179 protein-coding genes, 1 tRNA gene, 2 pseudogenes and 1 riboswitch (1 of these 183 cut by a window edge) are annotated in these 230,686 nt (G+C 47.6%); of the genes and pseudogenes, 96 read left to right on the top strand and 86 right to left on the bottom strand.

The genetic code is table 11. From position 1 onward, the window contains the following. Nucleotides 1-432 precede the first annotated feature (432 nt). A complete protein-coding gene (locus tag JFT56_RS04200) occupies nucleotides 433-1,395 on the bottom strand; it encodes a dienelactone hydrolase family protein (RefSeq protein WP_198782458.1) in 963 nt (320 codons plus the stop codon). Between the two features lie 285 nt (nucleotides 1,396-1,680). Between JFT56_RS04200 and JFT56_RS04195 the strand changes: the two genes are divergently transcribed. The 3 genes from JFT56_RS04195 (at nucleotide 1,681) to JFT56_RS04185 (ending at nucleotide 7,122) form a co-directional block, all read left to right on the top strand. Next, a complete protein-coding gene (locus tag JFT56_RS04195; protein ID WP_198782457.1) occupies nucleotides 1,681-3,954 on the top strand; it encodes a hypothetical protein in 2,274 nt (757 codons plus the stop codon). A 9-nt stretch (nucleotides 3,955-3,963) separates the two neighbouring features. Further along, nucleotides 3,964-5,706: a toxin-antitoxin system YwqK family antitoxin gene (locus JFT56_RS04190; RefSeq protein WP_198782456.1), complete on the top strand. Its 1,743-nt coding sequence runs from the start codon at nucleotides 3,964-3,966 to the stop codon at nucleotides 5,704-5,706. Nucleotides 5,707-6,024: 318 nt separating this feature from the next. Further along, complete coding sequence (locus JFT56_RS04185) at nucleotides 6,025-7,122, top strand: calcium:proton antiporter (RefSeq protein WP_198782455.1); 1,098 nt, start codon at nucleotides 6,025-6,027, stop codon at nucleotides 7,120-7,122. An 82-nt stretch (nucleotides 7,123-7,204) separates the two neighbouring features. Here JFT56_RS04185 and pbpG read toward each other — a convergent pair whose 3' ends face one another. From pbpG to prfB, 3 genes are all read right to left on the bottom strand, one after another. Next, complete coding sequence (gene pbpG, locus JFT56_RS04180; RefSeq protein ID WP_198782454.1) at nucleotides 7,205-8,170, bottom strand: D-alanyl-D-alanine endopeptidase; 966 nt, start codon at nucleotides 8,168-8,170, stop codon at nucleotides 7,205-7,207. Nucleotides 8,171-8,603: 433 nt separating this feature from the next. Then, nucleotides 8,604-10,106 (bottom strand): lysine--tRNA ligase, encoded by a 1,503-nt coding sequence (gene lysS / locus JFT56_RS04175; protein WP_198782453.1) that lies wholly within the window; start codon nucleotides 10,104-10,106, stop codon nucleotides 8,604-8,606. A gap of 29 nt (nucleotides 10,107-10,135) precedes the next feature. Then, nucleotides 10,136-11,234 (bottom strand): peptide chain release factor 2 gene (prfB, locus tag JFT56_RS04170; RefSeq protein ID WP_198782452.1). Its coding sequence is split into 2 segments (ribosomal slippage): nucleotides 10,136-11,158 and nucleotides 11,160-11,234, totalling 1,098 coding nucleotides; the frame shifts between segments, so codons are not numbered across the junction. 503 nt (nucleotides 11,235-11,737) lie between these two features. Between prfB and fdhF the strand changes: the two genes are divergently transcribed. Continuing rightward, nucleotides 11,738-16,003, top strand: coding sequence for a formate dehydrogenase subunit alpha (fdhF, locus tag JFT56_RS04165; RefSeq protein WP_198782451.1), 4,266 nt, complete (start codon nucleotides 11,738-11,740; stop codon nucleotides 16,001-16,003). A 79-nt stretch (nucleotides 16,004-16,082) separates the two neighbouring features. On the opposite strand, the gene JFT56_RS04160 is transcribed toward fdhF, so the two are convergent. The 3 genes from JFT56_RS04160 to JFT56_RS04150 all read right to left on the bottom strand — a co-directional run bounded on the left by JFT56_RS04160 (nucleotide 16,083) and on the right by JFT56_RS04150 (nucleotide 24,342). After that, complete coding sequence (locus tag JFT56_RS04160) at nucleotides 16,083-17,747, bottom strand: methyl-accepting chemotaxis protein (RefSeq protein WP_198782450.1); 1,665 nt, start codon at nucleotides 17,745-17,747, stop codon at nucleotides 16,083-16,085. 170 nt (nucleotides 17,748-17,917) lie between these two features. Beyond that, nucleotides 17,918-19,066, bottom strand: a complete 1,149-nt coding sequence (chrA, locus tag JFT56_RS04155) for a chromate efflux transporter (protein WP_198782449.1) — start codon at nucleotides 19,064-19,066, stop codon at nucleotides 17,918-17,920. A gap of 185 nt (nucleotides 19,067-19,251) precedes the next feature. After that, nucleotides 19,252-24,342: a S8 family serine peptidase gene (locus tag JFT56_RS04150; protein ID WP_198782448.1), complete on the bottom strand. Its 5,091-nt coding sequence runs from the start codon at nucleotides 24,340-24,342 to the stop codon at nucleotides 19,252-19,254. Between the two features lie 206 nt (nucleotides 24,343-24,548). Between JFT56_RS04150 and JFT56_RS04145 the strand changes: the two genes are divergently transcribed. The 4 genes from JFT56_RS04145 to JFT56_RS04130 are packed head-to-tail and all read left to right on the top strand — an operon-like array spanning nucleotide 24,549 to nucleotide 27,730. Continuing rightward, nucleotides 24,549-25,388, top strand: a complete 840-nt coding sequence (locus JFT56_RS04145; RefSeq protein WP_233095567.1) for a MipA/OmpV family protein — start codon at nucleotides 24,549-24,551, stop codon at nucleotides 25,386-25,388. Then, nucleotides 25,378-25,785 (top strand): DUF3019 domain-containing protein, encoded by a 408-nt coding sequence (locus JFT56_RS04140; RefSeq protein WP_198782447.1) that lies wholly within the window; start codon nucleotides 25,378-25,380, stop codon nucleotides 25,783-25,785. Before JFT56_RS04145 ends, JFT56_RS04140 begins: the two co-directional genes overlap by 11 nt. A gap of 11 nt (nucleotides 25,786-25,796) precedes the next feature. After that, nucleotides 25,797-26,504 carry a response regulator transcription factor gene (locus JFT56_RS04135; RefSeq protein ID WP_233095566.1) on the top strand — a complete coding sequence of 236 codons (708 nt, stop codon included), beginning with the start codon at nucleotides 25,797-25,799 and terminating at the stop codon, nucleotides 26,502-26,504. Between the two features lie 5 nt (nucleotides 26,505-26,509). Further along, nucleotides 26,510-27,730: a sensor histidine kinase gene (locus tag JFT56_RS04130; RefSeq protein WP_198782445.1), complete on the top strand. Its 1,221-nt coding sequence runs from the start codon at nucleotides 26,510-26,512 to the stop codon at nucleotides 27,728-27,730. Nucleotides 27,731-27,740: 10 nt separating this feature from the next. Here the strand turns inward: JFT56_RS04130 and rlmC are convergent, their stop codons facing one another. The 3 genes from rlmC to JFT56_RS04115 all read right to left on the bottom strand — a co-directional run bounded on the left by rlmC (nucleotide 27,741) and on the right by JFT56_RS04115 (nucleotide 30,830). Continuing rightward, nucleotides 27,741-28,910, bottom strand: coding sequence for a 23S rRNA (uracil(747)-C(5))-methyltransferase RlmC (gene rlmC, locus JFT56_RS04125; protein ID WP_198782444.1), 1,170 nt, complete (start codon nucleotides 28,908-28,910; stop codon nucleotides 27,741-27,743). A gap of 111 nt (nucleotides 28,911-29,021) precedes the next feature. Beyond that, nucleotides 29,022-30,197, bottom strand: coding sequence for a glycerol-3-phosphate dehydrogenase/oxidase (locus JFT56_RS04120; protein WP_198782443.1), 1,176 nt, complete (start codon nucleotides 30,195-30,197; stop codon nucleotides 29,022-29,024). 135 nt (nucleotides 30,198-30,332) lie between these two features. Then, the gene (locus tag JFT56_RS04115; RefSeq protein WP_198782442.1) at nucleotides 30,333-30,830 is read right to left on the bottom strand and encodes a MarR family winged helix-turn-helix transcriptional regulator; all 498 of its coding nucleotides are present in this window, start codon (nucleotides 30,828-30,830) and stop codon (nucleotides 30,333-30,335) included. 137 nt (nucleotides 30,831-30,967) lie between these two features. Between JFT56_RS04115 and JFT56_RS04110 the strand changes: the two genes are divergently transcribed. From JFT56_RS04110 to JFT56_RS04100, 3 genes are all read left to right on the top strand, one after another. Continuing rightward, the gene (locus JFT56_RS04110; protein ID WP_198782441.1) at nucleotides 30,968-31,393 is read left to right on the top strand and encodes an organic hydroperoxide resistance protein; all 426 of its coding nucleotides are present in this window, start codon (nucleotides 30,968-30,970) and stop codon (nucleotides 31,391-31,393) included. 218 nt (nucleotides 31,394-31,611) lie between these two features. Beyond that, the gene (locus JFT56_RS04105; protein WP_198782440.1) at nucleotides 31,612-33,045 is read left to right on the top strand and encodes a cytochrome C biosynthesis protein; all 1,434 of its coding nucleotides are present in this window, start codon (nucleotides 31,612-31,614) and stop codon (nucleotides 33,043-33,045) included. A gap of 92 nt (nucleotides 33,046-33,137) precedes the next feature. Continuing rightward, nucleotides 33,138-33,323 carry a cytoplasmic protein gene (locus JFT56_RS04100; protein ID WP_198782439.1) on the top strand — a complete coding sequence of 62 codons (186 nt, stop codon included), beginning with the start codon at nucleotides 33,138-33,140 and terminating at the stop codon, nucleotides 33,321-33,323. Between the two features lie 71 nt (nucleotides 33,324-33,394). On the opposite strand, the gene JFT56_RS04095 is transcribed toward JFT56_RS04100, so the two are convergent. From JFT56_RS04095 to JFT56_RS04085, 3 genes are read right to left on the bottom strand one after another with little or no spacing between them, the layout of a single operon-like run. Next, nucleotides 33,395-33,685 carry a hypothetical protein gene (locus tag JFT56_RS04095; protein ID WP_007645132.1) on the bottom strand — a complete coding sequence of 97 codons (291 nt, stop codon included), beginning with the start codon at nucleotides 33,683-33,685 and terminating at the stop codon, nucleotides 33,395-33,397. A 52-nt stretch (nucleotides 33,686-33,737) separates the two neighbouring features. After that, on the bottom strand, nucleotides 33,738-34,262 hold the full coding sequence (locus JFT56_RS04090) for a class I SAM-dependent methyltransferase (RefSeq protein WP_198782438.1): 525 nt from the start codon (nucleotides 34,260-34,262) through the stop codon (nucleotides 33,738-33,740). Continuing rightward, on the bottom strand, nucleotides 34,262-34,672 hold the full coding sequence (locus JFT56_RS04085; protein ID WP_198782437.1) for a hypothetical protein: 411 nt from the start codon (nucleotides 34,670-34,672) through the stop codon (nucleotides 34,262-34,264). The genes JFT56_RS04090 and JFT56_RS04085 overlap by 1 nt, the downstream gene beginning before the upstream one ends. A 487-nt stretch (nucleotides 34,673-35,159) precedes the next feature. Here JFT56_RS04085 and fccA point away from each other — a divergent pair, with 487 nt between their 5' ends. From fccA to JFT56_RS04060, 5 genes are all read left to right on the top strand, one after another. Then, the gene (gene fccA, locus JFT56_RS04080; RefSeq protein WP_198782436.1) at nucleotides 35,160-36,950 is read left to right on the top strand and encodes a fumarate reductase flavoprotein subunit FccA; all 1,791 of its coding nucleotides are present in this window, start codon (nucleotides 35,160-35,162) and stop codon (nucleotides 36,948-36,950) included. A gap of 242 nt (nucleotides 36,951-37,192) precedes the next feature. Next, on the top strand, nucleotides 37,193-38,182 hold the full coding sequence (locus JFT56_RS04075; protein WP_198782435.1) for a 2-hydroxyacid dehydrogenase: 990 nt from the start codon (nucleotides 37,193-37,195) through the stop codon (nucleotides 38,180-38,182). Between the two features lie 67 nt (nucleotides 38,183-38,249). Beyond that, the gene (locus JFT56_RS04070) at nucleotides 38,250-38,987 is read left to right on the top strand and encodes a dienelactone hydrolase family protein (protein ID WP_198782434.1); all 738 of its coding nucleotides are present in this window, start codon (nucleotides 38,250-38,252) and stop codon (nucleotides 38,985-38,987) included. 116 nt (nucleotides 38,988-39,103) lie between these two features. Beyond that, nucleotides 39,104-39,316, top strand: coding sequence for a YgdI/YgdR family lipoprotein (locus JFT56_RS04065; protein ID WP_366941641.1), 213 nt, complete (start codon nucleotides 39,104-39,106; stop codon nucleotides 39,314-39,316). A gap of 190 nt (nucleotides 39,317-39,506) precedes the next feature. After that, nucleotides 39,507-40,082: a hypothetical protein gene (locus JFT56_RS04060; RefSeq protein WP_198782433.1), complete on the top strand. Its 576-nt coding sequence runs from the start codon at nucleotides 39,507-39,509 to the stop codon at nucleotides 40,080-40,082. Between the two features lie 83 nt (nucleotides 40,083-40,165). Here the strand turns inward: JFT56_RS04060 and JFT56_RS04055 are convergent, their stop codons facing one another. Continuing rightward, on the bottom strand, nucleotides 40,166-41,140 hold the full coding sequence (locus tag JFT56_RS04055) for a glucosaminidase domain-containing protein (protein ID WP_198782432.1): 975 nt from the start codon (nucleotides 41,138-41,140) through the stop codon (nucleotides 40,166-40,168). 126 nt (nucleotides 41,141-41,266) lie between these two features. After that, nucleotides 41,267-41,812, bottom strand: a complete 546-nt coding sequence (locus JFT56_RS04050; protein ID WP_198782431.1) for a mechanosensitive ion channel family protein — start codon at nucleotides 41,810-41,812, stop codon at nucleotides 41,267-41,269. A gap of 103 nt (nucleotides 41,813-41,915) precedes the next feature. On the opposite strand from JFT56_RS04050, the gene JFT56_RS04045 reads away from it, so the two are divergent. From JFT56_RS04045 to ahpF, 4 genes are all read left to right on the top strand, one after another. Further along, the gene (locus JFT56_RS04045) at nucleotides 41,916-42,659 is read left to right on the top strand and encodes a spermidine synthase (RefSeq protein ID WP_198782430.1); all 744 of its coding nucleotides are present in this window, start codon (nucleotides 41,916-41,918) and stop codon (nucleotides 42,657-42,659) included. A gap of 89 nt (nucleotides 42,660-42,748) precedes the next feature. Then, complete coding sequence (locus JFT56_RS04040) at nucleotides 42,749-44,281, top strand: leucyl aminopeptidase (protein WP_198782429.1); 1,533 nt, start codon at nucleotides 42,749-42,751, stop codon at nucleotides 44,279-44,281. Nucleotides 44,282-44,640: 359 nt separating this feature from the next. Next, nucleotides 44,641-45,210, top strand: coding sequence for an alkyl hydroperoxide reductase subunit C (gene ahpC / locus JFT56_RS04035; protein WP_011790538.1), 570 nt, complete (start codon nucleotides 44,641-44,643; stop codon nucleotides 45,208-45,210). 104 nt (nucleotides 45,211-45,314) lie between these two features. Further along, nucleotides 45,315-46,886, top strand: a complete 1,572-nt coding sequence (ahpF, locus tag JFT56_RS04030) for an alkyl hydroperoxide reductase subunit F (protein WP_198782428.1) — start codon at nucleotides 45,315-45,317, stop codon at nucleotides 46,884-46,886. Nucleotides 46,887-47,040: 154 nt separating this feature from the next. Here the strand turns inward: ahpF and JFT56_RS04025 are convergent, their stop codons facing one another. From JFT56_RS04025 to brnQ, 7 genes are all read right to left on the bottom strand, one after another. Beyond that, nucleotides 47,041-47,283, bottom strand: a complete 243-nt coding sequence (locus JFT56_RS04025) for a DUF4287 domain-containing protein (protein WP_126492665.1) — start codon at nucleotides 47,281-47,283, stop codon at nucleotides 47,041-47,043. A gap of 52 nt (nucleotides 47,284-47,335) precedes the next feature. Beyond that, on the bottom strand, nucleotides 47,336-47,755 hold the full coding sequence (locus JFT56_RS04020; RefSeq protein WP_198782427.1) for a GNAT family N-acetyltransferase: 420 nt from the start codon (nucleotides 47,753-47,755) through the stop codon (nucleotides 47,336-47,338). Between the two features lie 13 nt (nucleotides 47,756-47,768). Next, nucleotides 47,769-48,095, bottom strand: coding sequence for a hypothetical protein (locus tag JFT56_RS04015; protein WP_198782426.1), 327 nt, complete (start codon nucleotides 48,093-48,095; stop codon nucleotides 47,769-47,771). Nucleotides 48,096-48,118: 23 nt separating this feature from the next. Further along, entirely contained in the window at nucleotides 48,119-49,843 is a 1,725-nt protein-coding gene (gene recJ / locus JFT56_RS04010) for a single-stranded-DNA-specific exonuclease RecJ (protein WP_198782425.1), read from the bottom strand. Nucleotides 49,844-49,937: 94 nt separating this feature from the next. Beyond that, nucleotides 49,938-50,663, bottom strand: coding sequence for a bifunctional protein-disulfide isomerase/oxidoreductase DsbC (dsbC, locus tag JFT56_RS04005; protein ID WP_198782424.1), 726 nt, complete (start codon nucleotides 50,661-50,663; stop codon nucleotides 49,938-49,940). Between the two features lie 133 nt (nucleotides 50,664-50,796). Further along, nucleotides 50,797-51,699 (bottom strand): site-specific tyrosine recombinase XerD, encoded by a 903-nt coding sequence (gene xerD / locus JFT56_RS04000; RefSeq protein WP_198782423.1) that lies wholly within the window; start codon nucleotides 51,697-51,699, stop codon nucleotides 50,797-50,799. Between the two features lie 81 nt (nucleotides 51,700-51,780). Beyond that, complete coding sequence (brnQ, locus tag JFT56_RS03995) at nucleotides 51,781-53,196, bottom strand: branched-chain amino acid transport system II carrier protein (RefSeq protein ID WP_198782422.1); 1,416 nt, start codon at nucleotides 53,194-53,196, stop codon at nucleotides 51,781-51,783. A 539-nt stretch (nucleotides 53,197-53,735) separates the two neighbouring features. Here brnQ and JFT56_RS03990 point away from each other — a divergent pair. The 6 genes from JFT56_RS03990 to JFT56_RS03965 all read left to right on the top strand — a co-directional run bounded on the left by JFT56_RS03990 (nucleotide 53,736) and on the right by JFT56_RS03965 (nucleotide 63,929). Next, nucleotides 53,736-54,452 carry a tRNA1(Val) (adenine(37)-N6)-methyltransferase gene (locus JFT56_RS03990; RefSeq protein WP_198782421.1) on the top strand — a complete coding sequence of 239 codons (717 nt, stop codon included), beginning with the start codon at nucleotides 53,736-53,738 and terminating at the stop codon, nucleotides 54,450-54,452. 235 nt (nucleotides 54,453-54,687) lie between these two features. After that, entirely contained in the window at nucleotides 54,688-55,950 is a 1,263-nt protein-coding gene (gene srmB, locus JFT56_RS03985) for an ATP-dependent RNA helicase SrmB (protein WP_198782420.1), read from the top strand. A gap of 315 nt (nucleotides 55,951-56,265) precedes the next feature. After that, a complete protein-coding gene (locus JFT56_RS03980; protein WP_198782419.1) occupies nucleotides 56,266-57,477 on the top strand; it encodes an efflux RND transporter periplasmic adaptor subunit in 1,212 nt (403 codons plus the stop codon). Next, a complete protein-coding gene (locus JFT56_RS03975; RefSeq protein ID WP_198782418.1) occupies nucleotides 57,477-60,668 on the top strand; it encodes an efflux RND transporter permease subunit in 3,192 nt (1,063 codons plus the stop codon). The genes JFT56_RS03980 and JFT56_RS03975 overlap by 1 nt, the downstream gene beginning before the upstream one ends. A 174-nt stretch (nucleotides 60,669-60,842) precedes the next feature. After that, nucleotides 60,843-61,550, top strand: coding sequence for a TatD family nuclease-associated radical SAM protein (locus tag JFT56_RS03970; RefSeq protein ID WP_198783491.1), 708 nt, complete (start codon nucleotides 60,843-60,845; stop codon nucleotides 61,548-61,550). A gap of 141 nt (nucleotides 61,551-61,691) precedes the next feature. After that, complete coding sequence (locus tag JFT56_RS03965) at nucleotides 61,692-63,929, top strand: PAS domain-containing protein (RefSeq protein ID WP_198782417.1); 2,238 nt, start codon at nucleotides 61,692-61,694, stop codon at nucleotides 63,927-63,929. Here the strand turns inward: JFT56_RS03965 and JFT56_RS03960 are convergent. The 3 genes from JFT56_RS03960 to JFT56_RS03950 form a co-directional block, all read right to left on the bottom strand. Continuing rightward, nucleotides 63,910-65,313, bottom strand: a complete 1,404-nt coding sequence (locus tag JFT56_RS03960; RefSeq protein ID WP_198782416.1) for a hypothetical protein — start codon at nucleotides 65,311-65,313, stop codon at nucleotides 63,910-63,912. The two genes, JFT56_RS03965 and JFT56_RS03960, sit on opposite strands and share 20 nt — an antisense overlap. Nucleotides 65,314-65,407: 94 nt before the next feature. Then, entirely contained in the window at nucleotides 65,408-65,938 is a 531-nt protein-coding gene (locus JFT56_RS03955; protein WP_198782415.1) for a hypothetical protein, read from the bottom strand. Next, entirely contained in the window at nucleotides 65,931-66,674 is a 744-nt protein-coding gene (locus tag JFT56_RS03950; RefSeq protein ID WP_198782414.1) for a winged helix-turn-helix domain-containing protein, read from the bottom strand. The genes JFT56_RS03955 and JFT56_RS03950 overlap by 8 nt, the downstream gene beginning before the upstream one ends. A gap of 445 nt (nucleotides 66,675-67,119) precedes the next feature. On the opposite strand from JFT56_RS03950, the gene JFT56_RS03945 reads away from it, so the two are divergent. Both JFT56_RS03945 and JFT56_RS03940 read left to right on the top strand, forming a co-directional pair. After that, nucleotides 67,120-67,941, top strand: a complete 822-nt coding sequence (locus tag JFT56_RS03945; protein ID WP_198782413.1) for a cytochrome C — start codon at nucleotides 67,120-67,122, stop codon at nucleotides 67,939-67,941. Between the two features lie 10 nt (nucleotides 67,942-67,951). Then, nucleotides 67,952-68,476, top strand: coding sequence for a hypothetical protein (locus JFT56_RS03940; RefSeq protein ID WP_198782412.1), 525 nt, complete (start codon nucleotides 67,952-67,954; stop codon nucleotides 68,474-68,476). 65 nt (nucleotides 68,477-68,541) lie between these two features. Here JFT56_RS03940 and JFT56_RS03935 read toward each other — a convergent pair whose 3' ends face one another. From JFT56_RS03935 to tkt, 8 genes are all read right to left on the bottom strand, one after another. Beyond that, on the bottom strand, nucleotides 68,542-69,081 hold the full coding sequence (locus JFT56_RS03935; protein WP_198782411.1) for a hypothetical protein: 540 nt from the start codon (nucleotides 69,079-69,081) through the stop codon (nucleotides 68,542-68,544). A gap of 1 nt (nucleotide 69,082) precedes the next feature. Continuing rightward, on the bottom strand, nucleotides 69,083-69,829 hold the full coding sequence (locus JFT56_RS03930) for a winged helix-turn-helix domain-containing protein (protein ID WP_198782410.1): 747 nt from the start codon (nucleotides 69,827-69,829) through the stop codon (nucleotides 69,083-69,085). A 166-nt stretch (nucleotides 69,830-69,995) separates the two neighbouring features. Further along, nucleotides 69,996-71,465 (bottom strand): sodium:proton antiporter NhaD, encoded by a 1,470-nt coding sequence (gene nhaD, locus JFT56_RS03925; RefSeq protein ID WP_198782409.1) that lies wholly within the window; start codon nucleotides 71,463-71,465, stop codon nucleotides 69,996-69,998. A 245-nt stretch (nucleotides 71,466-71,710) separates the two neighbouring features. After that, nucleotides 71,711-72,448 carry a DUF481 domain-containing protein gene (locus JFT56_RS03920; RefSeq protein ID WP_198782408.1) on the bottom strand — a complete coding sequence of 246 codons (738 nt, stop codon included), beginning with the start codon at nucleotides 72,446-72,448 and terminating at the stop codon, nucleotides 71,711-71,713. A gap of 139 nt (nucleotides 72,449-72,587) precedes the next feature. Then, entirely contained in the window at nucleotides 72,588-73,655 is a 1,068-nt protein-coding gene (fba, locus tag JFT56_RS03915) for a class II fructose-bisphosphate aldolase (RefSeq protein ID WP_011621571.1), read from the bottom strand. Nucleotides 73,656-73,850: 195 nt separating this feature from the next. Then, nucleotides 73,851-75,026 (bottom strand): phosphoglycerate kinase, encoded by a 1,176-nt coding sequence (locus JFT56_RS03910; protein WP_198782407.1) that lies wholly within the window; start codon nucleotides 75,024-75,026, stop codon nucleotides 73,851-73,853. A gap of 133 nt (nucleotides 75,027-75,159) precedes the next feature. After that, nucleotides 75,160-76,176 (bottom strand): erythrose-4-phosphate dehydrogenase, encoded by a 1,017-nt coding sequence (gene epd / locus JFT56_RS03905; RefSeq protein ID WP_198782406.1) that lies wholly within the window; start codon nucleotides 76,174-76,176, stop codon nucleotides 75,160-75,162. 128 nt (nucleotides 76,177-76,304) lie between these two features. After that, entirely contained in the window at nucleotides 76,305-78,299 is a 1,995-nt protein-coding gene (tkt, locus tag JFT56_RS03900; protein WP_198782405.1) for a transketolase, read from the bottom strand. Between the two features lie 478 nt (nucleotides 78,300-78,777). On the opposite strand from tkt, the gene metK reads away from it, so the two are divergent. Beyond that, a complete protein-coding gene (metK, locus tag JFT56_RS03895; RefSeq protein WP_198782404.1) occupies nucleotides 78,778-79,929 on the top strand; it encodes a methionine adenosyltransferase in 1,152 nt (383 codons plus the stop codon). Nucleotides 79,930-80,287: 358 nt separating this feature from the next. On the opposite strand, the gene JFT56_RS03885 is transcribed toward metK, so the two are convergent. Both JFT56_RS03885 and JFT56_RS03880 read right to left on the bottom strand, forming a co-directional pair. Further along, nucleotides 80,288-80,638: a hypothetical protein gene (locus tag JFT56_RS03885; RefSeq protein ID WP_198782403.1), complete on the bottom strand. Its 351-nt coding sequence runs from the start codon at nucleotides 80,636-80,638 to the stop codon at nucleotides 80,288-80,290. A 28-nt stretch (nucleotides 80,639-80,666) separates the two neighbouring features. Beyond that, a complete protein-coding gene (locus JFT56_RS03880; RefSeq protein ID WP_198782402.1) occupies nucleotides 80,667-81,209 on the bottom strand; it encodes a GNAT family N-acetyltransferase in 543 nt (180 codons plus the stop codon). A gap of 168 nt (nucleotides 81,210-81,377) precedes the next feature. Here JFT56_RS03880 and JFT56_RS03875 point away from each other — a divergent pair, with 168 nt between their 5' ends. Further along, nucleotides 81,378-82,436 carry a GGDEF domain-containing protein gene (locus JFT56_RS03875; protein ID WP_198782401.1) on the top strand — a complete coding sequence of 353 codons (1,059 nt, stop codon included), beginning with the start codon at nucleotides 81,378-81,380 and terminating at the stop codon, nucleotides 82,434-82,436. A 3-nt stretch (nucleotides 82,437-82,439) separates the two neighbouring features. On the opposite strand, the gene JFT56_RS03870 is transcribed toward JFT56_RS03875, so the two are convergent. Next, nucleotides 82,440-82,670, bottom strand: coding sequence for a hypothetical protein (locus JFT56_RS03870; protein WP_198782400.1), 231 nt, complete (start codon nucleotides 82,668-82,670; stop codon nucleotides 82,440-82,442). A 116-nt stretch (nucleotides 82,671-82,786) separates the two neighbouring features. On the opposite strand from JFT56_RS03870, the gene JFT56_RS03865 reads away from it, so the two are divergent. Then, nucleotides 82,787-83,203: an META domain-containing protein gene (locus JFT56_RS03865; protein WP_198782399.1), complete on the top strand. Its 417-nt coding sequence runs from the start codon at nucleotides 82,787-82,789 to the stop codon at nucleotides 83,201-83,203. Nucleotides 83,204-83,282: 79 nt separating this feature from the next. Here the strand turns inward: JFT56_RS03865 and JFT56_RS03860 are convergent, their stop codons facing one another. After that, nucleotides 83,283-84,614 (bottom strand): dicarboxylate/amino acid:cation symporter, encoded by a 1,332-nt coding sequence (locus tag JFT56_RS03860; RefSeq protein WP_198782398.1) that lies wholly within the window; start codon nucleotides 84,612-84,614, stop codon nucleotides 83,283-83,285. Between the two features lie 178 nt (nucleotides 84,615-84,792). Beyond that, on the bottom strand, nucleotides 84,793-85,089 hold the full coding sequence (locus JFT56_RS03855) for a hypothetical protein (protein WP_198782397.1): 297 nt from the start codon (nucleotides 85,087-85,089) through the stop codon (nucleotides 84,793-84,795). 209 nt (nucleotides 85,090-85,298) lie between these two features. Between JFT56_RS03855 and JFT56_RS03850 the strand changes: the two genes are divergently transcribed. Next, nucleotides 85,299-85,742: a GNAT family N-acetyltransferase gene (locus JFT56_RS03850; protein ID WP_198782396.1), complete on the top strand. Its 444-nt coding sequence runs from the start codon at nucleotides 85,299-85,301 to the stop codon at nucleotides 85,740-85,742. Nucleotides 85,743-85,821: 79 nt separating this feature from the next. Here JFT56_RS03850 and JFT56_RS03845 read toward each other — a convergent pair whose 3' ends face one another. After that, complete coding sequence (locus tag JFT56_RS03845) at nucleotides 85,822-87,117, bottom strand: serine/threonine transporter (RefSeq protein ID WP_198782395.1); 1,296 nt, start codon at nucleotides 87,115-87,117, stop codon at nucleotides 85,822-85,824. 442 nt (nucleotides 87,118-87,559) lie between these two features. After that, on the bottom strand, nucleotides 87,560-90,124 hold the full coding sequence (locus JFT56_RS03840) for an acylase (protein WP_198782394.1): 2,565 nt from the start codon (nucleotides 90,122-90,124) through the stop codon (nucleotides 87,560-87,562). A 262-nt stretch (nucleotides 90,125-90,386) separates the two neighbouring features. On the opposite strand from JFT56_RS03840, the gene yjjX reads away from it, so the two are divergent. From yjjX to JFT56_RS03825, 3 genes are all read left to right on the top strand, one after another. After that, entirely contained in the window at nucleotides 90,387-90,926 is a 540-nt protein-coding gene (yjjX, locus tag JFT56_RS03835) for an inosine/xanthosine triphosphatase (RefSeq protein ID WP_198782393.1), read from the top strand. 121 nt (nucleotides 90,927-91,047) lie between these two features. Further along, the gene (locus tag JFT56_RS03830; RefSeq protein WP_198782392.1) at nucleotides 91,048-92,010 is read left to right on the top strand and encodes a bifunctional helix-turn-helix transcriptional regulator/GNAT family N-acetyltransferase; all 963 of its coding nucleotides are present in this window, start codon (nucleotides 91,048-91,050) and stop codon (nucleotides 92,008-92,010) included. Nucleotides 92,011-92,224: 214 nt separating this feature from the next. Further along, nucleotides 92,225-94,717: an ankyrin repeat domain-containing protein gene (locus tag JFT56_RS03825; RefSeq protein ID WP_198782391.1), complete on the top strand. Its 2,493-nt coding sequence runs from the start codon at nucleotides 92,225-92,227 to the stop codon at nucleotides 94,715-94,717. Nucleotides 94,718-94,918: 201 nt separating this feature from the next. On the opposite strand, the gene JFT56_RS03820 is transcribed toward JFT56_RS03825, so the two are convergent. Beyond that, complete coding sequence (locus JFT56_RS03820) at nucleotides 94,919-96,115, bottom strand: serine hydrolase domain-containing protein (RefSeq protein WP_198782390.1); 1,197 nt, start codon at nucleotides 96,113-96,115, stop codon at nucleotides 94,919-94,921. An 898-nt stretch (nucleotides 96,116-97,013) separates the two neighbouring features. Continuing rightward, nucleotides 97,014-97,331, bottom strand: a complete 318-nt coding sequence (locus JFT56_RS03815) for a hypothetical protein (RefSeq protein WP_198782389.1) — start codon at nucleotides 97,329-97,331, stop codon at nucleotides 97,014-97,016. 166 nt (nucleotides 97,332-97,497) lie between these two features. On the opposite strand from JFT56_RS03815, the gene JFT56_RS03810 reads away from it, so the two are divergent. Beyond that, nucleotides 97,498-97,815, top strand: coding sequence for an ankyrin repeat domain-containing protein (locus JFT56_RS03810; RefSeq protein ID WP_233095565.1), 318 nt, complete (start codon nucleotides 97,498-97,500; stop codon nucleotides 97,813-97,815). Between the two features lie 161 nt (nucleotides 97,816-97,976). On the opposite strand, the gene nqrF is transcribed toward JFT56_RS03810, so the two are convergent. The 6 genes from nqrF to JFT56_RS03780 are packed head-to-tail and all read right to left on the bottom strand — an operon-like array spanning nucleotide 97,977 to nucleotide 103,849. Continuing rightward, nucleotides 97,977-99,194 (bottom strand): NADH:ubiquinone reductase (Na(+)-transporting) subunit F, encoded by a 1,218-nt coding sequence (nqrF, locus tag JFT56_RS03805; RefSeq protein ID WP_198782387.1) that lies wholly within the window; start codon nucleotides 99,192-99,194, stop codon nucleotides 97,977-97,979. 51 nt (nucleotides 99,195-99,245) lie between these two features. Continuing rightward, nucleotides 99,246-99,854: an NADH:ubiquinone reductase (Na(+)-transporting) subunit E gene (gene nqrE, locus JFT56_RS03800; protein ID WP_198782386.1), complete on the bottom strand. Its 609-nt coding sequence runs from the start codon at nucleotides 99,852-99,854 to the stop codon at nucleotides 99,246-99,248. 9 nt (nucleotides 99,855-99,863) lie between these two features. After that, entirely contained in the window at nucleotides 99,864-100,484 is a 621-nt protein-coding gene (locus JFT56_RS03795; RefSeq protein WP_198782385.1) for an NADH:ubiquinone reductase (Na(+)-transporting) subunit D, read from the bottom strand. Continuing rightward, nucleotides 100,481-101,275, bottom strand: a complete 795-nt coding sequence (locus JFT56_RS03790) for a Na(+)-translocating NADH-quinone reductase subunit C (RefSeq protein ID WP_198782384.1) — start codon at nucleotides 101,273-101,275, stop codon at nucleotides 100,481-100,483. Before JFT56_RS03790 ends, JFT56_RS03795 begins: the two co-directional genes overlap by 4 nt. Further along, entirely contained in the window at nucleotides 101,265-102,479 is a 1,215-nt protein-coding gene (locus JFT56_RS03785) for an NADH:ubiquinone reductase (Na(+)-transporting) subunit B (RefSeq protein WP_198782383.1), read from the bottom strand. The genes JFT56_RS03790 and JFT56_RS03785 overlap by 11 nt, the downstream gene beginning before the upstream one ends. After that, complete coding sequence (locus JFT56_RS03780; protein WP_198782382.1) at nucleotides 102,479-103,849, bottom strand: Na(+)-translocating NADH-quinone reductase subunit A; 1,371 nt, start codon at nucleotides 103,847-103,849, stop codon at nucleotides 102,479-102,481. Before JFT56_RS03780 ends, JFT56_RS03785 begins: the two co-directional genes overlap by 1 nt. A gap of 453 nt (nucleotides 103,850-104,302) precedes the next feature. Here JFT56_RS03780 and JFT56_RS03775 point away from each other — a divergent pair, with 453 nt between their 5' ends. After that, nucleotides 104,303-105,343, top strand: a complete 1,041-nt coding sequence (locus JFT56_RS03775; RefSeq protein WP_198782381.1) for an NADP(H)-dependent aldo-keto reductase — start codon at nucleotides 104,303-104,305, stop codon at nucleotides 105,341-105,343. Nucleotides 105,344-105,466: 123 nt separating this feature from the next. After that, nucleotides 105,467-105,889, top strand: a complete 423-nt coding sequence (locus JFT56_RS03770; RefSeq protein WP_198782380.1) for a VOC family protein — start codon at nucleotides 105,467-105,469, stop codon at nucleotides 105,887-105,889. 167 nt (nucleotides 105,890-106,056) lie between these two features. Here JFT56_RS03770 and dbpA read toward each other — a convergent pair whose 3' ends face one another. Beyond that, nucleotides 106,057-107,466, bottom strand: a complete 1,410-nt coding sequence (gene dbpA / locus JFT56_RS03765) for an ATP-dependent RNA helicase DbpA (RefSeq protein WP_198782379.1) — start codon at nucleotides 107,464-107,466, stop codon at nucleotides 106,057-106,059. Between the two features lie 277 nt (nucleotides 107,467-107,743). Beyond that, entirely contained in the window at nucleotides 107,744-108,616 is an 873-nt protein-coding gene (locus tag JFT56_RS03760; RefSeq protein ID WP_198782378.1) for a pirin family protein, read from the bottom strand. A gap of 367 nt (nucleotides 108,617-108,983) precedes the next feature. Between JFT56_RS03760 and JFT56_RS03755 the strand changes: the two genes are divergently transcribed. Further along, nucleotides 108,984-109,469, top strand: a complete 486-nt coding sequence (locus JFT56_RS03755) for a hypothetical protein (RefSeq protein WP_198783663.1) — start codon at nucleotides 108,984-108,986, stop codon at nucleotides 109,467-109,469. 738 nt (nucleotides 109,470-110,207) lie between these two features. On the opposite strand, the pseudogene JFT56_RS19890 reads toward JFT56_RS03755, so the two are convergent. The 3 genes and pseudogenes from JFT56_RS19890 to JFT56_RS03745 form a co-directional block, all read right to left on the bottom strand. Then, nucleotides 110,208-110,366: pseudogene (locus JFT56_RS19890) on the bottom strand (transposase); the annotation flags it as partial. A gap of 300 nt (nucleotides 110,367-110,666) precedes the next feature. Further along, the gene (locus JFT56_RS03750) at nucleotides 110,667-110,936 is read right to left on the bottom strand and encodes a hypothetical protein (protein ID WP_198782377.1); all 270 of its coding nucleotides are present in this window, start codon (nucleotides 110,934-110,936) and stop codon (nucleotides 110,667-110,669) included. 431 nt (nucleotides 110,937-111,367) lie between these two features. After that, nucleotides 111,368-111,571, bottom strand: a complete 204-nt coding sequence (locus JFT56_RS03745) for a YheV family putative zinc ribbon protein (RefSeq protein ID WP_198782376.1) — start codon at nucleotides 111,569-111,571, stop codon at nucleotides 111,368-111,370. 252 nt (nucleotides 111,572-111,823) lie between these two features. On the opposite strand from JFT56_RS03745, the gene JFT56_RS03740 reads away from it, so the two are divergent. Together JFT56_RS03740 and JFT56_RS03735 are read left to right on the top strand one after the other, a co-directional pair. Further along, nucleotides 111,824-113,734, top strand: coding sequence for an ABC transporter ATP-binding protein (locus JFT56_RS03740; protein ID WP_198782375.1), 1,911 nt, complete (start codon nucleotides 111,824-111,826; stop codon nucleotides 113,732-113,734). Between the two features lie 41 nt (nucleotides 113,735-113,775). Next, nucleotides 113,776-114,237, top strand: coding sequence for a DUF2390 domain-containing protein (locus JFT56_RS03735; RefSeq protein WP_198782374.1), 462 nt, complete (start codon nucleotides 113,776-113,778; stop codon nucleotides 114,235-114,237). A 37-nt stretch (nucleotides 114,238-114,274) separates the two neighbouring features. On the opposite strand, the gene JFT56_RS03730 is transcribed toward JFT56_RS03735, so the two are convergent. Further along, nucleotides 114,275-114,682 carry a GFA family protein gene (locus JFT56_RS03730; RefSeq protein ID WP_198783490.1) on the bottom strand — a complete coding sequence of 136 codons (408 nt, stop codon included), beginning with the start codon at nucleotides 114,680-114,682 and terminating at the stop codon, nucleotides 114,275-114,277. Between the two features lie 218 nt (nucleotides 114,683-114,900). On the opposite strand from JFT56_RS03730, the gene JFT56_RS03725 reads away from it, so the two are divergent. Beyond that, the gene (locus JFT56_RS03725; protein WP_198782373.1) at nucleotides 114,901-115,560 is read left to right on the top strand and encodes a cupin domain-containing protein; all 660 of its coding nucleotides are present in this window, start codon (nucleotides 114,901-114,903) and stop codon (nucleotides 115,558-115,560) included. Between the two features lie 96 nt (nucleotides 115,561-115,656). On the opposite strand, the gene JFT56_RS03720 is transcribed toward JFT56_RS03725, so the two are convergent. Further along, nucleotides 115,657-117,252, bottom strand: coding sequence for a GMC family oxidoreductase (locus tag JFT56_RS03720; RefSeq protein ID WP_198782372.1), 1,596 nt, complete (start codon nucleotides 117,250-117,252; stop codon nucleotides 115,657-115,659). Between the two features lie 78 nt (nucleotides 117,253-117,330). Continuing rightward, nucleotides 117,331-117,840 carry a TAT leader-containing periplasmic protein gene (locus JFT56_RS03715; protein ID WP_198782371.1) on the bottom strand — a complete coding sequence of 170 codons (510 nt, stop codon included), beginning with the start codon at nucleotides 117,838-117,840 and terminating at the stop codon, nucleotides 117,331-117,333. Between the two features lie 110 nt (nucleotides 117,841-117,950). Here JFT56_RS03715 and JFT56_RS03710 point away from each other — a divergent pair, with 110 nt between their 5' ends. From JFT56_RS03710 to JFT56_RS03700, 3 genes are all read left to right on the top strand, one after another. Next, on the top strand, nucleotides 117,951-118,922 hold the full coding sequence (locus JFT56_RS03710; RefSeq protein ID WP_198782370.1) for a hydrolase: 972 nt from the start codon (nucleotides 117,951-117,953) through the stop codon (nucleotides 118,920-118,922). A 22-nt stretch (nucleotides 118,923-118,944) separates the two neighbouring features. Then, on the top strand, nucleotides 118,945-119,190 hold the full coding sequence (locus JFT56_RS03705; RefSeq protein WP_198782369.1) for a YheU family protein: 246 nt from the start codon (nucleotides 118,945-118,947) through the stop codon (nucleotides 119,188-119,190). 89 nt (nucleotides 119,191-119,279) lie between these two features. Next, on the top strand, nucleotides 119,280-120,167 hold the full coding sequence (locus JFT56_RS03700) for a phosphoribulokinase (protein WP_198782368.1): 888 nt from the start codon (nucleotides 119,280-119,282) through the stop codon (nucleotides 120,165-120,167). A gap of 277 nt (nucleotides 120,168-120,444) precedes the next feature. Here the strand turns inward: JFT56_RS03700 and JFT56_RS03695 are convergent, their stop codons facing one another. The 3 genes from JFT56_RS03695 to pepB all read right to left on the bottom strand — a co-directional run bounded on the left by JFT56_RS03695 (nucleotide 120,445) and on the right by pepB (nucleotide 122,852). Beyond that, on the bottom strand, nucleotides 120,445-120,747 hold the full coding sequence (locus tag JFT56_RS03695; protein WP_198782367.1) for a hypothetical protein: 303 nt from the start codon (nucleotides 120,745-120,747) through the stop codon (nucleotides 120,445-120,447). Nucleotides 120,748-120,847: 100 nt separating this feature from the next. Further along, entirely contained in the window at nucleotides 120,848-121,357 is a 510-nt protein-coding gene (locus tag JFT56_RS03690) for a GNAT family N-acetyltransferase (protein ID WP_198782366.1), read from the bottom strand. Between the two features lie 202 nt (nucleotides 121,358-121,559). Then, on the bottom strand, nucleotides 121,560-122,852 hold the full coding sequence (gene pepB / locus JFT56_RS03685) for an aminopeptidase PepB (RefSeq protein ID WP_198782365.1): 1,293 nt from the start codon (nucleotides 122,850-122,852) through the stop codon (nucleotides 121,560-121,562). A gap of 202 nt (nucleotides 122,853-123,054) precedes the next feature. On the opposite strand from pepB, the gene sfsA reads away from it, so the two are divergent. The 8 genes from sfsA (at nucleotide 123,055) to JFT56_RS03645 (ending at nucleotide 130,110) form a co-directional block, all read left to right on the top strand. Further along, nucleotides 123,055-123,759: a DNA/RNA nuclease SfsA gene (sfsA, locus tag JFT56_RS03680; protein ID WP_198782364.1), complete on the top strand. Its 705-nt coding sequence runs from the start codon at nucleotides 123,055-123,057 to the stop codon at nucleotides 123,757-123,759. Between the two features lie 163 nt (nucleotides 123,760-123,922). Beyond that, nucleotides 123,923-124,366: an RNA polymerase-binding protein DksA gene (dksA, locus tag JFT56_RS03675; protein ID WP_007644947.1), complete on the top strand. Its 444-nt coding sequence runs from the start codon at nucleotides 123,923-123,925 to the stop codon at nucleotides 124,364-124,366. Nucleotides 124,367-124,537: 171 nt separating this feature from the next. Beyond that, nucleotides 124,538-125,452 carry a tRNA glutamyl-Q(34) synthetase GluQRS gene (gluQRS, locus tag JFT56_RS03670; RefSeq protein ID WP_198782363.1) on the top strand — a complete coding sequence of 305 codons (915 nt, stop codon included), beginning with the start codon at nucleotides 124,538-124,540 and terminating at the stop codon, nucleotides 125,450-125,452. Between the two features lie 149 nt (nucleotides 125,453-125,601). After that, nucleotides 125,602-127,098 carry a polynucleotide adenylyltransferase PcnB gene (locus JFT56_RS03665; protein WP_198783489.1) on the top strand — a complete coding sequence of 499 codons (1,497 nt, stop codon included), beginning with the start codon at nucleotides 125,602-125,604 and terminating at the stop codon, nucleotides 127,096-127,098. After that, nucleotides 127,098-127,586 (top strand): 2-amino-4-hydroxy-6-hydroxymethyldihydropteridine diphosphokinase, encoded by a 489-nt coding sequence (gene folK / locus JFT56_RS03660; RefSeq protein WP_198782362.1) that lies wholly within the window; start codon nucleotides 127,098-127,100, stop codon nucleotides 127,584-127,586. The genes JFT56_RS03665 and folK overlap by 1 nt, the downstream gene beginning before the upstream one ends. A 57-nt stretch (nucleotides 127,587-127,643) precedes the next feature. Continuing rightward, nucleotides 127,644-128,438, top strand: a complete 795-nt coding sequence (gene panB / locus JFT56_RS03655; RefSeq protein ID WP_198782361.1) for a 3-methyl-2-oxobutanoate hydroxymethyltransferase — start codon at nucleotides 127,644-127,646, stop codon at nucleotides 128,436-128,438. A gap of 27 nt (nucleotides 128,439-128,465) precedes the next feature. Then, nucleotides 128,466-129,311, top strand: coding sequence for a pantoate--beta-alanine ligase (panC, locus tag JFT56_RS03650; protein ID WP_198782360.1), 846 nt, complete (start codon nucleotides 128,466-128,468; stop codon nucleotides 129,309-129,311). 289 nt (nucleotides 129,312-129,600) lie between these two features. Further along, nucleotides 129,601-130,110 (top strand): DUF4124 domain-containing protein, encoded by a 510-nt coding sequence (locus JFT56_RS03645; RefSeq protein WP_198782359.1) that lies wholly within the window; start codon nucleotides 129,601-129,603, stop codon nucleotides 130,108-130,110. 55 nt (nucleotides 130,111-130,165) lie between these two features. On the opposite strand, the gene JFT56_RS03640 is transcribed toward JFT56_RS03645, so the two are convergent. Next, nucleotides 130,166-132,673, bottom strand: a complete 2,508-nt coding sequence (locus tag JFT56_RS03640; RefSeq protein WP_198782358.1) for a S8 family serine peptidase — start codon at nucleotides 132,671-132,673, stop codon at nucleotides 130,166-130,168. Between the two features lie 408 nt (nucleotides 132,674-133,081). Here JFT56_RS03640 and JFT56_RS03635 point away from each other — a divergent pair, with 408 nt between their 5' ends. Both JFT56_RS03635 and JFT56_RS03630 read left to right on the top strand, forming a co-directional pair. After that, the gene (locus JFT56_RS03635; RefSeq protein WP_198782357.1) at nucleotides 133,082-133,501 is read left to right on the top strand and encodes a curlin; all 420 of its coding nucleotides are present in this window, start codon (nucleotides 133,082-133,084) and stop codon (nucleotides 133,499-133,501) included. A 14-nt stretch (nucleotides 133,502-133,515) separates the two neighbouring features. Beyond that, entirely contained in the window at nucleotides 133,516-135,024 is a 1,509-nt protein-coding gene (locus tag JFT56_RS03630) for a curlin (protein ID WP_198782356.1), read from the top strand. Nucleotides 135,025-135,171: 147 nt separating this feature from the next. Here JFT56_RS03630 and JFT56_RS03625 read toward each other — a convergent pair whose 3' ends face one another. Together JFT56_RS03625 and JFT56_RS03620 are read right to left on the bottom strand one after the other, a co-directional pair. Continuing rightward, nucleotides 135,172-135,837 carry a helix-turn-helix transcriptional regulator gene (locus JFT56_RS03625; protein WP_198782355.1) on the bottom strand — a complete coding sequence of 222 codons (666 nt, stop codon included), beginning with the start codon at nucleotides 135,835-135,837 and terminating at the stop codon, nucleotides 135,172-135,174. Nucleotides 135,838-136,485: 648 nt separating this feature from the next. After that, entirely contained in the window at nucleotides 136,486-137,094 is a 609-nt protein-coding gene (locus JFT56_RS03620; protein WP_198782354.1) for a DUF2238 domain-containing protein, read from the bottom strand. 154 nt (nucleotides 137,095-137,248) lie between these two features. On the opposite strand from JFT56_RS03620, the gene serA reads away from it, so the two are divergent. Both serA and ygfZ read left to right on the top strand, forming a co-directional pair. Then, entirely contained in the window at nucleotides 137,249-138,478 is a 1,230-nt protein-coding gene (serA, locus tag JFT56_RS03615; protein WP_198782353.1) for a phosphoglycerate dehydrogenase, read from the top strand. Nucleotides 138,479-138,616: 138 nt separating this feature from the next. Next, complete coding sequence (gene ygfZ, locus JFT56_RS03610) at nucleotides 138,617-139,579, top strand: tRNA-modifying protein YgfZ (RefSeq protein ID WP_198782352.1); 963 nt, start codon at nucleotides 138,617-138,619, stop codon at nucleotides 139,577-139,579. Nucleotides 139,580-139,641: 62 nt separating this feature from the next. Here the strand turns inward: ygfZ and JFT56_RS03605 are convergent, their stop codons facing one another. The 3 genes from JFT56_RS03605 to JFT56_RS03595 all read right to left on the bottom strand — a co-directional run bounded on the left by JFT56_RS03605 (nucleotide 139,642) and on the right by JFT56_RS03595 (nucleotide 147,596). Then, nucleotides 139,642-140,658: a response regulator gene (locus tag JFT56_RS03605; RefSeq protein WP_198782351.1), complete on the bottom strand. Its 1,017-nt coding sequence runs from the start codon at nucleotides 140,656-140,658 to the stop codon at nucleotides 139,642-139,644. Between the two features lie 117 nt (nucleotides 140,659-140,775). Next, nucleotides 140,776-146,106, bottom strand: a complete 5,331-nt coding sequence (locus JFT56_RS03600; protein WP_198782350.1) for a PAS domain S-box protein — start codon at nucleotides 146,104-146,106, stop codon at nucleotides 140,776-140,778. A 131-nt stretch (nucleotides 146,107-146,237) separates the two neighbouring features. Then, nucleotides 146,238-147,596 carry an alanine/glycine:cation symporter family protein gene (locus JFT56_RS03595; protein ID WP_198782349.1) on the bottom strand — a complete coding sequence of 453 codons (1,359 nt, stop codon included), beginning with the start codon at nucleotides 147,594-147,596 and terminating at the stop codon, nucleotides 146,238-146,240. A 246-nt stretch (nucleotides 147,597-147,842) separates the two neighbouring features. After that, nucleotides 147,843-147,974, bottom strand: a riboswitch (glycine riboswitch). A 437-nt stretch (nucleotides 147,975-148,411) separates the two neighbouring features. Between JFT56_RS03595 and JFT56_RS03590 the strand changes: the two genes are divergently transcribed. The 5 genes from JFT56_RS03590 to JFT56_RS03570 all read left to right on the top strand — a co-directional run bounded on the left by JFT56_RS03590 (nucleotide 148,412) and on the right by JFT56_RS03570 (nucleotide 154,206). Continuing rightward, nucleotides 148,412-149,137 (top strand): ABC transporter ATP-binding protein, encoded by a 726-nt coding sequence (locus JFT56_RS03590; RefSeq protein WP_198782348.1) that lies wholly within the window; start codon nucleotides 148,412-148,414, stop codon nucleotides 149,135-149,137. Nucleotides 149,138-149,197: 60 nt separating this feature from the next. Further along, entirely contained in the window at nucleotides 149,198-151,756 is a 2,559-nt protein-coding gene (locus JFT56_RS03585) for an FtsX-like permease family protein (RefSeq protein ID WP_233095596.1), read from the top strand. Between the two features lie 44 nt (nucleotides 151,757-151,800). Then, nucleotides 151,801-152,925 carry a lipocalin-like domain-containing protein gene (locus tag JFT56_RS03580; RefSeq protein ID WP_233095595.1) on the top strand — a complete coding sequence of 375 codons (1,125 nt, stop codon included), beginning with the start codon at nucleotides 151,801-151,803 and terminating at the stop codon, nucleotides 152,923-152,925. 150 nt (nucleotides 152,926-153,075) lie between these two features. Next, a complete protein-coding gene (locus JFT56_RS03575) occupies nucleotides 153,076-153,309 on the top strand; it encodes a hypothetical protein (RefSeq protein WP_198782345.1) in 234 nt (77 codons plus the stop codon). A gap of 195 nt (nucleotides 153,310-153,504) precedes the next feature. Continuing rightward, on the top strand, nucleotides 153,505-154,206 hold the full coding sequence (locus JFT56_RS03570) for a DUF3581 domain-containing protein (RefSeq protein ID WP_198782344.1): 702 nt from the start codon (nucleotides 153,505-153,507) through the stop codon (nucleotides 154,204-154,206). Nucleotides 154,207-154,417: 211 nt separating this feature from the next. On the opposite strand, the gene JFT56_RS03565 is transcribed toward JFT56_RS03570, so the two are convergent. Both JFT56_RS03565 and JFT56_RS03560 read right to left on the bottom strand, forming a co-directional pair. Next, nucleotides 154,418-155,464 carry a porin gene (locus JFT56_RS03565; protein ID WP_198782343.1) on the bottom strand — a complete coding sequence of 349 codons (1,047 nt, stop codon included), beginning with the start codon at nucleotides 155,462-155,464 and terminating at the stop codon, nucleotides 154,418-154,420. 430 nt (nucleotides 155,465-155,894) lie between these two features. After that, nucleotides 155,895-156,959, bottom strand: coding sequence for a porin (locus JFT56_RS03560; RefSeq protein WP_198782342.1), 1,065 nt, complete (start codon nucleotides 156,957-156,959; stop codon nucleotides 155,895-155,897). A gap of 429 nt (nucleotides 156,960-157,388) precedes the next feature. On the opposite strand from JFT56_RS03560, the gene tcdA reads away from it, so the two are divergent. Continuing rightward, nucleotides 157,389-158,195 carry a tRNA cyclic N6-threonylcarbamoyladenosine(37) synthase TcdA gene (tcdA, locus tag JFT56_RS03555; protein WP_198782341.1) on the top strand — a complete coding sequence of 269 codons (807 nt, stop codon included), beginning with the start codon at nucleotides 157,389-157,391 and terminating at the stop codon, nucleotides 158,193-158,195. 57 nt (nucleotides 158,196-158,252) lie between these two features. Here tcdA and JFT56_RS03550 read toward each other — a convergent pair whose 3' ends face one another. After that, the gene (locus tag JFT56_RS03550) at nucleotides 158,253-159,893 is read right to left on the bottom strand and encodes an ATP-binding protein (RefSeq protein WP_198782340.1); all 1,641 of its coding nucleotides are present in this window, start codon (nucleotides 159,891-159,893) and stop codon (nucleotides 158,253-158,255) included. A gap of 169 nt (nucleotides 159,894-160,062) precedes the next feature. Here JFT56_RS03550 and JFT56_RS03545 point away from each other — a divergent pair, with 169 nt between their 5' ends. Then, complete coding sequence (locus JFT56_RS03545; RefSeq protein ID WP_198782339.1) at nucleotides 160,063-160,674, top strand: superinfection exclusion B family protein; 612 nt, start codon at nucleotides 160,063-160,065, stop codon at nucleotides 160,672-160,674. Nucleotides 160,675-160,799: 125 nt separating this feature from the next. Here JFT56_RS03545 and JFT56_RS03540 read toward each other — a convergent pair whose 3' ends face one another. Then, on the bottom strand, nucleotides 160,800-160,931 hold the full coding sequence (locus JFT56_RS03540; RefSeq protein WP_007644900.1) for a DUF3149 domain-containing protein: 132 nt from the start codon (nucleotides 160,929-160,931) through the stop codon (nucleotides 160,800-160,802). A 287-nt stretch (nucleotides 160,932-161,218) separates the two neighbouring features. Between JFT56_RS03540 and JFT56_RS03535 the strand changes: the two genes are divergently transcribed. The 7 genes from JFT56_RS03535 to napB all read left to right on the top strand — a co-directional run bounded on the left by JFT56_RS03535 (nucleotide 161,219) and on the right by napB (nucleotide 168,305). Beyond that, on the top strand, nucleotides 161,219-162,808 hold the full coding sequence (locus tag JFT56_RS03535; protein WP_198782338.1) for a bacteriohemerythrin: 1,590 nt from the start codon (nucleotides 161,219-161,221) through the stop codon (nucleotides 162,806-162,808). A 147-nt stretch (nucleotides 162,809-162,955) separates the two neighbouring features. Next, a tRNA-Leu gene (locus tag JFT56_RS03530) sits at nucleotides 162,956-163,042 on the top strand. Nucleotides 163,043-163,328: 286 nt separating this feature from the next. Then, on the top strand, nucleotides 163,329-163,613 hold the full coding sequence (locus JFT56_RS03525; RefSeq protein WP_198782337.1) for a chaperone NapD: 285 nt from the start codon (nucleotides 163,329-163,331) through the stop codon (nucleotides 163,611-163,613). Next, nucleotides 163,610-166,090, top strand: a complete 2,481-nt coding sequence (gene napA, locus JFT56_RS03520; protein WP_198782336.1) for a nitrate reductase catalytic subunit NapA — start codon at nucleotides 163,610-163,612, stop codon at nucleotides 166,088-166,090. The genes JFT56_RS03525 and napA overlap by 4 nt, the downstream gene beginning before the upstream one ends. Before the next feature lie 51 nt (nucleotides 166,091-166,141). Continuing rightward, on the top strand, nucleotides 166,142-166,876 hold the full coding sequence (gene napG / locus JFT56_RS03515; RefSeq protein ID WP_198782335.1) for a ferredoxin-type protein NapG: 735 nt from the start codon (nucleotides 166,142-166,144) through the stop codon (nucleotides 166,874-166,876). Beyond that, nucleotides 166,873-167,877, top strand: a complete 1,005-nt coding sequence (gene napH / locus JFT56_RS03510; RefSeq protein WP_420136012.1) for a quinol dehydrogenase ferredoxin subunit NapH — start codon at nucleotides 166,873-166,875, stop codon at nucleotides 167,875-167,877. The genes napG and napH overlap by 4 nt, the downstream gene beginning before the upstream one ends. Next, complete coding sequence (gene napB / locus JFT56_RS03505) at nucleotides 167,874-168,305, top strand: nitrate reductase cytochrome c-type subunit NapB (protein WP_198782333.1); 432 nt, start codon at nucleotides 167,874-167,876, stop codon at nucleotides 168,303-168,305. The genes napH and napB overlap by 4 nt, the downstream gene beginning before the upstream one ends. Before the next feature lie 218 nt (nucleotides 168,306-168,523). On the opposite strand, the gene JFT56_RS03500 is transcribed toward napB, so the two are convergent. Further along, complete coding sequence (locus JFT56_RS03500) at nucleotides 168,524-168,676, bottom strand: hypothetical protein (RefSeq protein ID WP_198782332.1); 153 nt, start codon at nucleotides 168,674-168,676, stop codon at nucleotides 168,524-168,526. 93 nt (nucleotides 168,677-168,769) lie between these two features. Between JFT56_RS03500 and JFT56_RS03495 the strand changes: the two genes are divergently transcribed. Then, complete coding sequence (locus JFT56_RS03495; RefSeq protein WP_198782331.1) at nucleotides 168,770-169,657, top strand: LysR family transcriptional regulator; 888 nt, start codon at nucleotides 168,770-168,772, stop codon at nucleotides 169,655-169,657. A 122-nt stretch (nucleotides 169,658-169,779) separates the two neighbouring features. Here JFT56_RS03495 and fusA read toward each other — a convergent pair whose 3' ends face one another. From fusA to JFT56_RS03480, 3 genes are all read right to left on the bottom strand, one after another. Continuing rightward, nucleotides 169,780-171,873, bottom strand: a complete 2,094-nt coding sequence (gene fusA, locus JFT56_RS03490) for an elongation factor G (protein WP_198782330.1) — start codon at nucleotides 171,871-171,873, stop codon at nucleotides 169,780-169,782. A 497-nt stretch (nucleotides 171,874-172,370) separates the two neighbouring features. Beyond that, entirely contained in the window at nucleotides 172,371-173,822 is a 1,452-nt protein-coding gene (locus JFT56_RS03485; protein ID WP_198782329.1) for a diguanylate cyclase, read from the bottom strand. A 271-nt stretch (nucleotides 173,823-174,093) separates the two neighbouring features. Further along, nucleotides 174,094-178,647: a biotin carboxylase N-terminal domain-containing protein gene (locus tag JFT56_RS03480; protein ID WP_198782328.1), complete on the bottom strand. Its 4,554-nt coding sequence runs from the start codon at nucleotides 178,645-178,647 to the stop codon at nucleotides 174,094-174,096. A gap of 121 nt (nucleotides 178,648-178,768) precedes the next feature. Here JFT56_RS03480 and JFT56_RS03475 point away from each other — a divergent pair, with 121 nt between their 5' ends. Further along, entirely contained in the window at nucleotides 178,769-179,680 is a 912-nt protein-coding gene (locus JFT56_RS03475; protein WP_198782327.1) for a LysR family transcriptional regulator, read from the top strand. Nucleotides 179,681-179,759: 79 nt separating this feature from the next. Here the strand turns inward: JFT56_RS03475 and blaOXA are convergent, their stop codons facing one another. Further along, complete coding sequence (gene blaOXA / locus JFT56_RS03470; protein ID WP_198782326.1) at nucleotides 179,760-180,632, bottom strand: class D beta-lactamase; 873 nt, start codon at nucleotides 180,630-180,632, stop codon at nucleotides 179,760-179,762. A gap of 375 nt (nucleotides 180,633-181,007) precedes the next feature. Between blaOXA and JFT56_RS03465 the strand changes: the two genes are divergently transcribed. The 13 genes and pseudogenes from JFT56_RS03465 to JFT56_RS03410 all read left to right on the top strand — a co-directional run bounded on the left by JFT56_RS03465 (nucleotide 181,008) and on the right by JFT56_RS03410 (nucleotide 196,532). Then, the gene (locus JFT56_RS03465; RefSeq protein ID WP_198782325.1) at nucleotides 181,008-182,165 is read left to right on the top strand and encodes a hypothetical protein; all 1,158 of its coding nucleotides are present in this window, start codon (nucleotides 181,008-181,010) and stop codon (nucleotides 182,163-182,165) included. Nucleotides 182,166-182,312: 147 nt separating this feature from the next. Next, nucleotides 182,313-182,972 carry a SprT family zinc-dependent metalloprotease gene (locus JFT56_RS03460; RefSeq protein WP_198782324.1) on the top strand — a complete coding sequence of 220 codons (660 nt, stop codon included), beginning with the start codon at nucleotides 182,313-182,315 and terminating at the stop codon, nucleotides 182,970-182,972. A 129-nt stretch (nucleotides 182,973-183,101) separates the two neighbouring features. Continuing rightward, nucleotides 183,102-183,878, top strand: coding sequence for an endonuclease EndA (gene endA, locus JFT56_RS03455; protein WP_198782323.1), 777 nt, complete (start codon nucleotides 183,102-183,104; stop codon nucleotides 183,876-183,878). Nucleotides 183,879-183,884: 6 nt separating this feature from the next. Then, nucleotides 183,885-184,616 carry a 16S rRNA (uracil(1498)-N(3))-methyltransferase gene (rsmE, locus tag JFT56_RS03450; RefSeq protein WP_198782322.1) on the top strand — a complete coding sequence of 244 codons (732 nt, stop codon included), beginning with the start codon at nucleotides 183,885-183,887 and terminating at the stop codon, nucleotides 184,614-184,616. A 66-nt stretch (nucleotides 184,617-184,682) separates the two neighbouring features. Continuing rightward, nucleotides 184,683-185,636 (top strand): glutathione synthase, encoded by a 954-nt coding sequence (gene gshB / locus JFT56_RS03445; RefSeq protein WP_198782321.1) that lies wholly within the window; start codon nucleotides 184,683-184,685, stop codon nucleotides 185,634-185,636. 74 nt (nucleotides 185,637-185,710) lie between these two features. After that, nucleotides 185,711-187,045, top strand: a complete 1,335-nt coding sequence (locus JFT56_RS03440; protein WP_198782320.1) for an alkaline phosphatase — start codon at nucleotides 185,711-185,713, stop codon at nucleotides 187,043-187,045. Between the two features lie 183 nt (nucleotides 187,046-187,228). Next, entirely contained in the window at nucleotides 187,229-188,272 is a 1,044-nt protein-coding gene (locus JFT56_RS03435; RefSeq protein WP_198782319.1) for a methyltransferase, read from the top strand. 1,072 nt (nucleotides 188,273-189,344) lie between these two features. Then, a pseudogene (locus JFT56_RS20065) lies at nucleotides 189,345-189,443 on the top strand (DUF4236 domain-containing protein); the annotation flags it as partial. Nucleotides 189,444-189,596: 153 nt separating this feature from the next. Next, on the top strand, nucleotides 189,597-190,457 hold the full coding sequence (locus JFT56_RS03430; RefSeq protein WP_233095564.1) for a hypothetical protein: 861 nt from the start codon (nucleotides 189,597-189,599) through the stop codon (nucleotides 190,455-190,457). Between the two features lie 314 nt (nucleotides 190,458-190,771). Further along, nucleotides 190,772-191,785 carry an IS110 family transposase gene (locus JFT56_RS03425; RefSeq protein WP_198780376.1) on the top strand — a complete coding sequence of 338 codons (1,014 nt, stop codon included), beginning with the start codon at nucleotides 190,772-190,774 and terminating at the stop codon, nucleotides 191,783-191,785. Nucleotides 191,786-192,889: 1,104 nt separating this feature from the next. Beyond that, a complete protein-coding gene (locus tag JFT56_RS03420; protein WP_198782317.1) occupies nucleotides 192,890-194,581 on the top strand; it encodes a DUF342 domain-containing protein in 1,692 nt (563 codons plus the stop codon). A gap of 250 nt (nucleotides 194,582-194,831) precedes the next feature. Then, complete coding sequence (locus JFT56_RS03415) at nucleotides 194,832-195,209, top strand: DUF4144 domain-containing protein (protein ID WP_198782316.1); 378 nt, start codon at nucleotides 194,832-194,834, stop codon at nucleotides 195,207-195,209. Between the two features lie 186 nt (nucleotides 195,210-195,395). Beyond that, entirely contained in the window at nucleotides 195,396-196,532 is a 1,137-nt protein-coding gene (locus tag JFT56_RS03410; protein ID WP_198782315.1) for a site-2 protease family protein, read from the top strand. 184 nt (nucleotides 196,533-196,716) lie between these two features. Here JFT56_RS03410 and JFT56_RS03405 read toward each other — a convergent pair whose 3' ends face one another. The 11 genes from JFT56_RS03405 to JFT56_RS03355 all read right to left on the bottom strand — a co-directional run bounded on the left by JFT56_RS03405 (nucleotide 196,717) and on the right by JFT56_RS03355 (nucleotide 212,520). Continuing rightward, complete coding sequence (locus tag JFT56_RS03405; RefSeq protein ID WP_198782314.1) at nucleotides 196,717-198,150, bottom strand: efflux transporter outer membrane subunit; 1,434 nt, start codon at nucleotides 198,148-198,150, stop codon at nucleotides 196,717-196,719. 7 nt (nucleotides 198,151-198,157) lie between these two features. After that, entirely contained in the window at nucleotides 198,158-200,197 is a 2,040-nt protein-coding gene (locus JFT56_RS03400) for a MacB family efflux pump subunit (protein ID WP_198782313.1), read from the bottom strand. A gap of 2 nt (nucleotides 200,198-200,199) precedes the next feature. Further along, a complete protein-coding gene (locus JFT56_RS03395) occupies nucleotides 200,200-201,408 on the bottom strand; it encodes an efflux RND transporter periplasmic adaptor subunit (RefSeq protein WP_198782312.1) in 1,209 nt (402 codons plus the stop codon). 480 nt (nucleotides 201,409-201,888) lie between these two features. Next, on the bottom strand, nucleotides 201,889-204,714 hold the full coding sequence (locus JFT56_RS03390; protein ID WP_198782311.1) for a cation-translocating P-type ATPase: 2,826 nt from the start codon (nucleotides 204,712-204,714) through the stop codon (nucleotides 201,889-201,891). 375 nt (nucleotides 204,715-205,089) lie between these two features. Next, nucleotides 205,090-206,196 carry an ABC transporter substrate-binding protein gene (locus JFT56_RS03385; protein ID WP_198782310.1) on the bottom strand — a complete coding sequence of 369 codons (1,107 nt, stop codon included), beginning with the start codon at nucleotides 206,194-206,196 and terminating at the stop codon, nucleotides 205,090-205,092. A gap of 167 nt (nucleotides 206,197-206,363) precedes the next feature. Further along, nucleotides 206,364-208,301, bottom strand: a complete 1,938-nt coding sequence (locus JFT56_RS03380; RefSeq protein ID WP_198782309.1) for a methyl-accepting chemotaxis protein — start codon at nucleotides 208,299-208,301, stop codon at nucleotides 206,364-206,366. Between the two features lie 170 nt (nucleotides 208,302-208,471). After that, entirely contained in the window at nucleotides 208,472-209,254 is a 783-nt protein-coding gene (locus JFT56_RS03375) for a substrate-binding periplasmic protein (RefSeq protein WP_198782308.1), read from the bottom strand. Nucleotides 209,255-209,355: 101 nt separating this feature from the next. Beyond that, nucleotides 209,356-210,609 (bottom strand): sensor histidine kinase, encoded by a 1,254-nt coding sequence (locus tag JFT56_RS03370; protein ID WP_198782307.1) that lies wholly within the window; start codon nucleotides 210,607-210,609, stop codon nucleotides 209,356-209,358. Next, nucleotides 210,606-211,301, bottom strand: coding sequence for a response regulator transcription factor (locus JFT56_RS03365; protein ID WP_198782306.1), 696 nt, complete (start codon nucleotides 211,299-211,301; stop codon nucleotides 210,606-210,608). The genes JFT56_RS03370 and JFT56_RS03365 overlap by 4 nt, the downstream gene beginning before the upstream one ends. Next, nucleotides 211,301-211,669: a DUF3019 domain-containing protein gene (locus tag JFT56_RS03360; protein ID WP_198782305.1), complete on the bottom strand. Its 369-nt coding sequence runs from the start codon at nucleotides 211,667-211,669 to the stop codon at nucleotides 211,301-211,303. Before JFT56_RS03360 ends, JFT56_RS03365 begins: the two co-directional genes overlap by 1 nt. Further along, nucleotides 211,663-212,520 (bottom strand): MipA/OmpV family protein, encoded by an 858-nt coding sequence (locus JFT56_RS03355; RefSeq protein WP_198782304.1) that lies wholly within the window; start codon nucleotides 212,518-212,520, stop codon nucleotides 211,663-211,665. Before JFT56_RS03355 ends, JFT56_RS03360 begins: the two co-directional genes overlap by 7 nt. A gap of 523 nt (nucleotides 212,521-213,043) precedes the next feature. Between JFT56_RS03355 and JFT56_RS03350 the strand changes: the two genes are divergently transcribed. Continuing rightward, nucleotides 213,044-218,230: a S8 family serine peptidase gene (locus JFT56_RS03350; protein WP_198782303.1), complete on the top strand. Its 5,187-nt coding sequence runs from the start codon at nucleotides 213,044-213,046 to the stop codon at nucleotides 218,228-218,230. Between the two features lie 642 nt (nucleotides 218,231-218,872). Here the strand turns inward: JFT56_RS03350 and JFT56_RS03345 are convergent. Then, nucleotides 218,873-221,731, bottom strand: coding sequence for an EAL domain-containing protein (locus tag JFT56_RS03345; protein WP_198782302.1), 2,859 nt, complete (start codon nucleotides 221,729-221,731; stop codon nucleotides 218,873-218,875). A gap of 548 nt (nucleotides 221,732-222,279) precedes the next feature. Here JFT56_RS03345 and JFT56_RS19990 point away from each other — a divergent pair. The 9 genes in view from JFT56_RS19990 to JFT56_RS03300 are tightly spaced (at most 17 nt apart) and all read left to right on the top strand, a layout consistent with a single transcriptional unit that may run on beyond the window. Continuing rightward, on the top strand, nucleotides 222,280-223,449 hold the full coding sequence (locus JFT56_RS19990; protein ID WP_198782301.1) for a methyl-accepting chemotaxis protein: 1,170 nt from the start codon (nucleotides 222,280-222,282) through the stop codon (nucleotides 223,447-223,449). A gap of 8 nt (nucleotides 223,450-223,457) precedes the next feature. Continuing rightward, entirely contained in the window at nucleotides 223,458-223,826 is a 369-nt protein-coding gene (locus tag JFT56_RS03335; protein ID WP_198782300.1) for a response regulator, read from the top strand. Between the two features lie 9 nt (nucleotides 223,827-223,835). Beyond that, nucleotides 223,836-224,162, top strand: coding sequence for an STAS domain-containing protein (locus tag JFT56_RS03330; protein WP_198782299.1), 327 nt, complete (start codon nucleotides 223,836-223,838; stop codon nucleotides 224,160-224,162). Then, nucleotides 224,162-226,273: a chemotaxis protein CheA gene (locus tag JFT56_RS03325; protein WP_198782298.1), complete on the top strand. Its 2,112-nt coding sequence runs from the start codon at nucleotides 224,162-224,164 to the stop codon at nucleotides 226,271-226,273. Before JFT56_RS03330 ends, JFT56_RS03325 begins: the two co-directional genes overlap by 1 nt. A 5-nt stretch (nucleotides 226,274-226,278) precedes the next feature. Next, nucleotides 226,279-226,776 (top strand): chemotaxis protein CheW, encoded by a 498-nt coding sequence (locus JFT56_RS03320; RefSeq protein WP_233095563.1) that lies wholly within the window; start codon nucleotides 226,279-226,281, stop codon nucleotides 226,774-226,776. A gap of 10 nt (nucleotides 226,777-226,786) precedes the next feature. Next, nucleotides 226,787-228,403, top strand: a complete 1,617-nt coding sequence (locus JFT56_RS03315) for a methyl-accepting chemotaxis protein (protein WP_198782297.1) — start codon at nucleotides 226,787-226,789, stop codon at nucleotides 228,401-228,403. Between the two features lie 17 nt (nucleotides 228,404-228,420). Then, nucleotides 228,421-229,230, top strand: a complete 810-nt coding sequence (locus tag JFT56_RS03310) for a CheR family methyltransferase (protein WP_198782296.1) — start codon at nucleotides 228,421-228,423, stop codon at nucleotides 229,228-229,230. Then, nucleotides 229,223-229,720, top strand: a complete 498-nt coding sequence (locus JFT56_RS03305; RefSeq protein WP_198782295.1) for a chemotaxis protein CheD — start codon at nucleotides 229,223-229,225, stop codon at nucleotides 229,718-229,720. Before JFT56_RS03310 ends, JFT56_RS03305 begins: the two co-directional genes overlap by 8 nt. A 10-nt stretch (nucleotides 229,721-229,730) precedes the next feature. Beyond that, nucleotides 229,731-230,686, top strand: the 5' portion of a protein-coding gene (locus tag JFT56_RS03300; RefSeq protein ID WP_198782294.1) for a protein-glutamate methylesterase/protein-glutamine glutaminase. Its footprint extends 106 nt past the window's final position; 956 of the gene's 1,062 nt are visible here — the first part of the coding sequence; it begins with the start codon at nucleotides 229,731-229,733; its stop codon lies off the right edge, out of view.

The raw sequence follows: 230,686 nt of genomic DNA, 5'->3' as shown, positions 1-230,686 counted from the left end.
TAAGTGCCAAAGCATATTCACGAATTTGCAGGAGGATTTGGGTATCTAAGAAAGAAAAGACACATCGTCCTGATGCAAGTGACTCCAATCGCGGATACGCGGTTAAAGCTCATCTTAAAGCTCATCCTTGTTAAAAACCTAAGATAACGACATAGCGTACACTTGTCTATAACTTTAGCATTACAAATTAGACAGTTAAATTAGATAGTTAAGTGATAACTAATTTTGGTATTTAGCTTTTAGGAGCAAGCCCACAACGCCATTGTCACTGGAGAGTGCTAAAGCCTGCGGCAGGCAATGGGTCGCACCGTTACTTTGCAGCGATAACATTGCTAATTCGCGACATCCAGCGAACCAGCAATATCATCGAGTGTGGGCCATAACCCAAACCTTGGCCGCACTCCCAAAATTCCCTTTGCAATTCGGCAAAACCTAACCCTGTAAATATTTACCAAAAAAATCCAAGGTTCTTGCCCATGCAAGCTCGGCGGTTGGCTCATCATAGCGACCGGTGGAATCATTATGAAAACCATGGTTCACCTTAGGGTAAAGATAGGCGATGTAATCGGCATTATTGGCTTTAAGCTGAGCTTCATACGCTGGCCAAGTATCATTAATTCGTTGATCTAGCTCGGCAAACTGAAGCATCAGTGGCCCTTTGACTCGAGTGCGCAGCTCATCCGCTGCTGGAGTGCCATAGAATGGCACGCCCGCGTTCAGTTCATCTGGAATCGTGGCGGCCAGCATATTGACTATATAGCCGCCAAAGCAAAATCCAACGGCGCCGAGTTTGCCATTGCTCTGGGGGTGCGCCTTTAAAAAACGGGCGGCGGCGATAAAGTCCTGCTCGATTTTGGCTCTGTCTAAACTACTTTGCATGGCGCGGCCCGCATCATCATTTCCGGGATAACCACCGAGGGAATAGAGGGCATCGGGGGCGAAAGCGATATACCCCTTGGCCGCTAAACGGCGGACCACATCTTCGATATAGGGATTAAGACCACGATTTTCATGCACTACTAATACTACCGCCGCTTTTTTCGTGGGATCTAAGGTCATAGGATCGCCCACTGCGGCCCCCGGCACTAATAATGTACTTGGCACGACCAAATAGCCTCGCCCCTCACCATACCCCTCGGGGGATGGAAACTTCACATAACTGGCCTGAATATTGGGATCGTTAAAGGACACTTGCTCGGCAAGGGCGTAGTTGGGCAGGAGTGCGCCCGTAAGGGTCGTCATGGTAAAACCTAGGGCGACAAGCCCTGCAAGGCGAGCCATAAACTCACGGCGGTCGATGATTCCGTGGGCATATTCATCGTACCAATCAAAGGCTTCCTGGGGGATAGGTTGGGAAGGTGGCGTTATTAACTCAGACTTTTCGTGTGGGCTCATCGTTCTCTCTCCATTGAACAAGCTAACCACAGGTAGTTATCTTCCCTAGCTTGTGAGTAATTTGGCTGCGTTAACAAGAGTAAAGGATGAAGGCTTATCAGGGCAATCGGCTTTGTGTCACAGGGCAAACAATTATCGACTCGTCCAATAGTCAACTTATGACTGATCTTAGCCTGATATTGGTGTGAGCTTTTTATTCCAAAGGCGTTTTTTTGTGTATAATGTCGCCAATTCACAAACTAATAAGTTTACATTTCAATAACATAAGTTGCCAATGGAGTTCAGATGGCTATAGGGATATGCAGGGTAATTTGTACCACTATCACGCTCACTCTTGGGTTAACGGCTTGCGATAATTCGCTTTCAAGCAAGTCAGCTAGCATCCCCACTCAAGGTGAATATCAGATCATTTCCACCGTAAGCCTCAATGATGGCTTTGAAACCCGCAAAGTAATGCAGGCGCGATTGCTGCTGGATTACCAATTGCAAGATGCAGAAGGTAAAGCGGCCAGCTTAACAACGCCGTTAACCCATAATGCCCACTTTTTTCTCCAACCTAACCTGTTGCAAATAAGCGACTATGGCATGCCCATTCCGGTGAGTAATATCGACCCTAAAAGCCAGTCCAATGAAATAGTGCAACTGGTTAAAGACGGCTTTAATGTCGAGTTCAGCAAGGGGGAAGTACGGCAGCTAACGCCCATCGCGAAGGCGGATCAAAAAGATATCATAGAGTTATTTGAGCACTGGATTAATCTTAATAGCTTGTTTAAACAGGCCCCAACCTTGCCCGTGGCGCTCGAGCCAAGGGTCGGTTATAGCATTAGTGCCCCCATGGACGCGCGCCTAACTTGGACGGTTGAGCAAGTAACAGAAGATAAGTTATTTGCGGTAATACAAGGTGAGAAAGACAACTTTAAGGCCTATGGCAAGTTTGAGCTTAACCGCAAAACCGGCTGGTTAGAGAGCATGGCGTTTTTTCAACAGGAAGAGAGCAAAGGCAGTACCCTCACCCGCCGCATCGCCATGGCGCCCAAGGATAGCCCTTATATCATGAACATACTTTGGCATGCCGACGCTAACTACGATGCCGAGCGTGATATAGATGATCTGCAAAAAGAGCTGTACCCCATTAGTGATGTACCTCGGGAATATAAAGCCCATGATAAGGAGTTTATAGAATCCTTATTATCTGATCAGCAAGGTATTCTTGATAATATTGGCCCATGGGGCGCTGACACGCCGGAAGTGCTGCAATTGCGCTTTGTGCATAATATGAGCCCGCGATATGTGGTTGCCAATGTGCAGTATGAAGACTTAGCCGCCTTTGATGCCAGCGGAAATCCGATAGACATTCACTTCTGGCAGCACAGCAGAGGTTTGGCGATGAATTTCAACCGCTCGATTGAGTCTTCGGTGGATATTATCGCCACAGGTTGGGATAACACTGCCAATAAACTCAAGCAGGTAGATCATATCAGCGCCAAGCTGACCCTAATCCCTGAAAGCAATAAAATAGTCGAAAAGTCGTGGGATGAACTGGTCGCGAATCCTTACGCCTTCGGCGATGCGAGCCTCACGATTCAGGTGCTCGACGCCGAGGCAAAGCTATTTAAAGTCGTGACAAAGCAGAGTAAAACTCAAAACATTAATCTTCCTTTTCAGCAATTTAAAGGGAAGATGGCCGAAGCCCGCCGCGATGGTGATTATCCCAAATGGCTAACGGTGACGGATAAGGAACTGCTGGGGGAATTAATCGGTGTCGATGATCCCCATCATCTTAGCACCCGCGCCCTGCTACTTAAGCTAGATGAGATCCCTAAAACCGTTGTCGTCATTGAGCAGCAGCCACAGCCGGAGTTAAGCCAAACCAAGAACATCCGCTTTATGAAATTTAGCGATTACAACCAAAATCTGGCCAATCCCTTAAGCGAGTTTGGCGATTCGAGCCTCAATAACTTCCTCTATCAAGATCTTGAACCATCAAACGCTGAAATCAGTGCGATCCAAGGGATAAAACCTGTCACTGAAAATGGCCATAATCTGTATATTCCTATGTCAGCCGCATTAGCGAGTGCCTGTAAACCTGAAATAGAACAAGGTTTTAAAGAGGGGAAACACGACGTCACTTGGCAGTTTGAGCATAATGCCCCAAACGGACCAGCCTATACCCTGATGACGCCCGACCGCGAGCGGCAGTTTTTCTACGATAAACACATCCAAGGAAAAATCCATTGCCAAGGTGATATCAGTTGGCAACCCTTAGAGCAGGCAGCTAACCCACGTCCTTGGTTAATCGATTTACAAGCTTGGCTAACAAAAACCGGTTATGGTGACGAGCCGAGTAAAGATCTTAAGAACTACTTTAAAGTCGAGGATGCCCAAGGCAAATCCCTAACGATTCGACTGCCCGAAACCACCGAACTGCGGATTAAAGAGGCGCTGATCGATGGCCGCTATTTGAGTGTGGCGGGCCCTGCAGCGAAGGTGAGTTATATGACTCTCTCTCAAAACCCCGTAGACATCCCCTATGAATTCACCTTTAAACCTTTGCCATAAGGAGCGGTTATGCGTCTATTTACAGTAAAACTACTCCTTGGAGCACTGGTACTTATCTGTATCACTCTCAGTGCCAATGCCAATGCACAAAAAGTGCTACTCGATGAACATTGGAATGTCGTCAAAGATAAAAAACAGGCTAAGTACTATCTAAAACAATCGACCGAAGTGATCGACGGAAATTATAAAGCTGAGATTTATTACAAAGACAAAGATATGCTTTTCTGCGCCAGTGCCCTCGCCGATAACAATATCGGTAAAACACTCGCGAGCGAACAATTCCGCGGTGCTTATCAATGCTACTTTGAGGATGGCAAGCCCTACGAACAAGGCTTTCGCGACGAGCAAGGTCAACTTCATGGCCTGCTCAAAAAATATATCGCCACGGGTCAATTGTATGTTGAATCGCACTATGAAAATGGTGTTAAACAAGGCCTTGAAACGGGTTATTGGGAAGGTGGGAAGATCCGGTACAAAACGACCTATAAAGATGGCAAAGAGGTCGGTATAAGCGAGCTTTTTGATAGCGAGGGCAAGCTTAGGGGCAAGGTCTGTAATAGTGGTACTTGTGTTACCCAGTACTATGACAATGGCAACTTACACGTCGAAATCCCTATGGTGGATGGGCTTACACATGGCAACGAGACCAATTGGGGCTTTGGTAAAATCATTTCGACCCAAGCTTATGTCAAAGGTAAGAAACACGGGGATTACTTCGAATATTTCGACGATGGCAAGGTAAAGCGCCACTACCGCTACCACAATGATTATAAAGTCGGTGAACAACTGGATTACTTTAATAATGGCCAAGTAGCCCAAAAGGAAATCATAGAGGCGCCATGGAATGTGAAGTTATCGATTAAATACAATGAAAAGGGCGAAATGCTCAGTTCAATCGAAGAAAAACACCAAGACAACAACTGGGTTTACCGTAAGCATCAACGCTTTAATGACGGTCAACTTACCTCTAACACAGAGGAGGACAAGCTTAAAAAATGGGTCCTCAACGAAACATTTGAGCAAGGTGAGTTAATCAGCCGCAGCGAGCATATCGATAACCAATTGACGGGGTTATATCTGCAAACCCTAAACCGAAGTCAAACTGTAAAAGTGATTACCCGGGAATATTTTAAAGAGGGCAAGCGCGAAGGCCCCTACGAAATGCTGAAAATTAACCATGAGACAGGGGAACAGTGGGTGGCCGAGCGCGGCCAATATGCCAACGACAAGCCCGTTGGCGCTTGGAAGAAACAACAAGAAGATGCCACCCTCACCTTTAGCTATGATGCCCAAGGCGAGCTCGATGGTGAGTTCCGTAATGAGACAAGTTCTGGGCAATTGCTTGAATTAATCAACTTTAACCATGGCAAACCCGAAGGATTAGTACAACGCTACGCCACGAACGGCCAATTGTATGAAAAGGGCGAATACCGCAATGGGCAGCAGGATGGCGACTGGGTGTACACCCATGGTGAGTTCGGTTTCAACCCAAGGCCAAATCCTGAGAGACACTATTGGTACGGCCGCTTCGACCAAGGTAAACAAGTCGGCCACTGGGAACTGCGTAATACCGAAGACTATGTGCTTGAAATAGCGAATTATGACGAGCAAGGCAGGTTTCATGGTAAACAATACGAGTTTAGGGATAATGGCTGGATAGAAGTGATCAATAGCTACAATCATGGCGAGTTTTTAAATCAAGAAATACCGCTGCCGGTGATAACCTCGGACCATGTTTTCCCTATTTTTTAGCCTAAGCATGTAAACTTCAGCGCTGTGCACTACCTAGAGTGCACAGCCAATCGATATCCCCAGCAGGAGTCCTGTATTGGCGCCGACTTAGCGGCCTTAAGCAGGCAAAATCAGCATATTCAATAAGCTACAATTTAGTTCCAATGGCGGCAAATGCACTAAAGGCAAAGGTATTCATGCCAAAATGGACTTCTGAATAAAAAAGCGATCAAGTTCAAACTTCTGCTTCTAACCCCAAATCTAAAAGAAGTTTCATGCAAAGTGTGCCATAACCAATGTCTATACTAGCGGCCCTTTTTCGATTTGGACAAATAGCCTATGAAGACATTTATCAAAGATGAGCTTGCCCTGCTACTGGGAATACTCACCTTAGTATTCTTTAAGACGGGTGGCGAAAGCTTACTTGCCGATGGCACTGCCCTCTCAACCTATATTCCAGTATCACTCGCCCTGTTAGGCGTAGTGACTTGGGCAATATTCTCAGTGGTGCGCCACTCGGACGCGCTCGCCATTAAACTGGGCGATCCCTATGGCACCTTAATCTTGACCCTGTCGGTGATTTCACTCGAAGTGGTGATGATTTCCTCTGTTATGTTAACGGGTGAGCCTAACCCTGTGATGGCCCGTGATACCATGTTCGCCGTTGTCATGTTAATTATCAATGGATTAGTCGGATTCACCCTATTGCTTGGCGGCTGGCGTTATCACACTCAACACTTTAATTTAGATGGGGTCAAATCCTACCTAGTGGCGATCATTCCCCTTGCCCTGCTCTGTTTAATACTACCCAATTTTACCGAAGGCGGTACTATCGGCGGCATGTCTAAGCCCATGTCTTGGATGCTGATCATTATTTCGATTCTGCTTTATGGCATCTTTTTAGTGATCCAGACCAAGAGCCATAGCCACTTCTTCGTCGATGCAGACCATGAGGATCACGAGGAACACCACGGTATATTGCGCAGTAATGCCTATCACACCATATTGCTGATAGGTTACTTACTGATAGTGATTCTGCTAGCAAAAACCTTAGCTATGCCAATCAATTACAGCGTGGCGGCCCTAGGTGCACCCCAAGCATTGGGCGGTTTTATTGTGGCCTGTTTGATTTTGTCACCCGAAGCCGTTGGCGGCTTTAAAGCCGCGCTGAATAACCAACTGCAACGGGCAATGAACCTCTATTTTGGCTCAGTGCTCGCCACCATTGCCCTCACAGTTCCGGCGGTGTTGATTGTAGGTAGCGTGATAAATCAAGAGGTTCATTTAGGCCTAGCGCCTGCGGATATGGTACTACTTGTGACAAGTTTGATGGTTTGCAAGGTGAGTTTTAGCAGCGGTCGAACCAATGCATTACATGGCGCGACCCATATAGTACTGTTTATTGTGTACTTATTCTTAATGTTCGAACATGCCTAACTGGCAGTAAGCAAACGTAAAAAGACCGAGTCGCAATGCTACTCGGTCTTTTATCTGTCTTGTACGCACTAAGTTGTAAACCTTAAGGTTGGCTCACTTTAGCCAATTGCTGCTGACTACGCTGCTTTTTATATTGTTTAGCTTCCGCAGGGATAGGCGTCACTTTGCCCGTTTCTAACCAATGGCGCAAACGGTTAGCATCGGCGACATGGGTGTATTTGCCATAGGCATCGAGCACCACAAAAGCAACCTGACGCTTTGCCATTTCGGTGCGCATCACAAGGCAATGTCCAGCCGCATTGGTAAAACCGGTTTTAGTCAGATGAATGTCCCAGTTATCTTTGTAAACCAAACGGTTAGTATTGCGAAAATCTAAACTGTATTTTGGTTTAGCGAAGGTGACGGTTTTCTTTTCAGTCGAACTGAGCTGACCTAACATAGGATAGCCTTGGCTGGCTTTAAGCAACACCACTAAATCCTTGGCACTGGAAACGTTCTTTTCAGACAATCCTGTGGGCTCAACATAGCGGGTATTTTTCATCCCTAAGGCTTTGGCTTTAGCATTCATCGCCTTGATAAAGGCCTTATGTCCACCGGGATAATGGTGGGCAAGACTGGCGGCTGCGCGGTTTTCAGATGACATTAATGTCAGTAATAACATTTCTTTACGGCTAATCACACTGCCGATACGCACCCGCGAGTAAACGCCGCGCATTTCTTTAGTGTCATTAATATTGATGGCCAGTTTTTCATCCATAGGCAATTTAGCATCTAGGGTTACCATGGCGGTCATCAGTTTAGTCACTGAAGCTATCGGTCTTACCGCATCGGGATTACTGGAATAGAGCACTTCATTGGTTTTAAGATCGACCACCAGTGCACTATTGGCGGCCACTTCCTGTTTAGCAGGGGCCTTTTTAGCGGCGCTGGTTTTAGTGGCGGTGCTTTTTGTAGTGACAGAGGCCGAATCGGCAGAATGCGCTGTCGCGGCAACAGTGAAACTGCTGCATACCAAGATAAAACTACCAAGCAGAGAAGGGATCTTCATGTAGAGTTCACTGAGTCGTTAATAAGTCAAATGTGCTACGGCACAGGGTTGAGGTTAAGTATAAGAGGTCTATGGTGAAAGGCATAGAACACAACTCGACTTTTATCAGTAATATCAGCATTTTTCGCCAACTACTTCACAAAAAAGTAACAGTTTAAATAGTTGAACTAAGCGAATAACCAAGCATCTAGATGTAGACTTTTTACTTACCTAAGCAACTAACACTGCAAAAATGATTTTTAGCAGTAGAAAACTTCAATCAAAAGGCTTGATGGCCTTTTTAATTCAAAGATGAAGCGATTCTTCCTATAGGCATTTACCTCGCTGTAATCAGTAAACTGAGTGGATTCTTCCAAAACAAAAAACCAGCCATTTGGCTGGTTTTTTACTTAAAGGCTAAGGTCAAGTTAGCCCTTAAATGGGCTCGGCAAGCTTAGGCCTGAGGGCGCATCGCTGGGAACAGGATCACATCACGGATAGTGTGAGTGTTAGTGAATAGCATCACTAAACGGTCAATACCGATACCTTGGCCCGCTGTTGGCGGTAAACCGTGTTCCAGTGCAGTAATATAGTCCGCATCGTAGAACATGGCTTCGTCGTCACCCGCATCTTTAGCATCAACCTGCGCCTTAAAGCGGCTATCTTGATCTTCAGCATCGTTTAATTCGCTGAAACCGTTAGCCACTTCACGGCCACCGATAAAGAATTCAAAACGGTCGGTGATGAAGTGGTTGTCATCGTTACGACGTGCCAGTGGTGAAATGTCCGCTGGGTAGCCAGTGATGAAAGTCGGTTGCATTAACTGCCATTCAGCGGTTTCACCGAAGATTTCTTCTAATAGCTGACCACAGGTCCAGAACTTCTCGATCTTGATGCCAAGGCTAGCTGCCAATTCACGCATGAATTCAAGATCTTTCACTTGCTCGTAGGTCATGGCTTGGATAGTCGCGTTGTCAGGATTGTACTTCTGAATCGCTTCTAACATGCTCAGACGCGCATAGGGGCCACCGAAATCAACAGTGTGCTCGCCGTATGGCATTTGCGCACTACCTAATAACTCAATGGCGATAGAGCTTAACAATTCTTCGGTTAAGTCCATCAGATCTTTGTAGTCAGCGTAGGCCATATAGAATTCCATCATAGTGAATTCTGGGTTATGGCGTGGCGACAGGCCTTCGTTACGGAAGTTACGGTTGATTTCAAACACACGCTCAAAACCACCGACCACTAAACGCTTCAGATATAACTCTGGCGCGATACGCAGGTACATTGGCATGTCCAGCGCATTGTGGTGGGTGATAAATGGACGGGCAGAAGCGCCGCCTGGGATCACGTGCATCATTGGGGTTTCAACTTCCATGAACTCTTTTTTGATCATAAAGTTACGGATAGCGGCAACCACTTTTGAGCGCATTACGAAGGCCTGACGAGACTCTTCGTTAACGATCAAGTCAACATAACGTTGGCGATAACGGGTTTCTTGGTCGGTTAAGCCGTGGAATTTTTCAGGCAGCGGACGCAGTGCTTTGGTCAGCAGTTGGTATTCTTCCATGTTGACGTACAGATCGCCTTTACCAGACAAGTGCAACTGACCAGTCACGCCTATGATGTCACCGATATCCAGACCTTGGTAACGATCCTTCAGCTCTGCTTGTACGCCCTTTTCAGCGTAGGCTTGGATGCGACCTGAAACGTCTTGGATCACTAGGAATGGGCCACGTTTTGCCATGATACGGCCAGCGATGCTGGTTTTAAAACCTAAAGCTTCGAGTTCTTCCTTAGTGTTTTGGCCGTATTTTTCCTGCAGCTCGGCCGCCTTATGGGTACGGCGGAAGGTATTAGGGTGAGCATTAGCGCTACAATTTGGGCGGATGCTTTCTAGCTTGGCACGACGCTCGGCGATCAGTTTGTTTTCATCTTGTACTTGTTCAGTCATCTTATTTCTCGTCTATACCTTTGAATTGATTACAGCCCTGATTTCAAACTGGCTTCGATAAATCGGTCCAGATCGCCATCGAGTACCGCTTGGGTATTGCGCGTCTCCACGCTAGTACGTAAGTCTTTAATACGGGAATCGTCTAATACATAGGAGCGAATTTGACTGCCCCAGCCGATGTCAGATTTAGCATCTTCGGCCGCTTGCTTTTCAGCATTTTGCTTATGCATTTCGAGTTCGAACAATTTGGCTTTTAACTGCTTCATCGCCGAATCTTTATTCTTGTGCTGTGAACGGTCGTTCTGGCACTGCACCACGGTATTAGTCGGTAAGTGGGTAATACGTACCGCAGATTCGGTTCGGTTAACGTGCTGACCACCGGCACCCGAGGCGCGGTAAACGTCGATACGTAAGTCAGCAGGATTGATATCTATGGTGATATCGTCATCAATCTCAGGGTATACGAATACCGAGCAGAATGACGTATGGCGGCGACCCGATGAATCGAACGGCGATTTACGCACTAAACGGTGCACGCCGGTTTCGGTGCGTAACCAACCGAAGGCATATTCACCGGTAAATTTAATGGTCGCGCCTTTAATACCGGCCACATCACCGTCGGTCACTTCCATCAGCTCAGGGCTAAAACCGTGGGCATCGCCCCAACGCAGGTACATACGCAGTACCATGTTGGCCCAATCTTGGGCTTCGGTGCCACCACTGCCAGACTGAATGTCTAAGTAACAGTTTGAGGCGTCCTGTGGACCGGAGAACATACGGCGAAATTCGAGTTCGGCCAAACGACTTTCTAAATAATCCAGCTCTTTGGAGGTTTCATTGAAGGTATCTTCGTCATCTTCTTCAACGGCCAGCTCGAGCAGCCCTTCGACATCCTCAAGACCTGTGTCCATATCGTCGATAGTTTTCACTACGGCTTCGAGGTTTGCACGCTCTTTACCTAAGGCTTGGGCACGTTCTGGGTCGTTCCACACATCGGAACTTTCAAGCTCACGAGTGACTTCTTCTAGACGCTCATGTTTAGCATCGTAGTCAAAGATACCCCCTAAGAAGCTGCGTACGCTCGGCAAGCTCCTTAATTTTGAATTTTACTGGATTAACTTCAAACATGAATTTTCAACTTTCTTTATTTGGCCGCTTTAATTGGTCATCCATTAAAGGAGGCGGTGATTAACAGTATGCAACCGCGGATTTTAACCTAACAATGCCTGTAAACCTAGGCCACAGCGTTTATTAAATGGGATTTAACCGATTATTTTCCAACCATAATAGCCACAGCCCTCGGGGGGAGACTAACAAAGATCCTTTAGCGAATACCGTGATCTTAAGTGAATTTAGCCGAACAATTTTGAGAACACGCCTAAAAATGGGTTAACTATCAATAACAATCCCCATTAGGCGCCCGATATATGCCAAATAAGTCACAGAAATCGAGTAACAAAACCCCGCCAGAGCACAGTCTCAAATGAGTTTGTGATACAAGCTGCAATTCAGTATCAAACTTCCCCCGCCCATAAGCGTCTTCTAAAACAGTCTGGGTATACTCGAAGCGACCTAAGCCTGCGGCCCAGCGCCATTGCAGCAAGTACCCTACAAATATAAAAGGCCATGGGATGATAGAACTTCAAATTGATGATCAACGAGTCGTGTCGACCAAGCCAACCGACACACTACTAGAGGTGGCGCGGGCGGCGGGTATTGCTATCCCCAGTTTATGCGAACAAAGCCCAGCCTCAAGGCAACTCGCCCTTGAGCCACATTCGGATAAACAAGCCTGTAATTTGTGCCTGGTCCAAATTGAAAATGCCGATGCCAGCCTGCGCTGTGTTCGCGCCTGTGAAACCCAAGCCGAGACGGGGATGCGGGTCATTACCCAATCGGAATTTCTCAGTAAAAAACGCCAACAGGCCCTGTCTAAGATCCTAAGCGATCATTTTGCCGACTGTGAGGCGCCCTGCCAGCAAGCCTGTCCCGCTGGGGTCGATGTGCAAAGCTATCTTCACCATATTGCCCAAGGCAACCACAGCGAAGCGGTTAAAGTCATTAAACAAACCCTGCCGCTGCCGCTATCGATTGGCCGTGTGTGTCCCGCCTTTTGCGAGACCGAATGTCGCCGCGGACTCGTCGATGAGCCCATTGCCATTCGCCAGCTTAAGCGCCACGCCGCGGATCTGGATTTAGCCGAGGGAGAAAATGGCGGCATGAGTTATATGCCTCCGCGCCTTGCCGATACAGGTAAAAAAGTGGCCATTATCGGCGCAGGTCCTGCGGGGTTAAGTACGGGATATTACTTATCAAACCAAGGCCATAGTGTGGAGATTTTTGAAGCTATGCCACAGGCTGGCGGCTGGTTACGCTATGGTATTCCCGAATATCGTTTACCTAAGGCGATTCTCGATAAAGAAATTGAGCTGCTGTGTCGTAATGGTTTAACTATTCATACCCAGATGCGCCTTGGCCATGAAATCCAGTTAACTCAATTAGTGGACAATTTTGATGCCGTTTGTCTCGCCATTGGCGCCCAAAAGGCCGTGCCTATGGATTACCCCGGCAGCACACTCGACGGCTGCTACCTTGGGGTGGATTTCCTCAAAGATCATTGCCTAGATAAAAAACTCAAACTCGGCAAGAAAGTCGCCGTGATTGGCGGCGGTAACACTGCCATAGATTGTGCCAGAACCGCGGTGCGTGAAGGGGCTGATGTCACCTTAATCTACCGCCGCACCCGCGCCGAAATGCCCGCCGAAGCCTACGAAGTACACGAGGCCGAAGTTGAAGGAGTGAAGTTCCACTTTTTAACTAATCCGGTTGAAAACCACAGCGATGCCAACGGCAGAGTCCAGTCGGTCACCTTCAGCAAAATGGCCCTCGGCGAAGCCGATGCCTCGGGCAGACGTGCGCCAGTGGATACCGGCGAAACCTTTACGCAAGCCTTTGATACTGTGATCGCCGCGGTATCACAGGCCCCAGATATGGGCTTTTTGCAAGATCCCCAAAGCCAACTCAGCCAAGGCACACTCGCCCTCAGTCGCTGGAATACCTTTATTGGCTGCGAACATACTATGTCATCAGGTGTTGAAAAACTCTTTGTGATTGGAGACGCCAGACGCGGCCCCGCCACCGCCGTTGCCGCCATTGGCGATGGACACAAGGCGGCACAGGCCATAGATAAAATGTTAACTATTGGCTTAAGTTGCAAGCTACATGCTAAGGAATTTAATTCGACTAAGGGGCTGAGCCGCACCACTGACCCCGAAGTGCCAACCGAGCTTTATCGCCACATTGCCCCTAAACCTCGGTTGAAAATGCCCGAATTAACCGCGGTGCAAAGGCTACTTAACTACGGTGAAGTCGAATTAGGCTTTGCCCCCGATGCCGCCATGCAAGAGGCGGCACGCTGCCTCGAGTGCGCCTGCCAAGCCAATACCGCTTGCCAACTGCGGGATTATGCGACCGAGTACCATGTTGAAGCTAAAACCCTCAACACCGAAGGGGCTCGCCACTTTAGCGTGGACAAGTCGAGCCCTTTCATTCAATTTGATGCCAGCCGTTGTATCAGCTGTGGCAAATGCGTTGATGTGTGCCAGCAGCAAAGTGGCCACTGCGCCATTCAATTTGACCATGACTCTTACCAAGCCATACCGCGGGAGTTAGCCGCAACGCCAGAACGCACGGCCCCAAGGGTCGGCTTTAGCGCCTCGATGGCCGACAGCCAATGCGTGCAATGCGGCAACTGTGTGCAGGTTTGTCCAACGGGCGCCCTAGTGGATGCGCGGGACAAACGCCAAGGAGACACGACAGCCCTTAAAACCGCATCGACGATTTGCACTTACTGCGGCGTGGGATGCCGACTCGATCTTAAAATCGATGAAAAATCTAATCGTATCCGCCATATCGAAGGCAATAAGGACTCGGTCGTAAACCAAGGCATGTTATGTGTTAAGGGCCGTTTTGGTTTCGATTTTATTCACAGCGAAAAACGCCTAACAACGCCACTTATTCGTAAAAATGGCGAGCTACAGCCTTGCAGTTGGCCCGAAGCCATTGCCTATGTGGCGAAACGCTTAAGTGAGATAAAACAGCAAGATGGCAGTAATGCAATCGCCAGTCTAGCCTCGGCGAAAGCCACCAATGAAGATAACTTTGTACTGCAGAAGTTTATCCGTAGCATCCTTGGCACCAACAATATCGACCACTGTGCCCGCCTGTGCCATTCCTCCACAGTCACGGGGTTGCAGCAGAGCATTGGTAGCGGCGCTATGACCAATGATATTCCCAGCATTCAAGACTCTGAGGTGATTTTTATCCTAGGGTCGGACACAAGCAGTGCCCACCCTATTATCGCCTCAAAAATCAAACAAGCCGTCAGCTTACAGGGTGCACGGCTGATCGTTGCCGATCCCAAACGGGTCGCCATTGCCGATAGCGCAGAGCTTTATGTTGCCCACAGACCCGGCACGGATGTGATGCTGCTCAACGCCATTATGGCGGAAATTATCCGTAACGATTGGCAGAATAAAGCCTATATTGCCGAGCGCACCGAAGGCGTCGAGGCGCTCTATGCTGAGCTTGCCAAGGAGGATTATCGCCTAGAAAGTGCCGCCCTTATCACTGGGGTTAAGGCCGAGGATATTGCATGCATCGCGCGAACCATAGGCACAGCGCAAAAAACGGCGGTTTACTACGCCATGGGCATCACCCAACACACCACGGGGCATGACAACGTCACCGCCATCGCGAACCTGCAACTGCTGTGCGGCAATATAGGTGTGCCGGGGGCCGGGATCAATCCACTGCGCGGCCAGAGTAATGTGCAGGGCGCCTGCGATATGGGGGCGCTGCCCAACTATTTTACTGGCTATCAAAAAGTCACCGATATTCACGCCAGAATGCGTTTCGAGGCCCACTGGCAAACGCCGCTATCGGGGGAGATAGGCGTCACGGCAACCCATATGATGCATGAGATTTCTAAAGGGAAAATCAAGGCTTTGTATGTGATGGGCGAAAATCCCGTGTTGAGCGACCCCGATCAGGCCCATGTGCTAAGGGCGCTTAACCAGATCGACTTTCTCGTGGTGCAGGATATCTTCTTAACCGAAACCGCCGAGCTTGCCGATGTGGTCTTGCCCGCCGCCGCCTTTGTCGAAAAGCGCGGCCACTTTACCAATACCGAACGGCGCGTACAGCGACTCGAACAAGCACTACAACCACCCGGCGAAGCGCTGGCCGATTGGCAAATCATTCAAGCCATTGCCAATGCCATGGGCGCCAACTGGGATTACAAAGATGAAGAAGCCATTTGGCAGGAAATCAATCTATTAACTCCACAGTATCGGGGCATTAGTTGGCAAAGATTAAGCGCGGATGCTAAAGGCCATCTTCCCCAAGGCATTCAATGGCCATGCCCAGATGAAAATCATCCGGGCACACCTATTATGCATCAAAGTCAATTTACCCGTGGTTTAGGGCTATTCACCCCTGTGGGTTATCGCATGCCCGCTGAAATGCCCTGCGGTGATTATCCACTCACCCTCTCGACCGGGCGTTTGCTGGAGCAGTTCCATACGGGTACGTTAACCCGTAAAACACCCGGGCTTGACCTGCTTGGCTCACCTAAGGTGATGATTTCAGTCTATGATGCCGAGCAGCTTGGGATTAATAATGGCGATAAAATCAAGCTCAGTACCCGCCGCGGTGAGATAGAGATTGATGCATTTGTGACTAAACGCGCCCAAGTGGGGGTGCTGTTCCTCCCCTTCCATTTTGTGGAGGCAGCGGCCAATAAGCTCACCATCAACGCCCTCGATCCCGTGGCCTATATTCCCGAATATAAGGTATGTGCGGTCAAAGCCGAGAAGGTGGCAAATCGCGGCGGCTAAACGAGGTTTAAGCGGTGCAATAAAAAACGGGAGATATGTCATCTCCCGTTTTTTTATGTTTATAGACTCAACTGAGGAGTTAAATCTTAAACTGACCGACTAACTTGCCAAGATTCGTCCCTTCCTGGGAAACGGTTTGGCTGACTCTTGCCGCATCTTCGCTGGAATGGAGCAGCTCATTCACAATCTCTTGGATGGCGTACACATTGCGGTTAATTTCTTCAGTTACTGAGCTTTGCTCGGTTGCCGCCGTGGCAATTTGGGTACTCATATCATTAATCGCCGTTACCGCCGAAGTGACTGAACCTAAGCTTTCGGAAATCGCGCGGGAAGACTCCACCGAGCGCACACAGCTCTGTTGGCTCTCCTCCATGGTTTTAACCGCCTGCGATACCAACTTATGCAGTGCCGATAACATCTCGTTGATCTCTAAGGTACTTGCTTGGGTGCGGCTGGCTAAGTTACGCACCTCATCGGCGACCACGGCAAACCCTCGGCCCTGTTCACCGGCCCTCGCGGCTTCAATCGCCGCATTTAAGGCTAATAGATTTGTCTGCTCTGCAATCCCGCCAATTACTGAAAGTACGCTGTTAATCTTCTGGGATTGCTCGCTTAGGGACTGAATACTGCCCGCGGCATGGTTGATTTGCTCCATCAGGGCGGCAATTTCTTCCAGTGACGCGTCGACACAGCGCTGGGCATTGGCCACATCACCGGTTGCAGCATGAGTCGCCTCTGCCACTTGGGTCGTATTTTGCGCCACCTCACTCGCGGTGGATGACATTTCGGTAATAGCAGTCACTACTTGATCGGTTTCATTGTTGTGGCTCAGGAGTTGGCTCGACATCACTTTCGTCTGATCGTGGATCGCATTGGCCGCAGCTTTCACCCTATCGGTCGCACCAGCCACATCGCCAATAATGGTCTGTAGCTTGTCCACAAATAAGTTAAAGGACAGACCTAATTGGGCAATTTCATCTTCACCCTTCACTGTGAGCCGCTTAGTTAAATCCCCTTCCCCCTTAGCGATATCATTGAGGTTGTCGGCCATATTTTTAATAGGCACTACCATACGGTGGGCTGCGACCATGATAATAAACGCAGTCACAGCGGCCAATAACAGTGCGATCAAGAGGATCCCAAAGGATTTATCGACCATTTGCTCAGTAACAGTTTGGCGGTAATCCTCAACCACAGCCTCGATATCGTCGATATAGGCCCCAGTACCTAACATCCAGTCGGTACCGGGTACCATGATCACATAACTGAGCTTCTCAATTTGTTCATTTGTATTGGGTTTTTGATAATAATAGGAAAAGTGACCATCACCACGTTTAGCCGCATCGAGTAAACCGACGATGATTTTAGTGCCGCGGGGATCGGTCATATCGATTTTATTTTGCCCTTCCAAATTGGGCATAAGGGCATGGAAAATGTTCTTCCCTTGGGAGTCATACATAAAGAAATAACCCGCACTACCAAAACGAATATCCCGCAGCGCTTGGTTTACATTGCCCTGTTCTTTTAAAGACAATTGGTATTGCACTATGCCAGCGGCAATCTCGGTTGCTTCTTTAATTTGTTGTTTACGCTCCCCAACCAGTTTGGTTTTGAAGGTAGTAACCTCATCGTTAAGGGCTTCTTTTTCAACATAATAAGAAACCGACATCAACACAAACAAGGCCAAAATCAGAGGGAAAAGCGATAACAATAGTAATTTATTACGCAGGCTAAAATTCGACATGCTTGCTAACTCCAGGGTAGTGTCACTTTTTTTTAGTATGGTTGGAGTATAGCCAAAATAGTGCAAATTCTTAGCGCTGTAGATAACAAATCCCAAGATTAATTGTAAAAATTACCTTTTAACGAATTGACTTAGCAAATCGACTGAATGAATCGATTTAGCAAATCGACTTAGCTTAGTAACGTCGAACCAATACCAAAGAGACTGAAAGCCAAGACCAAGATAAGCATTGGGGGCTTAAAAAGTTTCAATGCGCCAAAACCTAGCAGCACTAAGGCCATATCTTGAGCCGAAAACACCGCTTGATTAAACACAGGTTGATAGAGCGCGGCGAGCAACAAACCGACGACGCTGGCATTGATCCCGGCAAGTGCCCCCGCGATCTTAGGTCTAGCCGCGATCGCATGCCAGCTTTTTAAGCCTACTAACATCAGTAAAAACCCCGGTAAAAAAATCGCCGCCGTCGCAATACAAGCGCCGATAAAGGGATTTTCTAGCATCATTTCCGCCCCCAGAAAGGTGGCAAAGGTGAACATAGGGCCAGGCACAGCTTGGGCAAAAGCATAACCCGTTAAAAAACGATCGCTCCCCAAGGTATCGCCAACGGCGGTTTCCAATAGGGGCAACACCACATGTCCCCCACCAAAGACCAGACTCCCTACCCGATAAAACTCAGCGAAAATGCCACCCATTGAACCTAAGTTCACCATAAAGAAACTGGCAACGAATAGGCCCAAAAAGAGTAATAAACAGAAGTAATTTAAGCGAATAGGTTCAGCCGTATCCGTGTCAGCAGTGGCACTAAGAAAACGCACACCGATGAGGGCCGCGACGATTAACAGAATGATTTGCACCCATAAAAAGGGCACCATTAAGATGATTGCCGCACTAGCTAACATCAGCATACGCGCACTATGGCGCTGACAAAATTGCTTAAACATGGCCAGCACGGCATCGGCGACCACCACCACGGCCAGTAGCTTTAATCCATGCACTATCCCTTGCATATACTCATTGGCGAGCCACGCTGCGGTCGTCACCGCCAGCAAATACATCAGGATAAAAGAAGGCAAGGTAAAACCGATAAAGGCGGCAATGGCCCCCAAGATCCCGCCTCGATGGTAACCAATGGCAAAACCCACTTGGCTCGACCCAGGACCGGGCATAAATTGGCTTAAGGCGACAAAGCTGGCATAGCGTTTATCATCTAACCAACCGAGCTCATTAACGAAAGTCTGGCGAAAATACCCTATATGGGCCGCAGGGCCGCCAAAACTCATCAGGCCAAGAGTCAAAAAACGCAGGAATATCTGTAACATATGCTTTGCCTTGCGGGACATAAAGTAGGCAAGATTATGCCACTAAAATGAAAGTTTAATGAATGCTAAATCCTGCTAATCCCTTTATAGAATGGATATTGCCCCAATGAAAAAGCCGGCAAATCCCTTTGCCGGCATCCTAAATTCAGGATCAATATCAATTGACTAGGAAGTTAACACCATGATTAGTGAGTTTTTCTTCTAATCATAGCCCCCAATGCGAGCAGCATGGCTAAGCCACCTAAGGCGCCGCCGCTGTCCTTATTCGTCTCCTCTGGCGGTGGTGTTACAACCGGTGGCTGCGGTTCAACACCGTCTGATTCAACATTCAACATAAAGCGAGTTGAGGCCGCATCCGCCGGATTTTCAACATCGCTCACTGTCAATGTCACTTCTACCGCACCGTGGAAATCGGCCTTAGGGGTAATAGTGACGGTTGAACCTGAAGTATGGCCATTGACGACGGCAGTGATATTTTCACCGGTTACACTGATAGTGTTCACGCTGTTTTCTTCATCTGCGTAGTAAACGACTAAGTCTTCGAGGCGGGTATTTTCGGCAATCCTCTGATCGGCAATCTTACCCAGACTAATGTTTGAAGGCACTGTGATGGTATGGTTCATCTCAATATCGGCCATACCTTCTATGCTACTCATGGCCTTAAACTCTAAGGTTTTACCCGTCGCGCTGGCTTCAACCTGTGTCCAAGCTGTCACTTCAAACTGCGAAGACTCAGGGCCGACATAGTCATAACAAATGACCAGACCACTGCTAAGTTTGTCCTTTAAATCATCGAAGCCATAACTTTCAGCGAGATAACCTTGAATAGGACCAAAACCAGACACTTGACCTTTAAAGCCCTGCAGACCGATAGCGCCACGCCCATCCTGTGAACCAAAGTCGATATTATCGTAGACCATGTACATCTCATGCTCGTTATCACCAAAACGGGTGTTCACGTTGAAGATCAACTCAAAATCGAAGCGATCATCCTTTTCCTCCCATTGGTAGACACGGTTAGCATCACGTCCTAGGTAACCATAGGAACGGGCGTTATCGTACTCAACTATTCCCCATCCGGAATTCGTACTCGCCAGAGAGATACCCGATGGATCTAAATAATCGGAATCGAGCGGTACACTCATAAAGTCTCGGCTACCCGTGAAGGATGCCCCGCGCCATAACATGCCAATAGATTCGTAAGGGAAGCCATTGTAAGGAAAGCCTAAATGGAATGGGAAGAAAAACGGTTGCTCCCAAAGGGTGATAATACCGTTCCCCCTCAACTCCAACGCATTTTGGCGATTTGTATTAAGTTCCTCGCTATTGTTATAGAGGTGGAAGCTATCGTAGGCACCGTTGAACATAGAAGAAATGGGCACGACTATACCTTGGCGAGTGAGGATATCGTTATCACTGCCATCTATCGCTATACCATTTTCATCGTATTCAACGGATGCAAAGCCACCAAACAGAGGACTAATGTCAAATTCCTTTAGATCCACATAAGCACCTGGATTGGTGTTACCAAAATTAGGAGTACGACATTGGGCATCGCTGATATTCGTTGTGACCTTATAGTCAGGCGTTAACGAACCTGTATCAGGCTGAGTCCCGGATATTGTCAGCGTATTCCCCTCGATCTTGATGCTACTGACGATGCTCTGGCTAGAGGTCAGTACATCTTCTTCCTTCAACTTCAATCCCTCTGGGATCTGTGCCGATAGGGTAAACTGACGATCGACGCCACTTTGGTTGGGTAACACTTCAAAGGTAAAGGGGATTTTATCTCCTTTGACCGCCGCAGTTTGCGGTACATCTAGGGATACATCGTCATTACCACGCACTAGCTTTAAGGCCACCTTGCCGATATTGCCAGCATTCGCTTCAGAGGTACCAAAATCCATTGAAGAGTAATAAATATCCCCCTTCACCATGTCAGGACGGTTCCAACTCAATGTGACGTCCACAGGTTTATCGCCATCGGTACTCGGCACTGCCACCTGAAAATCGCTCGCCACTGTGTCTGTTACCACTGCGGTCGCATATTCGAAGGTTTCGTTGACGACGCCCAAGGATGACCAGTTTCTCGGGTTATAGAATACCGCCCAGTAAGTTCCTTGTTCAGGGTTGTTGATATTACAGAAGTTACCGAGCAGGACATGACTCGACAGACACAATATCTCTTCATCTATATCCGGTTTACCATTGCCATTGTAATCCTTACCGACATAAACCAGCGGATTCCCCTTATCTAAAGTGCCATCTAGCGGAGATTCTGTTACACCAAATGATTCAACAATCAAACGCTTAGAATTAGCAGGCACCTCTATAGTGATACTATGGGTCGCTTCATCTAATCGCTTTTCCGGCGAAACGTTCGGATCGATATTACTCGCCCAAGGGTAGTAGTTATCATCATCGCTTGGAAGCGTGAAGGTTTTAACGTCGGCCTTAACGGGTTCAAAGACTCGACCAACTGGCGTTTCAGTGGCCGGTATTGCGATGCCTTTAAAGACATAATTACCTTCATTCCTGTGGGCTGTCGCCTGCAGACGTCCGGGCATATTGTTCATATCGTACTTAAAGACAATCGGCCAATGTGCTTCTGGACTCACTCCTGTTGTTTCGGTTAACACAAGATTGGAATGCAACTCAACTTCGGCATTACTAAACCAATCTTGAGTATCCATGATGGATGCCTCAATCATCAGTGTTTGGGTTTCGCCCGCCGCTAAGGTGAATTCCTCAGGGGTTACCTTGATAGTCACCCCATTCTGAGCGGCCTGACTACGCATATCCAGTGCCCAGTTAACCACATCATCATGGCTAACCTTCCATGAACCCGCTTTAGTGGCTTTAACGGTACGCACCCACTGACATGTCGGTTTGCAGCTAAAGTTAACTAATTGCGGAATATTCAGCTTATGCACGGCGCCGCCGTTTTTCGGATCGGCGGCTTTAAAGTTGGCGGCAGTTTCATCCATAATGAGGCCCGCTTTTACCGCATTGGCCACATTGATACGGCCAGTACCGGCGCGATAGGTTGAGGCTAAACCCTCTTTACCGTTAGCTTGGTTCAAACGACGATATTTAACGACATTGTCTGCCGTCATTGTCAGCGCAGACTGGATCTCTGCCGCACTCCAATCGGGATGGGCTTGGCGTAACAATGCCATCGATCCTGCCGCATGGGGGGATGCCATTGAAGTACCGCTTAGGAAGGCAAAATCGCCGGAAGCGGGTGCCGAGGAGAATGGATGCTCATCTGAATAAGCGGCATAAATATCGACCCCAGGGGCTGCCACGGCAGGAATAAGCGCTTCGGGCGTCGATGGGCTTGGGCCACGGGACGAAAACGCAGCGAGCCAATCGGCATTTTCTGGGTGTATCTCACGCTCAATGCGCGTATTGCCAATGGTCAGCACATGATTTTTTCCCTTAGCTAACCAATCGCTAAGGCCATAACCTGACATGCCGTTATCGTAGCGACCATCCCATTCTTCCTTAGCGATATGCACACTCGGAATAGAATAAGCCGCAGTACCGACAATGGCATCGCCGTTGGCATAGTTGTACATAATCATGCCATCGCCACCCGCGGCTTTGACATTATCGGCTTTAACCGAACGGGCAATACCGTTGGCATCGCTCAGGCTGTTACGCTTACAAACCACTATCACATCGGTTGGATTGCCATCGGCATCTGTGATGCTATCGAAAATACCCGTGGCAAAAGGCTCTCCGCAATACTCATTGCCGTAGTCAGCCGCCTTAACGACAACCCCAGTGACAGTTTCTTGGTTAATGGCGCCGCCGACAATCTCTGTCCATTTAGGCGCTTCGTTGCCACCGGTTGGCTCGGTCAACTTAGTTTCAACCACAACCTCACGGGCATGGGTTGATGCGGCAACGTTCAGTAGCCAAGGTGACGCATGGTCAATGGCACCAAAATACTCTTCATATCCCCTCGCTTGACCTGAATTCCCCGCGGCAGCTGCAACCGAAATACCAGCCTCACGGGCCGCTAAAAATGCCAGTTCAACATCGTCACTCCAAGGATGGGAATCTTGACCACCAATAGAGAAGTTAATGACATCGACCCCATCACTAATGGCATCTTCTATCCCTGCGATCAGCGCCTCACCCGGACAACCGGGATAAATTTCGTTATCCGGATAACAGACCTGGTAGGAGATGATATTGGCATGGGGGGCAACACCACTGATCTGCGGGAAAAGCCCAGCCTTAACCACTTCACCATCGGCGCTAGCACCCGATTGAGGTACAGAGAAATCAACATTTTTTAATACGTTACCCGCCGCCGTCGAGGCAGTATGAGAACCGTGACCTTGATAATCCTCACCAATTGCAGGACGAGTCGCCCCCAGTTCACCCGAAGTGAAAGTATCAGTGATCACCGGATAGCTGCGAACACCAATCAGCTTGTCATTGCATAGCGTATCGAAGCCTGCCTTAGTACAATCGCCCACATATTTACCGGCGCCCCAGGGATTGGTGTGATCGTAACCGTCACCGCCAATATCCGCAAAGGAGGGATGATCGGTATTCACCCCTGTGTCGACAATCCCCATGATGATGCCTTCACCCTTGTAGGGAACTGATGCTGTGGCTTCTCCTGTCCAGATTTTATCGGCTTGGATAAGCTCAGGGCCCGCATCGGTAAACAACTCATAGGTTTTAGAGCGTTGCACTGAGGCCACATTGCCGAGTTTTGAGACAGCTTCGGCTTGTTCCTGAGTCATCTTAATTGAAAACCCATTGATTGCATTGGTAAATTGGCGACGAAGCTCAGTTAATCCCGTTAGTGCGGTGATAGAATTCAGAACATCATTCTGGCGGTTAAGCAGTTGTCTTTTATAATTATCGACTTGATTTGAAACTGCCTTTCCCGCAACAAAGAGCTTGGCATGCTTAGTCGATGCCTGATGCGTAAATACCCCAGATACGGCCGCATTTGCCAGTGACTTTTCATGCAGTCGAACGATATAAACCTGCTCACCGCTGAGGCCTTCTTCACGGGTAAATTTTGACTCTTGACGGTTAATTTGCACATTGAGGCCATCATCCAGCAGCATACTATTCGATGACTTGGTCGCTTGTTTTAATTTTTTTAGTTGCTCAACTGTTACATTTGGAGCCTGTAACTTATTGATTGGGATTCTAAGTTCAGTGCCCATATCCGTTGCAGCGCTTAAACTACTCGCACCATAGAGTGCAACGGCGATGGCACTCGTGATCAGTCTTATCTTCACAGTCCTTACTCCTTATTATATTTATTGTGGCGGGGTGGAATATTGAATAGATATTCACATCCGCTTTAACATATAAACATTCCATTAACAGGCTCGGACAGTGCTTTGATGTATCATTTTGTACACTTGTTAAGTTTTTACAGACTTTTAACGGGTGATTGGTTTAGATTCAAATAATCCCATTACTTGGATGTATGATGCTTTCCATGAAGTACTTTCTTTGCAGTATTGTTTTCCTTTCCATGCTATTTCCCCCGCTCGCCGTTGCCGAAACTAAACATTCAGAAATGATCACAACAGGCGAATTCCACGCTGCGTTAGCACTAGGTTATGGTGGTTTAGAAAATCCCCGCGCCCACGCAAAATCGATTGAAACCTATGTATTGCCCACTTGGTCTTACTACGGTGAGCGGTTTTATGCAGAAAACTTTACCTTAGGGTACAGCCTGCATGAATCCGATAGTCTGCTGATCGATATACAGACACAGCTCAATGAAGATGGCATTTTCTTCGAGTTCGATGGGCTCAATAGGCTCTTTATGAACGATCTTTTAGGCTTCACGCCCATCAGAAACCCCACTAACGCTAAACAGCCCAAAACCGATGAGATTGAACGCAATATTTCCTACCTTGGTGGGATCAATGCCACCTGGCTAACGCCATTTGCCGACATCAGCTTAGGTTATTTCCATGATATCAGTGGGGTACATCAAGGAAATGAAATCCAGCTACGCCTAAAGCGCAGTTTTGAATACCCATGGGGCGTGTTGGGGTTTCAGGGGGGAACTGTCCGTAAGAGTCAGAATATCCTTAACTACTATTACCAATTAACCCCCGAAGAAAGAGGGCCCATTTATCCCCGCTATTATCCTTCGGCCACGTTTAACTACTATGCCAAAGCCGTGATCAATGTCCCCCTAGGGGAGAATGTCAATTTTGTTGGTATTTTTGAATACACTTGGTTGGGGCAAGGTATAACCGATAGCATTATGATCGACAAAGATGGCTATATCTCTGGATTTGTTGGGATTAGCTATGGCTTTTAGACGTTATTACCGCTGCATTCTGTGGCTCACTTGCTTTAGCCTTATCATTTCAGCCCTGATAAGCCCCTTTGCACAGGCCGATGAACTCACGTTAACCCCAGATACCTGCGCGGTAACGGCAGAAAAACCCGCCTGCCGCTTAGACTTACTCATTGAGTATCAATCCGATACACCAAAATCCCTCTGCATTTGGGTAGCAAAACATCCCATACCACTCACTTGTTTTGAAAACCAGATCCATTTTAAGTACCAAGTACAATTAACCTTAGCCGACGATACCTTATTCGAACTTAGGGACCCAAAAAACAATGTTATTACTTCGGGCCTAGTGAAAGTGGCAAAATTTGAACCCGCTAATACGAGAAGGCGTCGAGGACTTAACTGGAACTTACTATGACAGGCACGCGGATGACAGATTCTCAGTCCCAACTTTTGCTTATCGAAGACGACCTCCCCCTCGCGGAGCTCGTTTGCACTTACCTCGAACAACAGGGATTTCACCTTGTTCACCTCGATAATGCCGAGGATGCTTTGTTACGGCAAGATACTGATGATTTTGACTTAATCCTTTGCGATGTGATGCTACCAGGGCAGGATGGTTTTAGCCTATTCCCACAGCTTGCCGCCAGTTATCCCTGCCCCATTATTTTTCTCACCGCCCTCGATAGTCACTTAGATCAAATTCGAGGCTTAGATTTAGGCGCCTGTGACTATCTGCTTAAACCCGTTGTGCCGCCACTTCTCTTCGCGCGGATCAAAACAAGCCTGAGGAAACAGCAGCCTAAAACAACACGAGACTCACTCAGACTGCACGACCTAGCGTTAAATCCCAATCTGCAACAGGTTAACCTAGGGGATGAAGTGATCTCATTCACTACTAAGGAGTTTTCCCTATTGTGGATATTCGTCCTCTATGCGGGCAAAGTACTCTCACGGGAGTTTTTATTCGAACAGTATGTTGGCCGTGAATATGACGGCTTAGACAGGGCTATAGATCTTAAAATCAGCCGCTTGCGGAAACGTTTAGATGAGCTCAATGTCCCTGGGTTAGCCATTACCACCATCCATGGAAAGGGATATTTATTTAACTATTTACCGCCACAGCGTCGGATGTAACAGCTATGAAATTTCAGTTCTATCGCCTGTTTGCTTTTTTACTGCTGTCCTGCGGATTAGTGATCTGGAGCTTTGGCGAGCTGGCCGAACATTTTGCCGATGACAAATACAGCTATCAAATTGATGTTGATGACCTATTACAAACCTATGATGAACAAAAGCCCACCAATATCAAACGGGTCGCTAGGGATTCACTCTCCCTGCCAGACAACTTGCAAACCTTGCTATTACAGGGAGAAACCCTTGCCCTACGCCACAGTGGTGACGAACTCTATTACTACCACCTAGATAAAGATAAATCCCATATTCTCGTCCTTGGTCCCGTGGTGACACCGCCACCGAAGGAAACAAATACTAGTTTGATTTTACTTGGTTTTTATTCATCATTGAGCCTAGTGGCCCTGTGGTTAATCTGGCCCGTATTTCGGGATCTACACCATTTACAACAAGCCGCCATTCACTTTGGCAAATCGCCACAAAAACTCCCAATGCAGACCCACAGGCACTCGGCGATTTACCCCTTAGCTAAGGTATTTAGCAGTGTCAGCCATCAAATTGTAGATTTTGTCCAAATGCACAAAGAGCTGTCCCGCACTATTTCCCATGAAGTACGCACCCCACTCGCCCGCATGCGCTTTGCACTGGAGATTATTCGTCCGCAAATTGACCCTAATTATGCGCAGCGATTAACTGAGGATATTGATGATATTGAACAGCTTGCAGCAAACTATCTTTCCTTTGCCCGTTTAGAACACAAGGAAGAAGCCCTCAACCAAGACTCACACGCCCTCGATGGGTTTATGGACAAAATGGCACAAAAATATGCGATTTATCAGCCAAAACTCAATATTGTGTTTCATCATCAGGGCCAACAGGCGCACTTCGACCCCGTCACCATGACGATTGCTGTCCAGAATCTGATCCAAAATGCCATGCGTTTTGCGAGCAGCGAAATCCATGTCAGTTTTCAACAGCAGGCGGGACAAAATCGATTCTGTGTCGAAGACGATGGCCCAGGATTTGAGGGCAAAGGCAAAAAATTGATGACCGCCTTCGAACGTGACGCCCAGCAAAGCGATAACAGCGGCTACGGTTTAGGGCTCTATATAGTGAAAAAAATCGCCACTTGGCACTATGGCAAACTTGAGCTTAGCCGCTCGGAGAAACTCGGCGGCGCATCGCTGTGTATTATTTGGGATGACAGCCTAAGCACAAAAACACCTTAAGGTTGTGCCCTCAATCCTTGACTAACATAGCCAAGACCTCGAAATGATCCGTGTGGGGGAATAAATCGAACAGTTGCACTTTGGTTAAGTGATAGCCTTGAATATGCGCGAGATCTTTGGCTAAGGTCTTAGGATTACAGCTGGAATAAAGTATCGCCTTTGGGGCAAACTCGCTTAGGGACTGGCAAAGTGCCTCACCAATGCCACGCCGCGGCGGATTCACTATGATCAAATCCGGCTTGTCGGCGGCGCTTTTGCCCTTGGCAAAGTCGGTGGAATCGAGCGCCATAAAGTGCACGTTCTCGAGCCCCATCATGTGCGCTGACATTTGCGCGCAGGCTATCGCTTCGGCTTCGATTTCAATCCCTGTGAGTTTTATGTCTTTGGATGCGCAGTGCAGTCCGAAACCGCCCACACCACAGAAGAGATCCCATAACGAATGAGGTGAAAACTCGGCCACCCACTCACGGGCGGTTTGATATAACTGCGCCGCTACTTGCGGGTTGGTCTGGAAAAAACTCTTAGGCCGAATAAATAGGGGGACATCGTTAAACAGTTCTTCTAGGCGGGTATTCTCAGTTAAGAAGATCTCTTCATCCCCTTCGAGGATCGCCATATGAACGGGCTGGATATTGACCGATACCACTTTAATCTGTGGAAATTCCAGCAACAATGCGGCCAGCTCACGCTCAATACGGGGGATGGCATCCTGCGATCGCAGCACGAAGCGCAGCAGATATTCGCCACGCACTTGGCTGCGGGTCAATAGGATAAATTTAAGTTCGCCCTTCGCTTTATCCACACGGTAAGGCGGGATCCCAGCCTGCTGTACAAAACGCTCTAGACGGTGAAGTAACGCTTGCATATCAGTGGGATATAGCAGGCAGTCACATAGGCTGACCGCCTCGCCACTCGGGCTGACTATCCCAAGCACTGGGGCGTGGGCCGCCCCTAGGGCCACCATTTTGGCTTTATTACGAAAACCACTGGCATCACCAAAGATGGGGGCTTGAAAAATATCTAAGGGATCGGAAACGAATGGCGCGAGGAGTTGCTGTAATTCTTGGGTTTTAGCCGCCACTTGCTGCGCCATAGGAACTTGAATATGAAGGCAAGATTGGCATTGGCCTACATTAAAATAACTACATTGGCTTTTGGCACTCACTATGGCAGCACTCACGACAATTCCTAGGGATCAGTAAAAAAGCGCCATACTGTAGCGTTTTTGCGGCGAAAAATCACCTCGAACTCGCCCCAAACGGCACAACTTCAAAGTACGGCCACCGCGCCATCAACCTAGGGGGAGCGAATCGACGTCGGCAATCGGTGGGCGCTTACCCAGATGTTGTTCAATCCATTCGAGCACTTCTGCTGAAGCACTCCTAAAGGTGGTGAGTTTTCCGCCGTATAGACTCAGCAGCCTCGGATGGGAAACCGATGTCTGCATAAGAATATCCCGCGGCCGATCGAAGGCTTGGGAGCTCTGTTTAGGTAAGACTCGTACGCCGCAATAGGTCTGAACTATCTTAGCCTTAAGATCATTAATCTCGGGCGAGAGCGAAAAATAATGCCGATAAATACCAAGGAGGTAGTTAACCTCGGACTCAGTCACCTCGGGAGGTTTATCCAATGATGCCAGCTCCGTTTCCGTCGTGCCTATTAAGGTTTGACCATACCAGGGCATCACAAAAATCACCCGTTTATCGAAGCAGGATTCTAAGTACAAGATGCCGTCGAGGGCGGGGATATCCAACAATAAATGTGCGCCCTGCACCCAGTCGAGTTCAACTCCCGCCAATGGGGGCGACACTTTAGCAATCACCTCATTCACCCAAGGCCCAGCCGCATTAATCACGAGACTGGCTTCGACTTGCCGCACGTCACCCGCATGTTGAAAACTCACAGCGCAGCCTTGGGACTGATGCTCCATTCCGAGAAAATCGGCTTCGGCGTAAACTTCAGCCCCTAATGCCTGTGCACTGCGGGCAACGGCTTGAGTCAGTAATTTATCGTCTGTCTGCGCATCCCAATACTGAAATACCGCCTTCAATCCCGAAAGTTTAAGCCCCTTTAAACGGTGCCAATGGACCGCTGGCACTGAAATAAATCGCCCTAAAGGATCGAATTCACTTAACACCGCATACAGGCTCAGCCCTGCCCGTATCGTCCAAGGACTGCGCTGACTATGCTCGTAAACTGGGATATAAAATGGCACGGCTTTCACTAAGGTCGGCGCCAGATTGAGTAAATTACGCCGCTCAAGCAGGGACTTACGCACGAGGTTAATTTGCCCAGTCTCTAAATAACGCAGGCCACCATGGATAAGTTTGCTGGAATTAGCCGAGGTTTGACCGCCAATTTCCCCTCTTTCAATTAACAGAGTGGAATAGCCCGCCGCCGCCGCATATTGGGCGATCCCCACACCGCTGATCCCGCCGCCAATAATGGCTATATCGAAGGAGGCCATGGCTTATTTACCCGCAATAACGCTTGCATTGCTAACTTATCCATCGGAGTCATTCTATCCCTAAAATACGGCTACAGGCCCATGAAGATCAACTATGTCAACACGTTAGCCTTAAAGCAACTGGTATTTAAACTATTAATCAAGGCTAGCATGTAACTGTTTAAGCGCCCTATCGCACATCGCTTTCAATGCCTTAAGCTCATTCACTTCACCACCCACTTTACAGCGCATCAAATGGGGAATGTCACTGGCCTGGGATTTAAGGGCGATCCCTGCAGGCGTTAAGGCGAGCACTCGCACCCGTTCATCCTGCTCACTGCGGCCACGGCTGACTAATCCCTTAGATTCTAGGCGTTTAAGTAGCGGGGTCAAAGTACCAGAATCGAGGAATAGTTTATCCCCTAGGGTTTTAACGCTGATCCCCTGCTCCTCCCATAACACCAGCATCACTAAATATTGTGGATAGGTAAGATCCAACTTATCTAACAGGGGGCGATAGGCTCGCACCATGGCATTGGCTGTGCTGTAGAGAGAGAAACACACCTGTTGCTCTAAACATAAGGCATTGTCTAAGTTCGGGTTTTCAATCTCATCGGAGACAGTTAACCCATTATTGACTTCAATTTTAGACATAGGAAGATCCGATAATTTAAATACATTGTGCACAATATACTTGCATTCACACTAAAGATCGAATTATAGTTTACCACAATTGAATTGCGCGCAACTTAAATTAAATCTATTAATCCTAAACAATTGAGGTAATGAGTATGAAAACACTGTATGAAACACGAGCAACGGCAAGAGCGGGACGTCAGGGACAAGTCAGCACGGATGATGGTTTACTCGATGTCGCACTAGCCTACCCTAAAGCCATGGGTGGCAGCGGACTTGCGACTAACCCTGAACAGCTGTTCGCAGCCGGTTATGCCGCTTGTTTCTCAAACGCCATCTTGCACGTGGCTAAAATCGGCAAAGTCGCATTGACTGAAGCCCCCGTCAGCGCAGTGGTTGGTATAGGTGCCAATGAGGCGGGAGGATTTGCATTGACCGTCGCCTTAGAAACCAGCCTCGATCTCCCCCAAGCCGAGGCCGAAGCCTTAGTGCGCCATGCGCATCAAGTATGTCCTTATTCCAACGCCACCCGCAACAACATAGATGTGAAGCTAAGCGTTAATGGCGTCGCATTAAGCTAACGCTATCAAACGAGTATTTTTAAAGCACCCTAGGGTGCTTTTTTCGTTGCTGGCCTCTAATCCCCCTTAAAATAAACCTGCCTCACTTCCCAAAAAAACGCTAATAGCGAGTTAACTAACACTTCTTAATGCTAAATTTAATCAAAGGGATTGAATTCAGTAGAGTAATAGTCAAAGAATCGTTTTAAACCATTAACCCCACACTTGTGGGAGGCGCTATGACAAAATACCTATCGAAATACGCTTTTCTCTATTCCTTAATGTTGGCGCTACTGTGTATTAGCCCGAGCTGGGCCAATGTCGAGGCGCCAAGCACGACCGATACCACTTGGCATTATGTGAATGCCCAGGGTGAACTTAAGATCAAACTCTATTTCTTTTGGTCTAAAACCTGCCCACATTGTGCCGAGGCTCACCCCTTTATCGATTCCTTGCCACAAAAATACCCTTGGATAGAACTCGAATCCCATATGGTGTCTGCACCGGGTGTGCAGGAAATTTGGCAAAATATCGCCGCTAAAACCGCGACTGAGGCCCGCTCAGTTCCCTTTATGGCAAGCTGTGAAAAGGCCGTTGTTGGCTATTCCAGCGAGGCAGTTACAGGCGAGTTTCTAGTTAATCGTTTGAAAAACTGTTACTTATCCCTTGGTGGACAGTTAGCACAAGCGGATATGCCAACAAAAGGCGTCGCAAGCACTACAACCAGCACGTCCACGGATGCACCGCTCTTTGGCACCTGTAGCAGTGATTCAGGGGAAGGCACCTGTGATGCCACCAGCTTAACGGGGACTGAGCAAGCCGAAGTTCAACCCGTAGAGCTACCATTAGTGGGGGTGGTGACACCTGAGACTATGTCTCTGCCACTGTTGACCTTAGTGCTCGCGGGTGTGGATGCCTTTAATCCCTGCGCCTTCTTCGTGTTGCTGTTTTTATTGTCAATTATGGTCAACGCCAAGAGCCGTGGACGCATGCTACTGGTTGGCGGGATCTTCGTGTTTTTCTCCGGCTTGATTTACTTCCTGTTTATGACGGCCTGGCTCAATATCTTTAAGCTGTTAGGCGCAGGGAGTGACGGCGGTATGATTATCCTAGCGGCGGGGATTTTAGCGCTGATCGCAGGGGTGATTAATGTGAAGGATTACTTTTTCACTAAGGGTGAAGTAACCCTGTCCATGTCGGCAGAAAACCGCACAAGCCTGATAAAACGTATGGGGAAACTGTCCAACTCCAGCAGTTTAGGCGCCTTAATCCTTGGCTCTACCGTATTAGCCATACTCGCCAATGCCTATGAGTTATTGTGCACCGCTGGCTTCCCCATGATCTACACAAGCGTATTGTCTATGCACAATCTACCGGATATAGAGCGTTATATGTATCTGGTTTTATACAATATTGTCTATGTTATCCCACTGGCGATTATTGTGATTGTCTTCAGCGCGACCCTAGGTAAACGTAAATTGACCGAGAAGGAAGGTCAGGCGCTGAAACTGATGTCGGGGGTGATGATGTTCGGTATGGGTATCGCCTTAGTGATTGATCCAACCGCACTGCAAAACGTGGCTCTGGCACTGGGCTTAATCTTAGGATCACTGGGAATTACTGCCGTAATCGTACTCGGCCGAAAGCTCCTTTCAGCCAAGGCAAATCAGTAAACAAAGTGCTCGATTGGCAAACTCAAGATTAACGACTAAAGTAAATCTTGAGCTTGCCGATAAAAGGGTCCTGCTTACTATCGAGGTTAGTTATGTCAATTTCACTTAATACCCAAGCTGTCACGCCCAATTTAGAAAATGGTGCCGTTGGCGTTAAGGTCGCCCAATTAGCCAAAGAGCAGCAAAAAGCTGAAGGCCAAATCGCGGTAGATTTAATTGCTGCTGCAGCGCCAAAGCCTATTGGAAATTCGGGCCACAATATCAACACTACGGCCTGATCCAAAGTCAAAGTTCCATAAAAAAAGCGCCCAATGATTATTGGGCGCTTTTTTATTTCGCTTTTGCGATTTTAAGAAAATGCGTTGCCATTCACATGCATGATTGTGAAGGTCCAAACCACAAACGCCAATGGAATGTGGACTAAAGCATAAAAACACTGATCGAGCCGCCCCATCCCCTTCGCTAACCATATCAAATACAGATGCAGTCCAATCACTAGGGGAAAAAGTGCCAGCAGCGGATATAAAGCCACTGGGCTCGCGTCCGCAAACAGGCTATGACTCAGCAGCGCCCATCCCACCATAATCGCTGTGGTTAAGGGTGGCGTTGCAATGCGGTACTGCTCTGGATAGGGAAACATCCAATGACCTCTAACTCTGCATCTATGACGGTAAATGTAGGCGGGCGATCCCTTATTTTTGGGCGATAAGCTGGGCTTTAAAGCTCGCATGTCCCGTGAGTAGATCGCTCAATAGTCCCTCAAAGTAATGCAAAGGTTGCCAGTTAGCAAATGCTGATTTGAGTTCATTTTCAGCGAGTAAGAAATCAGGGTTACGTGGCCGACCTATTTCAGCTTGCTGCCAAGTAAAGGTTTCATAGACGACAATTCCACCAGGCTTCACACTCGCGGCGACCTGCGGCATTAATGGTCGATGCAGATAGTTAAACACTAGCACTATATCGAAGGCTTCAGTGGCTAAAGCCTCGGCGCTGCCATCTTCAAGATCCCGCTGTAATAGGTGTGCATTAGGATGCTTGAGGGAAGAGAGCGGGGTCAAATCTTGGTCGATAAATGTCACCGTCGCCCCCTGCGCTAAAAACCACAGGCCATTACGACCAGAGCCACAGGCTAAATCCAACACCTTTAAGCCGGTCAATTTTGGCCAAGGGAATTGAGTCAATATGGCCGCGGGCGCTAAAAGCGTTGAATGGTCCATCAACCTTTAATTTCCTTCCTAGTGTTAATTTGTCGGCGATGCACAATAGAGTAATGCCTTAGGGCCGATGGGCCGTGGGACACCAACACGGATAACAAGATGATCAGCACGAGTAACTCAGGCTTATAACTTGCCAGAGGGATAAACAGGCAGAGTAAGCCTAATTTTACTACGGTTAACACGCCCTTAAGCTGGATAAGCCAACGCCAATCCCGCACAACTTCCCACAACATTAATATGCTGCCGCTGGCCATAGCGAGGTACCAATAATTTAGCCACAGGCTTTTATCGGCGGTCAGTAATATCCCACCTCCGGCGCCGACGACACCCAATATATGTAATGCCCTTAGTATCGTTTTACTCAGTCGCTGTACCCAAAATCGTTTTTCCGATATATGCTCTTCGCGCATCAATTTAACCTTAAAAAACAATACCAATAACATTTTAGAAAAATAATAATAATTAATCGATAAGTATTCTGGAAAATAATGATTATATACAGAATACTTAACGGTTACCCATTATTAATCTAATAAAAATAACCAAATAAAAACATGCACATACAAAATTAGAATACACTTACCGAGCTCTAAATCAATTTATAATTGAATTATTGAGTCCCCGCCAAACAAATATGTTAACTCGCACAAGTTATACCGTACTCCATAAGTGACTATACTCAATTTCGCCAATCTTTTCCGTCATATGGCACATTTTTAATATGTTATTTATACGGCAACATTCGTTATGTGACCTAAATACACATATACCTCTTTAGATAGTGCTAACTTTATTGATGGAGAATGCTCTAAAGCGCGTGAGTCACGTAAATTATAATTATCACGCCATAAAAAATACCCCTTATTAAGTAGATGAATGTACGGCGGAGGAACTATCATGTTCACAAGAAAGATTCAAAAAACAGCACTAGCCATGCTGATCTCTGGCGCTATGGCAGGTACAGCCTATGCGGCCCCAGAAGTACTAGCCGATTTTCACGGTGAAATGGGTAGCTGCGATAGCTGCCACGTTTCAGACAAAGGTGGCGTCAGCAACGACAACCTAACCCATGAAAATGCCCAATGTGTTAGCTGTCACGGCGATTTAAAAGAAATGGCCGCTGCGGCGCCTAAAGATAAAGTATCACCCCATAAATCTCACTTGATCGGTGAGATTGCCTGTACTAGCTGTCACAAAGGCCACGAAAAATCCGTAACCTACTGTGATGCTTGCCATAGCTTCGGCTTCGATATGCCATTTGGTGGTAAGTGGGAACGTAAGTTTGTTCCTGTCGATGCGGACAAAGCTGCTCAAGATAAAGCCATCGCCGCTGGCGTAAAAGAAACCACTGATGTAGTGATTATCGGTTCAGGTGGCGCAGGACTTGCGGCCGCAGTATCGGCCCGTGATGCGGGCGCAAAAGTCATTCTACTTGAAAAAGAACCTATCCCAGGCGGTAACACTAAGTTAGCTGCTGGCGGTATGAACGCCGCAGAAACTAAGCCACAGGCTAAGTTAGGTATCGAAGACAAGAAACAAATCATGATCGACGACACCATGAAAGGTGGCCGTAATATTAACGATCCTGAACTGGTTAAAACCTTAGCGAATAACTCTTCCGACTCTATCGATTGGTTAACCTCTATGGGTGCCGATATGACCGACGTTGGTCGTATGGGCGGCGCAAGTGTGAACCGTAGTCACCGTCCAACGGGTGGTGCTGGTGTCGGTGCCCACGTAGCACAAGTGCTATGGGACAACGCAGTTAAACGCGGTACTGATATCCGTTTAAATAGCCGTGTAGTACGTATCCTTGAAGATGCGAGCGGTAAAATTACCGGCGTATTAGTAAAAGGTGAATACACTGGCTACTACGTGATCAAAGCGGATGCCGTTGTGATTGCCGCCGGTGGCTTTGCGAAAAACAACGACCGTGTTGCTAAATACGATCCTAAGTTAAAAGGCTTTAAAGCGACTAACCACCCAGGTGCAACCGGTGATGGCTTAGACGTAGCGCTACAAGCTGGCGCGGCAACCCGTGACTTAGAATACATCCAAGCTCACCCAACCTACTCTCCAGCCGGTGGCGTGATGATCACCGAAGCGGTACGTGGTAACGGCGCAATCGTGGTAAACCGTGATGGTAACCGCTTTATGAACGAAATCACCACCCGTGATAAAGCGTCTGCGGCAATCCTTCAGCAAAAAGGTGAGAGTGCTTACCTCGTATTCGATGACTCAATCCGTAAGAGCTTAAAAGCCATCGAAGGCTATGTGCACTTAAACATAGTGAAAGAAGGCAAAACCATTGAAGATCTCGCTAAACAGTTAGATATTCCAGCTGCTGAACTGGCGAAAACAGTGACAGCATACAATGGCTTCGTGAAATCAGGTAAAGATGCTCAATTTGAACGCCCTGACTTACCACGTGAATTAGCCACAGCGCCTTTCTACGCTTTAGAAATCGCACCAGCCGTTCACCACACTATGGGTGGTGTTGTGATTGATACTAAGGCCGAAGTGAAGAGCGAAAAAACCGGTAAACCAATCGAAGGCTTATATGCCGCAGGTGAAGTGACTGGTGGTGTTCACGGTGCTAACCGTTTAGGGGGCAACGCTATCTCCGATATCGTGACCTACGGCCGTATCGCGGGTGCTTCTGCTGCTAAATACGCTAAAGATCACTAGTAAACCGAACGGGGTAAAAGGATTTACCCTTGGTTCCTATAGCACGACCTATGAGAACCCTTGCTTATACTTAAGCAACTGAGATACACAGATAAGCGAGCCGTCAGGGGCTCGCTTTTTTTATGCTCAATTGATGACAAAGCTCACTCTTTTAATGACAGTAGGCACACTGCCAGAGGACAAAAAGCCCGGAGTCACTTACACTCATTGCCAGTAATCAATAGACTTGGTAGGTGATTGAAATGAGAATTGGATTTTTTAGCGCAAAACAGTATGACATGGAATATTTTAACCGTACCAATGTCGCTTTTGGTGCGCAAATTGAGTATTTCGATTACCGCCTATGCATGCAGACGGTAAAACTTGCCGAAGGGTATGACATCATCTGCGCCTTTGTGAATGATTCCCTCTGTGAAGAAGTCTTGGTCGAACTTGCCAAGGGTGGCACAAAAATTATCGCCATGCGCTGCGCCGGATTTAACAATGTCGATTTAGTCGCCGCAAAACGCTTAGGCATGCAAGTCGTCAACGTACCCGCCTACTCTCCCGAGTCGGTGGCCGAACATACTGTCGCATTAATGTTGACACTGAATCGTAAAATCCATAAAGCCTATCAACGTACCCGCGATGCTAACTTCTCCCTCGAAGGTTTGGTCGGCTTTAATATGTTTGGCAAAACCGTTGGTGTCATTGGCACAGGTAAAATTGGGGTAGCCACTATCAAAGTGTTACTGGGTTTTGGCTGTAAAGTCATCGCCTTCGATCCTTTTGTCAACCCAGCGGTTGTCGCATTAAATGTAGAGTATCAGGATCTGGACTCCATCTATGCCAACAGCGATATCATTAGCTTACATTGCCCATTAACCGCCGATAATCACCACTTACTGAATAAAGAAAGCTTCGCCAAGATGAAACCCGGCGTGATGGTGATCAACACTAGCCGCGGTGGTTTACTCAACGCCTTCGATGCAATGGAAGCCTTAAAACTGGGCCAAATTGGTTCATTAGGCCTCGATGTGTATGAAAACGAGAAGGGCCTATTCTTTGAAGATAAATCCAATGAAATCATCCAAGACGATGTATTCCGCCGTTTATCAGCCTGCCATAATGTGATTTTTACCGGGCATCAAGCCTTCCTCACCGAAGAAGCCCTGAGCGCCATCGCCAAAACCACCCTCAATAACCTAAAAGCCCTGCGTGCCGGCGAGCTTTCGGGTAACGAGCTGTTTTAACTGACAGATAAATCCCTGACTGCTAAAGTGAGGCTTCACCTTCGAAGCCTCATAGCGGGATCTTACTATGTTAGTCACACAAGAATCTCAGGATATCACTACGCCCACAGGGCAAATGCGTACTTATATCTACCGCCCAGACGCACAGGGGCAATTCCCTTTCATCATCTTCTATTCCGAGATATTTCAGCAAACTGCGCCTATTGCACGCGCCGCCACTATTCTAGCTGGCCATGGTTTTGCCGTATTAGTGCCCGAAATCTTCCATGAACTCAATGCCATAGGCACAGTGCTGGCCTACGATGATCCGGGTAAAGATAAAGGCAATGCCGATAAATTTGCTAAACCTTTAGAACACCACGATAGCGACACCCAAGCGCTTATCGATTTTGCCAATCAGCAAAGCTATTGCAGCGGCAAAGTAGGCAGCATGGGCGTATGTATCGGTGGCCACTTAGCCTACCGTGCAGCACTCAACCCCTCGATTCTCGGAGCATTTTGCCTCTACCCAACGGACATTCATTCCAATACTTTGCCCTGCAACTACGGCAATGATTCATTAAGCCGCAGTGGTGATATTCAAGGGGAATTAGTGCTAGTGTTTGGCAAGCAAGACCCCCACGTATCCCCCGAAGGCCGAGTGTTAATTCACCAACAATTGATGGCTAAAAACCGAAACTTCACTTGGCTCGAACTCAATGCCCAGCACGCCTTTATGCGCGATGAAGGTGAACGCTTTGACCCCGCACTCGCACTGCAAATGTATCTGCAGGCGGTGGCATTTTTCCACAAAGTATTGCGATAGCGATAGTGAATAAAACTTGAGCAAAACAAAAACATCCATCACCTTGCCCAAGTCAATCTAAGTGAACTAGGCTTATCTGAGCATTCTCGCGGTGAGAATGAGGCTAAGAGAGGGAAATGATGAATAAAGCCATATTGATCCTAGCTTGTGTGTTGGGACTTGTAGCCTGCAGTTCACAATACATTATGAGCACTAAGGATGGAAAAATGATCACTACTGACAGTAAACCTAAGCTGGATAAAGATACTGGCATGTATATATATCACGATGAAGAAGGTCGTGAAGTGATGATCAAGCAAGACGATGTTACTCAAATTATTGAGCGATAACCTATTTTATTACGTCTTAACTATCTATAACTCTCAAATAGACAATGATAGCTATAACATTGCGCGCAAAAGAGAGGGCCGCTCCTATGGTGGCCCTTATCATTTGAGATAATTCAAGGACATAATAAAAAACTGCATCATCCAATTGAAACGCCTAGGGTGCACGCAGAGCAAATAAAGAGGACATATAATGGTAAACAAAAATTGGCATATGGCATTAATGATCTTGCCAGTGTTACTAGTAGGCTGCGCGACGGGTGATTCGCCCGAAGCGAAAAAAGCCAATGCTCGCAAAGAAACGCAAAACGCGCTGCAAGAAATTTATAAAGAACACCCTGAAGCCAAATCGGCGGTAGCTAGCTCAGTTGGCCATGTGGTTTGTACCGGAAATAACACCTATCTCTTTGCCCTATCGACGGGGGGAGGCGTTTGTGTATTAACTGAACGGGGTAAAAGCAGTTACTATCGTTTCGCAACGGGTGGTGTTGGAGCGGGTGTTGGCTGGAAGCAAGTCGCTTTTGTACAGGCCTTTATGAACGCGGCTGCGGTCCAACGATTTAAGGATGCTGGGTTTGAAGGCCAAGCACAAGCTGAGGCCAGCGCGAAATATGAAGAGAAAGGCGAGCAAGCATCTGCTAACCAATCTGTTGATATTGAAGGCGTAAAAACCTATCAAGTTAATTTAATGGGCGCCGCAGCCCAGGCAACAGTACAAGGATACAAATACTGGCCAACCGATTTTACGGATGATGTGATTGAAAATTGATGTAAGTTATCGCAAGCCGCAAAATCCCTATACATAAAAGCCCGTTACATCAACGGGCTTTTTATTGATATTGACTGTGCCACCTACTGAGTCACTTCCTCTTTTGCAATCAGATGCAGAGGAGCAGTGTCCGCCAAATAGGCTTCATCGACCTGTTGCAACCCGTTATAGCGGATCATTTCACTGATAGCGTCGACATAGGCTTGGCCGCGCTCAGAGTATTTATGGAGTGTAGTGGCAAGTTCAAGCCCGGTAATAGGTTTGTTTTGCTGGCGCAATTTTGCCCTCAGCGTGCGTAATTCTTGATAGGCATTTGAGGTGTTTAAATTGAGTAAATATCCCTCAACCGACTCTAGTGGCGTATCAAATTGTGCCACCCCATAATTACCTAGTTCTTTGCGCTGTTGTCTGGGTTTCATCCCTTTACCACTAAAATCCCATTGACCGAAATACGCATTACCCTCGACGGTAAAACGCGAAGTGGCCCAGCCACTTTCTTCGGCAGCCTGGGCTAACACCAGTGAGGGCGGCATAATATCCACCTCTAGCAAAAGTTCTTGTCTTTGCTGCTCGGTGACTTTTGTATCGGTTTGTTCAACTATGCCGTATTTTTGCCCTAGGGATAATAAGGCAGGATCATCGAGCGCTAAATCCGCAATCTGTTGCCGTTCAAGCAGAATGTTCTCATTGGCGATAAGAATGAGTGGCGCCATTAAACGGAAGAAAATCATTTTCTTCTCGCGTACGGGAATTTGGTGAGCGGTTTTTTGCCAGCGCTCTGTCACAGTTTGAAAGGTTAATCTAGGCACCTCTCGGTTACCTTCATTCCAGCTTTGCGTATTGTATTTAAGCGAATCAAACAGGGTTTTAATGTCATCTAACGAGTCAATATAGACATTTTGCACCGCTGTAGAACTTGGCTTTGGTTGCGTCTTAGTTGACTCGCCCACTGGGGGAGTCTTGTCTATATCCGTCAGCAAACCCACAGCCAGAGCCACCACGAGAAGTACAATCGTGACCACTAAGGCTTTTAATTGCCAAGTTGCATTGCGCATCATATTGTGTGTCCAGTCATAAACCTATACAGAGTATAAGTTCTCATCTTGAGAATAAAAGCGGCTTATCACATTTGCCGTTATGGGTAATGCACAGCCTCGCAAAGAGCCCTTAGAAAATAACTTCGATTACTCTGGGTCAAACTTCTTTTTGCCATCCTGTAAAGCCCTACGCTCGGCAAGTGGACTCTGATCAGCGAGCTTTAACACTGCCTTTTGCAGCATGAGATTATTGGGGTAAGTGATAGTATCGCCATTATCCCGGTGGATAAGCACATGGAATAAAGCGATTTCGATGATCACGCCGCTAATATCTTCATCCTTATCGACCACGCGAATACGTTCACCGATGCGATAGGGAAACACGAAAAAGATCAACACGCCTGCGGTTAAATTACTCAAAATCGACCACTGCGCAACTAAGGCAACCCCCATCACGGCAAAGGCCGACGACACGAATAACGACACATCCTGATAACCCAGTCCAAGGGACACGGCCATCAATGACAGCGTAATAAAAAACATCACATAGGAGATAAAACGAGTGACTAAACTAGTGCGCGCCGCACTCACCTGCTTCATTAATGCGAGTTTTCTCACCCAATGGGTTAAAGCCCGCTGTAAAAAGATAAACACTGCAAGATAAATACAGGCAAGCAGGATTTGATTTGTCATAATAGCCACTCAATTTACGAAACCGTCTGAATTCTAACTTTTTTGCGCGAGCAGTTATAGGGCCGCAAATGAGCGAAACAACAAAACCGAGTAACCACACACTATGACCGATTCTACCCTGTTATACGAAACCCAAGATGCGCTTGGTCCCATTCGCGTGCTCGACTACGACGACTCACGGATCCTGTCATTTGGGGATAATGATGAACAGAGTAAAATTCTTAAGGCCGCTCCCCATATTCCCCAGCACACTTATGTGCAGGCCATGTTATTAGTTCTACTTTTTTGTAAACCTAAGAGTGCGATTGTGCTCGGCTTAGGGGGCGGTGCGATTATCCATGCCCTGCGCCATTTTGATGCGGCTATCAAACTCACGGCAGTCGAGCTTAGGCCAGCGGTGATCGAACTGGCAAAGCGTTATTTTCAATTGCCTATGGGTAAAAAGCTCAATCTAATCAATGATGATGCCATTAGCTTCTTGGCCACTGGCGAGCATAAAAAAGTCGATGTGATATTTGCCGATATCTATACCGCTAAGGGAGTTGAAACCGGCCAGCTTGCACCAGTATTCCTTGAGCAGTGCACCAATCTCATTAAACCGAACGGTTATTTAGTGCTTAATTGCTGGAAAGAGCATAGCCAAAATCGACAATTACTAGCCGATCTAGGTCAACATTTTGCCCATGTGAATGCTTGCCTTACCGGCGGTGGTAATTGGGTGATTTTTGCCAGCCAATCCCCTCAATTATTAGGCACTTCGGCACTGAAAAATAATGCGCAATCCCTATCGCAACAATTGGACTTTGCCCTTGAGCGATCGCTGACGCGCTTTGGACCTTGGATTTAAGATTAATCTCAGTCAAATGGCTTAAATTAGTTAACCCTAAGGCTGAGCTTTGTTATTCTTCACAAATTCCTATGATATGAGTCGTCACAATGAAAAATAAGCACCAATTTATGTTAAGCGTTATGGCTCTGGCGTGCCTTAACTCTCTCAATGCTAACGCCGAAACCTTTAGTTTTGACACTCGTAACTCACTCAATTCAGACACATTAGTGCTGTTTCAAAGCGCAGATGCCACTACCTATGGGATCGACGTTTTACCCCAATCGACCCAAGATCAACTAAATCTCGCCGTGGCGGATAACAGTTTTTCCGGCAAACAAGGTGAAATCCTTGAGATTTTAGTGCCGAGCGAAATCGATGCTAAGCGAGTGCTCTTGGTCGGTATTGGCGATGCTAAAAATTTAACCCCTGGCGATATCAATACCCTAGGCGGTAACATTGCCGCCAAGCTAGAAACTGTGCCGCAAGCCACAGTCAGAGTGCTAACCCAAGGCTTAACGACGCCCCTATTTGCAGCAGAATTGGCCCACGGTATTGAGCTACGCAGTTACCGCTACACCCAATTTAAGGCCAACGATCGCGCCGAGAAAAACTATCAGATGGGCGTTGACGATTTGAGTCTTAACCAAAAACACCATAAAAATCTGCAAGCGGTTGAAGCAGGTGTGTTTTTAGCGCGGGATCTGACCAATGCCCCCGCTGGCATTATGTATCCCGAGACCTTTGCCAATGAGGCGAGAAAACTTAAATCCCTCGGCGTTAAAGTCACGGTATTAGAAGCCAAAGATATCGAACGTTTACAACTGGGCGCCTTAGCAGCAGTCGGTAAAGGCAGCGAACGCCAACCTAAATTAGTGGTTGCCCATTGGCCGGGCAGTAAAGACGCGCCTATCGCCTTGGTGGGTAAAGGCATAACCTTCGACTCTGGCGGTTATAACATTAAGGCGACCGGTACTTCTATCGCACGGATGAAGTCAGATATGGCTGGCGCTGCCACAGTACTCGGCACAGTAAAAGCCATGGCGATTCAAAAAGCGCCAGTCAACGTAGTAGCAATTATGCCAATGGCGGAGAACATGGTATCAGGTCATGCAATGATCCCTGGTGATGTGATTAAAACCGCCCAAGGGCTCACAGTTGAAGTGCTCAATACCGATGCCGAAGGCCGCTTAGTGCTCGCCGATGGCCTTTGGTACGCCAGAGAAAACTATAAGCCTTCTATTATTGTCGATGTAGCGACCTTAACCGGTTCAAAGGTCGGGGCGCTTGGCAGTGTGTACGCGGGATTGTTTACCGACTCAGAGGCTTTAGTGCAACAGTTAACCTATGCGGGGCAACAGGTGGGTGAAAAGGTCTGGCGCCTGCCTTTAGATCAAGCCTACGGCGATGAACTAAAATCCACTATTGCCGATCTGAAAAATACGGGTAAAGAAGGAAGCGCGGGCGCGTCCTCTGCGGCGATGTTTTTAAAGCGCTTTGCCGGTGAACAGCCCTGGGCCCACCTAGATATCGCCGGTAATGCCTTGACCGCAACCGATACCGCTGTTGTACCTGCGGGCGCCACGGGTTATGGCGTGCGCTTACTCAGCACTTGGTTAACTCAACCCAAAGCACAGAACTAGAACCTAGAACCTAGAACCTAGAACCTAGAACCTCAGCATCTTGTTTTAATTGAGTTTATATTTTAAGGGATATCACTGATATCCCTTTTTTATGCCTGAAATTTAGCCCAATCCATTTATAGAAAAGTCATCGCCTACAACCCAGACCCAATTCCAATCACACCAAACCCGCAGCTGCCGTGGAAAAACCGATTGAGTCCGACCTAATCGCATCAGCATTCGATTAAACCGATTAGGATGATAGTTTTTATCCGTTATATTAATTTTATGCGAGTCGGTAATATGCTTCACATCGACAGGACGCAAGTAAACGTCCTCGTTATGAACTTAAGCCATCATCAACTAAATGGAAGCATAAAATGACTCAATCAATTATCAACAGCACAATCAAACCATTCAAAGCCACTGCCTATCACAATGGTGAGTTCGTTCCAGTAACAGAACAAGACCTGTTAGGTAAATGGTCAGTTGTGTTCTTCTACCCAGCAGATTTTACCTTTGTTTGCCCAACTGAATTAGGCGACATGGCTGATCACTATGAAAAACTGCAAGGCATGGGTGTTGAAGTTTACTCAGTATCAACTGACACACATTTTACTCACAAAGCGTGGCATGACACCTCAGACACCATTAAGAAGATCAACTTCCCAATGCTGGCTGACCCAACAGGCACTATCAGCCGTAACTTCGGCGTGATGATTGAAGAAGACGGTTTAGCATTGCGTGGTACTTTTGTGATTAACCCAGAAGGCCAAATCAAAGTAGCTGAAATCCATGACCTCGGCATCGGCCGTAGCGCACAGGAACTGGTTCGTAAAATCCAAGCGGCCCAATATGTTGCGACTCACGACGGTGAAGTTTGCCCAGCAAAATGGCAACCAGGTGACGAAACTTTAGCACCGTCTTTAGACCTCGTTGGCAAAATCTAATCTCGCCTAAAGGTCAACCCGCCAATCTGATTCTCCCCCTGCAAGAGTCAGATTGGCACCCCTCGCGTATATTCATCTTTTTTAAGCGATTTTGGAGCCATCACATGTTAGATGCGAATTTGAAAAATCAACTGCAAACCTATCTGCAAAACCTCAAGAGACCAGTTGAACTTGTCGTGTCTGCAGATGAGACCAAAAAGTCTCAAGAATTAAAAAGCTTAGCCAATGACATCGTTAGCCTTTCTTCTCTGGTGAGCCTGAAAGAAACTCAGGGCGAACGCACCCCGGCGATGACAGTCATTAACCCAGAGAGCAATACCCAGATTAGCTTTGCTGGTCTGCCTATGGGTCACGAATTTACCTCACTCGTGCTGGCGCTACTGCACACGGGTGGACACCCAATCAAACTCAGCGATGAGATTATCGAGCAGATCCGCAATCTGCCGGGCAAATATGCCTTTGAAACTTATGTATCTCTCACCTGCCAAAACTGCCCAGACGTAGTGCAGGCACTGAATATGATGGCGGCCATTAACCCGAATATCACCAACGTGATGATCGATGGCGCCCTGTTCCAAGACGAAGTGGCTAGCCGCAACATTATGGCCGTGCCTTCGGTTTACTTAAATGGCGAAGTGTTTGCCGCGGGTCGTATCAGCATCGGTGAGATTTTAAATAAATTAGATACCAATGCCGCAAGCCGTAAGGCCGATGAAATTAATGAAAAAGCGCCCTTCGAAGTCTTAGTGGTCGGCGGCGGCCCAGCGGGCGCAGCGGCAGCCATTTATGCGGCGCGTAAAGGCCTGCGCACGGGGATTGTTGCCGACAAGTTTGGCGGCCAAGTGGCTGAAACGGTGGGAATTGAAAACTTTATTTCGGTCAAAGCGACCGAAGGTCCAAAGCTAGTAGCCAACCTTGAAGCCCATGTGCGTGACTACGAAGTCGATATCATGGATAACCAAAAAGCCGTTAAACTGGCGAGCGATGGCCTGTTCGAACTCGAACTAGCAAGTGGCGCTAAATTACGTAGCCGTACCGTACTACTGGCAACTGGTGCACGCTGGCGTGAAATGAATGTCCCCGGCGAGAAAGAATACCGTGGTAAAGGCGTTGCCTACTGCCCACATTGCGATGGCCCACTATTTAAAGGCAAACGGGTGGCGGTGATCGGCGGCGGTAACTCTGGTATCGAAGCGGCAATCGACTTAGCCAATATCGTCGAGCATGTGACCGTACTCGAGTTTGATAGCAAGCTGCGCGCCGACGATGTATTGCAACGTAAAGCGGCGTCTATGGGTAATATAAAAATCATTACTCAGGCGATGACTACCGAAGTGACAGGCGATGGTACTCGTGTAAACGGCCTAAACTACACTGACCGTGCAACGGGCGAGAGTCACCATGTCGCACTTGCGGGTATCTTCGTGCAGATCGGGCTAGTGCCAAATGCCGAGTGGTTAAAAGGGACTGTTGATTTGACCCCCCGTGGCGAAATCATAGTCGATGAGCGTGGCCAAACCTCAGTACCAGGCGTATTTGCCGCTGGTGATGTCACTAACTCACCTTACAAGCAAATCATTATCGCTATGGGTAGCGGTGCCAATGCCTCACTGGGTGCATTTGATTACTTAATTCGCCACAGCGATGAAGAAATTAGCGATACCAAAGCCGCATAATAGTGAAACATTAACCGCATAATATAAGAAGCCAGCGCAAGCTGGCTTTTTGTTTTTAATAGGATTTGCCCCTCGAGTAACCAATTAAGAAAGGCAGACGAAACAGAAAAGCTGGCAAGATAGGCATATTGTAATTGTGTCATGCTAGGTACCGCTATCGACTTTTTTCGTTAATAAAATACGCCACTAGCGCATTGGCGTGTCCATGACCGAGTTGATGTTCACTCTTAAGCCAAGCCACCATTTCCATATGCTTTTTACCTTCGAGACCTTGCAAAAGTGTTAGCCAGTGGGCGATCGGCTGACCATAGGTTTTCTCGATAGAAGGGAAATAAGATGCGGGACCTTTCACTTTTACGCTATCGGCTACTGTCGTTGGCTGAGTTTTTCCTGTCATAACAGATGTCCTTATCTTGATATTTATAGAATTTACGTCAATAAAATCTAGTCTAAAGGTAGGGATTCTCTAAACGAATTTGCATTAACATCTCAGGGGTATCGACCGCGTTGAAACCAAACTGGGCGTAGAGTCCGTGGGCATCGCGGGTGGCAAGCATTATGCGTCTTAATCCTTGCAGCTCAGGATGTTCCATAATTGCTGCCATCATCAACTTACTTAAACCTAAGCCGCGGTGGGATTCGAGTACAAACACATCGGCAAGGTAGGCAAAGGTGGCTTTATCGGTAATTAAGCGACCAAAGGCCACTTGTTGATTGTCCTTATCAAAGACCCCAAAACACAGACTATTGGCTAGTGCTTTACGCAGCAATTCTTTGGGCATACCCTGCGCCCAATAGCTGTTGCTGATAAAGCCATAGATAACCTCAAAATCCATTTCAGCTTGCTCTGTGCTGACCCTATATTCCATTGATTGTCTCTGATTAGGTTTTCGTTGCACTCATAAATATCATAAAAGCCATCGCCAATAACACCACTTTTGCCAATGAATACAAAGCCCCCGCTAAAGTGCCACCTCCATGGTAACTAAAGGCCAAGTGGCGATTGATTTCGAATCGAAAGGAATTAGCCAAATGGCGATAGGCCAAAAAGTAAAACAAAGAAGCCGCAGGCCAAATCCCGATAAGCAGCATTTGCCCCTGCGCTTTAGTGGTGAGTAGGGTCGAGATCAAAGGTATACTCAGGCAAGCGCCATATCCCCAAGCAAAATACTTAAGTCGCTGACGAATTTTTTTATCGGATAATTTCAACTGAACTCCTTGTCGATACAGGCTTACATGGCTTCGATTTGCTCAACCATCAATTGCAGCGAGAAATTACCTCGATACTCATTCACATCGAGTTTATAGACAATTCGAGCATGGTTAATGGTCGCATCGGGCCAAGTGTGTAAATCCACATTAAAGGCGATGGCATCGAGCATCACAGTGCCGCACTGGGTTTCAAGCACGAGTTTAAGATGGCGTTCACCGACGAGGCGTTGCTGCACTATGTTAAAATAACCATCAAAAAGCGGTTCCTCGAAGGCTTGGCCCCAAGGTCCGGCATTACGCAGTAACTGGGCGATTTCAAGGTTTAACTCTGCGGGGGTCAGCTCGCCATCGGACCAAAGCTCGCCAGTTAACAGCTCAGGTTTGAGCTGTTCACGCACCGCATCATCGTAGGCCTTGGCAAAAGTCGCAAAACTGCCCGCCTTGAGCGATAAACCCGCCGCCATCGCATGGCCGCCAAATTTGATAATCAGTCCGGGGTGGCGCGTGTTCACTAACTCGAGCAAGTCACGCATATGCAAACCCTTGATCGAACGCGCCGAACCTTTAATCTCACCATTCCCCGCATCGGCAAAGGCGATCACGGGTCTGTGGTATTTATCCTTAATGCGCGAGGCTAATATGCCTATCACCCCTTGGTGCCAATCCTGTTGAAATAAGGCGATACCCCAAGGTAACTCGGCTTCGTTGAGTTTTAAGTGCTCGAGGCTTTTTAGCGCTTCCTGCTGCATGCCAACCTCAAGCTCACGGCGCTCTTGGTTTAACCCATCAAGCTCCGCCGCCATACGCCGGGCAAGCATCATATCTTCACAGAGTAAGGTTTCGACTCCGAGCGCCATTTCATCGAGCCTGCCTGCGGCATTAAGCCTTGGGCCGACGGCAAAACCAAAATCGGATGCCACAATGCGCGCCGGATTTCGCTTCGCCACTTCAAGCAGCGCGGTAATCCCTACTCGGCAACGCCCTGCCCGCACACGCTGCAGCCCCGCCTCGACCAAAATTCGATTATTGGCATCGAGTGATACCACGTCGGCCACAGTGCCAAGGGCGACGATATCGAGCAAGGTGCCTAAATTGGGCTCGGCAATACCACGGATTTGATACCAGTTTCGCGAGCGCAATTCAGCCCTTAGCGCCGTCATCAAATAAAAGGCCACGCCGACGCCGGCAATCGATTTACTGGCAAATGGGCAGCCCGGTTGATTCGGATTCACAATCGCATCGGCATTAGGTAACTCATGGCCGGGTAAATGGTGGTCGGTAATGACCACTTGCATACCAAAAGCTTTGGCCGCATTTACGCCATCAATCGATGAAATACCGTTATCGACTGTGATCAGCATTTCCGCCCGTTTAGATGCCGCAACCGCAACAATTTCAGGGCTTAAGCCATAGCCGTAATCGAAACGATTGGGGATCAGATAATCCACTTTCACCGCGCCCATCATCCGCAGTGCAAGGATACATACGCTAGTCGAGGTTGCGCCATCGGCATCGAAGTCGCCAACGATCAGGATCGATTTATCCGCCTGTATTGCATCGGCAATCAGCTTTGCCGCCTCGTTTAAGCCTTTCATGGTATCTGGCCTTAATAGGCCTTTAAGCACTAGCTCACATTCATTCAAGGTGACGCCACGGCGGGCGTAAAGCTGCTTTAACAACGGCGGTAAATGAGGGGGTAAATGGCTATCATCAACGGTCTGGCGACGGACTATCTTATGGATCAAGGGACTTAAACTCTCGAGAAATCATGGGCACTAAGATAACAAAAAGGTGAGCCTTAAGCTCACCTTAATAGGAGAAATTTTTCGGTAAAGGCTGTTATTGACGCGCTTCTAAGGTGCGTAGCAGATCAGCAGGTGGTTGATAACCTGGGATCATACTGCCATCGTCAAGGATCATAGCCGGCGTGCCGTTCACACCAAAGCTAGAACCTAACTCGTACTGCTCGGCAATTTTTGCATCACAGGTTGCCGCGGCAACTTTACTGCCCGCTTTAGCATCGGTCATGGCTTTTAAAGGATCCTTAGCACACCAAATGGCTTGCATTTCGTCGGCATTCGCTGACGGCACGCCCGCGCGTGGGAAGGCTAAGTAACGCACTGTAATACCTAGCTTATTGTAGTCGGCCATTTGGCTATGTAACTTACGGCAATAGCCACAGCTTACATCGGTAAACACTGTAACTACGTGTTTTTCATCCTTAGCTTTATAGATCAGCATATGGTCTTCAAGGGGCTTCATCATGGACAAACGCGGGCCTGCTAACGCCGCTTCTGTCAGGTTTTTCATTCCCTTATCCATATCGTATAAATTACCGTGGAATAGCTTTGAGCCATCACGACTGATATAAAGCACACCACGGTTAGTCATGGCCTGGTATAAGCCATCAATCGGCGAATCCTGCATTGAAATCACTTCAACATCTAACATCTCACTGAGTTTTTGTTTAATCGCAGCGGTGTCGGGAGTCGTGGCGGTCGCTGCATGGGCCAGCGGCGCAACAACAAGCGCGAAAACTAAGGATAATGCTCGGGTCAACTTCATGGTAAATCCTATAAATTGGGTCGCAGTAGCGAGATATTGGGGTCGTTTTACGCGATCTACTCAATAGACCCGGTATGGGGGCAAAAAGTTACATACAAGCGCTGCAGAATGCAAATTTATACTGTAACTAAATTCAACCCCGCGGATGGTGCTGTTGATGTAGCTCCTGCAATCTTGCCCGCGCCACATGGGTGTAAATCTGGGTAGTGGATAAATCACTGTGTCCTAAAAGCAATTGCACCACCCGCAAATCGGCGCCATGGTTAAGCAAATGGGTCGCAAAGGCATGGCGCAGGGTATGGGGCGATAATGGCGTTTCGATCCCTGCCCGCAAAGCATAGAGCTTAATACGATGCCAGAAGGTTTGCCGTGTCATCATTTGCCCACGCTTCGAGGGAAAGACAACATCCGACTGTTTATGCCCCAGCAGTTCCTGACGCGCAAACTTCAAATAGGCTTCAACCTCGGTGATGGCGAGCTCCCCTAAGGGCACTAAGCGTTCTTTACCGCCCTTACCCACAATGCGCACTAAGCCTTGGCGTAAACTCATCTGCTCCATCGTTAAACCGACGAGTTCGCTCACCCTAAGCCCAGTGGCATATAAAAGTTCCAGCATGGCTTTATCACGGCATTCGACGGGATCATCAACATTCGGCTCTGCGAGCAGCCTATCAACCTGGGATTCACTTAAAGAATTGGGCAAATGCCGGGTTAACTTAGGGGATTCAACCAAGGCCATAGGGTCGATGGATATCTGCTTGGTCTGCAGTAAGTAAGTATAGAAACGCCGTAAGCTACTGAGCAATCTAGCACTGCTAGTGCGGGCAAAGTCTTGCTCGACCCGGTATGCCAGATAGGCACGGACATCCAACTGTGAGACCTCAATTAGCGTCAGCCCTCGCTTCCCCTGATAACGCTCAAAATGGCGTAAATCGGTACGATAGGCACTGAGTGTATTATCACTTAGCCCCTTGCTGGACCAGAGATCATCAAGAAAGGCATCGATAATTGGATCGCTGCGATATGTCTTAGGCACAAAAACTCCATAAAAAACGGCGTAATCGAATGATACGCCGTTGATATTAACCTAATTAAACTAGGACAGTCAGACTTTCCCTTAAGCGGTTGTCACGGTTTTAGCGCCGCCGCGACCTAAGAGCAAACAAAGCACGATAACTACAAGGGTCGGCAGTAACCAGGCCATACCTTCCTCATACAATGGCAAAATTGACAGAGTAGGCGCCATGCCACTCACGCTATCGATAAACCACTGGGCAATAGCGTTAATCCCTTTACCATCGACGCCCGTTAAACTTTTTGCCGCCACCTTCATACCATCGAAGATCCCAAACAACAGCGCCACTGACAGCGTCGCACGGTGGGCAAACTGCGGCTTGGCAAAATGCGAGGTCAAGAAAGTCACGGCAACCAGAGCAATAGCCACAGGATAAATCATCATCAACACTGGAATACTAATGGCGATAAGCTGAGTTAAGCCGACGTTGGCGATCACGGCGCAGATAGCACTTAGCAGGACCACTAACAAACGGTAGGATAATTTTGGCATCAGCTCATTGAAGAACTCGGAGCAAGCACTCACTAGGCCAACCGCCGTAGTTAAACAGGCTAAGGTCACAACAGTTGAGAGTAAAACCGTGCCTAAGCTACCAAATTCATGGGTGACGTAATTTGTTAAAATCTCGCCGCCATTTTTAGCGCCAATAGCGATATCCCCGGCCGTTGCCCCTAAAAAGAACAAAGAAACATAAACAAAAGCAAGCCCGGCTGCGGCGATAAAAGCAGCGCGGATCAGATACTTAGTTTGCGCACTCGGCTGATCTATCCCCTTTTTACGCAGGATATCGATAATCAACATACCAAACATCAAGGACGCTAAGGTATCCATAGTGTTATAGCCTTCCAAAATACCTTTGGTCAGCGGGTGATGTTGATAATCCCCTACGGCTTGCCCGACTTCAGACGCGGGCAGAAATAGCACAGATGCAGCCAATCCGACTAACAATATCAATAGGATAGGCGTTAGCACTTTACCGACACTGTCGAGTAACTTACCGGGGAAAAGTGCCAATAACATAGTGACAGCGAAGAAACCTAAGGTATAAATCAGTTGCGATAGGTTGAGGCTTAAATGACCAAGCAAAATCGTCGCACTGGTGTTACCGATAAAGGGCTTAGCACCAATCTCATAGGCCACTAAACCGGTACGCGGCGCGGCAAATGCAGGGCCAATAATAATATAAATCGCAATTGCCAATGCCGTTGCTGCAAATACTGGCAGCATAGCCATAACCTTACCTTGAGCCTTAGCGACTGCAATGAGGCCAACTAAAGGTAAACCTACGGCGGTGATTAAAAAACCCAGCATGGCGAGGGGCATATTGCCACCGGCTAACATCCCTGCAAAAGGGGGAAATATTAAGTTACCTGCGCCCAAAAAAAATGCAAAGGTCATAAAACCTAAGCCTAATGTATCCCCGATACTCATGTGATTGTCTTGCACTGAAAGCCCCATCTTGTCTTATTGTTTTTTGACAAACTTAAGTGATTATGTGTCGATTAGCCATAGCTAAAACAAAGCCCATCCGGAATGCAAATCTATGTTTACACAATTCCGTGGTAAATATGTTCGATATCTGTCGAGTCTATAGTCAGTGGCAGCACTAAAACCGGCTTTAAAGCGGTTTTATTCACCACAAAACTCGTTTACCTATCCGTTAATCATAAAAGTGATTAAAAATGGGGGCGAAACTAATAGCAGACTTCAAACATCAATGCAAGCCAGCAGAGCTTAATCAGTTAAAAAAGCAAAATAATGCTAACTAACTGCTAACCTAGGGTTACTAAGGTAATAAATTAAACCCTCAATTAAGTGAAATCTGAAGCAATCGATAGGAAATAGCTAAGATATCCGCGCGGGTATTCATAGGACAGATTCATACAAAAATGGTCAAGATACCGTTTAAAAGCGTTAGCTAAAAACGCCAAGCTAGACGTAGAATACCGGCAGTCCATCAAGCGTTAATCCCACACTCGACCCATAATAGATCTCCCATGGCATTTACTTTCAAACAATTCCATATTGATGACATGCATTGCGGCATGAGCGTGAGTACCGATGGCGTGATCTTAGGCGCCTGGGCACCGCTGACAAATGCGACGCGCATTTTAGATATAGGTGCGGGAAGTGGCTTACTCAGTTTAATGGCGGCCCAACGCAGCCTGGCCGAGATCCTTTGTGTCGAATTAGACCACAAAGCCGCCTTAGCGTGTCAGCACAATATAGCCCAGAGTCCTTGGAACCAACGGCTTAGCTTAATCAATGACAGCATCCAAAACGTTAGTCAACAAATTGAATACCAAGGTGTTTTCGACCATATCATCTGCAACCCACCCTATTTTGAGCACGGCCCACAGGCGCAGCAATCCCAACGCGCTATGGCCCGTCACACGGATAGCTTAAGCTTCACCGCCCTACTCAATGCGATAGCCTTATGCCTGATCCCGCAGGGGCAAGCTAGCTTAATTCTGCCTATCCAAAGCCTCACGCGCTTTAATCAGCTTTTGTCACAATCGCCGCTCTGTTTGGTAGAACAAGTCAACCTTATCAGTGTGGTAGGCAAATCAGCCAATAGGGTTTTATGCCTACTTGCAACCCCAACTCATGTAGATATACAACCTAAGGTGAGTAACTTCACCATTCGCGAAATATCAGGGCAATACACACGAGCCATGGCGCAATTAACCCAAGATTTTTACCTTAAGCTCTAATCTTGTCCCCTCACCGCCAGCCAAAATAAATGCAGCTAAGTTTAACAAATCCATTGAAAGGCTTAATTCGCGATAAAATCAACGCTAATGAATTGATTTAACATTTATTATTTTAATGCTTTCACCATGAAACATCACTTGCACAGAAGATAAACACAGGAGATCTAGATAAGTTATTTAAGTTAATCGCTATAACCTTTATAATGCTGCGCTATTATCCGTCGAGACGCCGCGCATGCAATTTGAAGATTTCCAGCTTGACCCTAGCTTATTAGAGTCACTTAAAGCCATGGGGCATCATTCGCCCACCACTATCCAGCAAGAAACCATTCCTTATGCCCTAGAGCAAAGGGATATTCTGGCGCGCGCCCCGACAGGCACAGGCAAAACCGCAAGCTTTTTACTGCCCGCATTACAACATTTAATCGACTTTCCCCGTCGATTCCCAGGGCAAGCTCGCATTTTGATCCTCACACCTACCCGTGAGTTAGCCAGCCAAATTCACCGTTATGCTAGCCACTTAGCCACGGGCCAAGGGTTAGATATCGCCATCATCACCGGCGGCGTTCCCTATGCACCACAGGAAGAAGCCTTAGCGGGCAATGTCGACATTTTGGTCGCCACCCCCGGTCGTCTGATGGAATACTTAGATAAGGGTAAGTTCACCGCGGAAGAAGTCGATGTGTTAATCATAGATGAAGCCGATCGCATGCTCGATATGGGCTTTTCATCTGTCGTGCAAGCTATCGCCCTCGAAGCCCAAGGCCGTAAACAAAATATGTTGTTTTCTGCGACCTTAGAAGGCGGTGGCGTACATCGTTTTGCCCGTGAAGTGCTAAATGATCCTATCGAAATCGATGTCGATGCTCCCCGCAGCGAAAAGGCCAAGATCCACCAATGGATCCATCTAGCCGACGATAAAGAGCATAAGTTTGCCCTGCTGTGTCACTTGCTGCGCCAAGAAGATGTGAAGCGCGCCATCGTCTTCGTTAAGACTCGCGACATTGTTTCTAGCCTTGAAGGTCAATTACTTAAAGCCGGTATCGCCTGCGCCTTTATGCGTGGTGACATGGAACAAAAGAAACGTTTCCAAGCGCTGAGCCGTTTCACTAAGGGTGAGGTCAACGTCTTACTCGCAACCGATGTGGCTGCCCGCGGGATCGATATCGACGATATCACCCATGTTATCAACTTTGATATGCCACGCTCGGCCGACACTTATATCCATCGTATTGGCCGTACGGGCCGCGCGGGAGCTAAGGGTACAGCGATTTCACTGGCCGAAGCCCACGATATGCGTATCGTTGGTAAGATTGAACGTTATATCGAACAACCCTTGAAGCGCCGCGTGATCGAAGAATTGCGCCCTAAAAATAAAGAAGCCCGCACGCCAACCAAGAAAAAAGCTAAGGTCAAGGCGAAGGAAGCCGCTAAAAAGACCAGCAAAAAAGAAGCGGCGAAAAAAGCCAGTAAAATTGCGAGAAAGAAAAAGTCCTAGACTCTTTCTCTATGTAAAAAGCCGCTCTCTATGTAAAAAAGCCGCAAATAATGCGGCTTTTTTATTAGCTGTACCTAGGCCATATCCCACATTCTGTCCGTTATATGCTCAACCACTTAGGTCGGTGTTATTTACTCAAAAACGCTTTACCTGCCACAATATTGCTCTTATTTTCACCAATCAGCCCACAGAGTTAAGTATTCGATCTTTCAATATTATTTTTGGACACATTTTATTTACAAAAATGAATTTATTGGTGCGTCCGACTCTGGTACTTTAAGCCCATTACGCGATTAGCATGGATGTAACAATCATATGATGAAAACCCTACTGAGGAGGTTGTCTCCTTTTTTTATCCTGCTGCTATTTATAGTTGGTGCAGCTTTATTAATGAAGACGAAGGAAACGCCAGAACAAAAACCGGAAGACATGCCTATCCCTATCGTCGATGTCACCCAGGTTGAACAAAAAACGGTATCACTGAATTTACCTTCCTACGGTGTAGTGACGCCTAAATATAAGACTCAGCTCGTCACTGAAGTTCAAGGCAGAATGTTAACCATCTCGCCTCAATTTGTCGCAGGTGGCATAGTCAAAAAAGGGGAACAACTGGCCCAAATCGAGCCTTCAGATTACGAAGCCGACTTGATGCAAGCCGAAGCCACGCTGGCACAAGCCACCGCGGCGCTCAATGAAGAAATTGCCCGTGGCGAAGTCGCCAAAATCGAATTCAAAGATTATGACAAGGGCTTACCGCCGGAGCTCGGTCTACGTATTCCCCAGCTCAAGAAAGAACAAGCTAACGTCAAATATGCCCAGGCCGCATTAGCCCGCGCGCAGCGTAACCTCGAACGCACTGTGATACGTGCGCCCTTTGACGGCATAATCAAAGCTAGGAATGTCGATTTAGGTCAATACGTTACCTTGGGGACTAACCTAGGTGAACTCTATGACACCCGTATTGCAGAAATCCGCTTACCTATCTCAAATGACGATTTAGCCTACCTAGAATCCGTCGATAATCCAGATACCGAAGTCACCCTTAGCGCATCGCTAGCGGGAAAAATGAACTCTTGGGAAGGCAATATTATCCGCAGCGAAGGCGTGATCGATGCCGACAATCGCATGGTTTACTTGGTTGCCGAGATTAAAGATCCGTACCTGCGCGAACATAAAAAACAGGGCAGCTTGCCACTCAAATACGGTAGTTTTGTGAATGCCGTTATTAAGGGCCGCACCGTCGATGGCATAGTGAAGTTGCCACGCTATGTGGTACGCAATGAACATGTCGCTTTAATTAACGATAAAAATATCGTTGAAATGCGCCATGTTAATGTTGTGCGTAGCGACCTTGAGCATGTGTTTATTAAAGACAGTTTGAAAACCGGCGAGCGCGTCGCCATCACCCACTTTAGCAATATGGCCAATGGCCAGTTAGTGAAGGTGATTGGTGAAGAGGCACAACCAGTCGCGACGCCCACAGAAGATACCCCTGAGTCCAGTCTTGCCGCTGCCGGAGTGAAATAATGGACACTCAAAAAGGGATTTTAGCCTGGTTTGCCCGCAATAGTGTGGCGGCAAACCTATTGATGTGGGCACTGCTTATTGGGGGTCTATTTAGCACTGTATTGATCAATAAGGAGGTTTTTCCTTCATTTGAACTCAATTTGCTGAATATTTCCGTTGCCTATCCCGGCGCTGCGCCACAGGAAATCGAAGAAGGCATCAACATTAAGATTGAAGAGGCGATTCAAGATATCAACGGTATCAAGAAAGTCACTTCCGTCGCCAGTGAAGGCGTAGGCTCAATCACGGTTGAAGTCGAGGATGGTTATGATGTTCAAACTGTGCTCGATGAAGCCAAGCTAAGGCTAGATGCCATTGCCACCTTCCCCGTGAATATTGAAAAACCGCAAATTTATAAAATTGAACCCGAAAATAACGTCATTTGGGTGTCTGTCTATGGGGATATGACACTGCATGATATGAAGGAGTTGGCCAAATCGGTTCGTGATGATTTGACTCAACTCCCGGCGGTAACACGGGCAAAAGTAACCGGTGTCCGTGACTATGAAATCGGTATCGAAGTCTCCGAAGATAAGCTGCGGGAATACGGTTTGACCTTCTCACAGGTTGCCATGGCGGTGCAAAACTCCTCCATCGACTTACCCGGAGGCTCAATCCGCGCTGAAGATGGCGATATTCTGCTACGCACTAAAGGCCAAGCCTATACGGGCGATGATTTTGCCAATATTGTGGTCACCACCCGCCCCGATGGTAGCCGAGTAATGCTGCCACAGGTTGCGACCATCAAGGACGACTTTGAAGAACGCTTAGAATACACCCGCTTTAATGGTAAGCCCGCCGCCATTATCGAAGTGACCAGTGTCAACGATCAAAATGCCCTCGACATTGCTCAGCAGGTAAAAGATTACGTCGAAAAGCGCCGCGCAACACTGCCAGCCAATGCTCAACTCGATACTTGGGGCGATCTGACCCACTATCTTAAGGGCCGTTTAAACATGATGATGTCGAACATGTTTTATGGCGCCCTGCTGGTGTTTGTGATCTTGGCACTGTTCCTCGATCTCAAACTGGCATTTTGGGTGATGATGGGCCTGCCCGTGTGCTTCCTCGGCACTATGCTGATCATGCCACTCGAACCTTTCTCAATGACAATCAACATGTTGACTCTATTCGCCTTTATCCTAGTGCTGGGGATAGTGGTGGACGATGCCATTGTGATTGGCGAAAGCGCCTATAGCGAGGTCGAACGGCACGGCCACTCGATTGATAATGTTATTCGCGGTGCCCAAAAGGTTGCCATGCCCGCCACCTTTGGGGTATTGACCACTATCGCCGCCTTTATCCCTATGTTGATGGTTTCAGGCCCCATGGGCATTATCTGGAAATCTATCGGCATGGTGGTCATCATGTGTCTGGCGTTTTCACTGGTGGAATCCAAATTTATCCTGCCGGCGCATTTGGCCCATATGAAGTTCAAGAAGCCAGGTGAAGTGACTGGCTTTTTCGGCCGCCTCAAGGCGAAGTTTAATGATAGAGTGCAGCATTTTATCCACCACAGTTACCGCAACTTCCTCGAGCGTTGTATCCAACACAGATACAACGTGGTGGCCGCCTTTATCGGTGTGCTGATCCTCTCGATTGCCTTAGTGGTCAGCGGTAAAGTGCGCTGGGTATTTTTCCCGGATATTCCGTCAGACTTTATTCAAGTCCAACTGGAGATGGATGAAGGTAGCTCAGAGCAAAACACCTTGAAAGTCGTACAGAGTATCGAAGAAGCCCTGTACAAGATGAACGACAAAATGGAGCAAGATAACGGCAGCGAAGTGGTAAAGCATAGCTTTATCAATATGAGCTCCCGGACTTCCGCATTTATTTTTGCCGAGCTCACTAAAGGCGAAGATAGGGATGTGGACGGCGAGACGATTGCCGCAGCGTGGCGCGAGCAGTTACCCGAGCTATTATCGGTGAAGAAACTCGACTTTAATGCCAGTGGCAACGGCGGTGGTGGCGGTGATATTTCCTTTAGGCTGACCTCGAGCGATCTCGAAGAATTATCTGCGGCCGCCCGCGAACTAAAGCAAAAACTCGCCACCTATGAAGGGGTGTATGATATTGCCGATAATTTCTCCTCGGGCAGCCATGAGATCCGTCTAAAGATCCGCCCCGAAGCCGAAGCCCTAGGTTTAACCCTGTCCGATTTAGCGCGCCAAGTACGTTACGGCTTCTATGGCTATGAAGCACAACGAATTTTGCGTAATAAAGAGGAAATCAAAGTCATGGTGCGCTATCCATTAGAACAGCGCCGCACCTTAGGTTACCTCGAGAATATGCTGATCCGCACGCCGCAGGGCAAGTCGGTGCCATTCTCAACCGTGGCCGAAGTGGAAAAGGGCGAATCCTATGCCTCTATCACCCGAGTCGATGGCAAACGGGCGATTACCATCATAGCGAATGCGAACAAAAACAAAGTTGAGCCTTCAAAGGTAGTGCAAGAGATCCAAGAGGATTTTCTGCCACAACTACAGGTTAAGTACCCTAAAATCCAAACCGCATTAGACGGTGGCAGTTTGGACGAGCAGAATGCCATGGTTGGGTTAATGCAAGGCTTCTTCTTTGCCCTGTTTACCATTTATGCCCTGATGGCGGTACCGCTCAAATCCTACAGCCAACCTTTGATCATCATGTCGGTAATCCCCTTCGGGATAATCGGCGCCCTGTTTGGGCATTTGGTCCAAGGGCTCGCCATGAGCGTCCTAAGCCTCTGTGGCATAGTCGCACTGGCCGGTGTGGTCGTGAATGACTCTTTGATTTTAGTGGACTTTGTTAACAGAGCCCGCGAACAAGGGCAATCGGTAAGGCAGGCGGCGGTGGATTCGGGCTGTTATCGCTTTAGGGCGATTATCCTAACCTCACTCACCACCTTCGTGGGGCTAGTGCCTATTATTCTGGAGCGCAGCCTACAGGCGCAAATAGTGATCCCTATGGCCACATCCCTCGCCTTCGGTATCCTATTCTCGACTGTGGTGACGCTGATCTTAGTGCCGCTGCTTTACATTATCCTCGATGATTTCAGGCGTACTATGAGTCGATTTTTCCATTGGTGGTGGCGACCGAAAAGAGTCGAGGATATGCACTTAGGCACAACCGAGACCCACAGGGTCAAGCTTAATACCTTAAGCGATCAAGACTAGATACAGGATGATTAAATCCAATAAAAAGAGAGCTTAGGCTCTCTTTTTTATCGGCTTAACTCGGGAGCAGCACGAATACGTTCTTAACGGAGTGCGATCTGCGTGGCAGTTATCCCCGAGGGCATTAGTTACACTGGCAACAAGTTATCGTCCTGCACTATTAAAGCCTACAGTATGCCAAATTCACACAATGCCACGGCTAAGCAAGAGTCACAGCTCAAAGCCACTGAAACCTTACCCAATGGGAATATCACCCAAGAAGTGTGCACGAATGAGACCTGCGCCACTGAAACCTTAGTCTACGATATCCGCAGGAGCCGTTATCTCAATATCACCGGCCGTTGTACCCTGCGCTGCATTTTTTGCCCAAAGCATAATGGCAGCAAACAGATCCATGAATATCAACTGGCACTGACCCATCAACCTAAGCCCGAGGAGATTATCCCGCTACTAGGGAATACCGACGACTTTGAGGAATATGTCTTCTGTGGCTATGGAGAACCCACACTGAACCTGCCAACCTTGATTGCCGTTGCAAAGGAAATTAAACGCAGGGGCGGCCGCGTGCGCGTCAATACCGATGGATTAGCTAATTTAGTCCATAGACGCAATATTCTGCCCGAACTTGCCCAATGCGTTGATAGCTTATCGATTTCCCTCAATGCCGATAATGAAACAGCCTATAACCAGCATTGCCGTCCTAAACTGGCGGACTCCTATGCGGCGGTGAATGCCTTTATCAGCCTAGCTCCCCACTATATTGAAAGAGTGCAAGTCTCAGCCATCGAAGGGCTAGAAGGCGTCGATATTGATCTCTGCCGCGAGCAAGTGCAAGCCTATGGTTGTGAGTTTAAACATAGAGTTTTAGGCGCGCTTGGGTAGATAGCCACCGCCCGAACCGCCTAGATTGACTCCCCAAATAACTTAAGGGCCCTCAGTTGCCCAAGCAACTTGCCACTGTCGTAACATTTCATTCGTGTTAACATAGCCAAATTAACAGATCACCAACGCAAAAATCGGCCCATGCTGAAGAAAAAACCAAGCATACATCCCCTAGCGCCACTGCTCTCTCTAACACAAGGGCTACATTGGTCCCACCAGCGGTTGCTGGCGGTGGCAAGCCAGCTGTCGATGCTCGTGATTGGCATGATCATTTTAACAAACCTTATCATCACCTTAGGCGAACGTCGGCTACAGGAAGAATGGGCCACGCAGAGATACAGTGAGCTACAAACGATAGGCACACTGATCACGGATAAGGTCGCTTTTCAGCAATTTAGGACTCAGCTATTCGCTAAGGATGAGTTACTCAAACAGTACCTCAAAAATCCAACCTCAGCACAACAGCAGAAACTCCAAGACAGTTGGCAGGAACTGGTACAACATATTCCCGAATTACTGGGCATTGCCCTGTTCGATCCCCAAGGTCATTATAAGTTTTCAACGGCCTCCAATTTTAGCAAAGACCCCTTACCTCCTACGCTGTTAGGCTCGAGCCGTAATTTGGGTGGTAAAGAAATTTATACCTCTCCCCTAGAGTTCGTCCCCCTCAATGGCATACTCGAACCCTATATGTACCAACTGGCTTGGCTAGAAAAGCCCGATCAAAGTTCTATGGGCTACCTCATTACTTACAATTCTATGGTGCAAATGCTAGAGACGATAAAACCTGCATTTTCGAGTAATAAGTCGCCCATGTTAGTGCTCGACACCCAAGGATTGCTCTATGCGGGTGTCAGCAACCTTGCGCCACTTCCCCATATGCCCGAAACCTTAGGCGCAAGTCTACGCCAGAGTTATCCTGCCCTGTGGCGGGAAATGTCCATGAGTAACTTTGGCCAATTCCACGGTGAAGATGCCACCTTTGTTTACCTTAAGGTGGAGTTAACCGCCCAACCTGAGCTACATCGCGAATACTTTTTACTGTCCTATATCCGCAATGAGGACATAGCCGCACGTTTCTCCCAGTGGCAAAACATTGTGATAGTGGCCGCCCTTATCCTCACTATGCTTGCGGCTTGGGTGATTCTGTTAAGCCATATGTATCGGCTACAACACCGCTCCCGCCAATACAGTATTGATGTCGCAAATAGCTTATTTAACAATGAGATAGGCTTTATCTTGGCCAATGAACATGCACGTATTATTAGCGCCAACCCTAAAGCCGCCGAGTTTACTTTAGTGCCGCTCGATGAGCTGGCTGACCGCAGTCTGCAACGCACCCTCAACTTGGACGATGTCACCCACGCCCAAATGATGGATCAAGTGTACCGAAACGGTGAATGGTCGGCCCAATTGTCACTCGAAAGTATCGATGGGCCGACGCTCAGAACCCATGTACGTCAAGCACCACGAATTAGCCGAGGTTTGCCACACTTATTAGTGACCCTAGAAGATATCAGCGAGCTAATAAGCAGTAGACAACAGGCGTTTTTAAGCGACTTGCTCTGTGATAACACTGTGGCGACGGCGCTGACGGACTCAACGGGAAAACTAATCAAAATCAATCCCGTATTTGACCAATTGATGCAGTTAAATGGCGATTTAAACCATGATTTAGCTTCTCTACTCGCCAATGATTTAGGCAATCAATGGCCGAGAATTACGGCGCAGATCAGCATGCAGGGCCAGTGGCAAGGGCAAATACTCTGCTCACCTAACCTGCGCCACTCCAATTGTTTGCAGGCAACGCTCAAGGGGCATGTAGCCGCCGATGGTGAAATTGACTATATCATCTGCACCCTTGAACAAGCGGCCGATCGAATTCGAGGCACAGAGCAACGCAGCTTTGTCCCCCACCGCAGCACAATTCTGCTCAATTTGCCGGATTTAGAACGCTACTTCACCTCCCTTACGCCACAGAGTCGTAATCACTCCAGCCTCCTGTTGATGGACATCAATCCAGAGGGAATGCTGAGCCATATGAGCGATATCGATCAGCTCGAAACTCGCCAACAGGAAGTCGAAGTTCAGCTATTACTCGAGATCCCCGCCCATTATCAGATTTTACATTGGCAGTTGGGCAAGTTGATTGTGATATTGCCCGACACGGATGCGATCCAAGCCCATCACTTCGCCCTCAGCACCATGGAAAAACTGAACAGTAATGGCCTAGGGGAAGGCATTAGCATTGGTATCGCCAGTTATCAGGAAGGCCAAACCTTAGAGCAATACCTTAGCAATGCCGAAGTGGCGCTCAAGCGGGCGAAGCAGAATAACGATCAAAATATCGGTCAAGCCTTTACTCGTCATCATCCTTAGGGGTTGAGGGATTTATCGAGTCAGGCAACTGGCTCTGGGTGATCTCAATGATGGTCGAGCGGTTCATAGTGATCTTATAGCGGGAGTATTGCGGCGCCTCTCGCCCATCCCGCAGCACTAAAATCAAGTTGACTTGATAGCGCCGCTCAACGGACTCATGGCTGATCTTGCCCTCTATTTCCTTATAAATTTTGGCCTTGCCCCGTTCTAAATAGCGGGCAAAGGGCACAAAGCTGAAATTGACTTGCTCTTGAATCGTCGAATAACCCGCTTGGAACTCACTCTGATTCACTTTAGTGGCGATCTTATAATGCAAGATCTCGGCGTCAACCTTATTTTGGCTGTGCCTGTGCTTTAGGATCTCACTGACCTTATCGGGCAAATCCTGTTGACGCATAAATTCTAGCCACACTAATTGCTTAGCAATAACAGCCTGACTGGTCGTATCCCGCAAAATACGGCTCCAACGGGGGCGCCCGCGCTGGATAAAACGCCACATCGCATTGCGCACATCATCCTTAAAAATTTCCCTAAAGCCGTAAATCACCGCAAGCGTCAGCACCAGTGCGATCGTAAACCCACTGAATGCCCCTTGAGCCTTGATGATAAGCGCCGAGACGACAAGCATCACGAGGGCCGTCGCCAACCCAGTAGTGAATTTCTTCAGGCCAATACCCAGCGGCTTTAACTCTTCTTTCAGCACGACCCCTTGCTGGATCAAACGTCGCAGCAGCAACATCTTATTCGAAATACGGTTAGGGTCTTGCTTAGTCTGAGCCGAGTTGTAATTGTTCGCGTCCCGATAGGCGCATTCATTCCGACAGAGGGTCAACACCCGCTCTTGGATATCGTTGAAATCACTGCTGCGCGTCGCGTAGGCGAGCACTTTAAGCAGTTGCTGCTCACAAAACCATGACAGGTAGTTATCGGCATTTTCGAAGTAGGATTTCCACTTAGGATCGCCGGGTTCATTGCGGCGAAACTTTTTCAGCAACTGAGTAATTTGCTCGCGCAGCTCATCGAGGGCGAAATAAAAGTGAGTTACATCGGTAATTTGGCCCAGTTCCTTCACATCGTTTTCAACCGCGACCGCAAACTGATAGGCGAATAAGTTTAAGTACAATCTAAACTCTTCGACAGTACGGCGGTTAAGACTGGCAAAACGACCTTGCACTAAGGGCAAGTGTAAACCTTCGGAATAATAGGAACGTCGCCCGACAATCGAGCTGTAGTAGTATTCTTCTTCGTTTAAGGTATGGGAGCCTATGCCCATTTCCTTTGGCAAAAAGAAATAGAGGTCGAGCTGACGATTATCACCCTTTTCCATCTGATGGCTGAACTTAATCGACAGGGATTCTTCTTGCTTTACACGGATCTTAGACACAAAAACCTGTTAGCCCCTCAATAAATGGACCCATCAGCGGTAATACTGTGGAAATAAAACCTAATCTAAACTGAAACTAACCTAAATACACTGATTAAATTCGGCTATTTACGATTCGGCAGCCACAGACCGTATTGCTTGGCTGAAACAGGACGACGGCATAATCTTTACTGGCATCACTGTGGAGTATTTCAATGCTCATATTGTGCTTACCCGATTCGCTAAAGTGTAAACTGCTGATATATGAGAGGTACTTCATATGTTCTGGCCAAGCCTTCTTATCCACGTCCTCGGATTCAGTCTTGGTTTTGACCGAAACATTGTAGGTCATGCTGTTAGGCTCCATGCTCTGCACTTCTCCCTGCATGAGGATCATGCCCGCACTGCTACCATCGAGGTTAAAATAGCGGTAATTAATCTGCGCATTACCCGCCGAGATAAGCACATCCACTAACAGATAAAACTTACCGTCATCCTTAAGTTGCCCATGGCGGTCGAACAGTTCAGAGCTGCAATTGAGGATCACCGCCTTATTGGAAGCCGACTGTAGATAGATCACCCCACAGGCCGCAATTAAGGCCGATAGGATAGTCAAATTAATCGTCCATTTTAGCCATTTAGCCACAGATCCCAACCTCCAATAGCCACTTCACATCGATAAACTCTTTAGGGCGTCTAAAGTCGCTAATTTTGAGGTTACGGATGACGGATTGCCCAAGCTTGTCACCCCGCATGGTAATATTAAGCACTTGTTTATCATGGGATAAAGAAGAGTAAACCTCAGACCAATCACTACTACCGCAGGCAATTAACCCTTGACCCAAACGCTCACCCAGTTCAAACAGTAAGGTATTATTGGTCTTCGAATTGGCATAGAGATGCAGGCGCACATGCTGGCCCGAGGCCAAGGGCAGCTCAGTCGACATCAACGGCTCGGTCGGCACACTGTGGTCAATTCGGTTAAGGTAGAAAACAGTGAATGCCAGCATAAATCCAAAGACGAGCAATACACTCCACCAAGGCCAGGATTGCAATCCAGGGTATTGAAAACTCTTAACTCGCTGTCCATGGGCATGGTGCAGTAGATAACCTTGCCCCTTCACTGTCTCAATAAGACCTTCATATTGGGGGCCAAGAAAGGAGCGGATCATAAACACTGCCCGCGCCAATGACGTATCAGTCAAGGGAGGATGTTCACCGTCGCCAGTTTTAAGTACATGCTTTGAAACAAGTTTCCCCTGATGCTCCACCAGCAAACTGAGCACCTGCAACTCGGCACGGGGCAAGTGCCAAGGCTCGTTGCAAGATTGCTGGGTCAGCAAGCCTCGCTCACGGTCAAACCAGCAGTCGCCCAATTGCATATACCTTTCCTCAAACCGACAACATACTGGCAGGAGTCTATGCAAGATTACTAATGATTACTGTGATCTTGCTAACCCAAGGACGCAATTAGTTAAATTTCGTGACGTGTCCCCCAAGCGTATAGGATTAAGCAGAAAATCTGCGAAAGCTCACAGGAATAAATGCCAACAAAGGAAACCGAGATGCTGCATAAATGCACATAAATCTACACAAATGCCACAAATAACAGGATGCAGATCATATTTCAATCGCATTGATAAATGATAAAGACGCTATCTAATTCTATAAACAGATTGATTTTACGCTTTGTCGATACAGAACTGCCAAGAATATATCCCCCGCCTCAAATCACAATATTTATTCCTCTGCCCACTAGAATCATGTCCATCAGCTTAAGTTTACCGTTTGATAAATAAAAATAATGACCAAAAGAGGATAGATAAAATGAGCATTAATCGACGCCAAGCACTCAGCCGCATTATAGGTATCAGCACCGCCGCCGCTGGCGCAACCCTGATGGGAACCTCCGCCTTCGCGGCCACCAATGCGGATGGTGATTACCAACTGGCACTGGGTGAAAAACTCAAATACGTGCCACTCGATCCTATGGCCACTGCCAAACTCGCCTATGAAACAGGTGGCGGCTGTATGCACCAAGTATTTCACTCAGTTATCACTATGCTAGCGCAATCTAATAGTGCCGATGCCGACAAGTTTAAAACCATTCCCACCGCTCTGGCAGGCTATGGATTTGCCGGGGTCACAGGCCAAGGTACACTTTGTGGCAACCTCAATGCGATTGGTATGTTAGTCAATATCTTAGATGATATTAACGGCCAGAATAGCGCGGTTATCGCCAATACCTTCCGCTACTATGAAAACACCACATTGCCACTGTCCTCCCCCGAATTCGTCGCGGGTATCGGTTCAACCGCTGAAAAAACCGCCCTGGTTGGCAGTTCATCAAAGGCCATGAGCGTGCTATGCCACTCTTCCATCAGTAACTGGTCACGGGCATCAGGGCTTCCCTTCGCGAAAAAAGGTGAACGTTGCTACCGCCTATCGGCATCTATGACCTATTACCTCGTAGAGCTCCTTAACCGCGCCTATCAGGGTGAGAATATTGGTGCCTTACCGGGTAGTAAACCTTCCCTCGAGGCGCAGGATTGCCAAACCTGCCATGGCAGCACGGGCACCTTAGGTTCGGCGGCGAGCGTTAAAACCGATATGGAATGTACGACTTGCCATACTGGGCACTTTAATTAAGGAGGCAGTGATGAAATACCCATTACTCGCGTTAACCTTAGCGACGTTGACCCTTACGGCCTGTGGTAGCGACGATAATCAATCCGAGGAAGTCACGCCTCCGCCACCACCGCCGCCGGTCGAAACCACTGTGAGTATCGAGGATGCGACTCAGATTAATCTGGCTGTAGAGCAATTTGATCCCAATACAGGCACTGTCGTATTTTCACTGACCGATGCGAATCAAGCAGCTATCACTGCGGCTAAAAACTACGATATTTACTACTTTGGCTTTCCTGACAAGAACACCTCCTCGTCAAATGCTAAAGCTTGGAAACGTTGGCATGTGACCCAAAACTATCGCTGCCAGAGCCAAGGGGAATGTAGTGGTAAGTTGTCTGAGATAAAAAATGGTCAGTATCAGTTTGAAATAGCAGGACTCGATTGGCAGTCAAAGGATCCGAGTGGCGCAGTGTACCAAATCAAAGTCGCGATTCAGATCTATGGCACTAAGGCCAATAATGAACTGACCTTAGTCCCCGTCGTTCCCTTGTAATCTTTGCATCGTCCCCCGATGAAATAGGCATCCACTAGGGTCAGAGTTGGATGCCTATTTTGTTATTAGCGACTGCTACATGCCCACAAATGACCACTGGGCTTAAACTCAATCAGGGTATAGTCATCAATACGATTAATATCCACTATTTGCATATTAAAGCTCATTTTCCCCAGAGCGATTAACGCCGCCCTTGAGCGTTTAATATCTTCTCGAATAGGTTCAGGGATCTCAGTCTGCAGCAGATCCATTTTGACATTTGCCTGAGCCAAATCAAATTGATAAGTCATAGTGCCAATTTCAAAATTTTTAACTACTCCAGAATAATTAATAGACGCAAGCGCCTTATCATTAAGGCCATAGCGATAATCTAAATTCACCTTTTTATCCCGCACTTGAACCACAAGCGTTAAGGAATGACGCAATAAAGACGAGGCAGTATTGGAAAAAGGGGGCTGGTGCAGCTGAGCATGGCATTCTAAGTGTAGACTTTTATGGCTAAAACTCGCGGTATATCCATAGAGTAATAGCCCCAATCCAAGCATAACGACTAACAGGACCTGCCAAGGCTTAAAGCGGCTGAATGCAAAAATATTGAATATCACTTTAGCTACATACCCCCGCGAGTGTTAGCCAATCAGCCTGTGAGGTATCAATGATAAAGTTATCAGACATTAATTTTACCGTTTGAAATTTAAGACCATTCTCACGGTTATTCCTTAAAATCAAACTGATCAATTTTCGGTCGGCAGAGACATTCGCGACAACTGATTGCCAAGGAAACACGGCACATACCTCGATTTGCCCCATCATTTGCTCGACGAGGGACTTCATCTCTGCGCCATAATTCTGCCCAGTATAAAATTTAACCTCTGAGACCGAACCATTGGGCATCTGGATCTGCTGGATATAATTTGGCACAAGCAATGTGGGATGGGTGATATGTGCACCAATACCACATAGGGCAATCAGGGTGACGAGTATGATGAGGGCAAACTGTAACGGTTTTATTTGAGATGTTGGAGAGTCGAGCAACTTATGGTGGTTCGACGTAGATGAAGGATACAGAATAAACCCTTCGCCTCTCACCGTATCGAGAAAAGAGTAAGGCTTTTTGCCTAATATGGTGCGCAAGCGATTGATAAGACTATCAAGAATATCATCACAACAAGGGTAACCCTTACCATTGGATGACAATAACTGCATCAATTCGAAGCGGGAAACCACCTTCCCTTGATTCTTAGCCAATACACTCAGCACTTGATACTCGTCGCTACTGAGTATCCTGTGGCAGCCAGAGATATCGACTAACAAATGTTCATGGGCATCAAACCAACAATCACCAATTTGCATCTCGGCTCCTAGTAACAACTTTACTTGGAGCCGAGTATACAATTTGAACTTAATTAACGCAGTGTTCCGAATGCATCAACCCTGACTAGATGAATAATCTGTGAATTACATCAATAAAAAATTTAACACTAAAAATAACTACAGATACATTATGTTTCACTTGTTTTTAGAACATTGCGGCATTGAGCCACAGATGTACCAAAATACTAGCCACATATCCCAAAGCAATAACAGGCGTCCAACGTAAATGTGCCCCAAAGGTGTAAATTCCCCTCGCTTGGCCCATCAAGGCAACCCCAGCTGCGCTACCAATGGATAATAAACTGCCCCCGACTCCAGCGGTTAACGTCACTAATAGCCACTGGCCTAAGGACATCTCTGGGTTCATGGTCAACACGGCAAACATCACCGGAATGTTATCAACAACCGAAGACAACAGACCGATGGCTACGTTGGCATAGGTAACATCCCAGTGCGAATACATGGCCTCGGACACTAGACTCAAATACCCCATAAAACCTAGGCCGCCCACACACAGCACCACACCGTAAAAGAACAATAGAGTATCCCACTCGGCGCGGGAAATCCGGTTAAAGACATCGAAGGGCACCACACTACCGAGTTGCTGTAGGCGCAATTGATCTTGTCTTAATTCTGCCTTAGCCCGTTCGCGGGCGACCGAGCGATCGAAGGTCTTACGCAAATAAAAACCAAAGAATTGCAGGAAGCCTAAGCCTGTCATCATCCCAAGTACCGGTGGCATGCCGAGGAAAGAATGGGCACAAACCGCACTCGCAATCGTTAGCAGGAATAGACCCACAATCCGCTTCGCCCCATGTTTAGTGTAAACCTGCTCTTTTTCAGGCTCAGGCACATAGCTTGGGATAAACACACTCATGATCGCCGCCGGCAAGGCAAAATTGACTAGGGCAGGAATAAACAAATGGAAGAAATCACCAAAATGCACTATGCCCTTTTGCCACACCATTAAAGTCGTAATATCACCAAAGGGGCTAAAGGCACCACCGGCATTGGCCGCCACGACAATGTTGATACAGGCAAGGGTAATAAACTTACGTTGCCCTGCGCCGACCTTCATCACGACGGCGCACATCAGCAGTGCAGTGGTAAGGTTATCGGCCACGGGCGAAATAAAAAACGCCATAAAGCCTGTTAGCCAAAACACTGTCCTTAGGCTAAAACCACGTCCGATTAACCAGCTACGGATAGCATCGAATAAATTGCGCTCCTCCATGGCATTGATATAGGTCATCGCCACCAGCAAAAAGAGTAACAGTTCAGCGTATTCTAATAGATTGTGCTTAAAGGCCGTCTCAGAAACCTCTGACATGCCGTTTTGCACATACACAAAACCTATCATGCCCCAGATAATGCCCGCCGCGACCAGCACTGGCTTGGATTTACGCAGATGCAGTGACTCCTCCGCCATCACCAATAAATAGGCAATAACAAACACGCATAAGGCAATATAGCCAACGCCTGCGGCGGTTAAATCAAGTCGCGCCATTCCTTCCGTTGCAGCCAAAACTGCAGGTGAGAATCCGCTCAATATTGCAACGCAGAATAGGCTAAACAACGCCACTCCACTTTTTTTAAACCACCGCTGTAATTTCATCAAAGTTGATCTCTGCAAGGGAAATTAGTTCGCAAATTACCATAGCTCTGGCTCTGTAAATTTTGATAAAACGCAACTTTCTATACATTTGTGGACAACCAAAGGCGCTTACAACATTAATTTTTGTATAACTACAGATGAGGCTAATAAAGATCTTGCTAACTTTGATTCAACTTAGTCCAAAAATTGCCAACAAAAAAGCACCTTTAGGTGCTTTTATTTTTATCTCAATCACACTTGCAACATTAAAATGAATAGAGCAGTGTCATATTGGTTTCTGTATCAGTGCTCTTTTTATCGTCCAATGGTTCACTGTTATAACGTACGATAATGGCAAACTTCATGGCCAATGCGCCGATAATATTCGCCGTTAATGAGGTTTCTGAACGCGCATCTAATTTATCGCCATAGTCGGCCACAAAACGCTGTTGAAACTTAGAGGTATCGGTGATTTCAGTTTCAAAGTTAATCACGCCGTGGGCAACGACACTATCACTGCTATCGTGGCCTTCTAATATTGCTTGCTCAGTATCGAGGCGCTGATAGATATAACCCGGACCGACTTCGACATCTAAGAAGGTTTTACTGGTGTCATAGAGTCTATGGCCGTAACCCGCTGCACCCGATAAGGTGTAGTCATAACCCGTGAAAGGATCGACCTCGTAGTTAGCATTTGCAAACAAGTAGCTACGGTCCGTCATCTTGTAGTTACCCTGTGCCCCCGCTAAATAACGTTTAGCCGTGACAGCACCTGTATCTTCTTTGTATAAACCTTCTAATAAGTACTGGTTTTCCCAATCACCCAGCTCATGCTTGAAATTTAAGCGGCCTTTATAGGATGAAGTTTCGGTATTACCTGTGGTTAACGTGGCACCTAGCTCAGCTTCACCTGCAAATGTCTTATCCCCTTTTACAAAATCGGCACCTGCATGCGCCATAAAAGGAGCAGTCATTAATATCGCTGCGGTCAGTACTTTCTTCATGTTTATCCGTTCCTGTTCCGTTTAATCCACTAAAAAATCTGCGCAATATTAACATTGACGATTAAAAAATGAAAATTCAGCGATTTTTTGCATAAAAAAAGCCCGCTAAAAAGCGGGCTTTTTCGGGCAATAATTAAGCTTACAGGTTGATCTTAGGATCTAAGGCACCTGATTGATAAGCTTTGTACATTGCTTGTAAAGACAAAGGCTTAATCTTAGAGGCTTGACCCGCACAACCGAAGGCTTCGTAGCGAACGGTACAGATATCTGCCATCGCTTCCATAGAGGCTTTCAGGAACTTACGTGGGTCGAACTCACTTGGGTGTTCAGCCAAGTATTTACGTACCGCACCGGTAGACGCTAAACGTAAGTCAGTATCGATGTTCACTTTACGCACGCCGTGTTTGATACCTTCAACGATTTCTTCTAATGGCACACCGTAAGTTTCAGGAATTTGACCACCGTATTGGTTGATGATCTGTAGCCATTCTTGCGGCACTGAAGACGAACCGTGCATCACTAAGTGAGTGTTAGGAATGCGGGCATGGATTTCTTTGATGCGATCAATTCGCAGCACATCGCCCGTAGGTTTGCGGCTGAACTTGTAAGCACCGTGGCTAGTACCAATCGCAATCGCCAGCGCGTCAACATGGGTATCGGCAACGAAACGCGCCGCTTCTTCTGGACTAGTCAGCAGTTGGTCGTGGCTTAATACGCCTTCTGCGCCTACACCGTCTTCTTCACCGGCAGTACCGGTTTCTAGGCTGCCTAAACAACCGATTTCACCCTCTACAGACACACCACAGGCGTGGGCGAAGGCAACGGTTCTGCGAGTCACATCGACGTTGTACTCGTAAGACGCTGGAGTTTTACCATCCGCCATTAACGAGCCGTCCATCATTACTGAGGACATACCAAGTTGGATAGAGCGCTGACAGATATCAGGGTCAGTACCGTGGTCTTGGTGAATACAGACGGGAATATCAGGATACTGCTCAAGCGCTGCGGTCATCAGATATTTTAAGAACTGAGGACGGGCATATTTACGCGCGCCGGCAGAGGCTTGCACGATAACAGGACTGTCGGTCGCTTCCGCCGCCTGCATGATCGCACGCATCTGTTCTAAGTTGTTTACGTTAAACGCTGGCACACCGTATCCATGTTCTGCCGCGTGGTCGAGTAGTTGTCGTAGGGAAATTAACGCCATTTTTTAACTCCAATAATAGGGTGACTTTCACATTAACGCTGGGTCACCGAGGTCGCTATCGTTTGGATGGATTTTTATGCCCGCCCCACTAATACCTTAGAGAGACGAGCGGTTTTTTTATAATTTTTTTACTTTTTATAACAGCTTAGCTAGCTTAATCGCGGCGTGATTATGCGCCGCGTTATTCATCTTTGCTTAGGCACCGCGCTTTTCGAGCATAGCCACAGCGGGTAATTCTTTACCTTCTAAAAACTCAAGGAAAGCGCCACCGCCTGTAGAGATATAAGACACTTTATCGGCAATACCGTATTTATCCACCGCCGCTAGAGTGTCACCACCGCCAGCAATAGAGAAGGCTTTAGAATCAGCGATAGCTTGTGCGATACGCTTAGTGCCTTCGCCAAATTGGTCGAATTCGAACACGCCCACTGGGCCGTTCCACACAATAGTGCCAGCAGATTCAATGATTTTAGCTAACGCTTCGGCGCTGTCTGGGCCGATATCGAAAATCATATCGCTATCGCCAACCTCACTCACCGCTTTTAAGGTCGCCGTCGCCGTTGGGCTAAACTCACCCGCTACGACCACATCGGTAGGCACAGGAATATCACCGCCGCGGCTTTGGGCGTTAGCGACTAAACGCTTAGCTTCGTCAATCAAATCCGCTTCATATAAAGATTTACCCACATTGTGGCCCGCCGCAGCGATAAAGGTGTTAGCAATACCACCGCCAACCACTAATTGATCCACAATGCCTGATAAGCTTTCTAATACGGTCAGCTTAGTCGACACTTTAGAGCCACCAACAATCGCCACTAATGGACGAGCTGGATTATCTAACGCCTTGCCTAAGGCATCTAACTCTTGGGCCAGTAATGGGCCAGCACAGGCGATAGGTGCGTATAAACCGACACCGTTGGTTGAGGCTTCCGCGCGGTGAGCGGTACCAAAGGCATCCATCACATAAACGTCGCATAGTGCGGCCATTTTCTTAGATAACGCTTCGTCGTTTTTCTTCTCGCCTTTGTTAAAGCGAACGTTTTCAAACACAACCACTTCACCCACAGCCACTTCGACGCCGTCTAAATAGTCGGTAGCTAAACGGACAGTGCAAGATAAGGCTTTGGCCAAGTAATCGACCACAGGTTGCATTGAGAATTCGCTGTTGTACTCACCTTCGGTTGGACGACCTAAATGAGACATCACCATCACAGCCGCACCTTTGGCAAGGGCTAACTCGATAGTCGGGAGAGAAGCACGTAGACGCGCATCACTGGTGACGACGCCATTGCTGACAGGCACATTAAGATCTTCACGGATAAGCACTCGCTTACCTTGGAGATCTAAATCTGACATATTGATAATTGCCATGGTAACACTTCCTTTTATAATCAAAAAACAAACTGGTTTTTCATCAATCGGTTAGAGTGGATAGCGACTCGGCACTCGACATCCCGTCGAATTGGCGACCCACGCCTTAACCCATTGGTATAAATTCTTATCTTCAGCTTTGTTTAGCCGCAATCATCGCCAAACTGGTATCTAACATGCGATTGGCAAAACCCCACTCGTTATCGCACCAGAGCAGCAATTTGACGAGCTGGCCCGCACTCACTCGAGTCTGGGTACCATCGACAATACTGGAGCGGGGATCATGGTTAAAATCACAGGATACCAGTGGCTCATCAGTATAGCCCAAGATGCCGTTAAATCGTCCATTGGCGGCCAATTCTAACACTTGATTGACGGTAGCAATATCCACTGTTTTCGCTAAAGTGACGGAAAGATCGATGGCTGTCACATTGATGGTGGGGACACGCACCGAAATCGCCTCAAACTTGTCTTTCATGTGCGGCAAAATCCGCTCGATGCCGCGGGCAAGTTTAGTGTCGACTGGGATAATGGATTGGCCAGCGGCGCGGGTGCGACGCAGATCATCATGATAAGCATCAATCACTTGCTGATCGTTCATCGCAGAATGGATAGTAGTAATGGCACCACTTTTCACCCCAAAGTGTTTATCGAGCACATCGATAACCGGGACGATACAGTTGGTGGTGCAGGAGGCGTTAGAAACCACAGTGTGCTCGGCGCGCAGTAAATCGTGGTTTACACCATAGACAATAGTGCCATCGACATCGGCCGACGAGGGATGACTGATCAGCACCCGTTTAGCGCCAGCATGGATATGGGCCTCGCAGCTTTGGCGATCTAAAATTGCGCCAGTGGCTTCATAGACGATATCAATATCCATCTCGCGCCATGGCAATTTTGCGGGATCCGCTTCATGGAGGATTTTGATGGCATCATCGCCGATCAGCATATGATCGTCGGCTAGCTTAACTTTATGCGCAAAGCGACCGTGGGTAGTATCGTACTGGGTCAAGTGAATGATGGCTTCAGGCTTGGCTAATTCGTTTATCGCGACAATCTGTATTTGCTGACGTTTTCCCGACTCATATAAAGCTCGAAGAATAGAGCGGCCAATACGACCATAACCATTGATTGCGACTCGGATCATTGAGGTCTCAATTTCCTCTTAATAATACTGCATAAACAAAAACGGCCTGCAAACGATTGCAGGCCGCATTATACAGATTAACAGTTCAAAAGTTTAACCTTTTGTATTTAATCTAATCCCTTAAGCTATTAGCCTAATGATTTTGCTGCATTCAGCACATTTTCAACGGTGAAGCCGAAATGGTTCAGCAGTACGTTACCAGGCGCAGACTCGCCGAAGGTCGTCATGCCAACGACAGTGCCTTCGAAACCGACATATTTGTACCAGAAATCGGTATGGGCCGCTTCGATAGCAATACGTTTAGTCACAGAACGTGGCAGAACAGCTTCTTTGTACGCTGCATCTTGCTTATCAAACTCAGTGTTTGATGGCATAGAAACCACACGCACTTGTTTGCCTTGCTCGGTCAGAGCCGCCGCTGCTTCCATCGCTAACTGTACTTCGCTACCGGTTGCGATCAGGATGTACTCAGGCGTAGCCGCGCAATCCTTAAGCACGTAAGCGCCTTTTGCCACATTGGCTAATTGCTCGGCGGTGCGAGCTTGAGCCTTGAGGTTTTGACGGCTGAAAATCAGTGATGTTGGTGCATGACGACGCTCGATAGCCGCCTTCCAAGCCACTGCGGTTTCTGCCGCGTCACAGGGGCGCCATACCGCCATGTTTGGCGTCATACGCAGGTTAGCTAATTGCTCAACGGGTTGATGAGTTGGGCCGTCTTCACCTTGACCGATAGAGTCATGGGTATAAACGAAGATGTTTTGAATGCCCATCAGCGCAGACATACGTACAGCGTTACGGGCGTATTCCATAAACATCATGAAAGTTGCGCCGTAGTTGATAAAGCCACCGTGGAGTGACACGCCGTTCATAATGCCGCTCATACCGAACTCACGCACACCGTAGTACACGTAGTTACCGGCTGCATCGTCTTGAATACCTTTAGAACCTGACCACAGAGTCAAGTTAGAACCCGCTAAGTCGGCGGAGCCACCAAGCAGTTCAGGTAACATAGCACCAAAGGCTCCGATGGCATTTTGTGAGGCTTTACGGCTCGCAATACCTTCGGCTTTATCTTGGCAAGCTTGGATAAATGCCTGAGCTTTTTCTTCAAAATCAGCAGGTAATTCGCCTTTCAGTACACGGCGCTCATATTCTGCCGCCAGTTCTGGATAAGCTTTAGCGTAGGCTGCGAATTTTTCGTTCCAAGCGGCTTCACGGGCAGCGCCCGCTTCTTTAGCGTCCCAGCCTGCATAAACATCACTTGGGATTTCAAATGGTGCATGTGGCCAGCCGAGGAATTCACGGGCCGCGGCGATTTCTGCATCACCTAATGGCGCGCCGTGGCAATCGTGGCTGCCTGATTTGTTTGGCGAACCAAAACCGATAATAGTTTTACAGCAGATCATAGTCGGTTTGTCGGTCACCGCTTTTGCCGCTGCGATAGCCGCGTGAATCGCATCGCTATCATGGCCATCGACGTTGGCAATTACATGCCAGCCGTAGGATTCGAAACGTTTTGGCGTATCATCGGTAAACCAGCCTTCAACATGGCCGTCGATAGAGATACCGTTGTCATCCCAAAATGCGATCAGTTTGCCTAGGCCTAAAGTGCCAGCTAATGAACAGGCTTCGTGGGAAATACCTTCCATCAAACAGCCATCGCCTAAGAAGCAGTAAGTGTAGTGATCAACGATATCGTGACCATCACGGTTAAACTGCGCCGCTAGTGTTCTTTCGGCAATCGCCATACCCACAGCATTGCTGATACCTGCGCCTAATGGACCCGTTGTGGTTTCAACACCTGGGGTATAACCGTATTCTGGGTGACCAGGGGTTTTTGAATGTAACTGACGGAATTGCTTCAGCTCATCCATTGGCAAGTCATAGCCCGTCAGGTGAAGTAAAGAGTAGATCAGCATAGAGCCGTGACCGTTAGAGAGGATAAAACGATCTCTATCTACCCATTTTGGATTGTTCGGATTGTGCTTAAGGAAATCATTCCACAGCACTTGCGCAATGTCTGCCATGCCCATTGGGGCGCCGGGGTGGCCTGAGTTTGCTTTTTGAACTGCATCCATACTTAACGCACGGATTGCGTTGGCGAGTACTTTACGGGAAGACATGCTCTCTCCTGCTTAATTTGTGGGGTCTAGCGGGCAATTTGGACGCATATTTTCCCCTACATAGCGAAGCGACGCAAACGAAAATTGCAATCCAATGCCCAGTCTGGTGGATTACACCTTAGAAGCTTTAGGCTAATTCATCTTAAAACACATTAAACATATTTGTAATACAATAATTCAAATATAGGCATTAGTTTTCACATCGAGTCACTTAGCGCCCAAGCCACAAGCTTAGTTTTACCCCTGCCTAGCGAGGATTAACGCAACTCATAGTGACGAAAACCCACATACTGCTATCAATTCATTGAGTTAGAGCGAAAACTCAAAACCCACAAACGCTCCCCGATTTGGGGCTTACCTCACTTTACACACAAATATTTAGTTTAGGGGGTGTCATCAAAGTGAATTTCCACTAAAATAGCCGTCTAGATGTAGATGCTTCTACACGTTTGAATGCTAACGACGAGATTTTCCTACTATGGCAAAGCACTTGTTTACTTCTGAGTCGGTCTCAGAAGGTCATCCCGATAAGATTGCAGATCAGATTTCTGATGCTGTGCTAGATGCAATTCTGGCCCAAGATCCAAAAGCACGCGTGGCGTGTGAAACTTATGTCAAAACCGGCATGGTATTAGTAGGTGGCGAAGTCACTACTTCTGCCTGGGTTGATATTGAAGAGCTGACCCGTAAAACGGTTCGTGAAATTGGCTATACCCATTCAGATATGGGCTTCGATGCCGATTCTTGCGCTGTATTAAACGCCATTGGTAAACAGTCTCCCGACATCAACCAAGGTGTTGACCGCGCCGATCCTAAAGAACAAGGCGCCGGCGACCAAGGTTTAATGTTTGGTTATGCCAGCAACGAAACTGAAATTCTGATGCCTGCACCTATCACCTATGCCCACGCATTAGTGAAGCGTCAATCAGAAGTACGTAAAAACGGCACTCTGCCATGGCTGCGCCCCGACGCGAAAAGCCAAGTCACCTTCGCCTACGAAAACAACAAGATTGTTGGTATCGATGCGATCGTGCTGTCAACCCAGCACAGCCCTGATATCGCCCAAGCAGATTTGATCGAAGGCGTGATGGAAACCATCATCAAGCCAGTTCTGCCTGCCCAGTGGTTAAGCAAAGACACTAAATACTTTATCAACCCAACTGGCCGTTTCGTTATCGGCGGACCTATGGGTGACTGTGGTTTAACGGGTCGTAAGATCATCGTTGATACCTACGGTGGTATGGCACGTCACGGTGGTGGTGCTTTCTCTGGTAAAGATCCATCAAAAGTTGACCGTAGCGCAGCTTACGCTGCCCGTTATGTAGCGAAAAACATCGTTGCTGCGGGTCTGGCTGACCGTTGTGAATTGCAAGTGTCCTACGCTATCGGTGTGGCAGAGCCAACATCCATCAGCATCGAAACCTTCGGTACGGGTAAAGTGTCTGAAGAAGTGCTGATCAAGTTAGTGCGTCAACACTTCGATCTGCGCCCATATGGCCTGACTGAAATGTTAAATCTAGCTCGCCCAATTTATCAGGCAACTGCCGCTTACGGTCACTTTGGCCGCAACGAGTTCCCATGGGAAGCGACGGATAAAGCCGAAGCACTGCGCGCTGACGCAGCTCTATAATCTGCATTAAGCTCATGCTTTTGCACAAAAAAACCGCCTAATGGCGGTTTTTTTATGCTTAGGATGTATTGCCTAACCACATCACAATCAGCAAGCCGACAGATTAAAGTCCCAAGTCGAAAGTGAACTCGTCGAGCAAATAGCCAAAACCGCCTATTTGGAAACGTGGAAAATAGTGCCCCTTGCTGAGATTTGTGCGCGAGTATCAGATGATGCCGACTTGGCGACCTTATTGTTAGCCGATGCAACGCTCTCTGAATTCACCCAAGAACGTTTAGCCTGGTAGTTACAAGGTAGGCTCCCTTTTGGTTATCAAGGGCGTTACCCGACGGGGAAATGGTTAATCCTGTGACTCGGATTAGCAATGGTCGAAATGGGCGTTTTGCATGCAGAGTAGACCTAGCTGCTCCTGGGATAAAATGGCGCATTCCAGTGGCTGCTTGGCATTTATACAACTCACTTGCTCATCGGTTAATCGCGTTATCGCCGCCGAATAGGCATTGGTTCTGCCGCAATCGAGCCAAATATTCCCAACTTGTACCCCATAATGCAGTGTTTGCCCTGGGTCAGATAGAAACTCGACTTCAAATCCCCTCGCCTCACAGCCATGGTGAGCGCACTCGGATAAAACCAGCCTCAGATTGTCCCAAGCCGATAGCGTAACTCCGGCGTAGGCCGCTAAAAGGGACTCAACAAATTGTATAGTCACGTATTTATCTCCAAGGGAATTTAAACGATTACCGCTGTGTTTCTGCCACCATTAAATAATAATCTCTAGCAGAGACAGTGAAAAAGTCCAAAACTTGCATCTTGGCCTTACCTGAATGGGCGGCAAAGGAGCGTTCATTGTCTTCGGCAATAAAGGTCAGCATATAGCTAAAATGGGGGGCAACTTGACGGCGAACTTCACTGACTAACGCCTCGAAAACACCTTGTCCACGGTGGGCTTGTTGCACCCAAATAGGCCCGTATTGGCACGAATTTACCTTAGTTATTTTAGGCCCATGCCAATCGAGTTGGGGTAAACGATTCAGTATGGTGCGGTAAATGGGCCAATGTTCGAAAAATCCCCAACGGCCAGCAATCACATAACCGACTATTTGCTGATCTAACTGTGCTACCACAATCCAATGGTGCTTCACTAATTCAGTCAGTTCACTGTGGGAAAACGCTTGTCCTTGCAACCCCATATTGGCCGACGCTAGCTCATCATTAAGATGTTTTCTTTCAAGTGTTACTAATAAATCAATATCTTGTAGTGTAGCCAATCGTATCTTCACCGCAATTCTCTTCCTTTTGCCGAAACAGGGGACGCGCCAGTATACAGGAGCCAAACACTAACCCCGATATTAGGTACAGGTTATTATGGCTTTTTTATCGTACAGATTTGCTAATTATCCTTTTGTTTCCCAAACTTAATGCATATTTAGCCACTGCTAGGCGACTTTATGCTGCCCGATACTATCAATCCGAATGTGAGTCTGCTCGACAGTGATCATCAACAAGTCAATTTTGGGCGTTGGATGCACCAATGCGAATTGATCAAAAGCTTCTATAGCGCGACCAGCGTGTTTGTGATCCAATCGATTCACTCAGGTTTTGAGATTATTGTCAGCTCCATGAATGAAACCCCACTCTTTACTTCGGGCACCTTGTATCCGTTAGACTTTTCTCTATTTAAACAGTGTGTTTATAGTAAGCCAGAGGGAGACTATCAAAACCTTGCGCGGTTTATGCTCGATGAATTACCGCGGGATTTTGATGGCATACAGTATATTCTCTCCCGCCCTATCGCTTGGCCCGATGGCAGTCAGTTTGGGGCGCTGTGCGTACTTAACCCACACATGACCGATCCCCTAAGCAATGCCGCAATGTTGGAGCCATTTCAGATCTTATTGCAGCAGGATCTCTCTCTGTTGTGTCAGTACCACCGTATCGAATCGCTTTCCATGCGCGATCAAGAAACCGGCATGCTTAACCATTATGGTTTTGTGATGATGGCGCCAAGACAACTCAACTTAGGCCGCCGCTTTGGTGCCCATGCGGGGATCATTTTCTTTGAATTACAATCCCCTAAAGACACAGAAAAGCCCCTTGAAGAAAAACACCATAGATTACTCGGCAACTTAATCCAAGATACGATACGCACCGCCGATGTTGCCGCCCATTACACTGCGACTCAGTTTGTCGTCTTGGTATTTGTGGATAGTGAGCGGGATGTAATACACATAATGAAGCGAGTCGAAAAGCAATTAGAGCAGCAAAACCATGCGCTTAAACTCGATAGCAGTTATAGTTTTTTCACTCCTGAATCGAGCGCCAAACTCGCCCCCATGATGGAAGGGGCCCGCAGTCAACTCATTTCAATGCGCCCAGCAGTGACAGAAACAACAGCCCCTAGCGCAAGCGCGACTAACCCCAGTGCAATTAACTCAAGTGCTATTAACTCAAGCACTATCGACTCGAGCCTATACGATAATCCTGCGGCCGATTCAGCGGAGCTTTGAGTATTATTTGAGACGCTCATCTTGACGCTTAGCCCACTGAACAAACAATACCACTGGATAGGGCGACATCAGTACCAGCCCTAAACCAATCAGCGTTGCGATCAATAACATGCCGCTGATGTCTAAACTCCATTGGGTCAACAGATAGATCCCAAGCCCGCAAACTAACATCAATACCCCTAGCCAATGTAAAAACTTCAACAAATTCATAATACTTTTTATTGGGTCTGCCATATAAACCTCTTTAGATCTCAAGTTAAACTTGTCACACTGTGGGCATATACCCAAGCTACCTGAAGATACGAGTTCCAGGTTGTTTGGGTATCAACATAGTCAAAGGAACAAAAAAGATGTTAAAACAAACATTCATTTTCGGTGCATTCGTATTGGGATTAACGGCCTGTCAGAGCGCAGATACGGCCAAAAACGACACTATCCCACTGCAGGGCAGTTGGCACATTGAGGTGGTTCAGGGTCAACCCACTATCGATTACAGCCCTGCACAAATTACCTTCGACGCCGAGGGTAAACTCCATGGCAACAACAGTTGTAATAACTTTTTCGGCCAATACACTCAGCAGGGGCAGGAACTTAAGCTTATGCCCGCAGGAAGCACGATGAAAGCCTGTGTCGATTCCTTAATGCAGCAAGAGCATAAAGTCATGCAGGCCATGCCACTCGTCGCCAAAGCAAAACTGCAGCAGGGTCGCCTCACCCTATTGAGTAGCGACGACAAAGCCGTACTAGTGTTAAGCCAAGTAAAATAAGCCTAAGTGGTATAAATCTTAAGTCCCATCAATCGAAAAAAAACCGCCAATGGCGGTTTTTTTAATTCAATATCATAACTTAGGCTTTGGCATTCTTCGCCGCCGCATGTTCGATTGCCGCATTTTGCTCGGCGAACACTGCGCTTTGTGCCATATCGGCATTGTAATGCTCGACATCGAGTTCATTTTCAGACTTGGCAATCACAGTCGTCGCCACGAGATCACCCGATACGTTAACGACTGTCCGAGCCATATCCAGAATACGGTCAATCCCCGCAATTAACGCCACCCCTTCTAAGGGTAAACCCACGGTTGAAAGCACTAAGGTCAGCATGACTAAGCCAGCCCCTGGTACGCCCGCCGTCCCGATGGACGCCAAAGTCGCGGTTAAAATAATAGTAAGATAATCAACCCAAGTTAAATCAATACCAAAGGCCTGCGCCACAAACAGCGCCGTCACCCCTTGGTATAAAGCCGTTCCATCCATATTGATGGTGGTGCCAAGGGGCAACACAAAGCTCGAAATCTTTTTATTAACCCCAAGATACTCGCTGGCACATTTCATACTGGCAGGCAGAGTCCCCGCCGAGCTTGAGGTAGTAAAAGCCACCACCATCGCATTACTAATGCCTTTAAAAAATTGCAAAGGGTTCAGCTTAGCAAATACACGTAACACTATGCTGTAAAAACCTAAAACGTGAATAATACAGCCAAGATACACCGCAATAATCACCTTAATCAGCGGCCATAACATCTCAATGCCATATTCCCCCGCAACCCAAGCCATTAGGCCAAAAACACCGTAGGGGGCGAGTTTCATCACCATATCGGTAAGCTTGTACATGGCCTCGGCTAAGCTCTCAAACACTTTGATGGCAGGTTTGCCATGGTCGCCAATCAGTACCAAAGCTATGCCCAACGCCACTGCAAATACAATCACCTGTAAAATTTGACCATTCGCCAACGCGGCAACGGGATTGGTTGGCACTATATCAATCAGGGTTTGCATCACCGAAGGGGCTTCCTTCACGGTCTGCACCGCATCATGCTGTAATAACGGCACGCCGGCGCCAGGCTGAATAACATAGCCCACCACTAAACCTAAGCTTATCGCAATCGCTGTAGTGCAGAGATAAAATGCAAAGGATTTAAAGCCAATCCGCCCCATCTTGGCGGTGTCTTCCATCGAGGTCACGCCCACAATTAACGAGCAAAATACCAAAGGTACAATAAGCATCTTAATGGTATTAACAAAGAGCGTGCCTATCGGTTTTAAGTAAGTCGCCTGCTCACCAAGCACGACTCCAGCGGTAATACCTAACACCATACCGACAAAAATTTGTAGCCATAGCGGCACTGACATCCAATAAGACCAAGCCCGGCCTAACGCTGATGACCTCTGTTTTGACATGTTTTTAACCTTGAGTTTTAAATGATGATATGGCGAGCCCTATCCTTGGCGACGCTAATTTAAGCCTCTAAATTAGCTAACCGCCGAGTCTAGCATAAGGGATAAAAATCTAAGGATGATCTGTATCACGTTGATGCCAACCGTTGCAAAATACATCAAAGACGTGAAAACAAACCACCTAAGCCTCAAAATATCCCGTATTCGCAGTCGAGGCAATTTGTTGGCGGTAAAGCGCGGCCGGTGGTTGCTCGCGCTCGATTAAATAGCTCCAATAGTCATCATCGAAGCCGCTAAAGAGTGACTCTGATCCCCCCTGTGATTTGAGTATCAGCCACCACCAAACTAGGCCCCATAATCCAAACGTCAGTAAGGTTAAGATAAAATGCAATCCATGATGAATTTGCTGATCTTTTTTAGCATCGTAGACCTGCAAACATCTCAGTTTAAAGCGGCGGCTAGACTTAACGAATCCCATAATAGGCTCACTAAATTTAAGGTAGAAAAACCTAATACAAGCCTAGCAGATTAGACTTTAGTCGCACAAAATTTCACCATTAAAAACTGCAACGCTAGACAAAACCTTAGCCCACTCGTTATCCCTGTGTGTTCCATGCTAAAGTGAGCCGCCCAAATTCCCTAACCAACAAGAGCGGTATTGTCGAATAACCGCCGAGGAGTTGTTATATGTTGATCCGTAAAGCTACAGCGCAGGATCTCACCGCCTTAGTACAATTTAATCAGGCGATGGCCCAAGAAACCGAAGGCCTAGCCTTAGATGAAACAACGCTCACGCAAGGGGTAAGCACCTTACTCAGCCACCCAGAAAAAGGTTTTTATCTTGTGGCGGAACTCGCCGGGGAGATTGTGGGCTCGCTTATGGTGACATTCGAATGGAGTGACTGGCGCGCCAAGGATTATTACTGGATCCAAAGCGTGTATATTCACCCGCAAAATCGTCGTCAGGGCATTTATGGCAAACTCTATAACGAAGTTAAGCACTTAGCCGAGCTCAATGGCGGCGCCGCCAGTTTCCGTTTATATGTCGAGCAGGAAAATCTTAACGCGCAGCAAACTTACCAAGCACTGGGGATGAAGCAAAGCTACTACCTGATGTACGAAGAAAAGTAAGTTATTCAACATATTATTTATAAAAAAACAGGATCGAGCCTATGGCAAGATCCTGTTTTTTTACGGCTAAAAATCCAAACTAACGGAAGAAACCAAACAGAATCGCCGTCATGGCCAACAGGCCCGCAATCACCACGAAAATATTGCTGATCCGGCCACGGTAAGCCTTTAAGGCTGGCACTTTATACACAGCATACATAGGCATTAAGTACAGAATCGCCGCAATAATTGGTCCACCAAGCGCCTCGATCATCCCGAGAATGCTGGGGTTTTTAATAGCAACCGCCCAGATAGTCGCAAACATAAACACCAGAATAAACTTGTTGATTTTTTGCTCTGGGATCGTTTTATTGCTAGAGCGTAGCTGCTTAACAATAATGCCCTTCATCCCTTCGGTCGCCCCCATATAATGACCAAAGAAAGAAGATACAATCGCAATAAACGCAATCAGCGGGCCAAAATAGCTCACAAAACCACTGTTATGTACGTTTGCTAGGTAAGACAGAATCGGCAGGTTTTGCGCTTTCGCATCGGCGAGTTGCTCCGGTGATAGCGACAACACACAGGAGAACACAAATAACATCACAAAGCCGACTAGCATCATGGAGGTATTGCGCAGAATCACATCCGCCTTACGGGCCGCATTCACCCCATGGTCACGTTTAAGGGAAACCGAAAACTGTGAAATCGCGGGAGAATGATTAAAGGCAAATACCAGCACAGGAATGGTTAACCATACTGTGCCTAAAAATGCGCCCGCCTCTGGCACAACCTGCAGCGCATCCATTTTCCATTCAGGGATCAAATAAATCGACATAAATGCCAAGATACCCACCAGCGGATACACCAGTAGCTGGGTCACTTTGAGCATAAACTTCTCGCCTGCGACCATCACCGCCATCATCCCGAAGATCAGTACGCCAGAGAGCAGAAAACGCGGTGGAGAGGCCATGCCCAATTGGTTCACAATAAAGCTATCAACCGTATTGGTAATACCCACACCATAAATTAGCACTATGGGATAAATGGCAAAGAAGTACAGCAAGGTAATGGCTTTACCCGCGCCAATGCCAAAATGTTCTTCCACTACTTGGGTGATATCACTCCCCGGAATGCTCGATGAGCACACAAAGCGTGAAAGGCCGCGGTGGGCTAAATAGGTCATAGGGCCTATGATCACCGCCATTAATACTAGGGGCCAAAAACCGCCCATGCCCGCATTAATAGGTAAAAACAAAATACCAGCACCGACGGCGGTACCAAATAAACTCAGCATCCAAGTGGTGTCTTGGCGTGTCCAAGATAAACCTTTTTTTGTGTCCTGTTCCTGCGTGCTTTGGGGTGTTCCAAGAACACTGGTCGCATCTTTTTGCATATAAAAGTTACCTTACGGTGTGACTGGCATAAAAAATTCGCGGTAAGGATAACCAAAAAGCGCCCTCAAAAGTTGATCTGACACCATTTTAAGTAAGAGAATTTCAAGTTAAGCCAGTATTGGGATCTAGATCTATGATTATGTGTAATAAATTTTCAAAACAGCATCAAAAAGATCACATAAAAACATCAGAAAACACAATAAGTTCACCACAGATCCTAGATTGCGACATCCAACATCCGCAGATAAAAACGCCGGAACGGATTAAGGTCGCAAAAAACTCAAAAACCAAGCATTCATCCACAATTGCCAACAAAACATTGAACTAGATCACTCCATCAATTGTTAAATTTTCACAACTTGCTACATTGCAGGGCGCCAAAATTCCCATAAAAAAGGCCCAATTTAATGGGCCTTTTGTCTGGCTATGTTGAGCCGTCAGTTAAGGTTTTTGCAGACTTAACTCGGTCGTCGACACTACCGCAGGCGCTATATCGGCCTCCTTAAATAACAGGGGGCGGAAGCTCTTCGCATCTGAGTATAAGAGGCTTTGATCGGTAAACTCTGGCGTCAGAATATTGCTCGACTCGGAGTAAGTTAAAATTCCCCGCGCCACTGGACCATCGTCGGTGAAACTCACCGCCATCATCCAACTCGAACCGTAGCGGATCTGATATCCCTTAGCCGTCAAGCCAGAGCTCATCGCCTTACCTGTTACCACATCCATCACTGGGGCGTATTTATGCTGCGGGATCAGAGTGTCATCACCGGATAAACTGGTGGAAAACACATTGAACCCACCTTCGGCATTGTGGCTCCCCGGCCAAGGTAAACGCGCACCGCTTGGTGTGCCATTAGGCAGGGATTTTTCCACAAATTGCACCTCACCTAGGGGCGCATCTAAGGCAAAGCCTGCAGCCTCCAAGTTCAGTGCGCCGTAGGCAAGCGCGACTAAGGCACTGCCATCTGTCGCCAAGGTTTTAGGTGTGGTAGCAGCATTGGCGACATCGAATCCTTGGGTCAGCATAGTCGCTTGGTTAAATTGATGGGCAAACTCACGCAGTAAGGCGCCGCCTTTGCTATCGTTATCTTGCTTACCATTCCACGCCTTTAATGCCGCGCAAGCCGAAGTAATATCCTTAGATAAACCCGCCGACACCACCACAGGCGTGCTGCCCTGTGCATCACATTGGGCGAGTAACTCTGGCAACACCAATTCGGCTAAATAACTACGGTTGGATAATACCGCAGCTTCGAGTTCTTCTAAGCTAAACTTGCCATCAGCCCCCGCACCATCCTGCATTAAGGTCAGCCCCATGCGAGTGCGTAGTGATAGCTGCCCCGCTTCTTCACCATACATGGGCGAGAAGTAAGTCAGCGGTTCATCTAGGTTAGTTGACCAGAAGGAATCGTTGGAGTTTTGCACAAAGTCGCTGCGCTCAAGCTTAGGCGCTCGCTCGTAGGGGGTTGGACCGCTAAAGCTAAACAAAGAGGTATTACCCGGCAAAATAGTAAAGCCAGCTTTCTCTTTTGCCGCCTTAATATCCGGTGAAGTCTTCAACACTACGACGGCCGATTCCGATAACCCAGGCACGGTTGAGTCGTCGATGTAAAAGGCATTGCCTTCTTTATCGGCGTACATAGTGTTATTGAAAATAACCCCGTCATAGTCCTTAAACGCCTGTTGGAACTCGGTTTTATTCGTTGCCATATTCATGGCTAACCAATGATCCACCGGGTCCATCGTCCCCATATTGGCATCTTGGATCATAAAGGCACTGCCATCATCCCAACCAAAAGGCGCAAGCGTAGGCGGCGCTTCCACCATAGGACCTTTAGCCGTAGTGTATATATCCTTCTCTGCCACTAAGATCCCCGCAGGACCCGCGTTAACCAGAATAGATACGGTTTCTTTAGTGATCGGCATTGGCTGACCATCGAACAGATACTGCATGCGATCGCCCGAGACTAACTCTAGGTTATACATGACAAAATGTTCGGCGGTTGAGAAGGTATGCGTCCAAGCTAAGTCTTTGTTAAAACCGATATTAATCGGCCCTGGCATACCCACAAGTGAGCCGCCCATCATATCTAAATGCCCAGGGATAGTGATATGGGACTGCCAGAAGCGCAGGTTCCCCGTGTGTGGGAAATGGGGATTGCCCAGCACCATACCCTTACCGTTTTCGGTTTTGTCCTTACCTAAACCCCAACCATTTGAACCAAGATCACGGGGATTGGTCTCTGGCGTCGTGATACGAGCCGCGCGGGCCAGTAACTTAGACTGCATATCCGCGACAAAGGCGGTTTGCGCTTGGCTTGGAGCGGGCCCGACGATGCGCGGCATGTATTCCTGTGCATCTCCAGGGTTGGCGTAGAAAATCAAATCGAGGAAGTTAGCTGCGCCAGGTAATAAAGCAATAGAAAACAGATAGGTAACTACATCCTCTGGCACTATGGGTTTCACCCAAGGCTGGCCGTTACAGAAAGGTTCCGCCGTCTGTTTACCCGCTTCAACATCACTCAGGTATTGGTTATAGCCAGCGGTAAAACCTTGGATTAACGCCCGGGAGTTTTCACTAAACTGCGGCCACTTAGCTTCGGCTTGCTCCCTGATCTTCAAGGCCTTATAGCCAAAGTCAGAGATCAGGTTACCGTTATCTTCCGCCGTGGGTTGCCCAGTGGTGAAATCAATCGATGCATGGGGGCCAAAATACATAGAGCGTTGTGAATTCGCCTTAATAAAACCATCGGCCAGTACACACAGGTTATCCTGCGCCTGTGCATAGCCACTACCAAATCCTAAACTTTCTAAGTTATCGGCTTGAATGTGTGGCACGCCATAGGTGGTTCGGCGAATGCTGGCTTTAAGCAGGCCATTGGGAGCAAAGGTTTGCAGTTTATTTTCAGGTTCAGTCGGTGTAGAGCTATCTTCGCTATCATTACAACCTGAGAGCATTACTCCGCAGGCGATCCCCATAGCGATCACGAGTTTGTTGAATTTCATTATTATTATCTCTTGGTTTGGTTCCTTCAATTGCGTGACATATAACCTTACTGCCTACCCCGCCCAACTTACTGAAGGAGCAATAATCACATGTCGCTTCCTAGTATCTAAGGCTGGCTATTTACTCCCTAGCATGGGCATTTTTACTGAGCTTCACCGCCGACTGTGGCAAAATAGAAAACCCAAACGCTTAGACACCTCTGACCATTTAAGCAATGATTCAAACGAGCGTCTACATTAAAACCAGAAATAAATAACTTATATGCAACAAAACATTATCAAGATTATTGTGGGTTCTAAAAACCCAGTCAAAATCAATGCCGCAGCCAAAGCGATGGCACAGCTATTCCCAGAATATGAGATCCAAACTCAGGGCATGGACGCACCTTCTGGCGTCCCCGCACAGCCCATGACAGATCACGATACCCGTCAAGGCGCCATCAATCGGGTTAACTATTGCCAGCAGCAGGTAGAGGCCGACTACTATTTTGCGATGGAAGGTGGCGTCGATTGCTTCGATTTTGGCCCCGCCACTTTCGCCTATATTGCCATCGGCCATAAAGACCAACTTGCCATTGGCCGCAGCGCAATTTTACCTTTGCCAATGCAGGTTTATCGGGCATTAAAAGCGGGTGAAGAGCTTGGGCATGTGATGGATAGGCTATTTAATACCGTCAATATTAAGCAAAAAGGCGGCGCCATAGGTTTACTGACCCACGGGCATGCGACCCGTGAGAGCAATTACACCCAGGCGATTATTCTTGCCATGGCTCCACTATTAAATCCCGACATTTACGGATAATTTTTGTTAATCAGATGTTGCAAGCACAATTAAAGCCCGCTAACTTAGTTGTGACTTACAACTAAGTCCATTCAAACCAAACGCACACTATGCAACTCCCACTGTACACACTGGTTTTACTATGGCGCAAATGACAACAGATTTACCGGAAACGATGACGCACACAGCCTGCTCTTCCAGCCAACTTAGGCAGTTATCCCGTTCAATGGTAAGACATTTAGGCATGCTAAATGCCGCATGCGGGGATTTACCCCTTTCACCTGTGCAAGCCCATGCATTGTTTGAAATAGGCCGTCAACCACAGACGATTAAAGAACTCGCCTATAGACTCAGCATAGATAAATCCAATGCCAGTCGAGCGATTAGCCATCTGGTCGAAAAAAAGCTCGCCCAGAGTCAAATTCATCCTAGGGATAACCGTTGTTTAGTTGTGCAGATCACGACTGCTGGCAAAAAATTATTAGCTAAGTTAGATACCCAGCAAAATCGGCTATTTCAAGATATCTTAGCCCAACTCACTCCGGCACAAACCCAGCAAATAGAGCAAGCACTGATGTTGTATAACCAAGCGATTCATAATGCCAAGCAGCAAAATGGCTGTCTTATCCGCCAAGCCAAAGCCGAAGATGATGCCGCGATCGCTCAGGTGATCCGCGCCGTATCCGCCGAATACGGTTTAACCGCAGATAAAGGCTATAGCGTGGCCGATCCCACCTTAGATTGTCTCAGCCAGATTTATTCGCAAACGGGCGCCAATTATTGGTTGATAGAAGTTGAGGGGCGCGTCCTCGGCGGCGCCGGCATTGCTCCACTGGCAAATAACGATGGCGTGTGTGAACTGCAAAAGATGTACTTTATGCCAGAAATCCGCGGCAAGGGACTCGCTAAACGTGTGGCATTGATGGCACTGGATTTTGCCCGTGAAGCGGGTTACCAAAGTTGTTATTTAGAAACCACAGCCGTGCTAAATGAAGCCATAAAACTCTATGAAAAATTAGGTTTTATCCACCTTTCGGCGCCGCTGGGTAACACAGGGCACGATGCCTGCGAAATCCCCATGTTGTTGAACCTTAAGCCAGCATAAAGCTAAACCTATCACTCACAGTACCAAACCCATATCGCCATTTCTGGGTTTCTTGCTGCTTTTTATAAATAGAATGTGACCTTAATTATCAGTCTTAAAGCATAGTTTTTCTGTTACTAAATGCATTAAAATATAGGCAATTTCACTTTATCAACATTAATTAATTGAAAAGCGATTGATACTATTTTGTTAATAGCATTAGATAGGGAACATTATGCTAAATTGGATTTTTAGTGATAGTAAACTCACACTGCGCGATATTTGTTTAGACTCGGCACTTTCGACCCCCAAGAAAATACAAAAAATTGAGAAATACCTCGCTAACGGTGGTGATCTCAATTTTATTGACCCTAATATTTCCCCCTGTAATGTCTTAGTCCCGCTTTCCCGCAGCCCGGAGTCGGATTTAACGCTTATCCAGTATCTACTCGAGAAAGGCGCACAGATTGAATGCAATGGTTTCAGTGCCTTACATTCTGCTATCGAATATAATAACCCTGAGTTAGTTAAGCTTTACCTTGCATCCGGTGCCAATCTTTACTACCAAAATCAATACAATAATTGCTGGTTGAACTATTTATTTCATCCTAATCCGCAGTATATCTATCAGGATCATCAACGTAGAGATATGATCGATCTTCTACTTGCAGCTAAGTTAGACATCAATAAACCGGTGAGTTTTTGGACCAATGGTGAGCTAAATCATCCGTTAGAAATATTAGTCGATGAGCGAAATAAAGATCTGTTTCTGCATATCATTAATAAAGACATCCCACTGGATATTGGTGAATTAAACCTGATTGAAAATATTATTACTTCGAGCGATTTTTGGGGGATTGAAGCCTTTTCACCTTTAGTGAAACGCTTTCCTCACTTTAAAAAGTCACGTTATATAATGGCGAATGACAGTAGCTTTTTGGATGATGCGAATCTATTAGAACTGTGCGTTTACGCCAAAGCGCAGGAATACACTGAATACCTGTTAGACCATTATCCACAACTCAAAGCCGACTCCCACGCTAAAAGCTTGGTCTATGCGGCATTGACCTCAGAATTTGATCTCAGAATTATCGAAAAATTGATTAAGGCGACCGTCGATATCAATCGCATCTATAGGATGACACCGCCTGACGCCGACCATTCCCCCGTGCTCAATCAATTTATTAATAACGCCCCATTTACCGATGTGAATAAACGGCCTTATATCTATCAAGCCGCTGAACTGTTACTCAAATATGGGGCTAATCCAAATGCCGAATTTATGAATACGGGTAAACCCTATGAAATGTTAGCCTGGTCGAACTTGCGACTATTGGTTTATCCAATGATCGAAAAGAAAACCTTTTTACCCGAGTTTTTCGACCTCTTCCTGCAATATGGACTGGATATCAATAAAAAATTTGGTGCTGTGGATGAACCAAGCTTACTGACTATCTGCCAGCGCGGTTCGGGGAAAGAAGATCAAGCCACGCTTATCCAAGTGATGGAATATCTGCTCACTAAGGGGCTAGATTTAAGCCTCACCAATATCTACAACACTAATTATGTGTCTGCTGCAGCTATCTCCTGTCGAACCCAAGTACTTGAATGGCTTATTAACCAAGGCGGGGATATTTTTACCCATTGCGGCCACGATAATTCGCCGATTCTGCACAAGGCGATTTCGACCTACTGGTGGGATCAAATCACTGGCCCCATGCGACGTAATACTGTGGAACTCTTACTGCGCCACGGAGCTAAAATTGAAGAATTTTCGGTGGATGAGCAATTTACGCCACTCATGTGCGCCTGTTACTACGGCGCGCAGTCCTGCGTAGAAGCCCTACTCGAACATGGCGCAAACCCTAATGCCATCAATGCTGAAGATACCACCCCTGCCCTTTGCGCCGTAATAGGTGGCAGTTCAATCGAGTTTCCTCGCTTTGAATCCACAGCAGTACGGATTTTAAAGCTATTGCAGCAATATGGCGCCGACTTAACGGCTGAAAACTGCCGCGGCAATAGCCCACTGGTCGCGGCAATTGAGCTGGAATATAAGGAGATTTTCGAAGCACTGCTACAAATCGTGCCCTATAGCGAAACTCAGCTTGAGCGAGCACTCGAAGTGGCGGAGCCAGAAAGCTATTTCAGCCGTCGACTGCTGCAAACACTGGGGCGCGAGATACCGCCAGCATCAGCAAGCCTATCCCATTCAAATCTATCCCATACTAATCTATCCCATAATAGTGAAGTACCGACAACAGCTTCGAGCAATGCCGATCCGATAACGGCTAATCCACAAGCGTCTGGGGTGAATGTCACACCTGTGCCCACCAAACAAACCCGATTAGAGGTGAGCAATGCGGCGGCAAATCGAGGGCAAATTCCAACGCTGCTGGATCTCAAAACCAAAGTACAGAGCTTTTTTAAACTGATCGCCACCGATCCCACGATCACAGTTGAGCAATTCGATTCGGTGAGAGCCCTTATCGATCAATTGATTGAAAAGCTCGACCACTTTAGCTTTTTCCGCAATCAAGCGACAAAGGCCGAATTTGAGGAAGGTGTTCAGGAATATATCGATGAAACCGTCGAAGAAATTAACGGAATTATCGAGGATGATTATCCTGCACTTACCGAAGCCTTAGTCGATTCCGTCTGGATAATTTTGCAGTACTTTAAGGTTGAGATTGATATCGAGACCGCACTTAGAAAGCGCTTTTGGTAACGGTTTAGCACCTTGGCTGCCATGGGCACCACGAATAAAGCCCCACCGTTGGGGCTTTATGCTTTCGAGATTAAACCTAACAAAAAGTGCCACTGTGAAGACTGCCATAGGCAAACTTAGTCGCCTATCAGCCAACATAATGGCGAAACCTAAGGTTTAAACATTAGAGGTTTAAACATCAGAAGTTTAAACATCAGAGGTTTAAGCATTAGAAGCTTTAGCAAGCAGTAACTGGCTACGGATGATTTGACGTATCTGATTATGCAGTTCAAATACTCGAGCGCGATCATTAAGATTTAGCGATAGATTTTCCAGCATCACCAGATCCAAATTAAATTCGGGATAATGCAGTGTCATCGACATATAACCGGTTAAATAGCCCGTATGACTGTATTCGACGAGGCCATCGTCCTTATTAATCCTTACCCCATAGCCATAGTGCATATTCGGCCATAAGAATTGGATCTCGGTATGCGCCTTTGTCATCCGCTCATAACTCTCTGCGCTCATCAACTTGCCAGCATGTAATTGCTGCAAAAAGGCGGCATAAGCGGGCGCGGAGGCAATTAATCCCCCTGCGGGCAACAAAGCTTCATCAAGCACTAAATCTGAGGGGGCAATCACCTCACTTTCCTGTAAACCAACGGCGAGTGAAGGCATTTTGGCATGAATCGCCGCAATACTACCAAGCTCAGCACTCAGGCCATTAAGCTGGTATCGCGTAGCAAACTGCGTCACTTGCTCGGCAAAGGATTGTTGATTGACCTTCTCAAGCACTTGCCCAAGCAGTGAATATCCAAAGTTGGAGTATTCAAATTGGCTACCTGGCTCGAAACGATTCGCCTTACCCAATTTATCGACACCCGATGTATGCGTCAGCAGTTGATGCAGCGTAATCCGCGCGTCATATCGACTGGGATTTAAAGCGTTTGCACTTGAATTTGTCCCCGCCTCAGTGCCTTTTAGCGCCTTATTATCCCCATCAAGATCACCAAAAAGGTAATGATTTAGCGATAGATTTAAGTCGAGTTTCCCCGCATCGACCGCCTGCAATACCAAGGTTGCAGTGATTTGTTTAGAGAGTGATGCCATCACAAAGCGCGAATCTTGACTAATACCTTCGCCCTTTTGTAATTCAAGCAGTGGTTTCCCCTCTTCAAGCAGAATAACGCTACCACTAAATGGCTGCGGCGAATCCTTTATCGCAGCTTGGATTAAGCTCTTAATCTCCGCCGACTTTGAGGCAGAGGATGCGATTTGGCTTTCAACGACAATCGAATTACCGCCTTGCAACCCTCGCGCCTGCCCACTATCCGTCTCTAATAAAAAGCCATAACTACAAGCACTTGGGAGTAATAACAAACCAGTCAACAGGGTACTGATGACACTCAAACGCATAGGTTATCCTTAACGTAATTGGCCAATGGCCAGAGTTGAAAGCGGCAAGCATACCACAAGTTTTTTTAGTGTTGCGGTGTTGGAAATTTGGAATGACAGTCTGGACTGAGTTTTTAAAAGCAAAGTCAAAGTAGTGGGGCTTCACCCCCTGTTTTTTTTAATCAAGAGTTTAATCAAGAGTTGACCAAGGAGGACTGCTCGTCCTATCCTCCTTGCCCATCGATTTCACATCAGTCAAGACGCCCCTAGCGAAGTTACATGCATTAGAGACTGGCCTTGCTCTTATGGATAAATTGCTATCGCTTCCGATGGTTCATCCCCTTGATGTTAAACAGAGAGTCCGAAAGCTAGCCGGTCATCTGATAGGCAGGATGCCTGAATGTCGTGAAGTACATGGTCAATGATGTTCCATACATCATACTGACATTTTCCATTTCCCTATGGATCAGATGCACGAGAACGACCATGACCGGACTCACGCAATTTATTCCAACGCCCCGCGGCAACTTCGCAGGGGAAGGTGAACTCCTGAAATTACAGTGTTAGCGGTTAAATTAATAAAGAGTTCTGCCTGTCCTTTCTTTGTTCATAACAGTAGTGATCCTGATTTACACCGTACTTACCTTGCATATCTGAGTTTCAATGACTCTAAAGATACAGCAACACGATTGTCTCTGGCCGTAATACCTTCATACGACAGGCTAACTTCAAAGTTCTTTATGTTAGGCACGAAATTGCCTATGGTTTTACGAGGTTCATTCGTAGTTTTGACTTTTTTCATAGCTAGAACTCCGCTTACTTTGATATAGCTAGAATAACTCCAAAGCCAGTTATCTTCGACAATCCCAGCCAGAGAAGTCAGTAAACAACAGTAAAATATCTCACAATGGATCAATCGTTATAAAACGGCAACAGCAATAATTACCGCCCCTAACATATATAAGCCGGCAGAAAGTGATATCGATTTTAGCGGGCTAAACTCCTCAACTTCCAACGCCTGTATATCTTCAATTTTGACTAGTTGCCCTTCTCCCTCGATCTGCTGTTCCGTTGCACTTTCGACTTGAAATTCCATTTGTGCGCCAGAGATTGTGGTGACTTTGACCTTTTCACCTATGTAGCTGGATACCGATTGAGAATCCAATTTAACTTCATTGAGTGAAGAGCATGCGCTGAGGGAGAAACAGATAAGTGATACTACTGCTAACTTTTTCAAACAAGCCTCCTATCCTACAACTATTACATCCATGATAAGTTATACCTGTAGTCATAAACATTTAGGTATAAGCTACTCAGCTTACGGAGTTTCGCCTACAAGTTACAGAAACCTAGACTAAATCCACTTAAATTAAATCCTTTGGATGAGGTTAAATAGCGATCAAATGAGCACTGAACTTATCGATGCGGTAAAGGCGAAGGATACTCTGGCGATTAAGCGCATTATTGCCAATGGCGCTGATCTTGAAGGCGTGGACGAAAATGCGATGACGGCACTCTTGCATGCCTGTGAGCTACAGTCTTTTGAACTGCTCAAATTATTGGTGGATGCGGGGGCTGATGTGAATCATCCGAATGCGATGGGGTATCATCCGCTCGATATTGCCTACTGGCAGGGTGAGTTTCGCATGGGATGCTATACCGCTGAGAGTCAGCGTATGGTGAGTTATTTAAGCCGCCATGGCGGCAAATCCTTTCGCTAGGAAAGCAGCGACATAGCATCAAGTAGGATAGATAAAGATGTGAAAGCTAAAGGTACGAAAACTAAAGACAGCGAGATTCTAAAAAGCCAGATAAACAAAAATCGCGTTGGACTCAGCTGTACTAGCTCTGCCTAACGCGATTTTTATTACTCACTTACAACTTAATCACCGAAGTCATCGAGCAGGATATTTTCAGGCTCAACCCCTAGGCTTTCGAGCATCTTAATTACTGAAGAGTTCATGATCGGTGGGCCACACATATAGAACTCGCAATCCTCGGGTGCCTTATGATGTTTAAGATAATTCTCATACAGCACATTATGGATAAAGCCAGTGTAACCCGTCCAGTTATCCTCAGGCAGGGGCTCCGACAGCGCCACATGCCAGACAAAGTTGTCATTCTCGGCGGCTAAAGTATCGAAATCTTGCTGGTAAAACACCTCACGGGTCGAGCGGGCGCCGTACCAGAAGCTCATTTTACGTTTGGTTTTTTTGCTCTTTAGCTGGTCGAAAATATGCGAGCGCATCGGTGCCATACCCGCACCACCGCCGATAAACACCATTTCTGCATCGGTATCCTTCACAAAGAACTCACCGAATGGGCCAGAAATGGTCACCTTATCCCCTGCCTTGAGGTTAAAGATGTAAGAAGACATCTTACCCGGTGGCACATTGGCCGAAGGTGGCGTCGCAATCCGCACGTTAAGCATAATGCGGCCCTTTTCATCGGGATAGTTCGCCATCGAATAGGCGCGCAGAACATCCTCATTCACGGTCGAGACTAAATCGAACAGACCGTATTTGTCCCAATCACCACGGTATTTTGCAGGAATATCAAAGTCAGCGTATTTCACCACATGGGCTGGCGCTTCAATTTGGATATATCCCCCCGCCTTAAAGTGCACATCTTCACCTTCGGGCAGTTTTAATAATAACTCTTTGATAAAGGTGGCCTTGTTATCGTTTGAGATCACCTCGCATTGCCACTTCTTCACCCCAAAGATTTCTTCGTCTAGCTCAAGTTCCATATCGGTTTTCACCGCGACTTGGCAGGCGAGACGACAGCCCTCTTTGGCTTCTTTCTTAGTGATATGCCCAAGTTCGGTTGGCAGAATATCACCGCCGCCCGATTTGACTTTTACGCGGCACTGGCCACAGGTCCCACCGCCACCACAGGCCGAGGGGATAAAAATACTTTGGCTCGCCAGCGCGCCGAGCAATTTGTCGCCCGCGGCAACCTTGATGCTTTTTTCGGCATCGTCGTTAATCCCGATAGTGATCTCACCGGTAGTCACTAATTTCTTTTTGGCGATAAGGATTACTATCACCAGTAGGCACACCACTAAGGTGAACATGCCTATGCCTATTGCCATTTCCATCCGATAACCCTTCTTCTAAACAGAATGCGGTTGCACTTTCTCAAGCACTCGTTACAACGAGATACCCGAGAAAGACATAAAGCCTAGCGCCATCAAGCCAGTGGTAATAAAGGTGATACCTATACCTTGTAAGCCTTCGGGAATGGCGTTGAATTTCATTCTTTCCCGCAGTCCCGCCAGCAGCACAATCGCCACCGCCCAGCCAAGACCCGAGCCCATAGCAAACACCGCCGATTCGGCAAAGTTGTAATCACGGTTCGCCATAAAGATCACTCCCGCAAAAATTGCGCAGTTTACGGTGAGCAGTGGCAGGAAGATCCCCAGCGAGTCATACAGGCTTGGAATGTACTTATCCAAAAACATCTCAAGGATTTGCACTAAGGCTGCAATCACACCGATAAAAGTAATCAGCTGCAGATAACTTAAATCAATAGTCGCTAATCCCGCCCAAGATAGAGCACCTGGTGCGAGAACCTTCACATAGATCAGCTGGTTTAACGGCACGGCTAAGGTCATCACCACTACCACAGCCACACCTAGACCAAAGGCGGTGGACACCTTTTTAGACACGGCTAAAAAGGTACACATGCCGAGGAAGAACGACAGCGCCATGTTGTCGATAAAAGTGGCCTGCAAAAATAGATTTATATAGTGTTCCATATCTGCTCCTTAACCCCGTTTACGCTGGATCACATTGATGGTCCAGATCAGCACGCCAATCAGGAAGAAAGCACTCGGCGGTAACTTGAACATCTCGTTCGGTAGATACCAGCCGCCATTTTCAATCGTGGTAAACACGCTATGGCCGAATAAATTGCCCGTTCCTAACAGCTCACGTACAAAGGCCACACTGATCAAAATCAAGCCATATCCCGTTGCGTTCCCCACGGCATCAACAACAGCTAAGTGCGGTGGATACTTCATGGCAAAGGCTTCGGCGCGGCCCATAATGATGCAGTTAGTGATAATTAAGCCAACAAATACAGAAAGTTGCTTAGATAACTCATAGGCCACATCCTGCAATACCATATCGACGATAATCACCAAGGAGGCAATCACTGTCATTTGAGCAATAATCCGCACACTGTTTGGGATAAAGTTACGGATCATGGAGATGATCAGGTTAGAGAACACCAACACAAAGGTCACCGCGAGTGTCATCACCACAGCGGTTTGCATTGAGTTACTGACCGCCAGCGCCGAACAGACCCCAAGCACTTGCATCGCGACCGGGTTATTGGCAAACACTGGCCCAGTTAGCATGTCACGCATGGATAAAGTGTTGCTCATTTTGCACCTCCCAACTCACCTTGCACTGCTGGCGCCTTTAACTGGTTGAAGAAGGTTTGAAAGCCTTCAACGCCAAACCAAAACTCCATTGCCCGCTGTACGCCGCGGCCTGTCATGGTCGCGCCACTCACAGCATCAACCCCGTGAATATCACCCTCTTTAGCGCCGCCTTTAACGAGGCGCATAGCAAACTTACCGTTTTCATCAAAGAGTTGCTTACCCTTCCACAGGGATAACCATTGCGGATCAGTCACAAAGTCACCGATACCTGGAGTTTCACCGTGCTCGTACACCACCATGCCTTTGATGGTGTTAAAGTCAGGTTCAACGGCAACATAGCCGTAGATCATCGACCACAGCCCTTTACCGTAGAAGGGCACGACCACGCTAACTAACTTGCCGTCGGCATCTAAGATTTTAAATACACGGGCATCGTTGGCACGGGTTTTAATCTTAGCGATATCCTTTTTCGGAGTACTTGAGGTTTCAGGGTTAATCGCCGCCATACGCTCATCAAAGTCGAGTACATTGGCATCTGAATCCACTTTGCCCGTGTCGAGATTGATCAATAATGGCTTAACGGATTTAGCAAAAATCTCTCTAAACTCATTGCCTTGACCAAGATCAACATCGGCCGCCATCAACACATAACGTTGTAACTCATCGCGTTTTTTCGCAAGTTTGCGCTCTTTTAATACGCCCGCGGTGCCGGTGATCATAAAGGAGCACAAAAGGCAGAGCGTGATGGTGAAGACCATAGTCCCCACCACAGTATCTTTCTTAAAGACCATGACGTTTTAATCTCCGTTTGATGTTGGCACGGGCCACCAGATAATCGAACAGCGGTGCCCACAGGTTGGCAAACAGAATCGCTAACATCATGCCCTCAGGCATTTTGGGGTTCGCAACACGGATAAGCACGGCCATAAAACCAATCAGCGCGCCGTAGGCAAATTTGCCTGGGCGGGTGTAGGAGGTCGTCACGGGATCGGTCGCCATAAACATCATCGCCAGCGCAAAACCACCTGTGACTAAATGCCATGTCCAGGGCATTGCCATCATTTGGTTAGTGCTTGAGCCGATAACATTGCATAAAGTGGCAGTGGCTATCATGCCTAGCATAACGCCGACCACAATGCGCCAGTCGGCTAGGCGAGTCAGGATCAGCAGCAAACCACCCAGCAATACCGCCAACGTGCTGGTTTCACCAATGGCACCCACAGTAAAGCCAAAGAAGTTATTCCACCAATTAGGATCGCTAAAGGCGCTATACCAAGCGTAATCGGCAAACTCAAGCTTGCCCGCCGCCGCTTGTGCTAACGCCGTTGCTCCGGAAAATCCATCAACCGCCACTAACTGCTTAACTGTGGTGACTTCGGATGGATAGGCAAAATAAATAAAGGCAAGGCCCGCCAGTGCAGGGTTGAGGAAGTTATACCCCATACCACCAAACAGCTCTTTGGCCACCACAACCCCAAAACTAATGCCCATGACCACCAGCCAGAGCGGAATTGCAACGGGTAAGATTAAGGTAAATAGCAGTGCGGTAACGAAGAAGCCTTCGTGCAATTCTTGGCCACGAACCCGCGCAAACACCACTTCCCAAAATAAACTGGTGAGCAATGCCGTGAGGTAAATCGGCAAATAAAAACTTAAGCCATAGAGGAACAGGCCAATCACGCCAGTCTCTGCAGTTAAGCCGCCGCTTAAGGCGTTAAACAGCGCCAGCTTCCAAGTGTCCGGTGTCGTTAATCCACCAGCTAGGGCAATTTGAGCCTGTAAACCTACGTTATATAAGCCAAATAAAATGGCGGGCAATAAACACAGGCCCACTAAGGTCATGGTACGTTTAACGTCAATGGCATCACGTACGTGTACTTTGCCCTTAGTGCTGCGGCCACTGGCGATCACCAATGAGCGCACAAAGCCCTTCATGGATTTGCCTGTGGCGTAGTAGTCGTCCTGTAAATCAGGTTTTTTAGGTTGTGTCGTCATTAACCTTCCCTCTCGATAACATCTAGACAGGCACGTAATTCTTTACCGAAGTCATATTTGCCGGGGCACACAAAGGTACAGAGTGCTAAATCTTCTTCATCTAGCTCCAATGCGCCTAAGGCCTGCGCCTCATCGGTATCTCGCACCACTAAATCTCGAACTAACAAGGTGGGTAAAATATCCAGCGGCATCACGCGATCGAGCTGACCAAAGGCCATCATGGCGCGCTGAGAGCCGCCTTGATGCGTAGTAAATTCAAAGGACTTAGTCAGACCAAATAAACGGGAGGTCACAGTACGAGTAATAGAGAATTTATCCGAACCACCCCGTACCCAAGGCAATACATGGTGCTCGGCATCTTCGGCGAGCACAGACACTTGGTTATGAAAACGCCCTAAAAAATCATGCGCATCGATAGCGGTATGGCCGGATAATACTGAGCCAGAAACCACACGGTTATGGCCGGGTTTAATTTCGTCCGCCACGAGCACGCTTAACTGGGCACCAAGCTGAGTGCGCAGTAAACGGGGATTGACTACGCTAGGGCCGCCCAAGGCGACGATACGATCGGTATATAACTCACCGGTTTGGAATAATTTGCCATAGGCAATCACGTCCTGATAACCGATATGCCACACCTGACGCTCAATGCTGACGGGTAAAGTGAAATGAATATGGGTGCCCACTAATCCCGCAGGGTGTACGCCCGCAAAACGGCGCACTTCAACCTTAGGTAAATCGGCACCGACTAGGGCTTCGCCCTTATCTTGGCAGAGGTAAACCTGACCTTCGGTTAAGCGAGTCAACACTTGTAGCCCAAGCTTAAAGGCATCGGTTTGCTCGGCAATAATCAACCGAGGATCCGCTGCCAATGGATTGGTATCCATTGCCGTCACAAAAATTGCCGCAGGTTGAGTGTCAAGCTCAGGCACCCTTGAGAACGGACGAGTACGAAGTGCGGTCCACAAACCGCTCTGCACCAGTTGTGCTTTAACCACATCGGCAGAAAGCGCCTGCACATCGCTGTGAATTTCGAAACGGATTTGCTCATCGGCATCGAGGCCATCACAACGGATCACCACAGACTGCAACACTCGGCGCTCACCGCGGTTTATCGCCACGATTTCGCCGCTGGCGGGGGCCGTAAATAACACACCCTTAGTTTTTTTATCCTCAAACAAAGGTTGGCCTTTTTTGACCTTATCGCCCACTTCAACCAACATAGTCGGTTTTAAGCCAACATACTCCTCGCCGAGCAGTGCCACTTGGGATGGCCTGTTACCGGGTTCGATGATCTGCCTAGGCTCACCCGCAATAGGCAAGTTGAGGCCTTTTTTGATCGTGATAATTTGGTTTGAAAGATCTGCCATCACAAATATCAACCATGAAAATTTTTAGATAAATTTAGGGTAGATGTTTGTTAACAGACATTCCGATATTGGCGTCACATTCCGCGGCAAATTCGTAAGTAATATACGTAAAATTGCATCATTTCGTGACTTAGATCTACATTAATTCATAACAAAAACTCTAAATGTAGTTTTATAACAAATAATTCATAATTACGTCATAAGTGATTTAGAGGCAACTTAACTACATAAAAATAGACAAAAATCCCTATCTTCACCCTCTAATCGACGCAAAGGTGCAAAAAACAAAGTCAGCGGCGAATTAGTGCGCAGTATGTCGCAATAAACCCAGCAAAATACACGCAAGGCATTGGTTATTTTTAATCCAGTAATATTCTTAGCGCCGCTTTAACCTTTGCTTTACCGCAAAAGCTTGATAGCCTCGAACTAAGAAGGTTTTCGTAGGAGAAATAGATGGAATACAGACGCATACCGCATTCTAATCTCGAGGTCAGCAAAATTTGTTTGGGCACTATGACTTGGGGCGAGCAAAATACCCAAGCCGAAGCGTTTGCCCAACTGGATTACGCCATAGGTAATGGCATTAATTTTATTGATACGGCAGAAATGTATCCTGTCCCGCCTAAGCCTGAAACCCAAGGAGAGACGGAGCGCATCCTAGGCCAATATATCAAGGCCCGTGGCAATCGCGATGACTTAGTAATCGCCACTAAAATTGCCGCCCCGGGGGGCAAGAGTGACTATATTCGCAAGAATATGGCGCTGGACTGGAACAATATCCACCAAGCGGTCGATGCCTCACTCGAGCGTCTGCAAATAGATACTATCGATCTCTATCAACTCCATTGGCCGGATCGTAATACCAATTTCTTCGGCGAACTTTTTTACGACGAGCAAGAGATTGAGCATCACACCCCGATCCTCGAAACCCTCGAAGCCCTCGCCGAAGTCATTCGCCAAGGCAAAGTGCGCTATATCGGCGTGTCGAACGAAACCCCATGGGGCTTGATGAAGTATCTGCAACTGGCTGAAAAACATGGCTTGCCGCGGATTGTGAGTGTGCAAAATCCCTATAACTTGCTCAATCGCAGCTTTGAAGTGGGCATGAGTGAAATCAGCCACCGTGAAGAATTGCCGCTGCTCGCATACTCGCCTTTAGCCTTTGGCGCCTTAACGGGCAAATATTGCAATGGCCAATGGCCTGAAGGTGCGCGATTAACCCTGTTTAAACGCTTCGCCCGTTATACAGGCTCGCAAATGGCACTCGATGCCACGGCAGCTTATGTGGATTTAGCCCGTGAGTTCAAACTCACGCCGGCACAAATGGCATTAGCTTTTGTTAACTCACGTAAATTTGTCGGTTCAAACATCATAGGCGCCACGGATTTATATCAGTTGAAAGAGAATATCGACAGCCTAAAAGTCACGCTATCGCCTGAGTTGTTAGCACGATTAAACGAACTGTCCGATCAATTTAGATTACCTTGCCCCTAGTCTCTTGAGTCAGTGACTGACTTACGCTACTGATTGATGTTTTATGCTATTGCAGCGGTATCCCGACCGTTGCGATAGCGATTACAATAGCCCTGGTAATAGACATCAAAACTCGAGAAAAAGATGAAACAGGCGATTGTCCATATCGCACTTGTCGTAAGAGATTATGATGAGGCGATTGATTTTTATGTCAATAAACTCAAGTTCGAGTTGATTGAAGACAGCTATCAACCCGAACAGGATAAACGTTGGGTCGTGGTAGCGCCGCCCAATTCCCATGGTACGGCCCTACTGTTAGCCAAAGCCTCCAAACCCGAGCAGGAATCATTTATCGGCAACCAGGCCGGTGGTCGCGTGTTTTTATTCTTAAATACCGATGATTTTTGGCGCGATTATCACTATATGCAGTCCATTGGGATCCGCTTTATTCGCGAGCCTAAGGAGCAGGATTACGGCACAGTTGCCGTATTTGAAGATCTCTATGGCAACCGTTGGGATCTGCTGCAACTTAACCCAAATCATCCCATGGCAAAAAGATGCCAGTGACATTGTGATTAAATAAGTGAATCTCCCCCTCGACACTGATGCAGTAGTACCAAGCGCTAGTTACGACCAAGCACTCGGATTATAACAAGGTACTATCAGCCTAGATGCTGTAAAAACAAAAAAGCGAAGCCAAATGGCTTCGCTTTTTACCCAGATACCAATGGTATCTACTTCATTGGCCATGCGCGGTAAGACTTACCTTTAATGCGGCCGCTGGTGATCTTGTTCAGTGCCTTTTTAGCGACCTTACGGTTTACCGCCACATAGGCGCGATAATCGGTAACTTGGATTTTACCGACCTGTGAACCTTCGATACCGTTTTCGCCCGTCAGTGCACCTAAGATATCGCCGGGTCGAAGTTTCTCTTTTTTACCGCCATCGATCTGCAAAGTGATCATGGTCGGTGCTGCTGGTGTATTACCGAGCAGGCTTTCAGATGGCAATGATTCGCTGCTGATTTCACGATCTAAGTACTCTTCTAACAAGGCAATTTTGTAACCGTCTTGGTCGTTATAGAAGGTATAAGCTGCGCCTTTACTGCCCGCACGGCCAGTACGACCCACGCGGTGAATATGCACTTCGGTATCGTAGGCAACATGGTAGTTAAATACCGCATCGAGGGCATCGATATCCAGTCCACGGGCGGCCACGTCGGTCGCCACCAGCACACAGGCGCTCTTATTGGCAAATTGCAGCAGGGTTTCGTCCCTGTCTCTTTGCTCTAAATCGCCGTGCAATGCCAGGACGCTAAAGCCGAGGGACTCGAGTTCATCGGCCACTTTTTGGGTTTCGCGTTTGGTATTACAAAACACCACGGCGCTTTCAGGCTTATGTTCTAAGAGCAATAATTGCAACGCTTGCATGCGCGCTTTATCGTCATCGAGCTGATAGAAGTGTTGCTCAATGGTGTTTTTTTCATGGGTAACCGCCGCTTTTACCATGGTTGGGTTATACATGATTTGCTGAGCAATCGATTGAATTTGCTCGGGGAAAGTCGCACTAAATAGCAGTGTTTGGCGCTCACGCGGGGCCTGCTCAATAATCGCATCCAACGCAGGTTGGAAGCCCATTTCTAACATGCGGTCAGCCTCATCGAGCACTAACATGTTGAGATGGCTTAAATCTAAACGGTTGCGATCTAAGTGATCGACAATACGTCCCGGCGTTCCCACAATAATGTGCGCGCCATGTTCGAGCGAGCCCACCTGTGGCCCCATTGGCACACCACCGCAAAGGGTCAACACTTTAACATTGTGGATCCCACGGGCAAGGGTTCGGATTTCCTGCGCCACTTGGTCGGCCAATTCACGGGTCGGACACAGGACTAAGGTTTGAATACGAAAACGTTTTACATCGAGCTTATTCAGTAAGCCTAGACCGAAGGCGGCCGTTTTACCCGAACCGGTTTTCCCTTGGCCAATCACATCCTCACCCGCCAGAATGGGCGGCAAACTTTGCGCCTGAATTGGCGTCATTTCGTTGTAGCCCATTGAAGAAAGGTTCTCAAGCAATTCGTTTTTTAGCTTAAGAGTCGAAAAAGCCAGTGATGGAGTAGGCTTAGTATCTGAGTTGCTCAAAGGTGAATATCCTGTGGTGGGTAACGAAGCGGCTGCTAGGTTACTGAAATTGCGTTACTTATCGATTAAACGGGTATTTGTGGGCTTAAGATTGCCCTTAACACCAGTGCCAGCACTATCTAAAGGCTTGGCTATTGTAACAACAAAAGCAGGCTTTTGCCTTAAGTCTTAAATAATCCCTACTAAGGTAAGCATTCCCTCTTTGCAACCCAAAACAATAGCCCTGTCATCCCGCAATCGGGTACACAGGGCAAACGAACTCCCATTCTTTTGGCTATCAGGCAATTTGCCCAAAGCGACCTTCTTGATAATCGCGGATCGCCTGCTGAATTTCCGCTTGGGTATTCATCACAAAGGGGCCCATCTGGACGATTTTTTCACGGATAGGTTGACCCACAAATAATAGCATTCCCGCCCCGCGTTCATCGGCCTTAAGCTGCAATGGCATTTGGCTATCGAGCACTAAAAACTCGCCTTCATGATGTTGATTTGAAGCAGATGACCATTGGGAATCTTCGCCCTTACTCAAGCCGCCTTGGTAAATATAGAGTGCGGCAAACTCATGTTTGGATAAATCGAGCCGTGCTTCGCCATTGGCGTTAATCATCAAGTCGGCAATCGCCGCCGCTCCCGACAACCCTTGGATGGTCGAGCTAATAGCACTCTTGCCAGCAAATGCCCAATCCCCAGCCAAGGCTTTTAAGGTCGCGCCTGTGTCGTTACTGGTTTCAACGCTTGGGCTCGCTGCAGTGTCCTGATAGGTCGCAGGGCGCAGTTTATCCTTGGCCGGCATATTGACCCATATTTGGAAACCATGCAGACCATCGAGCGCATCGGCCAGCGGCATTTCAGAATGCACCACGCCGTAACCCGTGCTCATCCACTGCACATCGCCTGAGCGAATCGCCTTTACGTTGCCCATTTGATCGCGATGTTCAAAACCGCCCTTACGGATATAGGTAAAGGTTTCCATCCCACGGTGGGGATGTGGCGGAAATCCACCGATAAAATCCTGTTTATCATCGGATTTAATCTCATCCATCATCAAAAATGGGTCGAACTTAGTCGTGATAAAGTCAGCCACACGGCGAATATTGACCCCATCACCATCCATCGCGGGTTTAGCGGAAAACTGGCTTAATACTTTCATGATGCTCTCCTATCGGTTGAGCAAAACGATGCGCGAAACGCCAAGATCATACGGCTAATACAAGACGCAAACGCTTTGCTGATGAAGGCAGAATAACAAGGATGTTTACAAAAGAATAACGCGAAATCCCGGCCTAAACATTCGAAAAAATAGAATGGTAGATGCCTTATAAGGAGGTAAAGATTAGATGCTAAATGGGGCTAAGACCTTAGTGTTTGTGGATATCCATACACATAGACTGACTATGGCGTTCACACATAGATACAGTGAATAAAAACCTAATCCTGACTATTCTTTAATCCTTATTTGTGATTGGTTTTGGATACTTGAACGGGTAATCTACAACTCATAATCATTGAGGTGATCTATGGATAGAAAATCTTTAATACTACTGGCAATCATCCTACCTTTGTCGTCCTATGCCGAGGTCTATAAATGTGCGGATGGAAAATATCAATCAGATCCCTGTGATGAATCGAGCCAGCCCCTAGTGCTAACTAACGGTTCGTCGGTTGGGTTTGTTGTTCCAGAAAAGCGAGACAGTCCAGTAAGTGAATCTGCGCCTGTAAGCAATACTATCGAAACAAAAAAACACCCATGTGCAGGGGTTAAAGTTGACAGGGATGAAATTAGATTTCGTAACTTAGCTATGTGTATGACAGAGGCGCAAATGTTGTCTATCGCAGGCCCGCAGCAATATAGTTTTTATGAGTACTATCGGGAAGGTAGGCACTATAAGCAGTATTATTTTTCCGAACCTAGGGCTGGATTTGCGTCTGCCCCCTTAGTTGAAGATGGTTTTGTGGTCGATATAGGCTCTAGTGTTAGTTCTACCGATCAGTCACAACAGTGAACCGCGCTCTTTATAAAATAACTAAACCAGTCAGTAAATCTGTTCACCCATAAAGTAAATCCAGCCGCCAAAGTTAAATGAAGGTCAATTGTCAGTAGAAAGCATTAAATTTCAGCGGTGCCTTCGTTAATCACTTTGTAGACTGGAGTTTATTGGTTAGGTTATTGATTAAATGCTGTCTGACAGCAATAAAGGTGTAAACAATCATTTAATCAGGGATGTATATAATGCTCAAAAAATGGATAGTCATACTGATACCCCTTGCAGTCCTCGGCTTAAGCGGATGCGCGTCATCAAGTGATACAGATTCGACATCGGCAAGCACCCCCGAGCAGAAAACAACCAAGGAATGTGACAAAATCAGACCCACGGGTTCCAGCATTAGCCGTTGCAAAAAGTAACATTTTGCCTAATTATTCTGTGAAAATCTGGACGACGGAAAACTAAAAAGCACTGTAGATACAGTGCTTTCACCTATCAATCTCCCCCATAAGAAATAAACCACAATAAACAGCCACCCATTATAAACCAATAACATAATGCACTTTGGGTTTGCCTACAACCTGCTCAGGCTGAAGTGGCGTGAATGAGAGTTATCAAAAATCGCAGGGACAGCATCTAAGGCAACAAGTAACGCTAATTTATTCAAAAATGGTGTATTTCAGACGAGGTAAGTCATCCCATAGTGCTTGGGAGGTGCGAGGAGAGGATCATTTTTTAAGTGATATATGTAGCTGTCAGTAGCTTGGCGCTAGTTTCACTGATTGTCCCACGTTTGTCGCTTCGGATAATTCTGCCTGTATCATCTACTAATTCGAGGTAGCCCGTTAATAAAAACACAATGCCATTAAGTCGGTTATCACATTCATTACCGATAAAAGGCAGTAGATTTTGGGGCTACCCACCTTTTAATACGACCCGAAAGGCACCATAGTCACTCACTTTTTCAAAAAAGTAAGGCACGCCGAACCGCGTGGCTATAGCAATAGGGACTGATTAAAAAGAGGGGTTAAAGACTTGTCTGAGTTCTGCGAAGGCGCGGCATATAAACCTCCTTGTCTAATACTTAACCAAAGCTTAGTTGGAGATTAGCTACCGTACCATTAAGGCTGGGTGTTCAAATTTTCTTCCTAAGAACAAAAAAGCTAGCAAGTGCTAGCTTTTTTATGCGTCAATTTTCTTAGATAACCTTAAAAATCACGCAAGCTCTGCACGACAATGTTTGCAAATCTTCGCTTCTGCTTTGACTAATTCAGCACAATCTGGACATTTTTTCATATCACCGGATTGAATGGCATTGGCTTCAATCACTCCTTTTACTGGTGAAATAACTAATGCAATGATAAATCCTATAAGTGGAGAGAAAACGACCGCAAGAAGGAAGAATCCCAATCCAGAGCGACCTTTAGTGTTCGCATATACACCCACTAGAATTGCCAAAATTAACCATCCAAGAAACATAAACATAGTCATTTCCTTATTTACTTTAACTAACTCAAAATAGTCTTATTTATAAGCTATTGATTCATATCCGCTCGCAGTAAATACCGAACATCGATATTTTGCAATAGCCGATTGCCGTCTAATGACTAAGATACATTCACGAAGTCGATAAATCACTTTGGGGCAATAGCTTTTTAGTAGGACGAGCAGCGAGAAGGTTAGTTAAGATTGGCATTGTTGCAACTGTGACCGTTGGCGTCATGGCCGCTCTTTTACATCCATATGATCGCGGCATTCGTACATCCATGTACAGCAGATGCCGCCGTCGAGCCTATAGGGACACTGCTTTTTAAACAAAGAGCACGGCGTGTCACAGGGTAAGCAATGAAATCCTGCACAGCGAATTTGAGGGACTTTTGAAGTTCAGCTTTTAATAGTGAGGAGCAAAACCAAACCTAGTCCGGCTTAAACACCCCTATCACTGCGCCTGTGGCTTTTTCAGCTACCTTTTCATCGGTTTGCTGCTCGCGGTAATCGCACTCAGTGCATTCTACGGTTTCAATACCCTGTTCTTTGAACAGTAGAATACTGTCTTTGGCACCGCATTTAGGGCATTTTGCGCCTGCAACGAAACGCTTTTTGATTTTTGTTGTTGTCATACCTTGGACCAAATCGTTAGCCCTTGGGGCTAAATCATAAAAATTGTCGCTATTTTGCCACACTCCCTATCGATTACCAGCCTTACCTTAACGGCAAGCCGTTTGCAGCAAAACCTAAGGTCAACTCCGAAAGCGAGCACCCATCAGTTAAGGATTTACCTGACTAATAAAGACTCTAGCTATGGTCTGCGATGGACATGTAGGCTATTATCCATGCCCTGACGAATTCACGTTCTTACCAAGTTGTAGTTAATGATCAGCATCAACCAAGCGCAATTAATCCGTGGCAGCAAAACCCTGCTAGATGAAGCCTCTCTCACGATTTACCCCGGCCATAAAGTCGGGCTAGTCGGTGCCAACGGCACAGGTAAGTCCTCATTGCTCGCATTAATTTTAGGTCACTTGAGCCTAGACAAGGGTGAGTTTAGCCTGCCATCGGGCTGGCAAATCGCCACCGTTGCCCAGGAGACACCTGCACTTGACGTATCAGCCTTAGAATATGTGCTTGATGGTGATAAAGAATATCGCCAATTAGAAGCCGATTTACACACAGCTCAAGAGCAAAATGATGGCCATGCCATTGCGACCTTGCACGGTAAAATCGATGCTATCGGTGGTTATGCTATTCGCGCCCGCGCGGGTGCACTGCTGGCGGGTTTGGGCTTTAGCGAAGCCGAGCAAAGCAACCCTGTTAAGAGCTTTTCGGGTGGTTGGCGTATGCGCCTCAACTTAGCCCAAGCGCTACTGTGCCGCTCAGACTTATTACTGCTCGACGAACCCACCAACCACTTAGACCTAGATACCATGTACTGGCTCGAAGGTTGGATTAAATCCTATCAAGGCACTTTGATTTTAATCAGCCACGATAGGGACTTTATCGATGAAATCGTCGATGAAATCGTCCATGTTGAAAATCAAAAACTCAATTTCTATAAAGGCAATTACAGCGCCTTCGAACGTATTCGCGCCGAACGCATGTCACAGCAACAGGTTGCTTTCGAACGTCAACAAAAAGAACGGGCGCATATGCAGTCCTTCGTTGACCGTTTCCGCTACAAGGCGAGTAAGGCTAAACAAGCCCAGAGCCGCTTAAAGGCGCTGGAACGCATGACTGAGTTGCTACCGTCCCAGGCCGACAGCCCCTTTTATATGGAGTTTCGTCCACCCGAAGCCCTGCCTAATCCATTGATAAAAATGGAACAAGTGGCAGTGGGATATGGTGATAAACAAATCCTTAGCAAAGTGCATTTAAACTTAGTGCCCGGTGCCCGCATTGGTTTACTGGGCCGAAATGGCGCGGGTAAATCGACACTGATCAAGCTGTTATCCGGCCAACTGTCCCCGATGACGGGACTCTATGAGCCTAACCCTGGCCTTAATATTGGCTACTTTGCCCAGCACCAAATCGAATTTTTACGTTTAGACGATACACCACTGCAACATTTAGTGCGCCTTGCACCTAATGCCCGCGAACAGGAATTACGTAACTTCTTAGGCGGTTTTGGCTTTAATGGCGATATGGCGCTCTCACCCGTGCGGCCTTTTTCCGGCGGCGAGAAAGCCCGTTTAGTGCTCGCCCTGCTAGTGTGGCAACGCCCTAACCTATTATTGCTCGACGAACCAACCAACCATTTAGACCTAGAAATGCGCCATGCCCTGACAATGGCCTTGCAAACCTTTGAAGGTGCAATGGTTATCGTATCCCATGATCGTCATTTACTGCGGTTAACCTGTAGCGATTACTATCTGGTTGATCAAGGTGAAGTCCGCGCCTTCGAAGGTGATCTTGAGGATTACCACCAATGGCTGCTCGACGCGGCCAAGGCCAGCGCAAGTCAAACCAATAATAGCGATGACACTAAGCCCGCTGCCGATAAGAAGCTGCAAAAGCGCCTAGAGGCGGAGATCCGCCAGAAAGTGTCGCCCCTTAAACGTAAGCAAGCCAAGCTTGAAAACGATCAGCAAAAGCTCAGTGAGCGCCTCGCCGAACTCGAACATTTACTGGCCGATGGTGAATTGTATGAGCAAGACAATAAAGCCAAACTCACGGCCGTACTCAATGAGCGCACCAGTTTGACGCAAACTCTAGAAGAAAGTGAAATGCAATGGCTTGAGTTACAAGAAGAAATTGATGCAATGGAACTTGAGGTTATGGCCCAGTAACCCATAATCTCCACCCTAAGCCTAACGTACAAGGAAATAGTATGTCGGATGTCATTCAGTTAGACGGCCATATTTGGCATTGGTGTGATATGAGCTACGGGCAAAATAAGGCCCTGTGTCTCGAGTTGCAGGACAGCTGCCGAGTCAATGTGAATCTGTTACTGCTGGCACACTACCTAGATATCACCTTAGATGTCGCGGGCCCGAGGGAATACAGTGTTGAGCAATGGCAAATATTAGTGGCCGCCGTGAGCGAATGGGATGACAAATTCCTCACTCCCTATCGCCGCCTTCGTCGCCTTGCCAAAGCGAATCTAAACCAAGACGAATATCAGCAAATGCTCGATGTAGAACTGATGATAGAACGTAAAGCCCAACGTATTATTTTAAACGCTGTCAATAACCTACAACCCAAAGGTCAGCAGGCAAATCTAGTGAGTTATCTGAGTTTATTTGGGCTGGGTGAAGGGGATGTGCAACAACTCGGCCTGGTCACCCCTTAGCTCAATGCTTCTTGCGGTATCACTATCAAACCTAAGGTCAGGTGCTGCGGCCTTGAGGATAGCGTTTGCAGTTATCCTCAATCGTTAACCAACTCACCTGATTATCGGTATAAATATGGTAATTCGGTTTAATACTGCTCGGATTATCTAGGCTGGCAATGGTTAAGGTTAAATACTCTGGGTATTGGGTATGCCTATAGGTGAGCGAGCAGCCACATTGCTGGCAAAATCCCCGCCTGACACTCTCGGAGGAAGCAAACTCAGCCACTTTCCCCTTAAGCCAGCTCACCTGCTCTAACTTAACATCCATCCAAGCACCAAACACAGCGCCAATGCTCCTTTGGCACATAAGGCAATGGCAATAATCGGCATCGAAGGGCTCCCCTTCAATCCGATAACGAATGGCGCCACATAGACAGCCACCTTCTCGCAAGATCTTAGACATACCCATTCCCATCAACCTCACAAAGCAGATCCAAAGCTTAATACGATAAATCACCCCAGCAGTCACCCACAAGATCATCGATGCAGGCGGTGGTAATATAGCGAACATAGGTACTATGTGGGCGAAGCCAGCAGTAAAAGCAACGCCTTTATCCCTGCGGCTAAGCAAGCTACACATAAATCATCATCCTTAGAAAAGGTTAAATCAGGTATAACACTATGCTTAATATGAACTTTAGTGAACGTATCTTTATCGATACCGAGTCACAACCATGGTTACCAAGTCCTGCTCAAGGCGTGTGGCGCAAACCACTGGAGCGGGAGGCTAAAGAATCGGGACACACTACCAGCATAGTGAAATATGACCCGAGCTCCCAGTTTGCGACTCATGGGCATCCGCAAGGCGAAGAAATCTTTGTGCTCGAAGGGATATTTTCCGATGAAAACGGTGATTATCCCGCGGGCAGTTATCTTCGCCATCCACCCGGGAGTCAGCATGCGCCCTTTAGCCAAGAGGGCTGCGTAATCTTTGTAAAACTCAATCAATTCAATTCGCGAGATCTTGAGCTGGTCAGGATTAACACCCAAGAGACTCCATGGTTACCCGGCATTGGCGGTTTACAGGTAATGCCGTTACACGAGTTCGAGCACGAACATACCGCATTAGTGAAATGGCCTAAGGGAGAAAAGTTTCAACCCCATAGGCATTTTGGTGGTGAAGAAATTTTGGTGATATCGGGCAAGTTTCAAGATGAGCTAGGCGAATATCCGCGCCACACTTGGATACGCAGTCCCCATATGAGCGGCCATTTTCCCTTTGTCGAAGAAGAGACCATTATCTTAGTAAAAACAGGCCATTTACCCATCAGCACGATTTAGCCCTATCTGGCAGCAAATCGCTTTTGTGCCGCACAAGTGTTGACAGCACACTTCTGCGGCTTAGCAATTTATTGCTGATCCAAGGTTTAGATACAATCACCTTTTGCCATCGGTTAGCCTTTGCGCCAATGCGGTGGCATTACGGGCGGTAATGCCATAAATCGACAACTGCGGATTAGCGCCAAGACTGGTGGGGAAAATAGAGCCATCCATCACCGACAGATTTTCAAGATAGTGCGACTGGCCGTAACTATTAACCATTGAAAGCTTTTCATCTTCACCAAAGGGGCAGCCGCCCATCACATGGGCCGATGCAACTACGGTACGCAGTGGGGCAAGTGACATCTGGGCAATACTTTCTTTGGCATCCTGCCAAGAGGTGAGATAGGGCATTCCATCACTGATCGGCAGCACTTTTAATGCCCCTGCTGAAAATTGTAATTCCGCCATGCTGGCATAGGCGCGCCGCGCCGCCCGCCAAAACGCATCGGTCAGTGGGTAATCCAAGGTAAAACCCGTCGACGTCAAATGCACTTGCCCACCTTGACTATCGGGGTGATAGCCATCTCTCACTAAGGCAATAGTGACCTGCAATTGGTTAAATTGCGACATTAACTCGGCGTGGCTCGTGCCATAGCCCAATGTTTTTGAAGATATTAATATTGGATGCACGGGTGGAACTTCGAGTTTGTACCCCAGTTCCCCCTCCGCGCCATCCCGCCATACAAATTCATCGGAGTAGATAGACTGGGGAGCGCCACTATGGGCATTTATCGCATCGCCAAATACGCCGCCAGAGAGCAACGTAGGGTGTAAAAAGGTACGTTTGCCCAATAAACTATGGGGATCGGGCACTTGGGAGCGCATCATCAGGGTCGGTGTGTGGATAGCGCCAGCACTCAAAATATAATGCTTAGCTTTAAATAGCAGCTCAATGTCAGTGGGCCTTAAATTCACATCCAGCGCCTGCGCCTTTAACGCAAACACTTGGCCATTGTGGTGCTCAATCTTAACGACTCTTGCCCGACTGATCAGCTGCGCACCTTTGTCCAATGCCGCAGGAATGGTGGTGACTAACATAGATTGTTTCGCATTGACGGGGCAGCCCATGCCGCAATATCCCGTATTCCAACACCCCGCCACATTGCGTTTGATAACAGTGTAATCCCAGCCTAGATTGATGCAGCCCTGCTTCAATGCCCCGTTATTACGATTGGGTTCGTAATTCCACTCATGGATATTAAGCCGTTGTTCCATCTGCTCAAACCAGGGATCTAAACTCTCACGATTTAATCCTGCAACCGACTTATGTTGCTCCCAAAAGGCCAAAGCCTCAGTCGGGGTACGAATCGAGGTCGTCCAATTCACCGTTGTCGAACCACCTACGGCGCGGCCCTGAAAAATGCCAATGGCCTTGTCGGCGGTTTTCATCGCCGCCGCCTGCTGGTACAAATTGGGATAGGCGGTCCGCTCTTCCATATTAAAATCGCTAGAAGATTTTAGCGGCCCCGCCTCAATCATGATCACGCTAAGTCCGGCTTGGGTGAGGATTTCAGCCGCCACACCACCACCTGCACCCGTACCGACAATGATAACATCAGCCTCAAAGTTTTGATTTTCTTGTAGTTGACTGGCATCGGTATGTAACCAACCCGAATTTAAACCATTCACTATGGGATCTATGATTGCCAAGTTATGTGCTCCATTGCCGCGGGAAGTCTTGCTCTCGATTGATGTGGACTGTGTTGGTTTTAATAATGCAAAACCGCTTTAGGACTTAAATAATTCTGGCTTGGCATAGTGCAGACGACTCCAATGTTCGGGGCAAGCGTAATAACTTGCCATCACCAGTTCCCTCAAACCTAAATAAGCCGTTTGCAAGAGGACAAAATAGCTGTGACGCCAACTTTCGAGCATTTGGGTTAACTCGGCGGGGGAGCGCAGCAGCAGTGGCGTCATACTCGAGGTCAACACCAATAGCCCCAAACGATTCTCGAGCATAGCTAAGAGTTCAAATAACTCGGCCTGCTGCTCATCCGGCAGCACAGAAATCGATTGGTTGATGGCATCTAAGGTACGGTTTTGCGCCGCCAGTTTGTGAGTCGCCACATCGGGGAGCGCCCCTTCAAGCATCACAGGCAAGAGCACGCTAAATAACAGACGGTAATCTTTAGCCTCATCCTCATCGGGCACACTAAACTCCGGAGAATAGAGGTTGACCCCTAGGGCTAATGCCGCCGTTCCGGCAAACGTGCCCAGTAAAAAGGTACGTCTATTCATCTCGTTCTCCTAAAACGTTTAGTGATAAACAATTGTGCTACAATAGCCGCGGATCTAAATTAAACATACGTTTTAATTTTCAGCAATAGTCGATACCAAGATAAAATCCCATGCTAAATACCTTTATGCCGCCTTGGTGGGCCAAGAGTCCCCATATACAAACGATTTTGCCCGTCTTCACTAAAGTGGCCAAACCTGTGCTGCAGAGGCAACGCCTAGAGCTACCCGATGGGGATTTTATCGATCTAGACTGGCAAGGCTCCCCGCAGGAAAGCGCGCCAATTGTGGTGATCATCCATGGTTTAGAGGGAAGTTCCCAGTCACATTATGCCAGACGCTTACTCCTCGCCTGCAAGGAGAAACAACTCACCGCGGTAGTGCATCACCATAGAAGTTGTTCCGGTGAAAGCAATCGCCTCGCCCGCAGTTACCACAGCGGAGATACGGATGATTTGCAGTTTAGCCTATTGAAACTGCAACAAACCTATCCACAATCACCTCTACTCGCCGTAGGTTACAGTTTAGGTGGCAATGTATTGACTAAATACCAGGGCGAATATCAAGACGACAGCCTATTGACCCGAGCCGTCGTCGTCTCGGCGCCGCTACAATTATCGGCCTGCGCTAAACGCTTAGAGAATGGCTTTTCAAAAGTGTATCAAAGCCATTTAATCAAACAGTTACAACAAAAAATTAGCCAAAAATTAGCCGATCCGGATTTGGCCGATACGATTTCCCTAAGTCAGATGCAAGTCGCCCAACTGCATACCTTTTATGACTTCGATGACAAAGTCACAGCGCCACTACACGGTTTTGCGGGTGTTGATGACTACTATGCCCGAGCCAGTGGGTTGCCCTTTGTTAGCCGTATCACAAAACCCACACTGATACTGCACGCCAAGGACGATCCCTTTATGACAGACGATGTCATTCCGCATCCTAGCCAAGTGTCTGAACATGTTGAATATGAATTACACGCCTATGGTGGCCATGTCGGCTTTATCGAAGGTGGCACCCCATGGAAACCCCGTTACTTTCTCGAACGGCGCATTTTAGATTTTTTACTTGGCGATGGTCATTAACGCTTTGCCACAAGGAAACCCTATGCTTGTTCCCTATGAAGCCCTTTTACAACTGCCAAATGAAACATTGGTCAATTTGATCCGTGAATATCTGTTTGGCCAAGTGGAGGATGGCAGCTTTGCTAGCCTCGATGAGCAGGAATTATCCCAAGCGATAGTTCAATGTCAACAAGCACTTAAGCAAGGTAAGCTAGTGTTAGAATACAGTGAGGATGACGAATCCTTTGCCATACGCTCGGCGGATCAAATTACCAAACGGCAAGATTGACCCACACAGCCACTGTACCGTATAAATAGAACTCGTGGTTTTATCGCTTGCCATAAGCGGCTCTTTTGGTTCCCAGCTAGGTAGAAAAAATGTCAGCAAAACATCCCATTATTGCAGTTACTGGCTCGTCCGGTGCTGGAACCACTACAACGACGACGGCCTTTAGCCATATTTTTCGCCAACTCGGGATCAATGCCGCCTTTGTCGAGGGGGACAGTTTTCACCATTACACCCGCGCCGAAATGGAAGTGATGATCCGCAAATCCCAGGCCGAAAACCGCAACCTCAGTTACTTCGGCCCTGAGGCCAATAACTTTGCCCGTTTAGAACAATGCTTTCGCGATTACAGCGCCACAGGCCAAGGTGAAACCCGCAGCTATTTGCACACCTTTGACGAGGCAGTGCCCTTTAATCAAATGCCCGGCACTTTTACCCAATGGCGGCCACTCCCTGAAAATACCGATATGCTCTATTACGAAGGTCTGCACGGCGGCGTAGTGACGGCGGATGCCAATGTCGCCCAACATGTGGATTTGCTTATCGGCATGGTGCCCATTGTTAACTTAGAGTGGATCCAAAAAATTATTCGCGACACCTCGGAGCGCGGCCATAGCCGCGAAAAGGTCATGGGCTCGATTGTCCGCAGTATGGACGATTACATTAAGCATATGACACCGCAGTTTTCCCGCACCCATATCAACTTTCAACGGGTGCCGACGGTGGATACCTCTAACCCTTTCAGTGCAAAAGATATTCCGAGCCTAGACGAGAGCTTTGTGGTGATCCGTTTCCGCGGCATCAACAATGTCGATTTCCCCTTTTTCCTGAGTATGATCCAAGGCTCTTTTATGTCGCGGGTTAACACACTTGTTGTCCCCGGCGGTAAAATGTCCCTCGCCATGGAGTTGATTCTCACGCCGCTAATTAAAGATCTGATGGAAAAACGCCAACAACTTAATACCCCAGAGGCGACTTAAGCTAGCGCGTATTTTCAGAGGGATTTGACTAAAGGCTAATGAAATAAAGTCTTTTTTAGCAATGGATTAAGCTTGATTTAAGCCATAGAAGTTACTCTTGTCGGCATCGGGATTTCAGGCGAAAGAACGATAGTTGGCATACTCTTGGGAGTTAATTCCCCCATCTTGATCTGTTGATTCCCTTGAGTATGTCAGCAACCTTTTATGGATAGTTAATTCCGCATCCATGCTTGATCCGTTGATTCCCTTGAATATGTCAGCAACCTCATCTAAAACATTAAGTCTTCAGAGTTAATCCCACATCCATGCTTGATCTGTTGATTCCCTTGAGTATGTCAGCAACCTCCTTATGAAGTGTTAATTCCGCCTCCATGCTTGATCCGCTGATTCCCTTGAGTATGTCAGCAACCTCCTTATTAAGTGTTAATTCCACATCCATGCTTGATCCGCTGATTCCCTTGTGTATGTCAGCAACCTTTAAGTCTTTAGAGTTAATTCCGCCTCCATGCTTGATCCGTTGATTCCCTTGAATATGCCAAGAGCGGTTCTCGGAAAACAGAACGTTCGTAAACTCACTCACAGAACGCTGCGCTCACCGTAAGAGCAAAGCCCGTTCGGTAAACCGTGAGTCACGAAGTGACGTTCTGTAGCAGCTTGCTGCGTGCCGTCATCCGAACGTCCTAGCATGCCGAAGGCCGTTCTAGATTCTTATACATCACCATACACTCTAAGGCGATCCCCCGGGGTGAGCAGTAGATTGACTCCTCCTCCAAACCTTCACCACCAAAACCACAGTGGCGATAAAAATCCACCGCATTCAAGGTCGATTCCAGCCTGAGTTGGGCAATCCCCTGATTAAAAGCCATATTTTCAATAAATTGTAACAGCGCCTTACCCACTCCGAGCCTCATGGCATCGGGGGAAACAAACAGCGCTTCTAACTGGGCATAGGGCGCATCTAGCATAGCTGTGCCTACGACTTTTTTATCCGGCGATTTCTCCGTAAGTAGTTCAGCCAGATAAAAATGGGCATCAACGATACGGCTAAACTGCTCGGTCAGTTCGCCTGCGGTCCAAATTTGCAGATCGCCTGCGGCATAAAATCCGGCGCAGCCTTTATTGATGGCGGCATTGCGGATATCCCAGCAGGACTGCGCATCCGCCTTAGTCGCTTTTCGTATTGTTATCATCACGTTTCCTGATAAAACATCTCTGCCGTAACATGCCATGAAGCCGTATAAACACCAAGTAAATGATTGGACTAGCATTTCACCTAATAAAAAACCGCCCGAAGGCGGTTTTACATCAAGGCTGTGGAAACTTAAAGCTCTGCACTAGCCTAGCTTATGGTTAGTCATAAGCTTTTAGCAGTTATTAAGCTTTGAGCCATTCTTAAGCTTTAATCAGTTCACTGATAGTCAATACGCCGTGGGTGGTGGCGCCCGCGCCCCACAGTGCTGAAGCCGAATCTTCAAAAGCACCCGCTAAATCGACATGTAGCCATTGAGCTTCGGGTGATACAAAGCGCCACAGGAAGCCCGCCGCATTGGAAGCGCCACCTGCGCCGCCGCCTTTGACCGGACGACTGTTCGCGGTATCAGCATAGGCCGATGGACACATCTCTTTATGCCAAGGGTCCAGTGGTAGCGGCCATACGCGTTCGGCCACACTCGCCGCCTTTTGCTGCGCCAATTGTAAAATCTCTGCCTGTGGCGAGAAAATCGCGTTGTAGTTTGAACCTACTGCCATCACAGCGGCGCCAGTCAGGGTCGCGGCGTCGATAATGAAAGGCGCACCTGTAGCAGAGGCCGCTTGCAGACCATCGGCCAGCACTAAACGACCTTCCGCATCTGTATTGACCACTTCCACTGTCACACCATTTTTGTAGGTCAGGATATCGCCAAGTTTGTAAGCGCGGCCACTGATCAGGTTTTCAGCGCAACATAAGAAGAGTTTAACCCGCTTATTTAGGCCAGATTTAATCGCCAAACCGAGTGCGGCTGTGACTGTCGCCGCGCCGCCCATATCGCACTTCATACCTAACATGCCTTCGGAGGCTTTGATGCTGTAGCCGCCTGAGTCGAAGGTGATGCCTTTACCCACAAGCGCAACAGACACTGGCGCATCGGCGGCTAATGGGTTGAAATCTAACTCTAACATCGCCGGTGGACGCTCACTGCCGCGGCCCACAGCATGGATACCAATCCATTGTTCTTCGAGCAGCGCTTCGCCTTCGATAATCCGATAGCTGACCTTAGCACCACCGATATCGGCTAACCATTTGGCCGCTTGTTGGGCCAGTTTCACTGGCGATAGGTTTTCAGGCGTATCGTTGATCAGTTGACGGGCAAAGGTCGCGACGTCGAGTCGGCGCTGTAATTCGGCTTGCACCGCATCATCACCACACCATTGAATTTGATAGCCCGTTTTCGCGGTTGCAAAACCTTGGGCGAACACCCACTGGCTATTCAGATCCCAAAGCTGTCCTTCCAATGCAACGCTGCTAATACCTTGGCTACGTAGCTTACGCGCCGCCATTTGAATTTGGCGCAGCTCATCACCACCCGCTAAATGAATTTGCGCCCCTTCGACGCTGAAAGTCACATCGGCCTTGCCCCAGTGGGCTGCGGCAGTTTCTTTTGTGAGTCGCACTTGCATTATGTCAGTCACTTTTAGTTCACTCATTAGGGATCCTTATTTTTCGATTCGTTTTAGAATAATCAATCAGCACAATCAATCAGCAATCAGAACAAACTTTATCGCCGCAGTGTACTGCTAGCCGCCTGCGACGCAAAGCGATTGCCGGAAGTTACTCAGGTAAAATCTGTAAACATTTGCGAAATTTGCTAGTCTTTGGGGCTAATGATTATCGAGATAGGTTAAGGGCATGCGCTTTACTCCAGCACTAATGCAGGGAAAATTACTCAGGCGTTACAAGCGCTTTCTCGCCGACATCGCACTTGCCGATGGCACGGAAATCACCATCCACTGCCCCAATACGGGCTCGATGCGCAATTGCCTCTTTCCCGGCGAGCCGGTCTGGTTCTCAACCTCCGCCAATCCTAAACGCAAATATGCCCACACCTGGGAGCTGATGGGCACCCCAGAGGGTGGGCTCATTGGCATACATTCGGGAAATGCCAATGCACTGGTGGAAGAAGCGATTAAGCAGGGCATAATCAGCGAACTCTCGGGTTATGACAGCCTAAGGCGCGAAGTCAAATATGGGGATGAAAATAGCCGCATCGATCTATTGCTCGAGGGTGCTCAAAAACCCGCCTGTTATATAGAAGTCAAAAGTTGTACTTTACTCGAAGGGGAGCAAGGCTATTTCCCCGATGCGGTGAGTCTACGCGGCCAAAAACATTTGCGGGAATTGATACAAATGGTCAACCTTGGACACAGGGCTGTGTTGCTTTTTGTCGTACAACACACACAGATCCACAGTGTCGCCCCCGCGGAACATATCGACCCTGAATATGCTAAGCTACTGAAAATGGCGGCTTTAGCGGGAGTGGAGGTCTTGGCCTATCGCTGCGAAATATCCCCCACAGAGATACACCTAGCCCAAGCATGCCCAGTCCGAGTATGATGTTAAGATCCAGTAAATTTAAAATTAAATTCAATTAGCGAACATAGTCATAAATTTCAATGACGGCGAACTGAAAAATTTGCCTCGTTGTAAAGATTCTGATATAGATAGCGGCCGTTCTTAAGGACGCCCTACAAACGCAAATGATTACAGGAGATGCGTTATGCCTGAAGGCACCAAAAAACTTGGCGTACTCGCTATCGCAGGTGTAAGTCCCTACCAGGAAAAGCCGGGTGAGGAGTATATGAACGCTAAGCAACTGGGTCACTTCAAGACAATTCTTGAAGCTTGGCGCAATCAGTTGCGTGAAGAGGTCGACCGTACTCTGAGTCACATGCAGGATGAAGCAGCAAACTTTCCCGATCCTGTTGACCGTGCAGCGCAGGAAGAAGAGTTCAGTCTCGAACTTCGTGCCCGCGACAGAGAACGTAAGCTGATCAAGAAGATCGAAAAAACACTGCAAAAAATCGAAGAAGACGATTTCGGCTTCTGTGATTCCTGCGGTATCGAAATCGGCATCCGCCGTCTCGAAGCGCGTCCAACAGCCGATCAGTGTATCGACTGTAAAACCCTTGCAGAGATCAAAGAAAAGCAAATGGCGGGTTAAGCTGCCAAACTGGGCGGGGACTCCCCCGCCTACTTGTTTTTAAAGGCTAGGTAATTCATCTAGTTTAAGCCACGCTCACTTCATTTTATTCCCCGATTCGCTTTTATCTTTGTGTCCCTCTAAAATACCCGCACTTTTGCTAGCGCGATTCCGACACTCAGCCTAGATCTTATGCCTATGCCATTAACGCTTGATACTCCTAACCGACCCTATGTCGGCCGTTTTGCGCCCTCCCCCTCGGGTGCACTGCATTTTGGCTCACTGATCGCCGCCCTTGGTAGCTATTTACGGGCCCGCTCCCTCGGTGGTCAATGGCTTATCCGCATCGAAGATATCGATCCCCCTCGGGAGGTTAAAGGTGCTGCGGACGATATTTTACGCACCTTAGAAGCCTATAGTTTGGAGTGGGATGGCGCAGTGCTCTATCAAAGCCAGCGCACAGAGGCCTACCAGTCACACATAGATCTTTTACTGACCCAGGATAAAGCCTATTTCTGCCAATGTAGTCGCAAACTCATTCAATCTATGGGGGGCATCTACGATGGCCGTTGTCACCGGTTATCACAGGCCAAGGCTGCCAATGTGGTTAGTTCGGGGGCGGTGCGGATAGTCAATACGGCGCAAGTGCAAGAATTTGATGACAACTTAATGGGTCATATCTGTGTCGATACCCCATTTGCCGCGGAGGATTTTATCATTAAGCGCAGCGATGGCTTGTATGCCTATCAGCTCGCAGTAGTGCTGGATGACGCCTATCAGGGGATCACCGAAGTCGTGCGTGGTTGTGATTTAATCGAGGCCAGTTGTCGTCAATTGAGCCTATATCAGACCTTTGGTTTAACGGCGCCCGAGTGGCTACATTTGCCACTCGCCTGCCTGACACCTGGATTTAAACTTTCAAAACAAAACCATGCACAGGCCATAGATAAACAACATCCCCAAGCCAGTCTAAATGCGGCACTGGCGTTTTTAGGGCAAAGGCGCGTTGAAACCTGCGGCTCTGTGGCACAAATGCTTGAGCAGGCCGTGGCCCAATTTCAGTTATCAGCCATTCCTAAACAAGCCGAGATACTGATTGAGCCCTAAAGCCATTCAATACTGAGCAGGCTTTATCTTAAATAAATCGCAGTGTTCAGCGGAGACAAATGACTGCGTTCAAAAGATACAAATGACTGTGATCAACAGCAGGACTCTTGGTCTTGGGTAAACATAGCGATATACCCATTGGGCGACAATTGGTATATGATAGCCGCCAGATTTTTAATCACATAACAGATCACATTTCGAGGTGTCCCATTTTTCGCCGTATCAGCCAATTCTGCAAGCAGCTATTTGAAGACGCGCCTAAAACGACCGCTCCGACTCCAGCTCAGATTGAACCCCAAATCCCTGAAGTTTCTTCCGGTACCTTAAGCTTGGAGTTAGTGCCAAGAGATGCCCATTCCATCTCCCGCAAACAAATTAGCGAAAATGCACTTAAAGTATTGTACAGACTAAATAAATCTGGCTTTCAAGCCTATTTGGTCGGTGGCGGTGTGCGTGATTTACTCCTCGGGCTCGAACCAAAGGATTTCGACGTTGTGACCAACGCAACGCCAGAGGAAATCAAAAAACTGTTTCGCAATTGCCGCGTCGTAGGCCGCCGTTTCCGCCTTGCCCATATCGTCTTTGGCCGCGATGTAATAGAAGTGGCGACTTTCCGTGGTCACCACGGTGAAAGCAACGAAAAAGTCTCTAAGGCCAATGCTGAAGGCCGCTTACTGCGCGACAACGTCTATGGCGAAATTGATGAAGATGCCGAGCGCCGCGACTTTACAGTAAATGCCCTCTACTACGATATCAGCGATTACTCCATCCGCTGCTACGGCGGTGGTATGAGCGACCTCAAAGCCGGCACCTTAAGGCTGATTGGCGATCCTGAAACCCGTTACCGTGAAGATCCCGTGCGTATGCTCAGGGCGGTGCGTTTCGCCACTAAACTCAGCATGAGTATCGAAGAAGTCACAGCTAAGCCTATCAAACAGTTGGCTCCGCTGTTAAAGGACATTCCCGCCGCGCGCATGTACGAAGAAGTGCTAAAACTCTTCTTTGCAGGCAAAGCCTTAGCCAACTTCGAACTGATGCAGGAATACAAGTTATTCGCGCCGCTGTTTCCACAGGTCGATGCGATACTCAAAGAAGATCCCAAGGGTCCAGCGATGAAGATGGTGCAAGCCATCATGAAGAGCACTGACACCCGGGTAAACGAAGATAAACCCGTTACCCCTTCCTTCTTCTATGCCGCCATTCTTTGGTATCCACTGCGTCAACGCGCCGAAGATATCGCCGTTGAAAGCGGTTTAACCTTATACGATGCCTTTTTCGCCGCCATGGGCGATGTGATGGAGCAGCAATGCCAAACCATCAGTATTCCACGCCGTTTTAGTACGCCAGCGAAGGACATTTGGCAGTTACAGCTACGCTTTGACCGCAGCCAAGGTACCCGCGCCTTTAAACTGATGGAACATCCAAAGTTTAGGGCCGCCTACGACTTACTATTACTTAGAGGCGAAGCCGAGGGCGGTAATGTCGCTAAGAGTGCTGCCTGGTGGCAACAGTTTGTCGAAGCCGATGAAAGCGAGCGTTTAACCATTGCGCGCAGCGGTAATAAGGCACCTGGGAATCGCAATCGCAACGCCACCCAGCGCCGTCGCCGTCGTCCCAGCGCACCTAAAGCGAACGCAGCAGAATAATGACCCGAGTGTTTGTCGCCCTAGGGGCTAATCTTGAGGATCCTAAGACGCAATTGGACAATGCCACCGCCGCCTTGTCCGCCCTTGCGCTGGGAAATAGCCTAAAGGTTTCCCCCTATTATTGCTCGGCGCCCATGGGGGATGTCGTCCAGCCAGATTATGTCAATGCGGTAGCCAGTTTTGAAACGGATCTCGCACCGTTGGCCCTACTCGATGCCCTGCAACAGATTGAAAACACGCAGGGACGAGTACGTAAAGAACGCTGGGGGCCAAGAACCTTAGATCTCGACTTGCTGTTATATGGCGATGAAATCATCGATGAACCTAGGCTTAAAGTCCCCCATTACGGTATGAAGGAGCGCAGTTTTGTGTTGGTCCCTCTGGCCGCCATCGCTCCCGATCTTATCCTGCCCTGCAAAACTGCCCTTAGCAGCCTTATCAGTGAAAATATCTTGGCCGAGTTACAACTACTGGGCATTGATCATTGAAGTCCGTCCCCAGTTAGCTTATAACACCACTTCTATTTTGGTTTGAAGATCATCCATATGTCTAAAATTACTAGCTCAACCCTGTTGAAATACAAACAGGAAGGTAGAAAATTCACGGCACTGACAGCCTATGATGCCAGTTTTGCCAGCGCCTTCGATGGCGAAGGTGTCGATGTACTGCTCGTCGGCGACTCTTTGGGAATGGTTCTCCAAGGCCATGATGATACCTTGCCCGTGACCACGGCCGATATCGCCTACCACACCCGCTGTGTTCGCCGCGGTATCGAACGTGCTCTGCTGATCGCCGATATGCCCTTTATGAGTTACGCCACGCCAGAACAAGCTATGGTGAACGCCACTGAGCTAATGCAGGCGGGCGCTAATATGGTCAAAGTTGAAGGTGGCCACTGGTTACTTGAAACCGTCACTAAGCTCACCGAACGCGGTATTCCCGTGTGCGCTCACTTAGGTTTAACCCCTCAGTCAGTCCATGTATTTGGTGGCTTTAAAGTCCAAGGCCGCGATGCCGAAAATGCCCAGCGCATCCTCGATGAAGCTAAGGCACTCGAAGCAGCCGGTGCTCAACTTTTGGTTGTAGAATGCATTCCAGCGCCACTCGCAGCGGCGATCACCCAAGCCTTAACCATTCCAGTGATTGGCATTGGCGCCGGCGCATCGACCGATGGGCAAATTTTAGTAATGCATGATGTGCTAGGTATTTCAAGTGGTTATATTCCACGATTCTCGAAAAACTACCTAAAACAAACCGGCGAAATCCGCTCGGCCGTGCGTGCTTATATCGATGAAGTTGCCCAAGGAATATTCCCCGGCGACGAGCACACTTTTAACTAATAACCGATTTATGCAAGGTAAGGCCCAATGATCACTAGCGCCCATATTGATGATATTCGCACCCAAGTGCGTGCATGGCGTGCCAAGGGCGAGACAGTCGCCTTTGTGCCCACCATGGGCAATCTCCATCAGGGACATATCACTTTAGTGAAGCAAGCGGCACAAAAGTGTGACCATGTGGTGGTATCGATTTTCGTCAATCCAATGCAATTTGGCCAAAACGAAGACCTCGATGCCTACCCACGCACACTGGAAGCCGACAGCCAAGCACTCATGGCTGCGGGGGCGAAGCTGTTATTCACGCCAACGCCTGCCATTATCTATCCTAAGGGATTGGCGCAACAAACCTATGTCGAAGTGCCAGGCATTTCCGATGTGCTCTGCGGCGCAAGCCGTCCTGGGCATTTCCGCGGTGTTGCTACTATCGTCTGTAAACTTTTCAACATAGTGCAACCCGATGTCGCCCTATTTGGTAATAAAGATTATCAACAGCTATTAGTGATCAAAACTATGGTTGAAGATTTATCATTACCGATTGAAATCATAGGAGTAGATACCATACGGGAAGACTCTGGCCTTGCCATGAGCTCGCGTAATGGCTATTTAACGGCCGAAGAAAAAGCGGCGGCGCCCGCACTGAAAAAAGCCATAAATGCCATGGCACAGGGGATTTTGCAGGGTGAAACGTTCGAGCAGGTCATTGACCTCGCGAAGGCTAACTTAGTCGCGGCAGGCTTTACGCCGGATTACTTAGAAGTGCGCCACGCAGATACCTTAGCCAAAGCAGAACCTCAGGATAAAGCGCTGGTGATTTTAGCGGCGGCTTATTTAGGTAAGGCTCGCCTTATCGATAACTTAAGGTTTGACCGTTAATGGTGCAAACCCACTGAAAAGGAGCTTAGGCTCCTTTTTTTATGCCTTATCCCAATTTGGTGCTAAATAAGGCTAACGTCAAAAAATATCCATAGTCAAAAAACTGGTGTTATTCTTAAACTTACGCCATAGTAATGGCTAATGTTAACACTAAGTAACAACTAAACCTGCTGTTATGGGCTCACGCCAACTATAGTGTTTTTATAGTACAACGGCTCAAATTCAATCAAGTACCATGCCGATACGATAAGTTAAACTATCACCCAATATACAAAGGATTTGTAGTCGAATGGTTAGACTCATACTGACCCTTATTTGCGTTATGCTACCGACAGTGACTCAGGCCAATACTGTCTATAAATGCCGTAAGGACGATAAAGTCGTCTTTAGCCAAACCGCCTGCCCGCAGGAATATAGCCAACACAAACTTGAGTATCAGCTGGGTATAGTCACAGAAATTGATTCAGACAAACAAGATAAGCCAGTCGATCCGCTGCAAGCCCTGCTAAATAATCAAACCCTCTCTAGGGAAAAACTACTGCAATTACTCGACGGAGAAGTCTACCGCCTTAAGCAGGAAAACAGCTACTTCGAGATACTTAAGATTAGCGAGCTGCAAAAGCTAGAGCGTCAACGCTATTGGCGCAACAAAGCCAAAGACGATCCGGACTATCTCAGCCAAGTGAATAATATTAATGACCACTTCAATGGGCTGATCCTCAACAACGATACAGTGATGCAGCAATTATCCGCCCGAAAAACCCAAATCCTCACCGAAACTGAACCTAAACCCGAATAAATCTCCAGTAATAGAAAAGGCGACCCTAAGGTCGCCTTGTATTCAAAATTTACCCTTAGAATTGAGCCACGATAGGGGCTGAACACAAAGTCCCTTCCGTTTCGCACACTTGGTAAGTCACGCTGCTGGCCGTTGTTGTGAAACGATCGCGGTAGTTACCATCATTTTCAGTGGTCGCTACCCGCTCACCATCACGATAAATCGCAACGGTTTCACCTAAGGCGCTGTCCCAAACAATATCCACCATAGCGCTGCCACGGCGTGAGACTAATGCACGCGTGACCTCAGCATTGATGCTGTGTGCATAGACTTGCACTTCCATGGTGACAGTATTGCTGTGCTCTTGCGCGTCAGTCACAGTTAAAGCGACTGTGTAAGTGCCCGCTGCGGCAAACACATGGCTTGGGTTCATTTCTGTTGAACTTGAGCCATCACCAAAGTTCCAGCTATAGCTGACGATATCATCGTTTGCATCGGTACTAGTGTTCGTAAAATCAACACTTAACCCTTCGACGGCAAACCCAAAACCAGCGACGGGTGCTGCGGGCGAAGCCTCGCCTAAACCACCGATAACAAGGCCCCAGTTGTTGAGCGTACCCGTGTCAGCCGCGGCATTGTCATCCACAGTTAAGGACCAAGTCCCCTGTGCATTCTCACCGTCAAATGCACTTAAATCCCAACTCTTAACGATATTGTCGGCGCTGCCACCATCACGGTTATGCAGTACGACTTCAGTTCCCGCTGGAGAGGTTAACACCACCCGTAGATCACCAATCCAAGTATGACTGATATTCACATCGGCAGTCACAGCAAAAATCTGCACATCATCAGCCACTTCAATAGTGCTTACAATGCCATTGCTGTTGCTATCTGGGATAGCCACCGCGTTTTCATTCCCGTAGCTAAAGTCATTTAACCCCTGTGGGAACACATTGAGTGAAACCACTTTAGACTTCTCGATCGCGCCATCATTGCCCGTCACGGTAATGCTGTAATTCCCCCAAGCGGTTTGCGCGCTTGTCGCAACATCTAAGGTAAATGAACCACCCGCAGAAACGGTTGAGCTAGATAACGAAACCCCTTCGAGTGCAGGTGAAACACTGACCGTCAGTGCGACGTCACCATCCCAACCAGCTACACTGCCTACACTAAAGTTATAGCTTGCTGTGCTGCCCGCTTCGACCGATTGTGATGCTGGTGACACAGTGAACTTATAACTTGGTGAGGGATTGGCCTGCTCGAGGGCATTTGCCACATTGAGGCGGGTTCCGGCGACGGTTTTACCGGTTAAATCGGCGTTAGCATCGCCGGAGGCCATCAAGAGTGCTTTCATCTCCACTGGCGTTAAGTCTGGGTTGAGCGCCCACACGAGTGCCGCTGCGCCCGTCACATGTGGCGTCGCCATGGATGTGCCGGAATAGGTAGCGTAAGCACCACCAGGAACCGTCGACAAAATCGCCGAGCCAGGCGCGCCCATATCCACACTCGTTAATCCCCACTGGGAGAAATCAGACATATGATCGTTGCGATCGGTACTGGCGATAGACAGCACAACATCGGAATCATAACTTGAGGGATAGTGTGGGCTGACATCATTATCGACGGCATCGTTACCCGCCGCGGCAACGAATAAAATCCCCGCCTCACCACCAGCATCTATTGCATCCTTCAGGGCTTGGCTGAAGCCACCGCCACCCCAAGAGTTGTTGGTTGCTTTGATATCAACACCATGATTTAATTTTAAATTTGTGAAGTAATCAATACAAGCAATAGCCCCCGCCGTTGAGCCGTAACCATCGGCATCGAGGAACTGGCAAGCCGCAATTTTCACGTCCCAGTTTACCCCAACCACACCCACACCATTGTTACCCTTAGCACCAATAGTGCCTGATACATGGGTGCCGTGACCGTTACCATCCATTGGATTACCGTTATCATTTACGGCGCTGTAACCGTGAATATCATCGACCACACCGTTACCATCGTCATCCACACCATTGCCTGCAATTTCGCCCATATTGACCCACATATTGGCTTGCAGATCGATGTGGTTATAATCCACACCCGTGTCGATCACACCGACTACCACATCGGCACTCCCTGTGGTGATATTCCATGCTTCAACCGCATCGATATCGGCGTCGGCGCTGCCGCCGCTCTGGCCAGTATTATTCATGCCCCAGAGGCTCGTAAAGCTCGGGTCATCCGGGGTGCCAATCGCTTTGAGAATGTAGTTAGGTTCGGCATATTTCACTGCGGGATGACGGCTGATGACCTTAATGGCATCTTCAATATTGGCGCCTTTACGCAGTGCCAAACGGGCTAATTTTCCGTTTAATAGGTGGCTGAATTTATCATCCACGCCGTCGGCATTAGCGTCGGTTAAAGTGCCGCGGATCAAACGCTGGGCAGCGGTTCGCTCCGCCTTGGTGGCATTGTCTTTGTACACCACAAGAATCGAGTCTTTTTCGTAGACAGGGGCATCCTTAGCCATTGCGGGTAACGCTGAAAACGTCATTGCACCCGCAATTGCTAGGGCCAGTGGTGAGAGTTTTATCGACATAACAAATTTCCTATAGTCCTTTACTTTGAGGTTCCGGCACCACAATCCCGCAGAGTCCTCCAATAACAGAGTGCCAAGGAGAACTGACAAGGTAATAACCGGCGTGTTTACCTGCAAATTGTTGCCATAATGTTTCAACTTTAAAAAGGTGCCGCTGAGTAAATACGACTTAACTACTAGACCTAGTTGGCTAGATAAAACCCCCAATTTAATCGCAAAACCTAGATAAACAAATTTAGATTCAATTGATTAGCCATAGATAATCCCGCTGAGATTTAACTCACACTGAGGTAAATAAATACCCTTTCGGCCAATTGTCTCTCCCCACTATGACTCGTACCTTGGTGCCTGAGTTGAAGGGGTTATATTCGCCCCTTCCCAAACATCTATGCATACAAGGGGTCTTTTGTGCCAAATCCATATTCACGCTTTTTGGTACTGCTCATCTTGTTATGTAGTTGTATGACATCGTCCCATGCAGCCGATGTCAGCGAGTTGCCAATCACTCTGCAAGCTCTTCTGGAACGTTCTGGGCGCGATAATCTTATCGACCTAGTGCAGCAAGGAACCGCTAATCAGAGTTTACTGTTCCAATCCGGTAGCAATAACGACGCCTATGTGACGCAAGTGGGCATGGATAACAGCGCCCTTGTGAATCAGATTGGTTCAGATAATGAAGTCCAACTACTGCAAGTCGGCACTCAAAATACGGCTTCGATTACCCAGATTGGCAACGACAATCTGGTGCAATTGAACCAACTAGGAAGCGGAAATTTTTCGATAGAGCAGATTGCAGACGGTGCTGCAATCACAATTACTCAATATTAAACAGGGAGAGTCACATGAAATCACAAGCTAAAAAGTCATTAATTGCTTTAGCGATCACGGCGGGTTTAAGCGGTCATGCACTGGCAGCAAGTGTCGTCAGCGACATAGGTGTTACCCAGACCGGCCAAGGCCAAGAGGCACTCGTTGCTCAAACTGGCCTGCTCAATGCCACCACACTGGTACAAACAGGTAATGACCAAACCGCAACAGTGCTTCAGGATGGCGTATGGCATGAGGCTCAAGTTAACTCAACGGGCGATGCTAACGATGTGACTGTTAGCCAACAAACCGATTGGCATGTGGCAAGTGTGAATGTCACTGGCAATAACAACGAAGCCGAAGTGACTCAGGATGGTTTCTATAACCAAAGCAGTAACGATGTCGTTGGTAATGACAACCTGGTTTCTGTTAACCAATTAGGTGAACAGAACGAAAGCTATGTTGAAATCACTGGTAATGAAAACAGTGCCTTTGTAGAGCAAGAGGGTGATACCAACTTAGCCGTATTCCGTGTTCAAGGCGATAATAACGATGGCGACATCAAGCAATACGGTGATAACAACCAAGCGGGTTTAATTGCACTCGATCTGACCGCGAACGTTGGCAACAACAACGATGTGTCTGTTGAGCAAATTGGTAACAATAACTTTGGTGCCGCTAAAGGCATTGCGGGTAACGACAACAGCGTTGATATCTACCAAAAAGGTGATAATCACACTGGCTTTGTTTACGCCTTAGCGGGTAGCGAAAACGATATCACTATGAAGCAAGAAGGCAGCAATAACACTGCGTATCTTTCAATGACGACAGGTGATGACAACAGTGTCGATATCGCCCAAGACGGCGACAGCAATACCGTAGGCGATACCTTAGTGGCCGATATTCAAGGCAGCGATAACGATATCAGCATCAAGCAAAAAGGCGACAGCAACGGTGCTGAGTTCCAAGTATGGGGCGATAGCAACGACGTTGACTTAAAACAGCGCGGCGATACTAACTTCGCCACCTTTGGCGCTTATGGCACCGACAACGACTTCGACTTATCTTCTAAGGGTGATAACAACGAACTCGTTGCCTTCGCAACCGGTGAAGACAACAGCATTGAAATCAGCCAAGAAGGTGATGTGAACTTTGCTTATGTCGACGCAACGGGTAACGACAACGAAGTCGATGTAGAACAAGATGGCGACCAAAACGAAACCATTATTACTGTTACTGGTAACAACAATGCCGATGTGAGTGCACTGCAACACAATGGCGATCTGAACCTTATCGATTTAATCATCGAAGGCGATGAAAACGCAGCGCAAATCACTCAATCGGGCAGTGGTAACTGGGTCGGTGGCGATAGCGGCAGTTCATTCGCAGCCAGCTCATTTGCAGTCAGTGGCGATAACAACAGCCTACTCATCAGCCAAACAGGCAATGATAACTTAGTGTTAGGCTCGCAAGCGGGTGATAACAACAGCATCAGCGTGACCCAATCGGGTGATATGAACGTTGCGACTGTAGTGCAATACTAATCTTTATCGATAAACCGCCTTTAGATTAAAGGCGGTCAATAAAAACGGGAACATTTATAATGTTCCCGTTTTTATTTATACATGAAACTCAACAAGTTAATCGCTTATCTTTTATGGGATTATGCCCCTTAACGGCAAAAAGAGCGCCTAAGTGCAAAACTCAAAATGGGTTTGGTAGGTCTGCGCCCAACGTAACAGCTCAACACGGTTACGGGACTGGGTCTTGCGGAAAATAGAAGAGATATGCGCTTTCACTGTGTGTTCGCTAATGCACAATCTATGGGCGATTTCTTTATTTCTTGCGCCACTGGAAACGAATTGAATAATAGTCCGCTCACGGGATGTTAGCATCTGCAGCATAGCCACAGTATCGGCGGGCATCTCATTATTGCCATCTAACTTCTGTACGACGCGGCGAAACATTTTGCTCAGTAGAGTTCTATCGTACCACAGCTCATCGGCCACCATTTTACGCAGCCCAGTCAACATCAAATCCATCCGCTGATCAGCAAATAAAAGACCACGAATGCCGAGTAACATAGCAGACTCTTGATCTAAGGAATTGCGTTCAACTTGATAGAGTGCAACCGGAAAATGGGACACTAAACGGGACGCCAATAGAGGAATACCTTTGTTATCCAATGCCGCTCCTTTTTGCGCAATCAGGCAAAAACTGTGGGGGCTCTTATCTAAATTCAATTCAGCAGCGTGTTTAACTATCCGTGTTTTTATCCCTATGGACTCTGCGAGTATCGCTAAATGGCAAGGTGCAGCCACTTGATGTAAGAAAACCAACTCATTGATTGTGCTCACTTAACTCTTCTCCCTGAAAAGTACTTGTTTTTCTTTTGCATGAAACTGATGAAAATTGTCTTCAACGCATCATCAAACATTTCATTAACCTAGCCATTCTGACTAGTTACCCACTGAATGCCATAACCCAAATGTACTAATAATGACTATTTACACATAGTACATTCGACTAACTCACTAAGGCGTGGCACTTATATAGTGATAAATACTAAACCGTGACAAAGAAGATGTCAGCCACTACACCTTAGTCTATACCCAAACAACCTGGAGATGCAGGATTCAGCGGGAATTTAACGCACTTTAGGCAAGGCGGTTATTTGCGGACCTAGCGGGCTAAGTTAAAAATAACCAACGCAGTATAAAGTGCGTTAAAACCCGCCGGGACGGAGCGCCTAGGGCACTCCACTTCCGTGTTGCATCAATTCAAAAGGTGGCCGACATTCTTTCATTGATGCGCCTTGAATTGAAGCACCCTAGGCGCTCTGAAACTCGTATCTTCAGGTAGCTTGGGTATAGATAAACATCAATCGAAAGTTGACACAAAAATTTAACATTGAGTTCTGTATTTTGGAGAGTGGTAATGCCCTAAAAGTCAGCACTTTGAGGGCATAAATTCCCATATCAAGAGTCATTAGCTAAGAGAACTGGCTAGGAATGTGCCAACAGCTTAGCGATTTGCTTATCCTGCTGGCGAGATAACAACAGCAATGCCACTATCGCACCTATTAATGCCAAAAACATATCCGATTGGGTATCCCATACATAACCTTGGGTGCCTAAAAAGGCCTCGGCGCCCTCACCCGTTGCAGCGGCAACCCACCATTCAATCAACTCATAGAAAGCCGAAAATGCCAATACAAAACAAGTCACCAAAAATGCGCACCAAGCCCCTGGCTTAACCGCTTGATTACGTAACATGATCTCACGCGCCAACAGCGCAGGAATAAAGCCTTGGGCAAAATGGCCTACCTTGTCGTAATTATTACGCTCCGACCCCATCCACTGGGCAAGCGTGTCAAACAACGGCACTTCGGCATAGGTGTAATGGGCGCCAACAAATAAAACACAGCAATGAACTAGGATAAGAAAATAGACTAAGGGTGTGAGCACAAAGCGTTTACGGGTAAAAAATAATAGCGGTACCGCCACTAATGCGGGCAAGGCTTCGAGCCACCACGTAAAAGGATCTGCGGGTTTTATCGCCGACCAGACCAGAACTGAGAGGTAAATACCGCACCAAGCGATTTTGTTATTCAATGTTTTTTCCTCTTATGCGATATTGTTCTAAATTTAGAATATTAACTTTAGCCATCTAGCCCTCCACACTGAGCAAAAAAAGTGCTACTTTGGTGGCGGAAGGCTGTCAGCATATCATAAGAAACATTTCTATTAATTAGAGGGTACCCATATCATGGCGAAACATTCGCTGGACAAGGATAAGATCAAGATCCTGCTGTTGGAAGGCGTCCACCAATCTGCGGTAGATGTATTTGAACGTGCAGGTTACACCAATATCGAATATCACAAAGCCTCTTTAGGTGACGAAGCCTTACTCGAGTCCATCAAAGATGCTCACTTTGTTGGTCTGCGCTCGCGTACCCAATTAACTGCCGAAGTACTGAAACGTGCCGAGAAGTTAATCGCGATTGGTTGCTTCTGTATTGGTACTAACCAAGTTGATCTTGCCACCGCCGAATCCCTTGGTATCCCAGTATTTAACGCGCCATTTTCGAACACTCGCAGTGTTGCCGAGTTAGTGATTGGCGAGATCATTATGCTGATGCGTGGTATTCCTGAGCGTAACGCCATCGCCCACCGCGGCGGCTGGATGAAGACCGCCGCAGGCAGCTACGAAGTGCGTGGTAAAACCTTAGGTGTGATTGGTTACGGCCATATAGGTACTCAACTGGGTATTCTGGCTGAAACGCTAGGTATGCGAGTGGTGTTCTTCGATATCGAAGACAAATTACCTTTAGGTAACGCGCAGCAAGTGCATTCAATGGAGCAACTGCTGGCACAGGCTGATGTGGTGAGCTTACACGTCCCTGAAACCCCACAAACTAAAGACATGATAGGCGCCGCCGAATTTGCCGCTATGCGTAAAGGCAGCATCTTTATCAACGCCTCACGGGGTACTGTGGTCGATATCGATGCCTTAACCGTTGCGTTAAAAGAGCGTCACCTCGCGGGCGCCGCAATCGATGTGTTCCCCGTCGAGCCGCAATCGAATGACGATGAATTTATCACCCCACTGCGTGGTTTAGACAACGTATTGCTGACGCCGCATGTGGGTGGCAGCACGGCTGAGGCCCAGGAAAACATTGGTATCGAAGTCGCTGGCAAGTTAGCTAAGTATTCAGATAACGGCTCGACCGTGTCTGCGGTTAACTTCCCTGAAGTGTCACTGCCGATGCATAAAGGCACCTCGCGCTTACTGCATATCCACCAAAACCGCCCCGGCGTGCTGATCAAAATCAACCAAGCCTTCTCGGAAAAAGGCATCAACATTGCCGCGCAATATCTGCAAACCACCGCAGAGATTGGTTATGTGGTGATGGAAGTCGACACTCACCAAGCCGAAGAGGCCTTGGTAGAGTTAAAGGCGATTGAAGGCACATTGCGTACCCGCGTGCTTTTCTAGTCTGTAAAATCGCTCGCACACTCGCTTCACCTAAGGCGCACATTTCATTCTAAGATATGTGCGCCTTATGCTTTTGAGCCTACAGGAATTCCGTTACAATCTAGCCTCTCACATCGTCTTCATTTTCAGGATCTCGCTATGACTATTTCAGTTTCTACACCCCATTGGGATCTGGACGCTTCCTTGCCTCCACTTATGCTTGCCAACTTATCCCATATGGGTCTTATCAAAGTGGTTGGTGAACAGGGCCGCAGTTTTATCCATGGTCAAGTAACCACAGATATCAGCTCATTAGCCGCTAACCAATGGCGCTGGGGCTCCCATTGCGACCCTAAGGGTAAAATGTTGGCCAGTTTTAGAACCTTTGCCATTCAAGAAGCGCTCTTTATGCTAATGCCAAGGGATGTTATCGAGGTCGATTTACCCCAACTGCAAAAATATGCCGTGTTTAGCAAGGCGGCCTTAAGCAATGCATCCGCTGAATGGACTCTGCTCGGAGTTGCTGGCGAACAGGCCAATCAATTCGTAGGCGAGCATTTTGGCGAAGTGACCCAAGAACTGACCTTGGTAGATCAGGGGGCGATATTAAAAGACGCCGATCGTTTTATCTTAGTATTAACCCCAGAAGCCGCAGCGACTTTAGTGGCTCAATCTCAGCAGAGTGTATTTGATGCCAGTGCTTGGCAGGCGTTAGAGATTTCAGCGGGTTATCCAAATATTGCCGCTAGCCATGCCAGCCAATACGTACCGCAGATGTGTAACCTACAAGCGGTCAATGGTATCAGCTTCAACAAGGGCTGCTACATGGGGCAAGAAACCATAGCGCGGATGAAATATCGCGGTGGCAATAAACGCGCCTTGTATATTCTGCGCGGCCACACTGATCTGCAAATCAGTTTAGAGTCGGCCCTTGAAATAGAAATGGAAGATGGTTTTCGCCGTGGCGGCCAGATTATCGAATTTGTACAACGTGGCAACCAAGTCCTATTAACCGCTGTGCTCGCCAACGACACAGAGAATACAGCCAAGCTGCGTTTCGCAGACGACGAGCAATCTAGCTTACATATTCAAGCATTGCCCTACTCGCTCGAAGATGAATAGTTTACAGCAGTTAAGCTAACAAGAGTTTGAATTGAAAAGGCGCCTAAGGCGCCTTTTGTTTGTTAATGTTCAAGATAGGTATCTCTAATGGCGACCACTTCTGGCAAAATTTGCTTAAATACCTCCACCAATTTAGGGTCAAAATGCTGCCCTGCTTGGCTTTCAAGCAATTCCATTGTCGCTTCAATCGTCCAAGGTTGTTTGTAGGGACGCTGGGATGTGAGCGCATCAAACACATCCGCAATGGCGGTGATTCGTCCCTCTATGGGGATCTCCTCCTCCACTAACCCATTGGGATAACCTGAACCATCCCATTTTTCGTGGTGGGTCAAGGCGATACGGCGAGCCATTTGTAATAAGGGATCACTATGCTCACCGATAATTTCAGCACCTATGGCCGCATGTTGCTGCATAATTTTCCATTCTTCCCCATCCAGCTTACAGGGCTTTTTAAGCACGGCATCTGGGGTACCGATTTTGCCGATATCATGCATTGGCGCCGCATTATAGAGTATGTCGCAGAAGCTGCTTGGCAGGCCCAGCTTGATGGCGAGTAAACGTGCATAGTGACTCATGCGCACTACGTGCAAGCCCGTTTCGTTATCTTTATATTCGGCGGCGCGACCTAGGCGGCGAATAATCTCGAATCGAGTATCTTCAAGCTCCTGGGTACGCTCTTTAACCTGTTGTTCAAGGAGACGTTTTTGATCGTATAACGCGAGATGGGTTTTCACCCTTGCCTTCACTATTGGGGCGCTCACAGGCTTAGTGATGTAATCCACTGCGCCCAGTTCAAATCCTTGGGTTTCGTCGGCTATCTCGGATAGTGCGGTCACAAAAATCACTGGAATATGGCAGGTCAGCGGCTCCTGTTTTAGCAGCTTACACACCTCGTAGCCATTCATGCCCGGCATCATGACATCGAGCAATATCAGATCTGGCTGTGCTTTTGCCACCAGCGCCAACGCCCTTGGTCCATCGATAGCCACTTTGACTTTATAGTCGTCCCCAAGAATTCCCACTAAGATATCGATGTTCTCAGGGGTATCATCGACGACTAAGATCGTTGCCTTTTCCATGTTCAACTTCACCTCACTCTGTGCTCTTATTTATACCCAAACTGCCTCAAGATACGAGTTTCAGCATCTTCTGGTTGTTTGGGGATAGACCCATGTGCTGCAGGCTTTATCCGTAAACTACAGCGCTAATTCAGCGATAACCTCATCAATCAAATCGACCGCTTCATCGAACTGATATTGATTGATCATAGTCAGTGCGGGGCTTAACTGCCGCCATAACTGAGCACTCACTTGGGGTTTTAATGCATCAATTTGCGCTACGGCCTGGGAATCAGCGTCCTCTAGACTTTGGCGCAATCGTTTTAGCGCCGCGCTCAAAGATGCTGGAGGTAACAGATCCGTTTCGTCCGTTGGCGTATCTTCAGCCCCAGAATCCGAGTTAACTTTCTCTATGGCCTCACAAATCGATGCCACTAGTACTTGAATTTGATCAAGTTCGGCCTGGTATGGGCTACCTTCACTCAAGTGTAATTCTAGCTGACGGGCAAGCTCGGCTAACTTAGTCGAACTTAAATTGCCTGCTAAGCCCTTAAGAGTATGGGCAATCCTAACGGCCTCTTCGGGTTTATTAGCGGCAACGGCCTTATTTATCGCCTCAACGACATGACGTTGACCACTCAAAAAACGCTCAAATATTCGTTGATATAAACGACTGGAATTTTGTACTAGCTGTAATCCCCTATCGATATCCAATTCGGGATGCTCCGGCCACTTCACAACTGATGCAAGATCGGTATTGCTGGCTTTAGCCTCGCCGCCCTGTATTTTGCTGCCAGTGCCGCCTGTGCCATTAACATTGCCAGTGTCCGTATTGATCATCGCATGGCTATCCGCCGCCAGATACTTAAGCAGCGTCAGGTAGAGAATGTTCACTTCGATAGGCTTGGCGATATGATCGTTCATTCCAGCGCGAATACACATTTCCTTGTCACCTGCCATCGCGTTTGCCGTCATAGCGATCACGGGCAGCTCGGCAAGCTCAGGGCGGTGCCGCAATGCCTTAGTGGCTTGGTAACCGTCCATAACCGGCATCTGGCAATCCATCAGCACTAAGTCAAAACTCTGCTGTGTTAACTTATCTAAGGCAATTTGACCGTTGGTTGCTATGGATAAAATAATCCCGACTTGTTCTAAAAACTCGGTCGCCACCTCAATATTCATCTCATTATCTTCGACCAAGAGGATACGCTTACCCTTAAGGGGCAATAGGATCTGAGGATCGAGCGCCTCATTATGCCGCCTAACAGGCAGAACTCCCGCGCGGCCGAGTGCGTTCATAATGCCATCGAGCAGGCGTGAGGCGCTAATGGGCTTACTGATATATCCCGCTAGACCCAGCTGTTCTATCTGGGTTAAAAACTCTTGATTCGCATGGGCCGATACCATCAAGATCCGAGGCGGTGTTTTTGTCTGTTGTTGGATTTGCCGTGCCGTATCTAAACCATCTAAATCCGGCATTTTCCAGTCGATCAATGCCACCGCATAGTCTTGCTGAGCGCAGCGATTAACGGCCTCTTCCCCCGAGCGCACCGTATCGACCAAGAAGCCCATCCCCTCGAGGGTGGTTCGCATTATGTCCCTTGCGGTCGCATTGTCGTCGACCACTAGCACAGACATACCTTCAAGCTCTTGACCTACAGCTAATTTTTGACCGCTCGAGATTTGTAATTTCACAGTGAAGTAGAAAGTACTGCCATGCCCAAACTGGCTCTCAACCCCAATACTGCCCCCCATCAGCTCGACTAACTGCTTACAGATAGCTAAACCTAGGCCTGTACCACCGTATTTACGTGTAGTGGACGTATCCGCCTGACTAAAGGATTTGAATAATTTGGCTTGCTGCTCATCGGTTAACCCTATCCCGCTATCCCGTATGCTAAAGCGCAGGGTTACATCGTCGTTTTGCTGCTCGACTAAGTTTAACGACAACAACACTTCGCCACGCTCAGTAAACTTAATCGCGTTATTCATCAAGTTAATCAGCACTTGGCCCAAACGCAGTGAGTCGCCAAATAGGTGCCGAGGCACATTGGGGGCGACGGCAAATAGCAACTCCAGCTGCTTATGGGCGGCTTTTTCAGAGAACATATCACTGAGGTCCTCCAGCATAGTGTCGAGCTGGAATGGCACAGATTCTATATCGAGCTTACCCGCTTCGATCTTAGAAAAATCGAGGATATCATTGATAATCGAGAGCAAAGATTGCGAAGCCCGCTCTATTTTTTCCACATAGTTTTTTTGCTTCTTATCAAGCTCGGTCTGCAAGCACAGCTGTGACATACCGATAATGGCATTCATGGGCGTACGAATTTCGTGGGACATATTGGCAAGGAAATCCCCCTTAGCCTTACTGGCTGCATCGGCCTCTTCCTTGGCGACCAGCAATTGGTCCGACAGCAATTTAAGCTCAGTCATATCGACCATGCTCATGACCGCTGAGTCAAACTGCCCTTGACTGTCCAAGAGTGCCGACACATTGACTGTCATCCACAAAGGTTTGCCCGAGGGATGAATAAAGCGGCGTTCACCACGGTAATGATCGATCTCGCCCTCGACCAACCTCTTAAACTGAGCCTTAGCAATCTCTTTATCATTCGGATTAAGCACCTCGAAAATTGGCGTATTACGCAGCTCATCTCGGCTCTGGCCCAGATCCTCACAGAATTGCTCATTGCAATCGAGGATCACGCCTTTAACATCCACGTTCACTATGCCAATGGTCGCACCATCGAACAGCGCCTTAAAGTGGGCTTCACTGACCGCAAGCTCTTCTTCAATCGCTTTACGTTCGGTAATGTCCATCAAATAACCATTCCAAATGATTGACTCGTCTTGCATCATATGACCACTGGCACCCGCCTCCAACCAACGAGTGCTGCCATTAGGGTGACGGTAGCGGAACTCACGTAACCATTGCAGCTTATCATCGCTCTTGCCCGCCAGCGCCAGCACAACATCGGGACGCTCTTCATCGAAGATCCGCTCGGCAATGATATTGAAGTCATTCATCAAATCATCGCGGTGCAACCCCAACGTATAGATAGCGGCTGAAGACATGAAGGTAAATGCGCGGTCCGAGGGCGAATGCCACCGCAGTTGGTATACGATACAAGGGACAGAATCAGTGATATTCGTCAGTTGCAGACGCGAGGCTTCAAGCTCGACTAAGGCGAGTTTACTTTCGGTAATATCATCGATACTGCCATCAAACCAAAGGGGGAAACCGTCCTCGTTGTAACTTGCCTTACCTTTTTCGTGCACCCAACGAATGCTGCCATCGCGGTGGCGAATACGGTATTCCACCTCGAAGGTTTCCTGTTGTGCCAGCGCCCTGTCGATATGGCTATGGCACAGGGCAAGATCCTCCTCCAAAATCAAGGAGGCAAATGTGCGTTGGCGGTTCTCAATAAATTGGCTTGCGGCGTAGCCGGTAATATCAGCGATATTGTCGCTGATATATTCCATGACCCATACATCACCGATCCGAGTGCGATATACGGCGCCAGGAATATTGGTGACTAGCCCTCGGAAACGCAGTTCACTGTCGCGAATTTTTTGCTCAACCGCTATTTTTTGGGTCATATCCCGGATGGATGCAGCCACCTGTCGGCTACCATTGATATCTGCGGGGAGCATACTCAAGGCGATTTCGGCGACAAACTCGCTACCATCGGCCTTTAAGGCGCGCACATGGCGCGCATTGTCGGAGCGCGCACGCCTCTCGAGCAACTTATCGCGACTCTGTATATTGCCCAAGGCTTCGGGCAATAAGGTTTCAACCTGTATGCCCAACATGGCCTGCAAGTCATAACCGAAGAGCTGCTGGCAGCGGGTGTTTGTAAACACTATCTTACCCGCTTGGTCGACAATCAGCATGGCCTCGGGTGCCGCCTCCAGCACGGCATTAGACCAAGCGGCAGCTGAAAATTGCTCGGTAACATCGGTAAATAACATCTCCACCGACATTAATTCGCCCGTCTCTGAGACTAAGGGCTGCATAAAGACATCGAGTCTTCTTGGGTGGCCTTCACCATCGAGCATTTCAACCTGATGCGAAGGGACATTTTGGCCTTTTAATGCTAAATCCGTGTATTCCCAGTTTTTTTCATTAAGGGGATTGGCCGAGAAAAGCCTTTGATATTTGCGCTTTAAGAGATCAGGAGAGATCCCCAGCACCTTAGTCACGCCCTCACTCACTTGAGCCAACTGCCCCGTGGGGTCGAGTGAACAGTAGAAGGACTTTTCGCTCATGCCATCGATCAAACGGGCAAAACGATTGCCACGGGAATCGAGTATCGCCTGTTCACGTTCGGCCAGTAACTCGGCCATCTGGTTAAAGGTGTGGCTCAGAGTGACAATTTCACTGACGGCGCCAGGGGGAATAACAAGCTGCTGCGCTTTACCTTGGCCAAAGGCCAAGATACCGGATTCGAGCAATTCCAATGGACGGGTCAGGCGTTTGGCGGCTATGTAACAGGTCAATAACAGCAGCAGAGTTAACAGGCTAAGGTTTAGCACGATAGAGGCAATATCATCGTGCATTAAGGTAAATAACTCCTGCTGCGGCACCATCACGAGCACCCGCCATTGCAGCTTAGGCACGGTTGCCAGACTGGCAAGATAGACTATGCCTTTGTCATCAATAAAGCTTGCTTGCCCAGTGAGGCTTTGTTCTAGCAGAGCCCAAAACGCTTGATTTTTCTTGGCGTGCTTATCGAGCCAGCGGGTCGATGTTGCCTCGAGAATTTTATCCTTATCCATGTGAAAAATAAGTCGATTTTGCTCATCTAATATCACAAGTCTATTGGGTGCTACCCCCAATTGGTTGGGCAGTTGATCTAAGGCTAAATCCACAGTTGCAACCCCAGAGTAGTCGCCCCCGATCCCAAAGGGAGCCGAGTAAGTGACCATCAGGGTATTGCCAGCACCCTCATCGAAATAGGCCTTTGACCAATAACCGCCCACTTGGTTAATCGCATTGCTCCACCAATCCCAATTACCATCGGTGTAGTCGTAGCCTGTGGCGCCAATATCGAGGTAATTCAGTTCATTACCTTCACGGTAAACATAGGGAGAAAAGAGTTTTCGGTCTGGGAAGGTATTCGGTTTAAAGGCGACAGCGGTGCCGAAAAAGGCGGGATTACGCTCCAATCGCTTCGTCAACACCCACTTTAATCTTTCGGCATTGTTGATTTCATCTTTACTCGATAAAAAACCAATAAAATCCGACAAACTCTGAGTATTGGCTTGGGCGTGATCCAGTAGAAACTGCAGGCGGTAGGCTAAATCGTCCGCTTCCTGCGTCAAATTCTCGTAGAGATGTTTTTCAGCGGAGACATAATTAAACCAAGCATTAACGCCATATACCCCCGTCATAATTAAAATCAACGGCAGGGCAATATGCGATAAAATCCTGCTGCGAAAGGTACGAAGTTTACTTCTGTCCATGGCGTCGCCCCAAAGTCCCAACGTTTAAAAGTACACATTTTTTAAACAGCACTTAATAAAGTAAACGAAGAACCCGGTGGCGACAATCAGAAAGTTAAAATAATGTGAACTAATATGTTGTTTTCAAAACATTAATAAACCGTCTCTAACGCAGAGTTTGGCAAGATGCGAGCAAAGTAGCTCTGAGTCTCGGCAATGATCACCTGCCTCAAGCCCACAATCGCGATCAAATTAGGGATCGCCATCAAGCCATTAACCGTATCCGCCAACAGCCAAATCACATCGAGTTTAATAAAAGCCCCCCCCGCGATCAGCACTAAAAACATGACCTGATACAAGCGTAAACCGCGCTCACCGACTAAGTAATACCAACAGCGCTCGCCATAATAGTGCCAGCCTAAAATGGTGGTAAAGGCAAAACAAACGAGCGCAATAGTGACCAAATACTGGCCTACAAGGGCTGAGCCACCAAGGGCAAATGCGGCGCTGGTCATGGCAGCACCGGCGGTTTCACCGCTCCATACCCCAGTGATGATCAGCACTAAGCCCGTCATAGTACAAATGATAATGGTATCGAAGAAGGTGCCCGTCATGCTGACCAAACCTTGCTCAACGGGTTCATTGGTCTTAGCCGCGGCTGCGGCAATGGGCGCGCTGCCAAGACCTGACTCATTGGAAAATACTCCGCGGGCAATCCCGATTTGTATGGCCTGGGCAACCGTCGCCCCTAAAAATCCGCCTGCCGCCGAGAGTGGCGTAAAGGCCGACTCAATCACTAAGCCTAAGGCGGGTAAAATCTGCTCGTAAAAACCGACTAAGATCCACACGCAGGCCAGCACATAACCAATAGACATGGCAGGCACTAGCTTTTGCGCCACATTGGAAATCCGCTTAACCCCACCCAAGGTCACGGCGGCAACGAACAGAGTCAGCACGGCCGCGGTCAACCAAGTCGGCACCTCAAAGGCAATCGTCAGCGCATCGCTGATGGCGTTGACCTGTGCAAAAGTCCCGATCCCGAAAAAAGCCACACCAACCCCAAAGAGCGCAAACAATTTCGCCATCCAAGACATGCCTAAGCCGCGCTCGATATAATACATAGGGCCACCGGCAATCTGCCCGCGGGCATCGGTAGTGCGGTATTTTACCGCGAGCATACACTCGGCATATTTAGTCGCCATACCGAAAAATGCCGCCAGCCACATCCAAAATAACGCCCCAGGGCCACCCATTTTGATCGCGGTCGCCACCCCGACAATATTGCCCGTGCCTATGGTGGCGGACAGCGCAGTACAAAGCGCGGCGAAGGAAGATAAATCCCCATGACCTTTTGCCGGTTTGAACAATAATCCCAGCGCCATAGGCAGACGAAACACTTGGATAAGCTTGAGACGCACGGTGAGATAAATCCCTGTGCCCACCAGCAAACAGAGGGTGATAGGGCCCCAGACAATGCCATTGATGCTGGCAAGTAAAGCTTGAAAACTCATGATATTCCTCGAATATTAAACAACAAAATTAATAAACGGAGGAGGAAAAGAAATGGCTGTGACGCGCCGCAGTCGGACGCAATTGCAAACTACTTTGACCCGTTCTCGACTGAGATCCACCCAAGCTGAACGCGAAAGGCGTAGCCAGAATGCTCTATACGAGTGCTTTGGATGGATGCAAAAGCGCGCCATCATCAGCAAAGATAAAAATAGCCCACGACGACAAACGACAGGGACTGTGCAGTCATCCTCTCCTCTGTCCTTTTGCCTGAGCGTTTCGCGCCGCTGGTTAATAACCCTCGACACTTTCGCCTTCGGCGCCACCTGATTGCACCTTTTTAGTTAAGTGCAATTGGTAGTCTCTCCAGAGGCTCGTCCAGTAACAGTCCACGCCTTACGGCACCTGAAAGAGTGCTTTGTTTTTATTGGAAGACTCGCTTCGATAAAAGCGTCCCGTCAATAAAACCAAAGTTGCCTCGTCGGTGTGGGGTTAAATCCCCACTCTCCTGCTACCTTCATCCGAACGGATTGTTAGCTTGAGTCTTGCACTCAAGCTAACAGGGCGCACAGCATGCAATAAAGCATCCAATAGCTCAAGCCCATTTGCTCACAGTTCAGGCAAGAGGTCATTCAATTGATGTTTTTTACAGCAGATACGGCTTGTGTTTTTTAAATCCTTTGATGATCCCTTTAGCGCAAAAATCAGTATCTATCTGAATAAAAAATGCTTTATGTTAAACATAGGCTGGCAATGCTAGATTAGCTTCACTGCGTCTAATCTTGTTAACCACAACTGCATAGGGGAGTTTTGCTCAATGGCCGACATCGCCACACTACATCCTGTCGCCACGGTAAATCCTGTCGACAAGCTTCACCCCGTCGCTAGGCTTAACCAAGTCAGTAAGGGCTTTCGCGATGGCGAGCAATATCATCAAGTGCTGCATGCGGTCGAACTGCAAATCAACAGGGGGGAAACCGTGGCACTCACGGGCCCCAGTGGCAGCGGTAAGAGCACTTTGCTTAACCTGATCGCCGGTTTTGAAATGCCAGACTCGGGGGAGATCCTACTCGATCAAGCGTCCACTGCAACTTGGCAAGACAAAGATTGGAGCCGTTTTAGGCGCAATTCCCTAGGGGTCGTATTCCAGCAATTTAACTTACTCACACCCCTCAATGTGAAGGACAATATCGCGTTTTCCTTAAGTTTAACGGCGCAGCCGTGGTCAGCCTGGTGTGACTATCTGGTTGAAAAGCTTGGGCTAACACTACTACTTCACCGCCAAGTGGAAGCCCTGTCCGGTGGTCAACAACAGCGGGTCGCCATCGCCCGTGCCTTAGCCCATAAACCCAGTCTACTGCTCGCCGATGAACCTACGGGTAACTTAGATGATGTCTCGGGTAAGCAAGTGATGGCGCTGCTGTGTGAGCTTGCCCAAGAAAGCCAAACCAGTATTTTGATGGTCACCCACAGTGAAGAATGCGCCGCCTTTATGCAAAAACGTTGGCACTTATCCCACGGCGCCGTGGCGATTTACGGATAAGGAGCGGCAATGCGGCAATCGGCTTGGCATTACCCTTTCATCGCCTCTCGAAGCGGTTCGATGCAACGTATCCTACTGAGTCTTAGGATATTTTTTGCCCACTATCGCAACTCCCCGCTACAGGCGGGGGCCACCTTGCTCGGTATCGCTCTGGCGGTCACCTTACTTATCGGCGTAAAAGCCACGAATGACAATGCCATCCGCAGTTATAGCGAGGCCACCGAACTCTTAAGCCAAAGGGCGGACGTCCTACTCACAGCACCCTTGGGGCAGGAGAGTCTACAGGAATCGGTGTATTTCGCCCTAAGGCAAGCTGGATTTAGCCAAAGCCTTGCCGTGGTCAACGGCCGAGTCGCAGGCAAGGATGGACAATACTGGCAGATTGAAGGCAGCGATTTAATCGCCGCCCTTACGCTAAGGCAAGCTCAAAAAAAATCGGACATAGATGAAAGCGTTTCCCTTGGGGAGCTACCGCTTGGTGAGTTACTCAGCGGCGAACCTCTGGTTATTATGGGCCACAGTTTAGCGTCTAAAATTGCCCCCAAGGGCGAGCTTGAACTGGCGCACCTCACGCTGAAGGTTTTCAGTATCGATGATAAATGGGGCCTTGGCAGCGCTATCTTGGCAGATATTTCCCTCGCCCAAGCCCTGCTAGGTTTACAGGGAAAACTCAGCTATATCGCCCTATTCAGTGACAGGGATAAACTGGCGGAGGTAAAAAATCGCCTCGAAAAGCTTGGCATTACACCGCAACAAGCCAGTTTTAGTCAGCAGGATCAGGGCCAAGCCCTAATGGCACTCACCCGCAGTTTTCATTTAAATCTCAACGCCATGAGTATGCTCGCCTTTGTGGTCGGCCTCTTTATCGCCTACAACGGGGTGCGTTACAGCTTGATGAAACGCCAAAAACTACTTATCCAGCTACTGCAGCAAGGCATAGAACGTCGAGTGATCATGGGGGCACTGCTGGCGGAATTGACGGCCCTCGTCGTTTTAGGCTCGACTATCGGCTTTATCCTAGGCTTACAACTCAGCCACTGGTTACAACCTATGGTGTCGATGACATTGGAACAAATGTATGGCGCCCACTTACTGCCGGGCGTCTGGCAATGGGCTTGGCTGGTGCAGGCCATCGGCCTCACGTTAGCTGCCGCCTTAGCCGCTTGCCTGCCTTTGTATATAGACTTAACCCGCCAATCCCTCGCCCAAGGTGCGAACCGCTATCAACAAACGCTGGCACACAGTAAGATCCATAGTCGGCAATTTGTTATCGCCTGTGGCCTATTATGCCTTGCCGCAATATTGTTCCCCTTCAGCCAGAGTTACAATATCAGCCTAGTATTACTGGGAGTCGTCACTGTTGCTATTCCGCTATTATTGCCGCAGTTACTCCATTGGGGGGTAAATGGTCTAATGCCCTTAGCTCGCCCAGGATTATGGCAATATCTGCTCGCCGAAACCCGCGAGCTTATCGCGCCGCTCTCCTTGGCTATGATGGCCATTTTACTGGCGCTCAGTGCCAATGTGTCGATGAATACCTTAGTGGGTAGCTTTGAGCAAACCCTACGGACTTGGCTAGAAACCCGCTTGCATGCCGATCTCTATATCCGCCCACCGAGCCAGCGCATAGATGCGATTCAAACCCAACTGATGCAGGATCCCAGAGTCAGCGGTCTTTATCAGCAATGGCAGATTGAAGCCCAGCTTTCACTGCCAGCATCAACGGATAATCCGAGTGAGCTAACAATTCCAATAAACCTACTGAGCCGTGATGACTATTCGATTCGCCACACCAGCGCCCTGAAGGAAAGCCTGCCCACATTGTGGCAATCCTACTTTAACGCCCCCGTTATCCTAGTGAGCGAGCCCCTCGCCATCAAATATCAGTTGCAACTTGGCGACACTGTCACCTTAGATGTACTTAATAACACATCGAGTAACCGAGTCGTTATTGCAGGGATTTACTATGACCACGGCAATACTCGCAACGAAGTCATCATCAGCCATGGGCTCTGGCAACAAGCACAGTTGCCCAGACTCCCCATTAGCCTCGCGGCAAGTTTTTATGGCAAAGATAAACACAGCAAGCTTAATGAGGCTGAGCTTGAGCAACTTCAAATGCAACTTGCCACAGAGCTAGATTTAGCCCAAGCACAGATCTACAGCCAAACTAAGATTAAAACCCAAGCTATCGCCATGTTTAAGAGAACGTTTTCGATAACCTTAGTGCTGAATAGTTTGACCTTGATTGTCGCCGCGATTGGCCTCTTTAGTGCCTGTTTAATGTTAACTCAAGCACGGCAAGCGCCACTGGCTCGGCTCTATTCCCTCGGGGTAAGCAGAAACGAACTACGCAGCATGGTATTTATCCAAATGTTGCTTGTGGTGCTAATCACTTGCCTTATCGCCATGCCAACGGGTGCGCTGTTAGGCTATCTGCTTATCAACAAAATAACCTTGCAAGCCTTTGGCTGGACAATACAAATGATTTGGGATTGGCAAGCCTATGCGAAGGCGATATTTATCGCCCTAATCACTTGTACTTTCGCCGTGATCTTGCCCTTGTATTGGCAAACCCGTAAACCCTTAGTCTCCAGTTTGCAGCAGGAAACCCTATGATAAAGCTAAGAATATCAAACAGGGCAACACTGCACTTGTTGGCAATGCTGTTATTGTCAGTTACGGGTTGCGGTCATCCACCAAAGGCGCCAGATACAGACCCTAAGTCTATGGCCGATGTGCTAGGGCAAGCCGCAAATGATGCAAGTGATAGCACATTTTCCCCCGTCGTCTTAGGCTACCAATTCGAGTTTCCACGGGATCACTTAGCCCACAAGGGTTTTAGGCAGGAATGGTGGTATCTCACGGCCAATTTAACCACGGAAAATGGAGAACAACTGGGTGCCCAATGGACTCAGTTTCGGGTTGCGCTTAAGCCCCAAAAATCATCCTCCCAGAGTCAATCTAGCTGGGCAAGCGAGCAGCTTTATTTCGCCCACAGCGCCCTCACATCAAGTCGCGCCCATCTTGCCCACGAAAAATGGTCACGCGGCCACACTGAACTGGCAAGTATAACGGCCAGTCCCTATCGCATTCACTTAGATAACTGGCAATGGCAAAGCGAATCGGAGGAATTATTTCCCGCCACATTAACGGTGGAGAACCCTGATTTTAGTTACCGACTTAAGCTCAATAGCCAAGCGCCATTGCAATACCAAGGTGAACAGGGCTACAGCATCAAGAGCCGCGACGGCCAAGTGGCGTCTTATTATTACAGCCAACCTTTTATTGAAATCACTGGTGAAATCAACCGCAATGGTAAAGTGGAGCGAGTCACGGGCCAAGGCTGGCTCGACAGGGAATGGAGCTCGCAATTTCTCACTAAAACGCAACAGGGCTGGGATTGGTTCGCGCTCAGATTAAACGATGGCTCGGCGCTGATGTTGTTTCAATTGCGGGATCAATCGCAGGCAGAGGCCTCAAAGAATGCGCCTATCTCGGCCTTTTATAGCGCCAGAAGAATGTTTGCCGATGGCACGGGGCGCAATATCAACTCCAGCAGCAATCCCAATGACATTCAGATGACGCCACTCAAATGGCAACACACAGTCAATGGCGACTATCCCGTCAGTTGGCAAGTTAACATCCCCAGTGAGAATATCAGTCTCACTATCACGCCGCTCAATCCTAATAGCGCTATGCCGCTATCGACCTCTTATTGGGAAGGCCCGGTAGAGATCCTTGGCAGCCATACAGGCACGGGTTATATGGAACTGACGGGCTATTAATATCTGCTAAACAGGGTAACAACAGAGTCAAAATAGAGTGACTTTTGTCACTGGTGGATTAGCGTTAACTTGAGCATACTTATTTTCATGCTCTGATGACCATTCAGACTCAGCGAATAACCATGCCCCAATAGATAAAGGAATCCTATTATGAATACCGGAACACTCGCCTTACTTATCCCCATATTTGCCATTGTCGGTGGCTATATAGTGGCAATTATGAAAATTCGCGGGAAGCAAAGCATGGCAAATAATGCACAAGCCGCAGAAAACCAAGCATTAAGGGCCGAGTTAGAAACCCTACGTCGCCGAATTGAAGTGTTAGAACAGTTAGTGACGGATGATGGTTTTCAATTAAAGCGCGAATTGGATAGGGTTTCTTAGCACACAGGCCCGTGGTGATATCACGCGGAATAACCACAACCCACACCCGATTGGCTTTACAAATATCACCATAATGTTACTTTGTACGGCCTTATTGCACTCAAGTCATCGGGTGAGTTAAATACCTAAATTAAGGTAGACTCGTGATAAATTTGTTATCAATCCTTATCTTGAGCCATTTTAAATAGAGTTTATATGTTTCTAGCGCCTTATTTTTCCAAGCAAAATCAAGCTATTTCCGTTTCAGCCCAACAAGCCAGTGACTTCGCGAAGAAAATTGCGCAGGACTTTAACCCCATTCACGACGTGGGTGCTAAGCGTTTTTGTGTGCCGGGTGATTTGCTGTTTGCCTTAGTATTAACCCAGTATGGCTTAAGCCAAAGCATGAAGTTTAGCTTTGCAGGTATGGTAGGAGATGGTGTTGAGCTGCAATTCCCGGAGCAAGTCAATGCGCATTTTTCGATTTGTGATAACCGCGATAAAACCTATTTGAATGTAACCCGCCAAGGTGATGTCAGTTGCTGCGATGCGCAGACAGAATCCTTTATCCGCAATTATGTCGCGTTTTCTGGGCACAACTTTATTGATATCTTGATCCCCCTGATGAAACAGCATCAAGTGATGATCAACCCAGAACGACCCTTAGTGATTTACGAAAGCATGTCCTTCGATCTCAGCACCCTCGATTTTGTAGAAGTCACCCTATCCCTAGTGGGTCAAGATCTGCAGATCGATGGTAAACGTGGTGATGTGACCCTGCACTTTGAATTGCACAGTGGTGAAACCTTAGTAGGTACAGGCATTAAGACATTAGTGATGAGTGGCCTGCGCCCCTATGATGAGGTTCTGGCTCAGCAAATGTGCGCAAACTATGAAGGTCGTAAGACTGACTTCTAATGGCGTAGGATTAAGCTAGGCTCTTTCGGCAAGTCACTTCCAGTAAGTCACAGCTAACAGTAAGTTACAGCTAACAGTAAGTTACAGCTAACAGTAAGTCACAGCTAATCACTCACTTCCGCTCAAGAACAACCAATAAAAATGCCATTCGCCCTTAAGCGAATGGCATTAGATTAATATCGATTTACTCGCATCTATGTCCTATTGGACATTAGAAGTCGTAACGTACACCGAAAGAAACTACGTTGTCGTCTTTCAGATCAACAGTTGCGCCGCCCACATCTTTATAATCGCCTGTGTACATAGCGTATTGGCCATAGACCATAGTTGATTTAGATAGACGGTAATCAGCACCTACGTTAATGTTTTGAACGTTGATGTCATCGGCACCTTTAACGCCACCGAGGTTTTTGTAGTAGCTACCAAAACCAGCTTCGTCAACACCGTATTCGGCCTTCAGGTTTACACCGTTCAGATCATAAGCAACGTTCACGAAGTAAGTGTTACCGTCGATTTCATTGTTAACGATGTCTTCAGATTGTTGGAATAAACCACCGACTTTGAATTGGCCGAATTTTACTTGAGCCACACCGCGGTAGGCATCAACACCCGCAATACCTTTGTTGTAGGCAACGGCTACATAGTAGTTTTGATCTTTAAAGCCTTTATCACCTAACGTCGCACTTAATGCATATAAGCTTTCAGAGGTTTTTGCAGTAGTGTCGTTATCGTCAAATAGATAAGTCGCGTTCAGTGTGACTAAACCTGCGATTTTTGGTGAGTAATACCATACGCCGTCAGCGCTACGGGTTTGTGCACTCACTAAACGGTCGATATCGGCGTTAGTGTTACCGAAAATATCGACGTTACCTTCGGCTTGTTTAAATACGGTATCGTTACGGCCGACTAACACAGTACCTACGTTAGTTTTTAAACCTAAATAAGTGTTACGCGCTTTGAAAACATCACCAGTACCTGAAGTGTTTTCAACTTGGAATTCCATTTGATAGATAGCTTCGAAACCATCGGCAATTTTTTCTGTGCCTTTAACACCTAATAAAGAAAAGTTGTTTTCTAAATAAGTGCCGCTTTCGCCCAGATCAACACCGTTAGTACCACCTTGTAGAGTCGCACCGGTTTCAGTATTGGTAACTGCAAGCTCTAAACGACCATAGAAGCTTGGGCCTTCGGCTAGCGCACCGAATGAAGCCAATGCCAGTACTGATGCAACTGATGCAGAGATGAATGTCTTTTTCATGTTTTGTGCTCCCTCGAACCTAAGTTCTTATCCATTTTTCATGGTTTTTGTGTGGTTTAAAACATTTGCTACTGAAATCGGTAACAAAGTTGCCGCCGATTTTTACAGTTTTACGACTCGCAGGCTGTGGCGCAGATCATATTTTTGGCTCTCCTTGTCCGCATTCGGGCTTTTTTAGGATATTTCCGTATATCTCGACCGCAAATTGACATGAAAGTGGTAAAACGGCGTGTTTCACTTACTACTAAAGAGGTAGATTAGGCGCCAAGGCCCAAGTGAGTCGGCGAGGCTAACTGTAGCATATACTAATACTGTAGCAAGTTTGCCATATAGGGGCTCAATGAGTGGGATTTGCAAAGCTAGCAATAAAAAAAGCGGCATAAGCCGCTTTTTTATCAAAATTAATTTCGGTTTAAGCTAAATAATCTATTTAGAAATCAACACGTAAACCAACAGTAAAGATATTGTCATCTAGGTCTTGCAAAGTACCGTCTAACATAAGGTCACCATCAAAGCGAGTGTAATGACCATAGACCATAGTATTAGTGCTAAGTCGGTAATCGGCACCCACACTGAGCTGTTGCAGGTCAACATCACTCACTTGTTCTAACCCTGCATTATTCTGATCGCCCACATAACGACTCACATATTTACCTAAACCCGAGTCATCTTTGCCATACATCATTTTCAATTTAAGATCGCCAATCAGGTAGGCCGCGTTAACAAAGTAAGTGTCACCGGACAGATTGGAGAATTTATCATCCACATGTTCGCTGTGCTGATATAACGCCCCTAAAATCAAATCACCAAACTTGACTTGAGCGACTCCGCGATAGGCTTCTACGTTCTCAATGCCATCATTGTATGCGGCGGCAACATAGTAGTTTTGTGTTTTAAAGCTTTTATCACCTAAGGTAGCGCTCAGGGCGTACATTTGATCTTTGCTGTAGACATCATTGCCATTGCTATCTACTTGATCATAGTTATCGCTCATTAGATAAGTCGCGTTTAGGGTGATCAAATCGGCAATTTTAGGAGAGTAGTAAGAAATGCCATCGGCCGAACGTGTTTGCCCTGCAACCAACAAATCGATATCGGCATTGGTGTTACCGAAAAGGTCGAAGCCACCTTCAGCAGCCTTAAAGACGGTGTCATTACGACCCACTAACGCCGTACCCGCTACACTTTTAACTCCAAGGAAAGTGTTACGAGCATTAAAGGTTTTATTCGAGTTATCAAAGTTATCAACACCAAACTCCATTTGGTAAATGATGTCAAAATAGGGGCTTACGGTTTCAGACCCCCTTACACCTACCCAAGAGAAGTTGTTTTCAAGCACAGTGCCATCTTTTTGATTTTGGGTGGCATAACCTTTCTCTGAGTCAGTAATACTCAAATCAGCATGGCCATAAAACTCTGGACCGTCCGCGAGCGCAGTGAATGAGCAAAATGCGAGGCAAGAGGTAATAGCCGTCGTGAGCAGATTCTTTTTCATCTTCAGTTTCCTGTTCTTATGTCGCTGTTTTATGCGCGGTTAAACGAGGTTATCCGCAGTACGTGGTTAAGCTTTTGTGCAGCGAAGTGTGCACAGGCTTTTGAATGAAAAGCGTGATCTGGATCAACTTTCATTAAAACAGGGCGGTTTTCAACATATTGTTTTACATAGAAAAAACAATGATTAGATGACTTTTTTACCAGAATAACCCGAGCACCATGCAGCCGGTCTTCATTTATTACATTTGCACGGCATTCGTATCGCTCTGCATCTTTAATGTTGATTTGGGAGATTGATTTCGATTTTCACGCTAAATCGTTTAGAATCCACGGCGCATTTTTAGTGTGCCCTAGTGTGTTTTAGGTCGTAGCCCAAGGTGAGTAAAGTGGGTTTGTTTGCTGTTATTAGGTCAATATAAGGTACGCATTTATGACTGAAGCCTATCAAAATCGCTTTAGCGGAATTGGCCGTTTGTACGGGCAAAAGGCGCTAGCAAAATTTGCCCAGTCCCATGTAGTAGTGATTGGTATTGGTGGCGTAGGCACTTGGGCCGCTGAAGCCTTAGCGCGTAGCGGCATAGGCCAAATCTCTCTGATTGATTTAGATGATATTTGTGTCACTAACACCAATCGTCAAATCCATGCGCTGGCTTCAACCATTGGTGACTCGAAAGTGGCTGTAATGGCGCAGCGGATCCGTGAGATCAATCCAGATTGTCAAGTTAATGAAATAGAAGATTTTATTACCCTAGATAATCTAGGTGACTATTTGCTCGGCCCCAAGGCGGGCGGCAATATTGATTATGTTGTTGACTGTATTGATGCGGTGAAGCAGAAAGCGGCACTGATCGCTTGGTGTAAGCGTCAAAAAATCAAAATCGTTACCGTTGGTGGAGCCGGTGGGCAAACGGATCCGACTCAAATCCAACTGGCCGACCTTGCTAAAACCTATCAAGATCCCTTGCTGGCAAAGGTGCGCAACCTCCTGCGCCGCGAATATAATTTCTCAAAAAATGTGCAACGCCGTTTCGCCGTCGATGCCGTATTTTCCAGTGAGCAATTAGTGTATCCCCAAGCCGATGGCTCTGTTTGCAGCACTAAGGCAACGGCCGATGGCACTATGCGTATGGACTGCGCCTCAGGTTTTGGCGCTGTCACTATGGTGACGGGTACCTTTGGATTTGTCGCGGCGAGTCGTGTACTGGCACGATTGGCACAAATTGCTAATGAATCATAGCATTATCTCAAAATAGCACGCTCCCAACACTGGTCCAACTCTGGCGTGAAAGCGATATTAGAGCGAGTGCCGATGGCCAGTGCTGCTTGTCGCCAGTTGTACAAACTCACAGGGCACTAAGGGAAAACGAATATTAAACTGCGCTCCACCGAGGGTCGAGTCGGCCTGATAACTCATAGTACCTTTCAATAAAGTGGCGGCATTGAAGGCTGCCGATAAACCCAGACCCGTACCGCCTTTATTCCTATTGGTGGTAAAAAAGGGTTCAAACATATGTTCGGCAACCTCGGCAGGGATTGCTAATCCATTGTTTTGAACGCTAATAGTGACATAGTTATCATCAATATCCGCACTGATATCAACGAGATTATCTTCCCTATTTTGAAACGCATGGGTGAAAGCATTGGATAAAATATTGCTAACCATTTGATTGAGTAAGCTAATATTTGTTTTAATGTTTAATGTCGGTTCCACAGTGATCTGTGTTTTGGCATTAACATTGGGATGCATGATCAAGGTCGATTCTAAAATCTCGTTCAACTGCTCCTTTAGATTAACGCATTGATGTTCTTCGTGACTGCGGTCGATGGCAATCGTTTTAAATTTTTGAATTAAGCCGCTGGCTTTAGTGATATTACGGACGATAAGCTCACAGCTTTCTTGATACTCATCCAAAATAGCATTGATCTCATCGAGTGTGGCTTGATCGCTATGAATAAGCTCTATCAGTTCTTCGATATGGTTTAACTGCGTGCTTGCAGCCGTCAAACATATGCCGATTGGCGTGTTAATTTCATGGGCAACCCCAGAGACTAATCCACCCAAGGCCGCCATTTTTTCCTGCTCGACCAATACCTGCTGGGCCCGCTTCAGTGCAGTGAGAGACTGCTCTAATTCCAGAGTCCTTTCTTTGACTTGCCTTGCCAACTCTTCTTTATAGCTGCGCTCCAACTTGAGTAAGCGTTCACGGTCTTCTAGGGCAGTTTGTAACGCGGATTTAGAGTTTTTAAGATCGTCAAAAGAGCTGCGCAGTTGATGTTGCATGCTATTGATAGCATCGGCCACCTGTTTAAACTCATCGACTCTTTCTTTACGCTCAAATTGGAGTGGTTCGTAGTCAGCGTCAAGATTAATGCGTTTACAATAATTACTGAGTTTGTCCAAATGCTTAGTGATGTTATACCAGACCAAAAAGAGAATAAATCCAGCGACTAAAAAGGTTTTTATCGCATTGGATAGCAAGATCAATATCGCCTTATCGTACAAACGCTGATAAATCGCATCCATGTCGGCTTGCACTTCTAGCGTCCCCACGTTAATGCTCTCCGTTGGGGATTTATAGACTAAAGGGAAGCGCTTATCGAGTACGTGATCCTGCTTTAAGTTACCTGAACTCCAGGATTGGCCACTGTCGTCTTTTATTGAAATGTAATTAATATCAGGCAGTTGAATTAAACCATTCAGTTGGGTATTGATCAGTCTCTCGTCAATAACCCAAATACTCGCCGCCAGCACATCGAGGTTGGCTTTTTCAATATTCGAAAAGACTCTATCGATACGGCTAACGTCACCACGGTAATCATTCACAAGCTGGTAAGCCGTCGTCATTAATGTGATTAATGAGCTAAAGAGGATAATAGACAGGGTGAGATGCCTGCCTATGGGGCTTTTAATAAATTGGCTAAAGAATGTCAGCATCTTAAATTTTCTATATGCAATAGCGGCTTGAGATGCCTATAAGCATAGACTCCATGTCTAAAATTGTGCATTTTCTCGAGGTGAAATATCCCGAAAGTCTTACTTTAGTTATGGCATTAAATTTGCTTACTCATCAACAGGTTCAATTTTTTGTCACAGGGATAACACTATGTTCAAACTCAAGCTGGATTCAGTTAAGTTTTTTAGTCCTAAGAAAATGATGTTTAGAGTCATGCTCTGGCTAATGGTGAGCTGTGCTGTCTTATTATCGATTCCATCCAATGCGTTAGCTATTCTGGCCCTCGATAAATTTGTGCCGGAACACGCCCACTTTATCGGCCTAGGTCTGATTATCGCTATCGCGTATTTCCTTAGCCAGTTGTTAAATCTGGGCTTAGATGAATCGATCCGTCACTTGAGTGATAAACGCATCACAGAGACCATTGAAGCCAAAGTTAACCTTCTGGACCGTGCGGAACGAGCATTACTGCGCGAGTTCTTCTTACAGGGCGCCACCATTTTGACTCTGCCGCAAAATGAACCCGCGGTAAAGAGCTTACTCAATGCTTGTATTTTGGAACACCTTGGCAATGAGCGTCATTACGCGATTCAAGGTCCAACGGCAGATTACAAAATTGCAATGAAAGCACGTATGTATCTCAATCGTGATGTTTTACGCCTGCCCGCAGGTGAACCAAGCCAAGAAGAAATGCAGCATTTGATTAAGGCGCGACCACAATTTTTGAATGGATTAGTACAGAACCGCAAACATGCGGCTTAGTCAGAGCCTAGACTAAACTATTGGAATGGTTGGTAAAAATTCAAATATAAAAAATGGGGGTATCCAAACCCCCATAATAATGTGCAATTTTTACAAAGAACAGAATAAACAAATGGAAGCAAAAACTACGGCTGTTGTGCAGACTTCACAATAAACATCCAAGTGATATATGAGACTATCCCTATTGTGCTAAAGATAACGATCATTGAGAGTAAACCTATAGGGTTACCAAACATTAAATCTAACCAAAATGCCATGATTGAAATCCTCTTTCCTGTGAAGTCCCCTCTAAATTAGCTGTCTTCTGCAATAAAAAAACTGATCCTGATCAATAAAAATTCGACACCAGTAAACAAAATTGCAACTCTCGCTTAACTATGTGATAGGTGTCAAATTTAGCACCCGATAAATTAGGTACCAGTTCAAGGGATTTGGTTTTGTTTCTTATTGAGTTAGCAACTAGGATTAGTCATATCCATTGCAAAATGATTCTAAGATCTGTGCCTAAATTTAGGCCAGAGCACATTTTTGAAGGAGCCCCCAAATGGCCAACAGCCGCGTACAAAAGGGAACTATGGGATACAGTTCCATTTTCGCACCACTGATATTACTGATTTATCCTCTGTACTGTTTAGTGATTAGCCAAGATATTGTTGCCCTCCTCTGCTTGCTAGCACTGGCCATCATTCTGATTTTTAACATCAATAAACTCATCCGTAATTTAGGCCTGCTCGAACATGCCGCCCGCCATTTAGGTGATGGTGACTTGAGCTATCAGCTCGATGAAAAAGAGGCTGGGGTGTTTATTAGCGTGGTGCATAGCATTAATCGAATGGGAGAAGACGTGAGCCGCACCATTTTATCGCTGGTAGACACTAGCGAATGGATGAAAAAGGTCGCTTCCGATATCAAACAGATCAGTGATCAAGCCAAACAAGGTGTACTAGAGCAAGAGCGTCAGACTGAACTTGCCGCAACGGCAATGACGCAGATGGTTTCAACGGTGCAAGAAGTGTCACAAAATGCCCTAAGCACAGCACAGGCGGCCGATATAGCACAAAGCTCAGCAAAACACGGCGATCAAATAATGGGAACTATCGTCCATAAAATCAAAGATATGACCCAACAAATTCACCAAACTAAAAGCGTCATTGAACATCTGGCTGCCGATAGCAATAACATCAGCAGCATTATAGAAACCATCTCCCAAGTTGCCGAACAAACTAATCTGCTCGCCTTAAATGCGGCGATTGAGAGCGCTAGAGCCGGTGAGCATGGCCGTGGATTTGCAGTTGTCGCCGATGAAGTCCGTAATCTCGCCAAACGAACATCCGAAGCCACGGTCGAAATCCAGCAACAGATTGCCGCCTTACAGAAGGGAGCCAACCAAGGTGTTGAAGTGATGCTGAAAAATGTCACCATTGCCGACGAAACTGCGCTCATGGTGGAACAAGCCCACACCGCCCTCGGTGATATAGTCACCCAGGTCGAAGCCATTACCGATATGTCCCATCAAATCGCCACAGCCTCAGAGCAACAGCATGCCGTTGCAGAGGAAATTAACAAAAATATCAGTGTAATGGCCGAGTTAGCGTTAAAAAATGCCCGTCATACCAACGACACTAATCTATCGAGTCTGAAGATTTATAATATGTCGCAGGAGATTGGCTCCCTATTACATCGATTCCATGTAGATGCCCACTTATTTAACTCCAGCCAAGCACAGAGCAAACTCTTTGTAAAATGGGGGCCCGAGCTTGATATCGGCATGCCTGAAATTAACCGTCAGCACCTGCGTTTAGTCTCACTGATTAACGAACTACACCGCACCTTAAGTGAAGCCTATGGTCTTGAGGCAATAAAACGCATAGTTCAAGGGTTGGTGGATTACACCGCAAACCATTTTTCCTATGAGGAAGAGTTATTTGCTCGTTTTGGTTATCCCCAAACCGCAAGCCATAAAGAGAAGCACGGGCAACTTGTAGCTCAAGTGCTTGATTTCCAGAAGCGGGTTGGCAGAGGAGAAGATGTTGCCGATGAACTCATGGCCTTCTTGAAGTCCTGGCTGGTTAATCATATTCAGAAAAGCGATAAGGAATACACGCAGTTTTTGCTTTCCCATGGCGCGGAGTAAATTCAAGAGTCTGATTTTTGAGCGGTTAAATATAATTTGCATACATGCCCCCTTAAAAGGGCTTGCCATTGTCACGGGCAAATGTATAATTCCCAGCACTTAGAGCCAGCCAGTTGTTTTTGTTGAATCTAAGTGCAATTTAGCAATGCCAGTGTGGTGAAATCGGTAGACACAGCGGATTCAAAATCCGCCGCCCTTAAAAGCGTGCCAGTTCGAGTCTGGCCACTGGTACCATCTCTTTAAGAGATACAAACCGACCTTAGTGTCGGTTTTTTTGTCTCTAAAATTCCCCTTCGATAGTGCAAACACTCCTTGTATACCAAGGGGGTTGACTGCTTAAATTTCAAACTGAGAGTTAGATCACGCGTAAAACTTTGATCCGGATCGACTATCCCTTTCAATACCCCTTCGGAGGTATACCCACAATTTTTATCAGGTCTAGACTCGCTAGTATCAACACTCAGCTACGCCGTTTTTTATCTCCAGTAAATGAGTGAATACCACTTAAAGGTCATCCGCTATGAGTCAGGAATACCATGTCACCAGCCTTGTGGTACATGCAGCCCCCAATGCTTTGCAACAGGTTGAAGCCAATATTGCGGGGTTATCAGGCTGCGATATTCATGCCGTGACACCCGAAGGTAAATTGGTTGTCACCCTCGAAGGGGATAGCCAAAAAGCCATTCTCGACAACGTTGAAGCCATCAATGCCCTGTCCAGCGTGTTATCCGCCAGTTTGATTTACCACCAAGTAGAACCCCTAGAACAAGAACTGTTAGAAAAAGAGAGTGAGGAAACACTATGAGCATTAGCCGCCGCGAGTTTCTCAAGGCTAACGCAGCGGTTGCCGCTGCGACGGCCGTTGGCGTAACGCTTCCCGTGAAAATGGTTGAAGCCGCCGAGTCAGATAATATCAAGTGGGATAAAGCGCCCTGCCGTTTTTGCGGTGTGGGTTGTAGCGTATTAGTCGGTACCAAAGCGGGTAAAGTGGTTGCCACTAAAGGCGATCCTGAAAGCCCAGTTAACCGTGGGTTAAACTGTATTAAAGGTTACTTCCTGTCAAAAATCATGTATGGCAAGGACAGATTAACCACACCGCTGCTGCGGATGAAAGACGGCAAATACCATAAAGAAGGTGAATTTACGCCCGTCAGTTGGGATGTCGCCTTCGATACCATGGCCGCTAAATGGAAACACAGCATAGCCACCAAGGGCCCCACTTCTATCGGTATGTTCGGCTCAGGCCAGTGGACTATCTGGGAAGGTTATGCCGCCTCTAAATTGCATAAGGCCGGATTCTTAACCAACAATATCGACCCTAACGCCCGCCATTGTATGGCATCGGCCGTGGGTGGCTTTATGCGCACCTTTGGTATCGATGAGCCTATGGGCTGTTACGATGACTTAGAAGCCGCCGATCACTTTGTGCTCTGGGGCGCCAACATGGCCGAGATGCACCCTATCCTGTGGGCACGCTTATCCGACCGCCGCTTAAGCCACAAAGACTGCCGCGTACACGTGCTTTCCACCTTCGAAAACCGTAGCTTCGATTTAGCGGACAACCCTATGGTGTTCCGCCCACAATCTGACTTAGTGATCCTCAACTATATCGCCAACTACATCATCCAAAACAAATCCGTAAATACCGACTTTGTAACTAAACACACTAAGTTTGCCCTAGGTGTGGATGATATCGGCTATGGTCTGCGTCCAGATCATCCATTAGAGAAGAAAGCCAAAAACCCTGGCAATGGTAAATCCAGCCCTATCAGCTTCGAAGAATACGCTAAGTTTGTCAGCACCTATACGCTGGAATATGCGGCGAAGATGAGTGGTGTAGAGCCTGAAAAATTAGAAACCTTAGCCAAGGCCTATGCCGATCCTAAGGTGAAGATCATGAGTCTATGGACCATGGGTATCAACCAGCACGTACGTGGCGTGTGGGCAAACAACATGCTCTACAACATCCACTTACTCACAGGCAAAATCGCCACACCGGGTAATAGCCCGTTCTCACTGACAGGCCAACCTTCAGCCTGTGGTACAGCCCGTGAAGTCGGCACCTTCGCCCACCGCTTACCCGCGGATATGGAAGTGACCAACGATAAACACCGCGCCATCACTGAAAAAATGTGGCAGGTTCCAGAAGGCACGATTCCACCTAAACCTGGCTTCCATGCCGTGCTGCAAAGCCGCATGCTAAAAGACGGTAAGCTAAACTGTTACTGGACTATGTGTACCAATAACATGCAAGCCGGCCCGAATATCAACGATGAAATTTACCCAGGCTTCCGTAACCCTGAAAACTTTATCGTGGTATCCGATCCTTACCCAACGGTCACCGCCATGGCGGCTGATTTAATTCTGCCAACGGCTATGTGGGTAGAGAAAGAAGGTGCCTACGGTAACGCCGAGCGCCGCACCCATATGTGGCATCAACAGGTTAAAGCGCCTGAAGGTGCTAAGTCGGATCTGTGGCAATTAGTCGAGTTTTCAAAACGCTTTAAAGTGTCAGAAGTGTGGCCCGCTGAGCTTATCGCCAAACAGCCCGAATTCGCTGACAAGACCCTCTATGAAGTGCTGTTTGCTAACGGCGTCATCAACAGGTTCCCGACTACCGATTGCAAGGGCGACTTAAACGATGAAAGCGCACACTTTGGCTTCTATCTACAAAAAGGCATCTTCGAAGAGTATGCCGCCTTCGGTCGCGGCCATGGCCATGATTTAGCCGACTTTGACCGTTACCACGAAACCCGCGGCCTACGCTGGCCTGTGGTCAATGGCACAGAAACCCTGCGCCGTTTCGTTGAAGGTAGCGATCCCTATGTTAAAGCTGGCGAAGGCTTTAAGTTCTACGGCAAACCCGATGGCAAAGCGGTGATTTTCGCCCTGCCCTACGAGCCTGCGGCGGAAGAGCCTAATGCGGAATACGATCTGTGGATGTCTACTGGCCGCGTGCTCGAACACTGGCATACAGGTTCGATGACCGCCCGAGTACCTGAGCTTTACCGCGCCTATCCCGATGCACAAATCTTTATGCATCCAGAGGATGCCAAGGCCCGTGGTGTACAACGGGGTGATGAAGTGATCGTCGCCTCACCCCGTGGTGAAGTCAAAACTCGGGTCGAAACTAAAGGCCGTAACAAACCACCACGCGGCGTGGTGTTTATGCCCTTCTTCGATGCGCGTCAGTTAGTCAACAAGTTGATTCTGGATGCTACCGATCCACTGTCAAAAGAAACTGACTACAAGAAGTGCCCCGTAAAAGTGATGAAGGCCTAAGCCCTCATTTGATAGCGTTTGCGTTATTTGATAGCAATTAAGGAGTCTAAGGTGAGTCAGCAAGCTAAGAGTGCATTCACAGCCAAACAAGTCAACCGTCGCCAGTTTTTGGCAACGACGGCTAAGGCTGGCTGTGTAATGGGGCTCGTGGGGTTAGGTTTAACGGCAACGGCAAAAAGCCAAGGCCAGCTCGCCTCCCAAGCTTGCAGACCGCCGGGCGCCCTTGAAGAAAGCGATTTTATCTCGGCCTGTGTGCGCTGCGGTTTATGTGTTGAGGCTTGCCCCTACGACACGCTATCGCTGGCACGTTGGTTCGATGGCGCCGCCACTGGCACGCCGTTTTTTACCGCAAGGCGCATTCCCTGTGAAATGTGTGAGGATATTCCCTGCATAAAAGCCTGCCCATCGGGTGCGCTTAATCCTCAGCTTGAACACATTAACGATGCAAAAATGGGCGTTGCGGTACTGATCGATGAAAAAAACTGTCTTAACTTTAAGGGATTACGCTGTGATGTCTGTTACCGGGTGTGTCCGTTAATCGATGATGCCATTACCTTAGAGCGCCAGCGCAACAGCCAGAGCGATCACCACGCCATGTTTTTACCCACAGTCAACAGCGATACCTGCACAGGTTGTGGTAAATGCGAGCACGCCTGCGTGCTCGATACCGCCGCAATTAAGGTATTGCCGACCGCACTGGCGCTCGGTAAAGCAGCGGCGCATGACACTTATATCAACACCGAGGAAACCACCTTAGAGATGTTGAATAAGGGGCTGATGTTATGAGCAATAAGCCGATAAGCAATAAGCCGATGAGTAATAAGACAGTGAACTCAAAAGCCAAAGCCCACATACAAGGTGAGCATGCCGCAGCCATTGCTGAACTCGGCTGGTTTGGTGCACACAAATATTTGCTGCTACGCCGCACTGTGCAACTAGGACTGTTAGGCTTATTTGCACTGGGGCCGCTACTGGGGATTTGGCTATTTAAAGGCAATTTATCGGCCAGCTTACTGCTCGATACGATTCCCTTGGCCGATCCGCTAGTGAGCTTGCAATTGCTGTTAACAGGACATATTCCAGAACTCAGTCTATTAATCGGCGCGGGCCTAGTGACAGCGTTTTATGCCCTAGCCGGTGGCCGTGTGTTCTGCAGTTGGGTGTGTCCCGTCAATCTCGTCACCGACATGGCAAGCTGGCTCAGACGTAAACTCAAGCTTCCTCGCACCAGCGAGTTACCGCGCAATTTACGTTACTACCTGCTGGCGCTCGTGCTGTTATTGCCCCTGCTCACGGGCAGCTTAATTTGGGAATGGATTAATCCCGTGCCCTTAGTCTATCGCGCCGTGCTATTTGGCAGCCTCAGTGGTTTATGGATCTTAGTAGCAATTTTTCTGCTGGATCTGTTTATCGCCGAGCGCGCTTGGTGTGGTCACCTGTGCCCAACGGGAGCCTTATTTGGCTTAGTCGGCAAATGGAGCCCCATTAAGATCGTCGCCAGCAAGGCCAGTGCCTGTGACAACTGCATGGACTGTTTTGCGGTTTGCCCCGAAAGACAAGTGCTAAAACCAGCACTCAAGGGGGCGAATCCCATCATCCTAAGCCCTGATTGCACCCAATGCGGACGTTGTATCGATGTCTGCGCTAAACGCGTATTTCGCTATCAAACACGCTTTACTGACGCTAAGGCTCAACTTAATCCAGGTGACTCGACCGATAGTCAGTCGCCATCTACCTCTTCACTAATTCGTCAACACATTGCCCCCAAGGCGGAGAATGACCAATGAAAAAAATACTCACCTTAGCTGCGATTGTATTAGCCATCGGCGGCTGCTCAGGCCAGCAAACGGACACTCATCCAGCGCCCGTTAATATCAAGTCCCTCGCGGGCGATAGCGCGGTAACCGATATCCGCCCGGCCGATGCTATGCCAGTGTATCCAAGTCGTGGAACCGCGTTAGCGCGTAGCTTTAGCGATCAACCGCCGCTTATCCCCCATAAGGACGATTACAAAATCACCTTAGATAAAAATGGCTGCTTAACTTGCCATAGTTGGGATAAAGCCAAACGCATGAAGGCAACTCCTGTGGCTCAATCCCATGTGCTTGATGATAAAGGCACAGTTAAGGGTCATAACTATTTCTGTACCCAGTGCCACGTAGCACAGGCGGAAAACAAGACGCCCTTAGTCGAGAATAAATTCTCAAACCAATAAACTCTACTCCCCTGCCCGCAAAGCCACTGCTCACCCAGTGGCTTTTTACTTTCTCAGTATTTGTAACTGCCCCTTGAACAATAAGCATTGCAAAATGAGCATTAAAGAAATAGCCGCATTTGGGCATAAAGTGCCGGAAAATGTGAGAGTCAGGAAGCGAAAATGAGATAGGAAAAAGCGCGTAGGAATCGAAGAAGGCTTAAAAGTAGAAACCCAGCCTAGGCTGGGTTTACTTGTTGTTTTGCTTTGTGCAAACCACCCGCTGGAGCCGTTTGTGTCGCTTGCGCCGCTTTAGCTTTTTGCACTTCCTTTGCAACTGGCATAGCCGCCTGCCACAAAGCACCTACCCATAGACTTGAACTTGATTTCATCGGTATTCCCCTGTTTTGTTAACAAGCTCAAAGTAATACTTAGGCCATCATCAGTAAAATGAATTAACGCCATACAATGGATTCCATTAAAGCATGAATATTCCAATCAAGACCTTGCAGTGTTTTCTGACCCTAGTGGAGACAGAAAACTTCACCCGCGCTGCCCAAAAATGTTTTATCACTCAGCCGACGCTGAGCAAGATCATCCAAAGGCTGGAGGAGAGCCTAGGGGAGACGTTACTTATTCGGAATAATCAAAAGGTTGAACTCACCCAAGCGGGCCAGATATTTGAGCACAGCGCCCGGGAAATATTGGGCCAATGGCATAGATTGCAAGAGGATATGAGTAACCTGAGTGGTCTTAAAACCGGCAGATTAAGATTAGGCGTATGCCCTATGATGAGCAGCCTGATTATCGGTCTACTTACCAGCTTCCGTAAGCGCTACCCGGGCATCGAACTGCAAATGTATGAATACGGCGGCTTTGGTTGTGAGCAGGCGCTGCTGAATAACAGCTTAGATATCGCCTTTACCGCGCTGCCAACCACCCATGAAGTCGAACTGGTGAATCAACCCCTCACTAAGTATCCTTTACTCGCCTGCGTGCCAGAAGGGCATCCCTTGGCCGATAAGCCCCAGATCAAATGGCAGGATTTTGAGCCCTATCCTTTTATTCTCTATAACGAAGACTTCTCCCTCGCTAAGTTAATCAATCGGCTGAGTCGCAAGGCGGGAGTACAATTGAATATCGCGTTCCGTAGCGGCCAATGGGACTTTCTTGCGGCTATGGTCGAAGCCGACATGGGCGTCGCGATTCTACCTGAGCCTATATGCCATAGATTGAGCACCAGTAAACTCGTCTTCAAACCAATGCAACCTGCAATGACCTGGGACTTAGCGCTGATTTGGCGCCAGAGTTTACCCTTAACTCCCGCGGCCAATGCCTTGCTGGAATTAAGTAAACAAAAGACCGAATCCTAGAATCCGTCTACCGTCTACCGTCTACCGTCTACCGTCTACCGTCTACCAGATTGTATCGCCCATAAAAAAACCGCTGCTAGCCTAGGGCTTAGCAGCGGTCTCTATTGGTGTTGAGTTAAGAATTACTTCTTAGCTTCAGCAGCTTTACGCTCTTTAACTTGCTCAACTACTTTTTCAGATACGCTGTTTGGACATGGCGTGTAGTGTGAGAACTCCATAGAGAACTGACCACGACCAGAAGTCATTGTACGTAGTGAACCGATGTAACCGAACATTTCTGATAACGGTACGTCAGCCTTAATACGAACACCAGTCACACCCGCGATTTGGTCTTTGATCATACCGCGACGACGGTTTAAGTCACCGATCACGTCACCCACGTTGTCTTCTGGGCTGAACACGTCAACTTTCATGATTGGCTCAAGAAGTTGTGGCTTAGCTTTAGCGATAGACTGACGGAATGCCGCTTTAGCAGCGATTTCGAACGCGATAGCTGATGAGTCAACTGCGTGGTATGCACCGTCAGTTAATTCGAACTCTACGTCTAACACTGGGAAGCCAGCGATAGTACCAGTGTTCATCATGCTCGCGAAACCTTTCTCAACTGCAGGCCAGAATTCCTTAGGAACGCTACCACCCACAACTGAAGATTTGAATACGAAACCAGAGTTTGGCTCACCAGGACGGATGATGTATTCAATCTTACCGAATTGACCAGAACCACCAGATTGTTTCTTGTGGGTGTATTGGTCTTCAACCATTTGAGTGATAGTTTCACGGTAGGCCACTTGTGGCTCACCTACGATCAGCTCAACACCGTAAGTACGCTTCAGGATGTCTACTTTAATATCTAAGTGAAGTTCACCCATACCTTTAAGGATGGTTTCACCAGAATCTTCGTCGGTTTCTACGCGGAAAGATGGATCTTCAGCGATCATCTTACCGATAGCGATAGCCATCTTCTCGCTACCGCCTTTATCTTTTGGCGCAACAGCGATAGAGATTACTGGCTCAGGGAACACCATGGCTTCTAAGGTACATGGGTGCTTAACATCACACAGAGTGTGACCAGTTTGCACGTTCTTCATGCCCACGATAGCGATAATGTCACCAGCTTCAGCTGATTCAATTTCGATACGGTCGTTTGCGTGCATTTCGCACATACGGCCGATACGTTCAGTCTTACCAGTTGCACTGTTAAGAATGGTATCGCCTTTCTTCAAACGGCCAGAATAAACACGTACGAAGGTCAGGGCACCGAAACGGTCGTCCATGATCTTGAACGCTAACGCTTTTAATGGCTCATCGGCAGAAACGATAGCGTGTTCGCCAGTTTCGTTACCTTCTTCGTCAGTTAAAGGCTGTGGATCAACTTCGTTTGGCGCTGGTAAGTAATCAACAACAGCGTCCAGAACCAGTTGCATACCTTTGTTCTTGAACGCAGAACCACAGTATGTTGGGAAGAATGCCATAGTACGAGTACCCGCACGGATACAACGCTTCAGGTCTTCAATAGATGGCTCTTCGCCTTCCATGTAAGCTTCCATCAGAGCATCATCTTGCTCAACGGCAGATTCGATCAGCATTTCACGGTATTCTTCAACTTGATCAACCATGTCAGCTGGAACGTCTGTTACTGTGTAGTTTTCTGGTAAACCAGAATCATCCCACACGTAAGCTTTACGAGTTAACAGGTCAACAACACCGGTAAATTCGTCTTCGATACCGATTGGCAGAACCATAACCAATGGGTTAGCCGCTAAAACGTCTTTAGTTTGCTTAACAACGCGTAGGAAGTCAGCACCCATACGGTCTAACTTGTTTACGAAGATGATACGAGCAACTTCAGATTCGTTAGCATAGCGCCAGTTAGTTTCTGACTGAGGCTCAACACCACCAGAACCACAGAATACGCCGATACCACCGTCAAGCACCTTCAGAGAACGGTAAACTTCAACTGTGAAGTCAACGTGCCCAGGGGTGTCAATAACGTTGAAACGGTGATCTTTCCAGAAGCAACTTACGGCAGCAGACTGAATGGTAATACCACGCTCAGCTTCCTGAACCATGAAGTCTGTTGTTGATTCACCATCGTGAACTTCACCTAACTTATGGATTTTACCGGTTAGCTTGAGGATACGCTCGGTGGTCGTGGTTTTACCCGCGTCAACGTGAGCGAAGATACCAATGTTTCTGTATTTGGATAATTCGGTCATGATTCAACTTTAATGATTAGTTTAAGAAGTAGACGGAGTATGCGACAAACAACCGACACACCGCACATCAGATTATTTTAGGCGCATATTGTAAATTGGAACCTAGCTCTGCGCAAATGGCTCTTGCACTTTTTCACAATAAAGTGGCGGTAAAATTGAAAAATATTCGAAGAAAAACATATAAAAACAACCAAGTAAAATACTTTAGCTTAAATTTCAAACAATTGATAAAAACCTTAGAAAATAGTGGATTTCAAATGATATTGACGTTTTTCCCATCTTTTATCGCCTACGGGTGCACTAAAACAACTGCCAATGCCCTCTACCCGCTACGACAACGATAACCAATTAACATTAAACTCGGGTCAATTAATCGGATAAATGCGGGTTCACTTAATTAAAATGGCCAATGTCGATGCGATACCCAAGCAACCTGAAGATACGAGTTTCAAGCTTGTTTGGGTATAAAGCACAGATTGCCGTTAAATTTTCAGAACTTAGGGCACTTCGTCGACAAAAACTCGGTCTCTGCCTTGCACTTTAGCTTGGTATAACGCCCTGTCGGCTCGCTCGAAACAGGATTGCATCGGCTCATTTTCCACCAGCTTTGCTATGCCAAAACTGCAGGTTAAACGTACGCCATCACTAAATTCATGTTCCCTTATCGTCCCTGCAATCCTTTGACATAATGATTGCACCAAGGGGATAGAAGATTGATGGCAAAGGATCACAAACTCCTCCCCGCCCCAACGCGCGACCACATCGCTATCACGCACACAGCGTTGCAACAGCACTGAGAGTTCGATAAGAATTTTATCGCCTATGGTATGCCCGTTGGTGTCATTAATTTCTTTAAAATAGTCGATATCCACCATCACTAGGCACATTCCGGGATCCACCTGCTCAGATACCCGATGATCATCCATAAAATGTCGATTGAAGTAATGTCGGTTGTAAAGCTTGGTCAGGGGATCGTGGGTCGATAAAAACTCCAGCTCGGTATTCTTCTCCTCAAGTTGCTGATGCAATCTTTCTAGCTGTTGGTTCTTATCGGTTAATCTATGGTTATACCGACTCATTAAGTAAGTACGCGAACCAAGGATAAAGATTATAAGCAAGGTCGCGGCAATAATTTGATAAATCAGTAAATAATTGGTTTCATCGATAATAGTGACATTATTCCATTTTCGATAAATCCCAATCCGTTCCAGTTCATCGATAGCCTCTAGGGTTCGATTGATGATTGGCAACAATGCCTCATTTCCTAAACTGACCCCTATGCGTAATTCATCCTCAGGCCCACCCCAACCGGCAATTTTAAGGTCATTAAAACCCGTTTGCTGGATATAGGCGTTTACGGAATACATTGACCCCACAAACAGATCCGCTCGTTTAGCAAGCACAGCCTCAAGCCCCTCAGGTTCACTATCCACTGTGATGGTCCGAACTTGGGGATAATAATGATGGATATATTCCGCCAATCGATATCCCTTAGGCACAGCTAAAGTACGCCCACCTATATTGTCAAACCCCTGCAAAAATGGTTGTTCTTTCAGCGAAACCAGCACATTAGGAGAGCGGAAATACACCTGACTAAAGTGCAAATATTGCTCCCGCGAAGCGGTTTTATTCAGTAATGGAGTCAAGTCACAACGCCCATCCTTCAAGAAGGACAAGGTTTCGCTCCAGGAATTAGTGATCACTAAACGGAATGTTAATGGCGAGTGGGATTGAATGTATTGGATATAGTCGGAGGAGATTCCCACATGCTTGCCGTCACGAATGGCCTCGTAGGGCAACCAGTCAGGATCAACGCAATAGCGAACAACCATTTCACTGGTTTCGGCACTTTCCTGTGTCCCCCTTAAATAGGTGGGCTCCAAGTGCTCGGCATGTGCCTTCAAAGGTGAAAACAGACACAAGGCTAGCAACCAATACCGACTATTCATCAATATTCTCAAGTAAACGCAAGACTTAGCTGATTTAGATTTAAAAGTGTATATGCGATGCAGGGATAATACCAATCGGCTCCCAATCGCCTTAATGAGCAGATAAAAAAATACCCGCCAACTTGGCGGGTATTAAATAACGTTCGGCTAGAATGTTTAAGCTTCTACTGTTGATAATAGCATAAACAGTAAATCACCTTGGAACACTTGCCTGCTTAAGCTTCTACCAGTGATACCACAAACAGTAAATCACCTTGGGACACTTGCCTGCTTAAGCTTCTACCGGTGATACCACAAACAGTAAATCACCTTGGGACACTTGCTGGCCATTGCTGTTCAGGATGCGCTCGATGCGATACTTCTGATCCTCAGGATAGAGTACGGCGCCCTGGCGGTTAAAGCCGGCCAAGTTGACCTGTGAGAACATCTTCATCGCTTCTGTCAACGCTAAGGTTTGCTCAACGGTAACAATATCGCCTTCTTTCACGAAATCAGGCTCACCCGGTGCAGGAGAGGTATAGAAGATACCCGCGCCTTGGGCTAACACTTTCAGTTCGTTACTTTCACCCACACGTAGGGACTCAGTATCGACACTTACGGTTTCTGCCGCGGCTTCCATTTCTGCGATCAGCGCAGGAATATCAAGCTCAGCCATAAAGCGTGGCAGGTAGTTAGTGTCGTATACGCCTTCCTTGAAGGTGCCGTCATTTAAGATGAGCTTAAGTAACGGAATGTTTGTCGCGATACCTTTCAGCACTACGCTATCCAGATAAGCATGTAATTTGGCAATCACATCTTCACGGTTTTCACCGCGCATAATGATCTGCGCAATCAAGCTATCGTAGTATGGCGAAACTTCTTTGCCTGGCGCTGCAATTGAAATAATTTCCACATCCGGATGATCAGGGAACACACATTCGGTGATCTTGCCTGGATTAGGGATCAGCTGCAGTATGCCATGGCTATCGAGCGCGGCCTTTTCAGCCGTTACACGCACTTCCATCGCATAGCCAATTTCTTTCGGCTCTAAGTGCTCAATCGAGCGGCCCGCAGCGATATCAAACTGTGCACTCACGATATCTATGCCAGAAGTCGCTTCAGTCACTGGATGCTCAACCTGCAGACGGGTGTTCATTTCCATGAAGTACACTTCGTTTGCATCTAAGTTATAGATGAACTCGACGGTACCTGCGCCCATGTAGTCGGTCGCATCACCTAAAGCACGGGTATAAGCCAATACCTGCTTTTTAAGCTCTTCTGGCAGCATGGTTGAGCCAGATTCTTCAACGACTTTTTGGTTGTTACGTTGTACCGAACAGTCACGCAGACCTAACACTTTGGCGTTGCCAAACTTGTCACGCAGTAATTGCACTTCGATATGACGCAGTGAAGTCACATATTTTTCTAGGTACAAATCGCCGTTACCGAAGGCCGCAGCCGCTTCGGTAGCCGTCTTTTGGAATAATCCAATCATGTCCTCAGGGCGTTTAACGACCTGAATACCTTTACCGCCACCGCCTTGTACCGCTTTAAGCAGCACTGGATAGCCAATTTCGCTCGCCACATTCACCGCTTGCTCGGCGTTGGTCAGAATACCGTGTGAACCTGGTACTACTGGCACGTTTTGCGCTTGTGATGTTTTAATCGCGTTCGATTTATTACCCATAGTCGTCATTGAATGCACGCTAGGACCAACAAAGTTAACGCCGTTATTCACACACAAGGCCGCAAATTGTGGGCTCTCGGATAGGAAACCAATCCCTGGGTGCAGTGCATCGACTTGCTCGTATTCGGCCACTTTCAGCACTGAGTAAGCGTTCAAGTAACTTTCGTCCGAGGTATTACCCCCGAGACACACTAACTTGTCGGTTTCTTTGAGCATATCCGCTGGCACTGAAGTCATATCCGGATCCGACGCCACTAATACCACATTGATATTATTATCATGGGCCTTACGAATAAGCTTCACTGCGGTACAACCACGGGCATGAACCAATACTTTGTTGATTGGCTTCATCAGCTTGCGTGGATCGCTTTGGACGATCACATCATCTTCAACTGGCGCTTCAACCACGAGTCTCGACAGTGCGTTGATGATAATGTCGTTAATTTTAGCCGTAGGCATTGGCATCAAAGGATCTATGCTCGCCAACTGGCTATCTAAGGTTGTGCTGAATGGGTTATGGACTAAGCCCGCCATTGCTCCTGGCACTTTAGACAGGTAGTTAGACAGAGTCGCAGTCGATGGCAAATATGCCGGTACCACCATTTGACCTGCGAATGGCATGTTAGTACCTGACAAATAATAGGTTTGCACTAATGGGTGAGTCACAAAACTCGCCTGTGCACCACCGGTACAGTCGCCAAAACCAAACATCAACACTGGTAATTCGTTATCACGAATAAAACGTGTGATACGGTCGTTCACTACCGCCATAGAGAAGAGCGCCGCAGCACCTTCTTTAGTCTGCATACCACCCGAGCTGATAAAACACACTACAGGGAGTTTACGTTTAGCACACTCGATCAACAGTGCAGAGAATTTCTCGGCGCTCGCCATATCGAAGGCACCCGCTTGGAATGCGGTGTTAGAGACAGCCACACCCACACGGACTTTTTGACCTTTTTCTTTAAAATCAGCAATACCCGTGATCAGACCACAAGGACGAATGCCTTTGTCTAATGCGTCTTCAATCGATAAACGGAAACCAGGGAAGTTCAGCAGGTTAGCCGACATTTTGTCGCCATTGATCTCATCGAAGCGGGTAAAGAATTGCTTGATGATATTTTCCCAGGTCATATTGCCGGCACGTTTTTCGTCACGCAGCACTTTCTGGATTAACAGATCCTGATAACCCATGGTCAAACGGTTCCAGAAGTCCTTACGACGACCGATACGCACAGGGTTGATCGCGCCAGTGTACTTGCTGGTATCGCTTTCGCTGTCAAAATACTCGGGTAACAAACGCTCGAAGAAGTAAGTCAATACTACGAATAAACTGTCGTTAAGTTGCGGGAAACCCACACTCTTCCACTGCTCTACGCGCACCAATAGATCGGCACGGTTAGATTGACCCATAAAGTATTTGAGCCACTTGTAGAATTTGGCTTTATCATTTGCCGTATCTTGGGTCGACAACGCATGGTCAATCGACTTATGCAGCAAATTGTTTACTGAGTTACGGGAAAGGCTTTTCGACATCATGGCTTCTTTAGCGATTGACGCTAAGCTGCCGACGACGTTGTCGTACAAGGCATTAAAAATCAGGATGTTATGGCATTGCCAAATAAAGTCTTCACGCAGTTCTTCATTCACTACTACATCGAGAACCGTCAGTTGATTTAGCTCAGGCCATTTTGCTTGAGTCACTGACTTTGGCAGATTTTCTAAGTGCTGAATAAGCCCTTTGAAGTTGTTTGCCGCATTGCTCTTCCAGCGGTGATACAAAGACCAGCCAATGTTAAATAACAAGGCCTTACGCGCTTTTTTATAGTTTTCTTTCGGTTCACCCAAAATCAAACGGGTCAGCATATTACGCTCGGTCGACACTTCATCACGCTTAGTAACAAAGTTCGCCCACAGCTTGTTTAAGTCTTCGTCGTAAACCAATTTATCGGGGCTTGATAACCAAGCTTGGAATACGCGGTCCTGTTCCTGTTGGATACGTGCTAACAAGTCACCTTCTGGCACACTCGCACGGGACAGACGACCATACTGCTCCTGGGAAATTGAATGGATACGGCTACGTAGCGTTAAATAACGCAGGTAACGGTACGCACTACCAAACAGGTTTAGATGCATGGTTGGGCTGCTGGCTACGGCCAATTCAGCGTTCAATTCCAAGGCCATCAGATTCTTCGATGGATTGAGGAAACGCGCCAAACTACGGTCATAGTGCTCACGTAAATCACTCGATTCACGCACAAAATTCATTGCTGCACGTTCAACGGCTTCGATACTGCTGATAATAGCGCGGCGTAAATTGTGCTGACGCTCATCACGATCACTCGGTGAAAAGTCAATAATGCCGTCGATACAACCCGAGGTATAAAGCTCTTCTGGCGATACGCCCACCGATTTAGCACATTCTTGCCAGGATAAATTGTATTTACGGGCAATACTTTGCAGACCCTGGGGTTGAATCGTGTTGAAAATACCATCACGCAGTGACAACAGAATGTTGGCCGCGGCTAATGGAATCGCACCACCAGAGTAACCGGCACCGATAACGATACCGACTGTCGGTACGTCAACGTTGGCGCTTTCTGCGATGGCTTTAGAAATAGAATGGGCTTGGTTTTGGCTGTTGGCGATTTCGCCCGCATCCGCCCCTGGGGTGTCAATTAAATAGATAATTGGCATAGACAATTCGGCAAAATGGCGAATCGCCTTACAGGCGGCGTAATGATGCTCAGGCATCCAAGCACCGTTTGCGGTAGTGCGCTCTTGGGCGATAAAACCAATACGACGAGTGCGTGAACCAAAGTTCAACTCGACCTCAGCACTATAAAAAGAGCCCAAGTGAGTTTCAGTAATCAAACGGCCCTTAAGATCGGCGATGATACGCTTAGCCCCCGGACGACCTTTATCTTGGGTCGGCTGGATCACTTTCGCAACGTAACCATCAACATCTAAAGATGCCAAGTCTTTCAAGTTTGCCTGAATGGCATCTTCGCTTAAAAGACCTTTAATTTCATCTGATAAGCTCTGTTTACTGTGTTTAGGAAACAGAGAAAAATCCTTTGCCAAATGCTCGGCTTGTAAAAAAAGCGGATCGGGCGTTTGGGCTTGAGTCATGTGTGTGGGCTGATTATTGCTGGTCATCAAAAGATCCTCTGCTTAGCCTCTGAAAATTTTTAGCCAATAAATATAACTTTGTTATCCCGTCAAATGCCATTAAACTGCATAAGACGCTTTGTTCCAAATATGAGACAGTGGGAAAAACATGCCAGATTTAAACGGTATGATGCTATTTGCAGCCGTAGTGAGAGCGAAGGGATTCTCCCAAGCTGCACGTGAAACAGGCCACCCAAAATCCACCATCAGTCGCAAAATCGCGCAGCTTGAAGAACAACTTGGCGTGCGATTATTACAGCGCGACACCCGCAACTTAAGTTTGACTCAAGTCGGGGCACTCTTTTATCAACACTGTGATTCCATTCGCAATGAGGTGGAAGCGGCCAAGGCTGTTATCGAGAATACTCACGATGATGTGTCAGGGTCATTACGGATTGCGATCCCTGTGTCATTTAGCCAAGAATTAATCGCTAACCTCTGTAGCGGATTTATGCGTTTATATCCTAATGTGGAATTAGATGTCCAGTTTACCGACAACGATATAGGTTTAGTGGGTGAAGGATATGACATAGCTATCAAATATGGCCCGTTGCAATCCTCTGATCTCGTCGCCCGCTTACTGTTTGAACGTCAACCAATTCTAGTGGCAAGTCCGGGGTATTTGAAACTCAGGGGCACCCCTGCTACGCCCCAGGAACTCAGTCAACACAGTGGCATTTTATTAGGCACCTCACGCTCGGCACCTATCTGGCCCTTAGGTAAGGGAACCCGCAAAACCATGGTTAACTTTCAGCGTAAAGTGCGGGTCAATAGCCCGATCATGGTAAAACAGCTCGCTATTGATGATTTTGGCATCGCCATGCTGTCAAATTCTGCCTGTAAGAATGAGCTTGCCAATGGACAACTAGTCCCTATTTTACAGGAATGGCCAATCGAGCCCTTTAAGGTCTACGGTGTATATTCCAGCCGTCGCCAACTCGCCACTAATATCAGCGTGTTTTTGGACTTCTTTGTAAAACGTTTTAGCAGCCAAGAAAGCCTGCAATCCTTAATGGGCTAACATTTTTCCCTTAGATAGCAAAAGCCTAGCTTTATCCGCTAGGCTTTATTGTTTGATCTACTGGATATAATCCTTGCAGTTAAGGAATAATTTTTTCCTGTCTCAATACGGCCTTAGTGATGGCTTGACGTAATGGCAAACCATCCGCCGTTGGCATATCCATATTCATTGCGAAAAACCACACATTATCATCGAGTTCTACCCAACCAACCCACCAGCCAATTTTAGGTTCAATTCTGACTGAGTATCCGGTTTTGGCACGGATAATATAGTTGCCATTCGCTTCGGTCAGCATGGCCTGCTTAACGATACGCTGACTGCGCTCAGACACATGCAGCTTGTTGTGGTACAGCTTACGCAAAAATTCAATTTGCTCAGTGGCTGAGATCCGAATATTGCCGTCCAACCAAAAGCTGTCTAAGTTTCCCGAAATATCCTCATTACCATAATCGAAGGCATCGAGCATTTTGCCCATGCGAGCTTCGCCAATTTGGCGAGCAAAATCTTGATAGATGGGCACGACCGAATACTTCATCGCGCTAATCAGATCATGGTCGCGATTCCAAGCGGCGATATCACGGGTTTTACCATCCCATTTAAAGACTTGGTGCTCATTCTTCACAACCCCAAGATCGAGGGCAATCAAACTGTTGGGGATCTTAAAGGTCGATGCAGGTAAATAGCTTTGGTTGGCACGTTTAAGATTATTGCTAAACCCTTGCTGTTTATTTTCGTTCCATAACACCACTACGCCCTGAACAGGTTTTGGCAGAGCTTGTTGAGGCTGAGTTTGTTGTGACAGAGCTTGCTCGGATTGAGTATGCTGCTGAGTAAAAATGGCATCCCAAGCTCGGGTTTCTTGCCACTCCTTCTTAGCCGCAGTAGAGGCAAAAGCTGGGGCTACCAAGATAGCAGACGCCACCAGCGCAGCCGATATAGCGAACAAACGCATAAATTCTCCTTGTCGAAACACAAAAATCCAATGAACTAAAAAAGTGATTAAGGCTATCACTTAGCGATTTTCCCTTCCCTAGCAAACTGCTGACCAATTGTGGCAAAAAAGAGGCAAGCAAGTTCTGTTATCTAAGGACTGATGCCTGCTTGGTACGCTTTGGTATAGAAGAGATGGATATAAGATGATGAAGATCACTGAGGTTAACTTTATTCCCCCAAGCTTGTGGTGCATACTTTTTAGCATAAGAGCCCTTCGCAGGATGAGCTAGTCATTCTTTTGAACTAAGAACTTTGAACTAAGAAATTTGAACGAAGAACTTTTAACGAAGAACATTTCAACGCACAACATAGAATAACTACAAGGAAATCAAAAATGTTGAAGCCAGTATTAACACTCATCCTCGCCAGCAGCTTAATCAATACGGCCAGTGCCATCCCCTTATTAGGTGATGTGGAAGTGTCCCGCTTACCGACCGCCGAACAAGCCTTGGGTGAGGTGGTGACACGCTATCAAGCCTTAAATGAAGGTTTAGCTCAACAGTTAACGGCACAGAAGAACGAAGTCGACGCCACCCAATTAGCGGCGCGCCAAGGCCACAGACTATGGCAACAGGCGGTGCGCGATGTGCAGTCGGGCCACTTTGACGACCGGCCTTTATATTGGGCGCGTCTTTCAATGTTAAATAGCCTAAAAACCACCAGCGCCAGCTTTAACATGGCCGACTGGCAACAAGACATTTTGGCTCGTGCAGTTGAAAAGGCCTCACGGGGTTTTAGCGATATACAATATGGTGATGATGTCCAAATCAAAATCTTCCTCACGGGTTTCGACCCCTTCTTTCTCGACAAAGATATCAGCCAGAGTAACCCTTCTGGCTTAGTCGCCCTCGCCTTAGATGGTTTCCGCTTTGATGTGAATGGTAAAACGGCGCAAATCGAAACCGCTATGGTGCCAGTGCGTTTTGAGGATTTTGATCAAGGACTTATCGAATCGCTACTGAGCCCAATTTACCGCGATCCTAAAACCCAATTTGTATTCACCGTCAGCATGGGCCGCACTGACTTTGATATCGAACGCTTCCCAGGACTCAATCGCAGCGCTGCGGCGCCCGATAACCAAAACGTGCTCACAGGTGGCACTAAAACCGCACCCGTTGCCCCAAAGCTTAATGGTAAAGGTTTTATCGGCCCTGAGTTTGTGGAATTTTCACTGCCCGTCACAGCCATGCAAGTGAAAGATAGCCAATGGAAAGTTAACGATAACCACACAGTCACTACCCTTGCTCGCGGTGAGTTTAATGCCACCTCATTGAATGAGCTGCAAAACGAAACCTCGGTCGAAGGCTCTGGCGGCGGTTATCTCTCTAATGAAATTTCCTATCGCGCCATAGTGTTGCAGCAAAAGTTTAATAGTTCAGCCAAGGTCGGCCATATTCACACCCCAAGGGTCAAAGGCTATAACGCAGATACCGAACAAGCGATAGTCGAACAAGTGCGTACTATGGTGATGCAAGCGGCGGCGAGTTTATAACCCAGCCACACTGGCTGAAACTAGCAATGTCAGATAGCGTTCGTTATGATGCGAACGCTTCTGATGTGAACGCTTAGGCAAGCTTAATCACCAATAAGTTTAAGCGCGCAATTTTTACCTTAACCGACGAGAACCAAAGCTCATTCTATGTTGAAACCCGCAGAATTACTCAATGCCCTACGCCGCCGAAGCAGTGAAGCACTTGCGCCACTGACAAAATCGACATATGCAGCCTTGGGCCAAAGCCAAGATGAGTCGCAGGTCAAAACGAGTCCACCAACACCCAATCGGGCTCAGGCGCATATTTTTACCGGTTCATCGCGCCCACTCTCATCCCTGCAAATGCAAGTACTCGAGCGAATTGAAGCCTGCTATCAAGAGGCAGAGGCATACCTCAAACGCAGCTTCCCACGGCCAGTGACACAATTTAGCCTGAGGGGTAAGAGTGCGGGTACGGCGCATTTGCAGCAGAATCGCCTGCGATTCAACCCCGTTCTGCTACGGGAAAACAGCGAAGCTTTTCTAGCAGAGGTCGTGCCCCACGAAATTTGTCATTTACTGTGTTTTCAGCTGTTTGGCAAAACCAAACCCCACGGTAAAGAATGGCAATCTTTGATGCTAACGGTATTTAAGGTCAATCCCAGTACCACCCACAGCTTCAATACCGCATCGGTTGCGGGTAATGATGTCGAGTATCGCTGCGCCTGTGGCCCCATACGCCTGAGTATTCGCCGCCATAACAAAGTGCTACGGGGTGAAAGCCGTTATCTCTGTAAACGCTGTAAGACCCATTTAACTGCGATCTAGCGACTTTCAACAAACAAAACCCCCACCTAAGTACGACGCAATTTGCATAAGCAGCGGCATTTCCCTTAACATCACAGCATAAAAGACGAGCCAAAGGCTCGCGTAGTGTTTGTTATTTTGGGATAAATCTTGAACAAAGCTTCTTTAACCGTTAATTCACGGCGCCTCTTGCTGTGCCTAATCACTTGGGCGGCAACCTTATCCGTGCCCGCCAGCGCCTCAGTGTCACACCCCAGCAGTTTTAGCCAAGCCAAAACGAAATCGCAGGCACTCTACGCCGGCAGTCGCCAAGGTACGCTGCCCGCCGTCAGCTTTTACTGTGGCTGCGATATTCAGATCAAAGGCAAATCCTGGAAGCCCGATCTCGCCAGCTGCGGTTATCAAGTGCGTAAACAGGAAACCCGCGCCAACCGTATTGAATGGGAACACATAGTGCCCGCCTGGGAATTTGGCCATCAACTCCAATGTTGGCAAAAGGGCGGACGTAAAAACTGTGCCGATAACAGCAATGAATTTAATAAGATGGAAGCGGACATGCACAACTTAGTGCCCGCCATCGGTGAAGTGAATGGCGATCGCAGCAACTTCCGCTTTAGCCAATGGAACGGTAAGGCCGACCAATATGGCCAATGTGCTATGGTCATCGATTTTAAGAATCGTCAGGCGCAGCCCCCCGCCAATGCCCGCGGCAAAATAGCCAGAACCTACCTCTATATGCAGCAAACCTATGGGCTTAAAATTGCTTCACAACAATTAAAATTGTTTAAGGCATGGGATAAAAGCTATCCAGTTGATACTATTGAATGCAAACGTGATAACGCCATAGCGCAGACCCAAGGCAACCATAACCCCTTTGTGCAAAATGCCTGCAATGCGCCACCACTGCGTCAACAACTAGCCGAGTAAGGTCGAATGAGAGTCCCAAGAATTTATCAACCTCAGCCATTAGCCATCCATCAACAACTGAACCTAGACGAAGATGGCGCGGCCCATATAGGTAAAGTGCTGCGTATGGGCAACGGTGAGCAGATCAGTCTATTCAATGGCGATGGCAATGATTATCTGGCTGAAATTGTCGATGCGGGTAAAAAGCATGTCACAGTGAAACTGCTTTCCTGTGAGGCAAATCTATCTGAGTCGCCACTCAACCTGCACTTAGGCCAAGTGATTTCCCGTGGCGATAGAATGGAATTTACCATTCAAAAATCGGTCGAGCTTGGGGTAAATACCATTACGCCGCTATTTTCAGATCGCTGCGGCGTAAAACTCAATAGCGAACGCCTAGAGAAAAAAATTCAGCAATGGCAGAAAATCGTCATTAGCGCCTGTGAGCAATCGGGTCGCAGCCAAGTGCCCGTGGTTCGCCCGGCGATGGACTTGCACGATTGGTGCAGTGAGCCGACCTCGGCGCTAAAACTCAATCTGCACCCTAGGGCCGCACACGGTATCAATGGCTTAGATTTAGCCCATACCCGCGTACGTTTATTAATTGGCCCAGAGGGCGGTTTGTCGGCGGAAGAAATCGCCATGACGGAAACCTATCAATTTACCGATGTATTGCTTGGCCCCAGAGTGCTGCGCACCGAAACCGCCTCGCTCACCGCCATTACGGCACTGCAACTCAGATTTGGTGATTTAGGCTGATCGACAAACAACACAGCTAATCAATGCATTTTTGCCTGCAAACGGCGACAAATAAGGAACAGATTAATGATAAAACTCGGCATTGTGATGGACCCCATCAGTGAGATCAACATTAAGAAAGACTCCAGTTTTGCCATGTTAATGGCCGCGCAGGACAGAGGTTATCAGCTGTTTTATATGGAAATGGCCGATCTTGCCATGGTCAACGGCGTGGCGATGGCCAATATGCGTCCGTTAACTGTCATCAATGATGCGAGCAAATGGTTTGAACTCGGCGAAGCGAAAGACACGCCGATGAGCGAACTCGACGTGATCTTAATGCGTAAAGACCCGCCATTCGATACTGAGTTTATCTACGCCACTTACATGCTTGAGCGCGCCGAAGAGCAAGGCGTGTTAATCGTCAACAAGCCGCAAAGCCTACGCGACGCTAACGAAAAGCTATTCACCGCATGGTTTAGCGAATTTACCCCAGAAACGATCGTGACCCGCGATGCCAAGCGTATCCGCGCTTTCCACCAAGCTAAGGGCGATATCATTCTTAAGCCTTTAGATGGCATGGGCGGCACCTCGATTTTTCGCGTGAAGCAGGATGACCCCAACCTTGGGGTGATCATCGAAACCTTGACCAGCTACGGCCAACAATATGCCATGGCGCAAACCTTTATCCCTGAAATTACTAAAGGCGATAAACGCATTTTAGTGGTCGATGGTGAGCCTGTGCCCTACGCGCTTGCGCGTATCCCAATGAAAGGCGAAACCCGTGGCAACTTAGCCGCCGGCGGAAGCGGTGTGGCGCAGCCTTTATCCGACAGCGATTGGGCGATTGCCCGTGCTATTGGTCCTGAGCTTAAAAAACGTGGACTGATTTTTGTTGGCCTCGATGTGATAGGTGACAAGCTGACAGAGATAAACGTGACTAGCCCAACCTGTATCCGTGAGATCCAAGCGGCATTCGATGTCGACATCACGGGCATGTTAATGGATGCTATCGAAGCACGCATTCAAGCCAAAGCATAAAAATTTACCAGCGAGTTTGTTGATCGTAAGGCGCTTTGAGAACACAAGCGCCCAGCTACTTCTAGGGATCTGATATGAGTTTCACCAAAGCGCCACTGTTACTGCTCGGCACCAGTTTGCTGTTATCTACCCTCTCTTTTGCAGATGAAGCGGGGGCAGATAAAACGGGGCCAACCAAGGCACCGTCGCGACCGAAAAATATCGTCATCATGGTTGGTGATGGTATGGGGCCGTCTTACACCAGCGCCTACCGCTACTACAAAGATAATCCTGACACTGAAGAAGTCGAGCAAACCGTGTTCGACCGCCTACTGGTGGGTATGGCAAGCACTTACCCTGCGGGCGTTAGTGGCTATGTTACCGACTCAGCCGCGGCGGCGACTGCGTTAGCGACGGGAGTTAAGTCCTATAATGGGGCGATTTCGGTCGATACCCAAAAGCAACCACTGCCGACCCTATTCGAAAGAGCTAAATCCCTTGGCTTAAGCACAGGTGTGGCGGTTACCTCACAAATCAACCACGCCACGCCAGCGGCCTTTTTAGCCCATAACGAGAGCCGTAAAAACTACGATGCAATCGCACTCAGCTATTTAGACACCAACGCCGATGTGTTTTTAGGGGGTGGCCAGAAGTATTTTTCACCCGAGCTATTGGCCCAATTCACCGCCAAGGGTTATCAACATATTACTCGTTTTGAAGATCTCGCCACTATCACTCAACCTAAAGTGTTAGGCCTGTTTGCCCAGGTACAATTACCTTGGGCGATTGATGAAAAAGATGCGAAAAAACTCAGCACCTTAACCCAAAAAGCCCTCAGTTTATTGTCGCAAAATGAGCAAGGTTTTGTGCTGTTAGTCGAAGGAAGCCTTATCGACTGGGCGGGCCACAATAACGATATCGCCACGGCTATGGGTGAAATGGATGAATTCTCCAATGCCATTGAAGTGGTTGAGCAATTTGTGCGTGAACACCCCGATACCCTGATGGTGATCACCGCCGACCATAATACCGGCGGCCTCTCGATTGGCGTCGATGGCAACTACAACTGGAACCCCGAAATCCTGCGCAATATCTCCGCCAGCTCCGACACTTTGGCCTTAGCCGCCATCAGTGGCGTCGAGTGGCAAGCCGATCTTGCCCGCGGTTTAGGGTTCGAGCTGACTGAAGAAGAAATCGCCAATTTAAACACCGCCAGAATGCAGGGTGCAGAAACTATGGCAGTGGCGATTCGCCATGTGATTGATAAACGTACCGATACAGGCTGGACCACGGGCGGTCACACGGGCGTTGATGTCCAAGTGTTTGCCGCGGGTCCCGCATCCGAGCTGTTTAACGGCCATCAAGACAATACCGATATCGCCAATAAGATTTTTAGCTTATTACCTAAACCCAAAAAACCTAAAAGCTAAGCGTTAATCGATTCCGTTCATTAAAGACAATCACATAAGGCAACCGCATAATGCAGTTGCCTTTTTTATTGGTTTTTTTATTAGGGATTTTATTAGGTCTTAGTGCAGTGATTCGATGCAAACTGGCTCAGGCGTGAATAACGGGTATAATGCCCACACTTAAGTTTATAGGTGCCTGTAACTGTGTTAACCAATCCATCGCAAGTCATTATTCGTAATCAAGACAGCCTAAGCCAACACAAAGTATTAGTGCTCAATCATGAAGCCGATCTCCTGCCAAAGGCCCTGCTCGATACCGCGGCCTCGGTTGATGCCCTCGCCTTGGATTACCACCATTACTTGCACTTAGCACCGCACGCCAATGCTAAATTGCGGTGCTATTTCGGCCATGAACTGCCGCACCAAGACCCAATAAAATCAGAAAAGTACGATACGGTTATCGTGTATTTCCCTAAGGCCAAACCCTTAGCGCCCTATCTATTTAACCTCGCCGCCAATCATCTTGTGCCTAATGGCCAACTGTTAGTCGTGGGGGAAAACAAGGGCGGGATTAAATCTTTAGTGAAGCTTTTACCTGAGTATTTTGCGACTGGGATGAAACTCGATAACGCCCGCCATTGCCTGCTATTTGGCAGCAGTTTAGAGGGCAGCGCTCCGGCGATGAAGCTTAGCGACTGGGTCAGCCAATATCGACTCACTACGCCACAGGGCGAGGTGACTATCTGCAATCTTGTGGGGGTTTTTAGCGAGAAGCGCTTAGATCAAGGCACCGAACTATTACTGTCGCACCTGCCGACACTCTCGGGCCGAGTGCTCGACTTTGGCTGCGGCGCGGGCGTGATCACCGCCGCACTGCTCAAGGCGCAGCCAAGCCTATCCTTAGAATGTGTCGATATCAATGCGATGGCGCTCGCCTCATGCGAACTCACACTTGCGGCCAATGGCATGACGGCCAAGGTTTATCCCTCCGATGGACTGGCACAAACCACGGGCAAATTTAACGGCATTATCTCTAATCCGCCGTTTCACGATGGCCTCGCCAGCACCACCAACATAGCGCAGAACTTTGTCAGCGACAGTGCTAAACAATTACAACATAACGGTATTTGGCAAATCGTTGCCAACCGCCACTTACCCTATTCGGATACTATTGCCGCCGAATTTGGCCAGTTAAAAGTGACCGCCGAAAACAATAAATACAAACTCTATTACTTCCAGCAAGCTTAACCTTAAGCCCCGCTCACTCAATTATTGAGTGGGGAAAACGTAATTTGTCTCGATTAGGCACCAAGGAATAAACACTCCTTCAGCATAACGAGAATATAGGCGTATCCGATTAGAACGCCTATTTTGAAATCAAAATGCCCCAAAGCAAGACAGTAGAGTTGCGCGCATTGCGCATTAATTGTCATTGCTTCCCCAGTGACACGCCGCCCCTTTATTTAACAAGAAGTATCCATATAGGCTCGACGGCGGCATCTGCTGTATATGGCTCTTGATTACAAGAATCGAATGTTGCGATCACATGGTCAATAATGTTCCAGACATTATAATGACATTCCCCATATCCCTATGGGTCTGATGTGAATGAGCAACCATGTCGCCAACGGTCACTGGTGCAATAATGCCAATCTTAAGTACGAACTCAACTGAGCTTTAGCTAAAAAAATATTGCCACAAAGACTCAAAGAAAGACTTAAAGGTATTAAGTTATATCGTCAGTTGTGCTGCATGCATTGTCATTGTTTCCCCAGTGACTCGCCGTGAATATGTCCTTATAGGCTCGACGGCGACATCCATGTCGCCAACGGTCACTGGTGCAACAATGCCAATCTAAACTACCCCTCTGGCTGTTCATTCAGCTAAAAAGCTGTTGCCCTATTCCGTGTTTAGGCTCATTAACTCAATCGGAAATTTCCTCTCCTGTTGCCCTACAAATTTTCATCTTTTGCCTAATGTTTGACCCTGCCGTAAATCGCCTAACAATGTATGGGTATGCAGTCATATTTAAATCTAGATATTTGGTGGTGATTTGAAGACAAAATCAGTGCGCATTAATTCAATCGGTAACAAATAAAACTCTATAAAATCAATTGACTATATTATCCGAATTTTAGTTAATAGGTTTGGAAACGCGCATGCGCGATTTCCCATATGGTGTATTTAGAAGAATGCTGATAAGTTCATTATATACAGGTAGTTAACTATGCGCGTTTTCACTGGTCCAACGTGGTAAACGCGCAGCGCATAAATACTAAGACGTTATGCCGCTTACATTCACACCTTGGAGGTTTAGCCAATGGGCTTCTATCTGAGAAAAAGCATCAGTGTCGGGCCGTTTCGATTCAATCTATCCAAGTCTGGAATCGGCGTTTCGGCCGGTGTAACTGGCCTTCGCTTTGGCGTCGGCCCACGAGGTAACTACGTTCACATGGGCCGAGGTGGCCTTTACTATCGCGCTACGCTTCCTCCATCTTCGTCGCCCCGTAACTCACCATCTCAGCCACTTCCGCCGTCGGCTCCTGAGATACCACCAGGAACTCATGCTCCATTGGAGGAAATAGAATCCGCCGATGTTTCTCAAATCGTCGATTCGTCATCCCGAGAGCTTCTAGACGAGCTAAATCGAAAGCGCGCCAAGATTCGCCTGTGGCCTTTCGTTGCATTTGTCTCAGTTGTGGTGCTTTGTCTTGGCGTATCTTCAGGCTGGCCTACCTGGCTCGTCGCCACGCTTGCAGTCGCCGCAGCTGGCGGTACGTATGCAGCCCATACGCGAGATGCCCTACAAAAAACCGTCGTCCTCTTCTATGACTTTGACCCCGACATGGAAGCCGCCTACGCCAAACTTCACTCGGCCGCGAGCCAACTTTCCAATTGTGCGTCGGCTTGGCATATCGAGGCGTCCGGAAAAGTACATGATCGAAAATACCATGCGGGAGCAAGCGATCTTGTCCGCCGAAAGAGCACATCCATTCGTAAGGCTGAGCCACCATACGTCAGGACAAACATTGAAACCGTCGCTGTTGGTGTAGGTCGTCAAACGCTTCACTTTTTCCCTGACCGCGTTCTCGTATATGACCAGAACGGCGTGGGTGCCGTTGGCTATCAAGAGCTGCGCGTTGACGTCGGCGCAACCCGATTCATCGAAAGCGAGTCAGTTCCGCGAGATGCCGAGGTAATTGACCGAACGTGGAGGTACGTCAACAAGTCCGGTGGACCCGATAAACGATTCAAAGACAACAAGGAACTGCCCATCTGCCGATACGAGGAAGTGACTCTGTCGAGCCAGTCTGGACTCAATGAAGTGCTTCAATTGTCCCGGTGTGGTACCGGAAGCGGTTTCGCTGAAGCCATTTTTTTGCTGGGCAAGAGCATGCCAAAGGAAGGTGCCTGTGTCGCACAACCGGCATAACCCTGCGATCCACCGGACGCTGCGCAGCGCCGGTGACCTCCACGTTATCTCCATAGAAATTTTAATCCGAAACTCAAAAATTAGAGTTGGGAATCTAACACGCTATTGTCCCAAAACGTGCTGTGTATTTCTTTAAAACTTACAGATTACGCTAATGCTAAAAAGGCTAGCCATGGTGATTAGCGAGACGACCGTCCGCCCCATGGACGGGGCGGTCGAGCATCCAGGGATGATGAGATGGACACCTCTTGTAAAGTAGGCGTCATTAACGCCATATTGAATCTGCAAGCTCAATATCAACAAAGGTGTCCACTATGAAAATTACTCTAATTGGTATCGATTTGGCAAAAAATGTTCTCCAGGTTTGTGGTGTTAATCAAGCAGGGAAAGCCGTATTTAATCGCACAATTAAACGCACCCAACTATTAAAAACGCTTGTTCAATATCCCGATGCTGTCATTGCTATGGAAGCCTGCAGTGGCTCAAATTATTGGGGCAGAGAACTTATCTCTCAGGGTTTTGAGGTCAGATTAATTCCACCACAACATGTGAAACCATTCGTGAAAGGGAATAAAAATGACCGCAATGATGCTTTTGCTATATGTGAAGCGGCTCAACGTCCTAACATCATCTTTGTTAAACCAAGATCTTTAGAGCAGGTCGATGTGATCATAAGCCATCGGATCCGAGAGCGCCGTATTAGGGTCAGAACGGCATTAACTAATCAGATCCGTGGTTTATTAAGTGAATATGGCATCGTTATCCCTAAAGGTCGTGATCCACTTAACCTAGCACTTCCTGAGTTACTCGAAGATGCAAGTAACTCGCTTACCACTATCGCTCGTCGGTACATCAGGGAATTGCTCGATGAGCTTTATGCCGTAAATGCTTCGATTAAGTCATTAGAAAAAGATATTCGGATACAAGCAATGAATCATCCAGATACCAAACGGTTAACCGCAATACGAGGTGTCGCTGAGATTATTGCCACAGCAGCGGTATCCTTTGCTGGAGATGGCTCCAGTTATCAAAATGGTCGACATTTTTCTGCCAATTTAGGGCTCGTTCCAAAAGAGTTTTCAAGTGGTGGAAAACAGAAATTAGGTGGCATAACCAAGCGTGGTAACAGCTATCTAAGGCGTCAGTTAATTCAAGGTGCATGGTCTGTCATACGCTACGCAACAAACAACGATGATAGGCTGTCTGTATGGGCGAGAAATATCATTGAACGAAGAGGCAAGCAAAAAGCAGCCGTGGCAGTTGCAAATAAACTGGCGAGGATAATTTGGGCGATGCTCTACTATAAAACAGAGTACAGACCCTGTTAACTAAATGAAGCAATAACATACCCTAAAAAACCGAACGCAATTAATGAAGTAACAGGTAATACCGGCCTTTGCAAATGCTGAGAGAGTATAAGGAGTTATAACTCCGAAGGGACGATAAGCAGCAAAGGCGCGGTTCTCATTAAGGCCAGAGAGCAAAGATTCTCACGAACAGGTCGGATATACGTACGCAGTATTACTTTCTGTTACTCAAAAAGTGGTTGATCTATTCGAGGTGTCCATATAGGACTTGCTGCGTGTCGACGAGCGAGCACCATGGCAAGCCTGCGTTAGTGGATATCAGCCAACGAATATGCGGGGTCAGTGTAAATTAATCTGGTTACCATAACTTTGCTAATGCTATTACTCACCTTTAGTGCATTAAATCTAGCGCGTTTTGACCCAAAACGAGCTTAGTAAGGTTCTTAAGTCTACAGGCTACGCAAATGCCCAAAAGGTGAACCAGGGCGGTTTGCGAGACGACCGTCCGCCCCATTGTAGTGGCATAGTGAATGCCAAGACTCATCTATAAATCAGCGCTTAAAGAGCTAAGCTCCCAAGTTTCCCCCTTCAGCAGTACTATCCAATCCATTTTTTACACTCTGCTGTCCCAAAGTCACTATGCCACTACAAACAAGAGATTTAAAACGCAGCAATAGTAGCTTGAGACAGAAACCCTATCCCCTTAATAGCTCTCAATAAAGTCGTGATGTGCAACCGTACACTTGCTGCTGTCTAGACAAGCTTTTTATGGTTTTGTGAACAGTATCAAATGCAGTAAGCGCTAAATTATCAGGGGGTTTTGCCCTATCGTTCTAATCCCTAACATACGGGCTAGCGTTGTAAAGTTTAATTTTTTGTTAAATTCAAACATCAACCAGCTTTATGTTCATGCTGGTGAGCAAGTGAAAAACCAAAGGTAACACTAAGTTACCGCCAATAACTCTAATAAAAGCGAGTTAAAAACCAGCAGGTAGACTATTTACAATAAAATAACAACATTTGCTGTTTTTACAGCCAAAAAAGGCTTCTTTGCGCAAAGTCTCTACTGTTATACTCAAGCCAGTGTCGCACATAATAATAAAATTAATGGGTAGGAAGCTCTTTATGTTGGACCCTGAACTCCTTGAGCTAAACAGTGATAAAACCAAGGCTGAACTCCGCCTTATCCCCAATGTCCATGGCCCAGTCACCCATGATGACATCATGCGCCTATTATCTTTACCTGAATTTTCATCCCTGTTTCCACTAGAGCCAGCGATCGCTAAAGCCATAGCCCAAATCAACTCACTCTGTCACCAGGACGATGGTAAGTTTGAGCTATTTGCGGTACTGGCCGAGCGACGCGATGGCACAGTCACGATTGAAATCAGCCCTGATAAAATGCAAGCCACTATGATTTTAACCGCCCCCTGGGGAGGAAAATCCGTCGACTTACCCGAGATCCTGACTCAACTAAAAAAACACAATGTGTGCATGGGTTTAAGTAAGCTCAAAATCCAAGCGCTGCAACAACAACTCAGTAAACTCAAACCAGGCGAAAGTTGTCAGAGTGAAATTGCCCATGGCAAGCTCCCTGTCAATGGTCAAAATGCGCTGCTTGAGCGTAAAGTATCCCTAGCAAGGGAACGTTTACTTCAGCCACAGGAGCGTGAAGACGGCAGTGTCGATATGCGTAACCTTGGCTCGATGATCATGGTAAAACCCAACGACCTGTTAATGATCAAACACCCAGCGACCGAGGGCACCCCCGGCTATAACATTCAGGGTGAAGTCCTTAACCAAAAACCGGGTAAAGACATTGTTCTTCAAGCGGGTACAGGCACAGATTTTCATCCAAAGGACCCCAATAAACTGATTGCGACAGTCTCAGGCCAGCCCGTTGAAACCCGCACCGGGATGAATGTGGATGATGTACTGCAACTTAAAGATGTGGATATCAGCACTGGCCATGTCACCTTTAAGGGCAGTATTTTAATCACGGGTGATGTCCACGAAGGCATGCTAGTCAAAAGCTCCGGCGATATTACCGTCATGGGATTTGTCGACTCGGCAACCTTAGAAGCCGATGGCGATGTCACAGTGAGTAAAGGGATCATTGGCCGGCAAATTAAAGCCAACGAATTTTCTACCACTATTCGGGCCCAGGGGCATATCAGTGCGCAATTTGTGCAATATTCCCACTTAGTTGCTAAGGGCAATATCTTAGTCACTAAACAACTGTTGCACAGTAACAGTAAAACTAGCGCAAACCTGACCGTCAGCGATCCCAGCGGACGCAGGGGCGACTTAGTCGGAGGAGTCGCCCATGCGGAAAAAGGCATCACCGCCGTTGTTATAGGGGCGACCGCAGGCACCAAGACCGAAATTTTTTGTGCTATGACCCAAAATGACCTTAAACAAGATCTTAAACAGCTCGATGAGGGCGTTAAGGCTATGGTTGTCGCCAGTTTAGATATCGAATCGCGCCTTAAAAAGCTACCACCTAAGTCTGAATGGCAAAACGATCCCGTGATGATCGAGCAAATCAAAATGATGCTCGATGAGAAAAATCGCATTCTCGATGAGCGCACCCGGGAGGAACTGGAATTCGACAGCCTAAAACAGGAAGTGGAAGGCTACTATGAAAAGTACCGTATCGATGTGCTCAAACACGTATTCCTCAATGTGGAATTCCATATAGGCCCAGCGAATCATAGAACGACCCGTGAACACGGCACTTGCAGTATTGCCAATGTTAATCAAGAGATTAACTTCGACTATAACGCCAAAGCTAAGGCTGCAGCCCCAGCCAATTAATGAATTGAACCTCATGATGCACCATTACTGGGTATTGAGTGTTCTCCAATTCAAAGCCGCCAGCTAGACTCAAGCATAAGGCGCAGGAATTTTCCCTGCGCCTATATCAATTCATTCTCAGCGTGGCATACTGCCAAACTAGGGGTAGCGGAACTGTATTTACAGGTATCCTTATATTTTCTCTGTAGTAATAGCAGCCTTCTGCGCACCGAAAAGTTTAACAACCTCCCCAATAACCCATGGAGCAATAATGACCTGCGTGAAAATGTCGGACATTGAATGGCCCGCCGTCGTCAAACTATCCCAAAATGATGAGTTACTTTACCTCGCCCACCAGCGGGATTGGTTAGAACTCGCCTGCCTGTACCAACATCACTTTACCGAGGAAGATCAATTGCTCGACAGCGCTGGGCACCGCTATCTGATCAGTGCGAACCCGCGCACAGTGCACGAAGATCCCGTAGGTGAACTGCCCCAATTGTTACAGCAGGAGCAAAACCTGTCCCTGACCGACTTTATTAAGTGGGTACAAAACCATGCCACCGCCCAAGGTCAGTGCTGTGTCGCTAAGCTTGCGTTTACGACCATAGGCCAAGGAATGGAAATTGTGCGTACCTTAGAAGAATAACGGCGGCCCTAAAAAGCGACAAATAACGAGATGACCCTAAAAGCTAATATCCTCGCCGTAAATTCACAGGCATAATTTATAACGAACAAAATTTCAGATCTGCAGTAACGGACGCTTATTTACGTCCCCAAATACCCATACAGTGACGCGGCGCGCCCGCTAACAAGTCACACAGATCACGAACAAATGGAACCGAAATTGGAACTACTTAAGATTGACTGCTTAGGCAAACAACTGCGCTTAGAAGGCTCACTCGCAGGCTGGCAACAACTCTTCTGGGACAACAACTTAGTCTCGCAAAAGGCGGCTTCTGTCGATAATGGCGGCCTAAGAGTCCATGAATTTGAACTCACCCAGCATCGCCAGCCACTGGCGGTTGAACCGGGCGAGCCGAGCAGTCTAGACACCAAAATCATTATTCGCCTCGAAACCGATCTAGTATGGCAACCCTTTCGCCTCGACTATCGCCTGTTACAGGATGATGAAGTCATCGCCCAAGGCTCGCGCAGCGAGAAAGATATTGAGCGGCAAACGCCTGAAGTCCCTCCGGTTAAGCAACAAAAAATCAGCCTAGTCGGGCTCGCGTCCCTCGGTTTTAAGCTGCTAAAAAGCGCAAAAGTCATCAAAGTCGTATTAGCGGGCGCCAGTGTCGCCGCCTATTCTTGGCTGTTTTCCTTCCAATTTGCCCTCGCGCTTATCGCCTGTTTGGTCTTCCACGAATACGGCCATATCCGCGCGATGAAATATTTCGGCATGAAAACGAAGGGAATTTACCTTATTCCCTTTATGGGGGGACTCGCCCTCTCCGATGAAAAGATCAACACCCGTTGGCAAGATGTAGTGATTTCCATCATGGGGCCTACCTTTGGGCTTTTCATGTCTATTGGTTCACTCATCGCTTACCATGCCACTGGCAACGTGTTTTTTGCTGGCCTTGCCGCCTTTAACGCTCTGCTTAACCTATTTAATTTATTGCCTATTTTGCCACTCGACGGCGGCCATATTTTAAAGAGCATCAGCTTTTCGATGAACAGCATTATGGGCTTGGTCGCCTGCGCCGCGGGGGCCGCCTTCGGTGTGTATATCAGCTACACCTTAGGCCTAGCGCTATTGGGATTTTTGCTATTGATCGGCAGTTTAGAAATCATCTTCGAGTGGCGAACTCGCCATCAAAGCCACCTATTGCCATTAGACAGATATGGGCAAATCTTCTCCACTATCTGGTACTTGCTTACGGTTGGCGCGTTAGTCGGTATCATCTGGCACTTAGCTGGCACGGGCGATGATATGCTCAGCCTGCCACTGCAAATATTGCGCAGCTAGTCCGTTTAACCTCTGGGCGTCAAGCGCTGGATGTAGAGTAAAAGGTGTAAAGCACAGGATGTAAAGCACTGGCTCAGAACGAATCCCGAGCGATGCACAAACAAAAACCGCTATTAATAGCGGTTTTTGTTTTTCTGTGCGCACTGTTTTTCTAACGTGCGGCTATTCCTTTACTAAAGCGCTGCTATTCCTTGGCCAAAAGCGGGGCGATATCACTGCCCCCAAGGGCTTGATACAAGGTTGCTTGGGCGGTGAGTTGATTGTAACGATTCTCGAGCAAGGCGGCCTCGGCGCTGCGGCGATTCTCCTGGGCATCAATCCAATTTTGAATACCGATAGCACCGTTGCGATATTGGCTCTCGTAAATAGCTTCAACGGCCGCCGCCGCACTAAATTGCTGCGCCAACTTATCCCCTTGATAACGATATTGCTGCTTAGCCGAAATCGCATTATCGACATCCTCAAAGGCGGAATAGAGGGTCTTACGATAATTCACTACCGCGGTTTGATAATCGATATCGGCAATGTCGTTATTAATTTGCATTTGATTCCACTGCAAAAATGGCAAGACTAGCCCCGCGCCTAAACTGCCAACGGGGTTGCGCAATAGCTCCTTTAACTCCGAGGTCGACTCACCGACACCCGCCGTTAAACTTAAGGTAGGAAAGTAGCTCGCATAGGTCGCATCTTTACCGGCAAGCGCCGAACGCAATTGATATAAAGCCGCCTTCACATCGGGGCGCCTTACTAATAAATCAGCAGGAACCCCTACGGCCACCTCGGGCACTGCCACCTCGGGGAGGCGCTTTATCTCGACCAAGGTTTCCCCCGGCGCGCGATTTAACAAGATAGCGAGGGCATTTTCAGCCACGGTTAATTGCTGCACTAGCTGGCTATGGGCCGCTTCCTGTCCCGCCAGGTTGCGCTGTGATTCAAGCACATTAACCTGTGTCACGGCGCCGGAATCATACTGCCTTTGGGTTAAGGCGAGCGTCTGCCGGCTGTATTCGATGCTTTTCTCGCTTAACTCAATCCGTTGATGTAAATAACCAATTTGCCAATAGAGGGATGCCGTTGTCGCGACTAGGCTTTGGGTCGTACTTTCCCTATCTTCGGCGCTCGCCAGTGCCGCCCATTGGGCTTGATCTATATTGGCCGACACTTTCCCCCACAGATCCACCTCATAGCTGACGGACAAGTTGGCTTGATAACTCTGAGTCCCATCGCCACTCTCGAGCAGTTGATTACGGGAGGCCCCCAAATTTGCCGATAACTGCGGGTACAAGTCATCCTGCGCCAACCCTGCCTGTAGGCGGGCTTTACGCAATGTTAAAGTTGCTAAGGTTAAGTCATTGTTAGTGCTCAATACTTGGATAACTAACTTATCCAGTTCAGCTTGATGAAACTGCTGCCACCAGGGGTCGAGTTGCACTTGCTCGTTCACTGTGATGTTTGGCCAATGGGCAGGAATGGCCAGCGCGGGCGGTTCAAAGTCCGAGCGCATAATACTGCCACAACCACCGAGCAGGGCGATTCCTAATGCCGTGCCCAATACAGGGCCTAGGGCAATAGCACTGTGATGAAGTGAAAAGTGTCGATTAAAAATTTTAGATTTCATGGTGTTATTACTCTCTGGCTAATGCATCAACGGGATCTAAACGCGCCGCATTGCGGGCGGGTAAGAAACCAAACAGCACACCAATTAAGGTCGAACAGGCAAAGGCGGCAACGATGGAGGTGGTGGAGTAGATCATTTGGAAGCTTCCCCCGGTTTGAGCAAACACCACACCAATCAAATAGGCCAAGGCGATACCCAGCGCGCCACCACAGAGACAGACGAGTACCGCCTCGATAAGGAACTGGCGCAAAATATCACTCTGGCGCGCCCCCACCGCCATGCGCACCCCAATTTCGCGGGTCCGCTCGGTCACTGAAACCAGCATAATGTTCATCACACCTATACCGCCCACAATCAAAGAGATCACCGCTATCGCCGAGATCAGTAAGGTCATAGTCGCAGTGGTTTTTTCGATATTTTGCCTAATGGTATCGGTATTGATAGTGAAAAAATCCTGCGTGCCGTGGCGCATTTTAAGCAGGGCAATAATCCCCTGCTCCGCCGCATTACTCGGCACAGTTTCATCGAGCCGCACTGTAATCCCATCCAAATAGTTTTTACCCACCATACGCCCAGACACCGTCGTATAAGGCACCCACACATTGAGCGCATCGCTATTCCCAAAGGCGCTTTCTTTGGGCTGAGTCACGCCGATAATACGCACGGGTAAATCCCCAAGGAAAATCACTTGGCCTATCGCCGATTGATTCGCGCCAACACTGTTTGGGAATAGCTCTTTACGGGTGTTATCGTCGATCACTGCATCTTGGGCGAGTGATGCAACGCTGGCATCATCCCAAAACTGCCCTTGGGCTAACTCATAGCCACGTACCCGAAAGTATTCTGGCCCCACCCCAGTAACAGATGAAGTGACGGCTTTATTGCCATAACGTATCGTGACGCTGGACCCAATACTTGGGGTCACGCTATCGACATAGGGTAGATTTTTAAGGGCGTTGGCATCATTCGCCGTTAAGGTCCGCACCTTGGCCGAGCGCCGATCGCCAAAGCCAGAGCCGGGGCGAATATCGATAGTATTAGTGCCCATCGAACTAATGCTTTTAAGGATTTCCTGCTGCGAACCTTCACCTAGGGCCACCACTGAAACCACTGAAGCTATGCCGATAATAATCCCAAGCATAGTGAGGAAAGTGCGCAGCCTATGGGTCGACATAGCTAGCAAGGCCATTTTAAGCGCCTCGATATACCTATCCCAGGAGGCCACACGGGCACGGCGATCACTTTTGAGCTCAGCATTTATGCTGACGTTAAGCGCAGAATTTGCGGCAGTAGGTCCGGCTATAGGTGTAGGTGTAGCTGTAGCCGCATGAGGTTCAGCGCCAGCGGAATGCTTTTTGTCTAGATGACGCTCATCGCTGATAATCTCGCCGTCTTTAATCTCAATAATACGGTCGGCATATTGGGCCACATGCATATCGTGGGTCACAATGATGATGGTATGGCCATCACTGTGCAGCTCCTGCAATAACCGCATCATCTCTTCGCCACTGTGGCTATCCAGCGCGCCTGTAGGCTCGTCGGCGAGGATCACATCGCCACCATTCATCAAGGCACGCGCCACACTGACCCGCTGCTGCTGGCCACCGCTAAGCTGATTGGGTTTATGGTCGAGCCTGTCACCAAGGCCTAAACGCGTTAATAACCGCTCGGCCCTGTCTTTGCGAATGACGCGATCCTTACCCGCATACACGGCGGGCACTTCGACGTTACCTATGGCATTAAGATCGCCAAGCAAATGATAACGCTGAAAAATAAAACCAAAGTGTTCACGGCGCAGCTGCGCAAGCTCATCGACATCCATTTTTGAGGTGTCTTGACCATCGATAAAATACGCCCCCTTGGATGGTTTATCCAAACAGCCAAGAATATTCATTAGGGTCGATTTACCCGAACCTGAGGCGCCCACTATGGCCACCATCTCGCCACGCTCAATCGACAAATGCACATCTTTTAACACTGTGAGTTGCTGCTCACCCGCCTGGAAGGTGCGGTAACAACCTGAAATCTCAAGTAATGCCCTTGTCACTGTTAAAACCTCACGCTAGGTGGGCGGCGGGTTTGGCTGCTACCAGTAGATGGCATGCCGATAACGACAAGATCGCCCTCTTTTAAGCCAGTGATAATTTCGGCATTGATTTTATTGTTGATCCCAACCGTCACATCCACATATTCCACGCGATTATCCACTAGCACAGGCACTTGATACTGTGGGCCGCTGCCGGCGTTAGACTTGTTAAGCGCTTGCGCGTTTGGCTTAATACGAAGGACCTGTGAGGGCACCAGCAACGCATTATCGGCCTTAGCTAATACGATAGAGATCTGCGCCGTCATACCGATACGCAATGTTCTATCGGGGTTTTCCACATCGAACAGACCATGGTAGTAAATAGCATCCGAGTCGCTCGAACTCATATTACTATCATCGCCATCCATTGAGGTCGGACCGGGTTCTATCGCCCTTAAAATGCCACGGTAGGGATGGTTAGGTTTCCCTAGAATGGTGAAATACACCGCCTGTCCGGGCTGAACATTGACAACATCCGCCTCTGAAATCTGCGCTTTGACCGTCATAGTATCGAGCTGCGCCATTTCGACTATGGTCGGTGTCGTTTGGTTGGCGTTAACGGTTTGGCCCACTTCGACTGCGGAGTAGACGACAGTGCCATCCATAGGTGCGGTGATCTTGGTATAGCCCAAGTCGATTCTGGCACTGTCGACATTAATTTCAGCCTGTTGTTTTTGCGCCTCTAATTGCTCAAGCTCGGCTCGATAGACAGTTAAATTCGCTTCGGCAGCCTCATAGTCGGCACGGGAGCTCGCCCTGTCGGCAAGCATTTCTTGCTGACGAATAAATTCAAGCTCAGCCTGATGGATCTGCGCCTGTTTGGCACGATACTGGGCATTAATGCTCTTCAAGGAGGCGAGCGCTTCTTTTAAATTATTCTGTTGGGCAAGGCTATCAATTTGAGCGATCAAATCGCCTTTCTTCACCTCATCCCCCAATGCCAGTGGCAAACTTTGGATCTGCCCCGACACCTGAGCACCCACATTCACCAACTTGGACGCCTGTAACATGCCATTGGCTAACACTGAGTTTTCAATATCACCACGGTGTACGGGCTCAGTCACATAGACAGGTGCAGGCTCGGGCGTATACCAGAGGAAAAATGCACCACAACAGAGGAGGATAAGGCCGCTCAATGCGAGCAGCAGTTTACGCTTTGAGGATTTTTTCATGGGTATTGTCGTGTCCATCGATACTAAAAACAGCAAGCATTGATCTTGCAAGAGTACGAAAATTGTCTCGACAGTATATAGAGTTAGCTCACGGCAGTAGACGAAGGAAGTGTCGTAAATAGGTAAAGATTTGCAAATATCCGTGTAGAAATTTACCAGCCAAGCACAGCTGAGTGGGATTCCCCATACCCGAGCAGAGGGGATCAACAGTCATTCCCCTCTTGGATCTCCCTTGCCACAATAGCGAGATTAAATACTTTGATTAGTAGCTTCGTGCTTTTTAAAAAATAGCGAATCATCGACACTTGAATCTCTGGGATATACAATCTCCCCTAAGCAACTGATAATCGATGATTTTCATGCTTATCAGAGTGAGTAATCTGATCATCCTAAATCTTTCATAATAATCAAAAAGGCATAAATTTTATGCCTAATACGACGTAACCAAAACCCACTATTACTTTTGTATGCCCCACTGATTTAGCCTGTGATGGCGGCAGTTTTTTGTGCGTGCTTTTGCCTTAATTTTACCCATTCCAATACCAACAAGGGGATGGCGCTGAACATTAGCAATAGCAGGCATTCCTCTAACGATAAAAATGTGATTTTTAAAAATAAACCCAGAGTGGCATTCTGATGGGCCCATACTTGTAACCCAATGATTAAACATACCGCAACGACCAAAGAGAGATTTGTCCGTAGGGGGATCCGCCATAGCGCCTTAGTTTCGCTGCGGGCACCAAAGGCGCGCAGTAGTTCGGCAAACACTAAGGTTGTAAAGGCGTTGGTACGCGCAAGCTCTACACTCCCGGTTTGCAAGCTATAAAAATAAATGGCAAAAACGACTCCCGCGGTAAGTAGCCCAGTCAGAAACATAGTGCCCAAAAAATGATTCGCAGCAATGGGTTCATCACGGGTGCGCGGGCGTTGCTGCATCACATCGGGATCAATGGCATCTGTGGCTAGGCAGAGCGCGGGAAATCCGTCGGTAACGAGGTTAATCCAAAGTAAATGTATCGGTAAGAGCGGCACGGGTAAGCCGATAAAGACACACAGTGTCATCAATAGGAGCTCACTGGTATTCCCCGCCAACAAATATTGCAGGGTTTTACGGATATTGGCGAAAATTCCGCGCCCTTCCTCAACTGCCGCAACTATGGTGGCAAAATTATCGTCGATGATGATCATATCGGCTGCTTGCTTGGTCACTTCGGTACCGGAGCGCCCCATAGCAATACCGATATCGGCACCTTCAATGGCAGGCGCGTCGTTAACACCATCCCCCGTCATTGCCACTACAGCACCATTGGCTTTCCACGCATGGACTATGCGCAACTTGTGCGCGGCAGTCACCCGGGCATAAACGGCGATAGTTGACGCACGTTGTACTAATTCTGCTTCACTGATGTTATCTAATTCAGCCCCAGTCACCACAGTGTCCGTCTCTTTGGCAATGCCAAGATCCCGGGCGATAGCCAGCGCCGTTTGCGGGTGATCGCCAGTGACCATAACGGCTCGGATCCCCGCGGCAACACACTTAGCCACTGCGGCTTTAGCCTCTGCGCGAGGGGGATCGACCATGCCACTCAAACCGACAAAGACCAAATTCTGTTCTATAGCCGCAGGGCTGAGATCTGTGGGTAAGGTTTGCCCAAGGTCGAGATAGGCAGAGCCCAGCACCCTTAGTGCCTGCTGTCCCAAGAGGGTATTTTGTTGATGGATCCGTGCCCGGTCGGCCTCTGTGAGTGGCTGCTCGCCATTGGCGGTATAAACCCGATTGCAGATCTGCAGCAACATATCCGGCGCACCATTGATCATCGCACGCAGAGTGCCATCTTCGAGCCTACGAATAACGCAGCTTCGCTTACGATCTGAATCAAAGGGAATTTCATACTCTATAGGGAATCGCTGCGCAAAATGTGTTAATTCACTGCCCGCTTGTCCGCGAAAGACTTTGTGTGCCACCGCCAGTAATGCGCCTTCGGTGGGATTACCGATCACTCGCCATTGGCCATTATCCTCCACCAAATGCGCGTTATTACAGCCGATTAAAAGCATTGCAAGTTCTTGTAAACCAGTAAAATCTGGCCTATTCACAGTCTGATTGTTAAATAAAATATCCCCATGGGGAGCATAACCTTCACCTGTGACAGTAAAAGCTTGTTCGCCAACATATAAAGCACGCACCGTCATTTCGCCCACAGTTAATGTGCCGGTTTTATCGGTACAGATAACCGAAGTGGAACCTAAGGTTTCTACCGCTGGCAATTTACGGATCAGTGCATTGCGCCGGGACATGCGCATCACTCCCATCGCCAACGCAACCGTCACTATAGCGGGCAACCCTTCGGGAACGGCGGCAACGGCAAGGCTGACGGCAGACATCACCAGCTCGAGTGGCGCACTACCACGCCACCAACCCAACATAAACAACAGCATCACTATCGCCAGCGAAAACCACACCAATATGCGCCCAAAGGCATTCAGTTTTTGTTGTAAAGGCGTGCTTTCACTGTGGCTGGCGTCGGTGATCAGACGCGCAATCTTCCCAAGCTCAGTGTTCATGGCCGTGGCAACCACCAGCGCTGTGGCAGTGCCTGCGGCGGCGCAGGTCCCCGCAAACACCATATTATCACGGTCACAGAGCGGAGTATTGGCGGATAACAGTTTATGGGCTTGTTTATCAACAGGTTCTGATTCGCCGGTTAAGGCGGCTTCAGTCATTTTGAGGGAGGCTGACTGCAATAAGCGCGCATCGGCGGCAACCAGATCGCCGGTCTCCAACACAAGGATATCACCGACCACTATATTGGCTGCTGGTACAATAATCACCCGATTATCGCGCTTTACTTTCGCCTGTGGTGCGGTCATGTTTTTAAGTGCCGCAATGGCTTTTTCGGCTTTAAATTCCTGATAAAACCCGATAATCCCATTGAGCATCACAATAGCGACTATGACCACAAAATCGATCGTGTCTCCCAAGACTGCCGAAATTCCCGCGGCGCCCAGTAACACCCAAATAATGACACTTTTAAACTGTGCGGCAGCAAGCTTAACGACATTAGTGCCAGCCGCTTCCTGTAAGCTATTCGCCCCCTCTAAACTTAAATACTCAGTCGCCTGCGCCGTCGAAAGCCCCTGTTCACCCGTATTCAATTGTAAAAATAGATTAGCTGGCATCTGTTGCCAGGGAGCGGTGACAGTGCGCGGCACATTTGCCTCCTGGGATGCGGACGCGCGCTTAGATTGGGCAGCAGATTGAGAAGTGGATTTGGGAGGTTTATTCACCGCATTTTTCAAGTTCATGGCCTAGAACCTGTGTCGTTTTTAGCGCTTAGGGGAGGAACCGCGGTCAAGTTGCGCTCATATCACTCACGATAAACACACGAACTGACCTATATCATCAAAAGTATCAGCCATCACCATGCTGAGCCTGTCGTGATACACAAGCAATTCTAGTTCAGTAACCCCATGATTCCCATTTTTAGAGGGGTAAAAACCACAATATTAACTTTAAAATTATGAACTAAATTAATTTCTTAATTCATGCTCGCGACAATCACTTGTGTTGCATCAAAGCAGGTGAAACAGGGCTCGCCAACCACTAGCGCTTGAGTTTGAAAGTTAAAATAGACACTCAAGCTAAAATGGCGTAACAGTTAACCTCAAACTATGCTTTGGTTAATTAGTTTTATGCTCATTAAGTTCAGCTAGTGCGTGGGTTGATAAAGAATCAACCATGTTATTAATCAATAATGATGAAGATGGCAACATCACTGTATCCAAGTTATGTTCTTCATCGTAAATCACAGGATAAATATTTAAGTCATTAAGCAATTTATTTTGATAATCACTCGAAATAAAATAATTAATAACAATCTCAGACGCTTCAAGCTTTCTCCCTTTAATTGAACCCGAAATCGCTAAGGTATCCAACCAAGCCATATCGCCCTCAATAAAATTAATCTTTTCCCATTGTATGCCAGCTTTTCTAGATATCCCTATCTCGGGCCCCCAGCTACTAACAATTGCGATTTTTTGTTGTCGTAAATTAGGTGACTCATACCAAAACTCACCCGCTTGGCGGTAAAGGCTTTGAAGCTTATTGGATATAACACTATCTTTATTCATTAATTTTATAAATTCTGACCTTTCACCATTCTTTATCATGTCTTCTAAAATTGATGGTGGATATTTCAAAGATTTTAAAACTACCGCTAAGTTGTAAATAGGTTGGGAAATGCAAAGACTAAACAAGCCTCGATAGCTCTCAGTAAAAAGATCTGAAACTGAGGTGGGTGAAATCAAATCCGGATAATGAGTTCTGTTTAAGTAAAAACCATAGATCCCAAGACCAAAAGGGACATAGTACCTTTGTTCATTTAGTATGCCATCGGGAGCCTCAACAAAACGTTTAACTAAATTTTGGTAATGCGTCAGTCTCGGAGAATCAATATTGTTCGGCTGTAGCAGCTTGAAGAAATTCAACCCATGACCGTTAAAAAAAGACAGAGTTATAAAGCCAATATCGACTTCACGCAAACGGAACAGGTAATAAACTTGCTCAGCGTTTTCTGCATTCTGCGGATAAAGTTCAACCTGATAGTTATATCCCTGATTTTTCAACAGAGTATTGATGTTCTCCACATCTACTTGAGAAACATACCCCTCCCATGCTAACAAGTTAATCTTGCTAGGTATCTCATCTATCAACAAGTTAGGCTTGCTAGGCTCTTCATCCGCCCACACAGAAAAACTAATTAAACACAGGATTAATCTCAAAATCATTAATCATTTCCTTTTATTAATTTTCTTATGGTTTTAAGCTAAGAGTGAAACTTAAGCCGCTAAAAACCTCATTAACGGCTTAATTATTTTGGCTCATATTTCGAAATTAACTTCAAACATAGAGCCTTTACTTAGATTAAACAGCATCACGCCTTGGCCTTGATGAATTATTCAAACTGCTTCACTAATTTCGACATCCGCTCTGCCTGCCCGTGGAGATGATTTATCTCCTCGAAACATTTAAGCGCACTGTCATTAATATTTTCGGCAGTGTCGGCAATCACATGGGCGGATTCGTTAATATGGTCGACCACACTGGCTTGCTCCTCCGTTGCGGCGGCCACTTGATGATTGCCCCGATTAATATCGTCAAACTTGTCTTTCACTAATTTTAATGACTCTGTGGCGGTTATCGCATCATGGGCCAAAGCGGTGCTTTGCTTGGCCGCTTCTGCGATATTTTGCCGTGTAAAGCCAACCGCGTGCTGCAACTGCTCAATTTGCCCACGGATTTCTAATGTCGAGGATTGAGTGCGGCTCGCCAAGGTTCTCACTTCGTCCGCCACAACGGCAAAACCGCGGCCCATTTCGCCAGCTCTAGCAGCTTCTATTGCTGCATTTAATGCCAACAGATTGGTTTGCTCAGAAATGCTGCTAATCACCTCGACCACTGAATTAATGGTTTCGGCCTGGGCGGCTAAGTCCTGCACTTTCGTTTGGGTATGATTCATCGAGGTAGATAATGACTCCATAGTGCCCGCCAGATTGATCATCACCTCACTGGTGGAGTACACATCTTTCAAGGCGGATTCGGTATCTGTGGCGATGCGATGGGCAACCGATGAAACCTCGGCAATCGTTTGCCCCATTTCATTGATCGCTGTGGCGACCTGCTCGGTTTGGGCGCGTTGGGAACTGGCGTGCTCGACCGTTTGCTGGGAGAAACTACTCAGTAAACCAACACTTTGATTAATGGCCTGCTCACCGTGTTTAATCTCCTGCACTAAGGTGCCAATTTTCCCCATAATGGCATTAAATCCCTTGGCTAATTGGCCCACTTCATTGTCATAACTGTCATCTAGGCGGCGATTTAAATTCCCGCCATCCTTGGACATAGCGAGTAAACTCTCGCTTACCGCCAAAATATTTTTACTGACATTGCCCGCCAGCAAGAAGGATAAACCGATAAATAACAAGGCAATAACTATACTAATCCCCACAGATAGGCTAATCACATCATTAATTTGGCTACTGATCTCCGCTTTAGGCATCACGCCGACTAAGGTCCAATTCATTGCCGTTAGGGTCGCTATGCCCAGATAAATCGCTTCCCCCTGAAACTCAGTCGATGCAATTTTCCCACCCTGGCGGGTATCCAGCATTGCCTGTATGGGCCGATAATCGGCCATAGTTGCCATGTTTTGGTCGAGTAAGGACTTGTTCTTATGGGCGGCAAACTTACCTTCGGCATCGAGCATAAACATATAGCCCGATTGCCCCATATTCGCCTGATTCACTATGTCAGATATCTTAGTGGCATCGACTCCAATACCTGCGACCGCCATAATATTGCCGCTGGAGTCCCGAACCGAGACATTAATAAAGACAGTTAATTTACCTAGGCTGTCATCGGTATCGAGTGAAGGTTCACGGTCGGGATTACGACTCAAATAATCGTAAAACCAACGGTCACGATCATTCTGGCGCGAAAGGGTTTTGAGCACCCCCTCGTTGGTGTAGTAGATACCCGTAGGGACCGAAATCCAAAATGCGGCTATCACGCCCTCTTGATTCATAAAGCTTTTTAAATAATTGATAATATCGCCACGGGTCGCCTCACTTTCACCACTACTTTGCCATTGGCGCATAAAAGTGTTGCGGGCCAAGTCCTCCGACATAGTCAAATACTGAGTGAGCTCCGTATTAATTTCCGCTGTCGCCTTACCGAGCTGGGCGGGTAATAAGCTGGTTTCGGTCGAGTGATAAAACATGTTGGAAAATTGGCTAATATAAATCAGCGTTGAAAACAACATAGACAAGAAGAGTGCGCCAGCCATACCGACTGCGACCACGGCCTTTATTGTTAACTTATTAAAATTAAACATGTTCACTCCAATTAGATTTTAGTTTGTTATGAGTACATCAGAGTTTTTAAAAAAGTGATTTTAAAAATGGTTTAAAAGCGTTATTTCAGCATCTTTGATATTAATAAATTAAAACTTGAAATATCGTTAAGCACTTATTCCACAAGTGTTCATCTTAGCTATAAAGCGGCTCAATTCTGGCCTAATGCTATTTGATGTTGCCGCCAAAACGCCTCTGTGATCGCACTATCCTCAGCCGATGCCCGCATCAAGCTAATCCCCTGATTGAGACTCTCAGTAAGCTTAGGATCCAAACAGGCAATTCGCAGATCATAAAGGGGAAAAATCGGGAAAATGGTAAATTGAGGTGACTCCTGCAAGGATTTTTTGGCAATTTCATTCCAATACCAAGAGAGTATCCCTTCTTCAATCACAATAGCGTCGACCCTACCACGCAGTAACATATTGACTTGATTAAGCTGATTAGGCACTTCCACATAGCGGGGATTGTCTTGGGCAAAATGTAAAAAATCGGCCCCTAAAAATTGCTTTGCATCTTGAAACCCCGCCACGCTTAGGCCATTAAGATCGGCCACGCTATCAATATTAAGGCCTGAATCGGCACGAACGGCGACCACATTGTGAAAACTGTGGTACGGCTGGCTGTAATGCATTCCATTTAAGCCGCTCTGGGCATTGATAAAACAATCGACTTCAGCCTGTGATAATAGCCGCAGCGAGCGAAAGTTCGGGGCAAGCACTAATCGATCTAACCTAAGCCCAGCACGATGCAGAATATTTTGCACCAATTCATATTGGAGCCCATGGCGTTCATCGAGGAAATAGGGCGCAATAGTGTCACTGACCGACATGCTTACACTCGGTGGTTTATCCGCAGCAAAGGCCAAATTACTCAGTAGCACTAGCGAAATATAACGCCATGAACTAGGAATAGCCAAAGAGATACCATTCATTTAACTCATCCTTTTATTATCTTTATTAATAAGTTACATGATGAAAACTTGATTTCCCCAAATGCCCCCAACAAGCAATACCACTGAGGTTAAGCTCTCCCTTAGACGTTATCTGGCAAGCAAATGGTCACCTTTGCGCCGCCCAGCGCAGACTGACCTAAATACATTTGCCCTTGGTGTTTCGCCACCACCCGCCTCACTATCGATAGGCCCAATTTATGATGTTTAAGCACTAATTGCGCTTGTATCTCTTCGGCTCCCCAGCCCGGGCCATCGTCCTCAACGTCGATACTCACGCCCTTACCATGGCAATAACAACTGATGCTAACCGTCGATGTGGCGTAGCGTAGTGCATTGGCTAAGAGATTATTCACCAAACGCTTCATTAAATTAGGGTAACAGCTAAACTCAATCACCTCGGAAGTATCCAGCCTAATCTCAATATCATTATCACTTGGCACTAGGGCAATTTGGTCACGAATAAACTGGCCTAATTCTAAGGTGGATTTCTCGTTGCCAACTTCGCAATACTCATTCTCGGCCAAGGATAAATAGTCATAAATATTATCTTCGATATCGCTGATATTATTATTAAGCTGTTCGCGGCTAGCCACTATATTGTCTGCCGTCATCAGATGACTTAAAAACTTAATCCGTGCCAGCGGTGTTTTAATATCGTGACAGACAGTTTCAGCTACCTCGGCCTGAAATTGATTTAACTGCTCGATATTAGCTGTCATATTTCGCAGCGACTGCGCCAATGGCGCCAAATAGGATTTAGGGCTTAAAGAGAATGCGGGAAACTTACCAAATTTAATTTCAGAGATCGCCGAGCGGCGGAGAATTTCAATATCACGGAACAAATTACGGCTCAGTAAAAATATCAATAAAAATAACAATAAATAAAATACATAGGCGAGATCTAACCCCTGTCCGAACCTATCCGGTGGCTGCAATTTATTGATGCAGAGGATCTTGCCACCATAGGCGCTACGACAGAGCATCAATCTTTGCTGACTGTCGTGCATCGCAAAAACCTCAGCGCTGAAGTTCCCAATACTGTTAGTGCTGACACTGTTCTGGTCGGCCCCCTCTTGATTATCCCCTATGTATCCCCCCCAATAACCCGCTGGATATTCAACAAAAAGCGCATCACTACAATCATTCTGGGCACTGATACGGCACTCTAAGGGTTGGCTACTCGATTGCAATTGCTCGACCGTCTGCAGCACAAACTCCGCATCGATCACAGGAGCATCTTCCTTACCGTACCAACGATACACTTGCCCCAGACTCAGGGCCAAGAGCAACACTGTGACTATTAAACCGCCGTTAAAACGCAGCAGCGGACTCATTGTTTATCCAACTCGCCGTAGGAAAGGTAATAACCATCACCCCATGAGGTCAGCACATTCCATTTGCTGTCGAGGGATTGCAGTTTTTTCCGCAGCCGTGAGGCGCGGCCATCCATAGTGCGTGCAATGCCGTCATAGCTGCGCCCTAAATGGCGCTGAAATAACCATTCACGACTGACCACTGAACCAAATTGCTCAAGCAATGCCTCGAGCAATTGAAATTCAGCCGTAGTGAGGTCTAACTTTTGCCCGGCAATTTCCGCCTGCCTAGTTTCACTGTCTAGCGATAAATTAAAGCGCTCTAACTTAGTGGGTACGGGGGCTTGCGGGGCTGTTTTAGCTAAAAAGACTTTGATTTTAGCCAGTAACAATCTGGGATCGACTGGCTTGAGTAAATAGTCCTGTGCGCCTAATGATAGGCCATAGAGTTGGTGCTGAATCGCCGTTTTCGCCGTCATAAATATAATCGGGCACTGGGTTTGCGCACGGATATCGCTCACAAGATCGAAGCCACTTCGCCCCGGCAGCATTACATCGCAGAGCATTAAATCCACCTGTTTTTGCTTCAAAACAAATTCAGCACGATTGGCATTAGCACAACAAGTCACTAAGTAACCTTCGTTTTCTAAACATAGTTTGATAAGACGGGTAAGCTCCATGTCATCTTCGAGCAATAAAATATGGGCTGACATTAGAATAAACTCCAACTGAGGCGACGTTGTTGCAGTGGCGGAGACTCTTTGCGCATTAACTCTATCTTTTGCCGCGCTAGAATGTGGGTGCTACCAGCATCGAGCAGCAAGAACTCCATCCCTTCTTCCATCTGCACCTTGAGGCTAAACAACTCCATCTCCTGGGCACAGAGTAAATGCGCATCGGGGGCGTTTGCGCTAACAAGGCAGGCGGGGCTATCGAAATGCCAACGTATGGTGAGCGTCATCTCGCACACTTCATCGGCGGGTGCGATACAGACCTTAGGTAAAATCTCAAACATCACGGGCTCAGCATTAACAGCACTGCTAAGCCACCATAGATTTAAGATAACCGCCCATTTCACCATGTTTTCATCACCCCGATAAACCAGATATCTTGAGTGTTAGTATCAAAGAGATAGCTTTTCTTAAACTCATCGGCTAACCATTCGCGGCGCCAACTGCCAATAACCCTAAGATCGACCGCAATCGACCAACTCAACTCCAATTTAAGAGACGGTAACCACTGTGCACCGGGGGAATTTAAGGCAATTTTGCGGGTATCGGCCTTTCCCAAACCAAAATAATAATTACTGTAATCGCTGTCGAGCCAGCGCGCACCTAGGGTCGTCGCTATCTCCAACTTGGACACTTGGGTTAAATAACGCAGCTCATTGTTCCATTCGCTGCCATAGTGAACATTGCTGATATCACCGTGGAGGGCGCTCTTCAATTGCCACTCCCCCAAACGCCAAAAGATAGAACTGCCACCAAGGTAACTTAGATGACGTTCAGTAGGGTGCAGTAAATCCCGCAGGGATCCACCCGTGGGTGCAACAATTAAGATATTACTCGCCGCAATACCCGATAACAGCGAGTCTTGCATTTCATCTTGACGAAATAACAGGCCATCGAAACTTTGTTTAGTGGTGATATCCCAGGAGAATGACGGTGTCTCAATCAAATTAAAACCGAGATCTAGGTCTTCAATATAAAAGCGATCATGGTAATAGGACCAACGGGGTAATAAATAGATAGGTAAATCGTTGCCGCCAAAGAGTGGCGAGCTGTAACGCCCAAGCCCTATGCCCACAGACATATTGCCAGCGGTGGCGCTCGGCGTATCGGCAGTCGCTATTGTTGGCGTGCTTAGCAAAGGAAAACTCAACATCAAGGCGGACAATAGTCGTCGCCAATAAGTCATGCTTAGTTCACGCATTAGAGTACCTTATAAAAAAACCCCTCGCACTTTACCAACTGGTTACATTTTTTACTATACAACAACCTTAGCCGTTACACTTTTGTACAAACAGTCCTATCTCCCTCTTTTATATGGATTGAGTATAGCCCTAGCCATGCTCATTGATGGTCAAAATTGCAGCAGTCAATTCTAATTGGCCCAGACTCACATCGAAATTCTGTGCCCTTTTAATCAGTCCATACCACACGCCAATTTCAAGGTCGTTTCAGTTCAAACCCTATCACTAAAATCGGCCCCAACGACCCAATCGCCAAGCACTGAAACGGCCCTTGGTACAATTTCGTACAGTTATCGATATGTTTCAAATGTTAGGATTTGGTTACGAGCATCTATATGTGCCCGCAAGAAAATGGAGCAAATGACTGTAATATAAAAAGTTACAGACTTAAGTGAGCCTAATGTTGTTGCTTATCAGAGTCGAGGTCAAACAGGTCAGTCTCCACAGAACGTCATACTTATAACAAAAAATATGGAGTTTTAAATGACATCCCAATACAGATTGAAGGGGACGGCGCTAGCGGTCTTCGGGGCCTTGTACCTCGGAGTCTCCTGCCATGCCGCCGCCGAAATCGGCATGAAGAAGGCAGACAAGGGCGATTTTTACCAGCCTACTTTCACCAGTGAAGAAGTCGAAGCCTTTAACAGTCAACGTAAGGCCGATGCTAAGGGTGACTTACTCATCGCCCCGGGTAAAGCTAACCACGTACTGAATAAGCGCCAGCACCAAGTGTTCAAATTTGATGATTCCATCAAGGGTGAGCATACCTTTATCGTCCAATTTGATGACAAACCCGTTGCCACCTACAGCGGTGATCTAGCAGGTTTTGCCGCGACCAATCAACTGGTTGGCAAAGCTGCTAAGGACATGGGACCTCAAGCTAGCCTAGCCCCGGCAGCGAAGAGTTACCAATCTATGCTGGCCAATAAGCAACAAAGTATGATGGCACAGGCTAGAAGCCAAGGCGCTAACTTCGAACTATTAAGCCAATACACCCTAGCCAACAACGCCGTCGCGCTGAAGATGACCCAAAGTGATGCCGCCATCATGGCGACCCTGCCAGGCATCAGCAAGATCACTCCTAGCCGCGTATTCCAACTCAAGACCGACCGTGGTCCAGAGTTTATCAACGCCGATAGTGCTTGGGCGGGCAATACCGACTCAGGTTTAAAGGCTCAGGGTGAAGGCATTGTCGTGGGTATTATCGACACGGGTATCAACACAGATCACCCCGCTTTCGCCTCGGATGATGAATTTGCTGCCAGCCACCAAAAAATGGGTGGCGCCTTCCTCGGTGACTGTCAAGAAGATGCCAGCCTATGTAACGATAAGCTGATTGGTGTCTATTCCTACGACGCGATCACTCATGTTTATAACGCCACTGAATTCCAAAAAAATTACTGGGAAACTAAACAGATACGCCCACGTAATGGTGAGGATTATCACGGTCATGGTTCCCATACCGCCAGTACGGCCGCGGGTAACCGCATCAGCAATACCCCGCTGCAATCCTCCAATGGCCAGAAGGTCAGCGATGGTGTGAACTTGCCGTTCAATTTTGACCATACCTCGGGTGTTGCACCTCGCGCGCACGTGGTTTCTTACCAAGTGTGTTGGCCAGGTAATGGCGGCGACCCCTATGCGGGTTGTCCGGAAGAAGCGATTCTCTCGGCCTTTGAAGATGCCATCAAAGACGGCGTCGATGTCATTAACTTCTCCATTGGTGGATCCGAGAGTTTCTCTTGGGAAGACCCCATGGAGCTGGCATTCCTTGCCGCCCGTGAGGCGGGTATTTCAGTTGCCACCGCAGCCGGTAACTCGGGCCCCTACTTTTACAGTGCCGACCATACCTCTCCTTGGGTGACGACTGTTGGCGCTTCTACCCATGACCGTACCTTAGATGCGGGCAAAACCAGTATTTCAGGATTCCAGTCTAGTGGTCCAAGTTACAGCATTCCGAAGAATCCTATCGTAGGTAAAGGCTTTACCGATGAGCTGTCTGGTCAGTTTGTGTTGGCTGAAAAGTATCCAGACCCTAACCCTAGCGATGCTTTCGCAGCGAAAACCTGTAACGTGCCTTTCCCTGCGGGAACCTTCACCGCCGACCAAATCGTTGTCTGTGAGCGCGGTGATATTGCCCGTGTCGACAAGGCCATCAACGTCCAAGCTGGCGGCGCCGGTGGTCTAGTGCTACTGAACGTCAATTACAACGATGCGGTTGTTGCCGACAAATTTGTTATCCCCGGTATCAACATCAGCTCCAGTGTTGGCTATAGCCTGAAAAACTGGATCAACCAGAGTAATGGCACCGCCCGCGGCACTATCACTGAACACGTCAATGATTATATTGTCGATGAGGCAAATGGTAATTTACTGGCGCAATTCAGCTCTATGGGGCCTAGCCGCTTTATCGATAACCTAGTGCCGGACGTGACTGCGCCAGGGGTTAACGTTTATGCAGCCAACGCCGATGATCAGCCCTTCACCAATTATCCAGCCGCTAGCGACTGGACTATGATGAGCGGTACATCCATGGCCTCGCCCCATGTGGCAGGTGCTATGGCACTGCTGACCCAGTTGCACCCAGATTGGACCCCAGCGGAAATCCAATCGGCACTGATGATGACCGCCAACGAAGTGAAGTTCCAACCTTCACCAGGTCAGGCTCCAATACCTGTGCCCTATAACTTTATGGCTGGCTCCGGTGCCATCGATGTGGCCAAGGCCGATATGACTGGCCTAATCATGGATGAAACCATAGAGGGCTATCATGCCGCCAACCCCAATAACGGTGGCATAGTCAACTGGCTCAACCTGCCATCCATGGTCAACATGAGCTGTGAAGGCGAATGTACCTGGATGCGTACAGTTAAAGCGACTAAAGATGGTACTTGGACTGTAAGCACTGAAGTGAAAGAAGACGGTGCGACTCTAGTAGCCTCACCGAGTCAGTTTAGCCTCAAGGCGGGTGAAACCCAGACCATTATGGTCAAGATGAACCTACCTAGCGTTAGCCGTAACTTAATTGAACCGGATGATGCCGACAGCCCATGGGAAGGCAACACTAACTACTCGCTCTTTAATGGCCAGTTAAAACTAACCGAAACCTCGGGTAAGTCTCCCGAACTGCATATGCCAATTGTGGCGGTATCTGACTACGATCAATTACCCTACTCTAAGGACATCTTGTTCAACCGAGCTCAAGGTAGTGAAACCTTTGTGGTCAACACCGACAATTACAGCCAGTTCACGCCACGCTACTACGGCTTAGTTAAGCCTGAGTTGCAAGACTTCGAACTGCCGCTGGTCAGTGCTTTCCTCAGCGTTGATAACATCAAAAATGGCTGGGGGATGACCAAAGTGGTTGTGCCTGAGGGCACTAAGCGACTCATGGTTGAAGTGCAATCCACCGAGCTGATTGGCCATGATGACAACCAGAACCCACGTTATATCAAGCAGAATCCAGTATTGACCTTAGGTCTGGATGCCAACGGTAACGATGGTTTCATCCCATCCCAGGAAGAGCTCGATGCTGACCCCTATTCACTTGGCAATGAGTATCGCCGTGAATTAGTGTGTCAGTCTTCATCGACCTCGGTGAGTAACTACTGTGATCTGATAGATCCGACGCCTGGCACTTACTGGGTTGCCCTGGCTAACGTGGGTACCAGCGATAAGAAGTACAAGTCCACCCTAGGTGTTGCCCTGTTGTCTAACGACAGCGCAGCGAATAACTTTAGCGTTACAGGTCCTGCCGAGCATGATGGTAACGGTAACTATGAACTGAGCCTGAACTGGGATATGCCTGATGCTAAAGAAGGCGAAGTCTTCTACGGTGGTTTCGACCTAGGCAATATGCCTGGCGCCGAAGGCACACTAGGCTTCACCTCACTCAAGCTAGTGCGCGGTCCAGACAACCTGAGCTTCAACGTCAGCCAAGACAAAGGCCGCAATATGGATATCGTGGATATCGGTATCACAATACTGCCTAACCTTGAGTCCAATGACCGCAACTTCAGTTTCAAGCTGACCCTGCCAGAAGGCATGCGCCTAGCGCCTGAGACCCTGAAGACAATCAATGACAAGAGCCTAGTAGGTTTGGAAATTGATCAAAATGGCCTATCGCTCTCAGGTAAGCAGCTCAGTACCCGCAATGTTCCCCGTGAATATGTGGTGACTAACAGCCTGACCTCGGCCCAATGTCGCACACCGCTTATCGATGAGTTATCCGATGGTGGCTATATCGACTTAAAGCAGTTTGGTATGCAGCCAGAGCAAGCTTGGCACGTTGGTACCGATAAGGACTACAACGACTTGCCTATGGACTGGTTATTCTGGGGTATGGAGCAAGAGCAATTTAAACTCTATAACCAAGACAACGGTGGTTTTATTCGCATGCATGCTGTGGGTGCGATGCAGTTCAACACCAACTACTGGATGATGAAGTATACCCGTGGCCCAGGCTTCTTGTATGAGTCGGTCAACCCCTTCTGGCGTGGCACCTTCGAGGCCAAGAACCGTCGTCATTGGGAAGATCCATGGGGTCTAACCATTGCGGCCCAGTACAACAGTGACCGTCCAGATCTTGGCGATCTACTGTTTATGGAGTTCGACAACGTTACCGACACCCAAACAGGTGATGAGTACGACTACGAAGTCATTATGCGTCCAAATATCGATTTTAGAGACAACCGTTTCGAAATGATGTTTGCCTATGACAACCTAGGCGGCAACCTTGCCAAGGGCACCATCTTCGTTGAAGGTTTTGACAGCGTATACTCAGCGAATGCAGGTCCAAAAGATGGCTTCCTCTACTCTATGGTAGGTTTCGATAACCTAGATGAAGTGCTGGAAGACAATATGGTGATCTGTTTTGACTACCAAGGTCCAGAGCAGAGCGGTATCGATCTGACAGTTAAGGCGGTTATCCAGCCAAACGCCGTTGGTCAGAACCTCGATGTGCAACTCACTCACGTTGTAGAAGGTGAACAGGAAACCACTAGCCACCACTACATTCAAGTCAACAGCGACATTAAGGTAGCAGAAATGCCTAACCTGACTGTGGCCGAAGATGGTGAATTGAGCGGTATCGAAGTCTTCTACGTCGATGCTAACAAGGTAGGTAACACTGTACTAGTGACAGGTGAGCATATTCAGGCCACGGTTGAAGGCAGTCGCTTCAGCCTAAAACCCGATGCTGACTTCTTCGGTGAAACCTTAGTGACAGTGACAGTGCAGGACAACGAGCATGCCAGTGATCAGACTAGCACTAGCTTTGTGCTGACAGTCACCCCTGAGCAAGATGCACCTCAAGCTGCGGTTGCCCAGGCACAAATCAGCATCACTGAAGGCACTAGCATCACCTTAGATGCGACAACCTCTGTCGATGTTGACGCCGAGAACCTGAGCTTCGAATGGGAAGGTCCTGGTAGCATCAGCAATGCAAACAGCGCTATCGCTACTGTGACAGGCCTCAGTGTCGGCGATCACCAGTTCACTGTAACTGTGTCCGATGGTTCGGATGAAACCAGTGCAACTGTGATGGTCAAAGTTGGTGCAGCTCCAACACAGACAACCCCTGATGAGCCTAAATCAGACAGTTCAGGCGGTAGCTTAGGTTGGTTAGGTCTGATGCTACTCGCCCTAGGTGGTCTGCGTCGTAAGCACTAATCCTTAAGTTTTAATAAGTAAAAGGCCTTGATTTCAAGGCCTTTTTTATTATCTGCTGTATTTATTGGTTTGTATCAAAAGAGCTCCCCTGCACTATCTCACTATCTCACTATCTCACTATCTCACTATCTCACTATCTCACTGTCTCACTATCTCACTGTCTCACTACTTCACTATCTCACTGCCTCACTGCCTCACTGCCTCACTGCCTCACTATTTCACTCTCACTACTTCACTATCTCACTGCCTCTCTATCTAACGGGCACACTGCTTGTCTATCTAAGAGTCTCACTCACTGTTCAGGGTACAAAATCCTAGTTAGCGGGATTGTAAATCATCGATACCTTAACCCCAGTTTAAGGGAATGACACTGGTTCCCCGTCTATGCGGAAATGGCAAGATAACACCGCCATCAAATGGAAAGTTGCAGGCCTTGGTAAGCCTTGGCTTTCTCTCATCAATTGCACCTAATGATGCGTAAACCTAGCTAGTACAATGATAAATATAGTTTTATTGATATGCATACTCTAGTGCATAGGAGGTGTTTTGAAATAACTTGGCTTGGATTAGCTTGGTTGAAATAGCATAATGGGAAGCTTAGATTTAGCCCGCCAGAACTTTGCTTGGCGGGCGCAACATTGGCTAGAGGGCTAGCGTGTTATCTTCGGGTAAATGCGCTGGACTGACAGGTTTAGAAAATAAATAGCCTTGGAAGTACGGGCAATGCTGTTGCTTCAAAAACATGAATTGGGCTTCGGTTTCAACACCTTCGGCGACCACATCGAGCGCCAGACTGCTCGCTAATGAAAGAATCGTCTTAACGACGCTGGCATCTTCAGGGCTCTGAAGCATACGGTCGACAAACGAACGGTCAATCTTAAGGGTGTTGATCGGCAGCTTAGTCAGATAGTTTAACGAGGAGTAGCCAGTACCAAAGTCATCTAGGGAGAATCGAATTCCCAGCGCTTTAAGCTCCGCCATCGCTAGGGTGGTATTTTTAATGTCGTCCTGCAACATGCTCTCAGTTATCTCCAGCTGTAAGCTTGCTGGTGGGATAGCATATTGATTTACGGTGGCAACGACAGAGGCAACAAAATTTTCCCGCTGCAACTGTTTAGCACTGACGTTAACGGCGACCACCCAATGTTTGCGTGTCGGATGTGAACGCCAATCATGGATTTGTTTACATGCCGTACTCAGTACCCATTGGCCTATATCCAAGATCAGCGTGCTTTCCTCCGCCAGAGGAATAAATACCTCGGGGGAAATAGAACCTAAACTAGGGCTATGCCAACGGACTAAGGCTTCGACACCTTTAATCCTATTATTAGCGTTAACGACCGGCTGATAATGTAGTGAGAGCTCATCCCGTTCAATGGCGGTTTTTAATTCCCTGAGTGTTTCGTTACGACGATCCATTGCCCTCTGCAGCACAGGATCGAAAAACGTCACACAGTTACGCCCATTAGCCTTAGATTGATACAGCGCGATATCGGCTTGCTTGAGTATCTCGGAGGGATCTTCAACATCGTTGCTAAAAATACTGACCCCTATGCTGGCGGAGGTTCTGACCAATTTGCCACTGAGTTGATATGGCTCGGCGAGGAAGGTACAAATATTTTGGGCCATTTGCAGTAGATATCCCAGCGTTTGCGCCTGGCTCTCCCCTAACTCTGTCAGCAAGAGCACAAACTCATCCCCACCGAGTCTGGCACAATTAACCGCCGAGTTAGTAAACTGCTGAATGCGATGTGCCACTTGTTTCAGCAAATCATCGCCAATCCCATGGCCGAATGAATCATTGATATCTTTAAAGTTATCAAGGTCCAATAGCATGAGCGCATGAAAATTCACCCCGGCTTTAGCGCTGCACAACTCGCCGATTTTCTCTTGAAGAAAGCGGCGGTTTGGTAACCCAGTTAAATCATCGAACAGGGCGAGCCGTTTCGCCTCTTGTTCTGCTAATTTTTGCTCAGTGATATCCGCTCGGATGGCAATATATTGCAGGATTTTACCTTGCTCGCCGACAAAGGGCACAATAGTCGTGCTAACCCAATACAGGGATCCCTCTTTGGCACGATTGCACACCTCACCATGCCAAAATTGACCCCGGCTAATGGTGTGCCACATTTCCTTAAAAAAGACAGGGGCATGATAGCCTGAGTTGATAATCTTATGGGTCTTACCTATTAACTCCTGACGCGAGTAACCGGATATCCGGCAGAACTTCTCATTGACTGAGGTGATAACCCCTTTGGCGTCGGTAAAGGCAACGATCGCGTGTTCGTCCAGGGCGGTTCTAAGTTCCTCCATTTCCTTCATCGCCAGTCGTTTTTCATTTTCGGCGACTACTTTGGTCGTGATATCGCTCACCAAACACAGCACTGAATCTATGTTGCCATCGACTTGACGCTCAGGAACGGCCTTTACCATACAATAGGCCGTCGTACCGTCGGGCTTTATTACTCTGCGCTCAAACTCGATCGCCTGCCCGGTAAACGCTAACGCCAAATCTTGCCGGCAACTATCACAAAAATCCGCAAGAAACCGATTTGAGGTACGCGCATCGGAAAAGTCCGCCATAAATAGATTGATATAGCTGTGGTTACAGGCCGAGTCGAAGCGAATGACCCCGATCGGCAAATGATTCAAAATAGTATCGAGTTCGCGCTCATTTCTGGCGGAGCGCATCTCTGCAACATGGAGTTGATTATAGGGTTTTTCCAGTTCAGTCCAAAAAATACTCTTATAAATCAATAGTGCTGAGATTAGCTTTAAAATATGGCCAATAAAAAGTGACATATCGCTGGCGGCGACATACCCCGTCAAACTGAGCGAGCAAAGCGCCATGCTGTAAGCCGATGCGGCAAACAGTAAATGCTGGGATAACCGAGTCCTGTAATACTGAACCAAGAACCATCCTGTAAGTAGGGCATTGCCCAAAAACAGTAGGTATTCACAATTTTTCTTGAAGGAGGTTACACCAACACCGGGGACAAAGGTTTCGGGGAAGAGTGGCAGATAATACGAACCCGCATAAATCACCACTAAACTGACTAAGAGCCCCATCAGTGCCCAAAGTGCTTTACTTCCCCGTAAACGGAGCTTCATAGCGATTAAAATGAAGGTTATCAGTTCGATATAGCGGGCGGCCAACCAGAAAAATATCGATTTAGGCGTCGAGCTTTCGGAAAGAAAGTTGGGCATACCCGCATAGGAAATGGCATGAATAAAATCTAACAGTGCCACCGCGGTAAAACCGATAATAATGGTATTAGTGTAATAACTTTGCGCTTTATGAAGGGGTTGCAGCACAATAACAACGCAGGAAGCAAATACAAAAATGGACAGTAATTCAATACTCAAGTGCGAAATAATATAGCTGTCGCGGTTAAAGCCATTAAAGGATGTTCCTAGGGGGGATATAGCAAATCCAAATAGAATCAAAGTGATCGCAAGAAAAGTTACATTCCTCATATTTACCAGTCGAACTTCGCTCATCTATTCACCATTTTTCCCACTTGAACATTCAGTATAGGGGTAACAAAACTAAACCTTCTCCACCTATTTTAGGTTGTCCTATTAAATAAACGACAGAAGATAAACCATATAAAACTGAAAAAGCGTACAAAAGTGTGTCAGCCACTTATGCCCTAGCGCTTATCTTCTAGAGTGCCACTTCCCCATTTTGATAGCCCAGAGTATTTGATAGCCCAGAGTAATCACACACTTGGCACCACCGCCCCCTAACACCGCGCATACCCTCTCGCGAAAACGGCTTATCCTTACCATAAAAAACGCGATGCACCGCTATCAATATGAGTTTCTATCAGTATGAGCATCTATCGATATGAATATAAGAGGATTTAGCACTCAAAACCTAAGCCAAACACCAATTGAAGCTATTCTGTTACAAATATGTACATTTTAACAACATTTAATTTGCTAGCATCACGGCACTGGACTAGTTTTAAGTAGCGAGGCTTAACCTCAAGGTAGCAATTGCCTTTCCAACCCATAAACATAAACACTGTGAGTTGCAGCTAAAAATGAAAAAACAGGATCAAGAGAGTCGTTCGTCTATGCTGCCTAGGCTTATTTTTGCCATCGTTATACTCAATTTATTCATCATATTCGGTTCGGGGGATGCGACTTGGCTCCCCGTGATAGCCCCTATTTTATCCCTAGGTTACTTAGGCTATGAATATCACCAAATCAATCAACAACAAGCACTTGCGATATCCAAACAACTCGAACTGACCCAAGCAGAATCCGAGCTCAATGCGCTTAATGAACAATTACAGCACCTCAAGTCCTTCCTTAAGCAACTACTGCCAACTTGGCGTTCACAACAGCAATTAGCTAACCACCAACTCGTTACCGCAGTCGAAAATTTAGTGGCCCAGTTTACCGCGCTGTACCAGCAGCTACAGGATGCTATCAGTATTTCTAGCCATACTTTTAGCCAAGAAAACGGCCTAGGCGAGACAGTGCACACCTCGGAGCAACAACTCACTCTCATTACCCAATTGTTAAATAAAGCCATGGTGAATCGAAATGCTTTATTGAGTGAAATCACCACATTGGCGGGGATCACCGATGAATTAAAAACCATGGGCACTGAAGTCGCTGGGATTGCGTCGCAAACTAACCTGCTGGCACTTAATGCGGCGATTGAGGCGGCCAGAGCGGGCGAGAGTGGCCGAGGGTTTGCCGTGGTGGCCGATGAAGTGCGCTCCCTCTCAAACCGCTCCGGTGAAACAGGGGCAAGAATCACACGGCGTATCGACGAAGTGAACGATATGCTCAAACGCACCCTACTACAAACCAATGCCTTTGCAAGCCAAGATGATGAAGACTTAGCCCAATCAGAAAATACCATAGCGCAGGTGCTACAGGATTTTAAAGCGGTCGCTGAGACGATACTGTCAAACTCCATCACCTTAAAAGACAACAGCATTGCAGTGCAATCCGAAGTCAGTGCCGTGTTAACGAACCTGCAATTTCAAGACAGGGTGAGCCAAATTTTGGTCCAGGTCAGCACAGATATCGAAAAATTGGAACGGGAATTGACCCTAGAAGATGGCGTTTTTGACCAAGATATCCAAAGCTGGCTGACAAAACTGCAGAGCACATTCACCACCCTAGAACAGGTCTCTTTGCGCAGTAGACCTACTGCGTCCCAATCACCCGCAGAATCCGAAATTACCTTTTTCTGAGAAACACTATGACAAAAACGATACTCATTGTTGACGATTCGATCAGCATACGCCAAGTGGTCGGCATGACATTAAAAGGTGCCGGTTTCAATGTGATTGAAGCCTGTGACGGCAGAGATGCCCTCAGTAAATGCGATGGCCGCAAGCTCAACCTCATCATTTCAGACGTCAATATGCCCAATATGGATGGCATTAGCTTTGTCAGCGAATTGAAGAAACAGTCATCCTACCGCTTCACTCCGGTCATCATGCTCACCACCGAAGGGTCTGAAGACAAAAAGGCTGCGGGCAAGGCTGCCGGTGCCAAGGCTTGGGTCGTTAAACCCTTCAAGGCAGAGCAAATGCTCGATGCCGTAAACAAGCTTATTTTACCCTAGGGTTCAAATATGGCATTGCAAATTGAGCGCAAAGCGGATTTTCATATCCTCAGTTTCAGCAAAGAACTGAATATATTTTCAGTCAGAGATGACTTTGAGACTATTAAGCCTCTGGCACAGGAATTGATAAGCCAACTGCTTATCGATGTCTCCGAAGTGGAGGACTTTGATACCGCAGGCTTACAGCTACTCGCTTGGATGCATAGCCATATTGCCGCAGAGGAGTCAATCCGATGGTTAGGTGAAGATAATCCTGTCGTCACTAAGCTCGTCGGATTGTTCAGCCAAGATGCTTGCTCCCTGAGCCAACTACTCGCGGCGATGGAGACTGCATAATGGATATGGAACTGGCTAAGCAGTTATTTACCGAAGAAGCGCTCGATTTACTCAACGTGATGGAATCCAGCCTGCTCGGCATCGAATCGGGTGAAACCACAGTCGAGCAAGAAATTGATGCCATTTTCCGCGCGGCTCACACGATCAAAGGTTCTGCCGGACTGTTTGGTTTCGATGCTATAGTCGGCTTTACCCACAGCGTCGAAAGCGTGCTGGAGCAAGTTCGCGCCGGATCAATCACACTCGATGCCCCCCTGTGCGAGTTGCTCCTCGATTGCCACAAACAAATGAGCACTATGATAGATCTCATTGCCGGTGGCCCGGACTGCGTCGACATAGAAATGGGCGCGCGGCTCATTACCGCCTTAAATGGCTATTTAGCACCTAAGGCAACAATCCTTCCCCCGCCAGAAGAACCCGCTGTACCCGTATTAAATGACGCTTGGGGCATTCAAATCGCCTATGGTATCGATGTTTTCCGTGATGGCATGGACCCCGCATCCCAAATAAGTTACCTCTGTAAGCTTGGTTCGCTCGAAGCGATAACCCCTAAATTCCACTGGCCGGAAAATTTTGACCCTGAGTCTTGTTATCTCAATTTAAGCTTAGTGCTAGTCACAGATGCCAATAAGCAAACGATAGAAGATGTGTTTGAGTTTATTCATGAATCTAGTGAGATACACATACAAGCGCCCTTAAAAATCACCGAACAAATTAAGGCGATCCCCCAACAAATCGACAAGCTAGGTGAAGTCTTGCTCGAGGCGGGAGCCGTGACGAAACGCGAGCTAAACCAAGCGCTTGAACAACAAAAGACTCAACACGATAAAGCGGTTGGTGAACTGCTCGTGGCCCAGGGCGTAGTGCATAGTTCCGTTGTTGAAGAGGCCGTTAATCGACAGGCTCACCAAGAACATAGGCGTCCAAGCGACTATCAAGTCCTTAAAGTAGAAGCACGTAAACTCGACCAACTCATCAAACTGATCGGCGAGCTAGTCACCTCTGGTGCCACCAATGAGATGTTGATCCAGCAAGTGAATAATGAAGAGCTAACGGAAGCATTCTCGAGTATTTCGAGCCTGATTGAGCAGATCCGCGATAGTGCCTTAAGCCTACGTATGGTGCAGATTGGCGAATCTTTCAGTCGCTTAAAACGCATCGTTAGGGATGTATCACGGGAACTCAATAAAGAAGTCGAACTGGTCATCAAAGGCGCCGAGACCGAACTCGATAAAAGCATGGTGGAAAAGTTATCGGATCCGCTGATGCACCTGATTAGAAATGCCCTCGACCACGGCATTGAACCTGTGGATATTCGCAGCTACCGTGGCAAACCCGCTGCGGGTTTACTGCAACTCAACGCCTACCATGAGGCGGGCGCCGTGGTCATCGAAATTAAAGACGATGGCGCGGGTCTAGACCCAGATAAAATTCACCAGAAAGCCGTCGATAAGGGGCTGATCACCGCCGATACCAGCCTATCCAAGGAAGATATTTTTAAACTGATCTTTTCCGCGGGTTTTTCTACCGCAGCCCAGGTGACCAATTTATCTGGCCGCGGCGTGGGAATGGATGTGGTAAAACGCAATATAGAAGAACTTCGAGGACAAATACTCATAGACTCCGAATTGGGTAAAGGAACCTGTTTTAAAATTCGTTTACCTTTAACACTCGCTATTATCGATGGTTTTGAAGTGAGTGTCGGCAATAACCACTTTGTCCTGCCGGTCAATATGATTTATGAGTGCATCGAATTTAATCAAGCTGAATTAGTAAAAGACAGGGACTATTTAAATCTTCGCGGTGAAGTGTTGCCCTTTGTGCGCCTGAGTCAATTATTTAATATTCGTTCCGCTAAGAACGCCCGAGAAAATATCGTCGTCGTTCAGTATGGCGAAAATAAATCGGGTCTAGTCGTAGATACCTTGCACGGTGAATTACAAGCTGTCATCAAACCCCTCGCACCTATATTCAAAGTAAATAATGGGTTTACCGGCTCAACCATATTAGGCAGTGGTGATATTGGGTTTATTCTCGATATTCCCCAATTAATTGATTTTGCCTGTTCAACTGAACTACGCAATTCGCAAATCACAAAGACTGAAGGATAATCACTGTGGAACAGGCCCAAAAAGCAAGTAGAACCCAGTATCTGACATTCAGACTAAGAGAAGAGAGCTTTGGTTTTAGTATTGATTCTGTTAGAGAAATTATTGAGTACGGCCACTTAACATCTGTGCCGCTCATGCCAGAATTTGTCAAAGGGGTCATTAATTTACGCGGCGATGTTGTCCCGGTAATCGACCTATCAATTCGCTTAGGTAGAACACCGCTGATCATAGATAAGCGCTCATGCATCATCATTCTCGAAATTGCCTTTGAGGATCAGAGAGTCGTTATTGGTGCCGTGGTGGATAGTGTCAGTGAAGTGGTTGAAATTGATGAATTAGAAATTGAGCCAGCCCCCAGTTTCGGGGCAAAAATAAAAGCGCAATTTATAAAAGGTGTAGTGAATATTGAAGACCAGTTTGTGGTCCTATTTCACGGTGAACGAGTACTGTCAATAGAAGAGCTAGCTTCGTTAATCGACAACGTCAGCCCGCAGTTGGGATAAGGTAAATATAATGTTTGATAAAATGAAAGTATCGCTAAGATTAACGATTCTTGCGGCCAGCATGGTGGTATTGTTAATCATCATTGGAATATTTGGCATCATTGGTATGCAGGCATCCAATAATGCCATGGGCAGTGTTTATAAGGACAGAGTCGTTCCACTCAAAGATCTTAAACAGATTGCCGACATGTATGCCGTCAATATTGTCGATGTGGCACATAAGGTGCGTAATGGCAATCTGGATTGGCAGCAAGCGAGCGTCAACGTGGACCAAGCCTATCAAGTCATTCATTCCCGTTGGGACGCCTATCTCGCAACCGATCTCGTTGCCGATGAAGCAAAATTAGTTGAGCAACTCAAGCCATTGATGGAGAGTGCCGATCGAGAAGTGATTGTGCTCAAAACCATCCTCCAGAGCAAGGACATGGCCGCCCTCGACAGCTTTGTGCTTAACAAGCTTTATGCCGCCATCGACCCTATCTCCGAGCGCTTTGCAGCTCTAGTCGATGTGCAATTAAACGTGGCAGAAAAAATGTTCCTCGATTCTACCGCCGAATATGAACAGACACGTTTACTCAATATCGGTGTGATCATCTTCGCAATTATTGTCGGTATTGTACTGGGCTCGCTTATCGGCCGTAGTTTAATCCGCCAGTTGGGTGGAGAACCTATCTATGCCCAAGAAATTATCTCCCGCGTTGCAAGCGGCGACCTCACTGTGAATGTGGCCCTAAGGGAACACGACAACTCCAGTATGTTGTATGCCGTTGCCCAAATGGTAGACAAACTTGCCTCAGTCGTGACCGAAGTTCGCTCCTCTGCGGACACGCTCTCATCGGCTTCGGAGCAGATGACGGCGACATCGGAATCCTTGAGTCAATCCTCCTCCGAGCAAGCCTCCAGCATCGAAGAAACCTCGGCCGCAATGGAGCAAATGAGCGCGTCTATCAGCCAAAATAATGACAACTCAAAAATCACCGATGGCATTGCAAGTCAAAACGCAGTCAAGGCGATCAGCGGCGGTCAAGCCGTGAAGGAAACCGTCGCCGCCATGCGCGAAATCGCCTCTAAGATAGGCATCATCGATGACATCGCCTATCAAACCAACCTGTTGGCCTTAAACGCCGCCATTGAAGCGGGTCGCGCCGGTGAACATGGCCGTGGCTTTGCGGTAGTTGCCGCTGAGGTGCGCAAACTCGCCGCCCGCAGCCAGACCGCCGCCAAAGAAATCGGCGAAGTGGCAGGGAGTTCGGTGAAATTAGCCGAACAGGCGGGCGCACTGCTCGAAGAAATCGTTCCCAGCATTCAGCGCACCTCTGAACTCGTGCAAGAAATTGCCGCCGCGAGTAATGAACAGTCGACCGGTGCGGGTGAAATTAACGATGCCATAGCGCAAATCACCATAACGACCCAGCAAAATGCCGCCGCCTCGGAGGAACTCTCCGCCACGGCAGAAGAGCTGACCCAACAGGCCACTCAGCTGCAGCAGCTTATTTCGTACTTTAAGATTGCGATGCAGCAAGACCGTACACACCGCAGGCCTGCTCAGCCCAAAACCGTGGCCAAAAATCAAAAGAGTCGCAAATCCCAGGAGCCGCAGGACGACTTTGATTTTGAGAACTTTTAATAGACATGGAAAGCCGTATGGATAGCCTCACGTTGACAGATAACCAATTTGAAATTATCAAAGATTGGCTCTACCAACATGCGGGGATATTTTTAAATGCGAACAAGAGGAGCTTAGTCGCAGGGCGATTACATAAACGCTTAGCACAACTCGAACTGGCCAATTATGGCCAGTATATCGCCCTACTACAGGATGATTACGGCACAGAGCGTGAGGTGGCCATTAATTTGCTCACCACAAACGAAACCTACTTTTTCCGCGAGCCTAAACACTTTGAGTTTATTAAACAATATGTGCAGGCTCTACCCAAGGGCACAGAGATAAAGATCTGGAGCGCCGCTTCCTCCAGCGGTGAAGAGGCCTACAGTATCGCCATGGTATTAGCGGGCTACTTTGGTTGTCATGCCGACTGGAAAGTGGTGGGCACAGATATCAATACCCAAGTATTACAACAGGCTAAAAAGGCCACTTATCCCGTGATAAGAACGGAAAAAATCCCCGAAAATTACTTAAAAAAGTTTTGTCTTAAAGGTGTTCGCAAGGATAGCGGCTGGTTCAAGGTAAAACCCGAAGTCACTAAACATGTTGAGTTTATTAACTATAACCTGATGACGCCTCCCAAATGGGAGACTAAATTCGACATTATATTTTTACGCAATGTGCTGATTTATTTTAATTTAGCAGAAAAAAAGCACATTATTGCCAACGTGTTACGCTCGCTCAAACCCAATGGAATATTAATTGTGGGCCATTCAGAAAGTATCCATGGCTACCACTCGAAGCTTAGCCCGGTCAGGCCGAGCTGCTATAGGTTCAAGCATGATTGAACTACAGCCACACAAATCGACAGTCACCCTCGGGCCCGGTGATTTTTTGCTGAATACCCCATCGGTTCAAGAAATCAATACGATACTGGGCTCCTGTGTCTGCGTGCTCATTATCCACGCGAGCAGCAACTTTTATTGCATCAGCCACTACGTCAATATCCACCCCGAGCTCTCTTGGAGCCGCAAGCAGCCACCCAATGGTCGATATGGCAATCTGATTCTCCCCTATTTCCTCGATGAGGCCCGTAAACGTGGGATTGAACGTAAGGAGTTGGACGTATTTTTATTTGGTGGCGCCGGCTCTCCCAATAGTGAAACTCTGCCGGACCACTTCCAAGTTGGAGTACGCAATAAGCGCTTCGCGTTAGATTTTGTGGCGAGAAATGGCATGACACTCGCGGCGCAGGATCTGGGCGGGCAGATCGGCCGTCGACTCGCATTCTTCCCCGAGACGAGTCTTTTCGAACTGATGTACCTAGAAAATACCTAAGTGGCTAACCATGACGAATAAAATCAAAGTGCTTATCGTCGATGACTCCGCCGTTGTGCGGCAGGTATTGTCGGATATGCTCTCGGGACAAAAGGACATAGAGTTGATTGGCACGGCATCGGACCCTTTATTTGCCGTCAACAAAATGCGTGATATATGGCCCGATGTCATTATCTTGGACATAGAAATGCCGAGAATGGATGGCCTGACTTTTTTACGTAAAATCATGGGCTCTCGGCCCACTCCAGTGGTGATTTGCTCATCCCTCACCGAAAAAGGCGCCGAAACCACAGTTGCAGCACTCGCCGCGGGGGCTGCAGCCATCTTTACCAAACCCCAACTCGGCGTTAAGGCATTTTTACACCAGAGCCGCGATGAGTTGTTAGCGGCAATCCGTGAAGCGGCACTAGCCAAGTTAACCCGATTAGCACCACTCAATAAAACAGCTCCAAATAAATCCCAACTTAATCAAGCCCCATTAAATAAATCGATGATCAAGACCACCGAAAAAGTGGTCGCAATTGGCACATCAACCGGGGGGACGGTCGCACTAGAACAAATACTGACCTGCCTTTCCCCCCATAGCCCAGGGATAGTCATAGTCCAACATATGCCAGAAAAATTTACCGCCGCGTTCGCGCAACGCCTAAACTCCCTAAGTGAGATAGAAGTGAAAGAGGCCCAATCCGGAGACAGAGTACGCCCAGGGCTCGCACTGCTCGCGCCGGGTGGACAACATATGACACTGACGCGAAACGGTGCATTTTACCAAGTCGAGGTCAAAGCTGGCCCCGCCGTTAATCGGCATTGCCCGTCGGTCGACGTGCTATTTCGGTCGGTTTCCAAGCATGCGGGTAAAAATGCGGTGGGCTTTCTCCTGACAGGAATGGGGGACGACGGTGCAAGGGGACTACTCGAAATGCGCGAAGCTGGAGCCGATACCTTCGCCCAGGATGAAGCGAGCTC

This window comes from Shewanella putrefaciens, from assembly GCF_016406305.1.
Classification (GTDB): domain Bacteria; phylum Pseudomonadota; class Gammaproteobacteria; order Enterobacterales; family Shewanellaceae; genus Shewanella; species Shewanella putrefaciens_C.
This window is presented reverse-complemented; position numbering and strand designations above follow the sequence as displayed.

Bases quoted from the DNA above. Each gene is read 5' to 3' on its own strand.
- JFT56_RS03775 (WP_198782381.1), top strand. From the start codon at position 104,303: ATGGAATACAGACGCATACCGCATTCTAATCTCGAGGTCAGCAAAATT.
- JFT56_RS03855 (WP_198782397.1), bottom strand. From the start codon at position 85,089: ATGGGATTCGTTAAGTCTAGCCGCCGCTTTAAACTGAGATGTTTGCAG.
- serA (WP_198782353.1), top strand. From the start codon at position 137,249: ATGGCGAAACATTCGCTGGACAAGGATAAGATCAAGATCCTGCTGTTG.
- fusA (WP_198782330.1), bottom strand. From the start codon at position 171,873: ATGACCGAATTATCCAAATACAGAAACATTGGTATCTTCGCTCACGTT.
- JFT56_RS03970 (WP_198783491.1), top strand. From the start codon at position 60,843: ATGCCAAATTCACACAATGCCACGGCTAAGCAAGAGTCACAGCTCAAA.
- JFT56_RS03770 (WP_198782380.1), top strand. From the start codon at position 105,467: ATGAAACAGGCGATTGTCCATATCGCACTTGTCGTAAGAGATTATGAT.
- JFT56_RS03645 (WP_198782359.1), top strand. From the start codon at position 129,601: ATGGTTAGACTCATACTGACCCTTATTTGCGTTATGCTACCGACAGTG.
- JFT56_RS04040 (WP_198782429.1), top strand. From the start codon at position 42,749: ATGAAAAATAAGCACCAATTTATGTTAAGCGTTATGGCTCTGGCGTGC.
- JFT56_RS03560 (WP_198782342.1), bottom strand. From the start codon at position 156,959: ATGAAAAAGAATCTGCTCACGACGGCTATTACCTCTTGCCTCGCATTT.
- JFT56_RS03420 (WP_198782317.1), top strand. From the start codon at position 192,890: ATGTTGGACCCTGAACTCCTTGAGCTAAACAGTGATAAAACCAAGGCT.
- JFT56_RS04195 (WP_198782457.1), top strand. From the start codon at position 1,681: ATGGCTATAGGGATATGCAGGGTAATTTGTACCACTATCACGCTCACT.
- JFT56_RS03385 (WP_198782310.1), bottom strand. From the start codon at position 206,196: ATGATTTTGAGATTAATCCTGTGTTTAATTAGTTTTTCTGTGTGGGCG.
- JFT56_RS03850 (WP_198782396.1), top strand. From the start codon at position 85,299: ATGTTGATCCGTAAAGCTACAGCGCAGGATCTCACCGCCTTAGTACAA.
- JFT56_RS03740 (WP_198782375.1), top strand. From the start codon at position 111,824: ATGATCAGCATCAACCAAGCGCAATTAATCCGTGGCAGCAAAACCCTG.
- JFT56_RS03575 (WP_198782345.1), top strand. From the start codon at position 153,076: ATGAATACCGGAACACTCGCCTTACTTATCCCCATATTTGCCATTGTC.
- napH (WP_420136012.1), top strand. From the start codon at position 166,873: ATGAGCAATAAGCCGATAAGCAATAAGCCGATGAGTAATAAGACAGTG.
- JFT56_RS03460 (WP_198782324.1), top strand. From the start codon at position 182,313: ATGTTGAAACCCGCAGAATTACTCAATGCCCTACGCCGCCGAAGCAGT.
- JFT56_RS03830 (WP_198782392.1), top strand. From the start codon at position 91,048: ATGGCGCAAATGACAACAGATTTACCGGAAACGATGACGCACACAGCC.
- JFT56_RS03345 (WP_198782302.1), bottom strand. From the start codon at position 221,731: ATGAGCGAAGTTCGACTGGTAAATATGAGGAATGTAACTTTTCTTGCG.
- dsbC (WP_198782424.1), bottom strand. From the start codon at position 50,663: ATGAAGTTGACCCGAGCATTATCCTTAGTTTTCGCGCTTGTTGTTGCG.
- JFT56_RS03810 (WP_233095565.1), top strand. From the start codon at position 97,498: ATGAGCACTGAACTTATCGATGCGGTAAAGGCGAAGGATACTCTGGCG.
- fba (WP_011621571.1), bottom strand. From the start codon at position 73,655: ATGGCGTTAATTTCCCTACGACAACTACTCGACCACGCGGCAGAACAT.
- JFT56_RS04020 (WP_198782427.1), bottom strand. From the start codon at position 47,755: ATGGAATATAGGGTCAGCACAGAGCAAGCTGAAATGGATTTTGAGGTT.
- gshB (WP_198782321.1), top strand. From the start codon at position 184,683: ATGATAAAACTCGGCATTGTGATGGACCCCATCAGTGAGATCAACATT.
- fccA (WP_198782436.1), top strand. From the start codon at position 35,160: ATGTTCACAAGAAAGATTCAAAAAACAGCACTAGCCATGCTGATCTCT.
- epd (WP_198782406.1), bottom strand. From the start codon at position 76,176: ATGATCCGAGTCGCAATCAATGGTTATGGTCGTATTGGCCGCTCTATT.
- JFT56_RS04135 (WP_233095566.1), top strand. From the start codon at position 25,797: ATGACAGATTCTCAGTCCCAACTTTTGCTTATCGAAGACGACCTCCCC.
- folK (WP_198782362.1), top strand. From the start codon at position 127,098: ATGACCCGAGTGTTTGTCGCCCTAGGGGCTAATCTTGAGGATCCTAAG.
- JFT56_RS03365 (WP_198782306.1), bottom strand. From the start codon at position 211,301: ATGTCAGCCCATATTTTATTGCTCGAAGATGACATGGAGCTTACCCGT.
- JFT56_RS03825 (WP_198782391.1), top strand. From the start codon at position 92,225: ATGCTAAATTGGATTTTTAGTGATAGTAAACTCACACTGCGCGATATT.
- JFT56_RS03945 (WP_198782413.1), top strand. From the start codon at position 67,120: ATGAGCATTAATCGACGCCAAGCACTCAGCCGCATTATAGGTATCAGC.
- JFT56_RS03525 (WP_198782337.1), top strand. From the start codon at position 163,329: ATGAGTCAGGAATACCATGTCACCAGCCTTGTGGTACATGCAGCCCCC.
- JFT56_RS03350 (WP_198782303.1), top strand. From the start codon at position 213,044: ATGACATCCCAATACAGATTGAAGGGGACGGCGCTAGCGGTCTTCGGG.
- JFT56_RS03715 (WP_198782371.1), bottom strand. From the start codon at position 117,840: ATGAATAGACGTACCTTTTTACTGGGCACGTTTGCCGGAACGGCGGCA.
- JFT56_RS03395 (WP_198782312.1), bottom strand. From the start codon at position 201,408: ATGAAAAAATCCTCAAAGCGTAAACTGCTGCTCGCATTGAGCGGCCTT.
- JFT56_RS03495 (WP_198782331.1), top strand. From the start codon at position 168,770: ATGAATATTCCAATCAAGACCTTGCAGTGTTTTCTGACCCTAGTGGAG.
- lysS (WP_198782453.1), bottom strand. From the start codon at position 10,106: ATGACTGAACAAGTACAAGATGAAAACAAACTGATCGCCGAGCGTCGT.
- JFT56_RS04085 (WP_198782437.1), bottom strand. From the start codon at position 34,672: ATGCGCGAAGAGCATATATCGGAAAAACGATTTTGGGTACAGCGACTG.
- JFT56_RS03705 (WP_198782369.1), top strand. From the start codon at position 118,945: ATGCTTGTTCCCTATGAAGCCCTTTTACAACTGCCAAATGAAACATTG.
- JFT56_RS03965 (WP_198782417.1), top strand. From the start codon at position 61,692: ATGCTGAAGAAAAAACCAAGCATACATCCCCTAGCGCCACTGCTCTCT.
- yjjX (WP_198782393.1), top strand. From the start codon at position 90,387: ATGCAACAAAACATTATCAAGATTATTGTGGGTTCTAAAAACCCAGTC.
- gluQRS (WP_198782363.1), top strand. From the start codon at position 124,538: ATGCCTATGCCATTAACGCTTGATACTCCTAACCGACCCTATGTCGGC.
- JFT56_RS04045 (WP_198782430.1), top strand. From the start codon at position 41,916: ATGACCGATTCTACCCTGTTATACGAAACCCAAGATGCGCTTGGTCCC.
- pbpG (WP_198782454.1), bottom strand. From the start codon at position 8,170: ATGAAGATCCCTTCTCTGCTTGGTAGTTTTATCTTGGTATGCAGCAGT.
- JFT56_RS03750 (WP_198782377.1), bottom strand. From the start codon at position 110,936: ATGTTTATGTTTCTTGGATGGTTAATTTTGGCAATTCTAGTGGGTGTA.
- chrA (WP_198782449.1), bottom strand. From the start codon at position 19,066: ATGTTACAGATATTCCTGCGTTTTTTGACTCTTGGCCTGATGAGTTTT.
- nqrE (WP_198782386.1), bottom strand. From the start codon at position 99,854: ATGGAACACTATATAAATCTATTTTTGCAGGCCACTTTTATCGACAAC.
- JFT56_RS03415 (WP_198782316.1), top strand. From the start codon at position 194,832: ATGACCTGCGTGAAAATGTCGGACATTGAATGGCCCGCCGTCGTCAAA.
- JFT56_RS03480 (WP_198782328.1), bottom strand. From the start codon at position 178,647: ATGACCAGCAATAATCAGCCCACACACATGACTCAAGCCCAAACGCCC.
- JFT56_RS04200 (WP_198782458.1), bottom strand. From the start codon at position 1,395: ATGAGCCCACACGAAAAGTCTGAGTTAATAACGCCACCTTCCCAACCT.
- nhaD (WP_198782409.1), bottom strand. From the start codon at position 71,465: ATGAAATTACAGCGGTGGTTTAAAAAAAGTGGAGTGGCGTTGTTTAGC.
- JFT56_RS04050 (WP_198782431.1), bottom strand. From the start codon at position 41,812: ATGACAAATCAAATCCTGCTTGCCTGTATTTATCTTGCAGTGTTTATC.
- fdhF (WP_198782451.1), top strand. From the start codon at position 11,738: ATGATAGAACTTCAAATTGATGATCAACGAGTCGTGTCGACCAAGCCA.
- JFT56_RS03425 (WP_198780376.1), top strand. From the start codon at position 190,772: ATGAAAATTACTCTAATTGGTATCGATTTGGCAAAAAATGTTCTCCAG.
- JFT56_RS03630 (WP_198782356.1), top strand. From the start codon at position 133,516: ATGAAATCACAAGCTAAAAAGTCATTAATTGCTTTAGCGATCACGGCG.
- JFT56_RS03475 (WP_198782327.1), top strand. From the start codon at position 178,769: ATGCCAGATTTAAACGGTATGATGCTATTTGCAGCCGTAGTGAGAGCG.
- JFT56_RS04065 (WP_366941641.1), top strand. From the start codon at position 39,104: ATGATGAATAAAGCCATATTGATCCTAGCTTGTGTGTTGGGACTTGTA.
- napB (WP_198782333.1), top strand. From the start codon at position 167,874: ATGAAAAAAATACTCACCTTAGCTGCGATTGTATTAGCCATCGGCGGC.
- sfsA (WP_198782364.1), top strand. From the start codon at position 123,055: ATGCGCTTTACTCCAGCACTAATGCAGGGAAAATTACTCAGGCGTTAC.
- JFT56_RS03590 (WP_198782348.1), top strand. From the start codon at position 148,412: ATGGCCGACATCGCCACACTACATCCTGTCGCCACGGTAAATCCTGTC.
- JFT56_RS03565 (WP_198782343.1), bottom strand. From the start codon at position 155,464: ATGAAAAAGACATTCATCTCTGCATCAGTTGCATCAGTACTGGCATTG.
- JFT56_RS03335 (WP_198782300.1), top strand. From the start codon at position 223,458: ATGACAAAAACGATACTCATTGTTGACGATTCGATCAGCATACGCCAA.
- JFT56_RS04055 (WP_198782432.1), bottom strand. From the start codon at position 41,140: ATGATGCGCAATGCAACTTGGCAATTAAAAGCCTTAGTGGTCACGATT.
- tkt (WP_198782405.1), bottom strand. From the start codon at position 78,299: ATGTCTTCCCGTAAAGTACTCGCCAACGCAATCCGTGCGTTAAGTATG.
- JFT56_RS03405 (WP_198782314.1), bottom strand. From the start codon at position 198,150: ATGAAATCTAAAATTTTTAATCGACACTTTTCACTTCATCACAGTGCT.
- ygfZ (WP_198782352.1), top strand. From the start codon at position 138,617: ATGACTATTTCAGTTTCTACACCCCATTGGGATCTGGACGCTTCCTTG.
- JFT56_RS03315 (WP_198782297.1), top strand. From the start codon at position 226,787: ATGTTTGATAAAATGAAAGTATCGCTAAGATTAACGATTCTTGCGGCC.
- JFT56_RS03760 (WP_198782378.1), bottom strand. From the start codon at position 108,616: ATGAAAGTATTAAGCCAGTTTTCCGCTAAACCCGCGATGGATGGTGAT.
- JFT56_RS03545 (WP_198782339.1), top strand. From the start codon at position 160,063: ATGTTCAAACTCAAGCTGGATTCAGTTAAGTTTTTTAGTCCTAAGAAA.
- JFT56_RS04145 (WP_233095567.1), top strand. From the start codon at position 24,549: ATGAAGTACTTTCTTTGCAGTATTGTTTTCCTTTCCATGCTATTTCCC.
- JFT56_RS03570 (WP_198782344.1), top strand. From the start codon at position 153,505: ATGTTTCTAGCGCCTTATTTTTCCAAGCAAAATCAAGCTATTTCCGTT.
- JFT56_RS03710 (WP_198782370.1), top strand. From the start codon at position 117,951: ATGCTAAATACCTTTATGCCGCCTTGGTGGGCCAAGAGTCCCCATATA.
- dksA (WP_007644947.1), top strand. From the start codon at position 123,923: ATGCCTGAAGGCACCAAAAAACTTGGCGTACTCGCTATCGCAGGTGTA.
- JFT56_RS03550 (WP_198782340.1), bottom strand. From the start codon at position 159,893: ATGCTGACATTCTTTAGCCAATTTATTAAAAGCCCCATAGGCAGGCAT.
- JFT56_RS03310 (WP_198782296.1), top strand. From the start codon at position 228,421: ATGGATAGCCTCACGTTGACAGATAACCAATTTGAAATTATCAAAGAT.
- JFT56_RS03950 (WP_198782414.1), bottom strand. From the start codon at position 66,674: ATGCAATTGGGCGACTGCTGGTTTGACCGTGAGCGAGGCTTGCTGACC.
- metK (WP_198782404.1), top strand. From the start codon at position 78,778: ATGGCAAAGCACTTGTTTACTTCTGAGTCGGTCTCAGAAGGTCATCCC.
- ahpF (WP_198782428.1), top strand. From the start codon at position 45,315: ATGTTAGATGCGAATTTGAAAAATCAACTGCAAACCTATCTGCAAAAC.
- napA (WP_198782336.1), top strand. From the start codon at position 163,610: ATGAGCATTAGCCGCCGCGAGTTTCTCAAGGCTAACGCAGCGGTTGCC.
- JFT56_RS04110 (WP_198782441.1), top strand. From the start codon at position 30,968: ATGAAAACACTGTATGAAACACGAGCAACGGCAAGAGCGGGACGTCAG.
- JFT56_RS03325 (WP_198782298.1), top strand. From the start codon at position 224,162: ATGGATATGGAACTGGCTAAGCAGTTATTTACCGAAGAAGCGCTCGAT.
- tcdA (WP_198782341.1), top strand. From the start codon at position 157,389: ATGACTGAAGCCTATCAAAATCGCTTTAGCGGAATTGGCCGTTTGTAC.
- JFT56_RS19990 (WP_198782301.1), top strand. From the start codon at position 222,280: ATGAAAAAACAGGATCAAGAGAGTCGTTCGTCTATGCTGCCTAGGCTT.
- JFT56_RS03730 (WP_198783490.1), bottom strand. From the start codon at position 114,682: ATGTCTAAGATCTTGCGAGAAGGTGGCTGTCTATGTGGCGCCATTCGT.
- JFT56_RS03860 (WP_198782398.1), bottom strand. From the start codon at position 84,614: ATGTCAAAACAGAGGTCATCAGCGTTAGGCCGGGCTTGGTCTTATTGG.
- JFT56_RS03930 (WP_198782410.1), bottom strand. From the start codon at position 69,829: ATGCAAATTGGTGATTGTTGGTTTGATGCCCATGAACATTTGTTAGTC.
- JFT56_RS04120 (WP_198782443.1), bottom strand. From the start codon at position 30,197: ATGGCCTCCTTCGATATAGCCATTATTGGCGGCGGGATCAGCGGTGTG.
- JFT56_RS03330 (WP_198782299.1), top strand. From the start codon at position 223,836: ATGGCATTGCAAATTGAGCGCAAAGCGGATTTTCATATCCTCAGTTTC.
- JFT56_RS04075 (WP_198782435.1), top strand. From the start codon at position 37,193: ATGAGAATTGGATTTTTTAGCGCAAAACAGTATGACATGGAATATTTT.
- blaOXA (WP_198782326.1), bottom strand. From the start codon at position 180,632: ATGCGTTTGTTCGCTATATCGGCTGCGCTGGTGGCGTCTGCTATCTTG.
- JFT56_RS03820 (WP_198782390.1), bottom strand. From the start codon at position 96,115: ATGCGTTTGAGTGTCATCAGTACCCTGTTGACTGGTTTGTTATTACTC.
- JFT56_RS03790 (WP_198782384.1), bottom strand. From the start codon at position 101,275: ATGGTCTTTAAGAAAGATACTGTGGTGGGGACTATGGTCTTCACCATC.
- brnQ (WP_198782422.1), bottom strand. From the start codon at position 53,196: ATGGGGCTTTCAGTGCAAGACAATCACATGAGTATCGGGGATACATTA.
- JFT56_RS03785 (WP_198782383.1), bottom strand. From the start codon at position 102,479: ATGACGACACAACCTAAAAAACCTGATTTACAGGACGACTACTACGCC.
- JFT56_RS03485 (WP_198782329.1), bottom strand. From the start codon at position 173,822: ATGAATAGTCGGTATTGGTTGCTAGCCTTGTGTCTGTTTTCACCTTTG.
- JFT56_RS04070 (WP_198782434.1), top strand. From the start codon at position 38,250: ATGTTAGTCACACAAGAATCTCAGGATATCACTACGCCCACAGGGCAA.
- pepB (WP_198782365.1), bottom strand. From the start codon at position 122,852: ATGAGTGAACTAAAAGTGACTGACATAATGCAAGTGCGACTCACAAAA.
- JFT56_RS03305 (WP_198782295.1), top strand. From the start codon at position 229,223: ATGATTGAACTACAGCCACACAAATCGACAGTCACCCTCGGGCCCGGT.
- JFT56_RS03390 (WP_198782311.1), bottom strand. From the start codon at position 204,714: ATGAACTTGAAAAATGCGGTGAATAAACCTCCCAAATCCACTTCTCAA.
- JFT56_RS03585 (WP_233095596.1), top strand. From the start codon at position 149,198: ATGCAACGTATCCTACTGAGTCTTAGGATATTTTTTGCCCACTATCGC.
- ahpC (WP_011790538.1), top strand. From the start codon at position 44,641: ATGACTCAATCAATTATCAACAGCACAATCAAACCATTCAAAGCCACT.
- JFT56_RS03875 (WP_198782401.1), top strand. From the start codon at position 81,378: ATGCTGCCCGATACTATCAATCCGAATGTGAGTCTGCTCGACAGTGAT.
- JFT56_RS03440 (WP_198782320.1), top strand. From the start codon at position 185,711: ATGAGTTTCACCAAAGCGCCACTGTTACTGCTCGGCACCAGTTTGCTG.
- JFT56_RS03980 (WP_198782419.1), top strand. From the start codon at position 56,266: ATGATGAAAACCCTACTGAGGAGGTTGTCTCCTTTTTTTATCCTGCTG.
- JFT56_RS04100 (WP_198782439.1), top strand. From the start codon at position 33,138: ATGTCAATTTCACTTAATACCCAAGCTGTCACGCCCAATTTAGAAAAT.
- JFT56_RS03700 (WP_198782368.1), top strand. From the start codon at position 119,280: ATGTCAGCAAAACATCCCATTATTGCAGTTACTGGCTCGTCCGGTGCT.
- JFT56_RS03755 (WP_198783663.1), top strand. From the start codon at position 108,984: ATGGATAGAAAATCTTTAATACTACTGGCAATCATCCTACCTTTGTCG.
- JFT56_RS03640 (WP_198782358.1), bottom strand. From the start codon at position 132,673: ATGTCGATAAAACTCTCACCACTGGCCCTAGCAATTGCGGGTGCAATG.
- JFT56_RS03795 (WP_198782385.1), bottom strand. From the start codon at position 100,484: ATGAGCAACACTTTATCCATGCGTGACATGCTAACTGGGCCAGTGTTT.
- JFT56_RS03605 (WP_198782351.1), bottom strand. From the start codon at position 140,658: ATGGAAAAGGCAACGATCTTAGTCGTCGATGATACCCCTGAGAACATC.
- JFT56_RS03990 (WP_198782421.1), top strand. From the start codon at position 53,736: ATGGCATTTACTTTCAAACAATTCCATATTGATGACATGCATTGCGGC.
- JFT56_RS03580 (WP_233095595.1), top strand. From the start codon at position 151,801: ATGCTGTTATTGTCAGTTACGGGTTGCGGTCATCCACCAAAGGCGCCA.
- nqrF (WP_198782387.1), bottom strand. From the start codon at position 99,194: ATGGAAATGGCAATAGGCATAGGCATGTTCACCTTAGTGGTGTGCCTA.
- JFT56_RS03535 (WP_198782338.1), top strand. From the start codon at position 161,219: ATGGCCAACAGCCGCGTACAAAAGGGAACTATGGGATACAGTTCCATT.
- JFT56_RS03540 (WP_007644900.1), bottom strand. From the start codon at position 160,931: ATGGCATTTTGGTTAGATTTAATGTTTGGTAACCCTATAGGTTTACTC.
- JFT56_RS04115 (WP_198782442.1), bottom strand. From the start codon at position 30,830: ATGTCTAAAATTGAAGTCAATAATGGGTTAACTGTCTCCGATGAGATT.
- JFT56_RS03360 (WP_198782305.1), bottom strand. From the start codon at position 211,669: ATGGTGAAATGGGCGGTTATCTTAAATCTATGGTGGCTTAGCAGTGCT.
- panB (WP_198782361.1), top strand. From the start codon at position 127,644: ATGTCTAAAATTACTAGCTCAACCCTGTTGAAATACAAACAGGAAGGT.
- JFT56_RS03910 (WP_198782407.1), bottom strand. From the start codon at position 75,026: ATGGCAATTATCAATATGTCAGATTTAGATCTCCAAGGTAAGCGAGTG.
- JFT56_RS03410 (WP_198782315.1), top strand. From the start codon at position 195,396: ATGGAACCGAAATTGGAACTACTTAAGATTGACTGCTTAGGCAAACAA.
- JFT56_RS03600 (WP_198782350.1), bottom strand. From the start codon at position 146,106: ATGGACAGAAGTAAACTTCGTACCTTTCGCAGCAGGATTTTATCGCAT.
- JFT56_RS04025 (WP_126492665.1), bottom strand. From the start codon at position 47,283: ATGACAGGAAAAACTCAGCCAACGACAGTAGCCGATAGCGTAAAAGTG.
- JFT56_RS03355 (WP_198782304.1), bottom strand. From the start codon at position 212,520: ATGCGTGAACTAAGCATGACTTATTGGCGACGACTATTGTCCGCCTTG.
- panC (WP_198782360.1), top strand. From the start codon at position 128,466: ATGATCACTAGCGCCCATATTGATGATATTCGCACCCAAGTGCGTGCA.
- JFT56_RS04130 (WP_198782445.1), top strand. From the start codon at position 26,510: ATGAAATTTCAGTTCTATCGCCTGTTTGCTTTTTTACTGCTGTCCTGC.
- JFT56_RS04060 (WP_198782433.1), top strand. From the start codon at position 39,507: ATGGTAAACAAAAATTGGCATATGGCATTAATGATCTTGCCAGTGTTA.
- JFT56_RS03375 (WP_198782308.1), bottom strand. From the start codon at position 209,254: ATGAATGGTATCTCTTTGGCTATTCCTAGTTCATGGCGTTATATTTCG.
- JFT56_RS03380 (WP_198782309.1), bottom strand. From the start codon at position 208,301: ATGTTTAATTTTAATAAGTTAACAATAAAGGCCGTGGTCGCAGTCGGT.
- JFT56_RS03870 (WP_198782400.1), bottom strand. From the start codon at position 82,670: ATGGCAGACCCAATAAAAAGTATTATGAATTTGTTGAAGTTTTTACAT.
- JFT56_RS03780 (WP_198782382.1), bottom strand. From the start codon at position 103,849: ATGGCAGATCTTTCAAACCAAATTATCACGATCAAAAAAGGCCTCAAC.
- JFT56_RS03595 (WP_198782349.1), bottom strand. From the start codon at position 147,596: ATGAGTTTTCAAGCTTTACTTGCCAGCATCAATGGCATTGTCTGGGGC.
- JFT56_RS03865 (WP_198782399.1), top strand. From the start codon at position 82,787: ATGTTAAAACAAACATTCATTTTCGGTGCATTCGTATTGGGATTAACG.
- JFT56_RS03975 (WP_198782418.1), top strand. From the start codon at position 57,477: ATGGACACTCAAAAAGGGATTTTAGCCTGGTTTGCCCGCAATAGTGTG.
- JFT56_RS03745 (WP_198782376.1), bottom strand. From the start codon at position 111,571: ATGACAACAACAAAAATCAAAAAGCGTTTCGTTGCAGGCGCAAAATGC.
- JFT56_RS04190 (WP_198782456.1), top strand. From the start codon at position 3,964: ATGCGTCTATTTACAGTAAAACTACTCCTTGGAGCACTGGTACTTATC.
- JFT56_RS03465 (WP_198782325.1), top strand. From the start codon at position 181,008: ATGTTGAAGCCAGTATTAACACTCATCCTCGCCAGCAGCTTAATCAAT.
- JFT56_RS03920 (WP_198782408.1), bottom strand. From the start codon at position 72,448: ATGAAGAAAGTACTGACCGCAGCGATATTAATGACTGCTCCTTTTATG.
- JFT56_RS03690 (WP_198782366.1), bottom strand. From the start codon at position 121,357: ATGATAACAATACGAAAAGCGACTAAGGCGGATGCGCAGTCCTGCTGG.
- JFT56_RS03940 (WP_198782412.1), top strand. From the start codon at position 67,952: ATGAAATACCCATTACTCGCGTTAACCTTAGCGACGTTGACCCTTACG.
- JFT56_RS03735 (WP_198782374.1), top strand. From the start codon at position 113,776: ATGTCGGATGTCATTCAGTTAGACGGCCATATTTGGCATTGGTGTGAT.
- JFT56_RS04140 (WP_198782447.1), top strand. From the start codon at position 25,378: ATGGCTTTTAGACGTTATTACCGCTGCATTCTGTGGCTCACTTGCTTT.
- JFT56_RS04160 (WP_198782450.1), bottom strand. From the start codon at position 17,747: ATGTCGAATTTTAGCCTGCGTAATAAATTACTATTGTTATCGCTTTTC.
- JFT56_RS04105 (WP_198782440.1), top strand. From the start codon at position 31,612: ATGACAAAATACCTATCGAAATACGCTTTTCTCTATTCCTTAATGTTG.
- JFT56_RS04090 (WP_198782438.1), bottom strand. From the start codon at position 34,262: ATGGACCATTCAACGCTTTTAGCGCCCGCGGCCATATTGACTCAATTC.
- JFT56_RS03840 (WP_198782394.1), bottom strand. From the start codon at position 90,124: ATGAAATTCAACAAACTCGTGATCGCTATGGGGATCGCCTGCGGAGTA.
- JFT56_RS03500 (WP_198782332.1), bottom strand. From the start codon at position 168,676: ATGAAATCAAGTTCAAGTCTATGGGTAGGTGCTTTGTGGCAGGCGGCT.
- JFT56_RS03845 (WP_198782395.1), bottom strand. From the start codon at position 87,117: ATGCAAAAAGATGCGACCAGTGTTCTTGGAACACCCCAAAGCACGCAG.
- srmB (WP_198782420.1), top strand. From the start codon at position 54,688: ATGCAATTTGAAGATTTCCAGCTTGACCCTAGCTTATTAGAGTCACTT.
- rsmE (WP_198782322.1), top strand. From the start codon at position 183,885: ATGAGAGTCCCAAGAATTTATCAACCTCAGCCATTAGCCATCCATCAA.
- JFT56_RS04185 (WP_198782455.1), top strand. From the start codon at position 6,025: ATGAAGACATTTATCAAAGATGAGCTTGCCCTGCTACTGGGAATACTC.
- JFT56_RS03370 (WP_198782307.1), bottom strand. From the start codon at position 210,609: ATGAGTCCGCTGCTGCGTTTTAACGGCGGTTTAATAGTCACAGTGTTG.
- JFT56_RS04095 (WP_007645132.1), bottom strand. From the start codon at position 33,685: ATGTTTCCCTATCCAGAGCAGTACCGCATTGCAACGCCACCCTTAACC.
- JFT56_RS03725 (WP_198782373.1), top strand. From the start codon at position 114,901: ATGCTTAATATGAACTTTAGTGAACGTATCTTTATCGATACCGAGTCA.